The organism is Corynebacterium sp. CCUG 61414 (genome assembly GCF_024453945.1).
Lineage (GTDB): Bacteria > Actinomycetota > Actinomycetes > Mycobacteriales > Mycobacteriaceae > Corynebacterium > Corynebacterium pseudogenitalium.
The window spans coordinates 56,862-226,856 of sequence record NZ_JAGPYU010000003.1 but is presented as its reverse complement, the minus strand read 5'-3'; the positions used below and the strand labels follow the sequence as shown (position 1 = coordinate 226,856).

The 169,995-nt window shown below is 63.3% G+C and carries 174 protein-coding genes, 1 pseudogene and 1 riboswitch (1 of these 176 cut by a window edge); of the genes and pseudogenes, 63 read left to right on the top strand and 112 right to left on the bottom strand.

What is annotated here, in order from left to right; all coding sequences use genetic code 11:
• Positions 1-97: 97 nt before the first annotated feature.
• Both KBX14_RS04755 and KBX14_RS04750 read right to left on the bottom strand, forming a co-directional pair.
• Entirely contained in the window at positions 98-373 is a 276-nt protein-coding gene (locus tag KBX14_RS04755) for a hypothetical protein (RefSeq protein ID WP_070362937.1), read from the bottom strand.
• Entirely contained in the window at positions 373-993 is a 621-nt protein-coding gene (locus KBX14_RS04750) for a sigma-70 family RNA polymerase sigma factor (protein ID WP_070362938.1), read from the bottom strand. The genes KBX14_RS04755 and KBX14_RS04750 overlap by 1 nt, the downstream gene beginning before the upstream one ends.
• 36 nt (positions 994-1,029) lie before the next feature.
• On the opposite strand from KBX14_RS04750, the gene ybaK reads away from it, so the two are divergent.
• Positions 1,030-1,497 carry a Cys-tRNA(Pro) deacylase gene (gene ybaK / locus KBX14_RS04745; RefSeq protein ID WP_070477729.1) on the top strand — a complete coding sequence of 156 codons (468 nt, stop codon included), beginning with the start codon at positions 1,030-1,032 and terminating at the stop codon, positions 1,495-1,497.
• Here ybaK and KBX14_RS04740 read toward each other — a convergent pair.
• On the bottom strand, positions 1,494-2,141 hold the full coding sequence (locus KBX14_RS04740) for an SOS response-associated peptidase (RefSeq protein ID WP_256000594.1): 648 nt from the start codon (positions 2,139-2,141) through the stop codon (positions 1,494-1,496). The genes ybaK and KBX14_RS04740 overlap by 4 nt on opposite strands.
• Positions 2,142-2,162: 21 nt before the next feature.
• Here KBX14_RS04740 and aroA point away from each other — a divergent pair, with 21 nt between their 5' ends.
• Together aroA and rsgA are read left to right on the top strand one after the other, a co-directional pair.
• Positions 2,163-3,431, top strand: a complete 1,269-nt coding sequence (aroA, locus tag KBX14_RS04735) for a 3-phosphoshikimate 1-carboxyvinyltransferase (protein ID WP_256041935.1) — start codon at positions 2,163-2,165, stop codon at positions 3,429-3,431.
• Between the two features lie 10 nt (positions 3,432-3,441).
• Positions 3,442-4,464, top strand: a complete 1,023-nt coding sequence (rsgA, locus tag KBX14_RS04730; RefSeq protein WP_256000590.1) for a ribosome small subunit-dependent GTPase A — start codon at positions 3,442-3,444, stop codon at positions 4,462-4,464.
• Here the strand turns inward: rsgA and KBX14_RS04725 are convergent.
• Together KBX14_RS04725 and KBX14_RS04720 are read right to left on the bottom strand one after the other, a co-directional pair.
• Positions 4,438-4,932 carry a hypothetical protein gene (locus KBX14_RS04725; protein WP_070477723.1) on the bottom strand — a complete coding sequence of 165 codons (495 nt, stop codon included), beginning with the start codon at positions 4,930-4,932 and terminating at the stop codon, positions 4,438-4,440. The genes rsgA and KBX14_RS04725 overlap by 27 nt on opposite strands.
• On the bottom strand, positions 4,932-5,345 hold the full coding sequence (locus tag KBX14_RS04720; protein ID WP_256041934.1) for an HAD family hydrolase: 414 nt from the start codon (positions 5,343-5,345) through the stop codon (positions 4,932-4,934). Before KBX14_RS04720 ends, KBX14_RS04725 begins: the two co-directional genes overlap by 1 nt.
• A gap of 151 nt (positions 5,346-5,496) precedes the next feature.
• Between KBX14_RS04720 and KBX14_RS04715 the strand changes: the two genes are divergently transcribed.
• The gene (locus KBX14_RS04715; RefSeq protein ID WP_070362944.1) at positions 5,497-5,904 is read left to right on the top strand and encodes a hypothetical protein; all 408 of its coding nucleotides are present in this window, start codon (positions 5,497-5,499) and stop codon (positions 5,902-5,904) included.
• Between the two features lie 34 nt (positions 5,905-5,938).
• On the opposite strand, the gene secA is transcribed toward KBX14_RS04715, so the two are convergent.
• The 8 genes from secA to KBX14_RS04675 form a co-directional block, all read right to left on the bottom strand.
• The gene (secA, locus tag KBX14_RS04710; protein WP_070362945.1) at positions 5,939-8,479 is read right to left on the bottom strand and encodes a preprotein translocase subunit SecA; all 2,541 of its coding nucleotides are present in this window, start codon (positions 8,477-8,479) and stop codon (positions 5,939-5,941) included.
• 211 nt (positions 8,480-8,690) lie between these two features.
• Complete coding sequence (gene hpf, locus KBX14_RS04705) at positions 8,691-9,383, bottom strand: ribosome hibernation-promoting factor, HPF/YfiA family (RefSeq protein WP_070362946.1); 693 nt, start codon at positions 9,381-9,383, stop codon at positions 8,691-8,693.
• 129 nt (positions 9,384-9,512) lie between these two features.
• A complete protein-coding gene (locus KBX14_RS04700) occupies positions 9,513-10,157 on the bottom strand; it encodes a phosphoribosyltransferase family protein (RefSeq protein WP_256041933.1) in 645 nt (214 codons plus the stop codon).
• 5 nt (positions 10,158-10,162) lie between these two features.
• Positions 10,163-11,878 (bottom strand): MtrAB system accessory lipoprotein LpqB, encoded by a 1,716-nt coding sequence (gene lpqB, locus KBX14_RS04695; RefSeq protein ID WP_256041932.1) that lies wholly within the window; start codon positions 11,876-11,878, stop codon positions 10,163-10,165.
• On the bottom strand, positions 11,859-13,493 hold the full coding sequence (mtrB, locus tag KBX14_RS04690) for an MtrAB system histidine kinase MtrB (protein ID WP_370687061.1): 1,635 nt from the start codon (positions 13,491-13,493) through the stop codon (positions 11,859-11,861). The genes lpqB and mtrB overlap by 20 nt, the downstream gene beginning before the upstream one ends.
• A gap of 9 nt (positions 13,494-13,502) precedes the next feature.
• Positions 13,503-14,174 carry an MtrAB system response regulator MtrA gene (gene mtrA / locus KBX14_RS04685; protein WP_070477811.1) on the bottom strand — a complete coding sequence of 224 codons (672 nt, stop codon included), beginning with the start codon at positions 14,172-14,174 and terminating at the stop codon, positions 13,503-13,505.
• An 18-nt stretch (positions 14,175-14,192) separates the two neighbouring features.
• Positions 14,193-14,798 carry a dTMP kinase gene (locus KBX14_RS04680; protein ID WP_256041931.1) on the bottom strand — a complete coding sequence of 202 codons (606 nt, stop codon included), beginning with the start codon at positions 14,796-14,798 and terminating at the stop codon, positions 14,193-14,195.
• Between the two features lie 31 nt (positions 14,799-14,829).
• Entirely contained in the window at positions 14,830-15,189 is a 360-nt protein-coding gene (locus KBX14_RS04675) for a DUF4259 domain-containing protein (protein WP_070362950.1), read from the bottom strand.
• 199 nt (positions 15,190-15,388) lie between these two features.
• Between KBX14_RS04675 and KBX14_RS04670 the strand changes: the two genes are divergently transcribed.
• Positions 15,389-16,180, top strand: coding sequence for a hypothetical protein (locus KBX14_RS04670; protein WP_256041930.1), 792 nt, complete (start codon positions 15,389-15,391; stop codon positions 16,178-16,180).
• Here the strand turns inward: KBX14_RS04670 and manA are convergent.
• The 3 genes from manA to KBX14_RS04655 all read right to left on the bottom strand — a co-directional run bounded on the left by manA (position 16,177) and on the right by KBX14_RS04655 (position 19,380).
• Positions 16,177-17,361, bottom strand: a complete 1,185-nt coding sequence (manA, locus tag KBX14_RS04665; RefSeq protein ID WP_256041929.1) for a mannose-6-phosphate isomerase, class I — start codon at positions 17,359-17,361, stop codon at positions 16,177-16,179. The genes KBX14_RS04670 and manA overlap by 4 nt on opposite strands.
• Positions 17,362-17,477: 116 nt before the next feature.
• A complete protein-coding gene (locus tag KBX14_RS04660; protein ID WP_070975918.1) occupies positions 17,478-18,863 on the bottom strand; it encodes a phosphomannomutase/phosphoglucomutase in 1,386 nt (461 codons plus the stop codon).
• Positions 18,864-18,873: 10 nt separating this feature from the next.
• Entirely contained in the window at positions 18,874-19,380 is a 507-nt protein-coding gene (locus KBX14_RS04655) for a DUF3499 domain-containing protein (protein WP_240492737.1), read from the bottom strand.
• Positions 19,381-19,474: 94 nt separating this feature from the next.
• On the opposite strand from KBX14_RS04655, the gene KBX14_RS04650 reads away from it, so the two are divergent.
• On the top strand, positions 19,475-19,945 hold the full coding sequence (locus tag KBX14_RS04650) for a metallopeptidase family protein (protein ID WP_070362954.1): 471 nt from the start codon (positions 19,475-19,477) through the stop codon (positions 19,943-19,945).
• A gap of 9 nt (positions 19,946-19,954) precedes the next feature.
• On the opposite strand, the gene KBX14_RS04645 is transcribed toward KBX14_RS04650, so the two are convergent.
• The 3 genes from KBX14_RS04645 to KBX14_RS04635 all read right to left on the bottom strand — a co-directional run bounded on the left by KBX14_RS04645 (position 19,955) and on the right by KBX14_RS04635 (position 22,542).
• Positions 19,955-20,245, bottom strand: a complete 291-nt coding sequence (locus KBX14_RS04645; RefSeq protein ID WP_305083192.1) for a WhiB family transcriptional regulator — start codon at positions 20,243-20,245, stop codon at positions 19,955-19,957.
• Positions 20,246-20,549: 304 nt separating this feature from the next.
• On the bottom strand, positions 20,550-21,644 hold the full coding sequence (locus KBX14_RS04640; RefSeq protein WP_252930919.1) for a sugar phosphate nucleotidyltransferase: 1,095 nt from the start codon (positions 21,642-21,644) through the stop codon (positions 20,550-20,552).
• 25 nt (positions 21,645-21,669) lie between these two features.
• Positions 21,670-22,542, bottom strand: a complete 873-nt coding sequence (locus tag KBX14_RS04635; protein WP_256020720.1) for a glycosyltransferase family 2 protein — start codon at positions 22,540-22,542, stop codon at positions 21,670-21,672.
• Between the two features lie 147 nt (positions 22,543-22,689).
• Here KBX14_RS04635 and KBX14_RS04630 point away from each other — a divergent pair, with 147 nt between their 5' ends.
• The 13 genes from KBX14_RS04630 to KBX14_RS04570 all read left to right on the top strand — a co-directional run bounded on the left by KBX14_RS04630 (position 22,690) and on the right by KBX14_RS04570 (position 34,579).
• Positions 22,690-24,252 (top strand): LCP family protein, encoded by a 1,563-nt coding sequence (locus tag KBX14_RS04630; protein WP_256020719.1) that lies wholly within the window; start codon positions 22,690-22,692, stop codon positions 24,250-24,252.
• Between the two features lie 24 nt (positions 24,253-24,276).
• The gene (locus KBX14_RS04625; protein WP_256041928.1) at positions 24,277-24,969 is read left to right on the top strand and encodes a TIGR03089 family protein; all 693 of its coding nucleotides are present in this window, start codon (positions 24,277-24,279) and stop codon (positions 24,967-24,969) included.
• A 123-nt stretch (positions 24,970-25,092) separates the two neighbouring features.
• The gene (locus KBX14_RS04620; RefSeq protein WP_070477704.1) at positions 25,093-26,349 is read left to right on the top strand and encodes an ABC transporter substrate-binding protein; all 1,257 of its coding nucleotides are present in this window, start codon (positions 25,093-25,095) and stop codon (positions 26,347-26,349) included.
• A gap of 101 nt (positions 26,350-26,450) precedes the next feature.
• A complete protein-coding gene (locus KBX14_RS04615) occupies positions 26,451-27,467 on the top strand; it encodes a carbohydrate ABC transporter permease (protein WP_256041927.1) in 1,017 nt (338 codons plus the stop codon).
• Positions 27,464-28,285 (top strand): carbohydrate ABC transporter permease, encoded by an 822-nt coding sequence (locus KBX14_RS04610; protein ID WP_070477701.1) that lies wholly within the window; start codon positions 27,464-27,466, stop codon positions 28,283-28,285. Before KBX14_RS04615 ends, KBX14_RS04610 begins: the two co-directional genes overlap by 4 nt.
• Positions 28,286-28,355: 70 nt before the next feature.
• Complete coding sequence (locus KBX14_RS04605; RefSeq protein ID WP_070362961.1) at positions 28,356-28,670, top strand: hypothetical protein; 315 nt, start codon at positions 28,356-28,358, stop codon at positions 28,668-28,670.
• A 3-nt stretch (positions 28,671-28,673) separates the two neighbouring features.
• On the top strand, positions 28,674-28,865 hold the full coding sequence (locus tag KBX14_RS04600) for a PEP-CTERM sorting domain-containing protein (protein ID WP_256041926.1): 192 nt from the start codon (positions 28,674-28,676) through the stop codon (positions 28,863-28,865).
• A gap of 294 nt (positions 28,866-29,159) precedes the next feature.
• Positions 29,160-29,256: riboswitch (TPP riboswitch) on the top strand.
• Positions 29,248-30,756: a bifunctional hydroxymethylpyrimidine kinase/phosphomethylpyrimidine kinase gene (locus KBX14_RS04595; protein WP_256041925.1), complete on the top strand. Its 1,509-nt coding sequence runs from the start codon at positions 29,248-29,250 to the stop codon at positions 30,754-30,756. It overlaps the preceding riboswitch by 9 nt.
• Positions 30,749-31,399, top strand: coding sequence for a thiamine phosphate synthase (locus KBX14_RS04590; RefSeq protein WP_070362964.1), 651 nt, complete (start codon positions 30,749-30,751; stop codon positions 31,397-31,399). The genes KBX14_RS04595 and KBX14_RS04590 overlap by 8 nt, the downstream gene beginning before the upstream one ends.
• Positions 31,396-32,493 (top strand): glycine oxidase ThiO, encoded by a 1,098-nt coding sequence (gene thiO, locus KBX14_RS04585; protein ID WP_070362965.1) that lies wholly within the window; start codon positions 31,396-31,398, stop codon positions 32,491-32,493. The genes KBX14_RS04590 and thiO overlap by 4 nt, the downstream gene beginning before the upstream one ends.
• Before the next feature lie 9 nt (positions 32,494-32,502).
• Positions 32,503-32,700 carry a sulfur carrier protein ThiS gene (gene thiS, locus KBX14_RS04580; protein WP_070362966.1) on the top strand — a complete coding sequence of 66 codons (198 nt, stop codon included), beginning with the start codon at positions 32,503-32,505 and terminating at the stop codon, positions 32,698-32,700.
• A 2-nt stretch (positions 32,701-32,702) separates the two neighbouring features.
• Positions 32,703-33,494 carry a thiazole synthase gene (locus KBX14_RS04575; protein ID WP_070362967.1) on the top strand — a complete coding sequence of 264 codons (792 nt, stop codon included), beginning with the start codon at positions 32,703-32,705 and terminating at the stop codon, positions 33,492-33,494.
• Positions 33,491-34,579, top strand: a complete 1,089-nt coding sequence (locus tag KBX14_RS04570; RefSeq protein WP_070477696.1) for a ThiF family adenylyltransferase — start codon at positions 33,491-33,493, stop codon at positions 34,577-34,579. Before KBX14_RS04575 ends, KBX14_RS04570 begins: the two co-directional genes overlap by 4 nt.
• 6 nt (positions 34,580-34,585) lie before the next feature.
• Here KBX14_RS04570 and KBX14_RS04565 read toward each other — a convergent pair whose 3' ends face one another.
• The 5 genes from KBX14_RS04565 to KBX14_RS04545 form a co-directional block, all read right to left on the bottom strand.
• Positions 34,586-34,771 carry a DUF4282 domain-containing protein gene (locus tag KBX14_RS04565; RefSeq protein ID WP_240492828.1) on the bottom strand — a complete coding sequence of 62 codons (186 nt, stop codon included), beginning with the start codon at positions 34,769-34,771 and terminating at the stop codon, positions 34,586-34,588.
• A gap of 250 nt (positions 34,772-35,021) precedes the next feature.
• Complete coding sequence (locus KBX14_RS04560; RefSeq protein WP_070362970.1) at positions 35,022-35,657, bottom strand: DUF305 domain-containing protein; 636 nt, start codon at positions 35,655-35,657, stop codon at positions 35,022-35,024.
• 60 nt (positions 35,658-35,717) lie between these two features.
• The gene (locus KBX14_RS04555) at positions 35,718-36,197 is read right to left on the bottom strand and encodes a YdcF family protein (RefSeq protein ID WP_071572702.1); all 480 of its coding nucleotides are present in this window, start codon (positions 36,195-36,197) and stop codon (positions 35,718-35,720) included.
• Positions 36,190-36,690: a 5-(carboxyamino)imidazole ribonucleotide mutase gene (gene purE, locus KBX14_RS04550; RefSeq protein WP_070362972.1), complete on the bottom strand. Its 501-nt coding sequence runs from the start codon at positions 36,688-36,690 to the stop codon at positions 36,190-36,192. The genes KBX14_RS04555 and purE overlap by 8 nt, the downstream gene beginning before the upstream one ends.
• An 18-nt stretch (positions 36,691-36,708) precedes the next feature.
• Entirely contained in the window at positions 36,709-37,872 is a 1,164-nt protein-coding gene (locus tag KBX14_RS04545; RefSeq protein WP_256041924.1) for a 5-(carboxyamino)imidazole ribonucleotide synthase, read from the bottom strand.
• Positions 37,873-37,929: 57 nt separating this feature from the next.
• Here KBX14_RS04545 and budA point away from each other — a divergent pair, with 57 nt between their 5' ends.
• Complete coding sequence (budA, locus tag KBX14_RS04540; RefSeq protein WP_070477688.1) at positions 37,930-38,667, top strand: acetolactate decarboxylase; 738 nt, start codon at positions 37,930-37,932, stop codon at positions 38,665-38,667.
• Here the strand turns inward: budA and KBX14_RS04535 are convergent, their stop codons facing one another.
• Together KBX14_RS04535 and KBX14_RS04530 are read right to left on the bottom strand one after the other, a co-directional pair.
• On the bottom strand, positions 38,668-39,129 hold the full coding sequence (locus KBX14_RS04535) for a hypothetical protein (protein ID WP_246814899.1): 462 nt from the start codon (positions 39,127-39,129) through the stop codon (positions 38,668-38,670). It abuts the gene before it with no gap.
• A gap of 10 nt (positions 39,130-39,139) precedes the next feature.
• Positions 39,140-39,862: a biotin--[acetyl-CoA-carboxylase] ligase gene (locus tag KBX14_RS04530; RefSeq protein WP_070477685.1), complete on the bottom strand. Its 723-nt coding sequence runs from the start codon at positions 39,860-39,862 to the stop codon at positions 39,140-39,142.
• Between the two features lie 31 nt (positions 39,863-39,893).
• On the opposite strand from KBX14_RS04530, the gene KBX14_RS04525 reads away from it, so the two are divergent.
• From KBX14_RS04525 to KBX14_RS04505, 5 genes are all read left to right on the top strand, one after another.
• On the top strand, positions 39,894-40,316 hold the full coding sequence (locus KBX14_RS04525) for a hypothetical protein (RefSeq protein ID WP_070477684.1): 423 nt from the start codon (positions 39,894-39,896) through the stop codon (positions 40,314-40,316).
• Positions 40,317-40,421: 105 nt separating this feature from the next.
• Positions 40,422-41,948, top strand: coding sequence for an acyl-CoA carboxylase subunit beta (locus tag KBX14_RS04520; RefSeq protein WP_256041923.1), 1,527 nt, complete (start codon positions 40,422-40,424; stop codon positions 41,946-41,948).
• A 15-nt stretch (positions 41,949-41,963) separates the two neighbouring features.
• Positions 41,964-42,167, top strand: a complete 204-nt coding sequence (locus KBX14_RS04515) for an acyl-CoA carboxylase subunit epsilon (RefSeq protein WP_070362979.1) — start codon at positions 41,964-41,966, stop codon at positions 42,165-42,167.
• A gap of 3 nt (positions 42,168-42,170) precedes the next feature.
• Entirely contained in the window at positions 42,171-42,764 is a 594-nt protein-coding gene (locus KBX14_RS04510) for a nucleoside triphosphate pyrophosphatase (protein ID WP_070477680.1), read from the top strand.
• 5 nt (positions 42,765-42,769) lie between these two features.
• The gene (locus KBX14_RS04505; RefSeq protein WP_070477678.1) at positions 42,770-43,165 is read left to right on the top strand and encodes a DUF3151 domain-containing protein; all 396 of its coding nucleotides are present in this window, start codon (positions 42,770-42,772) and stop codon (positions 43,163-43,165) included.
• Positions 43,166-43,203: 38 nt separating this feature from the next.
• Here the strand turns inward: KBX14_RS04505 and KBX14_RS04500 are convergent, their stop codons facing one another.
• Complete coding sequence (locus tag KBX14_RS04500; RefSeq protein WP_256041922.1) at positions 43,204-44,262, bottom strand: Cj0069 family protein; 1,059 nt, start codon at positions 44,260-44,262, stop codon at positions 43,204-43,206.
• 295 nt (positions 44,263-44,557) lie between these two features.
• Here KBX14_RS04500 and KBX14_RS04495 point away from each other — a divergent pair, with 295 nt between their 5' ends.
• The 5 genes from KBX14_RS04495 to KBX14_RS04475 all read left to right on the top strand — a co-directional run bounded on the left by KBX14_RS04495 (position 44,558) and on the right by KBX14_RS04475 (position 49,574).
• Positions 44,558-45,424, top strand: a complete 867-nt coding sequence (locus KBX14_RS04495; RefSeq protein WP_252930939.1) for a sulfurtransferase — start codon at positions 44,558-44,560, stop codon at positions 45,422-45,424.
• A 352-nt stretch (positions 45,425-45,776) separates the two neighbouring features.
• Complete coding sequence (locus tag KBX14_RS04490) at positions 45,777-45,947, top strand: hypothetical protein (protein ID WP_168156198.1); 171 nt, start codon at positions 45,777-45,779, stop codon at positions 45,945-45,947.
• A 545-nt stretch (positions 45,948-46,492) separates the two neighbouring features.
• Positions 46,493-47,176 carry a hypothetical protein gene (locus KBX14_RS04485; RefSeq protein ID WP_256041921.1) on the top strand — a complete coding sequence of 228 codons (684 nt, stop codon included), beginning with the start codon at positions 46,493-46,495 and terminating at the stop codon, positions 47,174-47,176.
• Between the two features lie 136 nt (positions 47,177-47,312).
• On the top strand, positions 47,313-49,085 hold the full coding sequence (locus tag KBX14_RS04480) for a biotin carboxylase N-terminal domain-containing protein (RefSeq protein WP_070975884.1): 1,773 nt from the start codon (positions 47,313-47,315) through the stop codon (positions 49,083-49,085).
• A 3-nt stretch (positions 49,086-49,088) separates the two neighbouring features.
• Positions 49,089-49,574 (top strand): GNAT family N-acetyltransferase, encoded by a 486-nt coding sequence (locus KBX14_RS04475; RefSeq protein WP_070975883.1) that lies wholly within the window; start codon positions 49,089-49,091, stop codon positions 49,572-49,574.
• Here KBX14_RS04475 and KBX14_RS04470 read toward each other — a convergent pair.
• Positions 49,561-50,463 (bottom strand): S1 family peptidase, encoded by a 903-nt coding sequence (locus KBX14_RS04470; RefSeq protein ID WP_256006204.1) that lies wholly within the window; start codon positions 50,461-50,463, stop codon positions 49,561-49,563. The genes KBX14_RS04475 and KBX14_RS04470 overlap by 14 nt on opposite strands.
• A 64-nt stretch (positions 50,464-50,527) precedes the next feature.
• Here KBX14_RS04470 and KBX14_RS04465 point away from each other — a divergent pair, with 64 nt between their 5' ends.
• Positions 50,528-51,025 carry a GNAT family N-acetyltransferase gene (locus tag KBX14_RS04465; RefSeq protein ID WP_070975880.1) on the top strand — a complete coding sequence of 166 codons (498 nt, stop codon included), beginning with the start codon at positions 50,528-50,530 and terminating at the stop codon, positions 51,023-51,025.
• A gap of 17 nt (positions 51,026-51,042) precedes the next feature.
• Here the strand turns inward: KBX14_RS04465 and KBX14_RS04460 are convergent, their stop codons facing one another.
• The 4 genes from KBX14_RS04460 to prpD all read right to left on the bottom strand — a co-directional run bounded on the left by KBX14_RS04460 (position 51,043) and on the right by prpD (position 58,333).
• Positions 51,043-54,492, bottom strand: a complete 3,450-nt coding sequence (locus tag KBX14_RS04460; protein WP_240492740.1) for a pyruvate carboxylase — start codon at positions 54,490-54,492, stop codon at positions 51,043-51,045.
• Between the two features lie 195 nt (positions 54,493-54,687).
• A complete protein-coding gene (locus KBX14_RS04455) occupies positions 54,688-55,848 on the bottom strand; it encodes a bifunctional 2-methylcitrate synthase/citrate synthase (protein ID WP_070362990.1) in 1,161 nt (386 codons plus the stop codon).
• 51 nt (positions 55,849-55,899) lie between these two features.
• The gene (gene prpB / locus KBX14_RS04450) at positions 55,900-56,820 is read right to left on the bottom strand and encodes a methylisocitrate lyase (protein WP_070975875.1); all 921 of its coding nucleotides are present in this window, start codon (positions 56,818-56,820) and stop codon (positions 55,900-55,902) included.
• A gap of 1 nt (position 56,821) precedes the next feature.
• Entirely contained in the window at positions 56,822-58,333 is a 1,512-nt protein-coding gene (gene prpD, locus KBX14_RS04445; protein ID WP_256041920.1) for a 2-methylcitrate dehydratase PrpD, read from the bottom strand.
• 187 nt (positions 58,334-58,520) lie between these two features.
• Between prpD and KBX14_RS04440 the strand changes: the two genes are divergently transcribed.
• Entirely contained in the window at positions 58,521-59,831 is a 1,311-nt protein-coding gene (locus KBX14_RS04440; RefSeq protein WP_256041919.1) for a short-chain fatty acyl-CoA regulator family protein, read from the top strand.
• Here KBX14_RS04440 and KBX14_RS04435 read toward each other — a convergent pair.
• From KBX14_RS04435 to upp, 4 genes are all read right to left on the bottom strand, one after another.
• On the bottom strand, positions 59,812-61,218 hold the full coding sequence (locus KBX14_RS04435) for an NAD(P)H-quinone dehydrogenase (RefSeq protein WP_070477660.1): 1,407 nt from the start codon (positions 61,216-61,218) through the stop codon (positions 59,812-59,814). The genes KBX14_RS04440 and KBX14_RS04435 overlap by 20 nt on opposite strands.
• A gap of 91 nt (positions 61,219-61,309) precedes the next feature.
• Positions 61,310-62,488, bottom strand: coding sequence for an amidohydrolase (locus KBX14_RS04430; protein ID WP_070477658.1), 1,179 nt, complete (start codon positions 62,486-62,488; stop codon positions 61,310-61,312).
• Positions 62,489-62,540: 52 nt separating this feature from the next.
• Positions 62,541-62,858: a helix-turn-helix transcriptional regulator gene (locus tag KBX14_RS04425; RefSeq protein ID WP_256041918.1), complete on the bottom strand. Its 318-nt coding sequence runs from the start codon at positions 62,856-62,858 to the stop codon at positions 62,541-62,543.
• Positions 62,859-62,958: 100 nt separating this feature from the next.
• Entirely contained in the window at positions 62,959-63,594 is a 636-nt protein-coding gene (gene upp / locus KBX14_RS04420) for a uracil phosphoribosyltransferase (protein ID WP_070477655.1), read from the bottom strand.
• A gap of 62 nt (positions 63,595-63,656) precedes the next feature.
• Between upp and KBX14_RS04415 the strand changes: the two genes are divergently transcribed.
• From KBX14_RS04415 to KBX14_RS04400, 4 genes are all read left to right on the top strand, one after another.
• Positions 63,657-63,938 carry a hypothetical protein gene (locus KBX14_RS04415; RefSeq protein ID WP_070362998.1) on the top strand — a complete coding sequence of 94 codons (282 nt, stop codon included), beginning with the start codon at positions 63,657-63,659 and terminating at the stop codon, positions 63,936-63,938.
• A complete protein-coding gene (locus tag KBX14_RS04410; protein ID WP_084028610.1) occupies positions 63,938-64,900 on the top strand; it encodes a C40 family peptidase in 963 nt (320 codons plus the stop codon). The genes KBX14_RS04415 and KBX14_RS04410 overlap by 1 nt, the downstream gene beginning before the upstream one ends.
• A 12-nt stretch (positions 64,901-64,912) precedes the next feature.
• Positions 64,913-66,151, top strand: a complete 1,239-nt coding sequence (locus tag KBX14_RS04405; protein ID WP_256041917.1) for a hypothetical protein — start codon at positions 64,913-64,915, stop codon at positions 66,149-66,151.
• Positions 66,152-66,215: 64 nt separating this feature from the next.
• Entirely contained in the window at positions 66,216-67,301 is a 1,086-nt protein-coding gene (locus tag KBX14_RS04400; protein ID WP_256041916.1) for a trimeric intracellular cation channel family protein, read from the top strand.
• On the opposite strand, the gene KBX14_RS04395 is transcribed toward KBX14_RS04400, so the two are convergent.
• Entirely contained in the window at positions 67,298-67,987 is a 690-nt protein-coding gene (locus KBX14_RS04395) for a VIT family protein (protein ID WP_256000556.1), read from the bottom strand. The genes KBX14_RS04400 and KBX14_RS04395 overlap by 4 nt on opposite strands.
• An 88-nt stretch (positions 67,988-68,075) precedes the next feature.
• Here KBX14_RS04395 and KBX14_RS04390 point away from each other — a divergent pair, with 88 nt between their 5' ends.
• Positions 68,076-69,347: a D-alanyl-D-alanine carboxypeptidase family protein gene (locus tag KBX14_RS04390; RefSeq protein ID WP_256041915.1), complete on the top strand. Its 1,272-nt coding sequence runs from the start codon at positions 68,076-68,078 to the stop codon at positions 69,345-69,347.
• Here the strand turns inward: KBX14_RS04390 and KBX14_RS04385 are convergent.
• The 4 genes from KBX14_RS04385 to KBX14_RS04370 form a co-directional block, all read right to left on the bottom strand.
• Positions 69,307-70,404, bottom strand: a complete 1,098-nt coding sequence (locus KBX14_RS04385; protein WP_256041914.1) for a YhjD/YihY/BrkB family envelope integrity protein — start codon at positions 70,402-70,404, stop codon at positions 69,307-69,309. The genes KBX14_RS04390 and KBX14_RS04385 overlap by 41 nt on opposite strands.
• Before the next feature lie 81 nt (positions 70,405-70,485).
• Entirely contained in the window at positions 70,486-71,493 is a 1,008-nt protein-coding gene (gene trpS / locus KBX14_RS04380) for a tryptophan--tRNA ligase (RefSeq protein ID WP_256041913.1), read from the bottom strand.
• Between the two features lie 43 nt (positions 71,494-71,536).
• Complete coding sequence (locus KBX14_RS04375; protein ID WP_256041912.1) at positions 71,537-72,325, bottom strand: trimeric intracellular cation channel family protein; 789 nt, start codon at positions 72,323-72,325, stop codon at positions 71,537-71,539.
• A gap of 1 nt (position 72,326) precedes the next feature.
• On the bottom strand, positions 72,327-73,244 hold the full coding sequence (locus KBX14_RS04370; protein ID WP_256041937.1) for an exodeoxyribonuclease III: 918 nt from the start codon (positions 73,242-73,244) through the stop codon (positions 72,327-72,329).
• Between the two features lie 103 nt (positions 73,245-73,347).
• Here KBX14_RS04370 and KBX14_RS04365 point away from each other — a divergent pair, with 103 nt between their 5' ends.
• Complete coding sequence (locus KBX14_RS04365; protein WP_256041911.1) at positions 73,348-75,561, top strand: NADP-dependent isocitrate dehydrogenase; 2,214 nt, start codon at positions 73,348-73,350, stop codon at positions 75,559-75,561.
• 217 nt (positions 75,562-75,778) lie between these two features.
• Here KBX14_RS04365 and KBX14_RS04360 read toward each other — a convergent pair whose 3' ends face one another.
• Complete coding sequence (locus KBX14_RS04360; protein WP_256041910.1) at positions 75,779-76,639, bottom strand: hypothetical protein; 861 nt, start codon at positions 76,637-76,639, stop codon at positions 75,779-75,781.
• A 345-nt stretch (positions 76,640-76,984) separates the two neighbouring features.
• Between KBX14_RS04360 and KBX14_RS04355 the strand changes: the two genes are divergently transcribed.
• Both KBX14_RS04355 and KBX14_RS04350 read left to right on the top strand, forming a co-directional pair.
• Complete coding sequence (locus tag KBX14_RS04355) at positions 76,985-78,307, top strand: O-acetylhomoserine/O-acetylserine sulfhydrylase (protein WP_256006194.1); 1,323 nt, start codon at positions 76,985-76,987, stop codon at positions 78,305-78,307.
• A gap of 1 nt (position 78,308) precedes the next feature.
• A complete protein-coding gene (locus tag KBX14_RS04350) occupies positions 78,309-79,403 on the top strand; it encodes a homoserine O-acetyltransferase (RefSeq protein ID WP_256041909.1) in 1,095 nt (364 codons plus the stop codon).
• A 7-nt stretch (positions 79,404-79,410) separates the two neighbouring features.
• On the opposite strand, the gene KBX14_RS04345 is transcribed toward KBX14_RS04350, so the two are convergent.
• Both KBX14_RS04345 and KBX14_RS04340 read right to left on the bottom strand, forming a co-directional pair.
• The gene (locus KBX14_RS04345) at positions 79,411-79,746 is read right to left on the bottom strand and encodes a DUF3017 domain-containing protein (protein WP_246814897.1); all 336 of its coding nucleotides are present in this window, start codon (positions 79,744-79,746) and stop codon (positions 79,411-79,413) included.
• Positions 79,739-80,587 carry a bifunctional methylenetetrahydrofolate dehydrogenase/methenyltetrahydrofolate cyclohydrolase gene (locus tag KBX14_RS04340; RefSeq protein WP_205634833.1) on the bottom strand — a complete coding sequence of 283 codons (849 nt, stop codon included), beginning with the start codon at positions 80,585-80,587 and terminating at the stop codon, positions 79,739-79,741. The genes KBX14_RS04345 and KBX14_RS04340 overlap by 8 nt, the downstream gene beginning before the upstream one ends.
• A 23-nt stretch (positions 80,588-80,610) precedes the next feature.
• On the opposite strand from KBX14_RS04340, the gene KBX14_RS04335 reads away from it, so the two are divergent.
• Positions 80,611-81,081, top strand: coding sequence for a tRNA (cytidine(34)-2'-O)-methyltransferase (locus KBX14_RS04335; RefSeq protein WP_070477642.1), 471 nt, complete (start codon positions 80,611-80,613; stop codon positions 81,079-81,081).
• A gap of 69 nt (positions 81,082-81,150) precedes the next feature.
• Positions 81,151-82,119 carry a S1 family peptidase gene (locus tag KBX14_RS04330; protein WP_256041908.1) on the top strand — a complete coding sequence of 323 codons (969 nt, stop codon included), beginning with the start codon at positions 81,151-81,153 and terminating at the stop codon, positions 82,117-82,119.
• On the opposite strand, the gene KBX14_RS04325 is transcribed toward KBX14_RS04330, so the two are convergent.
• From KBX14_RS04325 to KBX14_RS04315, 3 genes are read right to left on the bottom strand one after another with little or no spacing between them, the layout of a single operon-like run.
• Complete coding sequence (locus tag KBX14_RS04325; RefSeq protein WP_256041907.1) at positions 82,116-83,489, bottom strand: PH domain-containing protein; 1,374 nt, start codon at positions 83,487-83,489, stop codon at positions 82,116-82,118. The two genes, KBX14_RS04330 and KBX14_RS04325, sit on opposite strands and share 4 nt — an antisense overlap.
• A complete protein-coding gene (locus KBX14_RS04320; protein ID WP_255365775.1) occupies positions 83,486-83,992 on the bottom strand; it encodes a PH domain-containing protein in 507 nt (168 codons plus the stop codon). Before KBX14_RS04320 ends, KBX14_RS04325 begins: the two co-directional genes overlap by 4 nt.
• A gap of 19 nt (positions 83,993-84,011) precedes the next feature.
• Positions 84,012-87,149, bottom strand: a complete 3,138-nt coding sequence (locus tag KBX14_RS04315; RefSeq protein ID WP_370687059.1) for an error-prone DNA polymerase — start codon at positions 87,147-87,149, stop codon at positions 84,012-84,014.
• A gap of 144 nt (positions 87,150-87,293) precedes the next feature.
• Here KBX14_RS04315 and KBX14_RS04310 point away from each other — a divergent pair, with 144 nt between their 5' ends.
• Genes KBX14_RS04310 through KBX14_RS04295 form a run of 4 tightly spaced genes read left to right on the top strand, consistent with a single transcriptional unit; the run spans position 87,294 to position 90,726 of the window.
• The gene (locus tag KBX14_RS04310; protein ID WP_256041905.1) at positions 87,294-88,184 is read left to right on the top strand and encodes a MetQ/NlpA family ABC transporter substrate-binding protein; all 891 of its coding nucleotides are present in this window, start codon (positions 87,294-87,296) and stop codon (positions 88,182-88,184) included.
• A 3-nt stretch (positions 88,185-88,187) separates the two neighbouring features.
• Entirely contained in the window at positions 88,188-89,219 is a 1,032-nt protein-coding gene (locus tag KBX14_RS04305; RefSeq protein ID WP_070477636.1) for a methionine ABC transporter ATP-binding protein, read from the top strand.
• On the top strand, positions 89,216-89,908 hold the full coding sequence (locus tag KBX14_RS04300) for a methionine ABC transporter permease (RefSeq protein ID WP_070975850.1): 693 nt from the start codon (positions 89,216-89,218) through the stop codon (positions 89,906-89,908). The genes KBX14_RS04305 and KBX14_RS04300 overlap by 4 nt, the downstream gene beginning before the upstream one ends.
• A gap of 29 nt (positions 89,909-89,937) precedes the next feature.
• A complete protein-coding gene (locus KBX14_RS04295; protein ID WP_256041904.1) occupies positions 89,938-90,726 on the top strand; it encodes an HAD family hydrolase in 789 nt (262 codons plus the stop codon).
• Here KBX14_RS04295 and KBX14_RS04290 read toward each other — a convergent pair.
• Positions 90,723-91,628 (bottom strand): sucrase ferredoxin, encoded by a 906-nt coding sequence (locus tag KBX14_RS04290; protein ID WP_256041903.1) that lies wholly within the window; start codon positions 91,626-91,628, stop codon positions 90,723-90,725. The genes KBX14_RS04295 and KBX14_RS04290 overlap by 4 nt on opposite strands.
• A gap of 143 nt (positions 91,629-91,771) precedes the next feature.
• Between KBX14_RS04290 and KBX14_RS04285 the strand changes: the two genes are divergently transcribed.
• Positions 91,772-92,365: a hypothetical protein gene (locus KBX14_RS04285; RefSeq protein ID WP_256041902.1), complete on the top strand. Its 594-nt coding sequence runs from the start codon at positions 91,772-91,774 to the stop codon at positions 92,363-92,365.
• A gap of 3 nt (positions 92,366-92,368) precedes the next feature.
• On the opposite strand, the gene KBX14_RS04280 is transcribed toward KBX14_RS04285, so the two are convergent.
• Together KBX14_RS04280 and KBX14_RS04275 are read right to left on the bottom strand one after the other, a co-directional pair.
• Complete coding sequence (locus KBX14_RS04280) at positions 92,369-93,913, bottom strand: DNA polymerase Y family protein (RefSeq protein ID WP_256041901.1); 1,545 nt, start codon at positions 93,911-93,913, stop codon at positions 92,369-92,371.
• Entirely contained in the window at positions 93,910-94,623 is a 714-nt protein-coding gene (locus KBX14_RS04275) for a hypothetical protein (RefSeq protein ID WP_256041900.1), read from the bottom strand. Before KBX14_RS04275 ends, KBX14_RS04280 begins: the two co-directional genes overlap by 4 nt.
• 108 nt (positions 94,624-94,731) lie before the next feature.
• On the opposite strand from KBX14_RS04275, the gene KBX14_RS04270 reads away from it, so the two are divergent.
• Positions 94,732-95,166, top strand: a complete 435-nt coding sequence (locus KBX14_RS04270) for a hypothetical protein (RefSeq protein WP_256041899.1) — start codon at positions 94,732-94,734, stop codon at positions 95,164-95,166.
• Here KBX14_RS04270 and KBX14_RS04265 read toward each other — a convergent pair.
• From KBX14_RS04265 to KBX14_RS04245, 5 genes are read right to left on the bottom strand one after another with little or no spacing between them, the layout of a single operon-like run.
• Positions 95,163-96,386, bottom strand: a complete 1,224-nt coding sequence (locus tag KBX14_RS04265; RefSeq protein WP_256041898.1) for an alkylhydroperoxidase domain protein — start codon at positions 96,384-96,386, stop codon at positions 95,163-95,165. The two genes, KBX14_RS04270 and KBX14_RS04265, sit on opposite strands and share 4 nt — an antisense overlap.
• Positions 96,379-97,989 (bottom strand): ABC transporter ATP-binding protein, encoded by a 1,611-nt coding sequence (locus KBX14_RS04260; protein ID WP_256041897.1) that lies wholly within the window; start codon positions 97,987-97,989, stop codon positions 96,379-96,381. The genes KBX14_RS04265 and KBX14_RS04260 overlap by 8 nt, the downstream gene beginning before the upstream one ends.
• A 3-nt stretch (positions 97,990-97,992) precedes the next feature.
• Positions 97,993-98,805: an ABC transporter permease gene (locus KBX14_RS04255; RefSeq protein WP_070363026.1), complete on the bottom strand. Its 813-nt coding sequence runs from the start codon at positions 98,803-98,805 to the stop codon at positions 97,993-97,995.
• Positions 98,806-98,810: 5 nt separating this feature from the next.
• Positions 98,811-99,824 carry an ABC transporter permease gene (locus KBX14_RS04250; RefSeq protein WP_083290815.1) on the bottom strand — a complete coding sequence of 338 codons (1,014 nt, stop codon included), beginning with the start codon at positions 99,822-99,824 and terminating at the stop codon, positions 98,811-98,813.
• Positions 99,809-101,362, bottom strand: a complete 1,554-nt coding sequence (locus tag KBX14_RS04245) for a TIGR04028 family ABC transporter substrate-binding protein (protein ID WP_305083525.1) — start codon at positions 101,360-101,362, stop codon at positions 99,809-99,811. Before KBX14_RS04245 ends, KBX14_RS04250 begins: the two co-directional genes overlap by 16 nt.
• A gap of 211 nt (positions 101,363-101,573) precedes the next feature.
• On the opposite strand from KBX14_RS04245, the gene KBX14_RS04240 reads away from it, so the two are divergent.
• Entirely contained in the window at positions 101,574-103,469 is a 1,896-nt protein-coding gene (locus tag KBX14_RS04240; RefSeq protein ID WP_256041896.1) for an FAD/NAD(P)-binding protein, read from the top strand.
• Here the strand turns inward: KBX14_RS04240 and KBX14_RS04235 are convergent.
• On the bottom strand, positions 103,466-104,101 hold the full coding sequence (locus KBX14_RS04235) for a response regulator transcription factor (protein WP_070363029.1): 636 nt from the start codon (positions 104,099-104,101) through the stop codon (positions 103,466-103,468). The two genes, KBX14_RS04240 and KBX14_RS04235, sit on opposite strands and share 4 nt — an antisense overlap.
• Positions 104,098-105,225 carry an ATP-binding protein gene (locus KBX14_RS04230; protein WP_070363030.1) on the bottom strand — a complete coding sequence of 376 codons (1,128 nt, stop codon included), beginning with the start codon at positions 105,223-105,225 and terminating at the stop codon, positions 104,098-104,100. The genes KBX14_RS04235 and KBX14_RS04230 overlap by 4 nt, the downstream gene beginning before the upstream one ends.
• Before the next feature lie 111 nt (positions 105,226-105,336).
• Between KBX14_RS04230 and KBX14_RS04225 the strand changes: the two genes are divergently transcribed.
• The gene (locus tag KBX14_RS04225) at positions 105,337-106,413 is read left to right on the top strand and encodes a PspC domain-containing protein (RefSeq protein WP_070363031.1); all 1,077 of its coding nucleotides are present in this window, start codon (positions 105,337-105,339) and stop codon (positions 106,411-106,413) included.
• Between the two features lies 1 nt (position 106,414).
• Here KBX14_RS04225 and guaA read toward each other — a convergent pair whose 3' ends face one another.
• The 4 genes from guaA to guaB all read right to left on the bottom strand — a co-directional run bounded on the left by guaA (position 106,415) and on the right by guaB (position 112,212).
• A complete protein-coding gene (gene guaA / locus KBX14_RS04220) occupies positions 106,415-107,968 on the bottom strand; it encodes a glutamine-hydrolyzing GMP synthase (protein WP_256041895.1) in 1,554 nt (517 codons plus the stop codon).
• Between the two features lie 212 nt (positions 107,969-108,180).
• A complete protein-coding gene (locus tag KBX14_RS04215) occupies positions 108,181-109,473 on the bottom strand; it encodes a PAS domain-containing protein (protein ID WP_070477610.1) in 1,293 nt (430 codons plus the stop codon).
• A 24-nt stretch (positions 109,474-109,497) separates the two neighbouring features.
• Positions 109,498-110,652: a GuaB3 family IMP dehydrogenase-related protein gene (locus KBX14_RS04210; RefSeq protein ID WP_070363034.1), complete on the bottom strand. Its 1,155-nt coding sequence runs from the start codon at positions 110,650-110,652 to the stop codon at positions 109,498-109,500.
• Positions 110,653-110,688: 36 nt separating this feature from the next.
• Positions 110,689-112,212, bottom strand: a complete 1,524-nt coding sequence (gene guaB, locus KBX14_RS04205) for an IMP dehydrogenase (protein WP_070363035.1) — start codon at positions 112,210-112,212, stop codon at positions 110,689-110,691.
• Positions 112,213-112,316: 104 nt separating this feature from the next.
• On the opposite strand from guaB, the gene KBX14_RS04200 reads away from it, so the two are divergent.
• Positions 112,317-112,739, top strand: a complete 423-nt coding sequence (locus tag KBX14_RS04200) for a DUF5319 domain-containing protein (RefSeq protein ID WP_070363036.1) — start codon at positions 112,317-112,319, stop codon at positions 112,737-112,739.
• On the opposite strand, the gene KBX14_RS04195 is transcribed toward KBX14_RS04200, so the two are convergent.
• From KBX14_RS04195 to KBX14_RS04150, 10 genes are all read right to left on the bottom strand, one after another.
• Positions 112,736-113,494, bottom strand: coding sequence for a hypothetical protein (locus KBX14_RS04195; protein WP_256041894.1), 759 nt, complete (start codon positions 113,492-113,494; stop codon positions 112,736-112,738). The genes KBX14_RS04200 and KBX14_RS04195 overlap by 4 nt on opposite strands.
• On the bottom strand, positions 113,491-114,075 hold the full coding sequence (shbA, locus tag KBX14_RS04190) for an RNA polymerase sigma factor ShbA (RefSeq protein ID WP_070477602.1): 585 nt from the start codon (positions 114,073-114,075) through the stop codon (positions 113,491-113,493). Before shbA ends, KBX14_RS04195 begins: the two co-directional genes overlap by 4 nt.
• Positions 114,076-114,211: 136 nt before the next feature.
• Positions 114,212-115,822, bottom strand: coding sequence for a chaperonin GroEL (gene groL / locus KBX14_RS04185; RefSeq protein WP_070477601.1), 1,611 nt, complete (start codon positions 115,820-115,822; stop codon positions 114,212-114,214).
• A gap of 21 nt (positions 115,823-115,843) precedes the next feature.
• Positions 115,844-116,143, bottom strand: a complete 300-nt coding sequence (gene groES / locus KBX14_RS04180; RefSeq protein WP_070363040.1) for a co-chaperone GroES — start codon at positions 116,141-116,143, stop codon at positions 115,844-115,846.
• Positions 116,144-116,309: 166 nt separating this feature from the next.
• The gene (gene tsaD, locus KBX14_RS04175; protein ID WP_256041893.1) at positions 116,310-117,362 is read right to left on the bottom strand and encodes a tRNA (adenosine(37)-N6)-threonylcarbamoyltransferase complex transferase subunit TsaD; all 1,053 of its coding nucleotides are present in this window, start codon (positions 117,360-117,362) and stop codon (positions 116,310-116,312) included.
• Complete coding sequence (gene rimI / locus KBX14_RS04170; protein ID WP_256041892.1) at positions 117,359-117,832, bottom strand: ribosomal protein S18-alanine N-acetyltransferase; 474 nt, start codon at positions 117,830-117,832, stop codon at positions 117,359-117,361. Before rimI ends, tsaD begins: the two co-directional genes overlap by 4 nt.
• Entirely contained in the window at positions 117,829-118,497 is a 669-nt protein-coding gene (tsaB, locus tag KBX14_RS04165) for a tRNA (adenosine(37)-N6)-threonylcarbamoyltransferase complex dimerization subunit type 1 TsaB (RefSeq protein ID WP_256041891.1), read from the bottom strand. Before tsaB ends, rimI begins: the two co-directional genes overlap by 4 nt.
• Entirely contained in the window at positions 118,497-118,997 is a 501-nt protein-coding gene (locus KBX14_RS04160) for a hypothetical protein (RefSeq protein WP_070363044.1), read from the bottom strand. The genes tsaB and KBX14_RS04160 overlap by 1 nt, the downstream gene beginning before the upstream one ends.
• Positions 118,998-119,017: 20 nt before the next feature.
• Complete coding sequence (gene alr / locus KBX14_RS04155; RefSeq protein WP_083290813.1) at positions 119,018-120,565, bottom strand: alanine racemase; 1,548 nt, start codon at positions 120,563-120,565, stop codon at positions 119,018-119,020.
• A gap of 20 nt (positions 120,566-120,585) precedes the next feature.
• On the bottom strand, positions 120,586-121,245 hold the full coding sequence (locus KBX14_RS04150) for a GAP family protein (RefSeq protein WP_256041890.1): 660 nt from the start codon (positions 121,243-121,245) through the stop codon (positions 120,586-120,588).
• A gap of 128 nt (positions 121,246-121,373) precedes the next feature.
• On the opposite strand from KBX14_RS04150, the gene KBX14_RS04145 reads away from it, so the two are divergent.
• Positions 121,374-122,228 carry a dienelactone hydrolase family protein gene (locus KBX14_RS04145; RefSeq protein WP_256041889.1) on the top strand — a complete coding sequence of 285 codons (855 nt, stop codon included), beginning with the start codon at positions 121,374-121,376 and terminating at the stop codon, positions 122,226-122,228.
• Here KBX14_RS04145 and KBX14_RS04140 read toward each other — a convergent pair.
• From KBX14_RS04140 to eccCa, 10 genes are all read right to left on the bottom strand, one after another.
• Positions 122,217-122,522, bottom strand: coding sequence for a hypothetical protein (locus tag KBX14_RS04140; protein WP_070363048.1), 306 nt, complete (start codon positions 122,520-122,522; stop codon positions 122,217-122,219). The two genes, KBX14_RS04145 and KBX14_RS04140, sit on opposite strands and share 12 nt — an antisense overlap.
• Positions 122,523-123,881 carry a hypothetical protein gene (locus KBX14_RS04135; RefSeq protein ID WP_256041888.1) on the bottom strand — a complete coding sequence of 453 codons (1,359 nt, stop codon included), beginning with the start codon at positions 123,879-123,881 and terminating at the stop codon, positions 122,523-122,525.
• Complete coding sequence (locus tag KBX14_RS04130; protein ID WP_070975820.1) at positions 123,875-124,210, bottom strand: hypothetical protein; 336 nt, start codon at positions 124,208-124,210, stop codon at positions 123,875-123,877. The genes KBX14_RS04135 and KBX14_RS04130 overlap by 7 nt, the downstream gene beginning before the upstream one ends.
• Before the next feature lie 122 nt (positions 124,211-124,332).
• Positions 124,333-125,676: a phosphoglucosamine mutase gene (gene glmM / locus KBX14_RS04125; protein ID WP_256041887.1), complete on the bottom strand. Its 1,344-nt coding sequence runs from the start codon at positions 125,674-125,676 to the stop codon at positions 124,333-124,335.
• 95 nt (positions 125,677-125,771) lie between these two features.
• The gene (gene rpsI, locus KBX14_RS04120) at positions 125,772-126,302 is read right to left on the bottom strand and encodes a 30S ribosomal protein S9 (protein WP_070363052.1); all 531 of its coding nucleotides are present in this window, start codon (positions 126,300-126,302) and stop codon (positions 125,772-125,774) included.
• Positions 126,302-126,745, bottom strand: a complete 444-nt coding sequence (rplM, locus tag KBX14_RS04115; protein ID WP_070363053.1) for a 50S ribosomal protein L13 — start codon at positions 126,743-126,745, stop codon at positions 126,302-126,304. The genes rpsI and rplM overlap by 1 nt, the downstream gene beginning before the upstream one ends.
• 194 nt (positions 126,746-126,939) lie before the next feature.
• Positions 126,940-127,224: a WXG100 family type VII secretion target gene (locus KBX14_RS04110; RefSeq protein WP_070477587.1), complete on the bottom strand. Its 285-nt coding sequence runs from the start codon at positions 127,222-127,224 to the stop codon at positions 126,940-126,942.
• Between the two features lie 65 nt (positions 127,225-127,289).
• Positions 127,290-127,607 carry a WXG100 family type VII secretion target gene (locus KBX14_RS04105; protein ID WP_071567367.1) on the bottom strand — a complete coding sequence of 106 codons (318 nt, stop codon included), beginning with the start codon at positions 127,605-127,607 and terminating at the stop codon, positions 127,290-127,292.
• A gap of 154 nt (positions 127,608-127,761) precedes the next feature.
• On the bottom strand, positions 127,762-128,679 hold the full coding sequence (locus KBX14_RS04100) for a type VII secretion-associated protein (protein WP_256041886.1): 918 nt from the start codon (positions 128,677-128,679) through the stop codon (positions 127,762-127,764).
• The gene (gene eccCa, locus KBX14_RS04095; protein WP_256041885.1) at positions 128,676-132,332 is read right to left on the bottom strand and encodes a type VII secretion protein EccCa; all 3,657 of its coding nucleotides are present in this window, start codon (positions 132,330-132,332) and stop codon (positions 128,676-128,678) included. Before eccCa ends, KBX14_RS04100 begins: the two co-directional genes overlap by 4 nt.
• Positions 132,333-132,469: 137 nt before the next feature.
• Here eccCa and eccD point away from each other — a divergent pair, with 137 nt between their 5' ends.
• Positions 132,470-133,795: a type VII secretion integral membrane protein EccD gene (gene eccD / locus KBX14_RS04090; protein WP_256041884.1), complete on the top strand. Its 1,326-nt coding sequence runs from the start codon at positions 132,470-132,472 to the stop codon at positions 133,793-133,795.
• A gap of 4 nt (positions 133,796-133,799) precedes the next feature.
• The gene (locus KBX14_RS04085; RefSeq protein ID WP_256041883.1) at positions 133,800-134,993 is read left to right on the top strand and encodes a S8 family serine peptidase; all 1,194 of its coding nucleotides are present in this window, start codon (positions 133,800-133,802) and stop codon (positions 134,991-134,993) included.
• On the opposite strand, the gene eccB is transcribed toward KBX14_RS04085, so the two are convergent.
• The 13 genes and pseudogenes from eccB to secY all read right to left on the bottom strand — a co-directional run bounded on the left by eccB (position 134,990) and on the right by secY (position 146,560).
• Complete coding sequence (gene eccB, locus KBX14_RS04080) at positions 134,990-136,243, bottom strand: type VII secretion protein EccB (protein ID WP_256041882.1); 1,254 nt, start codon at positions 136,241-136,243, stop codon at positions 134,990-134,992. The genes KBX14_RS04085 and eccB overlap by 4 nt on opposite strands.
• 49 nt (positions 136,244-136,292) lie before the next feature.
• On the bottom strand, positions 136,293-138,431 hold the full coding sequence (locus KBX14_RS04075) for a DUF6541 family protein (protein ID WP_256041881.1): 2,139 nt from the start codon (positions 138,429-138,431) through the stop codon (positions 136,293-136,295).
• A gap of 58 nt (positions 138,432-138,489) precedes the next feature.
• On the bottom strand, positions 138,490-139,329 hold the full coding sequence (gene truA, locus KBX14_RS04070) for a tRNA pseudouridine(38-40) synthase TruA (RefSeq protein ID WP_070363061.1): 840 nt from the start codon (positions 139,327-139,329) through the stop codon (positions 138,490-138,492).
• Between the two features lie 122 nt (positions 139,330-139,451).
• Positions 139,452-139,832, bottom strand: a pseudogene (rplQ, locus tag KBX14_RS04065) (50S ribosomal protein L17); the annotation flags it as partial.
• Positions 139,833-139,874: 42 nt separating this feature from the next.
• Positions 139,875-140,888 (bottom strand): DNA-directed RNA polymerase subunit alpha, encoded by a 1,014-nt coding sequence (locus KBX14_RS04060; RefSeq protein WP_070363062.1) that lies wholly within the window; start codon positions 140,886-140,888, stop codon positions 139,875-139,877.
• A gap of 117 nt (positions 140,889-141,005) precedes the next feature.
• On the bottom strand, positions 141,006-141,611 hold the full coding sequence (gene rpsD / locus KBX14_RS04055; protein ID WP_070363063.1) for a 30S ribosomal protein S4: 606 nt from the start codon (positions 141,609-141,611) through the stop codon (positions 141,006-141,008).
• A gap of 27 nt (positions 141,612-141,638) precedes the next feature.
• Positions 141,639-142,043, bottom strand: a complete 405-nt coding sequence (gene rpsK / locus KBX14_RS04050) for a 30S ribosomal protein S11 (RefSeq protein WP_070363064.1) — start codon at positions 142,041-142,043, stop codon at positions 141,639-141,641.
• 3 nt (positions 142,044-142,046) lie between these two features.
• The gene (gene rpsM / locus KBX14_RS04045) at positions 142,047-142,415 is read right to left on the bottom strand and encodes a 30S ribosomal protein S13 (RefSeq protein WP_070477572.1); all 369 of its coding nucleotides are present in this window, start codon (positions 142,413-142,415) and stop codon (positions 142,047-142,049) included.
• Between the two features lie 179 nt (positions 142,416-142,594).
• Positions 142,595-142,813, bottom strand: coding sequence for a translation initiation factor IF-1 (infA, locus tag KBX14_RS04040; RefSeq protein WP_018017508.1), 219 nt, complete (start codon positions 142,811-142,813; stop codon positions 142,595-142,597).
• 195 nt (positions 142,814-143,008) lie between these two features.
• Entirely contained in the window at positions 143,009-143,782 is a 774-nt protein-coding gene (locus KBX14_RS04035) for a L,D-transpeptidase (protein ID WP_070477570.1), read from the bottom strand.
• Positions 143,783-143,796: 14 nt separating this feature from the next.
• Positions 143,797-144,594 (bottom strand): type I methionyl aminopeptidase, encoded by a 798-nt coding sequence (gene map, locus KBX14_RS04030; protein ID WP_256000513.1) that lies wholly within the window; start codon positions 144,592-144,594, stop codon positions 143,797-143,799.
• 92 nt (positions 144,595-144,686) lie between these two features.
• Complete coding sequence (locus KBX14_RS04025) at positions 144,687-145,232, bottom strand: adenylate kinase (RefSeq protein ID WP_256000512.1); 546 nt, start codon at positions 145,230-145,232, stop codon at positions 144,687-144,689.
• Positions 145,232-146,560 carry a preprotein translocase subunit SecY gene (gene secY, locus KBX14_RS04020; RefSeq protein WP_070477568.1) on the bottom strand — a complete coding sequence of 443 codons (1,329 nt, stop codon included), beginning with the start codon at positions 146,558-146,560 and terminating at the stop codon, positions 145,232-145,234. Before secY ends, KBX14_RS04025 begins: the two co-directional genes overlap by 1 nt.
• A 277-nt stretch (positions 146,561-146,837) precedes the next feature.
• On the opposite strand from secY, the gene KBX14_RS04015 reads away from it, so the two are divergent.
• Genes KBX14_RS04015 through KBX14_RS04000 form a run of 4 tightly spaced genes read left to right on the top strand, consistent with a single transcriptional unit; the run spans position 146,838 to position 151,526 of the window.
• Positions 146,838-149,309, top strand: a complete 2,472-nt coding sequence (locus KBX14_RS04015; protein WP_256041880.1) for a DMSO/selenate family reductase complex A subunit — start codon at positions 146,838-146,840, stop codon at positions 149,307-149,309.
• Positions 149,310-149,334: 25 nt separating this feature from the next.
• Positions 149,335-149,979 carry a DMSO/selenate family reductase complex B subunit gene (locus KBX14_RS04010; RefSeq protein WP_070363070.1) on the top strand — a complete coding sequence of 215 codons (645 nt, stop codon included), beginning with the start codon at positions 149,335-149,337 and terminating at the stop codon, positions 149,977-149,979.
• Between the two features lie 3 nt (positions 149,980-149,982).
• Positions 149,983-150,924 (top strand): DmsC/YnfH family molybdoenzyme membrane anchor subunit, encoded by a 942-nt coding sequence (locus tag KBX14_RS04005; RefSeq protein WP_070363071.1) that lies wholly within the window; start codon positions 149,983-149,985, stop codon positions 150,922-150,924.
• Complete coding sequence (locus KBX14_RS04000) at positions 150,924-151,526, top strand: molecular chaperone (protein ID WP_256041879.1); 603 nt, start codon at positions 150,924-150,926, stop codon at positions 151,524-151,526. The genes KBX14_RS04005 and KBX14_RS04000 overlap by 1 nt, the downstream gene beginning before the upstream one ends.
• A 71-nt stretch (positions 151,527-151,597) precedes the next feature.
• Here the strand turns inward: KBX14_RS04000 and rplO are convergent, their stop codons facing one another.
• Genes rplO through rpsH form a run of 6 tightly spaced genes read right to left on the bottom strand, consistent with a single transcriptional unit; the run spans position 151,598 to position 154,281 of the window.
• A complete protein-coding gene (gene rplO / locus KBX14_RS03995; protein WP_256041878.1) occupies positions 151,598-152,047 on the bottom strand; it encodes a 50S ribosomal protein L15 in 450 nt (149 codons plus the stop codon).
• A gap of 6 nt (positions 152,048-152,053) precedes the next feature.
• A complete protein-coding gene (gene rpmD, locus KBX14_RS03990) occupies positions 152,054-152,239 on the bottom strand; it encodes a 50S ribosomal protein L30 (protein WP_070363074.1) in 186 nt (61 codons plus the stop codon).
• Between the two features lie 5 nt (positions 152,240-152,244).
• Entirely contained in the window at positions 152,245-152,880 is a 636-nt protein-coding gene (gene rpsE, locus KBX14_RS03985; RefSeq protein ID WP_070363075.1) for a 30S ribosomal protein S5, read from the bottom strand.
• A gap of 40 nt (positions 152,881-152,920) precedes the next feature.
• Entirely contained in the window at positions 152,921-153,325 is a 405-nt protein-coding gene (gene rplR, locus KBX14_RS03980; RefSeq protein ID WP_070363076.1) for a 50S ribosomal protein L18, read from the bottom strand.
• 2 nt (positions 153,326-153,327) lie between these two features.
• On the bottom strand, positions 153,328-153,864 hold the full coding sequence (rplF, locus tag KBX14_RS03975) for a 50S ribosomal protein L6 (RefSeq protein ID WP_070477559.1): 537 nt from the start codon (positions 153,862-153,864) through the stop codon (positions 153,328-153,330).
• Positions 153,865-153,882: 18 nt separating this feature from the next.
• Positions 153,883-154,281 carry a 30S ribosomal protein S8 gene (rpsH, locus tag KBX14_RS03970; RefSeq protein ID WP_070363078.1) on the bottom strand — a complete coding sequence of 133 codons (399 nt, stop codon included), beginning with the start codon at positions 154,279-154,281 and terminating at the stop codon, positions 153,883-153,885.
• Between the two features lie 323 nt (positions 154,282-154,604).
• Here rpsH and KBX14_RS03965 point away from each other — a divergent pair, with 323 nt between their 5' ends.
• From KBX14_RS03965 to fdhD, 3 genes are read left to right on the top strand one after another with little or no spacing between them, the layout of a single operon-like run.
• Positions 154,605-155,837 (top strand): amidohydrolase, encoded by a 1,233-nt coding sequence (locus tag KBX14_RS03965; RefSeq protein WP_256000509.1) that lies wholly within the window; start codon positions 154,605-154,607, stop codon positions 155,835-155,837.
• Positions 155,838-155,847: 10 nt separating this feature from the next.
• Positions 155,848-156,135 carry a DUF6457 domain-containing protein gene (locus KBX14_RS03960; protein WP_070976034.1) on the top strand — a complete coding sequence of 96 codons (288 nt, stop codon included), beginning with the start codon at positions 155,848-155,850 and terminating at the stop codon, positions 156,133-156,135.
• Positions 156,122-156,949, top strand: coding sequence for a formate dehydrogenase accessory sulfurtransferase FdhD (gene fdhD / locus KBX14_RS03955; protein ID WP_071572775.1), 828 nt, complete (start codon positions 156,122-156,124; stop codon positions 156,947-156,949). The genes KBX14_RS03960 and fdhD overlap by 14 nt, the downstream gene beginning before the upstream one ends.
• Here fdhD and KBX14_RS03950 read toward each other — a convergent pair.
• From KBX14_RS03950 to rplN, 4 genes are all read right to left on the bottom strand, one after another.
• The gene (locus KBX14_RS03950; RefSeq protein WP_070363080.1) at positions 156,946-157,728 is read right to left on the bottom strand and encodes a formate/nitrite transporter family protein; all 783 of its coding nucleotides are present in this window, start codon (positions 157,726-157,728) and stop codon (positions 156,946-156,948) included. The two genes, fdhD and KBX14_RS03950, sit on opposite strands and share 4 nt — an antisense overlap.
• Positions 157,729-157,901: 173 nt before the next feature.
• Positions 157,902-158,480 (bottom strand): 50S ribosomal protein L5, encoded by a 579-nt coding sequence (gene rplE / locus KBX14_RS03945; RefSeq protein ID WP_070363081.1) that lies wholly within the window; start codon positions 158,478-158,480, stop codon positions 157,902-157,904.
• Positions 158,481-158,482: 2 nt separating this feature from the next.
• Positions 158,483-158,797 (bottom strand): 50S ribosomal protein L24, encoded by a 315-nt coding sequence (rplX, locus tag KBX14_RS03940; RefSeq protein ID WP_070363082.1) that lies wholly within the window; start codon positions 158,795-158,797, stop codon positions 158,483-158,485.
• Between the two features lie 2 nt (positions 158,798-158,799).
• A complete protein-coding gene (gene rplN, locus KBX14_RS03935; protein WP_070363083.1) occupies positions 158,800-159,168 on the bottom strand; it encodes a 50S ribosomal protein L14 in 369 nt (122 codons plus the stop codon).
• Between the two features lie 256 nt (positions 159,169-159,424).
• On the opposite strand from rplN, the gene KBX14_RS03930 reads away from it, so the two are divergent.
• On the top strand, positions 159,425-160,231 hold the full coding sequence (locus KBX14_RS03930) for a formate/nitrite transporter family protein (protein WP_070363587.1): 807 nt from the start codon (positions 159,425-159,427) through the stop codon (positions 160,229-160,231).
• A 70-nt stretch (positions 160,232-160,301) separates the two neighbouring features.
• Here the strand turns inward: KBX14_RS03930 and KBX14_RS03925 are convergent, their stop codons facing one another.
• The 4 genes from KBX14_RS03925 to KBX14_RS03910 all read right to left on the bottom strand — a co-directional run bounded on the left by KBX14_RS03925 (position 160,302) and on the right by KBX14_RS03910 (position 164,298).
• Entirely contained in the window at positions 160,302-160,565 is a 264-nt protein-coding gene (locus tag KBX14_RS03925; RefSeq protein ID WP_070363084.1) for a hypothetical protein, read from the bottom strand.
• Positions 160,566-160,607: 42 nt separating this feature from the next.
• Complete coding sequence (locus KBX14_RS03920) at positions 160,608-160,832, bottom strand: hypothetical protein (protein ID WP_070363085.1); 225 nt, start codon at positions 160,830-160,832, stop codon at positions 160,608-160,610.
• Between the two features lie 109 nt (positions 160,833-160,941).
• On the bottom strand, positions 160,942-162,924 hold the full coding sequence (locus tag KBX14_RS03915) for a sucrose-specific PTS transporter subunit IIBC (protein WP_256000508.1): 1,983 nt from the start codon (positions 162,922-162,924) through the stop codon (positions 160,942-160,944).
• Between the two features lie 69 nt (positions 162,925-162,993).
• On the bottom strand, positions 162,994-164,298 hold the full coding sequence (locus KBX14_RS03910; protein ID WP_256041877.1) for a glycoside hydrolase family 32 protein: 1,305 nt from the start codon (positions 164,296-164,298) through the stop codon (positions 162,994-162,996).
• A 23-nt stretch (positions 164,299-164,321) separates the two neighbouring features.
• Between KBX14_RS03910 and KBX14_RS03905 the strand changes: the two genes are divergently transcribed.
• Positions 164,322-165,188, top strand: coding sequence for a carbohydrate kinase (locus KBX14_RS03905; RefSeq protein WP_256000506.1), 867 nt, complete (start codon positions 164,322-164,324; stop codon positions 165,186-165,188).
• Here KBX14_RS03905 and KBX14_RS03900 read toward each other — a convergent pair.
• The 4 genes in view from KBX14_RS03900 to KBX14_RS03885 are tightly spaced (at most 52 nt apart) and all read right to left on the bottom strand, a layout consistent with a single transcriptional unit that may run on beyond the window.
• The gene (locus KBX14_RS03900) at positions 165,185-166,228 is read right to left on the bottom strand and encodes an LLM class flavin-dependent oxidoreductase (RefSeq protein WP_070363089.1); all 1,044 of its coding nucleotides are present in this window, start codon (positions 166,226-166,228) and stop codon (positions 165,185-165,187) included. The two genes, KBX14_RS03905 and KBX14_RS03900, sit on opposite strands and share 4 nt — an antisense overlap.
• A gap of 17 nt (positions 166,229-166,245) precedes the next feature.
• Positions 166,246-168,114: a glutamine--fructose-6-phosphate transaminase (isomerizing) gene (gene glmS / locus KBX14_RS03895; protein WP_070363090.1), complete on the bottom strand. Its 1,869-nt coding sequence runs from the start codon at positions 168,112-168,114 to the stop codon at positions 166,246-166,248.
• A gap of 52 nt (positions 168,115-168,166) precedes the next feature.
• On the bottom strand, positions 168,167-169,669 hold the full coding sequence (locus KBX14_RS03890) for a SulP family inorganic anion transporter (RefSeq protein ID WP_256041876.1): 1,503 nt from the start codon (positions 169,667-169,669) through the stop codon (positions 168,167-168,169).
• A 23-nt stretch (positions 169,670-169,692) separates the two neighbouring features.
• Positions 169,693-169,995 carry the end of an ABC transporter permease gene (locus KBX14_RS03885; RefSeq protein WP_256041875.1) on the bottom strand. It continues 960 nt past the right edge of the window, so only the last 303 of its 1,263 coding nucleotides appear in the window; its start codon lies off the right edge, out of view; it ends in the stop codon at positions 169,693-169,695.

The following is a 169,995-nucleotide window of genomic DNA, read 5'->3' as shown; positions in this document are numbered from 1 at the left end:
TTTACCCCCGTTGGGTTGGGTCGAAAGTATGAAAGGCCCGAACCAGCATGATGCTTGTACTGGTTCGGGCCCGGCAACCAACGCCAACACGCGGCAGTTAACGCCGCTGAATACGGACCTCTGTGTAGGAAATTGAGGTGATAATCCGCTCCCTCAATACCCGTGGCGCGTGGGCCTGCCCGCAACAGTCGCGCACAAGGCCACGGATCGCTTCCTCCGATTCAAGCTGGCGGAGGCAGTCAGGGCAGCTCGCCAATTCTTTTCGGATGGCGGCCACGCGCTCGGGTGGCGTGTCCGGCTGGAACAGCTCGCACAGCAGCTGGTGCATGCCGCGGCAGTCAGCTTCACTTGCGTGGTTATGTTCTGTTGCCATTACTTCTCCTCCACCTTCTGCTGCTTCAACTCCGCCATATCCGCATGGTCGAGCCCGATGCCCTGTTCATGTGCCACGTCTTTCAACATCTCGCGCAGTTGTTTTCTTCCACGGTGCAGTCGGCTCATGACGGTCCCCAGTGGAATGTCCATCACTTCGGCGATTTCCTTGTACGCCATGCCTTCGACGTCCGCGTAGTAGACCACCATGCGGTAGTCCTCATTCAGCGCGTTGAGCGCTTCGCTGATCCGCGAGTTCGGCATCGCCTTGAGCGCCTCAACCTCCGCTGATTCGAGGCCGGTCGAGTCGTGCGAGCTTGTGGTGTACAGCTGATGGTCGGTCACGTCCTCGGCCGAGGTTTCCAGTGGTCGGCGCTTCTTCTTCCTGTAGGAGTTGATGTACGTGTTCGTCATGATTCGGTACATCCACGCCTTCAGGTTAGTGCCTGGTTTGAAGCTGTCGAATGCGTTGTACGCCTTCAAGAAGGTCTCTTGCACGAGGTCTTCGGCGTCTTGGGGGTTGCGGGTCATCCGCAGCGCGCCGCCGTAGAGCTGGTCTAGCAGTGGCATCGCTTCCTCAGTAAAGCGTGTTTTGAGGTCTGTTTCGGCCATAGGGGCCATTGTAGCCAGCCGGGCGCGCGACGTAGCATCGTCTGTATGCAACGAACTCGCGCTTTGAAAGTTGTGGCGAAGACTCCTCATAAGGTGTTGGAGTACGCCGCGAGCCAGGATAATTTCGGTGAGCATTCGGCCCATGAGCTGGGGCTTGATCCTACGACGGTGCTCAAGACGCTGGTGGTGTCGAATGTGCAGGACCCGAAGAAGCTCGCCCTGTGCTGCGTGCCGGTCTCTGGGCACCTGAGTTTGAAGGCAGCAGCGAAGGCGCTGGGGTGGAAGAAGGCTGCGATGGCGGAGCTCGCACAGGCTGAGCACGCCACGGGCTATGTCGTGGGTGGCATCTCGCCGCTGGGCACGCTCAAGAGGCTCCCAGTGCTTCTCGACGCCACCATCGAATCCCTCGACGCCATCACCGTCTCCGCCGGTCAGCGGGGGCTATCCGTGCAACTGGCCCCGGGTGACCTGGCGAAGCTGACGTCCGGGAAGTTCGCGCCGATCGGCGCCTAGATCGGTTGGATGAGCTCGGGCGAATCGTTTCGGACGTTGCCCACCTCGCGCCCAACCGCATGCCACTGCAGCTGCGGTGCCACGCGCGAGGGAGAGATGAGCTCTTGAGCCTCTTCTGCTGTGCCTTGTGTCCACTGCTCGATTTCCTCAGGCAAGAGGAACAGCGGGAGCCGGTGGTGTAACCACGCGATACGTTCGGCGGCGTCGGTGGTGACCATGGTCGTCGAAAGCCGGTTAGCGCCGGTGTCCCACAGTGCGGCGGCGACGAGCATCCCGGACTCCGGGGTGACGTAGTAGGGCTGTTTTTCGTGCCATTCGTAGTAGCCGTCGAGAAGCATGATGCCGCGCTGCGAGCGCATTGCGCTACGGAACGACGGCTTCTCCGCGACGGTCTCCCCGCGCGCGTTGAACAGTGGCGGGCCGGAGTCGTCGCGCTTCCAGCTCGGGAGAAGGCCCCAGCGCGCGGCTTGGACGAGCGCCTCGTGTTCGTGGAAGCGCACGATGGGTACTTGGTGCGTCGGCGCGACGTTGTAGCGGGCGGGTGGCGTGCCGTCGGGCGCTACAACTTCGCGCACGCCTGGGAGAGAGCCGACGAATCCGAGGAGTTGCTCGCCGGTGCTAAACAAAACGAAACGGCCACACATTCCTCCATTATGATGTACGTCATGACTGACTTGTGGCCAGCCCCCTCCATTGCCGACCCCGTCCGCGCCACACTCGCGCTGCCGGGGTCGAAATCGATGACGAACCGCGCCTATGTTCTCGCGGCGCTGGCCTCTGGCCCGTCGACGCTGGTCGGGGCGCTGCGCTCCCGCGACACCGACCTCATGGAGGCGGCCCTGGCTGCCCTCGGCGTACAGTTCACCCACGACGGCGACACCGTCCACGTCCAGCCAGCACCCCTGCGCGGCGGCGACATCAACTGCGGCCTGGCAGGCACCGTGATGCGCTTCGTGCCACCAGTGGCGGCGTTCGCGCACGGCACCACCCGCTTCGACGGCGACCCGCACGCTCGCACCCGGCCGATGGGCACCATCCTGGATGCGCTGCGCCAGCTCGGCGCCGATATCGACGGGGAGCGCCTCCCCTTCACTGTCCACGGCACCGGCACTGTCGCAGGCGGGGACGTCAGCATTGACGCCTCCGGGTCTTCCCAGTTCGTCTCCGGACTGCTGCTTGCCGCGGCGCGCTTCGAGCAAGGCGTCACCATCACCCACACGGGCGACTCGCTGCCGTCCATGCCGCATATTGATATGACGGTGGCAATGCTGCGCGAAGCCGGCGTCGAGACGCAGTGCAAGGACGCAACCTGGCACGTTGCCCCGCAGGAGATCCGCGGGCGGCACTGGGAGATTGAGCCGGATCTGTCGAACGCGACGCCGTTTTTGGCCGCCGCTGCCATCACCGGCGGCGAGGTGCGCATCGAGCACTGGCCAACGCAGACGACGCAGGCGGGCGACGTAATCCGCGACATCCTGGCGCAAATGGGCTGCGAGGTCGAACTATCCGGCAACTCACTGCGAGTGCAGGGCCCGCCCCCCGGCGCCCTGCAAGGCATCAGCCTGGACATGGGAGACATCGGCGAGCTCACCCCGACCGTCGCGGCGCTGACCACGCAGGCGGCGACCCCATCGGAGCTGACCGGCATCGCGCACCTGCGCGGGCATGAAACGGACCGGCTGGCGGCGCTCACCACCGAAATCAACAGGCTTGGCGGCGCTTGCGAAGAGCTTGACGACGGCCTCCGTATCCGCCCACAGCCCCTCCACGGTGGCACGTGGCACTCTTACGACGACCACCGCATGGCCACCGCCGGCGCCATCATCGGCCTGACCACCCCGGGTGTGCAGGTGGAAAACATCGCAACGACGGCAAAGACCCTGCCCGACTTCCCCGCGATGTGGCACACCGCGCTCCAGCACGAAGAAGCATAGAAAGAACCCCATGGCACGCCGCAAGTTCAGCGATTACGACGAATCCGACGTCCGCGTCCGCCCCGGGCGCGGCTCACGCCCCCGCACCAAGGACCGCCCCTCCTACGAGGATGCGCTCACCGGGATGGTGGTCACGAAGGATAGGGGGCGCTGGGGTGTCATGCTGGATAACGGCACGCTGGTTGCCTGCATGCGAGCGCGCCACCTGAAGCGCACCAGCATCGAGGTCGGCGACCGAGTCAGCGTCGTGGGTGATACCAGCGGGCGCAAGGACACGCTCGCCCGCATCGTGCTGCGCGCCGACCGCACCTCGGTCCTGCGCCGCACCGCGGACGACACCGACCCCTTCGAGCGTGTCGTCGTCGCCAACGCGGAGCTGTTGCTCATCGTGGTCGCCGCCGCCGACCCGCCGCCACGCACCGGGCTTGTGGAGCGCGCGCTCATCGCCGCATTCGTCGGCGGGGTGCGCCCCATTGTCTGCATGACAAAAACGGACCTCGCGCGCCCCGACGAGTTCATCGCAGAAATCGAGGACCTCAACGTCGAAGTCCTCACCGTAGGTATCGACGACCCCCTCGACCAACTCACACAACGCCTCAACGACCACGTCTCGGCCTGCGTCGGCCACTCCGGCGTGGGCAAGTCGACGCTGGTCAACCGCCTCGTCCCGGACGCGCAACGCGAAACCGGCGACGTCTCCGGCGTGGGCAAGGGCCGCCACACCTCGACGCAGTCCGTGGCGCTCGAGCTTCCGGGCGGCGGCTGGATCATCGACACACCGGGCATCCGCTCGTTCGGCCTGGCGCACGTCTCCCCCGACCAAGTCATCGACGTCTTCCCCGAGCTCGCCGAGGCAGCCCAGGAATGCCCGCGCGGCTGCACGCATGCCGGCCCGCCCACGGACCCGGAGTGCGCCTGGGACGCCTTCGAGGGAGGGGCGCTGTCGCGCCGCGTCGCCGCCGTGCGACGCCTACTCAGCGCGCTGCGCTCCAACAACGAGTGGGATCTAAAGCAGCTCGACGAGGAACGGTAGCTCGCTGACATCGTAAAACGCCAGGTAATTGTCCTGCGCGTCCCCGACAGCCAGCTCCGCGTCCTCGTCCCCGAGGTCTGCGGCGTCGATGTGTTCGATGGCCTTCGCCGTCGCCGCTTCTGCCTCTGCCAGGTCGATATGGATCGCCGCAACGTCCTCCAACCCCACCGGCCCAGACACCCGCACGACGGAGTCCCCCATGTCATCGGCTTCCTCGGCGTCCACGTCCGCGGAGATCACCACACGGCGGTGCGGGAACCGATCCTGGTCACCAATCGCCAGCAGACGGATGGAGGCCAGCGCGGCGTCGTCAAACGCTACTGCCTCGATCTCCTCCTCATCGCCGGAGGTGAAGAACTCGCGCAGCGCCGTCGTCGCGGCGAAGCCCCACCCGTTGCGCGGGTGCAGCACCTTGTCTGCGGCGAGTCCCTCCACCATGGAGAACGTCGCGGGGATGTAGACGCGCATTAAAACTCCCCCTCGATATTGAACAGCGTCTGGATCTCCACCGCGGTGCGGTCAAACGCCGTGTGCAAAATCGCGATCATGCCGCACTCGACGGCCGAGCGGACGTTCATGATGTCGTCATCGATCATGACGCAGTCATTGAGCGGAATATCCAGCGCATCCGCCGCGGCCTGGAATGCTGCCGGGGACGGCTTCTCCGCACCAATGTCGCCGGAGAGCACCACCGCATCCACGACACCGCAGAACTCCCAGTCCCGCGCCGCGTCCGCCATTTGGCCCTCGGATTCCTCGTTGGACAAAATGCCTACGGCCTTGTCTTTCTCCTTCACAGCCTCAATCAGCTGCTGCCAGCGGCGCTGGTCCTCCGGGTCCTGGTCCAACACACCTGCGTAGTCAATAATGAGTCCCTGCATTTGGACGCCTCAATTCCTGTACTTCGTTTTCGGTTCTTCTGCAGTGCACACCAAAGTGCGCAAATTCTCCTAGCGCCCTCACGGCGCGAACGTGCACAATACTACCTACCAGCACCCCGCACCGTGCACAACGATACGAAAGGACCCCGCCGTGACCTACTACCCCGCCCCTGGCCACCAGCACGTTCAACTGCTCGTTCCCTCCCCGAAGCGCTCCGGACGCGCAGCGGAAACGCGCCGCCGCCAAGCACGGTACTCACCCAGCGACCCTCGCCGCACCGGATCCAACGTCGCCCCGCTCGTGCGCACAGCGCTCGCAGCAAGCTTCGGAGCCACAAACCTCCGTGCACTGCGCGCCGACCGCTTCTCGACGGCCGCCCGCACCAATGTCCGCGCCTACCGGCGCTTCCAGCAGCAACACGCGGGCCCGCCGCGCATCGTGACCTGCCACGCCCGCGACGGCGGCGAGTTCTTCGGCACCGTCGCCACAGGCCAAAAACGGTTCGGGTTCGTGGCAAAAATGGACAACGGCCGGCTGGTGTCCTTCAAAGTTTTGTAAGTGACACCACCCGGCCAGGGCCTACCTGTCGAACTTAGGCCTGCGCAGTCTCCTCCTGCGCGGACTCGAACTGCTTACGCATCATGAAGAGCTGGCGCACCGTCTCTTCCTGGATCGCCTCGTTCATAGCGTTGAACATGTCGCCGCCCTCCTTCTGGTACTCGACCAGCGGGTCGCGCTGCGCCATCGCACGCAGGCCGATGCCCTCCTTGAGGTAATCCATCTCGTAGAGGTGCTCGCGCCACTTCGTATCGATGATCGGCAGGATCACCATACGCTCCACGTTGCGCATCTGCTCCTCGCCGCCGATCTCAGCAACGTTCGCCTCGAGCTGATCGTACTGCGCCTGGGCGTCGTCGATGAGTGCCTCGCGAAGCTGCTCAGCGGTGAGCTCGCCCGGCTTGCCGTACTCGTCGCCGTCGATAAGCTCCTGGGCCGTCTTCGACGGGCCGTACAGGGACTCGAGTGCGTGCCAGAGTTCCTGCAGGTCCCAGTCCTCGACGTAGCCCTCCACCGTCGCGCCATCCACGTACGCGCCGACAGTCGAACTGATCATGCGGCGGACCTGATCCTTGATGTCCTTCGACGCCAAGATCTCCTGGCGCTCACCGTAGACCACCTTGCGCTGCTCGTTGAGCACCTCGTCGTACTTCAGGACGTTCTTACGCATCTCGAAGTTCTGGTTCTCAACCTGCGACTGCGCGCCCTTAATCGCATTCGACACCATCTTCGCCTCAATCGGAACATCGTCCGGAACGTTGAGGCGGTTCATCATGTTTTCCATCGACTGGCCAACGAAGCGAACCATGAGCTCGTCGCGCATCGACAGGTAGAAACGGGTCTCACCCGGGTCACCCTGACGGCCAGAACGGCCACGCAGCTGGTTATCAATACGACGAGACTCGTGGCGCTCCGTACCGATCACGTACAGGCCACCAGCCTCACGTACTTCGTCGCCGAGCTGCTTCGAGCGCTCCTTCGCCTTCGGCAGCTGCTCGTTCCACGCCTCCTGGTAGCGCTCCTCGTCCTCGAACGGGTCGAGGCCCTGCTCCTGCAGCTTCGCGTCCAACAGAATTTCCGGGTTGCCACCCAGCACGATATCCGTACCGCGACCAGCCATGTTCGTAGAGACCGTCACCTTCGCCGGCAGACCAGCCTCCGCAATAATGCGGCCTTCTTCCTCGTGGTGCTTCGCGTTGAGCACATTGTGCTTGATGCCCTTGCGCGTCAGCAGCTGCGAGAGGTACTCCGAGCGCTCCACCGAGGTGGTACCGACCAGCACCGGCTGGCCCTTCTCGACGTGCTCCGCAATATCCTCCGCAACAGCGGCGAACTTCGCTTCCTGCGTCTTGTAGATCAGGTCGTCGCGGTCCACGCGCTGGTTCGGGCGGTTCGGTGGAATCTGCACAACGTCCATCTTGTAGATCTGGTGCAGCTCCGCCGCCTCAGTCTCAGCGGTACCGGTCATGCCAGCCAGCTTGTCGTAGAGACGGAAGTAGTTCTGCAGCGTCACCGTCGCCAGCGTCTGGTTCTCGTTCTTGATCTCAACGTTTTCCTTCGCCTCGATCGCCTGGTGCATACCCTCGTTGTAGCGACGGCCCGCCAGCACGCGGCCCGTGAAGCTATCGACGATCATGACCTCACCCTGACGGATGATGTAGTCCTTATCGCGCTCGAAGAGCTCCTTCGCCTTAATAGCGTTATTCAGGTAGCTCACCAGCTGCGAGTGCTCAGGCGCGTACAGGTTGTCAATGCCCAGCTGGTCCTCGACGAACTCCACGCCTTCCTCGGAGATACCAATGGTGCGCTTACGGTGGTCCACCTCGTAGTGGATGCCCTCGCGCATACGCGGTGCGAGCTGCGCGAACACGGTGTAGAACTGGCTGGAGCCATCAACCGGGCCGGAAATAATCAGCGGGGTACGGGCTTCGTCGATAAGAATCGAGTCAACCTCGTCCACGATGGCGAAGTTGTGGCCGCGCTGCACCATGTCGTTGACCGAACGGGTCATGTTGTCGCGCAAGTAGTCGAAGCCGAGTTCGTTATTGGTGCCGTACGTAATCGCCGCGTCGTACGCCTTCTTGCGCTCCTGCGGGCGCATGTCGGACAGGATCACACCAACGTCGAGCCCCAGGAAGTGATGGACACGACCCATCATCTCGGCGTCACGCTTTGCCAAGTAGTCGTTGACGGTAACAATGTGCACGCCCTTGCCGCTCAAACCATTGAGGTAGGCAGGCAGCACCGAGGTCAGGGTCTTGCCTTCACCAGTTTTCATCTCGGCGACGGAACCGAAGTGCAGCGCGGCACCACCCATGATCTGCACCTTGTAGTGCTTCTGCCCCAGCACGCGCCAGGATGCCTCGCGGGCTGTCGCGAACGCATCGAGCAAAATGTCGTCGAGCGAAGCGCCGTCGGCAATCTTTTGCTTAAACTCTTCCGTTTTGGCCTTCAACTCGTCATCTGTGAGTGCCGCGTACTCCTCATCGAGATCCATGACTTGATCAGCGATCTTCGAGAGGCGTTTTACCATACGCCCTTCACCCGCACGCAGCAGTTTCGACAGTCCAAACACGTTTCTAGAATCCTTCAAAAGTTAGAAAAACAAAGCGATCACGCCAGCTCTACGCGCTGCTTTTATGTACCAATCGGCCATTGTACGCACGCGTCAACGAAAACAGGCAATCACAACTGGTGGAATCAATAAGAAAAGAATGTGAAAACGCCGCCCGCCCGTACAAGCTTTTTGCTTACACAAGCAGGCGACGAATCATATAGTGGCGACGCTACTTCTCGTCGTTTGCCTTGACCTCATCTTCTGGAGCCAGGGTGATCAGACCGTAGTCGTATGCGTGGCGGCGGTAGACCACTGCTGGACGCTTCGACTCTTCATCGATGAAGAGGTAGAAGTCGTGGCCAACCAGCTCCATCTCAGAGAGCGCCTCATCGACGCTGATCGGGGTATCCGGGTGCAGCTTGCGACGCACAACCTGGCCGAGCGGGGCATCCTCAAAGGTGCCAGCGTACGGGTCAGTGTCATACTGGCCCTCCGCCTGCTTTGCACGAGCATCCTCTGCCTCGTGCGCAAGCTCAGCTGCGATTTCGCCGGTGGACTTCGGTGCGCGGTGGCCGGAACGAGCAATCTCGCGGCGGACCTTCACCTTACGCAAGGAGCGCTCCAGCTTACCCAGCGCGGATTCAAGCGCTGCGTAGAAGCTGTCTTCCTTGGCTTCCGCACGTGCCAGGTGGCCCTTGCCGGTCGCAGTAATCTGCACGCGCTGTGCCTGTGCCTCACGACGAGGGTTCGGCTCGTGCTGCAGCTCAACATGGAAGAACGTCAACGTTGGATCAAGCTTCTCAATCTTGGCAAGCTTGGCGTTAACGCGCTCTTGGAAATGCTCTGGGACCTCGACGTTACGGCCAGTAATCGTAACCTGGGCTGCTGGTGCGAATCCGTCGGTGTGCTCTGCAGAAGTCATCTGCTTCCTCCCTAGCGTTGTTGGAACTGGGTCTATCACCACTATACAACTGGTACTAACCAATGGCTACGTATCTGTGTAAAACTCCCTGCCAGTTTGCTACCAGCGAACACCATGCGTACTGCGCGGCTAGGCGGCGCACACGGCAACGCAGCTGACCACGTCAAACCCGTGCGCGAGCAGCACTTCTACGCTGGTCTGAAGCGTGGCGCCGGTGGTCACGACATCGTCGACAACAATGACGGGGCCAGCGCCGGTGCCCGTGTGCAGCGCCTCCCACCCGCGGCGCATCCGCACCGCGCCGGCCAAGTTGGACCGGCGGTGCGCCGCGTCCAACTCCGACTGGTCAGTCGTTGATTCCGCGAGCTCCAACACGTCCACCACCTTGCGCCCCGAACGCTTACAGATCACGCTCACCGGGTCCCCGCCGCGCTCCCTTGCCGAGACCGCGCGCGTCGGCGCAGGGACCAGCAGCGCGTCCGGGTGAATCTCACCGCGAACCTCAAGAAAGGTCAGCGCCGCGTCCAACACCGCCCCGACATGCTTGCGCACGGCCAAATTCCTGCGCTCCTTCATCGCGAGCACTACCCCACGGTGCGCGCCGCCGTACGGCCCGAGCGCGAACACCGGCACGTGCGGCAAGTGCTGCGGCGACACCCGGCGCGGCAGTGCCGACAGTTCAGTGCGGCAGGCTGGGCACAACACGGAGCCCGGGGTCCCGCACCCAGCGCAGTGGCGCGGTAGGAAGAGTTCACCAACCTCTGCGAGCGTCACGCCGCCTACCTCGCGATGATCGGCAGTGAGCGCACACCCTGGAGGCCAGGCACCTCGCGCCAGATCGGGGTGTCAGCACCACTGACGGGCATTTGCAAAATGGCGTTTGCGTCGGTCGCGTACAGCATGTTTGGCGACGCCGCCACGGCCACCACCGGCGCGGAGATGTTCCCGAGCGACAGCGCGGTGGTCGAGGATCCGTCCTGCTCCACACGCATCACGGGCGACGCCGGGTTCGAGGTGCCAACGATGAGCGAGCCGTCGGGGTGCCAGTCCGCGGAGACCACGCTGCCACCGAGCTCGTAGCTGTACTCGAGAACGTTGACAATTGCGCCGGCGCCTGCGGCGCGCTGCTCGATGATGCCGGTGTACAGGCGACCGTCAATCACCATGACGACGCGCGAGCCCGATCGGGAAAGACGCAGCACGGAAATGTTGCCGTCGACATCTTCGGGAAGATCAACGTGCACTTCCTCGGTGGTGACCTCCCCTGTCGCCGAGGATTGCGTGGAGCGCAGGATATGCTTGCCGTCCGAAACGGTCCACACCGCTTTGCTGTTTGGCTCGAACGATGGGCGCGAGAAGGTCTCCGCCTTCACCACGTCCACGCTACCGCCGGTGAGCTGCCCGAGGCGCAGCTCGGCGCCTTCGGGGCCGTCGCCGACGTTGAACACCGCGGCCCACTGCCCCTCACCGGAAATGTCGGCGGTGACCACGCTGTGCGTGTTGCCCAGCACACCGGCAACGGGCTGCGGGCCTCCGCCAGTGATTTGGGAAACGTGGCCGTCGGCGAGCGAGTACAGGGTGCTCTCCCCGACTTGCTCGACGACGGGGCTGACGTCGATGAAGTCGTCGGTGGTCAGTTCGCGGGCGCCAGTGATGAGCGGCTCGCCGTCGGCGAGGAGCGAAAACGGGCCGGTAACGCCTGCGGAGGCGAGCGTCCACACCACCTGTGCGGCGAAGCGGCTGCGCGCGGCCTCGTCCATATTGCCGAGGCCCGCAAAGTGGTAGACACCGCCCTCGAAACCGGTGTAGCGCACCGTCGATGGCAGTGTCCCCATGATCGCGGGGCGCAGGCGGCTAGCCGGCCCTTCGAGCAGCAGCGAGATCAGCGTACTGGGTAGGAAATCGCGCGGCGCGTAGACCCAGCGCCGGTCGGTGACCAGCTCCTTGCCGGTCGGATCAAAGAAGTACAGGTTGTAAGGCTGGTATTGGTTGCGCAGCTCGGTGCGCTCCATGACCACGCCGGGCGGCAACGAGGAAATGCGCCACTGGCCGTCGACCTGCTCGAGCTCCAGCGTGGCCTCGTAGGTACCGCGCTCCGGAGTGAACACGCCACCACTACCGAGCGCGCCGACCACGTTGCCGTGCACCGCAAAACTGCGCTTGTTCCCCGAGCTGCCGGATACCGTATTCAACCCGATCCGGTCGACGATGAGCGTCTGCTCATTGGCGCTCCACGTGGGCTTCGCGGCCTCAGTGAGGAAGGCGCGCGCCGCTTCGTAGTCGCCGGTTGGGATCGCGGAGGCCGCGTAGAAGTCACGCAGCAAAAGATCCGGCTCGCGGTCCTTGATCGGGCCGATAATCTCCGACTCCGGCGCTTCCTCCTGGTAGGGCCGGAGCACATGCGGGTCAGTATTCGACGGCAGCGTCGCGCACCCGCCCAAGAGCAGCGTCGTGCTCATCGCTATAGCAAGGTACCTACGCTTCATGCGCTTCATCTGGCTGCCTTTCCTCGTCCTGCGTTTCGACGTCCACTTCGACGCCGTCCGCGTCCGCCTTGGGTTCCAGCTCGAGGGGCAGAGGGGACGTCGAAAAGCCTGCCTCCGGATCCAGCGGCAGGACCAGACGGAACAGCGCACCGACGCCCTCTTCCCCGACGGCTTCCAGCGTGCCGTGATGCAGCTGCGCGTCCTCGCGGGCGATGGCCAGGCCAAGGCCGGTGCCACCAGAGTGGCGCTTGCGGGACTTGTCGGCGCGCCAGAAACGGTTGAACACCAGTTCCTCCTGCCCAGGCTTGAGCCCGATGCCGTGGTCCCTGACCGTCACCGCGACGGCACTCTCGTTGGCGCGCAGTGTCACGGTAACCGGCCTGCCCTCCGAGTGGTCAATCGCGTTCGCAATGAGGTTACGCACGATGCGCTCGATCCGGCGGGACTCGCCCAGCATCATCACTGGTTCCTCCGGCATGTCGAAGGAAACTTCCACGCCGAGCTCGTCCGCAAGGTGCTGCGTCTGCTGCCACGCCGACATGATCGGCGACTTCATATCCATCTGCGTGACGGACAAGTCGGCGACGCCGGCGTCGTGGCGGGAAATCTCCAACAGGTCATTGAGCAGGGCCTCGAAGCGGTCCAGCTCGCGAGTCATCAGCTGGGAAGCGCGGCGGGTGCCAGGCTCCAGGGAGTCCTCGTCAGCGGCGATCATATCCGCCGCCATCCGCACCGTGGTCAGCGGCGTACGCAGCTCGTGGGACACGTCGGACGTGAACTGACGCTGCAGGTCGCCGTAGCGCTCAAGGTGATCAATCTGCTGCGACAGCTTGTCCGCCATGTTGTTGAAGGACAGCGCCAGCACCGCCATCTCGTCCTCGCCGTCGACAGGCATGCGCTCGCGCAGGTGGCCCTCAGCAAACCGGCGCGCGGTACGCGACGCCGAGCGCACCGGTGCAACAATCTGCTGCGACGCCAGCCACGCAATGCCCACCAACAGGACGCTGACGATCACCGTGGCCGTCGCTAAGATGCCCCGCATCAGCGCAAGCGTCGAGGCCTCATTGTCCATGTTCATCACAAGGTAGAGCTGCAGGTGCGGCACATCCGAAGTCGTCGGGGTGCCAATAATCAGGGCATTGTACGACGAGTGGTCGCCGCGCTGCACCGACGAAAACTGGTAGGCGATATTGCCCTCAGCGACGTATTCCTCCAGCTTGTCAGGGATCTGGTACGACTCCGGCGAGGACGTAACAACCCCGTTCGGGTTCTTCACCACCAGCACAGGCTCATACACAGCAGACGCCTCCGAGTTTTGCTGCGCACGCTGCGTCAGCCCGGCGCGCGCCGAATTCAAGCGGCTCTGCAATGAGGTCGCAGACCCCGAGTTATTAATCTGCTCCTCGACGGTCACGCGCGCACGGTCAATCTCCGCGCTCGCCGCCTCAATCTTGGATGCAGCGATACGCTGGCTCACTACCGACGCCAGCGCAAACCCCAGCACCATCATCACCACGGCGGAAACAATCAACACCGTGCCGACGAAGCGCACCTGCAGCGAAGTGCGCCACGCTTCTACGATCCGGTCCCTGCTACGTTTCAGTACGGCGAACAGGAGCGCCACCTCCCACTCTTACTTCACGGACTTGTAGCCCACACCACGCACGGTCTGGATGATCTCCGGGTGTTCCGGGTCGTGCTCAATCTTGGAGCGCAGGCGCTGCACATGCACGTTGACCAGGCGGGTATCGGAGTTGTTGCGGTAGCCCCACACCGATTCCAGTAGCTCGTCGCGGGAGTGCACTTGGTTTGGTTTCTTCGCCATCTCCAACAGGAGATCGAACTCGAGCGGGGTCAGCGCGATCTCTTCCCCGTTGCGGGTCACCATGTGCTGGGGGACGTCGATTACTAAATCGGCGATCTCGATGACGTCACCCGGCTCCTCATCCGTCCGGCGCAGACGCGCCCGAATGCGGGCGACGAGCTCCTTCGGTTTGAAGGGCTTCGTGATGTAGTCGTCCGCGCCGGACTCGAGGCCGAGCACCACGTCGACGGTGTCCGTCTTCGCGGTGAGCATGACGATCGGTACGGAGGATTCGCGGCGAATCGCCTTACAAATGTCGATGCCGTTCATTCCCGGAAGCATAAGATCCAGCAGGATCAGGTCGGGCTCGTACTCATGGAAGGCCTGGACGGCTTCGGCGCCATCGGTGACGGGGCGGGAGTCAAAGCCTTCGGCCTCCAGCACGATGGTGAGCATCTCGTTGATAGCTGGGTCGTCGTCAACGACCAGGATTTTCGACATGGACATTGGCAGCTCCTCTTAACGCGCGCTTTGTATTGCTTGGATAATAGCCGTGGCATCCGACGTGGAAATCCACCGACTCGCCCAGTCAGTCTCCGCGAGGCGGTTGTACTGGGCAAACGTCGCGTCCTGCAGCCCGCCGTCGCGCTCGTAGTGGTCGCGGGTGCGCGTCGCGTCCTGAGCTTCTCTGCGCTGCGCGCGCTCCCGCGCAACGCTCGGGGCGGTAGCGACGAGCACCTGCAGGTCGGGCTTCGGCAGCCCAAGCTTTCCGAACTCGAGCTCAGCAACCCACTCCGCCGCGGCATCATCCCCGGTGCGCGCCGCAGTGTAGGCGGCGTTGGAGGCGACGTAGCGGTCAAGCAACAAGATCCGATCTGGCGTGTCCTGGTACTGCTCAAGCTGCGCCTTGGCACCAAAACGGTCGAGCGCGAACATCGTCGCCATCCCGTAAGCGGAATCCACCAGGTCACCCATCTTGCCGTACAGGGCGTCCTGTGCCAGCTGCGCGTGCAGCGAGTCCTCGTAGCGCGGGAAGGACAGCGTGTCTGCGCCGTATTCCTCCACAATGCGCTTCACGATGGTGTTCTTCCCCGCCCCATCAATGCCTTCGATGGCGATGATCATGCCACAGACCTCCTAACGGCTACTGGCCCCCCTACGCGAGCGCTTCCAAGAACTGTTCGACGTCCTCGTCCTCTTCATCGCCAACAGCCTCAAGGAGCTCGGCTGCGCTCTCGATAAGCTGTTCGTCGAGCTCACCGCTGTTCCCGCGGATGAAGGGGAAACGCTCCGCGATCTCACCGGCGGAAAACGGCGCGCCGGCCCAGATCGCGGTGATGGTCGCCGCAGCGAGCCCGTTGGTGCGTTCTTCATCTGAGGCGCTGTCCTGGTCAGCGGCCAGCAAGACGGCATCACGGACAGCTTCCAGAATGTCTTCTTCGTCCAAATCCGCGATCTCGTCGAGAAAATCAATGTTGTCGTCGTTGGAGAAAATCTTCTGGTCCCAGCTGCTCATCAGTGTTTCCTTTCAGGTGGGGGCTGTATATACCCTGCAATCTACACGGCACGGCACGCATTGCGAACTCCCCTGCTTCCCACCTGATAACCGCGTGGACACACTCTTTTCAATGTCCGACTTCCGTGCTATAAACATTTCAAGCAACGAAATTGTTATCGTTTTGTAATTCTGGAAATTCTGCGGCGAAGGGCAACGTATGAATCAGACGCAAAGGAGAGTCGCCACGTTCATGGCGCTCGGCATCTGCGTTGCCATCGCAGTGGGAGTCGTGGTCTGGAACGCGTCCTCGCCGGGGCGCTCGAACGCCACCACACAAGCAGGCTTCATTGAGACAACCTCCACCACAACAACTTCTTCCTTATCGACGACCCCTCCGAGCTCTGCACGCTCTTCCCGGGGCGACTCCGCAGCGCTTCACACCGCCGATGCGTACATTGCCACGACTGCGCCGTCTGCCTACAACCTATCCGCGGACCCGCTGGCCCCTGCGCACGCGTTTTCCGGTGCGCCAGCCGTAACGGAGCCGACGAAGCAGTACCGCCCGTCGAACGTGGCCCCGGCCGCGCCTGCGTCGCGCCCAGCTGGTCCCGCCCCAACAGCAGAGCCGCAGCGCCCGAAGCAGCGCTCCCCTCGCCCCGACACGCCGGACGCACCGAACGTTCCAAGTACCACGTCGAGCACCTCGCGGCCACGGGCGACGCAGCAGGCGCCAACCACCATTTCGACGCCAACCACCATTGGCACGACGCAGCCGTCATCCCCGACGGTGCTGCCATCTGAGCCGACGCAGGAGCTTCCCACCTCCACGACGTCAGCGCTACACCCCGGCGCCGCAGCAACGACATCACTGCCAGTCAACACGCCAACTCCAACGAGCGAAGAGTCGGCTCAAGCCTCACAGGAAGACGCATCAACTACTTCCGAAGAGCCAGCCTCCCAAGAAGACGCAGTACCCCCAGCCGCAACTGACAGGCAGGGGCCTGCCTAGACCCGCGCGTAGAAGCACTGCGCGGAGGTACCCTCCGCAACCTCGAAGGTCACAGCCGGGTCGGCGGCTGGGATCCACGCCGCCTGACCAGGCTTCAGCACAAAGTCGCCCGCGCGCACAGTTCCCTCGGTACACAGGAAGATGGCGGGGCCGTCGGTGTCCACGAGCAGCGGATGCTCGGCGTCGATACGGTGGGCACTCATAATGAAGTCATCCACCGGCAGATGGAAACTCACTTCGTTGTCGCGCTCGGTGGTGTTCGCGAACGGGTCCTCCAACGTGGAGAAGTCCAGCACCTTGACCAGCTCAGGCACGTCCACGTGCTTCGACGTCAGTCCACCTCGAAGCACGTTGTCCGAGTTCGCCATGATCTCCACGCCGAGCCCGGACAGGTACGCGTGCAACTGCCCGGCTTGCAGGAAGAGCGCCTCCCCCGGACGCATCTGTACATAGTTCAGCAGGAGTGCTGCGAGGACACCGACGTCGTTCGGGTACTTGTCGTGGACCCGCAGGAACATCGCAGCCAGCGGACCAGCCGCGCCAGCTCCGACGTCATCCGCGACGCGCTCGGCGGCCGGAACGATCGCGTCAATCAGAGTCTTACGCACGTCCTCGGGCAGGGAGATGAACGTCGTGAATACCGCACGGAGTCCGGCTTCCTCCGAAGTGGCGTCGAGAAGCGAGGCGTAGTGGTCAAGCTCCTCGCAGTTGAGCGCGGCGAAGAACTCGCGAGTCTGCGCAAGCGGGCGGAAACCGGCGAGGGCCTCGAACGGGGTGAGCGCCACGATGAGCTCGGGCTTCGGGTTCGGGTCCTTGTAGTTGCGCGTCGGATCGTCCAGGCGGATGCCTTCTTCTTCCTCGCGCGCGAACCCCGCCTTCGCCTGCGAGCGCGACGGGTGCGCCTGGATACTCAGCGGCTCATCAGCGGCGAGCAGCTTCAGCAGGAACGGCAAATGCGAGCCATAACGGTCCGCGACGCGCTTGCCCAGCGTGCCTTCGGGGTCCGCGGCAATCACGGCGTCGAGGCCCCGGCCTGCGACTTGGGAAGGTGCGGCACTATGGGCGCCGAACCAGAGCTCAGCCTCCGGCGCCTCGCTGGGCACCTGGGTGCCACGCAGCTGCGCAAGCAACGTGTGCGACCCCCACGGGTAGTTCCGCAGAGCCCCCTGTAGGTGCTCCATAAGTGTCTCCTTCGCAAGTTCCGTCAGTTCCGTCGGCATTGAAACGGTTGAAACAACAGCGTTCCAGGATACCAGCGAGGCGCCGTTTCACGGAACAGCGACGAAGACCACCTGCACTATTGGCGAATCACAGCCAAAACTTCCCGCACAATCTCGTCGACCTTTGGCTTCGTTGGGGCCTCGACGTTGAGTCGCAGCAGTGGCTCCGTGTTCGACGCACGCAGGTTCAGCCAGACCGGCCCGGGGGCACTGTCTTCGTCGCGAAGTGTGACCGTAACCCCGTCAAGACGGTCGATGTCCGCGACGCGGTCACCAAGTGCCTCAAGAACACGCTCGGTGGCAGCCTCTTGGTCATCGACGGTGGAGTTGATTTCCCCGGACGCCTCGTAGCGTTCGTACTGGGCCATCATCTCACTCAACGGCTTGTCCTGCTCCGCCAATGCCGCGAGCACATGCAGCGCCGCGACCAGGCCAGAGTCCGCGTTGAAGAATTCCGTGAAGTAGTAGTGCGCGGAGTGCTCCCCACCGAACATGGCACCTGTCCGCGCCATCTCAGCCTTGATGTACGAGTGCCCCACTCGGGTGCGCACGGGGTTTCCGCCCTGCTCACGGATAATTTCCGGCACTGCACGCGAGGTGATCAGGTTGTGGATAATGGTCGCGCCCGGGTGCGTCGCGAGCGTACGAGTAGCCACCAGCGCCGTAATCGCCGATGGAGATACCGCCTCCCCGCGCTCGTCCACGACGAAGCAGCGGTCCGCGTCACCGTCGAATGCCAGGCCAATGTCCGCCTTCTCTTCGACAACGAATCGCTGTAGATCCACAAGGTTCTTCGGGTCGAGCGGGTTAGCCTCGTGGTTCGGGAACGTGCCATCGAGCTCGAAGTAGAGCGGCCGAATATCCAGGTCTCCGAGCACCGCCGGGACAGTCAGTCCGGCCATGCCGTTCGCAGCATCGACTGCGACCTTTAACGCCTTGCCCTGCGGCAGCGGCACAAGCTGCCGGAGGAAACGCGCATAGGAGTCGAGCACATCCCGCTTCTCGACGCTCCCAGCTTCGCCCTCAAACGCCGGAACCCCCTCGATGAGCATGCGGCTGATCTCGGACAGGCCCGTATCAGTACTGACCGGCGTAGCGCCCGCACGGCACAGCTTGATCCCGTTGTACTGGGCAGGGTTATGGGAGGCGGTAAACATCGCGCCGGCACACTCGAAGGTGCCTGCTGCGTAGTAGAGCTCGTCGGTCGAGGTCAGTCCGAGGTCAAGAACGTGCAGCCCCTGCGAGGTCGCACCCTCTGCGAACGCAGCGGAAAGCTCCGGCGAGGATGGCCGCATGTCGTGTCCGACGGCGATAGTTCGCTCGCCCTCGCTGTAAAGAATGTGGGCGAATGCTGCGCCTACTGTGCGGACTGTGTCTGCATCAATGGTGGAGCCAACAACGCCGCGAATGTCATACGCCTTAATAAGGCCCTTCAAGGACTCATAGGTGTGCTCAATAGCCATACAGGCAATCTTAGTTGCTGTGCTCCTCGCCGGTATCTTCGGCGTCTTCAGTGGCTTCGGCTGGGTCAGGGACCACGTGGAGGTGGGAACGCCGCGCATCTTTCTCCGCGGCGAGGTGCTCCTCGATCCGCTTCGTGCGGTGCACCGGGTGGTTCGAAGTCGACGGGTCGTTAAAGTCCTTGGTGGCCTCGTACTCGATTGGATCTCCGCCGTTGTCCACCAGCCCGGTGGTCACCCGGCCCGCCTCCCGGACGGCCTGCGCCAGCGCCGTGAGCTCCTCGTCCTCGAGGGCGTGGGCTTCGTCGTCAAAGATATCGACGGCCTCTACTCGCACGAGCTCCCAGCCAACGGGAGCCGTGATGTGCGCCGAGTGGCGCTCACAAAGGTCCCACGCATGGGGTTCGGGGTTCGGCGAGAGCGGGCTGATTACTGCTGTCGATTCCGAGTAGGCATAAATCAGCGTGGCCACAGCAGGCCTGCCACAACCAGGACGACAACACCGACGGAAAGTACTCACGCCGTCTAAGCCTAAACCCCAACTTGAGATTTTGGTAGTACGGCCCCGGCGCGCCATGCCCGGTGCAGCGGCAACATCTCTAGAATCTGGGTGCATGAACGCGCCAACTCACCACCTTCGGACCGCGCGGGACCGCCACGGTCGTGGGGCCCGCGGCCCGCTGCTGCCCGTTGGCGTTCCGCGTTATCGAACCCGCTCCGCGCAGTTCGATCAGCTAGTACTGGACACGTACGCACCGCTGCACAACGCGTACTTTGAGCAGCTGGCAACGGTGGACTTAGCCGTCGATACGATCCCCCGGATGCGCCTAAGCCCCGACGTCGCGCGCTTCAGCGATGAGATTGTTGCCGACGGCCCCGTCCCACTCGGCCGAATCTTGCAGGCGGGCGTGGACCGTTACGGGGTGCCCACCCGGGCGCGCTTTGTGCTGTTTCGCCGCCCGATTGAGCAGCGCACCGAAACAGCAGAAGAGCGGTCAGCCCTCATTCATTGGGTACTGACCGCCCTTGTTGCTTCGTATATCAACCTGGACCCGCGGGATATCGATTCAGACTTTCCCTGGTAGTGCAGGCGTTTAGCCGATCTGCTTCTTCAAGCGGCGGCGCTCACGGTCCGAGAGGCCACCCCAGATGCCAAAGCGCTCGTCATGCTCGAGCGCAAACTCGAGACACTCATCGCGCACGGCGCACGCTTTGCAGATTCGCTTTGCCTCGCGAGTCGAGCCACCCTTTTCCGGAAAGAACGCCTCGGGATCGGTTTGAGCACACAGCGCTTGATCTTGCCATTCCTGCTCGACGGCACCGAACAGCTCATCGAAGCTCATGCCGACCGCGGCTACGCCACGGATGTCAGCACCATTCGCCATGTCTTCCACGCCGTCCCCTTTCTCCGTCGTTCTTCGTTTCGGCCAGCTGCGTCGTCTACCCGCTTGAGGGGTGCGACGACTGACCCTTGCACTCATGCGATTACACACCGAACCACTAAATAGGTGCAAGCTATCGGGGTGAAACCTTGACCTTTTCCGCAAGAATTGCACGCCATCAGTCACACGAGTCACAACAGTCACAGGGGGCTAGAAACGGGGGTGCAGCACGGGGGTACTACATGTGGTAGGCGAATTGGCTGCCCCTTACTAACCAGCCAGAAATTCCAGCCATACGGCGTGTCGCTTACGCATCTGGGGAAAAGCGCACTCCCGAATCCGGAATCGTCACACCAGGCCACACTCGCATGCCGCCCTGCAGCTCGCAGCGCGCCCCAATCTGTGCGCCCTCTCCGATCACGCAGCCGTCGATGCGCGAGTTCGCGCCAATCGTGGCGCCCGAGGCGATGATGGAATCGCGGATCACGGCACCGGGCTCAATAGTGACCCCATCGAAGATGACGCTGTCATCCACGCGGCACCCGGCGCCGATCTCCGTGCCGCGTCCAACCGCGGTGCCGCCCATCAAGATGACACCACCCGCGACGCCAGCGGATTCGTCGATAAGCGCCTCACCGGTCTGGCCCTCCAGCAGCGGCGAGTACGCAATACCGCGCACCACGTCCGAGGAGCCCTGCACGAAATCCGACGGCCTACCCATGTCCCTCCAGTACGAGGTATCCACGTAGCCGACCATCTTCGCGCCCGACTCAAGCAAACCAGGGAACGTCTCGCGCTCGACAGAGACCACGCGACCAGCCGGGATCTGCTCGATGACTTCGCGGCGGAACACGTAGCACCCAGCGTTAATCTGATCTGTCGGCGGATCTTCCGTCTTCTCCAAGAACGCAAGCACATTGCCGTCCTCGTCGGTTGGGACGGAGCCGAACGCGCGAGGATCGGGTACGCGGACCAGGTGCAAGGTCGCGTCGGCGTCCTTCTCAGCGTGGTAGTTCAAAATCTTGCTCAGGTCAGCACCGGACAGCACGTCCCCGTTGAACACCATCGCGTTGTCGAAGCGCAGCTTGTCGGCAACGTTTCGGATCGCGCCCCCGGTACCCAGCGCCTCCTCTTCGACAACGTACTCAATCTCAAGACCGAAGTCGGACCCGTCGCCGAAGTACTCCTCGAACACCTCAGCGCGGTACGACGTCCCCAGCACCACGTGGCGCATCCCCGCCTGGCGGATCCGCGCAAGCAGGTGCGAGAGGAACGGGTGCCCTGCGGTCGGCAACATCGGCTTCGGGGTACTCACCGTCAACGGACGCAGGCGCGTGCCGCGACCACCAACCAAAATGACCGCGTCGGTATTCTCCGGGGTCACGGTGCGGGATGCATTCACGTGGAATCCTTTCAAAGCGTTCTTCTTATTTACTGCGCGAAACAAACAGTGCCGCCCGCACTTTCAAACCGACCCACAGCAGCGCGCGCAGCGGGGCCTGCCACCAGTGCGGGTGACGGTCAGACTGGAAACGATATGCGGAAGTGTGGTGCGCCGGCACCGTGACTCGCTGGAACTTGCTAGCAACATGGCCCTGGTCATGCACGATGACCGAGGAAGGGCAGTACACGTTCTCCCATCCGGCGCGGCGCAAGCGGTCTCCGAAGTCAACGTCCTCGAGGTACATGAAGTAGCGCTCGTCGAACCCGCCAATGACGTCGAAGGCGTCCCACCGCACGAGCAGGCACGCCCCGGAGAGCCAGCCCGCACTGCGCTGGTGATCCATGTGTTGCTCCGCCTTGTACGAGGCAGAAAATGGGTTGGACGGCCACACCTCATATAACAAGGCGTGCCCCACGCCGGTAATGATGCCCGGCACCTCTCGCGCACTCGGGTACAGGTTGCCCTCGCAGTCCTCAATGCGCGGCCCTACGGCGCCCGCCTCCGGCAGCGCGTCCATGCAGGCGCGCAGCGTGTCCACGCTCCCCGGCTGGAACACCACGTCCGGGTTGGAGATCAAGAAGTAGTCACCGTTGATCTCTCCCCGCTCGCGACGTGGCCGCAACTCCCGGACCGCGGCGTTGATCGCAGCGCCGTACCCGATGTTGCCGCGGGTGCGCAGCAGTTCGACGTTGTCGTGTTCACGCGCGGCAGCCTCCGGGGCACCGTCGGTAGAGCCGTTATCTGCACAGATAAGCAGTGTTTGACCCTCGGTGGCGTCGTCAAGCGAAGCGATGAGCTGCGCCAAGTGCTTGCCTGGCGAGTACGTCACCGCCACCACGGCGAGTGGAGCTGTCATAGCTGCCTGCCCCTCCTATCGGTCCTCTCGGCCAGCCTTCATGTACACAATGCGAATCAGCTTACCCATCCAAAAGTGTGAGAAGCATCTTGAACTCGCCCACGCACGTGTCTTTTGTTGTTTTCGCACCCTGTATAATTGCGCCCTGTGACTGACTCCTTGAGGCCTGCGCGCGACATCCAGCCCGCCCCATCGCAGATGCGTGACATCTCGCAGTTGGGGCACCCGGTTGTGAAGACAACCCTTGCGGTGCTGTCTGCCGTTGCGTTGACAGTGTCGGCCGTCGGCTACTTCACTGTCGGCCGGGTCAGCAATCAGCTCAGCGCCTCTGAGCTGCGGATCAACGCGGGACGTGGGCAGAGCGACAAGGACCAGCTCGACGGAGCGATGGACATCCTGCTGGTCGGCTCGGACTCCCGCACTGACGCCCAAGGCAACCCCTTGAGCGAGTCTGAGTTGGCGCACCTCAACGCAGGTATCGCCGATGGTGAGATCAACACGGACACCATCATGATTATCCGTGTGCCCGACGACGGTTCGCGGGCCACGGCAGTCTCCATCCCGCGCGATACGTACGTACACACCGACGACTACGGAAACATGAAGATCAATGGTGTCTACGGTGCGCACGCCGCCGCCAAACGCGAGGAGCTCATCGCCGCGGGCAAGCCAGAGGGCCCGGCACTCGAGCAAGAGGTTGCACGCGCAGGCCAGCTCGGGCTTATCGACGCCATCAATGACCTCACCGGCGTGGAAGTAGACCACTACGCGCAGGTAGGCCTGCTCGGCTTCGTCCTTCTTACGGACGCGGTTGGCGGGGTGGACGTCTGTCTCAACGCCGCGGTCGACGAGCCACTCTCCGGCGCACACTTCCCTGCCGGGCAGCAAACGCTCGACGGCGCTCAGGCGCTGTCCTTCGTGCGGCAGCGCCACGACCTGCCGCGCGGCGACCTCGACCGCATCGTGCGCCAGCAGGCGTACATGGCCTCGTTGGTGCAGAAGGTGCTCTCCGCAGGCACGCTGACAAGCCCAGCGAAACTGCGCGACTTGGCAACCGCGGCGGAGCGCTCGGTCACTCTTGACCAGAGCCTCGACGTGATGCGTTTTGCCCAGCAGATGTCCGGCCTGGCGGGCGGCAACGTCACCTTCACCACCATCCCTGTGACCTCGGTCAACGGTGTCGGCGACTTCGGCGAATCCATCGTGACCGTGGACATCAACGAGGTCCACAGCTTCATGGAGTCCGCAGCCAAGGAACAGGTCCCCGAGGACAGCCAACCTGAGCAAGCTCCCCAGCAGGCCGAAGACTTTGCAGGTGCGCAGGTCTCCGTCCTCAACGCGGGCTCCGTTCCAGGCCAAGCCCGCGCCACCGGCGAGTGGTTGGCCGACGCAGGCATTACGGTCTCCGATGTATCCAACGCAATGGACGGAATCTACTGGGAATCCCAGGTGGTCGCCGCCGACCCCGAAGACCCACGCGCACGCAAGCTCGCCGAGATGCTTGGCGGCGTCCCAGTCACGGCGAACAATGCTCTCGAACCGGGCAGCATCATCGCGGTTGTCGCGGAAGACTACAACGGGCCTGCGAAGGTCGATCCGGAAGATGCCCAACAGCATGTGCCCGTCGGCACACCTGGCGACGATATCAGCGGAATGAGTCTGGGCCCGGAGATCGACGCTGGCGGCCAGGGGCCTCGCTGCGTGAACTAGCTTGGCCACCTATGCTTGGCTGCCATGAGTATGCTGGCACGCTTATTGCAGGAAGACCCCGCCACACCACGCCTGACCGTCTACGACGAGTCACAGGGCAGCCGCATGGAATTTTCTGCGCTGACTCTGGACAACTGGCTAAGCAAAGTGGGCAACTTGCTGGACGAGGAATTCGACCTCGAGGGCTCTGACCCCATTGTGATCGACCTTCCAGTGTCCTGGCAGGCTGCGGTGATCGCGCTTGGCGCCTACAACATTGGGCGTCGCCCGGTCTTCGCGAGCACAGGCGACGATGTCCCGCTCGTGTTTACCGTGACGGAGCGCGTCGACACCTGGGCTGATGCGGACGAGTGCGTCGTTGTATCAAGGGACCCCTTCGGGCGCGGCGTCGTCGAATCAGGCGGCACGTTGCCACTTGGAACCGTGGACTTCAGTCCCACGGTGCGCAGCTACGGCGACCAGTACTTTGGACAGACTGCAGACATCGCGCAGTGGTCACAAGCGGCTCCTCAGGGGGCTGAGCAGCCCGCCTCCCCCCAACGGGTATTGATTGCCGGTTGGAACAGCGCCGAAGAATTCGAACAGCGCGTGCTTGCCCCGCTGGCTGGGGGCGGTTCGGTCGTCGTGGTGACAGGCGGAACGGAAACACCTGGTAAAGACAGGATCGCAGCCATCGCCCAGGCGGAACACGTAAACCACATACAACCGGACATTTAACCCCGTTTTCTCCCCCGTTCGTAGGTAATTCGGCAGATTTCTGCGCGCCCGGGTCCAGTTTTTCACTAGATTGAAGACACCGAATTCACACGAGTCACACATGACCCAACGAAAGGCGGATGAATGAAACTCCGTACGACTGGTGCAACCCTCTGTGCAATTGCGCTCGCTGGCGCAGCTCTGACCGGTTGCTCTTCTGACAACGAGGCAGCGGACACCAACAAGGACTCCGGCACCTCCGCTTCCGAGGGCGGCGCAGAGCGCGGCCCGATCACGTTCGCCATGGGCCGCAATGACACGGACAAGCTCAAGCCGATCATCGAGAAGTGGAACGAGGCCCACCCAGATGAGCAGGTCACCCTCTCTGAGCTCGCCGGCGAGGCCGACGACCAGCGCGATACGCTCGTGCAGTCCCTCCAGGCGGGTAACGCCGACTACGACGTGATGGCCCTCGACGTTGTGTGGACGGCCGACTTCGCAGCGAACCAGTGGCTCGAGCCACTCGAGGGCGATTACGCCATCGACACCTCCGGCTTGCTGCAGTCCACCGTCGACTCCGCAACGTACGGCGGCAAGCTCTACGCCCTGCCGCAGAACACGAACGGCCAGCTGCTGTTCCGAAACGTCGACAAGGTCCCAAGCGCGCCTGACACCTTCGATGACGTCATTGCCGCCTGCAAGGAGGTCGAGGGAGACTGCCTGACCACCCAGCTCAAGCAGTACGAGGGCCTGACCGTCAACACGCTCGGCTTCATCAACGGCTGGGGCGGCAGCGTCCTTGACGACGCCGGCGAGCCAACCGTCGAGTCCGACGCCGCAAAGGCCGGACTGCAGGCACTCGTTGACGCGTACAACGACGGCGTCATCGCCAAGAGCTCTACGGCAGCAACCGAGGAGGAAACCAACCTCGCGTTCACCGAGGGCAACACCGCCCTGGCGATCAACTGGCCGTACATGTACACCAACGCCCAGGAAGCTGGCGTGAACTTTGAGGTCCAGCCGCTGGTTGGCAAGGACGGCGTGGGTGTTTCCACCCTCGGTGGCTACAACAACGGCATCAACGTCAACTCCAAGCACAAGCAGACCGCGAAGGACTTCATCGAGTTCATCATCAACGAAGACAACCAGCTCTCGTTCGCTGAAGCATCCTTCCCACCAGTGCTCGCATCGATCTACGACGACGCCGAGCTGGTTGCAAAGCACCCATACCTGCCAGCACTGAAGGTTTCGCTGGAGAACGCGCAGCCTCGCCCGGTTTCCCCGTTCTACCCTGCGATCTCGAAGGCTATCCAGGACAACGCCTACGCAGCACTGACCGCCGGTAAGAGCGTCGATGACGCCACCGCCGACATGGCAGCTGCTATCAAGCAGGCTTCCTAATACGATACGTCGTATGAGCAGAACGCCCGCCCGGACTGTGTTCGGGCGGGCGTTATAGTTCGTATATCTCCATCTTCCCGTCTACTTTGCAAAGGCCCGCGATGAGCACATCTCCATCCAAGCCTCGCGATACCACGAAGGCAGCAGCGCTCGTCGCGCCCGCCTTGCTGGTGTTGGCGGTGGTGATCGGCTACCCGATCGTCCGCGCAATATGGCTTTCATTCCAGTCCAACCGGCACCTCGACGCCTCTACCGGAGTGTTCGTCGATGGTGGCTTTGCTGGCGTCGATAATTACTTGTACTGGCTGTCGAACCGCTGTATGACGCCGTCGGGCGTGGTGGGTGCCTGCCCTCCTGGCGTGCTTGCGACCGACTTCTGGCCAGCAGTGTCGGTGACACTCTTCTTCACCGTGGTCACCGTCGCCTTGGAGACAGTGCTCGGTATCGGGATGGCCATCATCATGAACCGGCCGTCGCGCGCCCGCGGTCTGATCCGCGCGGCCGTACTCATCCCTTGGGCGATCCCAACCGCGGTGACCGCGAAGTTGTGGCAGTTCATGTTCGCACCGAGCGGTATCGTGAACTCGCTGCTGGGCGCGAGCGTGGCGTGGACAACTGACCCGTGGGCGGCACGCTTCGCGGTGATCATCGCCGACGTGTGGAAGACCACGCCGTTTATGGCGCTGCTCATCCTCGCAGGCCTGCAGATGATTCCGAAGGATGTCTACGAGGCCGCGCGCGTCGACGGCGCCTCCGCATGGCAGACTTTCACCAGCATCACCCTGCCGTTGGTGCGGCCAGCGCTCATGGTGGCGGTGCTCTTCCGTACGCTCGACGCGCTGCGCATGTACGACCTGCCGGTCATCATGATTTCGGGCTCCTCGAACTCCCCTACCGCGACAATTTCGCAGCTGGTGGTTGAGGATATGCGTCAGGGCAACTTCAACTCGGCCTCGGCGCTGTCGACTCTCATCTTCCTGCTGATCTTCGCGGTTGCGTTCGTCATGGTGCGGTTCCTCGGAGCGAACGTTGGTGGCGCGAACGAACAGCGTGAAGCCCGGCGCGCGAAGCGCAAGCAGGAGAAGAAGGAGTCGAAGAAGGAGGTGGCAGCGCGATGAAACGACTCGGCCACTACGCAGGCATCATCTTCATCATGTTCTGGGGGCTCGCCCCGTTTTATTGGATGGTGATCACGGCGCTGCGGGACAAGCGGTTCACGTTCGATACCACGCCGTGGCCCACGCACGTCACCCTCGAGAACTACCGGGACGCGCTGGCCACGGACGCCGGCAATGACTTCCTCGGGGCGATTTTCAACTCGCTGATTATCTCGTTGGCGACGACGGCGTTGGCGGTCGCCGTGGGCGTGTTCACCGCCTACGCGCTTGCTCGCCTGGACTTCCGCGGCAAGGGATTCATCACGGGCATCATTTTGGCGGCCTCGATGTTCCCTGGCATTGCGCTTGTCACTCCCCTGTTCCAGCTGTTCGGTGACCTCGGGTGGATCGGCACATACCGTGCCATGATCATCCCGAACATCTCATTCGCCCTCCCCCTGACTATCTACACGCTGGTGTCGTTCTTCCAGCAACTTCCTTGGGAGCTCGAGGAAGCAGCGCGTGTCGACGGCGCCTCCCGCGGCCAGGCATTTCGCCTCATCTTGCTGCCGTTGGCAGCACCGGCCATCTTCACGACGGCCATCCTGGCGTTTATCACCACCTGGAATGAATTTATGTTGGCGCGCCAGCTGTCGTCCACGGCGACTGAACCTGTCACCGTCGCAATTGCACGATTCTCGGGGCCGAGCGCCTTCGAGTACCCGTACGCTGCGATTATGGCGGCGGGCTCGCTGGTGACGATTCCGCTGATCATCATGGTGCTGGTATTCCAGCGCCGTATTGTGTCTGGCCTCACAGCCGGCGGCGTGAAGGGCTGACTTAACTTTTTCTTATGTCTAGATTAAGCTGTATTCACTTTATTACTTCCCGCCCCTAGAAAGAGCAGCTATGCACCACACCACACTCCGAATCGCGACGGCAACCGCACTCGCATCCTCCCTGGTACTGAGCGGCATGACTGGCACGGCACACGCCGAAACCACCGCAACGGTGCACACCAACGCCGATAACAACGGCACGACAGTGACCACCAACGTCACCACCAACACCACCGCAAACGGTGGTGTGACCAAGGAAGAAGCAAACGCGCTTGAGGTCGCCGGAGTTGTGGTTGGGCTCTTGGCAGTACTCGGGGCCCTGATGGCCGGGTGGCTATACTTCGCTGCCCCGCACATGGGCCTGAACTTCGGCCCCCGCCTCTAACGAGTGCAACGGCCCTCACAGCGCCAGGATCTGCTCTGGCAAACAATCATTGGGTTCGTAGGGTTCTTCACCCTGCTCGCCTTCGTACAGGCCGCCATCAACATCACAAAGCCCGAGCCATCAATCTGGCCGGGCCTCGTTCTTGCCGCCTTCGTCGCAGCACTGTGGTGGCTGATTCGCCGGTGGCGCCAGTAGCGCGCAGGCGAAGACTAAATCACTCCTCGCCGAGCAGACGCTCACGCAGCGCGGCGTCCTTACGCTCAACTTCAGCCGCCATGTCGGACTGGTACTTCGCCGGCGATTAATGCGTCTACGAGTATCATGCCACCCACAATAAACACCCACACGCTGCACAAACAAGCGATTGTGAGAAGCATTCCACTTTCAGCTCAAAAGAGAACCGGCAGCCCAATCCATACGCCTAATATAGGTCTGGTTTTTGCCGCTGCGATCGTGCGCAGGGCAGGATTCGCGCTGTGCTAGTGTCACCAATGTGACACGGGGTGCACCCCGAAGTGGTGCTGAGATCAGACCCGTCGAACCTGCTCTAGCTCAACCTAGCGAAGGGATGTCCCACATGAATGCACCTGCCCTGCCCCGCATCCTCACGATTGCTGGCACCGACCCGACCGGAGGCGCAGGCGTCCAAGCCGATATCAAATCCATCCAGGCCGCCGGCGGCTTTTCCTACAGCGTAGTGACCTCGCTGGTCGCCCAGAACACCACCGGTGTGCAGGAGATTTTCACCCCGCCGATCGACTTTCTGCGCACACAGCTGCGCTCCGTCACCGATGATGTGGCGGTCGACGCGATCAAGATCGGCATGCTCGGCACCACCGAAATCATCGAGGTCGTGCGCGAATTCCTCACCACACACGCACGAGAGGCCGCGGTGGTGTTGGATCCGGTGATGGTGGCGTCGTCAAGCGATAGGCTCCTGACGCCCGAGGCGGAAGTCGCGCTGCGCGAGCTCGCCTCGCTTGCCGACATCATCACGCCCAACCTCCCCGAACTCGCCGTCCTCACCGGCGAAGACCCGGCCACCGACTTCGACACCGCGATCGCGCAGGCGCAGGGGCTGGCGAAAAAGCTGGACACAACCGTGATTGTCAAGGGCGGGCACCTCACCGGCCCGCGCGCAGACAACGCCGTGGTGACCGCCGAGCGCGTGCACCACGTGTCGGTAAGCCGCGTGAACACGAAGAACACGCACGGCACGGGCTGCTCTTTTTCCTCGGCGCTGGCGACGCGCCTGGGCGCCGGCTTCGATACGTCGGCGGCGACCGAGTGGGCGTCGCGCTGGCTGTACGAGGCGATTGCGCACGCCGACGCGCTCGCCGTTGGACACGGCCGCGGCCCCGTCGACCACGGGCACGTCGGCCGCCGCATGCAGCGCGCCGCCGACTGCAACCCCGAGCGCTTCCTGCGCATCGACGCCCCACCAACCGCGCCACTCGCCACGCCTGCTGGCCCGTACACCCAGGCGCTGTGGGACGCCTCGGCGCCGTACCTCACCGCGATTATGGAGCTGCCGTTCATCCGCACGCTTGCCGACGGCACCCTCGACCACGCCGACTTCATGTTCTACCTCGAGCAGGACGCCTACTACCTGACCAAGTACGCGCGCTCGCTGCACGCGCTTGGCGGCGCGTGGGCAAAGGATGCGGACGCCGCGATCACCGACGAGCAAGAGATGCAACGCACCTGGCTCGCCGATCTTGGCCGCGAGACGCTGCCGTCGCCGGTCACACGCGCCTACACCGATTTCCTGCTCGCCTCCGCCCTCGGCGAGTCGGCGGCGATCGGGCAGGCGGCGGTGCTGCCCTGCTACTGGCTCTACTACGAGGTCGGCGCGCGCCTCGCGGAGCACAACCACGCCTCGCATCCCTACCACGACTGGCTGGCCACCTACTCGGGCAACGGTTTCTACGAGGCGGTGCGCGGCGCGATCGACCGCTGCGAGGCCACCCTTGAGGCGAACCCCGACGCCCTGGACGCGGCGGTGCGCGCGTGTGCGGTCGCCTCGCGCTACGAGCGCGATTTCTTCGACCAGGCCGACCGCGCGTGGGTGGTGCGCGATGCCTAAGTCGCTCGACCTACGCTGCTATTTCGTCACGGGCCAGCCTACCGCCGATGTCGCGCGCGTCGCCGCCGAAGCCGCGGCCGGCGGGGCGGGCGTGATCCAGGTGCGCAGCAAGCCGATCGCCAAAGCCGACCTCGAGCGTCTCGCGTGCGAGGTCGCCGATGCGGTCGCCGCGGCGAACCCGCGCACGCGCGTGCTTATCGACGACAACGTTCCCCTCGCCGCCCGCCTCATGCGCACCCACCACATCCACGGCGCGCACATCGGCCAGGACGACATGGACCCGCGCGCCGCGCGCGAACTGCTCGGGCCGGACGCGATCCTCGGACTGACCACCGGCACGCTCGCACTGGTGGAGGCGGCGAACGCGTACGCCGACGTGATCGATTACGTCGGCGCGGGCCCCTTCCGCCCGACCCCGACGAAGGACTCCGGCCGCGCCCCGCTTGGCCTCGACGGCTACCCGGCGCTGGTCGAGGCCTCGCAGGTACCGGTCGTGGCGATCGGCGACGTACACGCCACGGATGCCGCCGCGCTTGCCGCCACGGGCGTGGCCGGCGTGGCGATCGTCCGCGGTTTCATGCACGCTGAGGACCCGCGCGCGATGGCGGCGGGTATCGTCAAGGATTTCGAGGAAGCGTCGTGAGTAGTTTCGAGCACGTCATCGTCGGCGCCGGCATCATCGGCCTGACCACCGCGTTCGAGCTCACACGCCGCGGGGTGGATCCCCGCAGGATCGCGCTGGTGGACCCGGCCCCGGCAAGCGGCGCGACCAACGTGGCCGGCGGCATGCTCGCCCCGGCCGCGGAAGTGCAGTACCGCCAGGAGCCGCTCTATCCGCTGATGTTGGAGTCGGCGGCGCTCTATCCTTCGCTGATCGCAGACCTGCCGGGCATCGAGGTTGGGTACCGCACCGAGTCGACCTTCGTGGTCGCCGCCGACCGCGCCGACGCTACCCACCTGCGCGAGCTCACCGAGCACCAGCACGCCCACGGCATGGACGTCGACCGCCTCACGCTGCGCCAGGCGCGGGCGCAGGAGCCGGGCCTAAGCCCCCAGCTGGCCAGCGTGGTGGAGATCCCCGGCGACCACCAGGTCAACCCGCGCATGTTCGCCGCCGCTCTGCTGCGCGAGCTTGCATCGCGCGGCGTGACGCTGGTTCGCGAGCAGGCCACAGCACTGCGCTGGGAGGGCGAAACCTGCGTGGGCGTCGAAACCAGCACCGGCAGCCTGCGCGGCGACACCATCTACGCGTGCAACGGTCTCGGTGCCAGCGCGCTCGGTCTGCCGCTGAACCTGCGACCGGTGCGCGGCGACATGCTGCGTCTTACCGGCCGCATGCCGGTCGGCCGGGTCGTGCGCGCCTTCGTCGAGGACCGCCCCGTCTACATCATCCCGCGCACCGACGGCACCATCGCCGTGGGCGCAACCAGCCGCGAAGACGCGCGCGTGCGGCCCGCCGTCGATGGCGTGTATACGCTGCTTCGCGACGCCATCCGCGTCGTCCCCGCCATCGAGGACTGCGAGCTGGTTGAGGCGCTCGTCGGCAATCGCCCAGGCACGCCCGACGACCTGCCCTACCTGGGGCTGCGCGGCGAGAACCTGGTGGTCTCCACCGGTTATTTCCGCCACGGCATCCTGCTGGCAGCGCTCGGCGCGCGCGTCGGCGCCGACCTCGGGCTGGACCGCGAAACCACCGTCGATATTTCCGACTGCGACCCCGGCCGCCACGAACTGTAAAGGAGCATCATGCGCATCATCATCAACGAGAAGCCCCATACCTTCGACACCGCGCCGACTGTGCGGTCGCTGGTCGAGGAGGTCGTCGGCCACGCAGAAGGCGTCGCCGTCGCTGTCAATGGCAAGGTTGTGCCCGCAAGTCGCTGGGACAGCTCGCTTGCCGACGCCGACACCGTCGACATCCTCACCGCCGTCCAAGGAGGCTAGACGTGCTGAACATCGCCGACAAGAAATTCGACTCCCACCTGATCATGGGCACCGGCGGGGCGACCAGCCAGCAGTTGCTCGAGGACGCGCTGGTGGCCAGCGGCACGCAGCTGACCACCGTGGCGATGCGTCGGCATGCCGCCCGCACCAATGGCGGCGAGAGCGTCTTCGAGATGCTCACCCGGCTCGGCATCGATCCCCTGCCGAATACTGCGGGCTGCCGCACCGCCCGCGACGCGGTGCTCACCGCGCAACTGGCGCGCGAGGCGCTCGGCACGAACTGGGTCAAGGTGGAGGTCATCGCGGACGAGCACACGCTGCTGCCGGACGTCGTCGAGCTTGTCGACGCCTGCGAGCTCCTCGTCGCCGAAGGCTTCGTCGTGCTTGCCTACACCTCCGACGACCCGGTCGTCGCCGCCCGCCTGGAGCAGGTTGGGGTGCATGCGGTGATGCCGCTCGGCTCTCCGATCGGCACCGGCCTTGGCATTTTGAACCCGCACAACATCGAGCTGATCTGCGCGCGTGCGCAGGTGCCCGTGCTTCTCGACGCCGGCGTCGGCACCGCTTCCGACGCCACCTTGGCCATGGAACTCGGCTGCGACGGCGTGCTGCTCGCCAGCGCGGTCAACCGTTGCCAGGACCCGGTCGCGATGGCGCGTGCGATGCGACACGCGGTCGAGGCTGGCCGGCTCGCGCGGGATGCGGGTCGGATTCCGCGGCGGACGCATGCGGAAGGGGCGTTGGCGTCGTCAAGCTTTGATGGCCTAGCGAGCTGGGCGGATGAGGTCCTATGAGCCTGCCTCACGCTGAGCTGCGGCGCACCGCGCGCCAAACGCTGCTGCCCGGCTTCGGGCTAGCGGGCCAAGAGGCGCTGAACCGCGCGCGGGTGCTTGTCATCGGCGCGGGCGGGCTCGGCTGCCCGGTGATGCAGGCGCTGGCGGCCACAGGTGTCGGCACGATCACGGTGATTGATGATGACGTGGTGGATGACACCAACATCCACCGCCAGATTCTGTTTAGCGCCTCCGACGTGGGCCGGCCCAAGGTGGAGGTGGCAGCCGAGCAGCTGCGCCGACACCGCGCAGACGCCACGATCGTGCCGCTGCGCAAGCGCCTCGACACCTCCAACGCACCTGGGCTGTTCCGCGAGCACGACCTGGTCATCGACGGCTCCGATACCTTCACCACGAAATTCCTCGCCGGCGACGCCGCAGAACTCACCGGCACGCCCCTGGTGTGGGGCTCGGTGCTGCGCTTCCACGGCGAGCTCGCGCTGTGGTACTCCGGACCGGATGCACGCGGGGTCGGGCTACGCGACCTCTACCCCACCCACCCGGCACCCGAGGACACTCCGGACTGCGCCACCGCCGGCGTGCTCGGGGTGACGACCTCGGTCGTCGGCGGGCTGATGGCCACGGAGGCCGTGAAATACCTCGCGGGCATGGACGCCGAGGTCGGTGTGCTCCATGTCTACGAGGCGCTCGCCGGGACGCTCCGGCGCTTCGAGGTCGCTGCCGACCCGCAGCGCGAGCTGGTCACCGAACTCGTCGCCGAAGCTGCCCCGTGTATGCTGCCGCCAGACGGCGAGAAAACGCGCCTACTCGCGCAGGTCGCGGATGGTCACGCCACAGCGCTGGACGTGCGCGAACTCGGTGAAAAAGCGATCAAGGACCTGCCGCACGCGTCCTTCCACCTGCCGGCCTCGGTGTGGCGCGAAGACCCGGACGCCGCGCTTACGCTCCTCGACGAGCTGCGTGGCGCGGGCGAGGTCGTGGTCTACTGCGCCTCCGGCAAGCGCTCGGCCGATTTCGTTGCGCGCTTCGGCGAGGCTGCCGCCGCGCGCGGCCTCACTCTGCACAGTTTGCCGGGCGGGGTCTAGCGACCCCTAACGACGCTGCGCCGCTGCGATCTCGGAAGTGTTCTGCGCCGTCTTGATCGCCGAGACCATGAATTCGAGGGTGACGCGCGCGCTGATCAATGAGAACAGCGCGAAAAGCGTACCGAAGAGAAGGAAGCCGATCAGCATGAGCAGGCCGGTGCCAAAACCAACACTGAACGTAGCCAGCGACACCAAAAGGCCGAAGACCCCAGCACAGTCCGATGAAGACTGCGGAGATCAGGTAGATCACGCGGGCGAACTTCAGGGTGATGTACTGGGAGAAGGAGAAGTCGAAAAGCGCGGAGAAGAAGCCGTCGGCGGTCTGCTTGCTTTGCGCGGCGTTGAAGTTGGCGGTCATGGGTGTTCCCTTTCAGTCGTATTACAGGTGCACTACGAACTTATACCCGGGTTAACGCGCTCCCGCTTCGTTTATCCAGGTTGGTTACTCAGTCAGCAGGCTTTCGCCTCTGGCTTCCAGGAGTTGTTCCATCTCGTGCATCTCAGCGGTTTGCACGTCGACCATTTGTTGAGCCAGTTCCACGAGAGGCTGGTAGCCGCCGTTGTCGATTTGGTCTTGGGTCATGGCAACGGCACCCGCGTGATGGAAGTGCATGAGCTGGAGGAACCGGGTGTCTGCTTCCTCGCCCGAAAGTGATTTCAGCTGGTCCATCTGTTCTGGAGTGATCATGCCATTGGCAATGTGTGGGGCGTGATGTGCCATCAAGTCACCCTGGTCCCATTGTTCAGCCCAGTCGACCATGGTGTCGATTTCTTCTTGTTGCCCGATTTTAATCCGTTCGGCCAAGTCCGCGGTGGCTTCGCTGATGCCATCGGCGGCCAGGATGATCTCGCTCATGTCCACGGCTTGCTGGTGATGCGGTGTCATCATCGCGAGAAAATGCAAATCGACCCCATTGACTTCTGCGGGTTGGTTGGCCCCGGCAGTCACTGCGGCACCGTCCTTGTCGGTCTGGGGCGCGTCTGTGGCGTCTTGGCCATCTCCGGCGCATGAAGCCACGCTGGCCCCCAGTACTGCAACGGTGATCAAGCCGGTGATGCGGCGATGTAAGTGTGTCATGAATGGAGCCTTCCTAGGACTGAAGCACATGGCACCAAAAGTAGCACCATCGGATGTACTCTAGCGCATTTTGTGCATAAGGCGTCGCCACACAACCCGCGCCGCGGAGTGCGGCAACGCAACGAGCTCGCGCGCGTAGTTCTTCGGCCGGGAGCGGCGCGGGGTGCGCGCAGGCACCATCTCCACTGGAATCCCCAGGTGCCAGGCCCACACGCGCGTGCGGCGCACGTGGAAGTTGCTGGTCACCACGATCAGCCGCGGCGCGTGCGGGAACAACGCGCGGGTACGCTCGAGGTTTTCGTTCGTCGACGACGCATGGGGCTCCTGAATGATCAGTTCACGGGGCACGCCGCGCTCGACAAGCCAGCGAGCCATCACGGCCGCCTCCCCGCGGCCGGTGACCACGATGGCGCGCCGCACGCCAGCGTGCGCGTCCGTCCGCCAGCGGAGCAGTGCGCTGCAGAGCCGGGCGTGCAGCATGCGCGACGGGTGGCCGTCGACAATTCGCGCACCCAGCACCACGATGGGACTGCTACTCACCCAGCAACCGGCTGCGCAGCGCGGCATCCTTACGCTCAACTTCGGCCGCCATGTCGGCCTGGTACTTCGCCATCTTGTCCACTAGTTCCGGATCCCCGGCACCGAGCATCCGAACAGCAAGCAGGCCCGCGTTCTTCGCGCCGCCGATAGACACCGTCGCGACTGGAACACCCCCTGGCATCTGCACGATGGAAAGCAGAGAATCCAGCCCGTCAAGGTCCTTCAATGCGCGAGGGATACCGATGACTGGCAGTGGCGTTGCCGCGGCAACCATCCCCGGCAGGTGGGCTGCCCCACCGGCGCACGCAATGATGACCTGGATGCCACGTTCATGTGCTTGCTTCGCATAGGCAAGCATCTTCTCAGGGGTGCGGTGCGCGGAGACCACCCCGACCTCAAACGGCACCCCGAACTCCGCAAGTACCTCTGCGGCAGGCGCAACCGTGTCCCAGTCCGAATCCGAGCCCATGATGAGGCCAACGCGTGCGTTCATGAAGAAACTCTCCTCCTGTTAGTACCAGTTCGCGTGAACAATAAAGTGCGCGGCGTGCTGCGCAATTGCCAAGGTGGACGTGGCGTCGTAGCCGGTGACGTTGACGTGTCCCATCTTGCGCCCAGGGCGCCAGCTCTTGCCGTACAGGTGCACCTTGGCCTCCGGGTAGCGGCGCATCACCTCGATGACGCGCTGCTCCATCGGCATCTGCGGATCCTCCTCCGCACCGAGAGTGTTCACCATCACCGTGACCGGCTCGAGCGTGTCCACGGACCCGAGCGGCCAGTTCAGGACCGCGCGCAGGTGCTGCTCAAACTGGGAGGTCACGCAGCCGTCCTGCGTCCAGTGCCCCGTGTTGTGCGGGCGCATCGCAAGCTCGTTGACCAGAATTTTCGACGCCCCGTCCTCCCCGATGCACTCGAAGAGCTCAACGGCGAGCACGCCCGTAACGTCAAGCTTGGTCGCAATATTGGTGGCAAGATCACGGCACTGTTTCGCCACATCAGCCGGCAGTTCTGGCGCTGGAGCAATCGCGATATGGCAGACGCCGTCCGCCTGCCGTGACTCGACGACGGGCCACGCCTTGACCTCGCCGTCCCGGTTGCGCGCCACCATCGCGGAAAGTTCGCGGGCGAAGTTCACCTTTTCTTCCGCGTAGAGCACAACGCCCTTCTCAAGCAGATCGGTGACCAGCTGCTCGCACTCTTGCAGGGTCTCTGGGAACCAGACGCCGTGCCCGTCGTAGCCTCCGCGCGTCGCCTTGACGCACACGCGGCCGTCGACAAGCTTCCAGAACTCGCGGGCGTCCTCCACCGAGTCGAACTTCGCAAACGGCGGCACCGGTGCCCCCAGCTCCTTGAGCTTGGTGCGCTGCTCAAGCTTGTCCTGGGCGTAAATCAGCGCCTGGGGGCGCGGCTCCACGTTGTAACCTTCGTCCAGCAGGCGCTGCAGGAACTCGTTTGGGACGTGTTCGTGGTCGAACGTAATCGCCGAGGCACCCTGAATGGTCGCGTGCAGGTCGTCGAAGTTGGTGTAGTCACCAAGCTGGACGTCACCAAACACCTGGGCGGCCGAGGCGTCCGGGGCGCCTGCAAGCACCCTGGGCTGCAGTCCAAGTTCGATGGCTTCCGTGTGCATCATTCTGGCAAGCTGACCGTCACCGATAACGGCAACTCTGGGCATTCCTTGAGCGTCTCTCACAACGAACTACCTTAGCCTTATGGGCGCTACGATGTGGGCATGACTGAAACGAATCCCGCGATTGTTCGCCACACCATCTTCCAGAACTCACTGATGACCGCGCTTCTCGACGGCATCTACGAAGGCGAACTGACCATCGGAGACATCCTCGGCAAAGGGAACTTCGGCCTTGGCACCTTCGACGGGCTCGACGGAGAGATGATCATTCTCGACGGCGTCTGCTACCAGCTCACCAGCGACGGCAAAGCGCGCGTCGCCAGCCTTGACCAACGCACGCCGTTTACCGTCGTGACGAACTTTGTGCCGCGCATCCGCGTCGACGCGCCGAAAGGCATGCGCCGCGCGGAACTTGCCGAGTTCATCGACGCGCTCGAGCCGAGCCACAACTTCTTCTACGCCGTCAGAATCACCGGCACCTTCGACGAGGTGGTCACCCGCACCGTGACCAAGCAGGAGAAACCGTACCGCCCCATGACGGAGGCCATCGGCGATGACGCCGAGCACCACTTCACCGACGTACACGGCATCATCGGCGGCTTCCGCACGCCCGCCTATGCCAAAGGCATCGGGGTGCCCGGCTGCCACGTCCACTTCATTGACGACGCCCGCACAGCCGGCGGCCACGTGCTCGACTACACCATTAACGACGCCATCATCGAGCTGTGCCCCGCCACCGACATGGATCTGCACCTGCCGATCACGGCAGACTTCCAGGCAGGCAGTCTCAGCCCGAGCGACCTGGATAGCCAGCTGCACACAACGGAAATTAAGGAGTAGTTAGCGGCGGCGCAGGCTCTCGTCCAGCGCACGCTCCACCGCACGCGCCTTGCCTACCTGCGGGAAGAACACCGGCTGGTCGAACCCCCACAGGGCGATGGACAGCCCGCCGCGCTGGCGTCGAAAAGAATGAATCTGACGCAGCGGAATGGAATCGACCGCACCGCGCGCCGAGCGGGCGAGGATGCGGCGGTCGGTGAGCAGGAAACGCTGGCGGCGGTGGCGAACCACCGGCAACACGAAGCGCCACACCGACAGCAGCGCCCACACCGCAACCACGATGTTGTGCGCCTGGGGGTTCACAAACGGGGTGACGTCCATCCAGCCGATGGCAATCCAGGCGATCCCGGTGATCACGATGAGCTCGAGCAACGGGAAAATGAGGCTCGTTAACGGCGGGTTCGTGTCGGCGAGGACGGTCTCGCCCTCTGCCAGCTGAAACTTCACCCGCGACTGTTGCACGGCACAGATCCTACTGTTTCGGCCGGAGGTGGTGCACATCTCCGACGCTGTACGTCGTGCCGTCGATGATCACTTCGCCCTCGTCGTTGACGCCATCGACGGTGCCGACCACCTCGCCGTTGTGCAGCTCAATGCGCACGTGCTGCCCAATCGTGCTGCACACCTTGCGGTAGTCGGCGAGCAGCTGCGGGTCACGCTGTTGCCACTGCGCGAAACGCTCACCCATCGCGCACAGTACCTGCGTGGTGAAGTCCACGAAGTCGACGTCGATGCCCTCAAGGTTCAGCGCCGTTGCGGTGGGAATGGGCAACTGCTCACGCTCAAAGTTGAGGTTGATGCCGATGCCGACCACTACGCGCCCGTCCGCAAGCCCGGAGAGAATCCCCGCGAGCTTCTTCCCGCCGATCTGCACGTCGTTCGGCCACTTGAGCTGGGCCTGCGGCACGACGTCGGTCACCGCGACGCCCGGCGCGATCGACAGCAGCCCAAACGGTGGCGGGTTGTCGTCGATAGGCAGCACCATGCTCATCGCCAGCTGCGCACCCTTCGGGCTGACCCACTTGCGACCAAGCCTTCCGCGCGACGCCGTCTGCTCCCCCGCGATGAGCACGGTGCCGGGTTCGCCTTTGTTGAGGAGATCGTCGTTCGTCGACCCGGTGGTTTCCACCCAGCGCACCACCGGCCAATACTTTTCGACGCCCCGCTGGAGCCTGCTCAGTTCTTCAGCATTCATGTTGACCTAATCTAGCGCTACTGTTAGACACATGACGATTCAACGTTTCCTCCGCAAGGCCCTCATCCCGACGTTCGGGGTGGCCGGTATCCTGCACTTCATCAAACCAGAACCTTTCGACTCCATCGTTCCCGAGGCCCTCCCAGGTGAGGCCCGGACGTATACCTACACGTCCGGCGCCGCGGAGTTGGCAGCTGCTGTGCTGCTGGCCGCGCCCAAGCTTGGCCCGGCTTCGCACGCCGGGCATCAGAAACGTGCGCCGAAGCTGCGCAAACTCGGTGGTGGCTTCGCAGCAGCGCTCTTGCTGGCCGTGTGGCCTGCGAACTTCGAGATGGCCCGCCAGTGGCGCAACAAGCCGTGGCAAAAGCAGGTGATCAGCATCGGTCGACTTCCGCTGCAGCTGCCGCTGATCTCAGCTGCGTGGAGCATTTTCAAGGACCCGAGCATGCGCTAAGCGCGTTGCCCGTGCCGTGTTAGCGTCCTGGCACCTGAAACATAAGGGCCCCGCCGCGCGATTTATAATGTGGTTTTCTTTCCGTGCTAGTTAGACTGAGGCGATATGGGCGATAAATCTTCTTCCAAACCTGATATGTCGACGACTGCAGGCCGCATCCAAGATCTGCGCAACCGGCTCGATGAGGCCCAGGCGCCGCTTGGCCAGGACGCGATCGACGCGGTCCACGATGCGGGGGACCTGACCGCGCGTGAGCGCGTCGAGCGTTTGCTGGACGCGGGCTCCTTCGTGGAGGTCGACGCGCTGGCACGCCACCGCGTCGAGGCGTACAAGATGGACCGCACCAAGCCGTCGACGGATGGTGTCGTGGCCGGCTATGGCCTCATCGACGGCCGCCGCGTCTGCGTGTTCTCCCAGGATGCCACCATTTTCGACGGCGGTATCGGCGAGGTGTACGCCGAGAAGATCCTCAAAGTCTACGAGCTGGCCGCAAAGACTGGCGTGCCGGTGATCGGGTTCTACGACTCGCTCGGCCCGCGCTGGCAGGAGGGCGTCGTCACGGCGCATATGCAGGCGAAGATCCTGCGTGCCGCGACGCAGGCTTCTGGCCTGGTGCCGCAGATCGCCGTGGTTGCCGGTGAGGTGGCCACGTTTGCTGCCACCACCGTCCCACTGGCCGATATGCGCATCATGGTCGACGGCGCGAGCCTGCACCTAGCTGCGACCGATGTGGCTTCCAAGGTCGCTGGCAGCGAGGTGACCGCGGAGCAGCTTGGCGGCGCCGACGTCCACGCGGCCACCACCGGTGTGGCCAACATCCGCGTCAGCACCGATGAGCAGGCTGTCGACGAGGTACGCAAGCTCGTGAGCTACCTGCCGCTGAACAACCGCGCGGCTGCTCCCGTGGCTGACGTCGCAGAGGGCGCTGATGCCAGCGTGCTTGATTCCCTGGTTCCCGACGAGGACGCCCAGCCATACGACATCACCACCGTCATCGAGACGATCACCGACGGCGACTTCTACGAGCTCGGCGGCGCCCACGCCGGCAACGTCGTCACCGGGTTCGCGCACATTGACGGTCGGGCGCTCGGCATCGTTGCCACGCAGCCAAGTGTGCTCGCTGGCTGCCTGAGCGCCGACGCCGCCCGAAAGGCCGCGCGCTTCATCCGCACCTGCGACGCCTTTAACCTGCCACTGCTGCACATCGTGGACTGCCCAGGCTTCGTCCCGACTGTTGAGGAAGAACAGGCAGGCGCGCTGTCCGCGGCCTCCACCCTGGCGTACGCCTTCGCTGAGGCCCAGGTGGGCACCATGACTGTGATCACGCGCAAAGCACTCGGCACCGCCTACTCGGTGCTCGGCTCGAAGGGGCTGGGCGCTGACTTGGTCTTTGCGTGGCCGACCGCACAGATCGCGCTCGCTGACGCCCCGACGGCTGCTGAGGCTTTGGGCGTCGATACGCAGGCGTACGAGGAAGAAAACCTCAACCCCTACGTCGCTACCGAGCGCGGCCTTGTCGACGCCGTCATCGCACCTAGCGACACCCGCGCCCAGGTCGTGGAGGGCCTGCGCCTGCTGGAGCGCAAGGTTGTCTATCCGCCGCAGAAGAAGCACGGCAACCTGCCGCTGTAACCACGAAAGGAACGTATGTCTTCCCTCCCCTTCGACGTTGTGAAAGGCAACCCCTCCCCCGAGGAGGTCGAGGCGCTGCGCCTCGTGCTGGAGCAACTGCAGCAGCAGGCGCAGGCGGCGAAGCGCGGGCAGCGCAACCTGTGGGGCGTAGCGCCCTCGCCGGTGCATGCGCCGACGCTGTTTAACCCGCTCGCGTTCTCCCCTTCGACGTACTCCTAAGCCATGCGGATTGTTCTCGCCTCACAGTCGCCGTCGCGCCGAATGCTGCTCGAGCAGGGTGGCGTCGAGCCGGTGCTGCGGCCCGCCAACATCGACGAGGATGCGGTGATCGCCTCGCTTGTCGACGCCCCACCTGCCCACACCGTCGCTACCCTCGCCCGCGCTAAGGCTACAACCATCGCCGACGAGTTCCCGGGCGACGTCGTGGTCGGCTGCGATTCCATGCTGCTTCTGGATGGCCAGCTGTTGGGCAAGCCACACACCGTTGAGGCCACGATCGAGCGCTGGCGCGCGCAACGCGGCAAGACCGCAGAACTGCTCACCGGCCACGCTGTGACCTACAACGGCGAGTGGGTGACGGACACCGTGCGCACCACCATCCGCTTCGGCGAGGCGAGCGACGCCGACATCGTGGCCTATGCCAATTCCGGCCAGCCGCTGCAGTGCGCGGGCGCGTTCACGCTGGAGGCGCTCGGCTCCTGGTTTATTGACTCCATTGACGGCGACCCAACCAGCGTCATCGGCCTGTCCATGCCGCTGCTGCGGCGCTGCCTCTATCACTTCGGACTGGACGCGTCGGAGTTCTGGGTATCCTAGTCGGCATGAAGTTCAACGACATGCTTGCCCCCGACCCAATTCACCTCCCAGAAGACCCAGCAACCGGCTGCGACCTACTTGCCGACGCCACCGCCGTCGCACACCCCGATTCCCCCGCCGTGTGGGCTGCCCGCGCCGAGCGCGAGCTGGCGGACGGCGACACGATCGTCGCCTACGCGTACGCCCGCACCGGCTACCACCGCTCGCTCGACCGGCTGCGCGCCAACGGTTGGAAGGGCTGGGGCCCGGTTCCGGCCTCGCACGAGGCGAACGTGCCAGTGCTCAAGGCCATCGCGATGCTCGCCCTGACCTCCAAGGCGATCGGTGACGACGCCGAGTACGACCGCTGCCGCCAAATGCTCTCCGACGCCGACCCGGACAGCGTCGCTACGCTCCTCTAAACCCCGGTCGGTGCCATGGCGCCTATGGCTAAAAGCGACTAGGCGAACTTCGCCTCGACGCGCTTGATTGCCTCCTGCGCAACGAGCTCCTGGATGCCCATGTCGAGCTCGGAGGTAAAGCCAACGCAGGAGCAGTTGATCTCGCCGAGCACGTAGGTGTCCTCGCCGTTCTCGCCGTCGGCCAGCATGAAGTCCGCGGTCCAAACGAGCGGGATGTTGTCGCCGCCGAGGTTCTCGGCGATGACCGGGCGGGCCTCAGCGAACATGTCGATGAGCTCCTGCCATGCCTCTGGCTTGTCGTAGGTGTACGTTGCGCCGGAGAACAGGGTTGCGGAGAAGTTGTCGCCGCCCTCTGCGGGCTTCTTATGCACAACGAACACCGGGTGCGGTCCGACGAGCAGAATGCGGATCTCACCCTCGACGATGCGTGGCATGAAGCGCATGTCCACCAGCATGCCGTTGTCGCCAACGATGTACTGGTTGCAGAAGGTCATGAACTCGCCGAGCTCGCGCGTCTCGGTGTGGTTGTCGACGGCCTCGGTGCAGCGGATCTTGGTGTCCAGTGGCAGCGCGGTGCCCGGCTCGACGGAGGCCGCGAGGTCCTCGTCAGCGATGCGGACGCGCCAGATGCCCTCGCCGGTTGAGCCACGGTTCTGCTTCAGCACGCGCTCGCCGTAGGACAGGGACGTCGGGAAGGTCTCATGGAAGGTATCGACGTCGTAGTAGGCGGCGGTGTCGGACGGGACGAGGTCGGTGTCCTTCAGCTTCACCAGGGCGTCCTTCGCGCCGTAGGCCATCATCTCGCCCGGCGTGGACATGCCGACCAGGCCCGCAACCGAAAGGCTGGTGAGCAGGTCGAAGTAGCCCTTCTCACCGCCAGGGATGTTGCCTGGGTTTACGCGGGAAATGTAGCCGTCAAAGTTCTCGGAGACGTAGGTGTAGATCGCGTCTTTCCACTCGGGGCGGTAGAAGACAACTTCGGCGTGCCATCCCATAGCCTTGATCGCGTTGACGATCGGCATGGTGTCTTTCCGGTGTCCGTCGAAATACTTATCCGAGCCGCCCTCGACCTCGAATACGACGATAGCTTTATGCATGGGGCACCTTTCTAGTCATTGTCCCACCTTGTGGGTGGAAACGGGTGTCTGTATGTTCCAATTAGTAACTTTATTTGGCAGGATGAATTTTTCCGCACTCGCCTGGGAAAACGTGCCCAAGTTCACACCGCGTATAACCCCCGTGAATACACCCTGCGCACGCGAGTGACACCGCGCACACTGGACCCGTTTTTGCGGAATTTTGCGTCACCTATTTTCCTTGACATGTAGGGTGAGGGGCAGTAAGTAACTTCGCTCTGTGTTATTGGCCATTGCTATTGGAGGTTAACTCACCGTGGGCATCGAACTCGACGATCATTCGCAGTTTGCGAACTACGCACATCCGGAACGATTCGTGTCAGCCGCGTGGCTTTCTGCACGCTTGGGCATGCCGGGTCTGCGGGTGGTCGAAAGCGACGAGGACGCCTTCCTCTACGACATTGGGCACATCCCAGGCGCCGTCCGGATCGATTGGCACAACGACCTCAATGATCCTGTGCAGCGCGACTTTATCGACGGCGAGGCCTTCGCAGAACTCATGAGCGCGCGCGGCATCTCCCGCGACGATACCGTGGTGATCTACGGCGACCGCTCCAACTGGTGGGCCGCCTACACAGCGTGGGTCTTTGAGCTGTTCGGTCACCCGGATGTGCGCATCCTCGACGGCGGCCGCGACGCCTGGATGGGCGAAGAGCGCGATACCTCCTTCGCGGTGCCGGAGTATCCACGCACTGAGTACCCGGTAGTCGAGCGCCAGGACGCACCGCTTCGCACCTTCGCATCCGAGCTGCTGCAGGAAACACCCGCCCAGCTTATCGACGCCCGCTCGCCCGAGCATTACGCAGGAACAGAGGCGGCCGCACAGGATGGTGGCGTCGATACTCTGCGCCACGGGCACATCCCCGGCGCAGTGAACGTGCCGTGGGGCAACTCCGTGTTCCCGAACGCGCGCCTCAAGGGCAGGGATGACATTGCGCACGTCTATAAAGACTTCGACCCAGCTGCACCGACTGTGGTCTACTGCCAGCTCGGCGAAAGCGCGGCCCATACCTGGTTCGTGCTGAAGCACGTGCTCGGCTTCGAGCAGGTTTCCCTGTACGACGGCTCGTGGGCGGAGTGGGGAAACATGGTGCGTGTGCCAGTGGAGCGCGGCGAACGCTAAGCCAGAACAGGTTGGCGGCCAGTCGCACCGGACTTCTAAGCACATATCAGGCAGGTGGCGGTGGCGTAGTCGCCGTCGTGGCTGAGCGAGAGTGATACAACCGGTCACGTCAAGCTTTGCGAGGACAGGGCGGACCACTTCCCAGCCCATCCCGTTTGTGTTTGTGGGGCTCAAATTTGCGTTGGGCGACGGACCTTTGCGTATCAAAAGAGCCAGAAGTCGTCGCCATCGGTGTCGCTGCCATCGATGCGCTTGATGACGCTCCCTTCCTAGGAAATAATGAGAATGACCTCGTCGATTCATTAATCAAGCAAATAACCAGGAGTTGGGACTCCGAGAGCAGGTGACATAAATGGAAAAGCGCCGTACCCCTAATCAAGAGTTTTACGTCCCAAAGACCAACGTTCCTCCGAACGCGGGCCAGATCGCCGCGGCCAAGCTCATCATGAAGCGCCACCGCGAGGGCAAAGGCCGTGTGGAGATCACACCGAAGATCCGTTACCTCGCGAACTACGGAGACTAATTCTGAGTCTCTCCTGCTCTCCAACCCATTGCCAGGTTGGCTGCCAGGAATCACTTTCCCCGTGTCTGCACCCCGCGGCTACGCATAGGATCGCGGCGTTGAGTGCGCACACAAGCTCGGCGGTCACCGGCTGCCGGTCGTGTTTCGCACGCAGCGCAATTCGTGCAGCTTCCTGCAGGTCTTGGAGCAGCTGCAAGTCAGCCCGCGAGGCGATTCCGGCAGTGCTGCCATTTGCCAAGAACTCCTCAGTCGCAAGCCGTCTGGTACGGAGGTTGTCGAAAACCTTGCCCGCCGAATAGATCACTGAGGCAAAGTCGTCCATCCGTAGCATGCCTCGTAGTGTAACGCTGGGGTGCCACGTGGCGTCGGCAAGCAGGCACTTGGACGAGTGCCCTGTGTGTTCCGGCGCCAAGCACGAACCCCCTGGCACGCAGTAAGCGCTGGCTCGTCGACAAGCACAAACTGATAGTCTGTCGCCAAATGCTTTCCGACGCCGACCCAGGCAGCGTCGCCACACCCCTCTCATCTAACCCCAGGACGAAACCATGACACGCATGCTTTTCAACCGCGCATCAGTTGCCACTCTCGCGGTATTGGCACCACTGACCTTCACCGCGTGCAGCTCCGAAACAGACACACCACCCGTCATCACCATTACACAGACCACCGTGATGGAAGAGCCCTCCTCCTCAGACACCCCTGACACCGCCTCATCGCCTGCCAAGCAGCCAGCGCAGCAGAACAATGCGGATGCGTGTGTCCAGCTACCCAATGATCCACGCGAGGCATACCCCTCCAACTCGACGCCCGGGCGCATGCCCGCTGATGATGGCAGCGACTTCAACTACTGGATCGAGGACATCGACAATCGCTACGACCCGTGTCAGCGTCTGAGCTGGATCATCTTCCGCGGCTCACTCGGGGACAAGGACCGCCCAGCTGGCACCGGCGCCTCCATTACCGACGGAGTAGCGTTCTATGTCGACGGCAAACCAATCAAAGAGATGAAGGCTTTCGACCGAGTCGACAGCATCACCCCACTCGGGGACGACAGCGCAATCTTCGAATGGTCGGAGCGCGGCAGGTCTACAGCCGAAGGGCTCGTCAACCACTACTCTGCCGAGCTTCGCGCCACCGACGAGGGCATAGCAGCGGTCTCGGGGGACGTCGAAAAGTTCCACGACCGCTGGAGCTCCTCCATCAGCTACCTGCTAGGCACGTATGATTAAGCGCGCCCCCGCGACGCGTTTCATGCACTCCTCGCTATGAGAATCGCTGGGACCTACCGGCAAGTAGTAACATAGGGTGGCAAAATCCGATATATTTCGGCAAAGCTCAGACTCTTTGAGAAAGACGGGATTTTTTGTGCCTATTCACAATCAGCAAGTGACCAAGGTGTTGGTTGCAAACCGCGGCGAGATCGCGGTGCGCATCATTCGTGCTGCCCAGGATGAAGGCATCGCGTCCGTTGCGGTGTACGCGGACAGCGACGCGGCCGCACCATATGTTTCCCTTGCCGATGAAGCGTTCGCCCTCGGCGGGGAAACCGCCGCAGAGACCTATCTGGACATGGCGAAGCTGCTCAAAGTGGCGGCGGATTCGGGTGCGGACGCCGTTCACCCCGGCTACGGTTTCCTCGCCGAAAACGCTGAATTCGCACAGAAAGTTATCGACGCCGGTTTGACCTGGATCGGCCCCTCCCCCGAGGCTATCGCCACGCTGGGTGACAAGGTGGCGGCCCGTGCGATCGCCGAAGCTGTCGACGCCCCGATGGCCCCCGGCACGAAACATCCGGTCGCAGACGAACAGGAAGTCCTTGCGTTCGCAGATGAGCACGGCCTCCCGATCGCGATTAAGGCCGCCTACGGCGGCGGCGGACGCGGTATGAAGGTCGCGCATACGCGGGAAGAAATCCCGGAGCTGTTCGAGTCCGCGACCCGTGAGGCCGTTGCCGCTTTCGGCCGCGGCGAGTGCTTCGTGGAGCGCTACCTGGATAAGGCTCGCCACGTTGAGGCGCAGGTGCTCGCGGACCAGCACGGCAATGTCGTGGTCGTGGGTACCCGTGACTGCTCGCTGCAGCGCCGCTTCCAGAAGCTCATCGAGGAAGCCCCTGCACCGTTCCTCACCGATGAGCAGCGCGAGCGCATTGAGCGCTCCGCCGAGGCGATCTGTAAGGAAGCCGGCTACTCGGGCGCAGGCACCGTAGAGTACCTGGTTGGCGCTGACGGCCTGGTGTCTTTCTTGGAAGTCAACACGCGCCTCCAGGTAGAGCACCCGGTCACTGAGCTGACCACCGACCTGGACTTGGTACGCGAGCAGTTCCGTATCGCCCGCGGCGAGCAGCTCAGCATCACGGAGACCCCAACGCCGCGCGGGCACGCATTTGAGTTCCGCATCAACGGCGAGGACCCAACTATCAACTTCATGCCTTCTCCTGGCCCGATCAACGTCTACCGCGAGCCAGCCGGGCCCGGCGTGCGCGTGGACTCCGGCGTGCGCGAAGGTTCGGCGATTAACGGTCAGTTTGACTCGATGCTGGCCAAGCTGATCGTGTACGGCGCAACGCGCGAGGAAGCGCTGAATCGTGCCCGCCGCGCGCTTGCGGAATACGTCGTCGAGGGCATCCCGACCGTGATCCCCTTCCACCGCGCAATGGTCGAGCACGACGCCTTTATCGGCGACGGCACCTCGTTCGACGTCTACACTCGCTGGATCGAAGAGACCTGGGATGGCGAGATGCCAGCCGTCACCGCAGCTGATGGTGAAGGTGTGGAGGGCGAAGCAGGCGTCGATAAGCAGGTGTTTGCCGTGGAGGTTGACGGCCGCCGCATCGAGGTAGCCCTGCCTTCCGCACTCGTGCCCGGTGCGGGCCCTGCTCGCAAGCCGAAGAAGCGCCGCGCATCGGCCGCGAAGACCGCCGCATCCGGCGACGCCGTGACGGCGCCGATGCAGGGAACTTTAATCAAGGTCAACGTGGCAGAGGGCGACACCGTCGCTGAGGGCGACGTCCTCGTCGTGCTCGAGGCGATGAAGATGGAAAACCCGGTCAAGGCGCACAAGGATGGCGTCGTGACGGGCCTGGCCGCCGAGCAGGGCGCTCAAGCGGCCAAGGGCGCAACGCTCATGGAGTTGAAGTAGCCCATGGACTTTAGTTTCCGTCGGGCCACCGAGTCCGACCGCACGTACCTCGAGCGTATTTACTTCCTCGCCGAGGCGCACGGTGATGAATCGAGCGAACTGTTCAGTGACTACCCCACCTACGCCGCAGGCTACATCGGCGACTGGGATCCGGAGCGCGACGGCGGCGTCATCGTCTACGACGCCCTCGGCGTACCGGCCGGGGCGATCTGGCTGCGGTTCTGGGAGGATACCTCCGCCGTGGGGTGGGCAAACCTTGGGCCGGATATCCCCGAGTTCGCCATCGCGATTGAAGCCCGCGCGCAGGGCAAGGGCCTGTCACGCACGATGATTGAGCAGGCTTGCGAGCTCGCGCGCGACAAGGGTGCGCGACAGCTCGCTTTATCTGTCGACGCCGACAACCCCAAAGCCCGCCACGTCTATGAGAAATTCGGCTTCCGGGATGTTGCCGATGCCCCACACCCGGGCACCATGGTTATTGACCTCTAGCCGCTGCTATTGAGCGCCACGATTCGACGATAGAGACGATGTCGGGTGCCGCGGCGACGAGTACGCCCAACACGATTGCCAGCACGACTGGCAACACACCGCGCACTGCGGAGTCATCCTCGGAGGACAGCGAGTCCAGGCGCTTGCCCAACTGCGCCCCTGCCTTCGCGGCCGTTTCTACTGGGCGCTTGGCGGTGTGCACCACGGGGCCGTCGATATGGAACCAGCGCTTGAGCACCTCGATTTCGTCATCGCTGCCGTAGTCGCGGCCGTCTTCCGGGTGAACCGCGCGGGAAAGCCCGCGCACGCCCGACGATGAGGAGATGTTGCTCACGCCCGAGTACGGCCCGATCATTCCTTTGCCTTCGACCCACACGGGTGCACCGGAGTCGCCTGCCTGGCCATTTGGGAGCGTACTGAACACCGTGTTGCCGAGGCGCGCAGCGAACGAACCGCAGCGCTTCGCCTTCGTCACCCCGCCGTAGGTACACACGCGATCCTTCGAGGTCAGCGTCGTGCCTGGGGAAATAAGGGTGTCTCCGCTGAGCCAGTTCGGGCCGAGGGCCACGCCGTCGTCCCAGACCACCATGGCCCAGTCGTTCGCGGTGTAATCCTCCTCATCGCGGTACAACGGCGAGGGGATAAACGTTCCGGTGAGGCCTTCGGCCCCCTGGACGGTGACACGATCCCCGTTGCTGCCACAGTGGGCGCTGGTGTAGCTCACGCCCTGGTTTTTGTCATTCATCGCGACGGTGCATTTCACGTTGCTACCAACAACAATCAGACCCCCCTGCTGCACCACCGGCGCCGCGACCGCAGCCCCGTGTGAGATACCAAGGGCCAACGCCACAGTGACGGCCCCGATGCCGCGTGCAGTTCCTCCTCGCATAGGCCACAGGGTACCGCACGGCCCTGGCTGCGCCTATCCGTAGTAGTCGCGTTACAGTGGCACCATGACACAAAACAAGTCGTTTACTCTACGCCAAGCCACCGAATCAGACCGCATGTACCTGCAGCGCCTGAACTTTCTTGCGGACGTATTCGGCGATGAAACCGCGCCCGTCGGGCACGAGGAGCGCCTCGGGGTGACCGACTACGTGGACCACTGGGACCCGGAGCGCGACGGCGGCATTATCGCCTGCGATGAGTTCCGCACCCCCGCCGGTGGCGTGTGGCTGCGCTACTGGGATGACCCGGATGCAGGCCACGCAAACCTCGGCCCCGACGTGCCGGAGCTCGCCATCGCGGTGGAACGCCGCTTCGCAGGCCACCGGCTCGGCTCGAAACTGCTACGCGCAGTCATTGAGCTTGCAGCGCAACAAGGCGCGCCCCGCGTCGCTCTCTGGGTTGACCCAGACAACGAGCGTGCGCGCCACCGTTACGAGCAGTTCGGCTTCACCACGGTTGCCGACGATGCCAATGTCATGGTGTTTGACTGCAACGTCGGCTAACTGCGGCGAGAAACCCTTTAGGAGATCACGACGACCAGGTCGCCGCCCTCCACCTTGGTTGCCTGCGTGAAGGCGACTCGCTCGATGGTGCCGTCCTTCGTCGCCGAGATCGCGGCCTCCATCTTCATCGCTTCGATAGAAGCAACCTGGTCGCCGGCCTTGACTTCGTCGCCAGGCTTGACGGTCACGTTCACCACACCAGCGAACGGTGCCGCAACGTGGCCTTCCTGCGACGGATCAGCCTTCTCCACCTCGGCGACTGTGGACTCGGCGTTCTCGTCCCTGACCTGCATCGGACGGATCTGGCCGTTGACCGTCAGGATGACCTGGCGCATGCCCTTCTCATCGGGCTCGCCCACGGCGTCAAGGTTGACCACGAGCGGCGGCAGGTGATCCTCGAGCTCGCCGTACCAGATCATCGTCTCCTCACCCTCAACAAGGCCGTAGAAGAAGGTGCGGTCCGACAGGTGGTCCGTGATGCCGTAGGTGCGGCGGTGTTCCAGGAACTCCTTGTACTGCTTCGGGAACAGCAGCTGGTCCAGCGCAGCACGGCGCGTCACGTGGTCCTCGGAATCAAGGTCACCAGCGAGCTCTTCCGGCACGTCCACCGTGTGGTCGACTTCCTGGCGGTCCTCGAGCGCCTTGTCGCGCAGCAGCGGCCAGCCACCCGGAGGCGTACCCAGTTCACCCTGCAGGAAGCCGATGACGGACTCAGGGATGTCGTACTTGCGCGGGTTCTCCGCGAAGTCCTTCGGGTCCACGCCCGCACCCACCAGGTGCAGCGCAAGGTCACCCACAACCTTCGACGACGGCGTGACCTTCGTCGGGCGGCCGAGGATCTCGTTCACCGCGGCATAGTAGTCCTCGATGAGCTCGAAGCGGTTGCCCAGGCCCAGCGCCTTCGCCTGCGTACGCAGGTTGGAAAGCTGACCGCCCGGGATTTCGTGCTTGTACACACGACCGGTCGGGCCAGGAATACCAGATTCAAACGGAGCGTAAACCTGGCGCACGGCCTCCCAGTACGGCTCGAGGTCGCTGACAGCCTGCAGGTCAATGCCGGTGTCACGCTCGGTGTTCGCGAAGGCAGCAACGAGTGCGGACAGCGACGGCTGCGAGGTGGTACCCGCCAGCGGTGCCGACGCCACATCCACAATGTCCGCGCCAGCATTTGCGGCCGCCAGGTAGGTCGCTAGCTGGCCGCCAGCCGTGTCGTGAGTGTGCACGTGAACAGGCAGGTCGAAGCGCTCGCGCAGCGCCTTGACCAGTTTCGCGGCAGCGCCCGGACGCATCAGGCCGGCCATATCCTTGATCGCCAGGACGTGCGCGCCGGCGTCGACAATCTCTTCGGCCAGACGCAGGTAGTAGTCCAGCGTGTAGATGTCCTCGGCGGGGTCGAGCAGGTTGCCCGAGTACGCCATCGCAACCTCGGCGACGGTGGTGTTGGTCTCCAGAACAGCCTCGATAGCGGGGCGCATCTGGGAAACGTCGTTGAGGGCGTCGAAGATGCGGAAGATATCAATGCCTGACGACGCCGCCTCGTTCACGAACGCCTTCGTCACCGAATCCGGGTATGGGGTGTAGCCCACGGTGTTGCGGCCGCGCAGCAGCATCTGGATATTCACGTTCGGGATGGCTTCACGCAGGGCGTCGAGACGCATCCACGGAGACTCGTGCAGGAAGCGCATGCCCACGTCGTAGGTGGCGCCGCCCCACGCCTCTACAGAGGCGAGCTGTGGCGTCATGTGGCCGACGTGCTTCGCCGCAGCGACCAGCGTGTTCGTACGGATGCGGGTTGCCAGCAGCGACTGGTGCGCATCGCGGAACGTCGTCTCGGTCACCCCGAGAGCCGTCTGGTTGCGGATCTTTTCCGCCCACTTCGTCGGGCCGAGCTCCAGCAGGTCGTCGCGGGAGCCACGTGGCAGGTCGCCGTAATCGAACTCCGGCAGTTTCTTCGAAGGACGAATCGAGGTCGGGCGTGGGCCGTTTGGCTTATTGACGGTCACGTTCGCCAGGTAGTCGAGGATCTTGCCGGCATCGTCAGCCGCGGCAGGAGCCTCAAGCAAGAACGGGTGATCGTTGATAAAGCCGGTGTTGATGCGCTTGAAGCGGAAGTCCTCGTCGGACAGCAGCGCGCGCAGGAAGCCAATATTGGTGGAGACACCGGTGACGGTGAACTCGTTAAGCGCGCGCAGTGCGCGGTCGACGGCAACCTGGAAGTTACGGCCACGGCACGTCATCTTCACAAGCAGGGAGTCGAAGTTCGGGGTGATCTCGGTACCGACGTTTGCGGAGCCGTCGAGACGCACACCCGCGCCACCCGGGGAGCTGTAGCCGGTGATCACGCCGGAGTCCGGACGGAACCCGTTGTTCGGGTCCTCCGTGGTGATGCGGCACTGCAGCGCCGCACCGTTCATCTCGATGAGGTCCTGGGTCAGGTGCACGTCCTCGAGCTTCGCGCCCGCAGCGATGTACATCTGGTTCTTCACGATGTCCACGCCGGTGATTTCCTCGGTGACGGTATGCTCCACCTGGACACGCGGGTTCATCTCAATGAAGACGTGGTTGCCCTGCTCGTCAACGAGGAACTCGACGGTACCGGCGCCCTCGTAGTTGATCTCCTTACAGAAGTTCACCGCGTCCTGGCAGATGCGTTCACGCTGTTCCTGCGTGATGTGCTGTGCCGGAGCGATCTCGACGACCTTCTGGTGACGGCGCTGCAGCGAGCAGTCGCGCTCAAACAGGTGCACCACGTTGCCGTAGGAGTCCGCCATGATCTGCACCTCAATGTGCTGCGGGCGGATGACCGCGCGCTCGAGGTACACGTGGCCGTCGCCAAACGCTGCCTCCGCCTCGCGGGATGCCTCTGCTGCGAGGCGCTCGACATCTTCGATCTTCTCGATGAAGCGCATACCGCGCCCACCACCACCGGCGACTGCCTTGACGAAGACCGGGAAGGTGAATTCCTTCGCAATCTCGGCAAGCTCCGCCGGGTCAGTTGACGGCTCGGAGTCCTTCAACGTCGGCAGCCCGGCGCGCTCAGCAGCGTGCACAGCGGCCGCCTTGTCACCAGTCAGCTCAAGCGCCTCTGGGCTTGGGCCGATGAACTTAATGCCGTTGTCGCGGCAAGCGCGCGCAAGGTCTGCGCGCTCCGAGAGGAACCCATAGCCCGGGTAAATTGCATCGGCGCCGGTCTCTTTCGCCGCACGGATAATTTCGTCGATGTCCAGGTACGCCTTGACTGGCTGGCCCTCAACACCAATTCGTACGGCTTCGTCGGCGAACGGTCGGTGGTAGGACTTTCGGTCCTCGCGCGGGTACACCGCGACAGTTTTTGCGCCAGTCTCAAATGCTGCGCGGAAGGCACGAACCGCGATTTCGCCACGGTTTGCTACCAAGATCTTTTTGAATGCCGGGAGGTCATTCAGGGGGAGCTGCTCCATCGATGCAATCCTTCCATACTGTGACATACGTGACAGTTTGAATGTTATTTGGTTGGCCTGACAATCCTAACGCAGGTTGGCGCCACACCACGGGAAAATGCACAATTGCATCTGTTCCCATAGCGATTACCCCCCAAGTTGGGGTCAGCGGTCAACGCCTCTCATATAAAAACAAACAAAACGGATGGTCCGCCCCAAAGGCAGACCACCCGTCGTTCTGGCTTACTGCGGCTGGTAGGTGCCGTCCAGGTGACGCTCCTCCGGGCCGTTGTACGCGGACAGTGGGCGGATCAGCGAGTTGTTCTCGTACTGCTCAATGATGTGCGCGGTCCAGCCGGTGATGCGGCTCATCACGAACAGCGGCGTGAAGAACTCGATGTCAAAGCCCAGGATGTAGTAGGACGGGCCGGACGGGAAGTCCAGGTTCGGGCGGATGTTGATGGACGTGTTCTCGTACATCGTCTTCGCCATGATGTCGTAGATTTCCACCCACTTCTCGGCGCCCTGGTCCTTGTGCTCCGCGGCGAGCTTCTTGAACGCGGCTTCCATGGTCGGCACGCGCGAGTCGCCCTTCTTGTACACGCGGTGGCCGAAGCCCATGACGAGCTCCTTGTTCTTCAGCTTGTTCAGGCACCACTGCTCCGCGTTGGCTGGGTCGTCGATTTCCTTCATGTGGTGCATGACGAACTCGTTCGCGCCACCGTGCAGCGGGCCCTTCAGTGCGCCGATCGCCGCGGTGATCGCAGACCAGGCGTCGGACTGCGTCGAGGTCACCGTGCGGGCGGTGAAGGTGGACGCGTTGAAGGAGTGCTCCGCGTAGAGAATCATGGTCTTCTCGAATGCCTCGATATCCGACGGGATGGTTGCCGGGGACCCTTCTTCGTCGCCGAAGACCATCCAGAGGAAGTTCTCCGAGAAGCCCTTGTCCTTGCTCGGGGCGATGTAGCCCTTGCCCTGGCGGCGGCGAATGTCGGTGGCCACGATGGTCGGCAGCTTCGCCAGCAGCTCGGTACCGATCTTGCGGATGTGGTCAGCATCCGGGGTGAACTTGTACTCGTCGCGGGTGCCCAGGAAGGACACTGCGGTGCGCAGCACGTCCATCGGGTGGCAGTCCTTCGGCAGGTAGTTAATGACCTGGATGAGCTCCTCATCGATGTCGCGGTTGTTCATGCAGCCGAGACGGAACTCTTCCGCGCCCGACTTGTCAGGCAGCTCGCCGTGCCAAAGCAGGTACGCAACCTCTTCGAAGGTGCAGTGCTCTGCCAGCTCGTGGACCGGGTAACCGTAGTACAGCAGGGAGTTCGTCTCAGGGTTGACCTTGGAGATTGCGGTGTAGTCCGCAACGACGCCAGCGAGGCCCTTCTTGATTTCTTGAGTGGTCATGGGATGAAGTCCTTTCAGGATAGGGATTGGGTTAGGGATGCGGGATAGGGATTACTCGAATGTGGACGAGTAGGTGTCCTTGGAATATGTGAAGACGGACTGGTCGAACTGGTTGAAGTCTTCGTACTTGACCAGCTCGTATAGGCGGGACCTGTGCTGCATGCGGTCCAACCACGGCTCCTGCGTGCCGGTTTCCGCGATATCGCGGAGCATGGCCTCGGTCTGCCCCATCGCGAGGCGGAACGTGGTCACCGGCCAGATCACCGCGTTGTATCCAAGGTCCTGCAAGGTTCCGGCGGAGAGCAGCTTGGTCTTACCGAACTCCGTCATGTTCGCCAGCAGCGGGATATCGACGGCCTTGCGGAAGGTCTCGAAGTCCTTCTCGGTATAGAGCGCCTCCGTAAAGATAAGGTCCGCGCCGGCATCTGCGTAAGCCTTGGCACGCTCGATTGCGGAGTCGATGCCTTCGATGCCAGCCGCATCGGTACGCGCGCAGATGACGAATGCATCGTCGTGGCGCTCCTTTACTGCGGCGCTGATGCGTCGCACCATCAGGTCACGCGGCACTACTTCCTTGCCGTCGAGGTGCCCGCAGCGCTTCGGGTTCACCTGGTCCTCCAGGTGCAGCGAGGCAAGCCCCGCGGCCTCGAACTCAGCCACGGTGCGTGCTGCGGACATCGGTTCGCCGAAGCCGGTGTCGGCGTCGATAAGCACTGGAAGGTTCGTAGCGCGGGCGATGTGCCCGCCGCGCTGCGCGACCTCCGTCAGTGTGGTCAGACCGATATCCGGCAGGCCTAAGTCGTTGGCGAGTACCGCGCCGGAGACGTAGACACCTTCGAAGCCACCGATGTCCTCGATGAGCCGAGCCGTCAGCGGATTGAACGCGCCGGGCAGTTTTGTAATTTCGGCGGACTCGAGTGAGGCCCGCAGCGCCAGTCGGCGCTCATTTGGCGTTGTATCAGGAACAAACATCTTAGAAAATCCCTCCTGGGATCTGAGGAGCATTGGCTTGCGAGTCCGTGTTCACCCTGATGTTGAGCTTGCTCAAGTCGGTGAGCTGCTCGAGTTTCTGCACGTCCGCAAGGAAACGGTCCTGCTCTTCCTTATCGACGATCCCCTCCGCCAGCGTGCGGAACTTCTGGATGTACTGCTCACGGGCAAACGGGCGCGCCCCCAATGGGTGAGCGTCCGCCACGGCCATCTCATCCTCGATGACGGTGCCGTCATTGAAGGTGATGACGGCCTTTGCGCCGAACGCCTTCTCGGCCGGGTCCTGCGAGTGGTAGCGACGCGTCCACTCCGGGTCCTCCACCGTGGAGATCTTGTGCCACAGCGTGATCGTCTCAGGGCGGTTCGCACGCTCAGGAGCGTAGGAATCGACGTGGTGCCACGTGCCGTCCTCGAGCGCTACGGCGAAGATGTACATGATCGAGTGGTCGAGGGTCTCGCGGGACGCCTTCGGATCCATCTTCTGCGGGTCGTTCGCGCCGGTGCCGATGACGTAGTGCGTGTGGTGCGAGGTGTGCAGCACGATCGACTCAATATCGGCGGTGGACTTACCGGCATCCGCGATGGTCTGCTTCATGCGACGCGCCAGGTCGATTGGGGCCTGCGACTGGTACTCAGCCGAATGCTCCTTGGTGTAGGTATCCAGGATTGCGCGCTTTGCCTCACCGTCTGCAGGCAGTGGCACCACGTAGGTGCGTTCTGGGGAGTGCAGCATCCAGGCGATGAAGCCGTCCTCGCCCTCCCAAATCGGAGCGGGTGCGCCCTCGCCGCGCATCGCGCGGTCGACGGCCTCGATGCCCATCTTGCCAGCGAATGCCGGGGCGGACGCCTTCCAAGAAGAGATGAGGCCCTTGCGGGACTGGCGCGTCGCCGTCGTGGTGTGCAGCGCCTGGCCAACTGCCTGGTAGATGGTGTCAATGTCCAGGTTCAGCATGGTGCCCAGACCCGCCGCAACAGATGGACCGAGGTGCGCCACGTGGTCAATCTTCCACTCGTGCAGGCAAATACCCTTGACCAGGTTGACCTGGATCTCGTAGCCGGTCGCGATACCACGGATCAGCGCCTTACCGTCGAGGCCCTTGTGCTGTGCTACTGCGAGGATCGGCGGAATGTTGTCACCCGGGTGGGAGTACTCCGCCGCGAGGAAGGTGTCGTGGAAATCCAGCTCGCGGACCGCGGTACCGTTGGCGAATGCGGCCCACTCTGCGGAGTAGGAGCCGTCGACACCAAAGATCTGCGCACCGCCTTCGGAAACTGGATGTGCCTCTGCCATCACGCGAGCGGTCGCGACTGGGCGGCGACCGTAGGAAGCGACGGCGACCGACGCATTGTCGATAATGCGGTTGATGATCATCTCAGTCGTATCAGCTGGAACCTCTACCGGGTCTGCTGCAACCTTGGCGATCTTGTATGCGAGGTGCTCTTCAATCGGGAAATCTTCTGCCGAACGGTGCGTGCGCACGTTGTGTTCGATCATCTTGGCTCCTTCGTCTTCGTTGTAGTTCCGCTACCGCGAAACCTCGTTGATGTTGCAGCTCATACTAGGGAGCTAAATGTGATGCGGGCCATGATTTTCGCATGTAAACTTCTGCGTACAAATTCTGCTACTTGTGCAAATTCTGTTAACTACGCAGTACACGCACACAAAATGGAAGAAAGGTACGATGGCAAAGCTGTACGCGGGGGCAAAGATACAGACGCTCCGCCGTGAACTCGAACTCACACAAGGCGAAATGGCCCGCCGCATCGACATCTCAACGAGCTACCTCAACCAGCTCGAAAACGACCAGCGTCCACTCACCGTCAGCGTGCTCCTCCAACTCACCCACGCGTTTCAGCTCTCCACCACGTTCTTCTCCCCCGATGAAGACCAACGCGTGGTCAACGAGCTTTCCGAGCTACTCCCCGACGTCCCGCAGCCGAAACTGCACGAGTTCGCACAGCGCTTCCCCGACATCGCCAACTCCTTACGGGCGCTGACTTCACCCGAGACCACCGACTCCGAACACCCCCACGCACTCGTGCGTGAATTCTTCCAGAACCACAAGAACTACTTCCACGAGCTCGACGTTGCTGCCGAACAGCTCGCAGCGCACGCCGCGAACCGGCAACTGCGACTGGCACGCCTCGCGGCAACCTTCGACAGGGAATACGGCATCCAAGTGCGCTTCAACCAATACGCCCACGGCCCCCGCTCGACCCTGCAGCACAACCAGCGCGAGATCCGCCTACGCACCGGACTCACCGAGTCCCAGCAGTGCTTTGAACTCGCCTACCACTACGGCCGCACCGCCTTCGCGGAGCTCATCGACGAGTACGTCCGCGACACTTTCGACGAATCGACACAGCCCGAGCCCGTCCAGCTCGCGCGCCACGGGCTGGCGCAGTACTTCGCCGCCGCTGTCACCATGCCCTACGCCGAGCTCCTCCAAGCTGCCGAAGAAACCCGCTACGACATCGATGTCATCTCCGCGCGCTTCGGCACTGGTTTCGAGTCAACCTGCCAGCGCCTCGCGACGTTGCAGCGCCCCGGCGCAGAGGCGATTCCGTTCGTCTTCGTGCGCACCGACCGGGCAGGCAACATTTCGAAGCGGCAGTCATCGACAGCCTTCCACTTCTCGCGCCACGGTGGGGGCTGCCCGTTGTGGGTCGTGCACCGCGCGTTTGAAACTTCGAATAGAGTGACGCGTCAGGTCGCCGTCATGCCGGACGGCCGGACCTACCTATGGATTGCGCGGATGGTGCAGGGCCCCGTCGTGGGGTTCGATTCCCCGCGGCGGGAACACGCTGTGGTGCTGGGCTGCGATATCGCGTTCGCCCAGCGCATGATTTACGCCGACGGGCTGAACATCTCCCCCGAATCGGCAACAAAAATCGGCCCCGGCTGCGCTACCTGCCCACGAACATCCTGTCCGCAGCGAGCGTTTCCGGGGCCGCCTAGTTCTAGCCCGAGCGCTAGTCCAGATCAGACTTAGCAATCAGCCTGCGTGCCGCCTCCGTAATCGAACCGGACAGGGACGGGTACACCGCCATCGAGTTCGCCAGCTGGCGCACAGTCAGGTCGTTGGCCACCGCGATGGTCAGCGACAGAATCAGCTCGGAGGCAGTCGGTGCGACGATCACGCCGCCGAGTACCTGGCCGGAGCCCTTGCGGGCGAAGATCTTCACAAAACCGTGCTGGAGGGAACGCATCTTTGCGCGAGGGTTCGTCGCCAAGTCTAGCTTGTAGATGTCCGCGTCAACCTCGCCGTCGGTGATCTGCTGCTGCGTCACACCGACCGCGGCGATCTCCGGGCGGGTAAAGACCGCGTTGCCCACCGTCTTCAGGCGCACCGGTGACACGCCCTCGCCCAGCGCGTGGTCGACCGCAATGCGGCCCTGCTGCGCCGCGACGGATGCCAGCGGCATCAGGTCGCTGCAGTCACCCGCAGCGTAAATACCTGCAACGTTGGTACGCGACACACGGTCAACAATGATGTGGCCCGACGGGGCGACTTCCACACCGGCCGCCTCCAGGTTGAGGTCCGCCGTGTTCGGAATCGAACCAATGGACATCATCACGTGCGAACCGGCGATCTCGCGCCCGTCCGTCGTGCGCACAACCACGCCGTCGCCGGTGTTCGTCACCGACTCCACGCGAGCGTGCTTCTCCAAGTGGACGCCACGGCCCGCGAGCACCTCCTCGAGCACGTCAGCGGCATCGGCGTCATCGTGCGGCAGGATGCGGTCACGCGAAGCAACCATGGTCACCTCGACGCCCAACTCAGCGAACGCAGAAACAAACTCAGCACCGGTCACACCGGAACCGACCACGATCAGGTGCGTCGGCATCTCCTGCAGGCTGTACATCTGACGCCAGTTCAGGATGCGCTCGCCGTCCGGCTCAGCGCCCGGCAGCACGCGCGGGTTCGCGCCGGTGCACACCAGCACCATGTCGCAATCAATAATCTCGGTGTCTTTGCCCTCGCAGTGCACCTCCACGCGGTGCGTAGTATGACCGTGCTGTTGGTCCGTAAAACGAGCACGCCCCTGGATAAGGCGCACGCCACGCTGCTCCAACTGCTTAGCGATGTCACTGGACTGCTTATCAGCCAGCGCGATCACGCGCGCGTTCAGGGCGGTCAGCGAAAGCTGGGCTTCCCCAAGCCCGTGGTTGAGCCCCATGTCGTCTGCACGGCGAAGGTCCGTCTTAATGTTGGCGCCGGCGATAAAGCTCTTCGAAGGAACAACGTCCTTGCGGATAGCGGAGCCGCCCAAACCATTGTCTTCCACAATGGTGATATCGGCCCCGTACTTTGATGCAACCAGCGCAGCCTCGTAACCAGCTGGCCCTCCGCCAATGATGACGATCTTCTTCGACACCTACATACTCCTCAACGGTCTTCGTCGTTCGCACAAATACCTGGCTAGTCTACACGGCCGCCCACGACTTCGTTACCAACCAAAAGTTGCACTAGCTGAGGTTTTCGGCGTACTTTTCGACGACCCCTCCGAACAAACGCACCCCAACTTCAAGTGCTCGCTCATCAATATCAAGGTTGCCTTGGTGCAGGTCCTGCATCTCTCCCTCACCGCTCCAGGCACCGAGCCGGAACATCGACCCGGGGACGTGCTCCAGGTACCAAGAGAAGTCCTCCCCGCCCGAGGACTGCGGCGCGGTCACCACCGCGTGTGGGTCGATCCTGCGCCCTGCCTGTACCCCGATCGCCGTCGCGGCGTCATCGTTGAGCACCGGTGGCACGCCCCGCATGTAGTCGAGGTGGTACGTGCACCCGGTCGGTGCGACGACGAGGTCAATCAGGTCAGTGACCAGATCTTCGAGGATCCGCCACGTCCCGATATCCGCTGTCCGCAACGTGCCCAGTAGCTCGCCTGTCTTCGGGATCGCGTTCGCCGCGTCGCCCGACTCGACGTGCCCGAACACCAACACCGTGCCCGTACGTGGGTCGACCCGGCGCGACAGCAGCGCCGGCAACTGCGTAATCAGCGCCCCGAGCGCGTAGACCACGTCCGCCGAAAGCTGCGGACGAGAGGTGTGGCCGCCAGGCCCGTTAACCGTAATGCGCAGCACGTCCGACGCCGAGGTAATCGCGCCCGTGCGCACACCGATCTGGCCTACGCGCAGTTTCGGTTCGGCGTGGAGGGCGTAAATGCTCGCGACATCCTGCAGCGCGCCCCACTCGATCACGTCAAGCGCACCGCCGTTCATCACCTCTTCTGCCGGCTGGAAGATGATGCGTACGCCGAGCGGCAGCTGGACCGTCGATAAGGCGCACGCCAGCGCGAGCACCACCGTCGTATGCACGTCGTGGCCGCACGAGTGGGAAACGCCCGGGTGCTGGGATGCGAACGGCAAACCGGTTTGCTCAGGAACTTTCAAGGCGTCGATGTCGCCGCGGAACGCGAGCCGCTTGCCGTCCTTTGGGCCCAGGTCGACGTAGAGTCCCGTGCCGGGAAAGAGGACGGGCTCAAGGCCGTGCTCACGCAGCACCTTCGCAATGAACTCGGTAGTGGCGAACTCTTGGTTGGAAAGCTCCGGGTAGGAGTGGAAGTGACGACGCCACTCCACCATTGTCGAGTGATGTTCCTTCACCCATTGGTCTACCGCGCGCGCAATTCCTCCGGCCGTCATCGTGTATGTTCACCCTTCACCCAGCATTTGTGCGCGTGGCTCCCACTGCGCCTTATTGTGGCAATGATTCTACGCCCATCTCCGCCGAATCTTGCGACTGGTCATGTTCGTCCACCTGCCCCTCGTCCGCTGGAAGCAGCTGCAGGGGCGAAACATCGAGCGCGGCAGCGATCCGGTAGATCGTCGAAAGCGTGGGGTCAGCAGCCCTATTCCTGTTGTAGCTATTGCGCTCCAGGTTAGAGAGCAGCGAACGAGAGATCCCCGCCCGCTCCGCCAGGTACGCCTGCGATAGCCCCTGCATTGTTCGCAGCGCGCGGATCTTCTCCCCTAACGCAAACGCGTAGCTGGCCCAGTACTGGTCCGAATCCACATCCGAAAAACGTGCGCCAAGACTCCCCTGAAAGAACACGTATACCCCCTCGTGTACGTAACAAACTTCCGGTGATTATATCCGACGCACGTTACTTTGACTAGAGGTCAATATTGCGTGGCCCGTACAACCTATCTCCGGCGTCGCCGAGGCCCGGCACGATGTACGCGTCCTCGTTGAGTCCTGGGTCAATGACGGCGGTGATCAGTCGCACCGATCCGCCATGCTGCTTCAGCTTGTCGACGCCCGGCTGCGCACTAACCATGCACACACAAGTAATGTCGTCTGCCCCGCGGCCTTCCAACAGTTCAATCGCGTGGATGAGGGAACCTCCCGTGGCCAGCATTGGGTCAACCAAGAACACCGGCTGTCCCGACAGGTCGTCGGGCAGCGCCTCGAGGTACGGAACCGGCTCGTGCGTCTTCTCGTCGCGCGCCATGCCGATGAAGCCGACCTGCGCGTCCGGAATCATGGACAGCGCCGGGTCAATCATGCCGAGGCCGGCACGGATGATCGGAACAATAATTGGGGGCTTTTCCAAGCGAACGCCGGTGGCTGTTGCAACCGGCGTTTTGGTTTCAAAGGTTTCGGTTTTCAGGTCACGCGACGCCTCATAAATCAGCATCGCGCCCAGGTCAGCGAGTGCGGCACGAAACGCGGTGTTGTCGCTTCGCTCATCGCGCATCAGTGTCAGACGGGAGGCTGCTAGGGGGTGGTCAACAACGGTAATTTCCATGATTCACATGGTAATTGAAATTCGGAGGGAACCGTTTACTGACTCTGTGCGTCCAACCTCTTATGACTACTTTCGCTTTTGACCAATCAACGATCCATTCGCACGCTGACTCGCTACGCGACGACGCCGCTGCGCTCCAACCACTGCCAAACGTTCCGGTTCCCAATGTGTGGCCGCTCGCGGAGTTCAGCCAGGCGCTCTCGCAGGCCGTGGAGCAGGAAAACGCGAGAAGCGAGGCTTTGAGTGAGGAAGCAAGCCGCGTCGCTTTCGCGATGCTCCTGGCTGTAAAAGCGGCCATCAGCGTTGATGAGCGATTCAGCAACCTTCTTCAGGCGGTGCTGTAATGGCTGCACTGGCTGCGGGCATTGACCCGATCGCGGCAGCGCAGCTCATTCTGCGACACGTCCCTGCCCCACTTCCCCAACTCCCATTCCTGTCCACTCCAGATTTTTCCGCCATCGAGCCCCTTGCCGCGTTCGTAGGGGCGCACCCTGCGGGCCAGACGCTGCGCAATGCTGCGAACCTGCTGGGGAAAGATCGCGACACCATTGTGAAGATGTTCGGTCAGGCGAGCAGCCTCGTGTTCTTTGCCGCCAAAGACCTGAGCAATATCGTGGTTGACCTCATCCGAGACACCCAACCGCTCCTACCACTGCTACTCAACCCTGCAACTGCGATCGGAGCGGGGATCAAGATCGCCGCCCAGGTCGCGTGGGCGGTCACCCAGGCTGGGCTCACTCTCAACGGGCTGGCGAACGACCTCGCACCACTAGCCAAGCAGCTCTCGGAGATCGTGGCATACGCAGCGAGCCAACCCGCTATTGCCGCATCCTCGCAAGCAAAAGCCGCCATGTACGAGCTCGAGCGCCTCATCACAGCCCGCGAACTCCCTCACGCTAAGAACGAGGTCACCCCGCTCGCCGCCGTCCAGCAGGCGGGACATCCTCCCTCCCGGGGCGGCTCGGCAACTGGTGAGGCTGCGGTCGCGGCGGCGAAACAACAGCTCGGCACACGGTACGCGTGGGGTGGATCTGCGCCCGGCGGGTTCGACTGCTCCGGGCTGACAAGCTGGGCGTATCGGCAGGCCGGTGTGGAGCTGCCACGCCTAGCCCAAGAGCAAAATATCGGGCAACAGGTCCGCTACGAGGACCTGCAACCGGGCGACCTCGCGGTGTGGGATGGACACGTTGCCATGTACGCCGGTGACGGGATGCTCATCGAAGCTGGCGACCCAGTTCAGATGAACCCGGTGCGAACAGAAAACATGGGAATGGCCTTCAAAGGTTTCTGGCGTCCAACAGCGTGATAGATTTGCTGCATGATTACCCGTGCTATTTTGCCCGTCAAGCTTTCACTGACCGACGGCGATTTCTACACCCTGTGGGCGCCAACCTGGAAGGAGCACGGCTCCGAGTGGCAGGCCTTTTCCGGCGATGAAAACTCGGTGCTCGTCTTCGAATCCCCCGAGGCGCTGCTCGCATACATCAACAACACGCCGAAGCACGACCTGGCGAACCACCCCAAGTGGGAGCAGTTTTCCAACCAGGGCGACGACCGTGTGGTGCCGAATGACAAGCAGTACTTCGACATCATTGGTGCACCGGAGTTGCTGGCTGGCCGCCCAAGCCACGAGAACGTCTCGCACCTGTCCCGCGTGTTGCAGATTTCGCGCTCCCTCGCGGAGGTAGCGGCGGCAGAGCCAGCACTGATCTTCTTCGCCTCTCACTCGATTTTGGGCAACGTCAACCGCGGCTCTGATCACTACCAGGGTGAGAACGGCCTGGACGAGTGGTCTGGTGTCGGCCGCGTCGTGCTGGCGAACTGGGAAGAGGTAGTCAAATCCCTCGATGAGTCGGTCCGCGTGGTGCAGACGGACTCCATCGACGCGGCAGCGGTCAGCGCCGCTGCCGCAGCTATCGAGGCCGCGCAAAAGGCCCGCGAAGAGGCGAAGCAGCAAGCCAGCGAGGCCGAGCGTGCTGAGCAGGAGGCGCAAGACCCATACGACAATTCCGCGTGGGCACGTGCCGGAATCGACCCAGTGAAGGTTTCCATCCAGGGCAAGAGCGTCTACACGCTGCGCACCTACCTGGGCTCCAACCCGGTATTCCTGGGCAAGTACGGTGAAATCTTCACGTTCCCGTCCACCAAACACCTTGGACGCTGGATTATCGAGAATGATGACCACGACCTCGCCGCAGTAGCAACCTGGCCTGACCTGGTTACCCTGGCCAACGCTGGTGAGCTCGAGGTCACCGTCCACCCGGACAACTCCTACTCCTTCAACGGCATCGCGCAGGACATCAAGCAGGGCGTCGATAGCGTCGATACCAAGCAGATGGCGAAGGCCTACGAGCTGCTTGCCGACGCCGCCGACTGGGCCAAGGACGACTCGCTCAACTCCTTCCTCCTGGCAAACCCACGCATGCAGGACTACCTGGCGTACATGCTGGGCTCCACCGAAGCCGCAGGATACGTCCCATCCGCACCGTTTACGGATAAGGCTGAGGCGTGGAACGAGATGGAGCTGCAGCTCATCAAGCGCTTCTCCAAGTTCTAGTCGCAGCCTAAATTCCTGAGGCCGTCGAAGACGCCGGATTCTGGCACACGTAAAATGTGCCACCATGGACCAGGTCGATCCGTTAATCTCCGCTATTTATCGTTGGTTCGATGTATCCGGTGTCTTACTGATGGGCATCATCGGTGGCACAATCGCACGCCACCGTGGCTACGACATCATCGGGTTTTTCTTCATCGCGATGCTCTCCGCACTCGGCGGAGGCATGCTTCGCGACGTCCTCATCAACGAAGGCACCGTGGCGGCAATGAGCCAGCCGGAGTACCTCATCCTGGCTTTTACCGGCGCGGTGATCGCGCGCTTTACATACTTCAAAGGGCGCGCGTGGAGCGTGCTTGAAAGCCACGGCGACGCCTTCGTCTCAGCGCTGTGGGCGGCCACCGGGGCGTCGAAAGCCCTGACGTACGGGCTGCCGGTCCTGCCTGCGATCATGATGGGCGTGTTCACCGCGACGGGCGGCGGCATGATCCGCGACGTCGTCACCGGCCGCGAGCCGAGTGTCTTCGGCAACAACCAACCAACGGTCATTCCAGCCGTGGCATGCTCTGTCATCGTGCTGCTTGGGCACGCCACGGGCCACATGGCGATCGGGATGGTGATTGGCCCGATGGTGAGCTTCGGACTCTTCCTGCTCGGCTACTACGGAAACTGGCGGATCTCCACGAACTCCGAGTTCGCGCCGGTAAACCAGACCGCGGCACACCTCGCTGAACTGGCTCGGAAAGCGGAGCGTCGCTCACGCAACATCGCGCGTGAACTCGAGCCGACCCGCGTGCGCTCCTGGCGCCACCGCCAGATGGAAAAGGCGCTCCAGCGCAGGATCGAATCGGAAGTCAAGCGCGGCAAAGGGCGTAAAGAGGCCGTGCACGAGGCAGACGCGTTCCTGCAGGAATTCACCTCCCAGTTCGAGGCGATTGATGCAGAGGACAAGCAGGATGTGACGGAGGGGGCGTCGACCGGCGAGTCGCTGCTCGACGGCATCGGGGTGGACCTCTCCGGCGATTCCTACGACGAGGACCGCAACCTTGATCAGACCGCCAGCAAGATGCTGGACATGATTCTGCAGGACGACAAACTCACCGACGAGCTCATCGAGCGGCTGGTCAAGCAGTACGAAGCGCGAAACTCTTAGAGCGCCGCGGTGCCGAAGGCCCAGCCAGCGCCGAAGGTGATGGCAAGCCCAAGCCCGCCGCCGATGACCAGGCGCAACACGGCGCGCGTCACGCTCGCGCCACCAATGCGAGCAGAGATCGCGCCAGTTGCCGCCAGCGCCACGAGAGTCACAATGAACGTCGACGCCACACGCCACGAGTCTGGCGGAAGTAGCACCGCAGCAAGCGGCAGCAACGCACCGAGGAAGAAGGAAATGAACGACGCAATGGCCGCGGACCATGGGTTCGCAAGGTCGTCCTCGTCGATGCCGTAGTGCATTTCCAAGTGGGCCTTGATGGGGTCCTCGGCGGTGCGCTCCTTCGCCACCTTCAGCGCCGTCTTCGAGCTCAAACCAGACGCGACGTAGCCTGCGACCAGGTGCTCGAACTCCTCGTGCGGGTCCTCCTTGTGCAGCTCGAGCTCGCGCTCAATGAAGGCGCTTTCCATATCCCGCTGGGAGGACACGGACACGTATTCGCCGAGCGCCATCGACACTGCGCCACCGATCAGCGCGGCGATGCCGGCCGTAGCGATCGCGGGAACGTTCGGGGTAGCACCCGCGACGCCGACGACCACCGCGGCCGTCGAAACGATGCCATCATTCGCGCCGAGCACTGCCGCGCGCAGCTTGTTCAGCCGCTCATTCATGCCTTCAACTGCAACCATGCGCTACATCGTGGCTGAAACTACACACCCGCGCAACAAAGCGCAGCCTCACCAATATCGTGGGTGACCTGGCGTACGATAGCCTGCGATGAACACTGCAATACGCATCGCAAGCGCCGTGTGCGCGCCCCTGTGCCTGACTCTCGCCCCTGCCCCGCTTGCGCAGGCGGAGGATACGACGGTCACGACCACGGTCACACCCCGCCCCGGGTTTTACGACGACTACGGCAACTGGGTCCCTCCTGTTCGCCTCCACGCGCCGGACACGAACAATTGCGAACGCTCCCTGTGGCCGCCCGAACCAGTCTCGACGTCCGAAGCTCGCGAAACCGAGACGCTCCAACCACTCCCCGTAACCTACGAGGGCTCCTGCGGCATCGAGGCGCCCGAGGGATTCCATGTCGATGAGGGGGTGCTCGCGTCCGCGTGGCTGGTCGCCAACCTCGATACCGGCGACGTGATTGCGATGAAGGATCCGCACGGCAGGTACAGGCCGGCCTCGATTATTAAGGTGCTGCTCGCACTCGTGGCGATTGACGAGCTGCCCCGCGAACAGCGCGTTGTGGTCAGCGAGGAATCCGCTGGCCAGGAGGGCTCCGCCGTCGGCATCGGGGCCGGCGGCGAGTACACCGTCAACGACCTGCTACACGGCCTACTGATGGCCTCGGGCAACGACGCCGCCCATGCGCTCGCGCAGGCGCTCGGCGGTGACGACGCCACCCTGACGAAGATCAACGCGAAGGCCCGTGAGCTCGGCATGCTCGACACCCGCGCAACCTCCTACTCCGGCCTGGATCGGGCTGGGATGTCCACTTCGGCATGGGATATGGCGCTCGCCTACCGGGCCGCGTTTTCCAACCCGACGTTCGCCGAAATCGCAGACACCGCCTCCTACCCCTTCCCCGGCTACGGCGACATCCCGGGCTACGAGCTGTGGAATGACAACAAGCTCTACCTCAACGACCCAGACGGCATCGGCGGCAAGACCGGCTACACGGATGACGCGAACCACACGTTTGTAGGCGCAGTCGACCACGACGGCGTGCGTCTGGTGGCGGTAGTGCTGGACACCACGGTGGATAAAATGCGCGCGTGGCAGCAGGCGCAGACGCTTCTCCACGAGTCCTACGCCTACGCCTCCGAGCGCTCGACCCACGTGGCGTCGCTGAACCCTGTCGAGGAAACGCCAACGACGACGCAGCAGCCGACTGATACCGATGCTCATAAGCCTGGAACAACAAAAAGCCAGGGAGGCATTCCCTGGCTCTCGATCGCGCTCGTCGGCGGAGTGCTGGTTGTGGCCGCACTCGCCGTCGCGCTTAGTCTCGCGTCAGCAAAGAAACGATCCCGACGCCAATAGCGCCAATCGCCGCACCCACGCCCAGCGCCTTGCCTGACGCCGAGGCGCTGTTCGCCGGATCCTGGTACGCACCCGCGCGCACGTTAATGATCGCGGACTCCGGCACCTCAACCGGCTCGAGTTCCAGCGATTCCTCCGTGGTCGCGGTCCAGGCAGAAACGTAGAGCACCACGCGCCAGATGAGGTAGAGCACCACCATCAGCGCAATCACCGGGCCGAAGATCGCGCCGGCCGGGTTGCCCGTCGCCGAGCTGACAATCACGGTTGCGAACTGCTTCACCAGCTCGAACGCGACCGCGCCGAGCAGCGCGCCCTTCAAGCCGGACTTCATCGGCACCTTCGTGCGCGGCATGTACGTGACCATCCACCACATAACCAGGAAGTTCGCCAGCACACCGACCAACAGGCCGACGGCCCACACTACGGCGCGTGAGCCCGGGAAGTCGCCGAGACCGAAATGCTCCATCGCCTGCGAAGTCCACGAAGAGGCACCGATGGCGGTCACACCGAACGCCACGATGAACAGCACGATGAGACCGATGAGGCCGAGCAGGTCTGTCAACTTCTTCACGACGAAGTTTCCACCATCATTCGCGTCAAGGTTCCACATCGCCGAAATGCCGACTCGCAGGTTGTTCATCCACCCCAAGCCGGACCAGAGAGTGGTGAGCAAACCGACGCCTGCGACGGCGCCGCGCTGATCAATCGCCGCCTGCAGCAGCTCGTTGACGGTATCGCCGAGCCCGCCCTCGAGGTTCTCGGTGATCTGGTCCTGCACCTGCTGCATAATGTCGGGGCGCCCGTTCAAAAACATACCGAGCGCAGCGAACAACAACATCGCCAGCGGGAAGAGCGACAGGACAGAAAAGTACGTAATACCTGCAGAAAGCTGGTTACCTCCCTGCGCGGAGAAACGCTCGTTCATCCGCATCAGGTGGCCGACCGCCGGAGCCTTCTTCGCGATCTCGTCCGCAGCGCCCTCTGTTTGCTGCTTCGTGGCTCGCTCAATACCCTGCCGGTCGGTGTATTCCGTCTGTGGCGACGTCGACGTGGCCATCACAGTCCCTTCCCTACGTTTGGTTAGTTACGCTAAGCACACCATCGTAGAGGAAAGGTCCACGATCTAGCCACCGAATTATTAGGCTCCGGCCAGGAACCCGACTTTCTCGTAGACGTCTTTGACCAACGGCGCCGCGATTTCTCGGGCGCGCTGCGCTCCGTCTGCGAGGATGCGTTCCAGTTGCGCGCGGTCGTTCATGAGCTCGTCGTAGCGGGCGCGAAGTGGCGTCGTAAAGGCTTCGAGTGCATCCGCCGTATCCACCTTCAGCGCGCCGTAACCCTTGCCCTCGTAGCTGGCCACCAGCGAGTCGATCGGGGTGCCGGTCAGCGCCGACTGGATCACCAGGAGGTTGGAGACGCCAGGCTTGTTCTCCTTGTCGTAGGCGACGACGCCATCGTCGTCCGTCACCGCGGACCGGATCCGCTTCGCGGACACCTTCGGATCATCCAGCAGGTTGATCAGGCCCTTCGGGTTCTGCCCAGACTTGCTCATCTTCGACGTCGGATCCTGCAGGTCATAAATCTTTGCCGAGCCTTCCGGGATGAGGCCCTCAGGCACCACGAACGTGGAGCCGTAGCGGGAGTTGAAGCGCTCAGCGAGCGTACGGGTCAGCTCGAGATGCTGACGCTGATCTTCGCCAACGGGCACGAGCTGCGGCGAGTACAGCAGAATATCGGACGCCATCAGCACTGGGTAGGTAAACAGACCGACAGAGGTGCGGTCCTGGCCCTGCTTCTGGCTCTTGTCCTTAAACTGCGTCATGCGGCTTGCCTCGCCGAAGCCGGTGAGGCACTGCAGCACCCAGGTCAGCTCCGTGTGCTCAGGCACATGCGACTGCACGAACAGAGTGGACTTCTCTGGGTCGATGCCGAGCGCGATCAGCTGCGCGCAGCCCGCGATGGTGCGCTCGCGCAGCTCCTTCGGATCCTGGTCGACCGTAATGGCGTGCAGGTCCGGGATGAAATAAAACGCGTCGTACCCGTCTTGCAGGTCAATCCACTGCTTCAATGCCCCAAGGTAGTTGCCGAGGTGGTAGGAATCTGCCGTGGGTTGAATGCCGGAAAGTACGCGCTGTTTTTCAGTCATGCCTACCTACTGTAGACCGGAACGTGCGCGTGCGGTACCTGCCCTATTCTTTTTCCTCTTTGTCGGCCTTGTTGTTTGGCCGCGGGTCGGTTCGGCGCATGCGCTTGATTCCGCGGTAGACCTGGCGCGCCCCCGGCACCATCCGCGCTCGCCGGTAGAAGTAAGAGGTCAGCGCGTACTTCGGGTCGATCTCGGCGACGCGCTCGTCGTCGTACACATAGACCGGCAGTGACCAGCCACGCTTCAGGGAAACCAGGCGGATACCCAGCACGAGCAGCACAGTGACAATGACGTTGACCCACTCCGGGACCCCCACCATCATCATCAGCCACCACGCCACGGTGCCAATCACCGCCGCCGACGCATACAGCTCTTTCCGGAACACCAGCGGCACACGATCGGAGAGGACGTCGCGAATGATACCGCCGGAAACACCGGTGGTGATGGCGGCCACGCAGGCAATGATGAACCCGTGGCCGTTCTCAATCGCGATTCGAATACCAACAACAACGAACGCGGCGAGCCCGATGGCGTCGGCAACTAAGAAGCCGCGACGCAGCTGGTGCATCAGCCAACTAATGCGGACAGTCACCACCGAAGCGATCACTACGATCAGCAGGTATTCGGGCTTTTCCACCCACACCATCGGGTAGATGCCCAGCAGCAGGTTGCGCACAGTACCGCCGCCGAGCGCGGTGAACGCGCCGAGGGTGATGACCCCGAAGAGGTCCATGCGCATGCGGCCCGCGGACACGGCGGCGGTCATGGCCTCTGCGACGATGCCGATGATGAAGAGCGCGGTGATGAGCTGATCGGTGCTGACTGCGTCCATATTAAATGTCGTACTCCACGATGAGCGGGGAGTGATCCGACCAGCGCTGCTCTACCGCCGGTGCCTTCTCCACCCAGCTGCGCTGCGCGCGCTCAAGCATGGACTTCGTTGCGGCCTGGTAGTCGATGCGCCAGCCGGCGTCGTTGTTAAACGCCTGGCCACGGTAGGTCCACCATGTGTACGGCGCGTCCTCGGGTTGCAGGCGGCGCGCGACGTCGAACCACTGCGGGTTCTCATTCGCTTGTCGACGCCCCTCCGACTGGTACTCCACTGCCCCAGCCCACCGGCTTGCTTCCTTGTCTTCGAGGTCCTGGGCGGCGTCATCCGGGAACGCACCAAAGACGGAGTCCATGAACGCGCGCTCGTCGGGCAGGAAACCGGACTTCTTCCGGTTCGTTTTCCAGTTCTTGAGGTCTTCGCGGCGGTGGCAGATGTTCCAGTCGCCTGCGATCACCATGTCGGGGTACTTCGCGGGCAGTTCCTCGAGCACCGGGCCGAACTGGTCGAAGAAGCGGTACTTCTCGTCCTGCTTGGCGGTCTCCGCGGCGCCCGACGGGAGGTAGAGCGACGCCACCCGCACGCCATTCTCTAGCGTCGCCGCAATGAAACGCCCCGCATCCTCGAAGCCCGGAATGCCAATGCTTACCTCAGATAGGGGGGTTCTTGAGAGAATTCCCACACCCGCTCGCCCCTTCGCGCCCGGAGTTTCCGCCGGGGCGACAGCGAGATGCCACCCCTGTTCGAGCACAGGCGCCAGCGCGAGCTCGGTTTGTTGCTGCGTTGCCCGCACCTCTTGCATCAGCACGACGTCGACAGACGAGGCGTCGAGCCATGCGTGCATCCCGTGATTGAGCTCGTTGCGGACCTTCGTTGCCGCGCGGATTCCGTTGACGTTGACCGAAGCAATGCTTAAAACCATGCCCATGACCCTACCTTTCCCCGCTAATACAAGACACGCGGTATGTAAAAGCTGTACGCTGTGGGTTTAGGCAACACATTTGACGCGATACTTAAGGAGAACCATGGCTCAAATCATTTGGACACGCACCGATGAAGCGCCACTGCTGGCAACCTATTCCCTCAAGCCAATCGTTGAGGCATTCGCCGCTCAGGCGGGGCTCGATGTCACCACCGCTGACATCTCGCTTGCAGGCCGCATCATTGCGCAGTTCCCGGAGCGTCTCACCGATGAACAGAAGATGGACGACGCACTTGCGCAGCTCGGCCAGCTTGCTACTACCCCCGAAGCGAACATCATCAAGCTTCCGAACATCTCGGCTTCCCTGGTCCAGCTGAAGAAGGCCATCGCAGAGCTGCAGGCCGCTGGCTTCGACCTGCCGGAGTACCCGGACAATCCTTCCACCGACGAAGAGCGCGAAGTACAGAAGAGTTACGACGCCGTGAAGGGCTCCGCCGTGAACCCCGTCCTGCGCGAGGGCAACTCCGATCGCCGTGCGCCGGAGGCCGTCAAGAACTTCACGAAGAAGCACCCACACTCGATGGGCGCGTGGTCGAAGGACTCCAAGACCAACGTTGCGACCATGGATGCTGGCGACTTCCGCCACAACGAGAAGTCCGTCATCATGCCGGCGGCCGATTCCCTGACCATCAAGCTGGTCGCCAATGATGGCACCGAGACCGTCCTCAAGGACTCCCTGGCCGTCGAAGCTGGCGAAGTCGTGGATGGCACCTTCATGTCCGCCAAGGCACTCGACGCGTTCCTTCTCGACGCCGTCAAGCGCGCCAAGGAAGAGGGCGTGCTCTTCTCCGCCCACCTGAAGGCAACGATGATGAAGGTCTCCGACCCAATCATCTTCGGCCACGTCGTCCGCGCATACTTCAAGGACGTCTACGACAAGTACGGCGAGACCCTGCTGGCTGCTGGCTTGAACGGCGAGAACGGCCTGGGCGCAATCCTCGACGGCCTTGCTGGCGTCGATAATGGCGAGGAGATCCGCGCGGCCTTCGAGCAGGCACTGAAGGACGGCCCGGCGTTGGCGATGGTCAACTCCCACAAAGGCATCACCAACCTGCACGTACCATCCGACGTGATTATCGACGCCTCGATGCCTGCGATGATCCGCACCTCGGGCCACATGTGGAACGCTGCCGACCAAGAGCAGGACACCCTGGCGACCATCCCGGACTCCTCCTACGCGGGCGTCTACCAGGCGGTTATCGACGACTGCCGCGCCAACGGCGCCTACGACCCAACCACCATGGGCACCGTGCCAAACGTCGGCCTGATGGCGAAGAAGGCTGAGGAGTACGGCTCCCACGACAAGACCTTCAAGATCCCAGCCGACGGCAAGGTCCAGGTAGTTAGCAAGCTTGGCAACGTCCTCATCGAGCACGACGTCGAAGCCGGCGACATCTGGCGCGCATGCCAGACCAAGGACGCCCCGATCCAGGATTGGGTGAAGCTCGCCGTCAACCGCGCACGCCTGTCCGGCATGAAGGCCATCTTCTGGCTCGACGAGGAGCGCGCACACGACCGCAACCTCATCTCCCTTGTTGAGAAATATCTGCAGGACCACGACACCGACGGCCTGGACATCTCCATCATGAACCCGGTTGAGGCGACGAAGGTCTCTGTTGAGCGCATCCGCCGCGGCGAGGACACCATCTCCGTAACCGGTAACGTCCTGCGCGACTACAACACCGACCTGTTCCCGATCCTCGAGCTGGGCACCTCCGCGAAGATGCTCTCCGTCGTTCCACTGATGGCTGGCGGTGGCCTCTTCGAGACCGGTGCTGGCGGCTCTGCACCGAAGCATGTGCAGCAGGTCCAGGAAGAGAACCACCTGCGCTGGGACTCCCTCGGCGAGTACCTCGCGCTTGCCGAGTCCTTCCGCCACGAGAAGAACACCAAGGGCAACGAGAAGGCAGGCGTCCTCGGTGACGCGCTGGACCGCGCAACGGAGAAGCTGCTCAACGAAGGCAAGTCGCCATCGCGCAAGGTCGGCGAGATCGACGACCGCGGCTCCCACTTCTGGCTGGCACGCTACTGGGCTGAGGAGCTCGCTGCACAGTCCGAGGACGCAGACCTGGCGGCCACGTTCGCCCCGGTTGCGGCTGCACTGGCAGAGAACGCCGAGACCATCGACGCAGAGCTGCTCGCGGTCCAGGGCTCCCCTGCCGACCTGGGTGGCTACTACTGGCCTGAGGAGGCCAAGGTGACTGCCGTCATGCGCCCGTCGGCAACGTTTAACAAGGTGATTGACGGTTTGAAGTAAACCCTCGGTTTGATCGGCCCCGGTTGCTGCGTTTTCGCGGCGGCCGGGGTTTCGTTTACGGTTCTTAACCTGGCGCCCAGGATGGTAACCAGAGGATGGTAATCAGCCGAGTAACTGGGCCAACGGCGATCACCTCTACTCGGCTGATTACCATCCTCTGGTCACCATCCTCGGCGAAGAGCGGGCTGCGGGTGTGGTGGCGTCGAGAAGCAGGTACTCACCCGAGGGCAGCCCGGCGGCCAGCGATGGTGTCGCGGACCTCGCGGACGAACTGATCGGGGTACCGACGCAAGAACGACGGCGAGTAGCGGAGGAAGACGTAGCCCCTGTTGGCGATCATCTTCTGTCGTTCGAACTCTTCCTGCCGCGCGCGTTCGGCGTTGGGTCCCTGGTATTTCACGTTGCCGTCGATCTCGATGAGCAGCCAGCCGTCGATGCAAAGATCTGCGTAGCGTCCAGCCACTTCGTACTGCGTAAGCAAAGGGCCGATCCCCGCCCGGATCAGCAGAGCGCGTGCGAAAGATTCGTAGGGCGAACCGGAATCCGCGACACAGTGCCGGATGCACTCCCGGACCACGGCAACGCCCTTTAGCCTGCCAAGTTGGGATGCCTCCCGTTCAAGAAGTTCAAACGTAAACCCACTACACCGAAGGTAGTCGGCAGCGACGAGCCCTTCGACGAAGCCGTAATGGCGGGCGATGTCAGCAAACGTTCGGAAACCGTTAGTAACCCGGTGGCCGTCGCGCAACGAGATTTCGTTGCTACGCAGCACCATGCGCCGAAACATTATCCCCTCCCGGTTTCGGCGAGATGGCGGGCTCCCCCTCGAAAGCAGACACAGTTCGACGGGTTCTTCCGTCGTACTAATCACCCAAATGCCGTGCATGCGCGCGGCCGATCTTCCGACCAACACCGCTTCCCTGCTCATCATCGCAGCAGCTTCGACGCGCAGCCACTGACGTTCGTGGAACCTCAGCTCTTTCCAGCCCTTCTCTGCATACACAATGCTCGTGTCGAGCACCCGATACGGCCCTCGGAGTTTGTCGAGTTCCTTGTGGGAAAGAACCCGCTTGTCCACAATCCCCCGCCGTAGCTCTTCCTTCCGTTCCTCCCACCGTTGCCGTTGTGCATTATGTGCTCTGTCAATCCCCATGTCTTTTCTGACGGCGAAAACCCGGCACCGGTTCCCTCCCGTCGCCGAAGGCCTACCCCGCGTTGCACGACGCGAAGGTTCACGAACGTACACCACCGTCACTATTGTCAACATGGTTGAACCAGCAAGTTGGCATGACTACCGCCCGGGGTGAGCGTGGCGCTGGACGCTCTTCACTTTTCTATTTATATTCACATATATCGCCTGGTTAAACAGTATTGCTAGACAGCTTGGTTCACACAGAACCTACCAAGCGTTACATTGTTCCCCATGACACAATACGACAACAGCAATACGAAAGACTGGTCCTTCAACACACGCTCTATCCACGCCGGACAGGCCGTCGATAGTGACTACGGGGCTCGCAACCAGCCCATCTACATGACCACCTCCTACGTGTTCGACAACGCTCAGCACGCAGCAGACCGCTTCAACCTCTCCAACCCAGGCCCGATCTACACTCGCCTGACCAACCCGACCCAGCAAGCGCTCGAAGACCGCATCGCGGACCTCGAGGGTGGCGTCGCAGCTACCGCATTCGCCTCTGGCATGGCTGCAGAGACCGCCGCCATCACGAACCTGGCGTCGGCAGGTGACCACATCGTCACCTCGCCTCGCATCTACGGCGGCACCGAGACCCTGTTCCAGGTGACGCTGCCACGCCTCGGCATCGACGTCACGTTCGTGGACAACCCTGACGATCCAGAGAGCTGGCAGGCGGCTGTCCAGCCGAACACGAAGGCGTTCTACGGCGAGACCTTCGGCAACCCGATCGCCGACGTCCTCGACATCCCGACCGTCGCGGAGGTCGCGCACCGCAACCAGGTGCCACTGATTATTGACAACACCATGGCCACCGCCGCCTTGGTCCGCCCACTGGAGCTCGGTGCAGACATTGTCGTCGCTTCCACTACGAAGTTCTACACGGGCAACGGCGCAGCTATCGGCGGCGTCCTCGTCGACGGCGGCAAGTTCGACTGGACCGTCGAGCGCGACGGCAAACCGGTCTTCCCGTACTTCGTCACCCCGGATCCGGCGTACCACGGCCTGAAGTACGCGGACCTCGGTGCACCGGCCTTCGCGCTGAAGGCCCGCGCCGGCATCCTGCGCGACACCGGCGCTGCAATCTCCCCGTTCAACGCGTGGGTTGCGCTGCAGGGACTGGACACGCTCAGCCTGCGCGTGGAGCGCCACAACGAGAACGCACTGAAGGTGGCAAAGTTCCTCAGCGAGCACGACAAGGTAGCCAAGGTGAACTTCGCCGGCATCGAGTCCTCCCCGTACTACGCGGTCAAGGAGAAGCTCGGCCTGCGCTACACCGGCTCGGTCCTCTCGTTCGAAATCGCAGGCGACAAGGACGACCACACCAACGCTTGGAAGTTTATCGACGCCCTCAAGCTGCACTCAAACCTGGCAAACATTGGCGATGTGCGCTCCCTGGTGGTCCACCCGGCAACGACGACGCACTCCCAGTCGGATGCTGAAGGCTTGGCGCGCGCCGGTATCTCCCAGGCGACTATCCGCCTGAGCGTCGGCATCGAAGACGCCGACGACATCATTGCGGACCTCGAGCGCGGATTCGCAGCGATCTAAGATGCCCAACCTGGCGCCTGAAGGCGAGCTGCAGAGAGTCCCAATCGGCGACTACACCACAGAGGCGGGAGCCACCATCCAGGACGCCCACATCGCCTACCAGCGGTGGGGGCAGTTCCGGGGTGACCCGAAGGGCGAGAACAACATCCTCCTTGTTGAGCACGCCTTAACCGGGGACTCCAACGCCGCCGAGTGGTGGGGCGGGGCGATTGGCCCCGGCAAAGCACTCGACACCGACACTTGGTGCGTGATCTGCACCAACGTGATCGGGTCCTGCTACGGCTCGACTGGCCCTGCGAGCACGCATCCCGACGGCGCCGCGTGGGGGTCCCGCTTCCCCGCACTTTCAGTCCGCGACCAGGTCCGCGCCGAACACACCCTGTTCACCCAGCTCGGTATCCACCGTGTGCATGCCATCATGGGGGGCTCCATGGGCGGGGCGCGCACCCTGGAGTGGACGCTGCTTTACCCCGAATCTGTCGGCTACGCCTGCGTCATGGCAGTCTCCGCGCGCGCAAGCGCCTGGCAGATCGGCATCCAGGAGGCTCAGATTTACGCCATCGTGCGCGACCCCAACTGGCACGACGGCGACTACTACTCCACCGGCACCTCCCCCGATGAGGGACTGGCTGCCGCCCGGCGCATCGCACACCTCACCTACCGCGGTGAGCTCGAAATCGACGAGCGCTTCGGCACAAGCGCCCAAGAAGGCGAAAACCCACTCGGCCCCTACCGCGAGCACGACCAGCGCTTCGCTGTGCAAAGCTACCTGGACTACCAGGGGCAAAAGCTCGTCAAGCGTTTCGACGCCGGCGCCTACGTCACACTCACCGAAGCCATGAACCGCCACGACATCGGCCGCGGTCGCGGAGGCCTGAACAAGGCGCTGCACTCGTCGACGGTGCCGACGATGATTGTGGGCGTCGATACGGATATTTTGTACCCCTACCACCAGCAGGAACACATGTCCCGCAACCTGGGAAACCTGCTGGGGATGCACAAGCTGTCATCCCCGGTTGGCCACGACGCGTTTCTCGTCGAGGCCCGCCAGATGGACAACATCTTGCGCAACTTCATCGCGCTGACCAGCGCGTAAGATCCCTTTAGGAGCCCAGCGCGTCCACCGACCAGGCTAGCCACACCATCGCGGCGCCCAGGCCGGTGGCAAACGCGATATCAAACCGCTTCGAGCGCACCGCCAGCAGACCAATGACTTGCGAGTCACAGGTCAGGCGCAGCAGTGCGCACCACAGCATGGTCGCCCCCAGTGTGAACGTGGCACGCCGCCAGTGGTCCGTCAGCGACCACACCCCAGCGGCGACAAACCCCAGGATGAACACGCCGACCATCGCCACCTGCACGTTCCGAGGCAGGGGCGAGGGCGGGTTCCCAATGTCATGAGGGTTGTCCAGCGACAACCCTTCGGCCGAGTTAGGCAAGCTGCTCAGCCCGCTCCACGATATTGCGGACCAGGAACGTGCGAGTCATCGGGCCAACGCCACCAGGGTTCGGCGAGACCCAGCCCGCCTTCTCCCACACATCCGGGTGCAGGTCGCCGACTGTTTTGCCGTCGACACGAGAGACGCCCACGTCCAGCAGCGCGGCGCCTTCCTTAATCATGTCCGCAGTAATCATGTGTGGTTTGCCAGCCGCCGCGATGACCACATCCGCCCGGCGCGTCTCCGCGGCCAGATCCTTGGTGCCGGTGTGGCACAGCACCGTCGTGGCGTTGACGTTGCGCGAGGTCAACATCAGCGAGATTGGGCGGCCCACGGTTACTCCGCGGCCGATGACGCACACGATCGCACCGTTCAGATCCACACCGAAGCGCTCAAGCAGCTTGATGGAGCCGTTCGGCGTACACGGCAGCGGCGCGGGCTCGTTGAGCACCAGCTTGCCCAGGTTGACCGGGTGCAGGCCGTCGGCGTCCTTGTCTGGATCGATGAGTTCCAGGATGCGGTTCTCATCCAAGTGCTTCGGCAGTGGCAGCTGCACGATGTAGCCGGTGACGGCGTCGTCGTTGTTGAGCTCCTCGATGACTTCCTCGAGTGCTTCCTGCGTGATGTCCCCTGGCAGCTCCTTCATGATGGAGGCAATGCCCAGCTCTTCACAGTCGCGGTGCTTCATGCGCACGTAGTTCTGGCTCGCCGGATCATCGCCGACCAGCACGGTGGCCAGCCCCGGCGTAATCCCACGCTCGCGCAGGGCGGCAACTCGTGTTTTGAGATCTGCAAAGATCTCCTCGCGGTACAGTTTTCCGTCTAATTTAATCGCAGTCACGGTGACCATCCTAGACTGTAACCATGTGCGCTTTTCACGTTATCTTTGACAATCCCGTCATCCCAGGCAACACCGGCAACGCAATCCGGCTGTGCGCAAACACCGGCGCCGTACTGCACCTGGTGGAGCCACTCGGGTTCAACTTCGAAGACAAGCACCTGAAGCGCGCAGGCCTTGACTACCACGACCTAGCGGACGTGCAGATCCACCCGACTATCGACGCCTGCTTCGCCTCCATCCCGGACGCCCGCATCTTCGCGTTCACCACGCAGGCAACCGACTACTACCAGGACGTCGAGTACCGCGACGGCGACGCCCTCCTCTTCGGCACCGAGCCGACCGGTCTTCCCGAAGCACACCGCAGCCACCCGCGCGTGACCAAGCAGCTCCGCATCCCGATGCTGCCGAGCCGCAGGTCAATGAACCTTTCCAACTCCGCGTCCGTCGCCGTCTTCGAGGCCTGGCGGCAGTTGGGATTCGTCGGCGGAGTCTAAGCGGAAGGGTTGCTACAGCTGTTAAGATCTGTGCCTGTTACCCTGCCCCTTAATTGAAACGAGTCCGCCATGCTCTCTACGACTGCATCCCGTGCCCGTTTGACCGCTGTACTCGCCGCTTCTGCATTGTTGGCGAGTTGTTCGGGTTCCTCCGATGAGGAGCTCGACGCATGGCGCGCCGAGCAGGACGCAGCTGTTTCGGACATTGCCTCAATGCTCGACGAGCATACCTCGCTACCAGCTGTTACCACCTCTGCCCAGCAGACGCAGTACCGTTCAGAGCCGGACTACCGCGAACGCCCAAGCGCCCCCAGCCAACGCGTCGAGCCACCGATTCAACGCAACGTCATCGATCCGAGAAACGACTCATCTGGGCAGCGGGGCCGCGACGACAACCGTGGCGTGTACTACCACAACTCCGTCGACTGGAAGTGGCTGGAGCAGCCTGGCGGGATCGTACCTGGCGGCAGGATCATCAACGAGACACAAAGCTCGGGCTGTTCGACGGGCTTCCTTGCATCCAAAGGCGAGCGGATCTTCATCATCACTGCGGGCCACTGTGGCGATCGCGGCGATCAGTTCTACGTGCAGGACGCCCAAGGCAACTGGTCGTATGTCGGAGAGATGGTGGAGTCCTATCTGGAGAAGGACGCATACGGCGGTATCGTCGGCGCCGATATCGGGCTGATCGAAATCACCGGCGATGCGCGATATTCCTCAACACTCCCGTTGGATCTTCCGCTCCGCGGCTGGATCACCCCACAAGAAGCGCAAGCCCGAGGCATGGCCATCTGCCGTCTCGGCGCCACCACCGGTTACTCATGTGGAGAGTTCGAAAGCATCGGAAACAACGGCCTCTTCTACTTCCGCAGCATCACCGATCGCGGAGACTCAGGCGGCGCGGTCTTCGCCGCCGACAACTCTGGAGTGTGGGCCGTAGGCGTCAACTCCAACGTGTCCGATGCGAATAAGACCCGCGTAGGCGCCATGGAGATCGGCAGCGCCATCCAATACTGGGGCCTGACCATCCACAACTAAGTCTCCTCGACGAGCGCTACCGCATCGTCCATACCTGGAAGCGTGCGGGTGCGCAGCGTGTCGACGATCCAACGCCCCTCCCCCGCGCGCATATCCCGCGCCACCATTTTGACGGCTCCAGGGACCAGATCAAAGCGCACGTGCGCGAGGCCAAGCCTGCGCTGCAACAGCCCTTGTTTGAAGGAAAGTTCCTGGATATGCGCGTTTTCCACCATCTGGTATCGCTGGGACAGGCGACCGAACGTGACCACGGTGACCTCTGGGTACAGCGCGACTGTCTGCCGCCGCCAATCAACCGGTGAGACCCACCGCGCTGCGCGCGGGGAGCGCAGCTGTGCACGCGACATGTCTCGCATCGCCTCACCGGACAGCGGCGCAATCGCGTCGATGACCTGCATGGCCTGCTCCAAGGTCCCGACCGGCAGCAACTTGGACGTGCCAGTTGCCTTGTTGCGCTCGGACCCGTACCCGGCCACAGTCACCGAGACGGTCCACCACCCAAACATGCGCCACAGCAGCGGTTGGCGAAGCTGTACCGCGTGGATGCGGTGCAACGGGACCGCTTGGTGCCTGCGGTTCGCAAGCCCGTACGTCATGTTGATGACGGCCCCGTTGCTGCCGGAGGTGGCGTCGTCAAGCACTGAAGTGAAGCGCCACGAGTGGTCGATGGTGCGCCAGATCTGTGGCACGAACCCGACGAGGATCGGTACTGCCGCGGTGATCGAAAGATCGGTGAAGAGCGGGACGACGCTCGAGACGACAGTAATGATGGTTGAGAGTTGGAACGCTGCAGCAAGCAGCGAACGACCAATCGGGATTGGTGGCACCAGCGTATTAGCCGGTTCGACGTCTTGCTCGGTGGGCGTCAACGCGGACGCAGCTGCGCCGGGGCGGGCAGCGATGGCCTGCAGGATCTCGGCGCGTAGTTCGTCCGCTTCCGCGCGGGGCAGGTAGGCGATCTCGATGGCCGAATTATTGCCGCCGGCCGCCTCGACGCGCACCGCCGCAAGCCCGAACAGACGTGGCGCGAACGGTTCGATGACGTCGACTGCCTGGATCCGGTCGTAGCGAGCGGTGCGCACCTTAGTGGTGAGCACCCCTCGCGTCAGCTCGATGTCTTCTTCGCCAACGCGGAATCCGATCTTGGCCCACCACAGCTGCGAAATAATGAACACTACGAGCAGGCCAACGACAAACACGCCGACGGCCACGCCCACATCCATGATGCCGATGCCTTCGTCCTGCAGCCAGTTGACTAGGGGCATCGTGAAGTTGAAGACAGCGATCGTGAGCAGCGCAAGCAGCGTCGCCCACACGCGCAGCAACGGGGTCAGTCGGTGGACCCGCCGGTACTCAGAGGCCGCTGTCATAGGCCACTCATCTGTTCGCGTGCTTTGACCACAAGCCGGTCACGCAGCGCGTCGGCGTCGTGGGCGGGAAGTCCAGGCAGCGTGGTCACCGAACTGACCGATGCCGTGTTCACCACCAACTTCTTGAGCCCAAGCATCCGCATCACCGGTCCCGTGTTGACGTCCACGAACTGGATGCGCCCGTAAGGGATAACGGTGAGCGTGTGCCACATCTTCCCTTGGCTCAGGATGAGCTCGTTGTTCGTTTCCAGCCACGCCAGGTTGCGTACCTGGAACGGGATAAGGAAGTACTTCCAGATGAAGAACACTCCGCAGACGGCCGCTCCCCACATCCACCAGCCTCCGTACTTCCACTGCGCCCACAGCAGGCCGCCGATGACAATCAGCGCCCACACCGTGTTGGTCACCAGCATGGGCACCATGTACTTCGGTGATACGCGGTGCATCTGCTCAACCGAGGCCGGCAGCGGTGGTCTCGCGAGTGCGTCAGTCTGCTGTTCCATGGGCCCTACCCTAGCGACTTCACCGGAAATCACGTGAACCACGCGAGAGCCACTGGCCGACATTGATTTGCTCCAGACGGTCCGCCACGACGCTGACCGCACCTGACGCATTTTGGACAATCCCGCGCACCACCAGCGCGTGCGCTGTGCGCGCCACTACACGCTGCCGCTTCCACAGCCCCGGCGACACCATGATGTTCAGCAGCCCGGTTTCGTCCTCCATCCCCAGAAACGTCAGGCCTGATGCCGTCTGCGGCCGCTGCCTGTGCGTGACCACGCCTGCGACGCGGACGCGAGTACCGTCCTCCACGCTACGAAGGTCGACCGCGCGGAGAATCCCCTCCCGTTGCAAGTGTTCGCGCAGCAGCTGCATCGGTTGAGCATCAGGGGTGACGCCGGTCGCGGCAACATCGGCCGCGAGCAGCTCGAACGCGGTCATCCCGGGCAGCGCTGGGGCGTCGATACCTGAAAGCCCAGGAAGCATCCCGTCGCGCTCTGTTGCTGCGATACCCGCAGCCCACACTGCTTGTCGACGCTCCCCTCCGAAGCAGTCCAGCGCACCGGCCTTAGCGAGCGCCTCGACGTGCTCCACGGTCAGCTCCGCCCGACGCGCCAGGTCCGCGATGTCCGTAAACGGCGCGGCCTTCTCGATCCTGGCCGCAGCCTTCTCCCCGACCCCTTTCACCAAATTCAGCCCGATCCGAATTGTGTCATTATCTATACAGCGCGCCTGTACGCCGGATCCGTTCACGCTCACCGGCAACACCGTGATGCCGTGGCGGCGGGCGTCTTGAATCAGGGACTGGGGCGAGTAGAAGCCCATCGGCTGTGCCCGCAGCAGGCCGACGCAGAACTGCGCCGGGTAGTAGTACTTCATCCACGCGGAGAAGTACACAAGCGACGCAAACGATTGCGAGTGCGACTCCGGAAATCCGTAGGCGGCAAACGCGACGATCTTGTTCCAGAGCTTTTCCGCGACGTCCGCCCCGATCCCGTTCGTGGTGTTGCAGCCCTCGAAGAACCGGGCTTTGAGCGCCGCCATTTTTGCTGGAGAACGCTTCGAACCCATCGCGCGGCGCAGCGCGTCGGCCTCCCGGCCGCTGAATCCTGCGGCGTCGACGGCGATCTGCATGAGCTGCTCCTGGAACAACGGAATACCCAGCGTCTTACCAAGAGATTTTCCCAGCACCGGGTGATCGTAAATGACGGGCTCGAGGCCATCGCGGCGCCGTAGATATGGGTGAACGGATCCGCCTTGAATTGGGCCTGGGCGAATGAGGGCCACCTCGACCACGAGGTCAAAGAATCGCTGTGGTTTCAGCCGTGGCAGCGTAGAAAGCTGCGCGCGCGACTCCACCTGGAATACCCCGACGGCGTCAGCGCGGCACAGCATGTCGTAGACGTTGGTGTCGGTGAGGTCGAGCTCCCACAGGTGCACCTCTGTGCCCGTTGTATCGCGTACGAGGTCCACCATGTGGTGCAGGGCCTCCAGCATGCCGAGCCCGAGCAGGTCAAACTTCACCAACCCCGCCGAAGCGCAGTCGTCTTTGTCCCACTGCACCACAGAGCGCTGTTCCTTGCGCGCCCACTCGATGGGGACAACGTCCGCGATCGGCCGGTCGCAGATCACCATCCCGCCCGAGTGGATCCCGAGGTGGCGTGGCTGGCCAATGAACTCCTCCGCCAACGTACATACCTGCTCCGGCGGGTCGCTGAGTCCTTTTGACCAGGCATCCGCAGCACCTTGTGGGTACCCGAGCGCCCGGGAAGCGTCACGAACAGCACCCTTCCTCCGGTACGTAATCACGTTCGCCACCTGCGCGGCACGCTCGCGGCCGTAGCGCCGGTAAACGTACTGGATTACTTCTTCGCGCCTGCCGGACTCAATATCAATATCGATATCCGGTGGGCCATCGCGGTCCGGCGACAGGAAACGCTCAAAAAGAAGGCCAGCGCTGATCGGCTCGGCGTTCGTGATCCCGAGAGCAAAGCAGACCGCTGAGTTCGCCGCCGACCCACGGCCTTGGCACAGGATATTGCTGCGCCGACAAAAGTCGACCAGGTCGTACACGATTAAGAAGTAGCCGGGGAATTGGAGCTCCTCAATCACGCTGAGTTCATAAGCAATCTGCTTCATCGCCTGCTCACGGATGTTTTCCGGGCGCGTCGCATACCGCACCTGCGCACTCGCGTAGGTCAACTCCTTCAGATAGCTCATCTCATTGTGGCCAGCAGGAGTGTCGTAGTCCGGTAGGTTTGGCGCGACAAGGTCGAGCGTAAACGCGCACTGTTCGGCAAGCTCCACGGTGGTGGCCAGCATCGGCTCACATCCCGGCAGCAGCCGGGCGAGCTGCTGCCCGCTGCGCAGCCAGTGCGCACCCATGGGGTGCAGGTCAGCAACGTCTTGCCGCAGCGCGCGGCGCTGGCCAAGCGCATGTTTCGCTGCAGCGAGGCGCGCGTGTCGGCGCGTCGCAGCGGCAGGCCGGGTACTCACTATGGCGGGAAGATGAACGAAGCGGTCTAATTGTTGGTGATGATCGGCGTCATCCGGCATGAGTGAGACCACGTACTCCCTCACCACATTTTCCACCCCGAAGCTCTCGCTCAATTTATCGAATAGCGGGGTCCACTCCCACCCGCCAAGCGCTAAGCAGGAGCCATCAAGCCACTCCCCGATTTCCCACATCGGCGGGTACGAGAGCTCGCCTTTTTGCCTACCCTCCATGTGCGCGCGCGACATCAGATGCGATAACCTCCGGTACCCTTCCGCGCCACGGGCCAGGACGGGCAGCACCCCCTCTTTCAGCGTCAGCTCTGCACCAAACACCGTGGGCATCCCGGCCGCCGCAGCAGCTTCCGCAAACTTCACCGCACCGTAGAAACCGTCACGATCACACAGGCCAAGCGCCGAAAGTCCGAGCGACCGAGCGCGTGCAACCAGCTGTTCAGGCTCGCTCGCCCCGCCAAGGAAGCTATAGGACGACACCGCGTGCAACTCGGCGAATGGCACCCCACCGCGCCGCCCACCGACCCCCTCACCCTCCGCTTCACCAGCAAAGGCGAGGTGATCTACCGGAACGACAGGACCGACGTCGTTCCCAGACAGTATCCGCTCCAGCTTTGACCATGTCAGCGGAGCACCCCCATTGAATCGCATGTTCGATAGTGTAAACATGTTCGAATGTTCGCGCAAGCGGATTTATATTCAACGTTTGTAGCCAGGGATAGACTAAGCGGTCCAATAGATGCTAAGTTTTCAAACCATCAATGATTCCCCAACGAAAGACATAAAGGAGACATCATGCGCCTCAACCGTGTGATTGCAACCATCGCAGCTTCAGCCCTCGCAGCTACCAGCCTCGTAGCCTGCTCTGACAACTCCGCTGAAAAGTCCACTGACGCTGCCGGTGGCGGCGAGGACACCGTCGTCAAGATTGGTACCACCGACGCTGACCAGAAGGCATGGTCCGTCTTCGAGGACCTTGCAGCGGACAACGGCATCACCCTCGACATCGTGCAGTTCTCTGACTACGCACCAGTCAACGAGGCGCTTGCCCAGGGCGAGATTGACCTGAACAAGTTCCAGCACATCCTCTACCTCGCTACCTACAACGAGGCTTCCGGCAACGACCTGAAGGTGCTGTCCACCACGGAGATCTACCCGCTGGCACTGTTCTGGAAGGATCACGATTCCCTCGACGGCATCGAAGGCACCGAGGTTGCTATCCCGAACGATGACTCGAACCAGGGCCGCGCAATCAACGTCCTCGTCCAGGCTGACTTGATCACGCTGAAGGATGGCGCTGATGAACTGGCACCGTCCCCAGCAGATATCGACGAGGCAGCGTCGAAGGTGAAGGTCGTTCCGGTCGACGCTTCCCAGACGACCTCCGCGTACAAGGAAGGCCGCCCGGCCATCATCAACAACTCCTGGCTGGAGCGCGCTGGCATTGAGCCAAAGCAGGCTATCTTCCAGGATGACCCGGCTTCCGAGCAGGGCGAGCCATACATCAACGTCTTCGCTGCACGCGCTGAGGACCTGGACAACCCGACCTACAACCGCCTCGCAGAGCTGTGGAACTCCCCAGAGGTCGCAGCTGCCGTCCAGGAGGATTCCCGCGGCACCGCGGTCGCTGTTGAGCGCTCCCGTGATGACGCAAACGCTATCCTCGCACGCCTTCAGGAGAAGTAATCCGTGACGAAAACCGGCACCCGGGTTGAGTTCCGGGACGTATCGAAAGTCTTTACAACGGGTGGGCGCGAGGTTGTGGCCGTCGACAATGTGTCGCTGACGGTCGAGCCTGGTGAGATCCTTGGAGTGATCGGCTACTCCGGCGCTGGCAAGTCCACGCTGGTGCGGCTGATCAACGGGCTCGACATGCCTACCAGCGGCGAACTCCTCCTCGACGGCACCAATATCGTCGGCAAGAGCGAGAAGCGCCTGCGGGAAGTGCGCCGAAACGTTGGGATGATTTTCCAGCAGTTCAACCTGTTCTCTTCCCGAACTGCGGCGGGCAACATTGAGTACCCGCTGCAGCTTGCCGGTTTGGGCAAGCAGGAGCGCCGGGCGCGCGTCGAGGAGCTCCTCGAGTTCGTCGGCCTGTCGGATCGCGGCAAGAACTACCCCGAGCAGCTTTCGGGTGGTCAGAAGCAGCGCGTGGGCATCGCTCGTGCGCTCGCCACGAATCCCTCGCTCTTGCTTGCCGACGAAGCCACCTCCGCCCTCGACCCCGAGACCACCCACGAGGTGCTTGAGCTACTGCGCCGCGTCAACGCGGAACTTGGCATCACGATCGTGGTGATTACCCACGAGATGGACGTGATCCGCGCGATTGCGGACAAGGTCGCCGTGATGGAGGCCGGCAAGGTCGTCGAGTATGGCTCCGTCTACAAGGTGTTCTCGGACCCGAAGACGAAGGTCGCGCAGCGCTTCGTATCGACGTCGCTTCGCAACACCCCAGACAAGCACGAGGAGCTCGAGTTGCTGAACGCGGCGCCTGGGCGTCTCTTCACCGTCGACCTGACCGAACACTCGGGATTCTTCGGCGCGGCGGAGAAGGCGCGCCAACGCGGCGTGTCGATTCAGCCGGTGCACGCGGGTATTACGACCCTGCAGGAGCACTCCTTCGGCAAGATGACGGTCCGCCTCAACGGCGACGATGCAGCGATTAACGAGTTCCTGCACACGCTGCAGGGCACCACGGATATTCAGGAGATACGTCGATGAACAGTGCTGTCAACGAATTCATTCTGGCGCAGCCGAACTGGGACCGGCTCGGCCCCACGTTCGTAGACGCCATCGGCGATACCCTTTGGATGGTGGGCATCACCCTGCTCGTCGGTGGTATCTGTGGCCTGATCCTCGGCGTGTTCCTGTACACCACCCGCCCGGGTGGCATCCTGCAGAACAACGTCGTGTACTGGGTGATTAACTTCGCCGTGAACTTCTTCCGGCCGATCCCGTTCATCATCATGATCGCGATGCTCTACCCCATCACCCTGTCGGTGGTGGGCACCACGATTGGCCGGGGCGCAGCTACGTTTGTGATGTGTTTCTCCGCGACCTTTACCGTGGCCCGTATTGTCGAGCAGAACCTGGTATCCATCGACCCCGGCATGATTGAGGCCGCACGTTCGATGGGCGCAGGCCCGTGGACGATCATCCGCACCGTCATCCTCCCCGAGGCGCTCGGCCCGCTGATCCTCGGCTACACGTTCATCTTCATCGCGGTGATCGATATGTCCGCGATGGCCGGCTACATCGGCGGTGGCGGCCTCGGTGACTTCGCCATCGTGTATGGCTACCGCCAGTTCGAGCCGCAGGTGACGTGGGCGGCTGTGATCGTCATCGTCGTCATCGTGCAGCTGGCGCAGTTCTTGGGCAACTGGCTGTCCAAGAAGGTGATGCGCCGCTAAGGTGTGACCAGTTGGTTAGGATGGGTGCCATGAAAATCGCAGCGTTTGATTTTGATGGCACCCTTCATCATTCCACGGACACTGACACGGGCGAGCACGGCTTCGACCCGGCCGACATGGCCGCGATCCAGGCCTGGCGCGACGCCGGCCACATCGCCATTTCCGCCACCGGACGCTCGCGCACCGCGCTCGAGTTCGGAATGCGCCACTGCCCCATCCGCTTCGACTACCAGGTGCTCTCCAACGGCGGCTCCGCAACCACCGGCGACAACGAGCGCCTGCTCTACTCACACCTTGTAGACCCGGAGATCGTCGAGCAGGTGGTCACGCACTTCGCTGACACGGATGGGGTGGCGGTGTTCGGCACCACGATCGGCCACGTCGATGGTGAGTTCAGCAACAACACCCAGGCCCGCAGCAGCTTTACCGTCAACTTCGACAGGATGACCACGGCCGACATTCCCCACCACGAGTTCGCCGTCGTCCCCTTGTGGATCCCGGGCAACGAAGCGCTTCGCGCCGAAGTCTACGAGTGGACGCGCGCGCTGCCACATGTGTCAGTGGCCCAGAACCAGGATTTCATCGACATCATGGCGCCGGGCCGCACGAAGGGCGCGGGTATCCAGGAACTGTTGCAGCTCCTCGACGTCCCACGCGAAGACATCGAGCTGTACACCTTCGGCGACTCGTGGAATGACCTGTCCATGCACGAGATCGCAGATCACTCGCACAGCTTCCACCACTCGCCCGCCGAGGTGCAGCAGCGCACCGACCACGTGATCAACAGGGTCGCTGACGTGCTGCCCAGCTACATCTAGGAGCGCCCGACTGCGACCCAGCTCTTGCCGGGCTTCGGGTCCTTCCCGCATGATGCCATCACGGCATCAACGTCGCGCTGTTCCAACGTCACCTCGTAGGCAGTGTCGGCGTCGGTGTCGGTGACGGTGACGTGGGCGGAGGGGCCGTCGATACGCTCGGCGGTGACTTCGAGCTGGCCGTAGCGCACCTTGTCCCCTCGGGTGGCGAGCTGCGTTGCGACGTCCACTTCCGCCACCTGACCTACCGGGCTGAAGGTGCCGCGGCCGCGGTTGCCCGGCACGAAGTACTCGCCGCGCATCGCAGCTTCAAGCATGGCCTCAGTAGCCTCAAGGTTCATTCGGCCAAAGCTGTACGCCCACGGCATGAGCAGCATCGTGGCGGCAAAACGGTGCCCCTTGATGTGCGAGGTTTCCCACACCACGTCGTTGCCCTGCCCAAACGGGTACTTCTCTACGAGCTCGTTGACGATGGGGCGACCCTTGATGGCGCAGCACATGTCGCGCTTCGCGTGGGTACAGACCAGGACCAGCGGTTTCGTACGCGACTTGGCGCTGTTTTGCCCTGGGCCTGACAGGTCGAGATCCAGGATCTCCTCAGGCCCATCGACGTGCAGCACCTCGGTTGCTGCCTGGTCGGCGAAGACCAGGTAGACGTGGTGGTCTTCAATCTGGCGGCCTTCCCTCGTTGGGTGGCGGATGAGCAGCAAGGTGGCGTTGTAGCGCTGCATGTGCGCTTTCAACTTTTCGGTCAGTTCGTCCCCGAAGGTGTCGCCGTCGAGTACGTCGTGGCTCCACTTGTGTGGCCACTCAAACAAAACGTAGGTCGAGCCGGGTTTCGCGGTACCCGGCAGCGGCTCACTGTCCGTATCGGAGCAGAGTGTGCGTGCATGGGCTGTAGTCATGTCACCTACTGTAGCGAAAATTTCCCGATTGATTAGGCATACCTAAACCGGACCGAGTCGGGCAGTTAACATTTTGATAACCTTTTTGATTTTTTGCCGTTCTGCTTTGCTCTTCGAGATTCGTTCTGGCTACGGTAATTTGCGTGTTTCCCTTACCGAAGTTCGCCGTTGCGGCGCTGACGCCCTGCATTGCTGGCGCCGTGCTCGCCAGGTGCGTGTCCTCTCCTGCTCAGGACCAGGCCGCGACCCGCGTCGGCTCGATGCATGCTGCGCCATCAACGACGCAGCTGCGCCCGCTCGGTACCGCGAACGCGAGCCCGAAGACTCAGCGGCCTTCCGCGCCTGCTCAGCTCGCCGTGGCTGGCGTGCGTGTGGGCACCCACGAGGGGTTCGACCGCGTTGTCGTAGACCTCGTCGGCAAGGGCGAGCCGGGCTGGTTCGTGGATTACACCTCCACCCCGATGCAGGAGATCACCGGCAAACCGCTGAAGGTGACCGGCAACGCGTTCCTCAATATCAACATCGACGGCACCGTCTACCCCTACGAACTTGGCCTGGACGCGGACCAAATCAAGGTGGATACCCCGGCAGAGACCGGCAACATTATCGACGTCGTCAACGCCGGCACCTACGAGGGTCGCAGCCGCGTGGTCGTAGGGCTGCGCTCTGACCTGCCGTATTCGGTGCAGATTCTGGAGCACCCGCTGCGCCTGGTCGTCGACATCGTGCAGTCCTAACACCTAGTGGTAGAGCGCCTCGACGCTCCAGCGCTGCCGGTGCCACACCAACAACCACCCGCGCTGCCCTGTTCCTACCGCCTGGTCGTGACCCAGCACCTGGAGGCGCGCAAGCCGGGTCGAATGAGCACCCCACCACTCTTCGTCAACGGGCCAAGGCCCTGCCCACGCGGTGATGTCGTAGCAGCGCTTGCCCCACACTAGCGTTGTCGGCTGGTCGCTGAGCAGGACTTCGGCGTTGAGCAGTATCGGCTGGTCGGAGCTGTCCAGCAGCTGCACCCGCGATGACGGGTGTTCGATCCCACCGCCGAGCCGGGCTGGAAGTGGTGACGGAACGGCGCCGACGAACGCCCCGCGGCCCTGCGGCGGCACCTCCCCATAGGGCACCAGCTGAATACGCTCGGCCACGCCGCGACCTCCAACCGCGACCGGCTGCAGCACCGCCTCCATTCCGAGCTGGGACTGCACCCGCTCGATCACGCGCCGCGCCCCCTCGTCCGACGCCCCGTCGGACCACAGCTCCCCCACCATGTCGGGCTGCGCAAGCTCAAGTGGTTCCAGCATGAGCGAGGCGATCGGCCCTGCGCCACCGTTGGTGAGCCAGCCGTCGAGCTGCCAGCGCACCCGGTCGGCGGTGCCAGCCTCTGTCAGTGCTTCCCGGGTGCGCCACACGCGCTCGACCCGGGTGGCGTCGACAAGCTCGGCGGAGATTTTCAGCCGGAGGCAGTGCACCCCGGCCCCCTTGAGGCGCTGGTGCAGCGTAGCCGCGAGCGCCCGGGCGGCGAACGCGGCGGCGTCGACGCGCTCAATCGGTTCCTCCGGCGTCATCTCGACGGCGAAGTCCTCCACGGGTAGCTCCGGGGCGACGCGCCGGTCTGGGGCCGCGCTGGCGATCCGGTGGAGGTGGATGCCCGCGACCCCGAAGCGAGTCATCACGGCAGAGGCCGGCAGTTGCGCGAGCTGCCCCAGCGTCTGGATGCCCAGCTGGCCCAGGGTACGGACCGTTTCCGGGTCCGCGCCGAGTGCTGTCTCGGCGGTGAGCACCCGAAGCGGCTGTACTGCAAGGAACTGCGCCGACTCCCCCGCTGCAACCACGTGCGAGCTCCGGGTGGCGATCACGGCCGTGGCGATCTCGTCCGCCGCCCCTGCCATGACGTCGATGCCGTGGCGTGCGGCGGCGTCGAGAAGCATCTCAAGCGCCGTATCTTCATCGCCGTGGAACTTCGCCGCCGCGGCGAGGTCCGCAACCACCAGGCCAGGGCGCAGCACTTCCACGGAGGCCGCCACGTCATCCAGGGATCCCGCGAGCGCGCTGAACGTGCGGCCGTCGCGCTCCGGGTTGTCCTCCACCACCGTCAGCTCAGGCGCGACGGCCTGCGCGTTGCGCACCCGCATCCCACGGCGGACCCCGGCGCGCCGCGCCTCCTGCGAACACACCTTGATACGGTGCTGCGCCGCGATCGCGATCGGTTCCTCCAGCGTGTCCTCGGCTTCGAGCTTGGCTGCTTGCACGGGCCAATCCGGGAACCAGAGCGCCGCAACCCTCATGAGGGCACCGCTTTCAGATGCGTGACACCGCCCGTCGCGGCCCCAAGCGTCAGCAGTGCCGGTGGCCGCTTCCAGCCTTTCGCGTGCGCGGACACCTCCAGGTCAATGCCTGCGATGCGCCCACGGCCGCGCCCGATGCCGTGGAAGCTAGCAATGTCCGCGCTCATGCGCAATGCAGGCGAAGGCACCGTCGCGTTCACGCACAGCATCGCCGCCTCCCCGGCGCGCACGCGGGCAAGCAGTGGACGTGCCTGGGCGGGCGTGTACTGGATTTCGCTTCGGGTGTGTAGCACCACCACGTCTAGTCCCTCGGCGAGCACCCCTGCGGCGTGCATGGCGTCCATCCCCGGTTCCGGAACCGCTACGGTTCTGCGCAGCGCTTGCTCCGAGAGCTCTGCGTAGGACAACTCCGGCCACCCCACCACGGCCGCGTATCCTCCGGCTTCCGTGACCTGCCGCAGGATCTCTACGATAAGCGACGGCGTATCGCTCACCTGCGTGACTTGCCGTCTTGGCAAACCCCCGTTCGGGAGCACGCGCGCCAACTCTGCAGACAGCGGAACAACACCCTCGCTCCCGATCGGCTCCTGCACAGCACCACCGTCGAGCTCGGCTAATTGCGCTCGGAGTTGCGCAATCTGCTCAGCTTTGCTGAGCTGTCCGCCACCGTCCGAGGCGAACTCACGCAAGCGAATAGGTGTTCCATTCATGCCTGTAAGTATGCAACGCGCCCCCGACACGAGCAACAGTAAAGGTCGAACAGGGTTTCGAATCCCTGTGCCACAAAAAGCGAGACACCATGCTGTACGCTCTGCCCTATGTATTACGCAGACTTCCGCAACCGCGTCACCCCAATTCCCACGCCACCCGTTGTGCGGGCGGTGGCGGCGGGGTGCGTAGCGGCGTCGATAAGCGTGATGGCGGCACCGCTACCCGCAGCCGTAAAAGTCGGCGTTGCTCTCGCGGCGGTGCTCGTTGCCCGCTTCACCACCCGGGCGCACCCGTACCGCAAGGCTATGGCCGAGTTTGCGCGCAGCCGCAACGTCTCGCAGGTGCCGTCGCTCAGCATGGTGGTGCCGCTGATGCTGTGGTGGCTCGCAATCATGCTGAGCCCGCTGATCGCGCCGCTGCCCGGCTGGGGGCTGGCGCTGCTTGCGGGTGGGCTGTTTGTGGTGGCGTGGGTGCTCATGCCGCACGTCGACGGCACGCGGCGCCTCGCATACGCGCCTACAGCGCCCATCCAGAAGCGCTAGCGGTAGCGCTTCGGTACGTCAGCCGCACCGAGACTGAGCATGAGGCGGTTGGCCCAGTTGAAGAACGCCGCCGAGTTGATCAGGTCAAGGATCTCGAGCTCGCCGCAGCCGGCCTCGCGGAGGGCTTCGACGTGCTGTTGCGAGAACGCGATCGGCGTGTGTGTGAGCGCCACGGCGGCGTCGCGCAGCGCGTTCCACAGCGGGGTGCCCAGGTCCGCGGTCACGCCTTCGGCAAGGAGCCGGGAGATCGCCTCGGCGTCGCCGCCTTCCTGCTTCGCGCGCCCCTGGTGCACGGAAGCACAGTACTCGCACCCGTTGAGACGGGAGACCACGGTCGCGGCGAGTTCGCGCTCGGCGCGCCCCAGCCCGCCGTCGGTGTTGTAGAAAATGTCCAGGTCAGTCAGGGTGCGAGCCTTGAGCACCGCAGGGTCACGCGCGAGCAGCCGGAAGTACTCCATATCGATTCGTTCGGGCTTGAGCAGCGCGTCGCGGTGCTCGTCGGTGAATTCGGACTTGTCCAGGCTGGGCACCCACGCGCGCCAGCCCAGGGAGTGCTCCACGAACTTCGTCGGCGCCACGACCTCGGGCAACAGGGTGCGCGGCCCGGGCTCCCAGCCGGGGTCAGCCACGCCGTGCGCGCGCCCGCTAATCGACGCCCGCTGCGTCTCACCAGCGTCAACCCCGCCGAGCACCCGCACGCCGTGCACGACGCGCAACTGGAACGCCACGAACGCGATGAGCTGCCCCAACGTCACGATGCCGTTGTCGCTCCACCCGGCGGACTGCAGGTGCCCAATCGCTGCGGCGGTGGAATCCTTCGGGTGGACAACCAGCAGGTGTGCGAAGTCCAGGGCGGCGGCGAACTGCTCCGACGCCTCCCCAATGACGTCACCGAACAGGACGAAGTCGCCGTGCCAGTACGGCCCCTCGGATGCACCGCGCGCAATAGCGGCGTCGACGGCCTCGGCGAGGCCGGGGGCTTGGTCTTCGAGGTCCTCGAGCAGCTCCCGATAGAACGCGCTCGCAGTTGGTAGCCCGGTGAGCCCTGCCACGAACGCGGCGACACCATAGCGCCAGGCCAGCGGCACATCCCCCTCGTCGGCGGGCTCGAACAGAGCGGTAAACGTGAGCTCCGCGTTCTCGACTGCTTCCGGGCGGCGCCTGCGAAGGCGCGCGAGTTCCGGAGAGGCGTCGGCAAGCGTATCGATGATGTTAGACACTAAATTCTCCTAACTGCCGGGCACGGAAGCGCGCGCCCGGGATTGCATGGATCAAGTTCTTTGTCACTTCGTGGCGCGGCCACTGGAAGACGTCGTCCGTCGGGCCATACTCCACCTGGGTACCACGGCTGAGCACGCTGACCGTGTCCGAAACCTGGCGCACCACCGCCAAATCATGGGAAATAAATATGTAGGTCAGGCCCAGCTCTTGCTGCAGGTCCTCCAGCAGCCGGAGGATCTGCGCCTGCACCGTCACGTCGAGCGCGGAAACCGCCTCATCGAACACGACGAGCTCCGGCTCCACCACGAGCGCACGCGCAATAGCGACACGCTGGCGCTGCCCGCCGGAAAGCTGCGACGGGGTGCGCCGCGCGAACTGCTGCGGGTCCAGCGCCACGCGCGCCAGCACCTCGTGCGCCTTCGCGCGCGCCTCGCGTTTCGACGCCCCCGTCAGGTTCCGAACCGGCTCGGCCACGATGGCCTCCACCGTCATTTTAGGGTTCAGGGAAGAAAACGGGTTCTGGTGCACCAGCTGCACCGTGGAGCGCAGCTTCCGGCGGGTGGCGTCGTCGACGCCGGTCACGACGTTGCCGCCGATGGTGACGCTGCCGCTCGTCGGATCCCGGAACAGGGAGATCGCCCGCCCAGTCGTGGTCTTCCCGGAGCCGGATTCGCCCACAATCGCGTGCGTGGACCCTCGCTTCACTTCGAAGGAGACGTCATTGACGGCCACGAAGTCCCCATACTCCTGGCGCAGCTGATCCACGCGCACCAGCACGTCGCCGTCCGGCGCTGGCCGGTGGTAGGCGTTCGCGACGGCGAGCGAAGGGGCGTCGGCAAGCAGGCGCTGTGAATACTCCTCTTGCGGGTCGGCGAGCACCTCCGCGGCGGGGCCTTCCTCCACGACGACGCCGCGCTGCATAATCACCACGTCGTCGGCACGGTCACCCGCCACCGCCAAGTCGTGCGTGATCAGCACGATGCCGAGGTTGAGGCGCTCACGCATCTCGTCGAGCACGTCCAGCACCTTTTCCTGCACGGTCACATCCAGGGCGGACGTCGGCTCGTCGGCGATCAGTACCTGCGGCTCGGGCGCGATGGCTGCTGCGATGAGCACGCGCTGCTTCATCCCGCCCGAGAGCTCGTGCGGGTACTGGCCGTGGCGGCGCTGCGGGTCGTCGATGCCGACGGCCTCCATGAGCTCCAGCGCGCGTGCGCGACGGGAGGCGGCTGTGCCAATACCGTGGACCGCCATCGCCTCCTCGATCGAGGCCCCGACGGGCTTGAGCGGGTTGAGCGAATTGTTCGGGTCCTGCGGCACCAAGCCAATCTTCGCACCGCGCAGCTGACGCCACTGCCGCGGAGACAACTGCGTGATGTCCTTGCCTTGGAAATAGACTGCGCCGTCCAGCACCCGCGCGGACCCGCCGAGGAGTCCCAGAGTCGCCATCACCGAGGTCGTCTTGCCAGAGCCGGACTCCCCCACGATCGCGGTGAGTTTGCCAGGCGCGACGGAAAAGGACACGTCTTGCGCCGATGGCGGCTGATTGCCGTACGCGACGGTCAGGCCACGTACTTCAAGTAAAGGTTGCAGGGGTTGCATGGGTTAGGCCTCCGTACGAATGAGTTGGGACAGGTGGTTCGCGCTCATGACGGTGGCGATGATCGCCACGCCGGGCAGGACGATGATCCACCAGGCGGTGGCCATGAAGTCGCGGCCTTCGGCGATGATGAGGCCCCACTCCGGGATCGGCGGCGGGGCACCGTAGCCGAGGAACCCGAGGATGGACAGCTGCAGGATCGCCGTGCCGAACTGCAGGGCCGCCAGCGCGATGACCGGGGTGAGCGAGTTCGGCAGGATGTGGCGCACCAGCACCTGGGACTTCGTCGCACCTGAACCGTAGGCGGCCTCTACGAAGTCGGCACCGGCAACCTGCATCACCTGCGAGCGGGCGAGGCGGGCGAACGTCGCCACCGTGGTCATACCGACGGCGAACGCGGCCTGCAGCGAGCCGAAGCCCAGCACGATGATGATGGACAGAGACAGCAGGATGCCTGGGATAGCGAGCAGGACGTCCACGATCCGCATCAGTACGGTGTCGACTTTGCCTCGCAGCGCGCCCGCCACCAGGCCAATCAGCGTGCCGAACACCAGCCCGACCGCCACCGCGATCACCGCGCCGAGCAGCGACTGGCGCGCGCCGTAGACCACGCGCGAGTACACGTCGCGCCCCACGGCGTCGGTGCCGAAGAAGTGCTCCGCGCTCGGCGCTGCAAGGGCCACGTCGACGCCCTTGTATGGGTCGTGCGTGGCAAATATGCCCGGCAGCAGGGCCCACGCGCACGCAAGCAGCAGCACGAGCAGTGCGAGAACCGTGCCTGGTTGTTTCCAATGCTGTTTCCAATTCGTCGTTCGCATGGTTGCTACTCCCGTCCCGTTTCGATTGCCCGCACGTCGATGGCGTCGGCGGACTGGCTGGCGTACTGCTTCGGTGTTGCGGCAAACGGTCCGCCGGCGGTGCGCAGCCGCACGTCAAGCACCGGGTAGAGCAGGTCAATGATGAGGTTGATGGTCACGTACGCCACCGCCGCGATGAGGACTACGCCCAGCAGCACCGGCGTGTCGCGGTTCGACACGGCGGTGACCACCATGGAGCCCAACCCCGTACGCCCGAAGACGGTTTCCGTCACCACAGCACCACCGACGAGCTCGCCGAAGAGCAAACCAGCCATGGTCAGCGCTGGGAGCAGCGCGTTTCGCAGCACGTCGGACCAGAAGATGCGGGTCTCGCTCGCGCCGCGCGCACGCGCCACCTGCACGAATGGGCTGCGCTGCACCTCGTCGATGGAGCGGATCAGCACCTGCGCGAGCGGGGCCGCCATCGGGACGGACAGCGTGAGCGTCGGCAGCACGAGCCCCTCGAGCGGGCCCGGCGCAATCACGTTGATCCAGCCGAGCTCGAAGGACACGAGCTGCAGCAGCACGATCGCGATCCAGAACCCTGGCAGCGACACCATCAGGGAGGGCACCGCGCGAAACAGCGCGCCGATGCGCCCGGCGCCGGGCAGCGTCGCGACGAATGCGGTGATGAGTGCCACGATGATCGCGAGCCCGACCGAGGTCGCGGCCAACGCCAGCGTATGCGGCAGGGCGTCGGCGATGAGCTGGCCCACCGGCGTACCAGTACGCACGGAGTAGCCGAGACTGCCGGTGAACAGACCCGTCAGCGTCGCCACGTACTGCGTAAGCAACGGCTTATCGACGCCCATCTCCGAACGGATCGCCTCAATCTCAGCCTGGCTGAGTCCCAGTGCCGGGTCAGCGTAGCGGGCCATGACACCGTCGGATGGCAGAGCCGAAAGCAGAAAGAATGCGAGAGTGTAGGTCAGCAGCAGCACGATCAGTGCTTGGCCTACCCGCTTTACGATGTACGGCATGGCGTATCCCCTTCCTGGAGGTAGGCGCTATAGAGCGCAGGGCGTGCAACGGCTTCCACGCCGAACCCGCACAGACGTGGGCTGACGGCGTATACCTGTGGTTCTTCGAACAGCGGCAGCGTGTAGGCCTGCTCAGTGACGTAATCTTGGACGGCTTCCACTGCGCGGGCCCGGCCGGCGTCGTCGGGTGTGGAGACCACGGTCTGCAGCAGGTCTTCGAGGTGCTGGTCGATCACGTTGTCGTTTTCATCCTGGTTAATGAAGGAGTCTCGGCGCCCGACCGCGTAGTGCGACTCGATGGCGTCGTAGTCCGCCCGGCCGACCATCGTGTGGTAGAGCTGCACCTTGTTCGGGTCCTTCGACGCCACGTTTTGCGTCGAACGGTCGCCGGAGAGCACGGAGAGCTCAATGCCGATGTCGCGCAGGTTGGACTGCACCATCGTCATCACTTCGCGGGCGCGCGGCTGGGTCTGCGCGTAGTTGACGGTCAGGTGCAGACGCTCCCCGTCCTTGACGCGGATGCCGTCGCCACCCACGACCCACCCGGCCTCATCGAGGAGCTGCCGGGCAAGCTCCGGGTCGTATGTGTAGGCGTCGCCCTGGTTCTTGTAGCCCAAGCCGGTGGCGGCCACGCTCGAGGTCGCCAGCGGGTAGGAGTCAGAGAACAGGATGCGCAGCAGCTCTTCGCGGTCCACGCTGTGCGTGATCGCGCGGCGCACCCGGATGTCCTGCAGGTACGGGTGCTGCGGGCGCATCGCGATCTGGTTGTTCATCGCGTTCGTGCCGCGGGAGACAATCTGCACGCCGCGGTCTTTCAGGTGGCGCTCGGCGGACGCAGTCACGTCGCGCACGATGTCCGCCTGCCCGGATAGGACCGCGCCGGTGCGCATCGCCTCTTCGGCGGCGAGCCGGTACGTCACGCTGTCCAGCCGGGCGCGGCCCTGGTGTTCGAGGATGGGCGGTGCCCAGTCGTAGTCCTCGCGCGCCCGCAGCTCGATGGAGGTGCCCAGCTCCTCACCGGCGATGACGAACGGGCCGGAGCCGATGATGTTGTGGGCGCTGCCCGGCCCGAAGGACTCGTTGTCGAGCGCCAGGGTGGCGTCGGAAAGCAGCCCGGCGTTGTACACGGAGACCGCCTGGGCGAACCCCGGCGAGGGTGCGGTGAAGTGGAAGCGCACCGTGTCTTCGTCGATGACCTCGCCATAGTCGTAGTTCGAGATCTGCTCGGAGGCGTTGAGCAGCCGCTCCTTGTCGCCTTTGCCGTAGAGGTCGAAGTTGGCCACGACGTTCTCCGCGGTGAGCGGCGAGCCGTCGGAGTAGGTGACGTCGGTGCGGATGTCGAACGTGTATACCGTCGCGTCCTCGTTGATCTCCGGCAGCTTCGTGGCGATCCACGGGTGCAGCTCGAGCGTCTCCGGGTCCTGATAGAGCAGTCTGTCTGTTATTTGATTCACGACGCCACCATTCGGGTAGAACCCGGCCGCAGGCGGATAGAGCGAGGTAAACCAGTTCGGCTCCAGGTACGTGATTGCCTGCATGTCCCCGCTTTGCTCTGTTTGCCCTGCACATGCGGTGCATAATCCGAGTAGCGTGGTAGCCGCAAGCAGCGCTCCGGCCTGCGTTCGACGTGTGTGCTTCACTGTTCTCCCTTCGATGAGCGATAACGCTAACACAGATTAGACGGAGCGGTCTCATGCGTCTAGACTAAGCAGTCTAAACGGTCACTGTCGCAACAGGAAGGAACACACAGTGCAGCCAGCAATCGCCATCGTCGGCGCAGGTCCACGTGGCATTTCCATCATCGAACGCGTCGCCGCCACGCTCAACGAATCTAATTCCACCCAGTCGCTGACAATCCACCTCATCGACGACGCCCAGCACGGCGCCGGGCGCGTCTGGGACACCACACAAACCCACACGCTGTGCATGAACACGCTGGCCGGCGCCGTCACCCTCTTCACCGAACCCGGCGCGACCGTCACCGCCCCCGTACTCGAGGGCCCGACCATGTACGAGTGGATCCAACTCCTGCGCGGCGAGCGCGACGCCGTGTCCGCCACCAAGCAATCACTTTTCGACGCCCACCCAACCCCCGACCACGTCACCGCCGACTTCGGCGCGGAGCTGGCTGCCACCCGCCCGGAGTCCAACCCATCCCGCGCGCTGTACGGCGAGTACCTCCACTGGGTCCTCACGGTCGCGCTGGCGCAGCTCCCCGAACACGTGACCGTCACCAACCACCGCTCCCGCGCGCAGCGCATCACCGCCGAGAACGGCCGCGACGCCATCACGCTTGAGGACGGCACCACCGTCCACGCCGACGCCACCGTGCTCGCCACCGGCTGGGTCGTCCCCGAGCACCCGGTGGCCTTCCGCGGGCACTGGATTCAGCCGGGCAACCCGGTGGAACAGGACGTCGATACGCTGGTTGCTGGCGAAACCGCAATCGTGCGCGGCCTTGGCATGGGCTTTTTCGACCTCATGGCGCTGAGCACCATCAACCGCGGCGGCCGCTTCGTGCCCGCCGACACCCGCTCCGGCCTGCGCTACGAGCCCAGCGGTGCCGAGCCTCACCTCGTGGTCACCTCGGGCCGCGGCTACCCCTACCTGCCGAAATCCGAGTACCACTCGCTGCCGCCCAAGGCCGACCTCTCACGACTGCGCGCCGCGATCGAGCAGCACAGCGACGCCACAACACTCAGCTTCGGCGAGCAGCTCTGGCCCGCACTCATCCGCGACTCCTACGCCGCCTATTACACCACCCTCGCACGCGTACGCCCCGACGCCCTGCGGATCCCGCTTGCGGACATCATCGCGCGCATCGACGCCGCCCCAGTGTCTGAGGCCGCCACCCGCACCAGCCTCCTGCCCTGCGCCCGCGCACTCAACGAATCCCTTGCCGACGCCACCACCGACCCCTTCGACATCTCCTACTGGATCGACCCCCTCGCCGGGTGCGAAGGCCTCGACACCGAAAGCCTGAACTGTGTCATCGCCGACGCCCTGGCCCGCGACATCGCCGAGGCCATCGCCGCTCAGGACTCCCCCATCAAGTCCGCCCTGTGGGTGATCTCCGCAGGCCGCAAACCAACCGCCATCGCCGTCGAGAACGGCCGCGGCACCCCGGAGGACCAGCGCGGCGCGCTCTCCGACTACATGGCATTCGGCCAGATGGTCGGCTCCGGTCCTCCGATGTTCCGCTCCCGCGAGCTCCTCGCGCTTATCGACGCCGGCCTGGTCACCCTGCTCGGCCCAACCCCAACCGTCACGCAATCGGGCACACACTTCACGGCCACCAGCGCCGAGCGCACCGTCACCGCGGACACCCTCGCAGACGCCTTCCTGCCGTCCCCTAACATCACCCGCGCAGCCGACCCACTGACCGCGTCACTGTTGGAAAGCGAGCGCATCCGCCCCTTCGCGCCCTTCGGCACGCCCACCGGCTCCCCCGAAACCGACGCAGATACCCGCCGCACCATCCACCCCGACGGCACCCTGGACCCGCGCCTGCACATCGCAGGCATCCCCACCGGCAAGCAGTGGGCAGACACCACCATCTCCCCAATGCCCGGCACCGACCCGCGCATGCTGCAGGAAACAGACAAAACCGCACAGTCGCTGCTGCGGCAGGTAGGTGTACGCTAGCCCAGGTCGCGCGCAACCGCCCACCGGGTCAACTGGTGGCGGTTCGAGGTCTGCGTCTTACGCAAAATACTCGACGCATGCGTCTCCACCGTCTTCACGGAAATGAACAGGCGCTGCGCGATCTCCTTGTACGTGTAGCCCCGCGCCAGCAGGCGCAGCACCTCGAGTTCGCGCCGGGTCAGCGAGTCCACCGCCGGGTCGTCCTCCTCGACGACAGGCCTGCTCGCAAACGCATCAAGCACGAACCCCGCCAGGCGCGGCGAGAAGTACGCGTCCCCGCCGCGTACCCGCTCGATGGCCTCCGCGAGCTCCGCGCCCGCGATGTTCTTGGTCACGTACCCGCGGGCGCCCGCGCGGATTAGGGCAATGACGTCTTCGGCGGCGTCGGACACGCTGAGCACCAAGTACGCCGGGCCGGGTGCACGCTTCAGCACTGCGAGGCCGCCGCCGTCGGGCATGTGGACGTCGAGAAGCACGACGTCGGGCTGTGTCTGCTCGATCCCTCGCACCGCCTCGGCGACCGTGCCAGCCTCACCGACGATGTCCAGCTGGCCGTCGCCTGCGGCAGCCAGTTCGGCCTTCACTCCGGCCCGAAACACCGAGTGGTCGTCTACGAGAAACACGCGCGTCATAGGTCTAACGCTAGTTCGATCTCGGAGCCATTGCCTATCGACGACACCACGTGCGCCTCTCCCCCAACCCGCTCAACCCGCCCCACGATGGAATCGCGCAGCCCGTGCCGGTCCGCCGGCACCGCCTCCGGGTCGAAGCCGGCACCCCGGTCGCGCACGAACACCTCGAGCCTGCCCGCGAGGTGCTCCGCGTAGACGTCGATCGTGTCCACCCCCGCATGCTTTGCGGCGTTGACCATCGCCTCCCGGGCGGCGAGCACGACCGCTTCGGTGCGCTTGTCGAAAGGAAAGTCGTCTCCCACCGTGACCGGTTGAATCACGACCCCATAGGCGTCCTCCACCTCGCCAGCAGCCTTGCGCAACGCGGCGAAGGTGGTGGTGTGGTTGGACACGGTATCGTCGAACAGCCAGGCGCGAAGCTCACGCTCCTGGCCACGGGCAAGCCGAACCACCTCGTCCGGGTCACCCGCCTGGCGCTGAATCAGCGCCAAGGTCTGCAGCACCGAGTCATGCAAGCGGGAGGCGATCTCCGCGCGCTGGTCCGCCACCGCCTTCTGTTCACGCTCCGCGACGAGCGAGTTCGCCAACTTCGTAATCAACGGCACCACCAGCACCGCCACCCCCAGCACCGTCACCAGCACAGAGACAACCACACCGGCGACCCCGCTGCTTTCCCCCATCAGCGCTACCGCCAGCACCCCACCCATCACGAGCAGCGCTCCCAAGGACAGCGCCGCGAGGTTCTTCCATGAGGCCGTACCGCGGTCGTAGGCCTGCAACGCGATAATCGCACCCACTATGAGTACGCCAACCACGAACAGCACAGCCGATCCAACACCCGAGGAGCCCTGCAAGGACAGCAGCGCGCCCACAAACCCCACCAACACGAGGAAAACATCCAGCGCTCCAGGACGCTGCCGAGGCTCGGTGCTCTCGGCAACCGGGGTGAACATCCACAAGCCCGAGTACAGTAACGCCCCCAGCCCACCGGCGAAACTGGCGACAACAAAAAACAGCCGCACCCACCGCACATCCACCCCAAGGTGTCCCGCCACGCCAGAAGCCACACCCGCAATGACGCGGCGGGACGGGTCCCGGGTCAGCCGGGGATACAAAGCAGACATGCACTCATCTTTACACGCACAGTTCCTTGGGCACATCGGGGTAAACCCTGAAATCAAAAATCAGGGTCATTCCCGATACCGCCCGCGGGCCCACCACGGGACAATAAAGACATGGAAACCAACACACTGAAGCGCATGTGGGAGACCCGCCCACCCCGCATCCCAAAGGACCAGGGCGGCAAGGCTGCCATCGGCGGCGTCTGCGAAGGCATCGGCGCCCGCTACCAAATCGACCCGACACTGATCCGCGTTATCTTCGTAGCACTTGCACTCATATTCGGTGGTGGCCTCTTCCTCTACCTGCTGTGCTGGATCAACATGCCACGCTTCGGCATGACCCGCAGCCCGTGGAACGCAATTATCACGCCGAAAGAACAACTCACCGAACCGGAGAAGAAGGACCGCAGCACCGGTTGGTGGCTGCTGCTTGGCCTAGTGGTCTTCTTCCCATCTGTCTCAGCCGCAGGCGATCTCAACGGGGTGCTCGTTACGTTCGTGTTGTTCTCGCTCGGCTGGTACCTCGCTCACCAGCGCCGACCCGAGCCCCCGGCAGGACTGCTGGCAATGAACCCCGAGGAGGCGCCGACAAGCGAAGGCCCCACCGTGGACACCTCGCACCTCACCGTGTCCGAAGGCTACGAGCATCCTGGCACGCCACCCGCGTGGGACCCGCTCGGCGCGGCACCCGGGCTGTGGCACCTACCCGAACCAACCGAGCCAGCGCCGGAGCGTGCGCGACCAAAGAAGCGCTACTGGCTGTGGATCCCCGTCACGCTGGTGCTGACAACGGCAACAGTGTTTGCGCTGGGGGCCACCAGCGAAGTGCGACTTGGCAATTACAGCCGCTTCGGCAGCGCGTACATCACCGTGTACGACGTCGACGAGCTACCAGACCCAATGGGCACCCCCGACTTCATCGGCGAGTCCTACATCGACTTCACCGATCTCGAACCGCTGAGTGAGCCGAAAACGGTCAACATTGCGAACAACATCGGCAGCACCGATATCATCCTGCCGGAAAACGTCCCCGTCGACATCAACTGCAAGGTGAACATCGGCGAGGCCGCATGCCCCGAAGAACGACAAAACGCGAACACAGACAGCGCACTACTCACGATTAACGTGTCGCAGCGCGTCGGATCCGTGTCCGCGTACTACGCCCGCGAGGACGCGGGCGAAAGAAACTGACTTACTCCCACTCGATGGTGGCCGGCGGCTTGGAGGTCACGTCCAGCACCACGCGGTTGACGTCCGCCACCTCGTTGGTGATGCGGGTCGAGATGGCCTCCAGCGTCTCGTACGGGATGCGTACCCAGTCCGCGGTCATCGCATCCTCGGACGCGACAGGGCGCAGCACAATCGGGTGGCCGTAGGTGCGGCCGTCGCCCTGCACACCCACCGAGCGGACATCGGCCAGCAGCACGACCGGGCACTGCCAAATCTGGTCATCCAGACCAGCCTTGGTCAGCTCCTCGCGAGCAATCGCGTCAGCAGCGCGCAGGGTTTCCAGGCGCTCCTCGGTGACCTCACCAATGATGCGGATGCCCAGGCCCGGGCCCGGGAACGGCTGACGGTTCACGATCACCTCAGGCAGGCCCAGCTCGCGGCCGACCGCGCGGACCTCGTCCTTAAACAGCAGACGAAGCGGCTCGACCAGCTCGAACTCGACGTCATCCGGCAGACCGCCGACGTTGTGGTGGCTCTTAATGTTCGCGGTACCGGTGCCACCGCCCGACTCGACGACGTCCGGGTACAGCGTGCCCTGCACCAAGTAGTCCACCTTGTGGTCCGACAACACATCAGCCACGGCGCGCTCGAAGGAACGGATGAACTCCGCACCGATCGCCTTGCGCTTGGCCTCCGGCTCGGTCACCCCGGCCAGTTTGTCCAGGAAGGCCTTGCGCTCATCGACAGTGACAAGCTTCGCGCCGGTCGCAGCGACGAAGTCCTTCTCCACCTGTTCGCGCTCGCCCTGACGCAGCAGGCCGTGGTCCACAAACACGCACGTTAGGCGGTCACCGATCGCGCGCTGCACCAGCGCCGCAGCAACAGCCGAGTCCACACCACCGGACAGGCCACAGATGGCGTAGCCGTCCCCAACCTGGGTGCGAACCTGCTCAATGAGCTGCTCCGCAATATTGGATGCCGTCCAGTTCTGCTCCAGACCAGCGATCTCGGTGAGGAAGCGCGTCAGCACCTCCTGGCCGTGCGGCGAGTGCATCACCTCCGGGTGGTACTGCACACCGGCGAACTTGCGCTCCACGTTCTCGAACGCGGCGACCGGCGCACCCTTCGAAGACGCGGTGACCTCGAAGCCCTCCGGAGCCTGCGCTACCGAATCACCGTGGCTCATCCACACCTTGTGCTCCTCCGGCAAGCCGGCGTGCAGCACACCACCCATGACGTTCATCGCCGTGCGGCCGTACTCACGGGCGCCGGTCTGCTCAACCTTGCCGCCGAGCGCCTGCGTCATCACCTGGAAGCCGTAGCAGATGCCGAAGATCGGAATCCCCAACTCGAAAATCTCAGGGTCCAACTGCGGGGCGCCATCCTCATACACGGACGACGGGCCGCCGGACAGGACAAGCGCCAGCGGCTGCTTCTCCTTCACCTCCGCAGCGGAGATCGTGGACGGAACGACTTCGGAGAACACGTGCGCCTCACGCACACGACGCGCAATGAGCTGCGCGTACTGCGCACCGAAATCAACAACAAGAACAGGGCGAGTTTGAGCTGTAGTCACGCACCAAATCTTAACCTACGCAGCACCTAATGTGTACGTGAGCCCGATGACAGTGTCCTGCGCACCACATTCCCGCGCGCACAATTCGGGACCTGGGGAAACACCAATGCACCCGGCCGAAATACTGGAATCTGGTGCGGGAATCCCTTCGAAACAACAAAACACCACCCGCCAGGCAGGTGGTGTCTTCAGCGTTGCGGCGTTACAACAGACTACTTCAGCAGCGCACGCAGGTTCTCCAGCGCATCGTGCACCCCGTCAATCGCCGGGTCGGAGCCCAGCTTCTGCGAGGAAGCGTGCAGGCGCTCGATAGAGTTATCAGCAGCCTGGATAGCGCGGTGCACCTGAGCAACAAGCGGCTCGATGTTCTCGCCGAACGGCTCCTGCGCCGTGGTCTGGGACCAGCGACGAATCATCTCGAGCGGCATCTTGGTCAGCTCGGAAATCGAGTTCACCTTCAGGTCCACGCGGTTCGCCAGGGAGGAGTGCAGGAAGACTGCGTCGTCCATCTGCTTCACGTCCACCTCGAGGGCGTCGAACAGCATAGAGAGCACCTCGCCGCGGTTCGCCTCAAGGGAGAAAATCGCGGTCTGCGCAGTATGCAGACGAGCCAGCGCAATCGCCATACGCGCGGACGCCGCCTTCTTCGCCAACTCGCCAGCCACCTCGTTGAGCGACTGCGCGTTCTCGTCGATGATGCCACGCATCGTTGCCCACACCTGCAGCGGTGCAAGCAACAGCGTACGGGCAGCGCCCTCCGCCATGACGTTTTCCATCTCGCCCTTCACACTGTTGGTCACAGCGTTTTCTTCCACCAAAGTCTGGCTGGCCTTTGCCAGTTCTTCGGCGGCTTCCTTAATGGAGGACTGGATTTCCATGAAGCGGTCCAGCTCGCGGTAGAGGCGCTTAGTGGCCTCGTACACCTCGCCGGTGCCCTCTGGAAGGTCGAAGCCCGCTTCCTCACGCGCCAGCACCTCGGCCGGCAGCGCTTCGGCAACGAAGGCGTCGTAATCAGGCACAAGCTCCTGCAGCTTGTCCAAGCCAAGCTCTGCACGGCGGCGACGGCCAACGCCCTCGTGGCGCGCCTTCCACTCAACGTCGTTCACCGCTTGGTACACGTCGCCGACGACCTTGAACAGTTCGGTCATCGGGCGGGTGCGCACCGAGAGGTAGTCGCCATTTGGCAGAGGCGTCACGGTAGCAAACACGTCGTACGCAGAGCCGCTCTTTGCGCGGTTACGGACATAGCCTGCGAACGGTCGGCCGTCCTCAATGACGTCCCACATCAGCTTGAACGCGCCACCAGGCATCTCAATATGGCGAATGAGATTGTGTGGCTTCCCGATCATCTCGACTTCGGGATACTGCGCGTAGTGAATAAAGACCTCATTGACATGGGTCATAATGCCCTTGCTGTCCGTCACCGAGAAGAAGATGTGGTTGACATCAACCTCGTGGTGTGGGCCGTCAGGGGCATCTCGTTTAATAACTACTTCGTAGGCCATATTCGATATATTAGGTCAATCTGTTTACGGGCGGACGGTCACGTCGACCTTTTGGAACGACTTGAGATCAGTGTACCCACATTTCGCCATAATACGGCGCAAACCGCCCACTAAGTTCGTGGCAGCGCCCGAATCGCTCGATGGACCGAACAAAATCTCAGACAGCGGAAGACGATCGCCGAACTCCCAGTTGGCAACCTCGCCGCGCGGGAAGCGCGGGTGCGCAGCCGCCGGTTCCCAGTACGCGCCGCCAGCAGCGGCCTCGTTCGCCTTCGCGAACAGACTGCCTACCATGACGGCGTCGGCGCCCATGGCGAGTGCCAACGCGATGTCTCCGGCGTTCGACGGTGCCGAATCAGCGATGACGTGGACATAACGGCCACCGGTCTCGTCCAAGTAGTCGCGGCGAGCCGCAGCCACGTCGGCAATCGCAGTTGCGAGAGGAACGTCCAGCGCCAGGCCGGAAGAGGAGCGACCCGAACCAACAATCACGCCGGCTGCGCCAGCACGCATCAGGTGCGTGGCCGTCGTGTAGTCGAAGACGCCACCTGCGATGACCGGAACGTCGAGGGAGCCGATGAACTCCTTCAAGTTCAGCGGTTCCCCACCGGGCTGCACGTGCTCGGCGGAAATCAACGTGCCCTGCACGAACAGGATCTCTGCACCGGCCTTGATCACTGCCGGAGCAAGCTCGCGCACGTTTTGCGGGCTCACGCGCACAGCGACGGTCGCGCCCGACGCGCGGACCTGCGCAATGCGCTCGCTCAACACGTCCAAATTAATTGGGGCCTGATGGAGTTTCTGCAGCGTTGCCGTAGCCTTGGCAATCTTGCTAGGAATCTCGTGGTAGTTCTCCTGCTCGAGGTCCTTGGGATTTGGCGCCTGCCCGCAGACCTCGTTGATCGCCTCTTCGAAGTTCGCGTGGCGGCCCAGGATGCCCTCGGCGTTGAGCACCGCAAGTCCACCCTGCTTACCCATCTCGATGGCGAACTCGGGGCTCGCTAGGGCATCGGTCGGGTGGGATACGAGCGGCATGTCAAAGGAGTAGGCGTCGATGTGCCACTCCGTGTTGACGTCCTTCGACGAGCGGGTGCGCCGCGTCGGAACCAGGGTCAGATCGTCAAGGTCGTAGGCCTTGCGGGCTTCGCGTCCGATGCCAATTTCTACATATTCACGCATGTCAGGTTCTCTCCTTCAGGAGCCAGTCAGAAAGGATTAGTTGTGGTAGTTCGGCGCTGCAACCGTTTGCGTGATGTCATGCGGGTGCGATTCGCGCAAGCCAGCCGTGGTGATTTGGACGAACTGCTTCGTCTGCAGTTCTGCGATCGAGGCGGAGCCGGTGTAGCCCATCGCGGCGCGCAGACCACCGACGATCTGGTGGGTGATGGCGTCGATATCTCCGCGGAACGGAACGCGGCCCTCGACGCCCTCCGGCACCAGCTTGTCTTCGCTGGTGACGTCTGCCTGGAAGTAGCGGTCCTTGGAGAAGGAGCGCTTTTCGCCGGTCAGGCCACGGCCCTGCATCGCGCCCATCGAGCCCATGCCGCGGTAGCGCTTGTACTGCTTACCCCCAACAACCACGACGTCACCGGGTGCCTCAGTGGTGCCTGCGAGCATGGAGCCGAGCATGACGGTCGATGCGCCAGCGGCGAGGGCCTTAGCAACGTCGCCGGAGAACTGCATGCCACCGTCTGCGATGATCGGTACTCCGGCCTTGTGAGCAGGTACGGAAGCCTCCAGGATGGACGTGATCTGTGGTGCTCCGACGCCCGCAACAACGCGGGTGGTGCAAATGGAGCCAGGACCGATGCCAACCTTGATCGCGTCCGCACCGGCATCGATCATGGCCTGCGCGGCTTCGCGCGTTGCCAGGTTGCCGCCGACGACGTCAACGCGGTCGCCGAAGTCCTTCTTCACACGGGACACCATCTCCAGCACGCGGTTGTTATGTGCGTGCGCAGAGTCGACGACGAGGGCGTCGACACCCGCCTCAACGAGCAGCGCGGCACGCTCGTAGGACTCTTCACCAGTGCCGATACCAGCGGCAACAAGCAGACGGCCGTTCGAGTCCTTCGACGCGTTCGGGTACTGCTCGCTCTTCACGAAGTCCTTCACCGTGATCAGGCCAACCAGCTTGCCTGCCTTGTCCACGATCGGCAGCTTCTCCACCTTGTTCGCCGACAGCAGCGCGAGTGCCTCCTGCTTATCGACGCCCTCATCCGCCACAACCAGCGGCATCGGTGTCATCACCTCTGCGACCTTGCGGTCGTAGTCCGGCTCGAAGCGCATATCGCGGTTGGTGATGATGCCCACCAGGCGCTCGTCGGCGTCGATCACCGGCAGGCCCGAGATGTGGAAGCGGCCGCACAGCGCGTCGACGTCACGAATCGTCATGTCTGGTGTGGCGGTCACCGGGTTGGTGACCATGCCGGACTCAGAACGCTTTACGATGTCAACCTGCTCCGCCTGGTCCTGAGCGCTCAGGTTACGGTGGAGCACGCCAATGCCACCCTGGCGCGCCATCGCGATCGCCATCCGCGACTCCGTGACCGTATCCATCGCAGCCGATGCGATCGGGATACCCAGCTTGATGTTGCGGCTGAACTGCGAGCTCGTGCTCACTTCGGCCGGCACAATGTGAGACTCGGCTGGCAGCAGCAGCACATCATCAAAGGTCAAGCCCCGCAGTGCAACCTTGTGCGGGTCATCCCCACCTGTAAGAACTCGCTCGTTTGCCATTGACAACTTCTCCTTCCGCGCGCGGTGTACCCGACATTGGTTTTCAGCCATGATATAACGTCGCGCGACACGACACACAGCGGCGTCGAAAAATCCCAACGCACATGGCTAATTGGCCTTGCTACTCCCCACACAATAGGCTGATCGGTGTGAATTACGACGACATGATGCCACTCGACCCGTTCGCAAACGACCCGAACGACCCGGCATCGTTCATCGAGGACGACGAACAGCCGGAGCCCTTAAGCAGCGAGGAGCGGCAGGCGATCATTCACGACCTCGCCCACGTCCGCGACGCACAACGTATCCTGCGCCCCCGCGGCATCCTCGGGATCTTCTTCATGTGTGAAGACTGCGAGCAGACGCACTACTACGACTGGGACATCATGGAGCAAAACATGATCTCCACGCTCAACAACGCGCTGCCGCCCGTCCACGAACCAAGCGCTAACCCGGACGTCAACGCCTATGTCACGTGGGATTACGCGCTGGGGTACATGGACGGCATCGAGTCCGCCGGGCGCTAGTGCTGCGGCGAGGCTGACGCCGGGGGCTCAACCGGCTTGGGGGAGGTCGTCGCCACTGGCGATTCCGGCGCGGCGTCCTTGCCTGTAGTAGCCGGCACGTGCGCACCGCTCGGTTCCGCACTCACTGTCGGCTGCGCGGAGGAATGCTGCTCGACGGCAGGCTGCTCCGTGACCACCTGCGTCACCGTCACCGGTTCGCGCGGCTCAGGTGTCACCGTCACAGTCACGGTGCGCGTCACCGCCACCTCAGGGATTGTCGACGCCACCGTGGGCTCAGACCCTTGCGTCTTCTTCGCATCCATGGAGTCAAGCAACGCCTTGGCCTGCAGCACCAGGGCACGCACAGCGTCGCCGTTACCCTCATCGCTGGCTACTTCCATCTCGTCGAGCGTGCTCGCAAGCTCCATGACCGACGCACGCTCCCCAAACACGGTTGAGGCTACTGGCCACAGAGGGGAATCAGGAGTCGCGTTGTACAACACTGCCCCACTTCCAGCAACGATTGCGGTGGCTGCTGCCGCGCCCACAAGCCCACTGAGCCACGGGTTCATCTGCTTGCGCGCAGGCGCCGCCACGGGCGCTATGTATGGCGGCTCCGGCATCGGACGCTCGACGTCCTCGCGCAGCGCACCCATCAGGCCCAAAAGCGGATCGGTGCCGTCGCTAGGGTCCTCTCCACGTGACGCTTTGGTCAACAGGGCGTCATCCGCCAACAGCTCATCAAACTGCGGGATACGGTGAGCATCACGTGTCATTTCGCAGACTCCTCTTCTTCAAGGGCCTCACGCAGGCGAGCCAGGGCACGGTGCTGTGAGACACGAACCGACCCAGCTGTCCCGCCAACAATCTCTGCTGTTTCTTCCGCCGAAAGGCCAACAAATACGCGAAGAATAATGATATTTCGCGCTTTCTCATTGAGTACATCGAGCAGCTCGCGCATTTTGTTACTCGCGTCGACATCCAGCGCATATCCCTCTGGATCCGCCTCTTGCGATACCCCATCGGGGATATCTTCGGTGGGCAGCATTCGGTCTCGCGCATAGCTGCGGTGCGCATCCGTCACCTTATTAAATGCAATCCCGTACACGAATGCCATGAATGGCTTGCCCTGGTCCTTATAGGTACTGAGCGCCTTGACTACCGCAAAGCACACGTCCTGAGTGACGTCTTCCGGGGTCGGGGTGCGCCCACCGCCAATGCGGGCGCGGGCGTAGCGCAGCACAAATGGATAAATGAGCGCCACGACGCGCTGCGTCGCCCGATCATCACCGGACTGTGCAGCAGGCAGCAGTTGCGCAAGCTGCGCATTCACGTCATCAGTATCTATACCGCTCATACGCGACGCCCGACTCCTTTCCAGTATCGCCTAAGGGTACAGCGCCGAGCATGCCATTCCCAAAGCCTGACCCATCAGGCACGCAAAAGCCCGAACGGCATGTATCCGTCCGGGCTCCCCTCGTCACAAACACTAATTAGTGCGCGTGACCGTGTGCGTGTTCCTCAACTTCTTCCGGCTTGTTCACCACAGAAACCTCCGTGGTCAGCACCATGCGGGCTACCGAGCAAGCGTTGACAACAGCGGAGTGTGTCACCTTCACAGGGTCAATGATGCCCTGCTCAACCAGGTTGCCGTACTCCATCGTTGCGGCGTTGAAGCCTTCGTCGTTCGCCATGTCTGCGATCTTCGACACAACAACTGAGCCGTCCAGCCCAGCGTTGTCCGCAATCCAGAACGCCGGCTTCACCAGCGCGCGGGCAACCGCCAACACGCCAGTCTTCTGCTCGCCCTCGAAGGTCTCCGCGTATTCCTCCAGGTCGCGTGCGATCTGGACCAGTGCGGAACCGCCACCGGCGATGATGCCCTCTTCGACTGCCGCGCGGGCAGCGTTGATGGCGTCCTCGACGCGCAGCTTGCGCTCGTTGACCTCGGTCTCAGTCGCGGCACCTACGCGGATGACGGCGACGCCACCCGACAGCTTCGCCAGGCGCTCCTCCATCTTCTCCTTGTCCCAGGTGGAGTCCGTCGCCTCGATGTCGCGGCGGATCTGGTTGCGACGCTCCTCGACGTCCTCAGCGGAACCGGCGCCGTCGACAAGCACGGTGTCGTCCTTGGTCACGGTGACGCGGCGCACCGAGCCAAGGTCATCCAGCGTGGCGTCCTTGAGCGCCATGCCAACCTCAGGGTCGATGACCGTCGCATTGGTCACTACAGCCAAATCATCCATAAAGGCCTTGCGGCGCTCGCCGAAGTACGGCGACTTCACGGCGACAACCTTCAGGGACTTGCGCAGCGTGTTCACCACGAGCGTCTGCAGCGGCTCACCGTCGACGTCCTCGGCGATGATCAGCAGCGGGACGGATGCCTCCGCAACCTTTTCCAGCAGCGGAAGGAAGTCCGGCAGCGAGGAAATCTTGTTACGGACCAGCAGCACGCGGGCGTTTTCCAGCACCGCCTGGCCGGCGTCAGGGTCCGTCATAAAGTACGGCGAGAGGAAGCCCTTGTCGAAGGAGACACCCTCGGTGACGTCGACGAACGAGTCGATCGTCTGGGACTCCTCGACGGTGACGACGCCGTCCTTGCCGACCTTGTCCATCGCACCGGCAACCATCTCGCCGACCTCAGGGTCGCGGGAGGAAACGGTGGCAACGTTGGCGATCTCGGCGGACGAAGAAACCTCCGTCGCACGCGACTTCAGCTCCTCGATGACCTTCTCGGCCGCAGCCTGGATGCCCTTGTTGAGCTGGATCGGGTTCGCACCAGCAGCGACGTTGCGCAGCCCCTCGGTGACCAGCGCCTGCGCGAGCAGCGTCGCGGTCGTGGTGCCGTCACCGGCGATGTCGTTCGTCTTCACTGCGACGGATTTCACCAGCTGCGCACCGAGGTTCTCAAACGGCTCCTCGAGGTCGATGTCGCGGGCGATCGTCACACCGTCGTTGGTAACGGTCGGGCCACCCCACGACTTCGAAAGCACAACGTTTCGGCCACGCGGGCCAAGAGTGACCTTGACGGTATCCGCCAAAGTGTCAACGCCCTTCTTGATGCCTTCGCGGGCCTCCTGATGAAATGCAATAAGTTTTGCCATTGGTGGCTACGCCCCCTTCAATTACTTTTCGACGACGGCCAGCAGGTCGCGAGCGGAAAGCAGCAAGTACTCTTCACCGTTGTACTTCAGCTCGGTGCCGCCGTACTTGGAGAAGATCACGGTGTCGCCCTCGTTGACGTCGACAGCAATGCGCTTGCCCTGCTCATCCAAGCGGCCAGGGCCGACAGCGATAACAACTGCCTCCTGTGGCTTCTCAGCAGCGGAATCAGGGATAACCAGGCCGGATGCCGTCGTGGTCTCCGCCTCAGCGATCTGTACCAGAACCTTGTCTTCCAGTGGCTTGATGTTGACGTTTGCCATGATCTGAACGCCTTCCTTCAATGTTGTATCTATCAGTTCAGTAGTTTTGCGGTTATTTGAAGGCCCAGCCGTCGTCGCGGGTGTACAACTGCGCTCTCCACAACCTTGTTAGCACTCTACCCCTGCGAGTGCTAACACTCAACATTGTGACGACACTCACCAATCTTTACTGGTGAACGAGCGGGATCTCCACTTCCAACGACGTATCCGTCGCCACGGACAGCTCCGAAGGCTTGGCCCCCTCATGGATGAGCTGGCCCGCCAACGCCGCGATCATCACGCCGTTATCGGTGCACAGCCCGAAGCGCGGTACACGCAGCTCCACGCCAGCCTTCTCGCAACGTTCTTGGGCAAGTCCTCGCAGGCGACTGTTCGCCGCCACCCCGCCGCCGAGCAACAGCGTCTTCGCACCGGTCTCCTCCAGTGCCAGCAGCGCCTTGCGCACGAGCACGTCACACACCGCCTCCTGGAACGACGCGCACACGTCCTCCACGTTGACCACCCAGCCTTCGCGCTCCGCCTTTTCCACGTAGCGCGCCACGGCAGTCTTCAAGCCGGAGAACGAGAAGTCGAAGCGGTGCTCGCCCCGCAGATCGTCGGCCTTACTGAGCGCGCGCGGGAACGGAATCGCATCCGGGTTACCCTTCGCCGCCAAGCGGTCGATGACCGGGCCGCCCGGGTAGCCAAGCCCAAGCAGGCGCGAGACCTTGTCGTAGGCCTCGCCGGCGGCGTCATCAAGGGTGGAGCCAAGCTCGCGCATCGGCTTGCCGACGGCCTCAACCTCCAACAACTGCGTATGCCCACCAGAGACCAGCAGTGCCACCGAGTGCGGGAGCCGCTCCTGGCCCTCCAGGTTCGCCACCGCCACGTGCCCACCCAAGTGGTTCACGGCGTAAAACGGCACACCCCACGCCGCCGCGTAGGCCTTCGCAGCGGACGCGCCGACCAGCAGCGCGCCGGCAAGACCAGGCCCGATCGTCGCCGCAACCACGTCCGGGGCATCGATACCGGCCTCTTCCATTGCCGCGGCCATCACTTGTGGCATCGCCTCAAGGTGGGCACGCGACGCGATCTCGGGCACCACGCCACCAAAGCGTGCGTGCTGCTCCATCGAAGACGCCACCTGGTTCGCAAGGATCTCCATGGTGCCGTCGGAGTGGACGTCGACAATGCCAACGGCCGTCTCGTCGCACGATGACTCAATCCCGGCAACAATCATGCCTGCTCCCTTTCGCTCTTCCGCGGACGCATCATGGAAAACGCGTCCGCGCCAGAAGGTTGATAGTAATTCTTTCGGGTGCCAACGACAGAAAAGCCGTAGCGCTCATACATGCCAAGCGCCGCGGAGTTGTCGGTGCGCACCTCGAGGAACATCGGGCCGTCGAGAAGGTCGGCGGTGTGGACGAGCTGGTCCATCAGCTCCCTGCCCACCCCGCGGCGCTGCACCTCGGGCGCGACGCCGATGGTGTGAATTTCGAACTCCGGGTCGTTGCGCGGCCCCAGCATCGCAAGGCCCGCATACCCCAGCAGTGCGCCCTTGTCGTCGAAAGCACCGATGTAAAACGTGTACGGCTGCGCGAACTGCGTCAGCAGCACCTCCCGCGACCACGGGGTCTCGCCAGCGAACAGCACCGCCTCCAACGCTGCGACTGCGTCAGCGTCGCTGGGTGTGAGCTCCCGGATATTCACAGTTTGATGTCCGGCAGCGCAGCAGAGCGCGGGCGCGGCTTCGGCGGGACTGCGTCCGGGCGGCGCAAGTACAGCGGTGTGAGTGGCTCCGGCGTATCCGATGGATCGCACGCAGCCAGCAGACCGCGCACCCCCGGCGCGAGATCGTGTACCTCACCAGCCGCGACCGTCACAGTCTCACGCAGCGCGTCCGGGACGACGAGCATGTCAACGGCGTCACCCTCAACGTCGATCGCGCTGGCTGCGCTGACGTGTGGGCCGTCGACGCGCTGTCCGTCACGGTAGAGGCTCCAGTACACCTCGCGGCGGCGCGCATCAGTGACCACTAGCACGCTTTTCCCGGTGGTGTCCCCGGCTTCCGCGGCGATGGCGTCGTGGGTGCAGACCCCGTACACCGGCACACCCAGCGCCTGCCCGAAGGCGGACGCGGCGGCCATGCCTACGCGAAGCCCCGTAAACGGGCCAGGCCCCACGCCAACAACGACGGCTTCGAGCGCACCGTAGGTGCAGCCCGCTTCCGCCAGTAGTTCGTTGACAGTGGGGACCAAAAGTTCGTTATGCGAGCGGGTTCTGATTACCCGCTGTGCATCCACGCGGCGCGACTGCTGCTCGCCCACGCCGACAACGAGGTCGTGCGTGGCGGTATCGAGCGCCAGCGTCAGCATTACGCCGCTACTCCCATGACCCAGCCGTTACCGTCCTTGTGGAACGGCAGCGGCGTGTTCATCGGGAACATCTCCGACTGCGGGATGGAGCAGATGTTCACCTTGGAAAGCTCCACCTTGTCCAGGTCGATCTCCGCGTTCTGGTCCTCGTCGAACAGCAGCATGTAACCCCAGTCGCCGGAGAAATCGAAGCGGTCCTGGTCAAGGTTCAGCGCCTGCAGCTTGCTCAGCAGCAGCTGGTCCGGCTCGTTCGGGCACAGCGTGGTGAACCCGATGTAGTCCTTGTCGTAGACGCGAGTCAGGTCGATGAGCTGGCCCGCAACGGCTTCGCCACCAGGCTTGACCTCTTCAAGGGAGCGGGAAAGAGAATTCGTTGGCGTCGCAGCCGCCATTGGGGACGGCTTGGTCAGTGGGATGAAAATTAGAGCAACGAGCACAATCACCCACAGTGCACACGCAATAGCGACCCAACCACGGCTAGTATTGTTCAGCTTCAGCATGGCCTACAGCCTACATCTTCCTATTCTGTGTGCACCCACCGCCATGTGATGATGCGGCCCTCACTGTCTTCGTCTTGCTCCACGAGCGTGGTGCGGTCAATGGTGACCAAAAGGTATTCACTGGCGATGTGAGCTGCGAGATCACCACCCCACTCGGCCACCACGACGCTGCGGTCGAGCTCCGACTCAAGGTCGAGAGCATCGAGCTCACCCAGCGGGTCGCCAGAGCTGCCCTCCCCCAACAGGCGGTAGGCATCGACATGAATTAACGACGCCCCCTCCGCCTCCTTCGCGCGGTGTTCCCTGGCGATGGTGAAGGTTGGGCTCGTCACACGCCCCTTGACCTGCATCCCTTCGGCAATGCCCTGCGTCAGCGTGGTTTTCCCGGCGCCGAGCGGGCCGTCGAGAATCACCACGTCCCCGGCGCGCAAGGTCTCCCCCAGCTCACGCCCCAACGCTTGCGTTTCCTCGCGCGTCTCGCAGACACGCCTGCCGCCGTACTCCCGCACTGTCCGTCCTTTCGGTGCACACAGCACCTCGTAGTGAATGGTGTTCGCCCGCAGCGCGAACTCGTCCGCACTCACGCCGCCGGCGCCAAAAAGTACCGCTTCATCGCCCGGCGCGACACCGGCTTCGTTTGCGCCCAGCCACACCACAATCTGATCCATGCACACCCGACCCACCTGGGGGTAGCGGGCTCCGTCAATGGTGACGTCCATCCGGTCCTGCCAGATGCGCATCACGCCGTCCGCGTAGCCGGCGGGCACCACGGCGGTAAACCCGTCCTCGGGCGCAGTCCATGTCCCTGAGTAGCTCACCGGATCCCCCGCGCGGATCGGTTTGACCGCGGTCACTGTTGCGACCCAGCTCATCGCGGGCCGCAGCCCGTTGTCGGTGCCGTCGATTGCTTCCAACCCGTACAGGCCAATCCCGGGACGGATCTGTTCAAAGCGGGCGTCGTCCCTCGTCCACGTCGCCGGCGAGTTCGCCACGTGGTTCACCAGGTCCTCTAGCCCCGCCTCGTGCGCCTGGTTGAGCGCTTCACGGAACGTCGCCAGCTGCCGGTCCGTGTACGGGTCCGCTGGGTTATCCGCGCACGCAAAATGGCTCATCAGCCCGGCCACACGGATCTGACCGGCCTGTTGCGCCTCGGCGGCCATCGCGAACAGCTCCGGCCACTGTTCCTCATCTACGCCCGAGCGGTTCATCCCCGTGTCGATCATCAGATGCACGGTGGGGACGAAGGGGGCGTCAATAAGCGCGCGCAGGTGCGCAAGACTCGGCACACCCATCTCAATGCCCTCCACCAGCTCCTCCCCCGGAGCCCACAGCCACGCCATCACGGGTTTCGACGTCAGCTTCGCCACACTAGCCGCCTCCGCGATCGTCGCGCAGCCGAACGCATCCGCACCGTTCGCCTCCATGATGGGGACGCACTTCGCCGCGCCGTGGTTATAGGCATCCGCCTTCACCACGCACATCAAACGCGCGCCACCAGCCTGACGGCGCATCTGCCTCGTGTTGTGGGCAATCGCCGCCAGGTCAATGCGAAGTTTTAAAGCGTTCATGGGCATCTATTGAACAACGATCACAGCAAATGCGCCACGCCGACTACACCCAGCAGCAGCGATACCGCCCACGTCGCGGTCAAACCAACCGTATCCGGGTGTGAGCGCGCCCACGCGAAACCTCGCCCAGCAACCGAGTCGGGCTTCGCCCGCACCCAGCCGACCAGCAGGGCGCACAGCGTTGGCAGAGACAGCGCGACCGTGGCATAGAGCACCAGGAAGCTGTACTTCTTCGTCGTATCGATGCCCGTCGCAGACAGCACCGCAAGGCCACCAAAGAACGGCATCGACGTCGCCGATTGGACGATCCCCAGCACAAACCCCGTCAGCACCGTCAGCGCATTGGGTGCTCGCAGCGGGCGCATCACCCGTTCAATCAACGCGTGGTTATCTCCCTCACGCAGCGCCAGCACCGTGGTCAGGAGACCAGTAGCGATGAGGAGCCACCCGAAAATGGGCCCCTCGACAAACGTTTGCACCACCGGACCGAGGCCATCGAATACGAACAACATCACCGCCGCGAGACTCGCCACCCCAAGCCAGTCGCCAGCAATGAGCAGCGCCGTGATCTTCGCATACTGCCGTTTCGCTTGGGAGGCAACCACCCCGACTGCCACGATAACCCCGATCAACAACACGTTGATGGAATCAATAAACGCAAAGGACAACGCTCCAAGCATGTCTCGCTCCTTTCGCGTGGCTCCATCAGGCGGAATCTCGGCCGTCTCTCGATCTGGCCCCTAACCCTAAACCACAAAAACGCTGAAGCGCTATTTCAGTACTGCAGAATTCAAGTAGGGTAGGTTGCGTGTCTGCGAAATTGAAGAAGTTAGCTGAACTGTCCAAACGAGGCCCACACAAGGTGCTAGAGGGCGATCTCGGGTACACCGGGTTGCCGGGCAAGGTGTACACGCCTGCAGAGGGCAAGAACCTCCCTGCCGTCGCCTTCGGCCACGACTGGCGCCAGAGTGTCGACGACTACCACGGCACACTTCGCCACCTGGCCAGTTGGGGCATTGCGGTCGCTGCGCCAGATACAGAAAAGGGGTGGCGCCCCGACCACGCTGGCTTCGCCGCCGATTTAGAAACCGCCCTGCAAATCCTGACTGGGGTGCGCCTCGGGAACGGCAAGATTAGCATCCACCCACAGCGCCTCGGCGTCGTTGGCCACGGCATGGGCGGCGGCGCTGCCGTACTCACCGCGGTAGAAAACCCGAAGGTGCAGGCAGTCGCCGCAATTTATCCAGCGAACGTGGCGCCCTCCGCAGTAGAGGCGGCTCGCCGCGCGCTTCGCCCAGGGCTCATCATCGGCCCCGGCGAGGACGGTGACTCGCTCTTCGATCCAGGCAACCCCGCCAAGCTCGCATACAACTGGGCAGGCGAGGTGGCCTACCGCAGCGTCAAGAAAGGCGAGCAACAGAGCTTCTCGGAGGACACGCTAACCAAGCGTCTGCTCGGCCTGGGTAAGTCGAGCGCCTCCCTGCAGACCACAGTGCGCGGCCTACTCACCGGGTTCCTCCTGCACCAGCTAGCCGGGGAGAAGAAGTACTCCTCCTACTCCGAGCCGGACGCCGAAGGCAAGAACGTGACGTCCTTTACCGGTGAGGACCTCGCTGAGCTGGCGGGCCTCACCAAGGATGACAGCCTCTTCTCATTCTTCTAACGTGCCGGGCTGACCAGCACGCTTCATCTCCCCCTGTGCCTCCGGGGCGTTGGGGCGTGCCTCGGTACGGATCGACGCGATTCCGCCCTGCGGCGGGCGGCGAAATGGGAACAACCGCTCGCCGCCCTGTGGAATGACAACAGGTTGGCGTTTGTAGCCAAGCGCGGCGGCCCTTCGCTGCTCGGTAAGCATCATCTCCATTTGGCGATGGTGCTCAGCGATCATCTTTTCAAAGTTCTCCATCCGCATCGCCGTGCGCTGACGGTACTCTGCTGCAAACCTTGAAAAATCCATTTACCATTCCCCCAATTTCTTGACGCCCCAAGCATCAGCCGGGTCTGTATCTACTGGCTGCTGCTCAGCGTGTTGTTCTGATGACGTCTCTGCTGCCGCCGGTGCCGTCATCGCTTGCTTTTCGGTCGGCACTGGTGGCTGCTCCACCTCGCCGAGTTGCTCAGGTGGCACGAACACACCGTTTTCGTCGACTGCCGGTGCAGGCTCCGGCGCAGGAGCGGGCTCGGGTGCCGGCGGTGCCGGTGGTGTTGGTTCCGCGACGTCACACGGCGCCTCCACAGCCTCCGTCGCGCACTGCCAGGCCGCGTCGATATTTGCTGCAAAGACGTTGATGCTTTCAATGACGACGGCCGCGCCCGTTTGTGCAAACGCGCCCGTGAACGCCTGCGCAGCGTCGCACTGCTCCTGTACCGGTGCGAACAACGCCGCTGCGTCGCGTGTCACGGCCTCGATGGGCGCGTTAACATGCACATCGACGTCGAAGTTAAAGGCCACGTTGATCCCTGCCGCACCTGCCAGCGCCGCTGACGCGGACTGCGTGCCGACGCTCTCCAGAGAAACAAGGCGCTCGCACGGCTGCGGCGGTGTCGGCGGCACAGGAGCAGGGGCAGGCACTGGTGCTGGTGCTGGGGCGGAAGGCGGCGCGGCAACACTCGCGCTGGCGGTCGAGGTGCTTCCGGCTGCGTGCGCCGCCGTCGCTGGCACCGCAGCAGGCGCACTTCCAGCTGGCTTTCCGCCGGGCGCCTGACTGCAAGGCTGTTGTGCTTCCTCCACGCACACCGCGATCGCATCGAGGCACTCAGCGACAGCCACGTTGCATTCTTTCGCTGTCTGGCTCGCCTGCCGCATCGCATCAATTACGACCTGCACCAATGGGCGAATCAGAGTGGCGATTCCAAGCTTCGCAAGTATCTCAAGGTGCGAGTGCGCAAGGACCACGAACTGTTCCACCGCCAGGTTGGACGTCTTCTTGACGTCATCTATAGCGCTGCAGCACGAGGTAATCGAGCTTCCCAGCTCATTTAGGCGTGTAAAGTGCTGCGTCTCCGAATCTGCCGAGCATCGCTCCCGCGACCCCACGCCGATCTGCTCAAACCACTCTTTACTGCCCGGCGTATCCTGGCAAGGCGCCTTCAACGAAAACCTGTAGCCCACGGCGTCACAATTGAACTGTGACAGCGAGACACCGACCTGGTGGAAGCCGCGTAGGTCCTGGCAGCGGGTGGCCTGCAGCTCCCGAATGACTTCCTTCGCTAGTGCCTGCAATTGGTCACGCTCAGGCCCCTCCAGGGCTGGGGCCGTCGCAACTGACTGAGAGAAGCGCTGCACCCCTTGTTCGACAACGTCGCTGGTTACCATGCGGAACCCACCCCCGAAATGCCATCGGTGGCGTCCTCGTCAGCGTCACGGACCTCCTGGGCAAGGCTACGAATCCCCTCCCACTGCTGCGTTCGCTCCTGCAACAACCGGAGCGAGTCCGCATAGACCGCCTGCACCGCCGCCGTGATGCGCTGGCCCTGCAAGGCAAAACCGGCACCGAAGTCGTCCGCGCCCAGGTCTGGTTGCTGGCGGGCGAAGTCCGTGGCGGTGTCTTCGTAGGCGGAGATGGCGTCGGCAAAATATGACCGCACCGCGTCAACGTTGAGGCTGACGCCCTTGTTGTGCACAGTGTTTACCGTGTTCACCATGTTCAAAATTTCCCCCAAAATCCACGTCGGCTCACCACCGACAGTTCTAACTACTTCTCTTAGTTAGACTCCCCCAACGGCCCCGCGGTTCCCCGCGAGGCCAAATTTCTTACCAACGGACTCTACACTGCCGCGACGACAGCTGCGAGGCGACCCGCCACCTTTCGGGCTTGTTCTTCCTCGGCGGCCTCCACCATGACGCGAAACAGCTCCTCAGTACCGGAAGGACGAAGCAGCACGCGACCCGAGTGCCCGAGCTCTTCCTCGGCCTCATCGATCGCAGCCAGCACCTCCTGCGAGCTCATAATCTTGGACTTCTCCGACACCGGCACATTGATGAGTACCTGTGGCAGCACCTGCATCACCTGTGCGAGTTCCTTGAGGCTCTTGCCGGTTTCCGCCATCTGTTCCATCAGCAGCAGCGCGGACAGCGTGCCGTCGCCAGTCGTGGCATGCTCCGGGACAACGATGTGGCCGGACTGCTCGCCACCAAGCGAGAAGTCCCCACGGTTGAGCTCCTCGAGAACGTAACGGTCGCCCACCGCGGTCTGCTTCAGTGCAATGCCTTCGCGCTCCATGGCGAGGGTAAGCCCCAGATTGCTCATGACCGTGGCGACGAGCGTGTTGTCGCGCAGGTTGTTCTCGGCCTTCATGCCGCAGGCCAAGATCGCCATAATCTGGTCACCGTCGATGATGTTGCCTTCAGCGTCGACGGCGAGGCAGCGGTCCGCATCACCGTCGTGTGCCACGCCAAGATCAGCACCGTATTCGACGACGGCCGCCTGGATCTTGTCCATATGAGTGGAACCGGAGCCATCGTTAATGTTGAAAGCGTTCGGCTCGTTGTAGATCGCCACAACCTCGGCACCGGCGGCCTCGTACGCCTTCGGGGCAACCTCGGACGCCGCACCGTTCGCACAGTCTACAACGACCTTGATGCCCTTCAGGCTGGTGCTCATCGCCTCTTTGAGGTGCGCCAGGTAACGATCCTGCGCGTCCGGCGCCTCCTCGATCACGCGGCCGATGCTGGTGCCGGTTGGGCCGCCTTCTTCAAGCGTGTCGAGAGCCCGCTCAATTTCGTCCTCGACCTCATCAGGCAGTTTGTGGCCACCCGCGGAGAAGAACTTGATGCCGTTATCCGGCATGGGGTTGTGGGACGCGGAGATCATCACACCGATGTCCGCACCGTAGTCATCAGTGAGGTACGCCAAGCCGGGAGTCGGAATCACGCCGACACGCAGGACATCCACGCCTTTCGACGCCATGCCCGCCGCCATCGCTGCTGCAAGCATTTCGCCGGACACGCGTGGGTCGCGGCCAATCAGCGCCGTCGGGCGGCGCTTCGAGGACTCACGGTCCTTCGTTAGTACGGTCGCGGCGGCGGCACCGAGCTTCAGTGCCAACGACGCCGTCAGTCGCTCATTGGCGAGACCTCGGACACCATCAGTTCCAAACAATCGAGTCATGCTGTTTATTATGCACTACCGACAGCTATACAAAAACAACAACCGCCCACCCGGCCAGTGCCAGGGGGCGGTTGATGATACAACCAGCGTAGTGATTAACGCTTGGAGTACTGCGGTGCACGACGGGCCTTGTGCAGACCAGCCTTCTTACGCTCGACCGCACGAGCGTCACGGGTAAGCAGACCAGCCTTCTTCAGGGTTGGGCGCTCAGCCGGGTTGTAGATGTTCAGCGCACGGGCAATCGCCAGACGCAGCGCACCGGACTGACCGGTTGGGCCGCCGCCCTTGATGTTTGCCTTGATGTCGAATTGGCCCTCGCGCTCGAGCAGGGTCAGCGGCAGCAGGATGTCCTGCTGGTGCAGCTTGTTCGGGAAGTAGTCCTCGAACTCACGGCCGTTGACCGTGATCTTGCCTTCGCCCTCAACGACGGTCACGCGAGCGATTGCGCGCTTACGACGACCAACGGTCTGGATTGGGCCCTCGTGCAGCGGTGCAACCTCAACGGTGTCCTGGGTCTCCTCGACCTCTGGAGCAATAGCGTCACCGATGGTGTAGTTGAACTCTTCCGTCGCCGCGGTTGCCGCGTCGATGTCGGTCTCAGCTGCAATGTTGTTCTGATCAGCCATTACTGTGCCACCTGCTTAAACTCGTAGGTTTCCGGCTTCTGAGCCTCGTATGGGTGCTCGGAGCCGACGAAGACGTGAAGCTTCTTGATGGACTCGCGGGAAAGCTTGTTGTGCGGCATCATGCCCTTGACAGCTTCCTCGATAACGCGGTCCGGACGCTCATCGAGCGCACGACCAAGCGTCATAGCAGTCAAACCACCCGGGTAGCCGGAGTGGCGGTAGCGCATCTCGCGATCGCGCTTATTCGAGGAGATGTGGACCTTCTCGGCGTTGATCACGATGATGTGATCGCCGGTGTCAACGTTCGGTGCGAACTGTGGCTTATGCTTGCCGCGCAGGATATCTGCTGCAGTCGACGCAAGCTTGCCCAAGACCACGTCCGTGGCGTCGATGACGTACCACTTACGGGTAATGTCACCGCTCTTTGGGTGGTAAGTAGACATGCATGACTCCTTCAAGTCTGTCTAGTTGGCTGCCGGCCATAACGTATAAAACTGTGCGCTGTATCCTGCTCAGACGGCGGCCGGTGGAGACCCGACAAGCAGCACGGCACACAAGCTGCAAACTTTACAGCACAAAGCACTGAACAGCAAGACGCTCCCCCTGGCGCCTTGCTGTTCAGCAAGCTTCTGTGTAGTTATCCCCAGCTGTTTGCCGCGGCGTTGTTTACCGCGAGCATGGTGGAGTTGCCGTCTTCAACGGTGCTGGCGATCTGGTTCAAAATGGTGTTCAGATCCTCTGCGGCCTGGTCCCACTTCGCCTGGTGTGCCTGGTACGCGGACGCTGCGGTGCCCTCCCAGGTCTGCGCCATCGGCTGGATGATCTGCTTCAGCTCGTTGAGCTGGCTGGTGATGCGGGTCGCCGACGAGCGCATGTCTTCAGCTGCGTTGGCGATCTGAGCGAAGTCGTACTTGATTTGCATGATGAGTATGTCCCTTTACATTCGGAAGATGGTCGTTGTGTCTGCTGAGAACCGCTGGGAGCGTTTTAGAGAGCCAAGCCCGCGGAACCGGACAGCGAACGGAAGTTGTCGGTGTTCGTAGCGTCGGTGCTCTCGTAGTTCTTGGCGTTGTCGCGGATGTTGTTCGCGATGTCACGCAGCGCTTCGGAGAGGCGTCGCTGCGCGTCGTCGTAGCGGACCATCAGGTCATCGAAGCTGCGCTGCGCATTGCCCACCCAGTAGCTGCGCGTGGACTCCGCGACCTGCTGCACGCGGTCGATTTCTCGGTTGACGTTTGCGTTGGTGTCATCTGCCCGGTCGGCAGTTGCGCGCATGACGTCGGCTTCTGTTCTGAACTGTTCCATGTTCAATCCCCCTACTAGGTACTGTGTCTTGGTTGTAACGACAGCCTTCCAAGCTGTTCATATAGTTGGACGCACGTTTTGGCGCTCCGGTTCCCTCAATGTTGAAGAAACTTTTCTCCCCACCCTCCCACCACGTGTATGCTGCGAGTTTGCCTCACCCCTCCCCTGTCGGTGGCGTGAATTCGGCGGTGTCGAAGGCCATCTGACACGTCGCCTGCTGCACCCTGCTGGGCGCCTGCCGCGTCTGGCACGCCACGAAAAGCTGGTAAGAATCCTGCGCCCAAGTTCGCCACAGCGTTTCGGCGCCTCCGGGGGCGGTCTCGCGGTACGTCACGGCGTGGAGGTTGTGATCCACGAGCGTGAGCTCGGGGTCGCGCTCGATACCCCCGAGCAGCTGCGCTACGAACTGCTCTGGCGGCAGCGTGTAGCGGTTCTCTGCGGAAATCAGTACGCGGATGTCGGGGTCGGCGCCTGTTGCCATCCAGCCCTGCTCGTGCTGCGCGAGTTGGAACCCGGGAGGCAGCTCAATCGCAAGTCCGTCCTGCGCGATTCGCACGGCGGTAGGCTCGCTCGCAACAGAAGGAGAGGGGTTTGTTGACGCCCGCGAGGCCGTCGGTTGACTGTGCAGCACAGTGGTCGATGTCGCCCCTTCTGAAGCCTGGGCAGACGTGGGCGAAGAGGGCGTCGATAAGAAACGAAAGAGCACGAACCCGCAGATTGCTGCGACCACAACCACTGCGGCGCCAAGCGCGACGAACGGCCACCACGCGCGACGTGGCGCAAGGTCTACGGCCGTAATCGCGGGTTGCTCTTCGGTCGGAGGGTCAGCCTCTACCTCTAGGCGCTCGGCGGTGATGGTGACGTCGTAGCCGCTCATGGCCTGCTCAAACTGATCGAGGTCCTCGGGGCTCGCGGCGATCTGAATCACGGCGCCGCCCGGGTCGGGCCCGAAGAGCCCGCGCACGTACTGCGCGACTTCCCGCGGGCCGGGGCCGTCAAAACGGTGAACGTTGGCGGCGCCGGTGAACATGGTGTTCGTGGGCGTCATGGTGATGCGGAGATCGGGTTTCATAGAGTGCCTCCTTCTGGGTAGGGTGCTGCGACTTGGACCAGGCCACGGGCCTCACCTGACTGGACGAGCAGGCCTCGGCCGGGCGGCTGTGGGGCTGGGCGAACCCCGAAGAGCGCGCCTTCATCCCTGGTGCCGTCAAGGACGATGACGTCCGGAAGCAGGTCTTTCAGGGCGGACAGGAAGCTGCCGAACATGGCGCGTGATACTCCACCGAACTTGCGGGCGGCAACCACGTGCAGGCCGATGTCGCGGGCGTGCGGGAACAGCGTGGCCAGCTCGCGCAGGGTGTCCTCCGGGACGAGCTCGAGGTCGTCGATGACGAGATAGAGCTCCGGGCCTTCCCACCAGGAACGCTGCGCGAGCTGCTGCGGGGTCACATCCGCCCCGGGTAGCCTGCCGCGCAGCGTGGTGATCAGCGCGCTGACCGCCTCGTCGACGGCGCTGGTAGAGGCTGCGTAGGCCGCCACCATATCTGGGTTCGCCCGCCCGAGGTGCGCGCGGCGCACGTCCAGAATCACCATGCGGGCCTGCTCACGGCCCATCGCCTCAATCGCGGTGATGGCCGAGGCAACCGCGGTGGATTTGCCAGCACCGCTCGCACCGATGACCAGCAGGTGGCCAGACTCGCTCCACAGCGGTGCAAGTCGGGGTCCACCGACGCCGAGTGGCAGACGTTGGCCTCCCGAGGTGAGCAGGTCCGCAACCTCCACGTGACTCGGCAGCACCCGTAGGCGTGGCACCGGATGCTGGCCCTGCGTCGCTGCGCGTACATGTGCCACGTCCTGCGCGGAGGTGTGCGCGACCAACATGAACGCCCCCTCTTCGGTAATGCCGCGGCCCGGCAGCGCGGGAAGTTTCGCCTGCACCTTCCTATCAATCACCGAGTCCATCGGTTCGGTAAGATGCAGCTCAATCCTCGTGCCAATCACGTCGCGGACGTTCGCGCGGATCGCGTTCCAACGCTGCGTAGTCGCAACCAGGTGAATGCCCACAGCCGGGCCTTCCGCAGCAAGACGAGTCAGCGGTTCACGCAAGTCTTCCGTCTTCGCATCCGGTGCGAGCAACGTGTGCCAGCCGTCCACAATCAACACGGTGTGGCGCTTCGTGCGCCGCTGCGGGTCGTCGAGCATCTCGACCAGCTCGTCGACGACGCGGCGCACGCGCTCCTCGTCCGTGCGCTGCGCAACACCCGCCACATGCGGCAGTTCGGCGACGTCGCTGAAGTCGCCGGAGCCGGCGTCGATAATGTAGAAGCACAGCTCATCCGTGGTGTGCCGCAACGCGAGCGACGCCACCATCGTGCGCACCGCCATCGACTTGCCTGTCTGCGGCCCGCCCGCGAGCGCCACGTGACCACCCGCGACCGACAAGTCCAGCACGAGCGGCACCTGGCGCTGCTTGATCGGCTCGTCAATGACCCCGATGATCGCCTGCAGCTTCGGCAGCGTCTCGCTGCCACCGTAGACCTGCGAAAGCTCAATCTGTGCAGGCAGCGGCGGCAGCCACACCTGGTGCGCCCGCATGCCCAGGGCATCCGCCACCTCCCTCGACTTCTCGACGACCGCCGCCAGCAACGTCGTGGTCACATCAGTATCGACGCCGGCACTCTCCTTCGCGTCCTCCACCGGCGGAGGCTCCCACCCGTGAAACAGGCGAACCTCCACGGCCGCCTCGCGCCTGGTCACGCCGCGGGCGCGCTCCAGCGGTCCCGACACGTACGCCGCGCGGAAACGCTCCAAGTCGCCTGAGCCCGTGGACAAGAAGCCCGCGCCGGGCTCGCTGGGTAGCTCGTAGGCGTCCGGCACGCCAAGCACCTGGCGGGATTCGGCCGCGGAGAACGTCTTGAGGCCAATACGGTAGGAAAGGTGCGAGTCCAGCCCGCGCAGCTTGCCCTCCTCCAGCCGCTGCGAGGCAAGCAGCAGGTGCACGCCCAACGAGCGGCCCAGGCGGCCGACCGCGACGAAGAGGTCTGCGAAGTGCGGGTGCTGGGCCAGCAGCTCCGAGAACTCGTCGAGGATGATCACTAGCGCCGGCAGCGGGGCGAGGTCCTCACCCGCGAGCCTGGCCGCGGTGTAGTCGGTGATATTGGCGTAGTTCCCCGCCTTGCGCAGTAGCTCCTGACGTCGGTTCATCTCACCGGAGATGGCGTCGTACATGCGCTCAACCAGGATGGATTCGTCCTCCAGGTTGGTAATGACCGCCGAGGTGTGTGGCAAGGACTCGCAGCCGAGGAAGGTTGCGCCACCCTTGAAATCCACGAGGACAAGGTTGAGCTCCTCCGGCGAGTGCGTCGCGACGAGCGCCACAACGAGTGTTTTTAGAAGTTCCGATTTACCAGACCCCGTCGCGCCGATGCACAACCCGTGCGGGCCCATCCCGCCCTGCGCGGACTCCTTCAGATCCAGGTAGAGCGCCTGGCCCTGGGCCGTTGATCCGATCGGGACCATGAGGCGCTGGCGGGTGCCCTCGCGCCCGGTCCACATGGTGTGCTCGTCCAGTTCAGCGATGTCGTTGATGCCGAGCATCGGCAGCAGCTTACCGCCGTGGGAGGCACTTTCGGCGCTGAGCTGTTCGGGACGACGATAGAACGCAAGCTGCCGCGCGATGAGTCCCGCCTCCGCAGCACCGATCCTGTCGGGCCTGCCCAGAAACTCCAAGCCCATCCCGGTCAGTGCGTGGAGTTCCTCGTCGCAGACAAGGTGGAACGCCTCCTCATCCACCAACCAGTCCGGGTCCGGGTGGATAACCAGCACGCACGCGTTCTCGCTGCTGACAGCGCTGGTGCTGAAGGAGATCACTGAGGGGTGGGTGGTGGCGTCGAGAAGTATGACTTGGAACTCGGCCGCCTCCGGCGTGGCGGAGTGCGGCAGCCACTTCACCCACTCGAACTCGCTCGGCGCCTGGGTGGCGTCGATGCCGACGAGCTCCGGGCCGTGGAAAAACGCCAGCTGGGCAACGATCGAGCGCGCGACCTCCGCCGCACGCGGCCCCACCATCGTGATCACGGGAAACGCATTGAGCGCCACCACGATCGGCATCTCTTGGATCGTGTTCACCGCGGCGACCGTCCTGCGCAGGCTCACCGCGCACACCGGGTCGAGGTCCTCGGGCGAGCCAGGGTCGTCGACCTCGATTGGGGTATGCAGTGCCACCGCGCCAACACCAATGCGCACCTGCAGCGCGTACGGCGAGGCGGCGTACTGTTCCCAGACACGCTCCGCAGGCACCGCCGTGAGCAGAGCGTTCGGCGCCGGGTGAAGGTATTCAGCGTGCTCGCGCTGGACCTCAGCGTTGCTGCGCGCCCGAAGCGCCAGCGCATCCAGGTGCCGCAGGTAGACCCGGCGCGTCTCGTCGATGTCCCCCTGGCGCTCCTGTGGCGAAAACATGGTGACCATGCCGAAGAGCATCATGACCGGGAAGATGAGCATCATTGGGCTCACAGTGCGCCCGGACATCACCATCAGCGCCATCACCGCCCCGATGGCAACCACCATGACCACGGGCAGCAGTACTTTCAACAGTGGCATCGGCTGGTCCTTGTGCGCCTGCGGTACCGCTTCGGCGCGGAGTTGGCCGGTCGGCAGTGGTGGTGGCGGCGCGAGTGTGTGCGCCGTCGATGGTGTCACGACTGGTTCGTGGTCAAGACCTAGCATGCATTCCCCCTCATGCATTTCCCCGGTTACGCATTCCCCCTCGCGCAACGTCTGCATGCATTCTAGGCGATGGTGCGCTACATTGTTCAAGTTAAGCGCCAAGTCGCGCATTTGTTTGTTTTCCGGGGGGATTCATCGTGGCAGTTTCTGCAACGCATCACATCGTGCACGTCACCATTCGTATCGACGTCGCTTCGCTTCATCGCGATATCGATCTCAGTTTGCCGACGTCCTCGTCGCTCTACGAGCTGATACCCGAGATCGCGCGCTTCGTGGAACTGCCGCAGCTGCACCGCCCTTGGGAGTTCACCAACGTAGCTGGCATCCCACTGGACGGACACGTGCCGTTGTACCAGCTCAAGATGCGAAACGGCGCGACGGTGGTGATGCGCCCACAGGAGCAGGCGGCACCGCCCGTGATCCGCGACGCGGCCCACTCGCTCAGCGCCGCGGCGGCTTCTGCGCGCGATGTGCGTGGCCTGCACATAGGCGCAACAATGTTGGGGCTGCTGTGCATTGCAGCGGTGGCTGGCACGGTCGGCGGAGTGGCGTTCGGCGCGGGCCTGGCGGCTGCAGCGGCGCTGGTGTTGTCGCTCGCGGCGCGAAGCAGCGCGGTTTACGTGGCGTTTCTGTGCACGGCCCCTTTCGCAGTCGGCGCCTGGGTGGCTGGGCCTCCGGCTACATGGGACGGGTCGAGCGATACGGCAATCGGGATGCTAGCCGCCGCGATCACCGCCGTGTCCTGCGTGGTCATCGGCGCGATGCTCAGGCTGTGCGGTGCGGCGGTCGCGACCTTCGCGGCGGTGTGCGCGCTGCTCCTTGCCGCGGCCCCGCTCGGTGCGTGGTTGCCGCAGCACCACGCGGGGGCGGCGGTGGTCGTGCTGCTCGGGTTGCTGCTGGTCATGCTCACGCCCCATATCGCCACGGCCGCCGCGGGCTTGAAGGTGCCACGCATCCCCACCGCTGGCGAGGAATTTGATCGCTCGGATGTGTACCAGCATGACGTCGATACACGCAGCCGCACCGCGCTGACCGTATCTGCCGCGATTGCATGTGCCGTGACCACCTGCTGCTTACCAGCGCTCTACGGCATTGCCACAATGGACGCCGCACTGGGCTGGCGCGTCGCACTCGCCGGTTGCATGGCTGGCGCGCTACTCATCCACGCGGTGCGTCACCACTACCCCACCCCGCGCATCGCGCTGACGGCGCTGGCCCTCGGCGCGCTCGGTACCGTGGTGCTCGCCACCGTATACGAGCCAAGCCCGCACCCAGCGTTCCTCGTGGCAGCGGGGTGCATCGCCATTGTGTGCGCTACCGCCGTCATCTGGTCGCGCCGCGTGCCTGACCTCGAGCCAACCACGGTGGTGTGGTTCGAGCGCGCCGAAGCCGCCGCCATCATCGCAGTCATCCCGCTCGCGGTGCACCTCACCGGGCTGTTCGACCTCATCCGGGGGCTGTAAGCCCATGCACACCACTGCTTCTCGACGCCTCTTCGCCACCCTCTGCGCCCCACTCGCCGTTGGAACGACGCTGCCAATCTCGATCCCGGCCCCACCGGCGCAGGCCCAGGACTACGCCTGCACCCGCCCCGCGCACCTGCCGCCAGACCGCGACACGCCACTGGAGCCTGACCCATCCGTCGCCGCGTCCCGCAGCCACGCGAACGGACGCGGGGTGCGCGTCGCCGTCATCGACACCGGCATCGCGCGGCACCCGCAACTGCCGCCGGTCACACCCGGCCGGGACTTCGTCACACCCGACGACCCCGATCCATTCTTCGACTGCGACAGCCACGGCACCGTCGTCGCCGGCATCATCGCCAGCCGCGACCTCGGCATCGCGCCCGCAGCGCACCTCATCTCCATCCGGCAAACCTCCGCGCACTACCGCGAAGAGCAGGCCGCGGGATCACTCGCCACCCTCACTGACGCCATCAACAACGCCGTCGACGAGCGCGCACGCGTCATCAACATCTCAGTCGTCTCCTGCATGCCGCCTTACCTCGCCGCGAGCCTGGACACCCGCGAGCTGGAGGCCGCGCTCCACCGCGCCGAAACCTCCGGTGCCGTCGTCGTGGCCGCCGCAGGCAACGCCACCAACGAATGCGCCCACGGCTTCGCCGTCTTCCCCGCGCACATGCCCACGGTCCTTGCCGTCGGCGCACGCGAGGACGCCCACACTGTCGCCGACTACTCCATCGCATCCCCAAAGCCGCCGCTCTCCGCCCGCGGCACCACACCCGTGGTCCTCGCGTCCGACGGCGCAGGGTTCGCCACCGGCATCACCGGCGAGCTCCAACCCGACGGCACACCAACCGTGCAGCCCTACGTGGGCACCAGCTTCGCCGCACCCGTCGTCAGTGGCGCCATCGCCCTCCTCCTCGAGCGCTATCCACACCTCTCACCGCAACAAGTGCGTGAGATCGTCTACGCCGCCGCGGAACCCAACGGCGGGGCGCTGCGCCCAGAAGACATCGTCACGCAACTCCCACCCACGCCACCGCGCGAGGCAACCGTCACCACCATCGACGCACCGTTGCCCACCGCATCCCTTGCGGCCCGGCGCGCCGGGCTGGCACTCGGTGGGCTCTTGGCATGCATCGCGCTGACGATCGTGGCGCGCTCCCTCCGTGGGGGCCGCGGAGACCACGGGCGCTAGGACGTCACCGGCCGCAACGCAACAGCCCGCTCGAGCGGAGCTCCACTCGGCAGCAGCGCAACGATCTGCCACGGCGCTTCCTCGGTGTGGCGCACGCCGATCAGCTCCAGCGTGTCCCGCCCGGCGACCTCGTGGCGGGAGCCCTCCGGCGACACCACGAGCAGGCCTTGCCCTGTATCCACGCCGACGGCACCCTCGCGCAGTCCCGCGAAGTGGGTCGCGGTGCCCGTCCCCGCCAGCGCAATCGCTCCTTCGAGCACGCCACCGGCGTCCTTCGGCCAGGTGGCTGCGCCACGTTTGTCGTTCACGCACACCGTGTCCTGTGTGGGTTGCACCCAGCGCGGAGCCTCGTGCGGGATGCGCAGGTCCAGTGGCGGCTGTGCGTCCGGGTAATGCGCGATGTCTGCGCGGTTGACGTTGCGGGAGGCGGCGCCGGCGTCGAGAAGCACTTGGGCGGCTGTGTCAGAGACTTGCTGCACACCGCCGTGCTCCGTAAGCACCCAGGTAGTCTCCGGGGTGCGCAGTACCTCAGGGAGGCGCGGTGGCAGCGTGAACGCCGGACCCTCGCGCAGGGCGCCGAGCACCGCGTTCGGTGGCGACCAGCGCGGCGTCGTGGCGTCGATCCCCAGGGCACGGCGCATGATGCGCCCCTCCGGCGTGGTGGATGGCGGCAGCTGCCTGCGACCGTGCGCATCGACGGCCCATTCCCGGTGATCCGCCACCGCCAGCACCGCCGTACCCCTCGGTAGCGGCGCAGGCGCCTGACCCGCGACCACCGTGACCTTGCCCTCGGCGTGGCACGCGGACCAGGCATGCGCCTCCGTGGCCTCAGGGGCAAACATCCCAGGAGCCGCGACGATGCCCACTGGCAGGCCACGCGGCACAGTGGCCAAGTAGTCCCCACCGGCGCGGGCAGGCTCGGCGGCCTCCCCGGCGATGAGGCGAGCGGAAGTCAAGTTCGTCACAGGGTGCAACGTGCCGTCGACACGCACGAACAGGCCGCCGTCAGTAGCTCGCACGATCGAGGCTTCGCCGGGGTGCGGGTTCGGGCTCATCCAGGCGAACAGCCCCATCACCGCGGCGATCAACGCCACTCCGACCGCCCCGAAGATCCCCGCGCGGCGCCGCGCCGCCAGCGGGTCATGGATCATCCGGATGTCGCCGTAGATCAGGCCGTGCTCCACACGGCGCTGCATGAACCTGTGCCCCGACACCTGCGGTCGCGTTGTTGGCAACAAACGTTGCGACATGTATACCCCCAATGTTGTATCCCCCAATAACCAATAACGCTGCCTTACACTACCAAAGCTCCAGCGGTTCCGAGCCGTGCTTGACGGCGTCGTGCTGCATCTCCGCGAGCTCGGCGCGCGTAAACGCCTCGTTCACCGCGAAGATCACCGTGTCTCCCTTCACGTACACCGGGGTCAGCGCGCTATTGGCCGTGGCATTGTTCAAATTCACGCGCGGCGGCTGCTGCGCCCAGAACGACGGCGGCGATGCGATGTAAAACTTGATGTTCAGCCGTTCAACGGCCCGGTCCACGGCGTTCTTCACCGTCGCGTCGCCGAGCACCCCGCGCCCGAGCATCTCTACGTCGAACAACGCGGTTGCGGTGTCGTCGCCTCGTGTCTTCGCCGGCCACAGGTAGTGCCGTGAAAGCGTCGGCACGCCGTTGTAGGCGTAGATCCACGAATGACCGTCTGCGGGCTCGCCGTAGGTCATGCCTTCCCACGCCGCAGGCTGCGTCGCGAGCCAGTCGAACGCAGCCAGGTCGTCATCGTTGACCATTCGACCGCCAACGCGCGGAGCGGTGTAAATGCCCTCCGCCGATTGAGCTGCATTCGCGTGCACGGCGGTCGCAGTACTCGCAGCCACCACGAGGGACACGAGCACCGCCCCAATTGTCGACGCCCCCTTCGCCACCACCGTGCCCTCACGCGCGGCAACCGGCGCCAACGTCAGCATCCGAATCATCACCGAGACCCCTATGGCCGCAGCGACGATGACGCACATCACCACCGGCAACACCAGGCGGTGCGCCGTGTTGTAGTGCAGCCCCGAAACCAGCGAAGGCACCACGTGCAGCACCGGCGGAAGCGGTGCGGTTGCCTGCACCACCGTCGCAAGTGACAGGACGTAGAACGCCGCCGGCCACACCTGGCGACGCCACGCCACAAGCGCCACCGCCCCCACGAGCGCGAGCCACAGCAGCACAGTCGGGTTGTAGTTCGGGAAGTACTCAGTGACGTGGCGCGTATCCATCGTGATCGCGAGCGCCCACGGATTTGGCGCCGTGCCATCCTCCGGAGTAGACCACCCCGCGACCTCCTGCGCCTGCTCGGAACCAGCAAACATCTGTGGCAGGAACAGCACCGCACCGGCAAGCGCCGGGGCCGCTAACCAGACAGTGTCCACGAGGCGTGAACGGACGGGACGAAGAAGCGTCGAAAAGCACCAAGCGAAGGCCACCGCCAGCGCAATCGTGGTCACCGGCGACGGGTGCACCGCCACCACCCCGAAGAACCCAATGGCCGCCGCAAACGCCGAGTTGTGATGCCGTGGCACCTCCAGGAACTGCCAAATCACAATACCCGTGAGCGCAACTGCCATCATGTACGGCCACATGCCAACAAAATCCGACACCCACATCAGCTGCGGCGCACCGTACACCAGCAGCGGCGCGAACCCCGCCGCGATCTGCGCCGTCAGCCCCCGCGACCGCAGAAACGCAAACACCAGGCACGCCACGGACACGCAAGCCGCCACCGAGGGCGCAATCGCCTGCGCCACGTTCAACGCAGGGATCGGTGCCATCCCAGCGGTCTTGGCAAAGAGCGCCACCCCCGCGTGATAGCCCGAGGGGTACAACAGCGAGCTGTGCGTCTCCTGGTACATCAGCTCCCCCATGCGCGTTGGCGACGCAATCCCCTCGTCCATGATGAAGCGCACAGTATTGGCGTGCCACTGCGAATCCCAACCCTGCACGATATTGGCCAAACCCAGCGGAGTTCCCTGCAGCCACCGCAGCTTGTTACTGATCAGCATCGCCGACCCCACAATCACACCAAGCAACGGCAGCACCCAGACGGGGTCAACCACGCTGCCTTCGCGCCGCTCCTGCGGAGTCCCCGGCAGCAGCGCCCGACGCCACGACAGTTGCCCGGTGCCAGTCCAGCGCTCGCGGGCTCGGCGCGCAAACACGTAGCGCCACCCCGCAGCACACAACATCACAAACACCACGCTCACAGAGAACGTCCACGGCGAAAATCTCGCCGACGTCAGGCCCCAAGACCAGGCGCTGAAGCCAATAATGCCGAAGCTCACGGGTATCGACGCCACCACCGACGCCGGCACACGCATGCCGGAGATGACGTTGACCAGGAATCCTGGCAGCACAAACACAAGTACCGCTGCTATGAACATCCCGGCAGTGACCACGCGTACTCCTTCGAGACCTAAGACGTTGAGACTGGTGAAATCTTATCGCTTTGCGCTCTCAGAGCGAACGCCGATCACGAGTTGTGTTGGCTCGTGCCTCCCACTCCTGCTCTGGTGGGTACACAACATGGTCGAATGTCAGTCCCTTCGCGGGGGCTAACGGTACGTCGGCGCGCCGCTCAGTGGCGTCGAGCAGTCCAGTGGCCCACGCCAGGTCGCGCTTGCCCTGCCCGACCGTGAGGCACGTCGCGGTCAGTGCGCGCACCATGTTCCAACAGAACGCGTCGGCACTGATGTGTGCCTCGTAGAGCTGCGGCTCCGCCTCCGTGGAAGCGTCCACCCAGCGAAAGCTGTGCACGTCGCGGATCGTCGTCGCGTGCGGTCGCGGCTTGCAGAACGCCGCGAAGTCGTGCAGCCCGAGCAGCACGTCGGCGGCCTGCTGCATTAGCTGCACGTCGACCGGGCGAGCCCACACTGCAGTGTCACGCGTCCGTGTCGGCAGCGCCCCCGCTGGGTTGGTAGTAACGCGGTAGATGTAGTGACGCGCCATGGCCGAGAAGCGAGCGTCGAACTCAGGGGCAACCTCCCGGACTTGTTGCACTCGGATGTCGTCCGGTAGCAGTTTGGCAAGGCGACGCACCAGGCGCGCAGGATCACCGTCAAGAGAGCGCTGCTGCAACGCGGCCGGGTCGATGTCTGCGTGCGCAACCTGGCCGCGGGCGTGGACCCCCGCATCCGTACGGCCCGCGACCGTCAGGGCGACGGGGTGGCGCAGCACAAGCGCGAGCGCGTCCTCAACGGTTCCTTGGACGGTCCGCAGGTCTCCCTTCTGCCGGGCCCAGCCGTGGAAGTCGGTGCCGTCATAGGCGATGTCGAAACGCAGCCGCATCGTGTTCATTCGTTACAGGCTAGCAAACTGGTCGCGTGCTCTTGGAATGCGAAAACCCCGCGACACCGTGAAGGTGGACGCGGGGTCTCATGTGGTTGAGCTAGGAAAGCTCACTCAGCGGAGGATTAGTCCTCCTTGGAAGCCTTCGCCTCAGCTGGCTCCAGAACCAGGGAAATCTGGGTCATTGGAGCGTTGTCGCCGGAGCGAGGTGCAACCTTGATCAGGCGGGTGTAGCCGCCGTTGCGGTTTTCGAACTTCGGTGCAAGCTCGTTGAACAGGTATGCAACGATCTGCTTGTTCGGAAGCTTCGCAGCAACAGCGCGGCGTTCCTGCAGGGAACCACCCTTCGCCTTGGTGATCAGCTTCTCAGCGTATGGGCGAAGTGCTTTCGCCTTTGCATCGGTCGTCGTGATGGCGCCGTGCTCGAACAGGGACTGCGCCAGGTTAGACAGAATGTGCTTCTGGTGGGCGGCGGACCCTCCGAGACGGGCACCCTTCTTCGGGGTAGGCATTTTCGTACTCCTCGTATGGGATTGTGAGCGCGTGCTCTTGGTTTACTCGGTTTCTTCCGCGGTGTCGTCGACGTAGTCACCAGTCTCGGCGTCGTAGCCTTCGATCTGGGTCGGGTCGAAATCTTCCGGAGCGTCCTTCAGCGTCAGGCTCATGGAGGCGAGCTTGATCTTGACCTCATTGATGGACTTCTCGCCAAAGTTGCGGATATCCATCAGATCGGTCTCGGAGCACTCAGCCAGCTGGCCGACGGTGTTGATGCCCTCGCGCTTCAAGCAGTTGTAGGACCGGACGGAGAAGTTGAGATCCTCAATCGGCAGGTTGTAAGCCGCGATGTACTCCGTCTCCTGTGGGGACGGGCCGATCTCGATGCCTTCTGCTGCCGTGTTCAGCTCACGTGCCAGGCCGAACAGCTCCACCAGGGTGGAACCGGCCGAAGCCAACGCGTCGCGAGCGGACATGGAGTTCTTCGTCTCCACGTCGATGATCAGCTTGTCGAAGTCGGTGCGCTGCTCAACACGGGTTGCCTCAACCTTGTAGGCAACACGGGTCACTGGCGAGTAGATCTGGTCGACCGGAATGCGGCCGGCTTCCCCACCAGAGTTCGGCATCGCTGGGACGTAGCCACGGCCACGCTCCACGACAAGCTCCATCTCAAGGCGTGCCTGCTCATTGAGCGAAGCGATGTGCAGATCCGGGTTGTGGATCTGAACATCAGCTGGCGTCTCAATGTCGCCGGCGGTAACGACTCCCGGGCCTTCAACGGACAGGTACATCACGACTGGCTCGTCGGACTCCGACGACAGCACGATGTCCTTGATGTTGAGGATGATCTCGGAAACGTTTTCCTTCACACCGTTGATGGTGGTGAACTCATGGAGCACACCATCAATCTTGATCGAGGTAACCGCTGCGCCCGGAATGGACGACAGCAGCGTACGGCGCAGGGAGTTACCCAGCGTGTAACCAAAACCTGGCTCGAGTGGCTCGATGATGAACTTCGAGCGGTTGGTATCGATGTACTCCTCGGTCAGCTGTGGACGCTGTGAGATGAGCATGAACTTCTCCTTTTCCGGCTACCACTATATGAAGCCGCGAGAATATGGACTTTCGGAAAGATATCGCACCACCTGTATACGTACGTATCGACGCAGTGCGGGGTGAAGTAAGCGGACTTACTTCGAGTAGAGCTCGACGATGAGCTGCTCCTGCAGCGGCACCTCGATCTGAGCGCGCTCCGGCAACTGGTGCACGAGAATGCGCAGGGTGTCCGGAACGACCTGGAGCCATGCCGGAACAACGGCGTCCAGCAGGTTGTCCTGGGCCTCTTCGAACCAAAGCATCTTGCGGGACTTGTCACGAACATCGATGATGTCGTACTGCGTGACCTTGTAAGAAGGAACGTCGATACGCTTGCCGTTCACGGTGAAGTGACCGTGGGAAACAAGCTGACGTGCCTGGCGGCGCGTGCGCGCCAGACCTGCACGGTATACAACGTTGTCCAGACGGGACTCAAGCAGGATCAGCAGGTTGTCGCCGGTCTTACCTGGGAGGCGGTTGGCCTCCTCGTAGTAGCGACGGAACTGCTTCTCCATCACTCCGTAGGTGAAGCGAGCCTTCTGCTTCTCCTGGAGCTGGAGCAGGTACTCAGATTCCTTGATGCGAGCGCGGCCAGCCTGCCCCGGAGGGTACGGGCGACGCTCAAAGGACATGTCACCGCCGACGAGATCGACGCGGAGGCGACGGGACTTACGGGTAGCAGGGCCGGTATAACGAGCCATGATGTATTACCTCTTTTCCTTTCTGCCTTAAACGCGACGACGCTTCGCCGGACGGCAGCCGTTGAACGGCTGTGGGGTCACGTCAGAGATCGAGGACACCTCCAGGCCAGCAGCCTGGAGCGAACGGATTGCGGTCTCACGGCCGGAGCCTGGACCCTTGACGAAAACGTCAACCTTCTTCATACCGTGGTCCATCGCCTTGCGAGCAGCGTTCTCAGCTGCCATCTGAGCAGCGAACGGCGTGGACTTGCGGGATCCCTTGAAGCCAACGTGGCCGGAGGAAGCCCAGGAAATAACAGCACCGGTCTGATCGGTGATCGAGACGATGGTGTTGTTAAAGGTCGACTTGATGTATGCGTGGCCAGCAGCCACGTTCTTCTTTACGATGCGACGGCCACCACGGCGCGCACCGGAACGAGTCTTAGGAGGCATGGATTACTTCTTCTTTCCTGCGATGGTCTTCTTCGGGCCCTTACGAGTGCGAGCGTTCGTCTTGGTGCGCTGCCCGCGAACAGGCAGGCCACGACGGTGACGAAGGCCCTGGTAGGAGCCGATTTCAATCTTGCGGCGGATGTCTGCCTGCACCTCACGACGCAGGTCGCCCTCTACGGTGTAGGAGGACTCGATTGCGTCACGCAGTGCGGACAGCTGATCGTCGCTCAGGTTGTCCGTACGCAGGTCTGGAGAAATGCCCGTCTTCTCGAGCAGCTCCTTGGCGCGGGTTGCGCCGATGCCATAAATGTAAGTAAGTGCGATCTCCATGCGCTTATTGCGCGGAAGATCAACACCAGCTAGACGTGCCATGTGGAACGTACCTTTCGGGTTGTTACGGCGGTTTTCTCCCTATCCGCCCACGCCAACCGACTCTTTATCCGGACCGTACCGGAGGATGGGCCGTGATACACGTGGCTTTGGCCACCGTAGCCAAAGGTAAGCGACGCGCAGCAACGCCACGCGTCTGGGTAAGGAGGCTTCAAACGAAATTACTTGTAGCGGTACGTGATACGCCCACGGTCCAGGTCATATGGAGACAGCTCCACAATGACCCGGTCTTCAGGAAGGATGCGGATGTAGTGCTGGCGCATCTTGCCACTGATGTGAGCAAGGACCTCATGCCCGTTGTCGAGCTCGACACGGAACATAGCATTCTTCAAAGGTTCGACGATGCGACCCTCTACCTCAATGGCGCCTTCTTTTGCCATACACTCCACTTCCTATAGCTCACGGAACACAGCGATCCTCATTGATGCGCAATGTTTCCGCTGGTAGCTGACGTAAAACATACTTGTACTACGTGGTGCATAAACACCAGTGGTCAACTATATCCCTTCACCAGCGCAAACACAAGCCCACCTGGGAAGCTAAGTCCGCAGGTGGGCGTCGAAAAAATGGAGCAGCTAGAAGACGAAGACCTTGTCCCCGATAGCCAGATCCTGGAAGTAACGCTGGGCATCCGCGCGGTACATGCGAACGCAGCCGTGCGAGAGAATCGACGGATCCCCCTGGTGGAACGCGATACCGTTGTTGGTGAAGTACGTCGCGTACGGCATCGGCGCATTGCCGAACTCCCACGAGATCTCATCCTTCACCTTGCGGTTGACGTAGAACGTACCCTTCGGCGTATCAAGGCCAGGCCTGCCCGGACCGATCAGGTCAGCCGTGTAGTACATCTGGCCGTTATTCTGCAGCCAGGAACGGCGTCCGCCGGTGTCCACACACACCTTCGCATCCTTCGGACATGGGCCGTAATCGAACGCGGGTTGTGCAGGTGGCGCCGGGCGTGCAGCTGGTTTCGGCGCTGGCTTCGGAGTCTTCTCGGCGATCAGGCCTGGGTAGAAGCGTTCGACAGTAGCATCGATGCTTGCCTTCGCCTGGGCTGGCAGGTCCTTGTTGATTGCCGCCAATCCGTCGGCCTGCGCGCGCAGCGAGTTGCGGGTCTGCCATGCTCGCTCACGTGCGTCGGGCGTACTGGAGCCGATGCTGGAGAGCTGAGACTGCGTCTGCTCAAGCAGGGCACCCAGTCCACCATTCGAAGACATCGCTGGCATCTGCTGCGCCTCCGCCATCGCTGGCTGGGCAAGCATGGAGGCGGCGACGCCGATTCCAACACTCAAACCGGCAAGCTTGCGGCTCAGTTGGGATGGCTTCGCATGTCGAGGTTGATAACGCATGTGGGCAGTATAGCTTACTTCGCTTCGCGGACAGTGAGGATGCGCGGCCCGTCAGCCGTGGCGGCGACCGTGTGCTCCCAGTGCGATGCCGGGGCGCCGTCGATGGAAACGACCGTCCAGTCGTCACCGAGCACCTCCGTGTCGATCTCCCCGCCGAGGATCAGCATCGGCTCAATCGCCAACACCGACCCCTCCTGGATCACAGGGCCGCGCCCGGGTTTTCCCTCGTTGGCAAGGTATGGATCCTCGTGCATCGTGCGTCCGATCCCGTGGCCGCCGTACCCGTCCACAATGCCGAGCTCCACTCCGAACTTCTCCTCTGCTGCATACGTCGCGCGCTCGAGTGCATGCGACACGTCGGTCAACCGGTTGCCCGGCACCATCGCCTTCAGCCCCTCGTACAGCACCCATTCAGTTGCCCGGTTCAACTTTTCGACGTCCGCTTCGAGCTCACCCACACCGAACGTCCACGCAGAATCCCCTACCCAACCATGCAAGGTCGCGCCACAGTCGATAGAGACCAGGTCTCCCTCGCGGAGCACAGTCTCATTGTTCGGGATTCCGTGCACGACTACCTCGTTGACTGATGCACAGATCGAGCCCGGAAACCCCTGGTACCCCAAAAACGTGGGCGTGGCCCCGTGATCACGGATAACAGCCTCCGCGACCTTGTCTAAGTCAAGCGTCGACTTGCCGGGGGCGGCCGCCGCCCGCACCTCCTGCAGCGCCAAACCGACGATTCGGCCTGCCTTCTCCATCGCGTCGAGCTGCTCAGGTGTCTTTGCGACAATCTTGCGCTTCCGGAACCCCATCATTCGCTTCCTTCCTAGAGTTACTGCGTAAAAGGGCCGGTAGGCACTCGTCGAGTCCCTACCGGCCCTTGCGCCTATATAGACGCTGTATGTTACTTCTTCAGCTGCGCCATCGCGCGCTCGTTGATTTCATCAACGTCACCAACAGCGTCGATGGAGATGATCTCGTCGCCGTAGTGATCAATCAGCGGCGCGGTTTCTTCGCGGTAAACCTTGAGGCGGGTGCGGATCGTTTCCTCATTGTCGTCCGCGCGGCCACGGGCGAGCATGCGCTCGACCACCACGTCTTCGTCGACAACAAAGTTGAGCACGCCGTCCAGCTTCAGGCCCTGCTTACTCAGCAGCTCCTTCAGGATCTCTGCTTGCTCAACGGTGCGCGGGAAACCGTCGAGCAGGAAGCCGTTCGCAGCATCTTCCTGGCTGAGTCGGTCTTCCACCATGCGTGCGGTGACATCGGTCGGCACAAGCTTGCCAGCATCGATGTAGCTTTTCGCTTCGACACCAAGCGGGGTGCCCTGGCCGATGTTCGCACGGAACAGGTCACCGGTGGAGATGTGCGGAACGCCGAGCTTCTCGGAGAGAATGGCTGCCTGAGTGCCTTTGCCAGCGCCGGGAGGGCCAAGTAGTACAAGTCGCATTATCGCAACAGTCCTTCGTAGTTGGATTGGAGAAGTTGGGATTCAATTTGCTTGACCGTAGTCAATGCTACGGACACCATAATCAGGATAGCCGTACCGCCGAACGCACTCATGCCACCGCGGCCAGCGCCGCCAATGCCGGCGTCGAGCGCCAGGTTCGGCAGGATCGCGATGAGTGCAAGGTAGAGCGCGCCAACGAACAGGAGGCGGTTCATCACGAACGCGAGGTACTCGGCGGTTGGGCGACCCGGACGAATGCCTGGGATGAAGCCACCGTACTTCTTCATATTCTCTGCCTGGTCGACCGGGTCATACTGGATAGAGACGTAGAAGTAGGAGAAGAAGATGATCATGGCGAAGTACGCCAGGATGTACTGCCAGGAGCCTGGGTTCTGCAGCCACGCCATAACGTTGTTCATCCACCAGTTGTCCGGCGGAGTCGTGTTGTTCATGGTCACGATCTGCGTGATTAAGACAGGGACGTACATCAGTGAGGAGGCGAAAATCACAGGAATAACGCCAGCCTGGTTGACCTTGAGCGGCAGGTACGTAGAGGAACCGCCGTACTGACGGCGCCCAACCATGCGCTTCGCGTACTGCACCGGAATGCGGCGCTGGCCCTGCTCGATGAAGATGATGCCAACGACCAACGCAATGATCGCCGCAACGACCATGGCGAAGGTAACCGCGCCGGAGTTCTTCAGGATGTAGGCACCCTCGGACGGAAGCTTCGTCGCAATACCAGCGAAGATCAGCAGGGACATACCATTGCCGACGCCCTTTTCAGTGATGATCTCGCCGAGCCACATAATCAGGACTGCACCCGACGTCATGACGATGATCATCATGATGAGCGTCCAGATGTTGCGGTCCTCAATAAGCACCGGAATCCCCTGGCCGAGCAGCTGCTCACGGTCGGCCAGCGCCACAATACCTGCGGACTGCAGCAGCGCCAGCGCTACCGTGAGGTAACGCGTGTACTGCGTCATCTTGGTTTGGCCCGACTGCCCTTCCTTCTTCAGTTCTTCGAACTTCGGGATCACCACGGTCAGCAGCTGCACGATAATCGACGCCGTAATGTACGGCATGATGCCAATCGCGAAGATGGACAACTGCAGCAACGCACCACCAGAGAACAGCCCGATGATGGAGAACATCGTGGCGTTGTCACCCTGAGCGACTTCCTCCAGACGGGAGTTAATCAACGCGTAGTCGACACCAGGCGTCGGAATCTGGGCACCAATGCGGTACAGAATCATCAACGCAAGGGTAATCAGAATCTTCTTCCGAAGATCCGGGTCCTTGAACGCTTGCAATATAGCGGACACAAAGCCTCCTGGCTCCTGCAGCACTCACGCAGGAGATAGTGGACAGTACGGTTGCCAAAAGTGCACGTCACAACCACCGTAGCGGGCTGACGGGACACTCCAGACAGGATTGACCCCACTACTCTACCAGTTAGCAGGCCAAACCCCCGATTCGGCCAGCACCCCCGCGAGGGTTTCCAACTTTCGATTGAAAATCACTACACTCGAAAATAGGTAATTGGTATTACATTTATTCACGACTTTTCTGTAGAAAATCCTCGCATTCGAAGGGACAGCGATGAGCACAGCACCTACACCAACGCCGACTCCCGTGAGTCGGCGTAAATTTCTCCAATGGTCAGGCCTCGTAGGAGGCGCAGCCGTAGCGACGACGGCCGTCTCTGGCACGCTCCTGCGCGGCACCCCAGGTGTCGGCGCCGCAGAGGCCGCAGAAGGCACAAGCACCGACCCGAAGTTCGTCTGGTCCGCCTGCACCGTCAACTGCGGCTCCCGCTGCCCGCTGCGCCTCCAAGTTGAGGACGGGCGCGTCATCCGCGTCCTTCCCGACGATGGCGGCGACAACTCCATCGGCTCGCAGCAGATCCGCGCCTGCGTGCGCGGCCGCTCGATCCGCCACCGCATCTACAACCCGGACCGGCTAAAGACGCCGCTGAAGCGCAAGCCGGGCACGAAGCGCGGCGACGGCGAGTGGATCGAAATCTCCTGGGAGCAAGCGCTCGACGAAATCGCCGACCAGATGAAGGGCATCCTGGACAAATACGGCAACGAGTCCATCTACCTCGCGTACGGCACGGGCACCATCGGCGGCACCGTGGCACGCTCCTGGCCACCCGCTGAAACCCCCTTCGCACGCTTTATGAACCTCATTGGCGGTTACCTGAACCACTACGCCGACTACTCCACCGCGCAGATCACGGCAGCCTACCCGTACCACTACGGTTCCTGGGTCACGTCGAACTCCTTCGACGACGTGAAGAACTCCAAGCTGCAGGTCATGTTCGGCAACAACCCGCTTGAGACCCGCATGTCCGGTGGTGGCGAGACGTTCGTCACCCAGCAGACGAAACGCAAGTACGGCGTGAAGACCATCGTGATCGACCCGCGCTACTCCGAGACCGCAGTCGGCCTTGGCGACGAATGGGTTCCGATCCGCCCGGGCACCGACGCAGCGCTCGTTGCAGGTATCGCGCACGTACTGCTCTCCGAGAACCTGCACGACCAAGCGTTCCTGGACAAGTATTGTGTCGGCTTTGACGAGGACCACATGCCGAAGGGCGCGCCGAAGAACGGCTCGTACCGCTCCTACATTGAGGGCAAGGGGCCGGATGGCGTCGAAAAGACTCCTGAGTGGGCCGCTCGCATCTGTGGGGTGCCTGCGCAGAAGATCCGCCAGCTTGCCCGAGAGATGGGCACGGCAAAGCCAACCGCAATTACCCAGGGCTGGGGTCCGCAGCGCCACGCGAACGGCGAGAACCAGTCGCGCGCGGTGTTTACGCTGGCAGCGCTGCTCGGGCAGATCGGTATCCCTGGTGGAGGCACCGGCGCTCGCGAAGGCTCGGCAAGCTTGCCGATGACGTACCCGTTCAACACGCAGTACGAGAACCCGGTGGAGACGTCGATCTCGGTTGCAATGTGGCCACAGGCCGTCGACCACGGCCCAGAGATGACCAAGACGAAGGACGGCGTACGCGGCAAGGACAAACTCGACGTCCCGATCAAGATGATCTGGCAATACGCCGGCAACACCAACACGAACCAGCACGGCGACCTCAATCGCACGGTCGAGCTGCTTCGCGACGACTCCAAGGCCGAACTCATCGTCGTCAGCGACATCCAGATGACGGTGTCCGCGCGCTACGCGGACTACGTTCTGCCGGACTGCTCCACCGCTGAGCAAACCGACATCATCCAGCAGGGCTCGGCGGGCAACCTGGAGTACACCATCCTGGCCTCCAACGCCATCAAACCGCTGTACGACTGTCGGCCGATTTACGACGTCATCGCCGACCTCGCTGAACGCTTCGGTGTGCGCGACAAATTCACCGAAGGCCGCACCCAGGAAGAGTGGCTGCGCTACACCCTCGACGAATCCCGCAAGGAGATCCCGGAGCTGCCGTCCTTTGAGGAGCTCAAGAAGATGGGTGTGTGGCGTCGAGAAGGCGAAACCACGGTCGCACTGAAAGACTTCCGTGAGGACCCAGTGGCCAACCCCCTGGAGACCCCGAGCGGCAAGATCGAGATCTTCTCCTCCGAGCTCTACGAAATGTCGAAGGAGTGGGAGTTTGACCCGAACATCGCAGGCGACAAGCTGACACCGCTGCCGGAGCAGGTCGCAACTTGGGAAGGCGCCGAGGAAGCCGCAGAGAACAAGGAGTACCCGCTGCAGGTCATCGGCCACCACACCAAGGGCCGCACCCACTCCTCCTACGGCAACGTCGATTGGCTGCGTGACGACGCCCACCCGCAGGTCCTCTGGATCAACCCCATCGACGCCAAGGAACGCGGCATCAAGAACGACGACCCCGTCTACGCCTACAACAAGCGTGGCCGGATCCGCTCCATCGCCCGCGTCACCCCGCGAATCGCACCGGGTGTCATCTCGGTGCCGCAGGGTTCCTGGTTCAACCCGAAGGACGGCGGCGTGGACGTAGGGGCATCCGTCAATACGCTGACCAGCTGGCATCCCTCCCCTCTTGCCAAGGGCAACGCGCAGCACACGGCGCTGTGCCAGGTTGAAAAAGCGAAATAACAACACCAAGGAGTGAAACAACAACATGGCTAACAACAACGACAAGCCGAGCAAGCGCCTTGGTTTCTTCTTCGACCAGACCTTGTGCAACGGCTGCAAAGCCTGCCAGATCGCCTGCAAGGACAAGCACAACACACCGATCGGCGTGAACTGGCGCCGCGTGGTCGAGTACTCGGGCGGCGACTGGAACCGCAACGCCGACGGCGAGCTGACCACCAATACGTTCACCTACTACACATCGGTGTCCTGCAACCACTGCGACAACCCGATCTGCACCAAGGTCTGCCCGACCACCGCGATGCACATCGGCGAGGACGGCGTCGTCTCCGTCGACCCGCACAAGTGCGTGGGCTGCCGCTACTGCGAGTGGGCGTGCCCCTACTCCGCGCCACAGTTCAACCCTGAAAAGGGCGTCATGACGAAGTGCGACCTGTGCGCCGACTACCGCGCAGAGGGCAAGGACCCGGCGTGCGTGGCCGCGTGCCCGTCGCGCGCGCTCGACTGGGGCCCTATCGACGAGCTGCGCAAGGAACACGGCGACGTCGCCGGCATCGCGCCGCTGCCGGACCCAACGTTTACCGAACCACGCCTGACCATCAAGCCGCACAAGGACGCAAAGCGCTGGGACGCGTTGGATGCTGGCGAGATCATGAACCCGGAAGAGGTCTAACTCATGAATATGCACGAATGGCCCCTCACGTTTTTCACTACGTTCGGGCAGATGGCAGTCGGCGCGTTCTTCGTCCTCGGCGTCATCACAATGGTGGGACGCACCCGCTACTCCGCGAACGCGATTAACCGCATTTGTGTGCCGGCGCTCTACGCAATCGGCCCAATCATGATCGCAGGCTTCTGCCTCGCGTTCTTCCACCTCGGCAACCCGATCAACGCGCTGAACGTGATGCGCCACATCAGTTCCTCCGGACTCACCCAGGAGCTCGTGGGCGGCTGCATCTTCGCGGCGCTCGGCTTCCTGTTCGCTGCCTGCCAGTTCTTTGACTGGGGCTCCGTGGGCACCCGCACAACCATCGCGGTCATCACCGCAATTGCCGGCATCGGGTTCATCGCCACCATGGCGCGCCTCTACATGCTGCCCACGATCCCATCGTGGAACCACTGGACCACCCCAGCAGCGTTCTACCTCTCCGCCGCGGTCACAGGTCTGCTCGCGATTGCGGTCGCGCTCACGGCGTACAACTGGCTCGAGGACTCAGAGCTCATCAAAAAGCTCATTCCGTCCGCGCGCAACGAAGACCAGACAGACGCCCAGAAGGAAGAGGTCTGGGACCTGATCCACGCGTCCCTGCGCTGGATCGGCATCGCGCTGACCGTCGTCGTGCCGCTCATTTTCATCGTGATGGTGTTCAACTACGGCCGCCCCGCGGGCCCGAACCCGGCGCAGTTTGAATTCAACATGACCGCGTTCGTCATCCGCATTGGTCTGCTGCTGGTCGGCGCGTTCATCGTGGGCCTCATCCTGGCGTTTGGCGGCCGCACCCGCCGCCCCACCTCGAGCGCAATGCTATGGATCACCGTCGCGTACATCCTGGTGGTCATCGCGGAGCTGCTCGGCCGCTTCATGTTCTACGGCGCAGTCGACCGGATCGGAATCTGATGCACACAGAGTTAGTTGAACGCTGCCACATCGCAGCAGACATCGTGGGGCAGCTCTTCCTCGACGAGCCGCAAGGCCCGCTTCTCGACGCCCTCTCCGACCCTTCCTTCCTGCAATCATGGCCGCTCGAGGACGACGCCTCGCAGCACGCCATCAACGCCCTGCTGGAAACGGAGCGCGACACCGCCGAAGCGTTGCAGCGCGACCACCTCTACCTGTTCATCGGCGTAAGCTCCCCGCTCGCCCAGCCGTACGAGTCCCCGTACTTTTCCAAGGACGGACTCGTCATGGATGAGGACGCCGCGGCCGTCGCCGCCGTTTACCACCAGGTTGGCTTTGACCCCGGCGCCGATAACCTCCCGCCGGACCACATCGGGCTGGAGTTCCGCTGTATCAGCCACCTGTGCGCCCTGGCGCTCAACGCGTCCTCCGAGGCCGATAAAGCCGCAGCGCTGGCGGTTCTTCGCTCCTTCACCGCCGAGCACCCCGCCCGCTTCGCTGAGCAGGTGCTTGGGGGCGTCGAAAGGCATGCGAACACCGCGATCTACCGGGCGCTGCCTGGGCTTACGCGGGGCGTGCTGGCCGCCGTCGAAACTCTCTAATACGAAAGCTCCCCACCTCGTCGCTGACGAGTGGGGAGCTTTTCTCTGCGCTGTGGCGCGAAGATGAAGGCTTATGCCTGGGTGGTGGACCCGCCGGCTGCCTCGATCTTCTCAACCGCAGACTTGGAGAACTTGGTAGCGGTGACTTCCAACTTGACGTTGATGTCGCCGTTGCCTAGCACCTTGACTGGGTGGTTCTTGCGAACCAGGCCAGCTGCGACGATGTCGTCGATGGTGATGGTGCCGCCGTTCGGGAACGCTTCTGCGAGCGCCTGAACGTTGACTACCTGGTACTCCACGCGGTTCGGGTTCTTGAAGCCCTTGAGCTTCGGCAGGCGCATGTGAAGTGGCATCTGGCCACCCTCGAATGCTGCGGAGACCTGCTTGCGAGCCTTGGTGCCCTTGGTACCACGGCCAGCGGTCTTGCCGCCCTTGCCTGCTTCACCGCGACCTACGCGGAACTTTGGTTTGTTAGCGCCCTTTGCTGGGCGCAGATCATGGAGCTTGATAATTTCAGCCATGTTGTTCTACTCCCCTGCAACTTCTTCGACGGTAACGAGGTGGCGAACCTTCAGGATCTGTCCACGGGTTGCGGCGTTGTCCTTCTTAATGACGGACTGGCCGATCTTGCGCAGACCGAGCGCCTCGAGGTTCTTACGGGTCAGTGGCTTCTCGCCAACCTTGCCGTGGTGCAATGTGATCTTCAAAGCCATTGTTCTTACGCCTCCTGTCCTGCGCGTGCGCGCAGCATGCGAGCAGGTGCGACGTCCTCGAGGTCCTTGCCACGCTTCGCAGCAACTTCCTCAGGGCGTACGAGCTGCTTGAGACCTGCAACCGTTGCCTGAACAACGTTCAGAGCGTTGTCAGAACCGATCGACTTAGCAAGGATGTCCTGGACGCCAGCGCACTCGAGCACTGGGCGAACTGCGCCACCGGCGATAACACCGGTACCTGGTGCAGCCGGGCGCAGCATAACGATGCCTGCTGCCTCTTCTGCCTGGACTGGGTGAGGAATGGTGCCACCGATCATCGGGACGCGGAAGAAGTTCTTACGTGCTTCTTCTGCACCCTTCTGGATAGCGGCAGGAACTTCCTTTGCCTTGCCGTAGCCAACGCCGACCATGCCCTTGCCGTCGCCAACGACGACGAGAGCGGTGAAGGACATGTTGCGTCCGCCCTTCACGGTCTTTGCGACACGGTTGATGGTGATGACGCGCTCGATGTACTTGTCGCGGTCATCATTCTGGTTGCGACGATCATCGCGACGGCCACGGCCACCGCGGTTGTTGCGCTCATTCTTCTTGTTCTGGTTGTCGGCGGAGCGTCCGCCGTCACGCCGTTCACGTTCGGCCATTACGCGATCCTTCCGTTGATGGTGATGATTGCGGTGGTCATTAGAACTTCAGACCACCTTCACGAGCGGCGTCGGCAAGAGCTGCGACGCGACCGTGGTACTTGTAACCTGCGCGGTCGAAGACGATAGCTTCGATGCCTGCAGCCTTGGCGCGCTCAGCGATCAGCTGACCAACCTTGGCTGCCTTTGCCTTCTTGTCACCTTCCATTGCGCGCACGTCAGCCTCGATGGAGGATGCCGCTGCGAGCGTGTGGCCAGCGAGATCGTCGATCAGCTGGACGTGGATGTGACGCGAAGAGCGGTGCACAACGAGACGTGGGGTCTCCGGGGTGCCGCGCAGCGTCTTGCGGATACGGAAGTGGCGACGTGCACGAGCCTCGCGGCGGCGGGAGGAAATATCCTTGCCGACCGGGGTGCGCTTGGTGTTCTCTGCAGAATTGCTCATGATTACTTACCCGTCTTTCCGACCTTGCGGCGAATCTGCTCACCTTCGTAGCGGATGCCCTTACCCTTGTATGGGTCATCCTTACGGAGGCGGCGGATGTTAGCCGCGATCTGGCCAACCTGCTGCTTGTCAATGCCCTCGATGGAGAACTTGGTGTTGCCATCGACTGCGAAGCTGATCCCTTCCGGAGCCTCAATGAGGATCGGGTGGGAGTAGCCGAGCGAGAACTCGAGGTTCTTGCCCTTGGCCTGGACACGGTAGCCGACACCGAAGATCTCCATGTTGATCTTGTAGCCCTCAGTCACGCCAACAACGAGGTTGTTGACCATGGAACGGGACAGGCCGTGCAGCGCACGGTGCTTACGGTGATCGTCCGGACGGGAGACGACAATCTCGTTGTCCTCAACCGCAGCGGTGATTGGCTCAGGCAGCTCGAAGTTGAGGGAACCCTTAGGGCCCTTGACCTCTACGACCTGACCGTTAATTTTAACTTCGACACCATTCGGGATGGCGATGGGTGCATTACCTACACGCGACATAGTCTTTTCAACCTCCCTTTACCAGACGTAGGCGAGAACTTCTCCGCCTACACCCTTCTCCTGGGCCTGACGGTCAGTGAGGAGACCCTGGGACGTGGAGATGATCGCCACACCCAGACCACCCAGCACCTGCGGCAGGTCGTTGGACTTTGCGTACACGCGCAGACCAGGCTTGGACACGCGACGCAGGCCAGCGATGGCAGCCTCACGGGTCGGGCCGTACTTGAGGTCCAGGGTCAGCTGCTTGCCAACCTTGGCGTCCTCAACCTTGTAATCAGCAATGTAGCCTTCCTGCTTCAGGATCTCGGCGATGTTTGCCTTGATCTTGGAGGAAGGCATTGTCACGCTCTCGTGCTGTGCGTGCGACGCGTTGCGCACGCGAGACAGCATGTCTGCGATTGGATCAGTCATCGTCATAAGATGTGACCGTTTACCTTTCTCGTTGCGGTTCCCTACCCACCTGACCAGCAAGACTATGTCGTGCCAGGTCGCGTTTTCCGCATGATCTGTCGGGGGCTACTTCACGCTCCCCACGCTCAATAACGCGGGGCGCTCGCCGCCTCCCTTGCACGCGGTCCGCTTCTCGGCGGGGGGCCTGCAACAAAGTTGGATGTACAATGTTCTCTCGGATTTTGCGCGCAGACAACCATCTGTGCACAAGTCCGTTTGGCCACATTACACTCCTTCTATACAAGAAACAAGTCACGTTGGCCCGATCGCTGCGTCGTATAGTCGGTGCTATGAAGCACCTCGACGAACTTTTCGACGCCCTCTCCGCCACCCGCACGCACCGCGAGGAGCTCTACCGCTGGTTCCACCTACACGCTGAGCTCTCGATGCAGGAAACCCAGACCTCACAGCGCATCGTTCAGGAACTTGAGGCAGCCGGGATCCCATACTCGGTATTGGGCGAAACGGGCGTCGTCGCCACCATCGAAAACGGGCCTGGTCCCGTCGTCGCCCTGCGCGGCGATACTGACGGCCTCCCAGTCAAGGAGGATTGCGGCAAGGGCTACGCCTGCACGCAGACCCAAGTCGATGCTGCGACGGGGCAAGAAGTGCCGGTGTCCCACGCGTGTGGGCACGACTTCCACATTTGCTCGGTGCTCGCGGCCCTCGTCGCGTTCAACACTTGCCGCGACGCCTGGTCCGGCACGCTGGTAGGCGTATTTCAGCCCGGCGAGGAAACTGCCTCCGGTGCACGTTCCATGGTTGAGCACGGTATCGCCGACGCGATCCCCCACCCCGACGTGTACTTGGGCCAACACGTGCTCAGCACGCTGCCATTGGGCCATGTGGGGACCCGGCCGGGCCCGGTGCTCTCCCAGGCGTTCTCGGTGAAGGTCACAGTACACGGAGTGGGTTCGCACGGATCCATGCCTGAGATGGGCGTCGATGCGGTCTTGTTGGCGTCGACAATTGTGACGAGGCTGCACACCGTAGTCTCCCGAGAGATTGCTGCTTCCGAAACCGCGGTGCTGACGGTCGGCGCGATCCATTCGGGAGCGAAATCCAACGTCATCCCGGATAGCGCGGAGCTGCTGATCAATACCCGCGCCTATTCGGAGGCGACGAGCGCGCACCTCAAGGAGGCCATCGAACGCATCGTGCGCGCTGAGTGCGAGGCAGCGCGTAGCCCGCAGCTGCCCGAGTTCGAGTACTACGACGCCTACCCGCTCACCAGCAACGATGCCGCAGTAACGCAGCGGGTACGCAACGCCTTCGAGGCGCGATTCGATGATGAAGCGCAGACGTTGGCGCAGGTCCCTGCCAGCGAGGACTTCTCGATCATCCCGGACGCGCTCGGCGTGCCGTACACGTTCTGGGGCCTCGGCGGCTTCGCCAGCTACCCGCATGCGCCGGGCAATCACAGCGCAGCGTTCGCGCCCGACCTCCAGCCGACGCTCGACCGCGGCGCCGAAGCGATGGTCACGGCTGCGAGCGCGTGGCTCATCAACAAGAACGACGACTAAGGTGGCACACATGGCTAACAACGAAGGTTTGCAATCAACACACGAGTGGCTCGAAGAGGTCTCCCGAACGCTCGGCGTTTCCCCGGATCTCACGCGCTCGCTGGTCGGCGACATTCTGAAGATGACAGCGGACGTCGCGCACAACGGCCCGTCGCGCCCGGCGGCTCCAACGACGGCGTTCGTCGTAGGCGTCGCAACCGGTGCGGCGCTCCAGGGCGATACTGATGCAGACGCAGCAACGACGCGCGCGGCGCTTGCCAAGGTAGCGAAGCTCCTGGAAACGTATGAGCAGGATTAATCGACGCTTCGCCGTCACGAAAGTCACCCGCACCGACAGCGGCTTCGCGCGCGATACCCGCGCCGATACCGTCACCGTGGAAGAGCCGCTGGCGATCCGCGCCACCGGCGACACGCTAACCACCACGATGCGGACCCCCGGCCACGACGTCGAGCTGGCACACGGCTGGATGTTCGCGGAGGGACTGATCAGCAGCGCAGAGGACGTTCGTTCCGCGCGCTACTGCGCGGGTGCGGTCGGGCCGAACGGCGAAAACACGTACAACACGCTCGACATCGACCTCGGGCCCGCGGCCTCCCCCGCTGCACCGCAGTTCATTCGCCTGACCACTACCACGAGCGCATGCGGCGTGTGCGGCACGCAGTCGATCGACGACATCATGGGCAAGGTGCCCGCGCCAATCACTCCCGTCCGCTTGGACCCGGACCTGGTGATGCGATTACCCGGCGCCCTTGCAACCGGCCAAAAGCAGTTCCGTAAGACAGGCGGCATCCACGCGGCCGGTGCGTTTACCTTTGACGGCGAACCTGTAGTAATCCGCGAGGACATCGGTCGACACAACGCGACCGACAAAGTCATTGGCCACCTACTACTCGAAGGGCTCCTGCCAGCCAGCGACCTGATCCTAGTTGTCAGCTCACGTGCGTCATTCGAGCTTGTGCAAAAGGCCGCGATGGCGGGCTTCCCGGCAATGGTTGCGGTCTCTGCGGCATCCTCCCTTGCCGTCGAACTGGCCCGCGAAACAAAAATGGCGCTCGCCGGCTTTGTGCGCGGCGAGCGCTTCAATCTGTACTCCGGGGAGCTTGCAGACTAGTCCTTGTACACCGTCTTCGTCTTGTTCAACCAAGCGTAGACACCGCCGATGCACAGGCCACCGCCGATGAAGTTGCCGATCCACACAGCAACCCAGTTGCTCAGGATTGCAGCGGCGGTGAATCCCTCAGGTGGCGTGCTGGACAGGAACGCCAGGGAGAACAGCGAGAAGTTCGCAATAACGTGCTCGAGGCCCAGGCCAACGAAGATAGCGATCAGTGGCAGGATCACGACGAACTTGGAGATGAACTCCTTCGCCAGCAGCGCACCAACAATCGCCATGTTGACAATGAAGTTCGCGAAGATCGCCTCAAGCAGTGCGCCGAAGAACGGCTTCGCCAACTTGCCCTCAACCAGAGTGACAATCAGGTGGCTGTTATCCATCGAGCCGAACTTGGCCGACTGGCTCATCACAGCCGCGAAAATGATCGCACCGATCAGGTTCGCCACCGTCACCACAACGACGAGCCAAATACCCTTGCCCCAGCTGAACACCTTGTCTGTCGCCGCCCAGGACGCAAACATCATGTCGCCCGTTGCAAGCTCCGCGTTCAGGATGACGATCGCGAACAGGCCAAGCCCGAACAGCAAGGCGAACACAACCGAGCCGAGCCCCGGCGCATATTCATTGACCGCATTTCCCGCCACCGCGGCGAACGCCGTACCGGCGGTCAGGTAAATGCCGGCGAGAATCGCGCGGACGAAAAACCGTGGCATCTCATTATCGAGAAGCTGCTCTTTCTTTTTGGCCCCAGCGTGGACCATTTCTTGCAAAGCCATTGTGGCCTCCTCAAATTCACCTGAGAGATTGTTGCAGAATGTCAGTCTATCCGACGTTTCCCAAAAGCAGTACATGCGTACTTTTCGGGTGTGCTCTGCAGGTTCCCCCAAAAGACGTACACCCCCGCAACCCGGTTGGGTCGCAGGGGTGTTCGTCGAAAAGCAGTGACGCGTTATGCGCGCTGCATCTTGCCATCCTTGTCAGCGAACGGGAAGCCGAGGTGGCGCAGGAGTGCGCGGCCCTCGTCGTCGTTCGTTGCGGTGGTGACGACAGTGATGTCCATACCGCGGACGCGATCGATCTTGTCGATGTCGATTTCGTAGAACATCGTCTGTTCGGTCAGGCCGAAGGTGTAGTTGCCTGCACCGTCGAACTGCTTGTCGCTGAGGCCACGGAAGTCACGAATACGTGGCAGAGCAACCGTCAGCAGGCGGTCCAGGAACTCCCACATGCGGTCGCCGCGGAGGGTGACCTTCGCGCCGATCGGCATGCCTTCACGGAGCTTGAAGTTAGCGATGGACTTCTTCGCGCGGCGAAGCTGTGGCTTCTGGCCGGTGATCGCGGCGAGGTCCTCGAGTGCGCCGTTGATGACCTTGGAGTCACGTGCAGCGTCGCCGACACCCATGTTGACAACAATCTTGGTCAGACCTGGGATCTGCATGACGTTGTCGTACTTGAACTCATCGTTGAGCTTGGTACGGATGTCCTCTTTGTACTGGGTCTTCAGACGAGGGGTGTAGTTCTCAGCCATGCTTAGATGTCCTTCCCGTTCGACTTTGCAACGCGGACCTTCTTGCCGTTTTCGTCGAAACGGTAGCCCACGCGCGTCGGCTTGCCGTCGGAATCCAGGACCATCACGTTGGAGACGTGGATCGGAGCTTCCTGGGTGACAATGCCGCCGGACTCTGCGCCGCGCTCGTTGTAGGAGTTCGCGACGTGCTTCTTCATGCGGTTCACGCCTTCAACGAGAACGCGCTGACGCTTCGGGTATGCCTCAATAACCTTGCCCTGCGCGCCCTTATCCTTGCCAGAGATGACCTGGACCATATCGCCCTTTTTGATTTTCATCCCTAGATCACCTCCGGTGCGAGAGAAACGATCTTCATGAACTTCTTGTCGCGCAGCTCGCGAGCAACTGGGCCGAAGATACGGGTGCCGCGTGGCTCGGTGTCGTTCTTGATCAGCACTGCAGCGTTCTCGTCGAACGCGATGTAGGAACCGTCCGGACGACGGGTCTCCTTCTTCGCGCGAACGATGACAGCCTTAACGACTTCGCCTTCCTTAACGTTGCCGCCTGGGGCAGCTTCCTTCACAGTGGCGACGATCGTATCGCCGATGCCGGCGAAGCGCCGAACGGATCCGCCGAGGACACGGATGCACAGAATTTCACGTGCACCGGTGTTGTCGGCGACCTTCAGGCGCGATTCCTTCTGAATCACTATTGGTCTCCTGACCTGGGTCGATGTGCGTTAGATTTCCGTCCTATACGCACGTGGTCAATGTCTTCGATGTCTTTTCGCTTGTCGACGGCGCCTTCGGCACCGCAGGCGTACATGCTCAGCTCGGAAACGCGCAGAACAAACACGCAGCAACGGACAACTGGAATATTAAAGCACGGAACATGCGCGCCTGCAAACCGCGACTTTTGGTTGTGTGGATTCGTGCCCGGTTCTGACCTTTGGTATGGTCATACCTATGAACTTCGATGGCACACTTGCGGATTCAATCGGCTTCAAGTCGTACCTCTACACCTACGAACTCCCCAAGTTCGCGGTACGCTCCATGCTCGCCGGCATGTTTTTGACGATCATGACGGCCTTCGCCACCGTCGCCTCCACCCAAGTAGAAAGCAGCGCCCCCGGCTACGGCCGCTTCGTGTTCGCAGCTATCTTCTGCCTCTCGCTGTACGTCATCGTTGTCCTGGGTGCGGAGCTCGCCACCGGCAACATGATGTTCATGACCTACGGCAGCGCCTCGGGACGCCTCCCCTGGCTCAAGGGCTTCCTGATGGTCTCCACCTGCACCATCTTCAACCTGCTCGGCGTCCTCATCACCGCGGTATTCCTGGTGCACGCCACGGCGTTCCAGCCGATCGGGATGGACAGCTTCCTCGCCGCGACCGTTGAGACCAAGCTCGCGAAGCCGGACAGCTTGCTGTTCATGGAAGGCATTTTCGCCAACATCGTGGTCAACATCGGCGTGCTGCTCGCCATCCAGGCTGGCAAGGACTTCACCGCGAAGTTCCTCGCCATCATGCTGATCGTTCCCGCATTCGCCGCAATGGGGTACGAGCACTCCATCGCCAGCTTCGTCGTCTTCTCCCTGGCGGGCTACGGCATCGGCGCCGAGCACTTCGCCGGGTTCACACTGACGAATGGCCTGATGAACTGGCTCATCGTGTGGGTCGGCAACTACATCGGTGGTGGCCTCATCATGGGCGGCGTCTATGCTTGGCTAAACAAGGGCGGCACCCCGGCAACCCCGCTGGCGACACGCCGCTAACCCCCAAGCAGAAAGAAAACGCCCCGTTCCCGCGAAGGGAAGGGGGCGTTCGTTATTGCTCGGTGAGCACTTAGCTCGAAGCAGCGATGCCCACGCCGGTTGCCGCAGCAACGATCGACAGGATGACCACAACGGCCATGTTGACGACACCGATGGACGAAAGCACAGCCGGAACCAGCAGCAGGTTCGGACCCTGCGGGCCAGCGAAGTTGCGCAGCTCGTTCATGACGTTGTTCAGCGGCTCTGGGTACTGTGCAGCACTTGCATCGGTAGCAACAACGCCAGACAGGACAACAACAGAAGCGGCAACTGCAATTGCGTTACGAAGTTTCATTCTTACGTTCTCTCTCTATGGTCTCGGGTGAATGGGTGGGATTTAGACGCGCTGCGAAGACGTCGCGATGTTCGTCAGGAAGCCCAAAGAGGACAGCAGTGCAGGCACGAGGATCAGGTTCTGTGCCTGGTAGCCACCGAGGCGCTTCAGCTCGTGCAGGACACCTGCCAGCGGTTCTGGCGCTGGCTGTGCTGCCTGTGCGACCGGTGCGCCCACTGCAAGAGCGGAAGCCACGAGGCCTGCGGCGAGAATGCGACGAAGTTTCATAGTTTTCCTCCTGTGATGTCCGCTAGACCCTTGTGAGCTAGCGCGCTGAACAAGACACCAACAGATTAACAGACCAATTTAAGGTTGTTGCCAGTTTTCTAAAAAACTTTTATTTTGCTTCTTCAGCTATCTTTTTCGGCTCGACGAAGAAGAGGGCATCGCCAAACTTCGTGTCTGCAGGAAGGCTTCTCGACGCCCCAATCTCCCCTACCCGCTTCGTATTCGAGACAACGACCGGAGTCGTCACTTCGTATCCTGCGTCGCGGATGGCATCGATATCGAACGTCGCGAGGAGCTGGCCTGCTTCCACGACGTCACCTTTCTCCACGTGTGCGGTGAAGTGCTCGCCCTTGAGGTTCACCGTGTCGAAGCCGATGTGCATAAGGATGTCCACGTTCTTGCCATCGGTCCCCTTGGCGCGGATTGCGTAGGCGTGGCCGGACGGGAACGTGACCGCAACCGTACCGGCGACGGGTGCGCGCAGCTCTCCAACCGTCGGCACGATTGCCACGCCGTTCCCCAGCTTGCCCTGGGCAAACATCGGGTCACTGACCGTCGCAAGCGGCACGGCGTTGCCCTCGAGTGGCGCCACGACGTGGAGCGCCTCGTCGGACGCCTCGAGCAGCGCTTGCTCGGCAGCGGCATCGGCGGCTGGATCCTCGGTTGCGTCCGGATCGATGCTGCCATGCTTGCCCACCAGGTAGCGCCCGTACCCGTAGGCCGCCACGAAGGCGATCACGAACGTAATGACACCGAGGATCAGGAAGGTCACCATGTCATTCGCGCGGATGGAGACCACGCCGATAAAGCCCGCCGCACCAAGCGCAACTGCCTTGACATCAAAGATCGCAATCAGCATTGCACCAATACCGGCCGCGCCGAGGCCGATAAAGAAGGGCCAGCGGAGGCGCAGGTTGACGCCGAAGATGGCGGGTTCCGTGATACCAAATACGGCCGAGATGCCCGAGGAACCAGCTAGACCTTTGAGCTTTGCGTTGCGCGCCAGGAAGTACACGGCAAGGGCCACTGCGCCTTGCGCGATGTTCGCCATGGAGGCCGTCGGGAAGATGAAGGAGCCGCCCTGATTAAACAGCTCGAGCTCGATTGGCGGGAAGGACTGGTGCAGGCCAGTGATCACGATCGGCGAGTACACCAGACCGAAGAGCAGGCCACCGATTGGGCCACCGAAGTCGTACAGGCTGGAGAGGCCGACAATCAGCAGGTCACCGAGCCAGCGGACAAACGGGCCGACGGCGATGAAGGTAATGAAGCCCGTAATCAGCAGGGTTGCCAGCGGAGTAATCAGGAAGTCCGCCGTACCCTTCAGACGCTTGTGGAACCACTTCTCGATCGTTGCCAAGATCCACGCGACCGCCAGCACCGGCAGCACCGCACCCTGGTAACCCGCCTGCGCGACAGGCAGGCCGAACAGGTCCCAGAACGGCATCGTGCCGTCGGCTACGGAGTTCGCCACGTCGTAGCCGTTGACCAACGCCGGGTGCACCATCGCCATGCCCATGCCGGCGCCGAGGTATTCGTTGCCACCGAAGCGCTTCGTCGCGGAGTACCCCACCAGCACTGGCAGGAACGCGAACGGTGCGGAGGCCAGCACGTTGATGATCTCCGTCAGGCCCTGGATCTGCGGGAACATCCCCACCAGGGAGTTCTCCCCGAACAACCCCTCGGCGGTCAGGACGTTGTTGAGCGCCATGAGCAGACCGCCGCCAACCAGGATTGGGATCAGCGGCACGAAGATGTCAGAAAAGACCTTAATGAAGCGCGTAAACCAGTTGCCCTGGTTCGCCGCTACTTCCTTCAGGTCTTCCGTGGAGACAGCAATGCTCTTGCTGGTCATGCTGTTGAGCTGATCAAAGACAATATCTACGTCGCCGGGGCCGACGATGATCTGGAACATGCCGCCGGTTGCGAACGTGCCCTTCAAATCAGGGTCGTTCTCCAGCGTATCCTGCGCAACCTTGTCGACGTCCTTAAGCACGAAACGCAGTCGCGTCGCGCAGTGGGCGACGCCAACGATGTTTTCCTCGCCCCCTACCCCGGCGAGGACCCGCCGGGCTACTTCTTTGTGGTCCATGTGGGAATCCTTTCTCTTCCCACACAGTCAAACATCTATACGGGCATAAATCAGCTTACTTGCGTCCGATTACCCCCGGTTGTGGCCGATTTCACGTACTTCCACAGCGACCCATGGGGCTCCCTCAGTACCGAAGACCGCCGAGGAGAACGCCACTTCCCCGTCTCCGGCAACAACTTCGAGCGCCGCCCCGTCAGCGCACACCACGAGTTCGCCCTGCGCGCATTGGGCGCGGCGCTCGTCACCGCCGACCGTCACGCTCACTGTTCCACGCCCGGCTTCGCCAGGCCGCCACGCCACGTGAGCACCAACGCCACCGGCATCGTCGACCAGGTCGGCCTCCCACGGCTGTCCCCTGAGAACTTCGCGGTGCACGACCATCCCCGCGGGATCGGTTGGGAGAAGGAGTTCGGTGCGAAGCTGGCCGTCGACAAGTTGGAGCCTGCGAGGCAACGTCAGCTGGTGCACCCAGCCCTCCGCTTCGAGCGTGGGCGTGTCGTCGCGGGCGGGCAGGCCCATCCAGCCGAGCAACAGCGCATCGCCATCGCCCTCGGCGACCATCTGCGGCGCGTAAAACTGATGCCCAAAGTCCAACGGGCGGAACTGCGACTCCACGCGGAACCACAGCCCATCCAGCGTGCCCACGACGTAGCCGCACTCGTCCGAGCCCGGGTACTGCGGGCACAGCACCAGCACCTCGCGCCACTGCCCCGTCGCGTGGTCACGCATCCGCAGCAGGTTCGGGCACTCCCACATGTAGGCGGCCTCAACGCGCGGGTCCAGCCCCTCGAACTGCAGCGCGCCAGCAAACGACCAGTTCACCAGGTCCGGTGACTCGTAGAGCACCACCGCGCCGCGCTCCTCCTCACGCTGCGCACCGAGCACCATGCGCCAGGAGCCGTCCTCATTCTGAGTGACGTGCGGGTCCCGGTAGTGGGCGGTAAAGCCGAGGGCTGGGCCGTCAATGAGCGGATTCTCCGGCGCACGGTGGTACACACCGCCCATCGGGCCCTCCAAGTCCTCAACGCGGACCAGGTTCTGCGTGGTCAGGCGGCGCCCATCCTCCTTCACGTTGCCGGTGTAAAACAGCATGACCTCACCGTCGTGGACCACGGAGGACCCGGAGTAGCACCCGTGCGTGTCGTACGGGAAGTCCGGATACAGCGCGTCCGGAAGGTGGCGCCACTGGCCCAGGCTCTCCTCACCCCCAATTGTGGTGACGGCGTGGCCCCAACCGGTGCGCTTCGCAGCGTGCGGAAAGCACGGATCATGCTGGTAAAACACGTGGAGTTGGTCGCCGATGAGCGTGACGCCGTTCGGGTCGTTGAGGCGCCCTTGCGGCGGGGACAGGTGAAATGTTGGCCGGTACGTCATGCGACTTAGTCTACGGTGGAACCATGATCACTGTGTACGGCGAAGCCCTCGTTGACCTTGTCCCCCAGGACCGTTCCCCGCTCGCGCCGCTGGTGCCCGCGCTCGGTGGCGGCCCGTTCAATGTGGCCCGAGCTCTGGGCCGACTCGGCGCAGACGTCTCCTTCCAGTCACGGTTGTCTCGTGACAACTTCGGGGAGGCACTCGCCCAATCGCTTCTCGACGCCCACGTGGACCTCACCAACTGCGGCCGCGGCGACGAGCCCACCACCCTTGCTGTCACCGCCCTGGCGGAGAACGGCTCTGCAACGTACACGTTCTACGTCGACGGCACCGCCGACCGCTTCGCACAGCCGGTCCCGGTTCAGGAGGGCTACGCGGTGTTCGGGACCCTGTCCCTGGCGCTAGAGCCCGCGTCGCTGCGTTACGCGGAGGCCGCCTCTGAGTCGGCAAAGCACGGCGCGATCGTCTGCCTGGACCCGAATATCCGCCCGGCGTTCGCCTCCGAGAAACACCGCCTGTTCCTGCGGGGGCTGCTCGATTCCGTAACGGTGCTCAAACTCTCCGACGAGGAAGTCGAGTTCCTCGGTGACACCTCCCACGTGCCAGTCGTGGTGACCACGCTCGGCGCCGACGGCCTGCGGGTACGCGCGCCGTTCGGCACGGTCACGGTCCCCTCACCGAAGGTCACGGTCGCGGACACGATTGGGGCCGGGGACACGGTGATGGCGGCGCTGGTCCACCAGTTCGACGCCCGCGGCCTGGACCGCGACGGCCTGCTCGCCCTGGACGAGGAGGAGTGGCGCGAGATCCTCACGTTCGCCACCCGCGCGGCCGCGATCACGGTGTCGCGCACCGGTGCAGACACCCCCTTCGCCCACGAGCTGGATTAGGAAGCCGCGTACGCTGGCTCCCACCCAAGCGCCGGCGCGACGTGCTCGGCGAACCCGCGCAGGATCTGCATGCACACGTCCACCCCGGCCTGGTTCGGAACGGTGAGCATCAGCGTGTCCGAGGCCTGGATTGCTGGGTCATTACCGAGCTCCTCGATGAGCTGGTCGGCCTCTGCGGCGTACGTCTTGCCGAACGTGGTGTACACACCACGCTCAATCTGGCCGATCTGTTCCTCGGTATCCAGCAGTCCGAAGAGCCGCTCGGTGTCCTCGTCCACGATCGGAAAGATAGAACGAGAAACAGAAACGCGCGGCTCCCAGTCGTGGCCCGCGGCCGCCCACGCCTTCCGGTAGTGCTGAATCTGTTCCGCCTGCAGCTCGCCGAGGCTGCGGCCGTCGGCTTCCGAAATCAGCGTGGAGCTCATCAGGTTCACGCCGTCGCGGGCAGCCTGCTCGGCGCTGGCGAAGGTACCTGCGCCCCACCACACCCGGCGCGCCGCCCCCTCGGAGTGTGGCAACACCGCAAGCGGGCTGGCAGGCGGGTACATCTGCGGGTACTGCTCCTCAAGGGATGCGGCGAGCGCCATCGGGTCCCCGCGCAGCGCGGAAATGAAACGCTGGAAATGTGCACGCGCCAGGTCAGAACCGTTCGCGGCCTCTGACTCGTAGCCGAAAGCGCGCCACCCTCTATCGGCAGGCTCCGGTGACCCGCGGGAGACGCCGAAGGCGAGGCGGCCGTCGCTTAGCAAATCGAGCGCGGCGACGTCCTCCGCGAGCTGCAGCGGGTTGGCGTAGCGCATATCGACGACGCCGGTGCCCACCTCAATGTGCTTCGTCGCCGACGCCATCGCGCCAAGCAGGGCAATCGGAGACGCGAACTGCGGCGCAAAGTGATGCACGCGCACGTATGCGCCGTTGACACCGATAGCATCCGCCTGGCGTGCCAGCTCCACAGTGTCCTGCAGCGCCTCGCGCGCGGTCATCCCCTGGCGCCCGGGTGGTGCGTGGTGACCGAATGAAAGGAACCCAAACTTCTTCATGCGGCCACTCTAGCGCGCTACTCCACCGTGACGGACTTCGCCAGGTTGCGCGGCTGGTCCACGTTCAAGCCGCGTGCCTGCGCGACGGTGCAGGCGAAGATCTGCAGCGGGATCGTCGACAAGAGGGGCTGCATGAGGCCCGCCGATTGCGGGATGCGGATCACGTGGTTGGCGAAGCGGTTCACGTCTTCGTCGCCCTCCTCCGCGATCACGATGGTGACGGCACCACGCGCGCGGACTTCCTGAATGTTGGAGACAACCTTGGCGTGCAGGTTGTGGCGCGAACGCTTCGACGGCACGATGACGAACACCGGCTGCCCTTCCTCAACCAGCGCGATCGGACCGTGCTTGAGCTCGCCTGCGGCGAAGCCCTCTGAGTGCAGGTAGGCGACCTCCTTGAGCTTCAGTGCGCCCTCGAGCGCGACTGGGAAGCCGACGTGGCGGCCGAGGAAGAGTACCGACTTCGCGTCGGCGAGCTCGCGGCCAAGTTCCTGGATTTCTGCCTCGTTATCCAGGATCCACTGGATCTTCTCCGGCATCTCCTCCAGCTCAGCAATGATGGTCTGGATTTCGTCGGTGAACTTGTTGCCGCGCACCTGCGCCAGGTACAGCGCCAACAGGTAGGACGCCACGATCTGGGAGATGAACGCCTTCGTCGACGCCACTGCGATTTCTGGGCCAGCGTAGGTGTACAGGGAGGCGTCGGCCTCACGAGGGATGGAGGAGCCGACCGTGTTGCAGATCGCGATGACCTTCGCGCCCTGCTCGCGCGCGTGACGCACCGCCATGAGGGTGTCCATGGTCTCGCCGGACTGCGAAATTGCTACAACCAGGGTGTTCGGGGTGACGATCGGGTCGCGGTAGCGGAACTCGTGCGCCAGTTCGACCTCCGTCGGGATGCGGCACCAGTGCTCAATCGCGTACTTCGCCACGTGCCCCGCGTACGCAGCGGTACCGCAGGCCACGATGATGATCTTGTCGACGCTGCGCAGCACGGACTCGTCGATACGTAGTTCGTCGAGCGTGAGCTTGCCCTCGGCGTCGAAGCGGCCGTACAGCGTGTCGCGAACGGCAGCCGGTTGGTCGTGGATCTCCTTCGCCATGAAGGAATCAAACCCACCCTTTTCTGCGGCGGTGACGTCCCACTCGACGCGGAACGGGCTGCCCTCGGCGTGGTTGCCTTCGAAGTCAATGATGTCGTAGTTGTCAGCGGTCAGGGTGACGATCTGCCCGTTGTCCATCTCCACCGCGTCGCGGGTGAACTCGATGAAGCCGGAGACGTCAGAGCTGAGGAAGTTCTCACCCTCGCCCAGGCCGATCACCAGCGGTGAGTTCCAGCGCGCCGCAACGATACGGTCCGGGAATTCCTGCTCGATGGCCAGCAGCGTGAACGCGCCCTCGAGTCGCAGGGCGGTCAGGCGCATTGCCTCGGTGAGGTCCTTGTTCGCCTCAGTATTGAAGATGTCCAGCAGCAGCGTGGCTGCCACCTCGGTGTCAGTTTCGGAGCGGAACGTGTAGCCCTTCTCGCTCAGCTCAGCACGAAGTGCCGCGAAGTTCTCGATGATGCCGTTGTGCACCACGGCCAGTGCGCCGTCGCCGACGACGTGGGGGTGGGCGTTGGCGTCGGTAGGCCCGCCGTGGGTTGCCCACCGGGTGTGCCCGATGCCCAGGTTGGAAGGCGCAAGCGGCGCCTCTGCGATGGCCTGCTCTAGGTCCGCGACCTTGCCTGCCTTCTTCCTGCACGCGATGGTGTCGCCCTGCATGACTGCTACCCCGGCCGAGTCATAACCGCGGTATTCGAGCCTGCGAAGCCCATCAATAATGACGGTGAGGGCGTCGTGCTCGCGTGCACGCTCGCCACCTATGTATCCAACGATTCCACACATGGGGCGAATTTTACACGCGGCGTAGTTCCTGAAAAAGTGACGCCGCCGAACCCTATCCCAGCGAGCCCGTGAGCTTGCCGTGAAACTCCGTGGTACTCGGGTTCATGCCGATGAAGCGCACGTGCTTGCCGAGCTCTGCGTACTTTTGTTCAATGCTGTCGAGCGCCGCGACCGTCGACGCGTCCCACACGTGCGCGCGGTGCAGGTCCACGACCACTTCGTCGGGGTCCTCCGAGTACATGAACAGAGTGGTCAGGTCGTTGGAGGAGGCAAACAGCAGCTGGCCGGACACCACGTAGTGAGCCACGCCGTCGACAACTTCGCGGGTCACTTCCACCAGGTGGGCGACGTTTCGCACAAAGATTACCGACGCCACAAGCACACCCACCACGACGCCGATAGCCAGGTTGTTCGTCGCCAGCACCACTGCAACCGTGATCAGCATCGTGACGGTTTCCGAAGCCGGCAGCTTGCGCAGCGTGCTCGGCATCACCGAGTGCCAGTCGAACGTGCCCACCGACACCATCACCATCACGGCAACCAGCGCAGCCATCGGGATCATGGCGACGTACTCGCCGAACGCGAGCATCAAAATCAGCAGGAACGCGCCCGCCAGGAAGGTGGAAATACGGGTGCGAGCCCCCGAGACCTTCACGTTGATCATGGACTGGCCGATCATGGCGCAGCCACCCATCCCGCCGAACAGGCCGGTGACAATGTTCGCGACGCCCTGCCCCCAGCTCTCGCGAGTCTTGTTGGAGTGCGTGTCCGTGACTTCGTCGATCAGCTTCGCGGTCATCAGCGACTCCATCAGCCCGACAAGCGCCACGCCGAGCGAGTACGGTGCGATGATCCGAAGCGTCTCCCAGGTCAGCGGCACGTGCGGGATGAAGAATTCGGGCAGGCTGCTCGGCAGCTCGCCGCGGTCCCCGACCGTCGGGACCGGCGCATTCGTTGCGACCGCGATGAGCGTCACCACGAGGATCGCCACAAGCGGCGCCGGGATCGCCTGCGTGAACTTCGGCATCACCACCATGATCACGATGGCCAGCGCCAGCAGCGGGTACACCGCCCAGTGAATGCCGATGATTTCGGGCAGCTGCGCCACGAAGATGAGGATCGCCAGCGCGTTGACGAAGCCGATCATCACGCTGCGAGGCAAGAACCGCATCAGTGTTGCGACGCCAGCTATCGCCAACAGAATCTGAAACACCCCGGCAAGCATGATGGCCGCCACCATGTAGTCGTAGCCGTAATCCCTCACCAGTGGCGCAATCACCAGGGCGACTGCACCGGTGGCGGCCGAGATCATGGCGGGGCGCCCGCCCGTAATCGCAATCACCATCGCCATGATGAAGGCGGAATACAGCCCAATCTTCGGGTCCACCCCGGCGATGATTGAGAAGCTGATCGCCTCCGGGACCAGCGCCAGCGCGACGACCAGCCCGGCGAGGACTTCCTTCGTCAGGATGCGTGGTGTTTTCAGGGCGGTCACCACAGAGGGCTCCGGCTTGTATCGGCGCGTGTTTTCCGTGGTCAGCACGGTGGCTGCCATATGTGTCACTCCAAACGTTGTTGTTATTCGTAGCGCAGGGCTTCGATCGGGTTCATTCTCGAGGCGCGGTTGGCCGGGTAGTAGCCGAAGAACAGGCCAATGAGGAGCGAGAATACCAGTGAGAGTAGCACTGCCGAGATCGGGGGCAGCACGAAGGCGTTGAGCAGGAGCGCGCCAAGCATGCCGAAGCCCGCGCCCACGACCACGCCGAAGAGCCCGCCGATGAGGCAGACGATCATCGCCTCGGTAACAAACTGCGTGCGGATCATCCGACGCGTCGCCCCGAGCGCCATGCGCACACCGATCTCACGGGTGCGCTCCGTCAC

Bases quoted from the DNA above. Each gene is read 5' to 3' on its own strand.
- KBX14_RS04720 (WP_256041934.1), bottom strand. From the start codon at position 5,345: ATGCAGGGACTCATTATTGACTACGCAGGTGTGTTGGACCAGGACCCG.
- KBX14_RS04570 (WP_070477696.1), top strand. From the start codon at position 33,491: ATGAGCCTGCCTCACGCTGAGCTGCGGCGCACCGCGCGCCAAACGCTG.
- KBX14_RS04645 (WP_305083192.1), bottom strand. From the start codon at position 20,245: ATGGCGAATGGTGCTGACATCCGTGGCGTAGCCGCGGTCGGCATGAGC.
- KBX14_RS04605 (WP_070362961.1), top strand. From the start codon at position 28,356: ATGCACCACACCACACTCCGAATCGCGACGGCAACCGCACTCGCATCC.
- KBX14_RS04395 (WP_256000556.1), bottom strand. From the start codon at position 67,987: ATGGTTGCAGTTGAAGGCATGAATGAGCGGCTGAACAAGCTGCGCGCG.
- upp (WP_070477655.1), bottom strand. From the start codon at position 63,594: ATGGAAATTACCGTTGTTGACCACCCCCTAGCAGCCTCCCGTCTGACA.
- KBX14_RS04505 (WP_070477678.1), top strand. From the start codon at position 42,770: ATGAAGTTCAACGACATGCTTGCCCCCGACCCAATTCACCTCCCAGAA.
- KBX14_RS04260 (WP_256041897.1), bottom strand. From the start codon at position 97,989: ATGCAACCCCTGCAACCTTTACTTGAAGTACGTGGCCTGACCGTCGCG.
- glmM (WP_256041887.1), bottom strand. From the start codon at position 125,676: ATGACTCGATTGTTTGGAACTGATGGTGTCCGAGGTCTCGCCAATGAG.
- KBX14_RS04680 (WP_256041931.1), bottom strand. From the start codon at position 14,798: ATGATCATCGCCATCGAAGGCATTGATGGGGCGGGGAAGAACACCATC.
- KBX14_RS04385 (WP_256041914.1), bottom strand. From the start codon at position 70,404: ATGGCCACGTCGACGTCGCCACAGACGGAATACACCGACCGGCAGGGT.
- KBX14_RS04390 (WP_256041915.1), top strand. From the start codon at position 68,076: ATGAACACTGCAATACGCATCGCAAGCGCCGTGTGCGCGCCCCTGTGC.
- rsgA (WP_256000590.1), top strand. From the start codon at position 3,442: ATGGCACGCCGCAAGTTCAGCGATTACGACGAATCCGACGTCCGCGTC.
- KBX14_RS04500 (WP_256041922.1), bottom strand. From the start codon at position 44,262: ATGCATAAAGCTATCGTCGTATTCGAGGTCGAGGGCGGCTCGGATAAG.
- KBX14_RS04335 (WP_070477642.1), top strand. From the start codon at position 80,611: ATGTGCGCTTTTCACGTTATCTTTGACAATCCCGTCATCCCAGGCAAC.
- KBX14_RS04675 (WP_070362950.1), bottom strand. From the start codon at position 15,189: ATGAGCAGCTGGGACCAGAAGATTTTCTCCAACGACGACAACATTGAT.
- KBX14_RS03915 (WP_256000508.1), bottom strand. From the start codon at position 162,924: ATGGACCACAAAGAAGTAGCCCGGCGGGTCCTCGCCGGGGTAGGGGGC.
- KBX14_RS04325 (WP_256041907.1), bottom strand. From the start codon at position 83,489: ATGACAGCGGCCTCTGAGTACCGGCGGGTCCACCGACTGACCCCGTTG.
- KBX14_RS04295 (WP_256041904.1), top strand. From the start codon at position 89,938: ATGAAAATCGCAGCGTTTGATTTTGATGGCACCCTTCATCATTCCACG.
- prpD (WP_256041920.1), bottom strand. From the start codon at position 58,333: ATGATCGAACACAACGTGCGCACGCACCGTTCGGCAGAAGATTTCCCG.
- rpsK (WP_070363064.1), bottom strand. From the start codon at position 142,043: ATGCCTCCTAAGACTCGTTCCGGTGCGCGCCGTGGTGGCCGTCGCATC.
- KBX14_RS04100 (WP_256041886.1), bottom strand. From the start codon at position 128,679: ATGAAACCCGATCTCCGCATCACCATGACGCCCACGAACACCATGTTC.
- KBX14_RS04245 (WP_305083525.1), bottom strand. From the start codon at position 101,362: ATGCAGGCAATCACGTACCTGGAGCCGAACTGGTTTACCTCGCTCTAT.
- KBX14_RS04015 (WP_256041880.1), top strand. From the start codon at position 146,838: ATGAGCACAGCACCTACACCAACGCCGACTCCCGTGAGTCGGCGTAAA.
- rpsM (WP_070477572.1), bottom strand. From the start codon at position 142,415: ATGGCACGTCTAGCTGGTGTTGATCTTCCGCGCAATAAGCGCATGGAG.
- tsaD (WP_256041893.1), bottom strand. From the start codon at position 117,362: ATGATTGTTGCCGGGATTGAGTCATCGTGCGACGAGACGGCCGTTGGC.
- rplM (WP_070363053.1), bottom strand. From the start codon at position 126,745: ATGTCTACTTACCACCCAAAGAGCGGTGACATTACCCGTAAGTGGTAC.
- KBX14_RS04025 (WP_256000512.1), bottom strand. From the start codon at position 145,232: ATGCGACTTGTACTACTTGGCCCTCCCGGCGCTGGCAAAGGCACTCAG.
- KBX14_RS04215 (WP_070477610.1), bottom strand. From the start codon at position 109,473: ATGGCCTACGAAGTAGTTATTAAACGAGATGCCCCTGACGGCCCACAC.
- KBX14_RS03960 (WP_070976034.1), top strand. From the start codon at position 155,848: ATGGCTAACAACGAAGGTTTGCAATCAACACACGAGTGGCTCGAAGAG.
- aroA (WP_256041935.1), top strand. From the start codon at position 2,163: ATGACTGACTTGTGGCCAGCCCCCTCCATTGCCGACCCCGTCCGCGCC.
- shbA (WP_070477602.1), bottom strand. From the start codon at position 114,075: ATGAGCGGTATAGATACTGATGACGTGAATGCGCAGCTTGCGCAACTG.
- KBX14_RS04490 (WP_168156198.1), top strand. From the start codon at position 45,777: ATGGAAAAGCGCCGTACCCCTAATCAAGAGTTTTACGTCCCAAAGACC.
- KBX14_RS04470 (WP_256006204.1), bottom strand. From the start codon at position 50,463: ATGCGAGGAGGAACTGCACGCGGCATCGGGGCCGTCACTGTGGCGTTG.
- KBX14_RS04615 (WP_256041927.1), top strand. From the start codon at position 26,451: ATGAGCACATCTCCATCCAAGCCTCGCGATACCACGAAGGCAGCAGCG.
- KBX14_RS03925 (WP_070363084.1), bottom strand. From the start codon at position 160,565: ATGAAACTTCGTAACGCAATTGCAGTTGCCGCTTCTGTTGTTGTCCTG.
- KBX14_RS03920 (WP_070363085.1), bottom strand. From the start codon at position 160,832: ATGAAACTTCGTCGCATTCTCGCCGCAGGCCTCGTGGCTTCCGCTCTT.
- thiS (WP_070362966.1), top strand. From the start codon at position 32,503: ATGCGCATCATCATCAACGAGAAGCCCCATACCTTCGACACCGCGCCG.
- KBX14_RS04405 (WP_256041917.1), top strand. From the start codon at position 64,913: ATGATTACCCGTGCTATTTTGCCCGTCAAGCTTTCACTGACCGACGGC.
- budA (WP_070477688.1), top strand. From the start codon at position 37,930: ATGACTGAAACGAATCCCGCGATTGTTCGCCACACCATCTTCCAGAAC.
- trpS (WP_256041913.1), bottom strand. From the start codon at position 71,493: ATGACTGAAAAACAGCGCGTACTTTCCGGCATTCAACCCACGGCAGAT.
- KBX14_RS03905 (WP_256000506.1), top strand. From the start codon at position 164,322: ATGATCACTGTGTACGGCGAAGCCCTCGTTGACCTTGTCCCCCAGGAC.
- KBX14_RS04610 (WP_070477701.1), top strand. From the start codon at position 27,464: ATGAAACGACTCGGCCACTACGCAGGCATCATCTTCATCATGTTCTGG.
- KBX14_RS04000 (WP_256041879.1), top strand. From the start codon at position 150,924: ATGCACACAGAGTTAGTTGAACGCTGCCACATCGCAGCAGACATCGTG.
- KBX14_RS04105 (WP_071567367.1), bottom strand. From the start codon at position 127,607: ATGGAACAGTTCAGAACAGAAGCCGACGTCATGCGCGCAACTGCCGAC.
- KBX14_RS04365 (WP_256041911.1), top strand. From the start codon at position 73,348: ATGGCTCAAATCATTTGGACACGCACCGATGAAGCGCCACTGCTGGCA.
- KBX14_RS04725 (WP_070477723.1), bottom strand. From the start codon at position 4,932: ATGCGCGTCTACATCCCCGCGACGTTCTCCATGGTGGAGGGACTCGCC.
- KBX14_RS04410 (WP_084028610.1), top strand. From the start codon at position 63,938: ATGGCTGCACTGGCTGCGGGCATTGACCCGATCGCGGCAGCGCAGCTC.
- KBX14_RS04330 (WP_256041908.1), top strand. From the start codon at position 81,151: ATGCTCTCTACGACTGCATCCCGTGCCCGTTTGACCGCTGTACTCGCC.
- KBX14_RS04525 (WP_070477684.1), top strand. From the start codon at position 39,894: ATGACGATTCAACGTTTCCTCCGCAAGGCCCTCATCCCGACGTTCGGG.
- KBX14_RS04010 (WP_070363070.1), top strand. From the start codon at position 149,335: ATGGCTAACAACAACGACAAGCCGAGCAAGCGCCTTGGTTTCTTCTTC.
- prpB (WP_070975875.1), bottom strand. From the start codon at position 56,820: ATGTTTGTTCCTGATACAACGCCAAATGAGCGCCGACTGGCGCTGCGG.
- KBX14_RS04275 (WP_256041900.1), bottom strand. From the start codon at position 94,623: ATGAATGGAACACCTATTCGCTTGCGTGAGTTCGCCTCGGACGGTGGC.
- KBX14_RS04110 (WP_070477587.1), bottom strand. From the start codon at position 127,224: ATGCAAATCAAGTACGACTTCGCTCAGATCGCCAACGCAGCTGAAGAC.
- KBX14_RS04465 (WP_070975880.1), top strand. From the start codon at position 50,528: ATGACACAAAACAAGTCGTTTACTCTACGCCAAGCCACCGAATCAGAC.
- rplE (WP_070363081.1), bottom strand. From the start codon at position 158,480: ATGGCTGAGAACTACACCCCTCGTCTGAAGACCCAGTACAAAGAGGAC.
- KBX14_RS04530 (WP_070477685.1), bottom strand. From the start codon at position 39,862: ATGAATGCTGAAGAACTGAGCAGGCTCCAGCGGGGCGTCGAAAAGTAT.
- KBX14_RS04355 (WP_256006194.1), top strand. From the start codon at position 76,985: ATGACACAATACGACAACAGCAATACGAAAGACTGGTCCTTCAACACA.
- KBX14_RS04475 (WP_070975883.1), top strand. From the start codon at position 49,089: ATGGACTTTAGTTTCCGTCGGGCCACCGAGTCCGACCGCACGTACCTC.
- KBX14_RS04130 (WP_070975820.1), bottom strand. From the start codon at position 124,210: ATGGTGAACACGGTAAACACTGTGCACAACAAGGGCGTCAGCCTCAAC.
- KBX14_RS03950 (WP_070363080.1), bottom strand. From the start codon at position 157,728: ATGGCTTTGCAAGAAATGGTCCACGCTGGGGCCAAAAAGAAAGAGCAG.
- KBX14_RS04485 (WP_256041921.1), top strand. From the start codon at position 46,493: ATGACACGCATGCTTTTCAACCGCGCATCAGTTGCCACTCTCGCGGTA.
- rplO (WP_256041878.1), bottom strand. From the start codon at position 152,047: ATGGCTGAAATTATCAAGCTCCATGATCTGCGCCCAGCAAAGGGCGCT.
- KBX14_RS04350 (WP_256041909.1), top strand. From the start codon at position 78,309: ATGCCCAACCTGGCGCCTGAAGGCGAGCTGCAGAGAGTCCCAATCGGC.
- KBX14_RS04035 (WP_070477570.1), bottom strand. From the start codon at position 143,782: ATGCGTTATCAACCTCGACATGCGAAGCCATCCCAACTGAGCCGCAAG.
- eccB (WP_256041882.1), bottom strand. From the start codon at position 136,243: ATGTCGCAACGTTTGTTGCCAACAACGCGACCGCAGGTGTCGGGGCAC.
- KBX14_RS04650 (WP_070362954.1), top strand. From the start codon at position 19,475: ATGAACGCGCCAACTCACCACCTTCGGACCGCGCGGGACCGCCACGGT.
- KBX14_RS04595 (WP_256041925.1), top strand. From the start codon at position 29,248: ATGAATGCACCTGCCCTGCCCCGCATCCTCACGATTGCTGGCACCGAC.
- KBX14_RS04195 (WP_256041894.1), bottom strand. From the start codon at position 113,494: ATGACACGTGATGCTCACCGTATCCCGCAGTTTGATGAGCTGTTGGCG.
- infA (WP_018017508.1), bottom strand. From the start codon at position 142,813: ATGGCAAAAGAAGGCGCCATTGAGGTAGAGGGTCGCATCGTCGAACCT.
- KBX14_RS04375 (WP_256041912.1), bottom strand. From the start codon at position 72,325: ATGGACGCAGTCAGCACCGATCAGCTCATCACCGCGCTCTTCATCATC.
- KBX14_RS03890 (WP_256041876.1), bottom strand. From the start codon at position 169,669: ATGGCAGCCACCGTGCTGACCACGGAAAACACGCGCCGATACAAGCCG.
- KBX14_RS03900 (WP_070363089.1), bottom strand. From the start codon at position 166,228: ATGAAGAAGTTTGGGTTCCTTTCATTCGGTCACCACGCACCACCCGGG.
- KBX14_RS04370 (WP_256041937.1), bottom strand. From the start codon at position 73,244: ATGGTTTTAAGCATTGCTTCGGTCAACGTCAACGGAATCCGCGCGGCA.
- KBX14_RS04290 (WP_256041903.1), bottom strand. From the start codon at position 91,628: ATGACTACAGCCCATGCACGCACACTCTGCTCCGATACGGACAGTGAG.
- mtrA (WP_070477811.1), bottom strand. From the start codon at position 14,174: ATGTCGAAAATCCTGGTCGTTGACGACGACCCAGCTATCAACGAGATG.
- ybaK (WP_070477729.1), top strand. From the start codon at position 1,030: ATGCAACGAACTCGCGCTTTGAAAGTTGTGGCGAAGACTCCTCATAAG.
- KBX14_RS04250 (WP_083290815.1), bottom strand. From the start codon at position 99,824: ATGCCGTACATCGTAAAGCGGGTAGGCCAAGCACTGATCGTGCTGCTG.
- KBX14_RS04560 (WP_070362970.1), bottom strand. From the start codon at position 35,657: ATGACACACTTACATCGCCGCATCACCGGCTTGATCACCGTTGCAGTA.
- rplR (WP_070363076.1), bottom strand. From the start codon at position 153,325: ATGAGCAATTCTGCAGAGAACACCAAGCGCACCCCGGTCGGCAAGGAT.
- KBX14_RS04255 (WP_070363026.1), bottom strand. From the start codon at position 98,805: ATGCGAACGACGAATTGGAAACAGCATTGGAAACAACCAGGCACGGTT.
- KBX14_RS04545 (WP_256041924.1), bottom strand. From the start codon at position 37,872: ATGCCCAGAGTTGCCGTTATCGGTGACGGTCAGCTTGCCAGAATGATG.
- KBX14_RS04520 (WP_256041923.1), top strand. From the start codon at position 40,422: ATGGGCGATAAATCTTCTTCCAAACCTGATATGTCGACGACTGCAGGC.
- KBX14_RS04440 (WP_256041919.1), top strand. From the start codon at position 58,521: ATGGCAAAGCTGTACGCGGGGGCAAAGATACAGACGCTCCGCCGTGAA.
- KBX14_RS03965 (WP_256000509.1), top strand. From the start codon at position 154,605: ATGAAGCACCTCGACGAACTTTTCGACGCCCTCTCCGCCACCCGCACG.
- rpsH (WP_070363078.1), bottom strand. From the start codon at position 154,281: ATGACGATGACTGATCCAATCGCAGACATGCTGTCTCGCGTGCGCAAC.
- KBX14_RS04635 (WP_256020720.1), bottom strand. From the start codon at position 22,542: ATGACAGCTCCACTCGCCGTGGTGGCGGTGACGTACTCGCCAGGCAAG.
- KBX14_RS04750 (WP_070362938.1), bottom strand. From the start codon at position 993: ATGGCCCCTATGGCCGAAACAGACCTCAAAACACGCTTTACTGAGGAA.
- KBX14_RS04135 (WP_256041888.1), bottom strand. From the start codon at position 123,881: ATGGTAACCAGCGACGTTGTCGAACAAGGGGTGCAGCGCTTCTCTCAG.
- KBX14_RS04140 (WP_070363048.1), bottom strand. From the start codon at position 122,522: ATGGATTTTTCAAGGTTTGCAGCAGAGTACCGTCAGCGCACGGCGATG.
- KBX14_RS04755 (WP_070362937.1), bottom strand. From the start codon at position 373: ATGGCAACAGAACATAACCACGCAAGTGAAGCTGACTGCCGCGGCATG.
- KBX14_RS04150 (WP_256041890.1), bottom strand. From the start codon at position 121,245: ATGCTTGGAGCGTTGTCCTTTGCGTTTATTGATTCCATCAACGTGTTG.
- KBX14_RS03910 (WP_256041877.1), bottom strand. From the start codon at position 164,298: ATGACGTACCGGCCAACATTTCACCTGTCCCCGCCGCAAGGGCGCCTC.
- alr (WP_083290813.1), bottom strand. From the start codon at position 120,565: ATGAACGCTTTAAAACTTCGCATTGACCTGGCGGCGATTGCCCACAAC.
- KBX14_RS04005 (WP_070363071.1), top strand. From the start codon at position 149,983: ATGAATATGCACGAATGGCCCCTCACGTTTTTCACTACGTTCGGGCAG.
- eccCa (WP_256041885.1), bottom strand. From the start codon at position 132,332: ATGCTAGGTCTTGACCACGAACCAGTCGTGACACCATCGACGGCGCAC.
- groES (WP_070363040.1), bottom strand. From the start codon at position 116,143: ATGGCAAACGTCAACATCAAGCCACTGGAAGACAAGGTTCTGGTACAG.
- KBX14_RS04230 (WP_070363030.1), bottom strand. From the start codon at position 105,225: ATGTCTGCTTTGTATCCCCGGCTGACCCGGGACCCGTCCCGCCGCGTC.
- rpsE (WP_070363075.1), bottom strand. From the start codon at position 152,880: ATGGCCGAACGTGAACGGCGTGACGGCGGACGCTCCGCCGACAACCAG.
- hpf (WP_070362946.1), bottom strand. From the start codon at position 9,383: ATGACTTCTGCAGAGCACACCGACGGATTCGCACCAGCAGCCCAGGTT.
- KBX14_RS04415 (WP_070362998.1), top strand. From the start codon at position 63,657: ATGACTACTTTCGCTTTTGACCAATCAACGATCCATTCGCACGCTGAC.
- KBX14_RS04430 (WP_070477658.1), bottom strand. From the start codon at position 62,488: ATGACGGCCGGAGGAATTGCGCGCGCGGTAGACCAATGGGTGAAGGAA.
- KBX14_RS04200 (WP_070363036.1), top strand. From the start codon at position 112,317: ATGGCTAATTGGCCTTGCTACTCCCCACACAATAGGCTGATCGGTGTG.
- KBX14_RS04270 (WP_256041899.1), top strand. From the start codon at position 94,732: ATGTATTACGCAGACTTCCGCAACCGCGTCACCCCAATTCCCACGCCA.
- KBX14_RS04660 (WP_070975918.1), bottom strand. From the start codon at position 18,863: ATGGCTATTGAGCACACCTATGAGTCCTTGAAGGGCCTTATTAAGGCG.
- rplX (WP_070363082.1), bottom strand. From the start codon at position 158,797: ATGAAAATCAAAAAGGGCGATATGGTCCAGGTCATCTCTGGCAAGGAT.
- KBX14_RS04400 (WP_256041916.1), top strand. From the start codon at position 66,216: ATGGACCAGGTCGATCCGTTAATCTCCGCTATTTATCGTTGGTTCGAT.
- KBX14_RS04210 (WP_070363034.1), bottom strand. From the start codon at position 110,652: ATGCGTGAATATGTAGAAATTGGCATCGGACGCGAAGCCCGCAAGGCC.
- KBX14_RS04455 (WP_070362990.1), bottom strand. From the start codon at position 55,848: ATGACCACTCAAGAAATCAAGAAGGGCCTCGCTGGCGTCGTTGCGGAC.
- KBX14_RS04310 (WP_256041905.1), top strand. From the start codon at position 87,294: ATGCGCCTCAACCGTGTGATTGCAACCATCGCAGCTTCAGCCCTCGCA.
- tsaB (WP_256041891.1), bottom strand. From the start codon at position 118,497: ATGCTGACGCTGGCGCTCGATACCGCCACGCACGACCTCGTTGTCGGC.
- lpqB (WP_256041932.1), bottom strand. From the start codon at position 11,878: ATGAAGCGCATGAAGCGTAGGTACCTTGCTATAGCGATGAGCACGACG.
- manA (WP_256041929.1), bottom strand. From the start codon at position 17,361: ATGGAGCACCTACAGGGGGCTCTGCGGAACTACCCGTGGGGGTCGCAC.
- KBX14_RS04160 (WP_070363044.1), bottom strand. From the start codon at position 118,997: ATGCTGAAGCTGAACAATACTAGCCGTGGTTGGGTCGCTATTGCGTGT.
- KBX14_RS03930 (WP_070363587.1), top strand. From the start codon at position 159,425: ATGAACTTCGATGGCACACTTGCGGATTCAATCGGCTTCAAGTCGTAC.
- KBX14_RS04460 (WP_240492740.1), bottom strand. From the start codon at position 54,492: ATGTCACAGTATGGAAGGATTGCATCGATGGAGCAGCTCCCCCTGAAT.
- rplF (WP_070477559.1), bottom strand. From the start codon at position 153,864: ATGTCGCGTGTAGGTAATGCACCCATCGCCATCCCGAATGGTGTCGAA.
- KBX14_RS04280 (WP_256041901.1), bottom strand. From the start codon at position 93,913: ATGAGGGTTGCGGCGCTCTGGTTCCCGGATTGGCCCGTGCAAGCAGCC.
- KBX14_RS04300 (WP_070975850.1), top strand. From the start codon at position 89,216: ATGAACAGTGCTGTCAACGAATTCATTCTGGCGCAGCCGAACTGGGAC.
- truA (WP_070363061.1), bottom strand. From the start codon at position 139,329: ATGAACACGATGCGGCTGCGTTTCGACATCGCCTATGACGGCACCGAC.
- KBX14_RS04060 (WP_070363062.1), bottom strand. From the start codon at position 140,888: ATGCTCATCTCACAGCGTCCACAGCTGACCGAGGAGTACATCGATACC.
- glmS (WP_070363090.1), bottom strand. From the start codon at position 168,114: ATGTGTGGAATCGTTGGATACATAGGTGGCGAGCGTGCACGCGAGCAC.
- rpsD (WP_070363063.1), bottom strand. From the start codon at position 141,611: ATGGCTCGTTATACCGGCCCTGCTACCCGTAAGTCCCGTCGCCTCCGC.
- KBX14_RS04590 (WP_070362964.1), top strand. From the start codon at position 30,749: ATGCCTAAGTCGCTCGACCTACGCTGCTATTTCGTCACGGGCCAGCCT.
- purE (WP_070362972.1), bottom strand. From the start codon at position 36,690: ATGAACGCACGCGTTGGCCTCATCATGGGCTCGGATTCGGACTGGGAC.
- rpmD (WP_070363074.1), bottom strand. From the start codon at position 152,239: ATGGCTTTGAAGATCACATTGCACCACGGCAAGGTTGGCGAGAAGCCA.
- fdhD (WP_071572775.1), top strand. From the start codon at position 156,122: ATGAGCAGGATTAATCGACGCTTCGCCGTCACGAAAGTCACCCGCACC.
- map (WP_256000513.1), bottom strand. From the start codon at position 144,594: ATGGGGTTCCGGAAGCGCAAGATTGTCGCAAAGACACCTGAGCAGCTC.
- KBX14_RS04225 (WP_070363031.1), top strand. From the start codon at position 105,337: ATGGAAACCAACACACTGAAGCGCATGTGGGAGACCCGCCCACCCCGC.
- KBX14_RS04315 (WP_370687059.1), bottom strand. From the start codon at position 87,149: ATGCGATTCAATGGGGGTGCTCCGCTGACATGGTCAAAGCTGGAGCGG.
- KBX14_RS04740 (WP_256000594.1), bottom strand. From the start codon at position 2,141: ATGTGTGGCCGTTTCGTTTTGTTTAGCACCGGCGAGCAACTCCTCGGA.
- KBX14_RS04625 (WP_256041928.1), top strand. From the start codon at position 24,277: ATGAGTATGCTGGCACGCTTATTGCAGGAAGACCCCGCCACACCACGC.
- groL (WP_070477601.1), bottom strand. From the start codon at position 115,822: ATGGCAAAACTTATTGCATTTCATCAGGAGGCCCGCGAAGGCATCAAG.
- KBX14_RS04235 (WP_070363029.1), bottom strand. From the start codon at position 104,101: ATGACGCGCGTGTTTCTCGTAGACGACCACTCGGTGTTTCGGGCCGGA.
- KBX14_RS04515 (WP_070362979.1), top strand. From the start codon at position 41,964: ATGTCTTCCCTCCCCTTCGACGTTGTGAAAGGCAACCCCTCCCCCGAG.
- KBX14_RS04320 (WP_255365775.1), bottom strand. From the start codon at position 83,992: ATGGAACAGCAGACTGACGCACTCGCGAGACCACCGCTGCCGGCCTCG.
- rpsI (WP_070363052.1), bottom strand. From the start codon at position 126,302: ATGGCTGATCAGAACAACATTGCAGCTGAGACCGACATCGACGCGGCA.
- KBX14_RS04085 (WP_256041883.1), top strand. From the start codon at position 133,800: ATGCACACCACTGCTTCTCGACGCCTCTTCGCCACCCTCTGCGCCCCA.
- KBX14_RS04510 (WP_070477680.1), top strand. From the start codon at position 42,171: ATGCGGATTGTTCTCGCCTCACAGTCGCCGTCGCGCCGAATGCTGCTC.
- guaB (WP_070363035.1), bottom strand. From the start codon at position 112,212: ATGGCAAACGAGCGAGTTCTTACAGGTGGGGATGACCCGCACAAGGTT.
- KBX14_RS04620 (WP_070477704.1), top strand. From the start codon at position 25,093: ATGAAACTCCGTACGACTGGTGCAACCCTCTGTGCAATTGCGCTCGCT.
- KBX14_RS04670 (WP_256041930.1), top strand. From the start codon at position 15,389: ATGAATCAGACGCAAAGGAGAGTCGCCACGTTCATGGCGCTCGGCATC.